Annotated in this window: 200 protein-coding genes, 3 tRNA genes and 1 riboswitch; of the genes, 123 read left to right on the top strand and 80 right to left on the bottom strand. The window is 65.5% G+C overall.

Features of this window, described 5'->3' with window-relative positions:
- Nucleotides 1-831: 831 nt before the first annotated feature.
- From rplN to map, 12 genes are all read left to right on the top strand, one after another.
- Complete coding sequence (gene rplN / locus ACR65J_RS04050) at nt 832-1,200, top strand: 50S ribosomal protein L14 (RefSeq protein WP_003803789.1); 369 nt, start codon at nt 832-834, stop codon at nt 1,198-1,200.
- 3 nt (nt 1,201-1,203) lie between these two features.
- Nucleotides 1,204-1,566, top strand: coding sequence for a 50S ribosomal protein L24 (rplX, locus tag ACR65J_RS04045; RefSeq protein WP_440166294.1), 363 nt, complete (start codon nt 1,204-1,206; stop codon nt 1,564-1,566).
- A complete protein-coding gene (gene rplE, locus ACR65J_RS04040; RefSeq protein WP_018769138.1) occupies nt 1,566-2,147 on the top strand; it encodes a 50S ribosomal protein L5 in 582 nt (193 codons plus the stop codon). Before rplX ends, rplE begins: the two co-directional genes overlap by 1 nt.
- Before the next feature lie 82 nt (nt 2,148-2,229).
- Nucleotides 2,230-2,628 (top strand): 30S ribosomal protein S8, encoded by a 399-nt coding sequence (rpsH, locus tag ACR65J_RS04035; RefSeq protein WP_440166290.1) that lies wholly within the window; start codon nt 2,230-2,232, stop codon nt 2,626-2,628.
- An 18-nt stretch (nt 2,629-2,646) separates the two neighbouring features.
- Nucleotides 2,647-3,183 carry a 50S ribosomal protein L6 gene (gene rplF / locus ACR65J_RS04030; protein ID WP_440166287.1) on the top strand — a complete coding sequence of 179 codons (537 nt, stop codon included), beginning with the start codon at nt 2,647-2,649 and terminating at the stop codon, nt 3,181-3,183.
- A 2-nt stretch (nt 3,184-3,185) separates the two neighbouring features.
- Nucleotides 3,186-3,569 carry a 50S ribosomal protein L18 gene (gene rplR, locus ACR65J_RS04025; protein ID WP_236799106.1) on the top strand — a complete coding sequence of 128 codons (384 nt, stop codon included), beginning with the start codon at nt 3,186-3,188 and terminating at the stop codon, nt 3,567-3,569.
- Nucleotides 3,566-4,282 carry a 30S ribosomal protein S5 gene (rpsE, locus tag ACR65J_RS04020; RefSeq protein ID WP_141159772.1) on the top strand — a complete coding sequence of 239 codons (717 nt, stop codon included), beginning with the start codon at nt 3,566-3,568 and terminating at the stop codon, nt 4,280-4,282. Before rplR ends, rpsE begins: the two co-directional genes overlap by 4 nt.
- A gap of 2 nt (nt 4,283-4,284) precedes the next feature.
- Nucleotides 4,285-4,491, top strand: a complete 207-nt coding sequence (gene rpmD, locus ACR65J_RS04015) for a 50S ribosomal protein L30 (protein ID WP_009358731.1) — start codon at nt 4,285-4,287, stop codon at nt 4,489-4,491.
- On the top strand, nt 4,492-4,977 hold the full coding sequence (rplO, locus tag ACR65J_RS04010) for a 50S ribosomal protein L15 (RefSeq protein WP_013601817.1): 486 nt from the start codon (nt 4,492-4,494) through the stop codon (nt 4,975-4,977).
- 211 nt (nt 4,978-5,188) lie between these two features.
- Nucleotides 5,189-6,499 (top strand): preprotein translocase subunit SecY, encoded by a 1,311-nt coding sequence (gene secY / locus ACR65J_RS04005; protein ID WP_440166282.1) that lies wholly within the window; start codon nt 5,189-5,191, stop codon nt 6,497-6,499.
- A 5-nt stretch (nt 6,500-6,504) separates the two neighbouring features.
- Entirely contained in the window at nt 6,505-7,074 is a 570-nt protein-coding gene (locus ACR65J_RS04000) for an adenylate kinase (RefSeq protein WP_201302397.1), read from the top strand.
- Between the two features lie 73 nt (nt 7,075-7,147).
- Nucleotides 7,148-7,975 (top strand): type I methionyl aminopeptidase, encoded by an 828-nt coding sequence (map, locus tag ACR65J_RS03995; protein WP_440166281.1) that lies wholly within the window; start codon nt 7,148-7,150, stop codon nt 7,973-7,975.
- Nucleotides 7,976-8,061: 86 nt separating this feature from the next.
- On the opposite strand, the gene ACR65J_RS03990 is transcribed toward map, so the two are convergent.
- The 3 genes from ACR65J_RS03990 to ACR65J_RS03980 all read right to left on the bottom strand — a co-directional run bounded on the left by ACR65J_RS03990 (nt 8,062) and on the right by ACR65J_RS03980 (nt 11,361).
- Entirely contained in the window at nt 8,062-9,411 is a 1,350-nt protein-coding gene (locus ACR65J_RS03990; RefSeq protein WP_440166279.1) for an ABC transporter substrate-binding protein, read from the bottom strand.
- 73 nt (nt 9,412-9,484) lie between these two features.
- Nucleotides 9,485-10,405, bottom strand: coding sequence for a carbohydrate ABC transporter permease (locus ACR65J_RS03985; RefSeq protein WP_440166278.1), 921 nt, complete (start codon nt 10,403-10,405; stop codon nt 9,485-9,487).
- Nucleotides 10,402-11,361, bottom strand: coding sequence for a carbohydrate ABC transporter permease (locus ACR65J_RS03980; protein ID WP_440166277.1), 960 nt, complete (start codon nt 11,359-11,361; stop codon nt 10,402-10,404). The genes ACR65J_RS03985 and ACR65J_RS03980 overlap by 4 nt, the downstream gene beginning before the upstream one ends.
- A gap of 215 nt (nt 11,362-11,576) precedes the next feature.
- Here ACR65J_RS03980 and ACR65J_RS03975 point away from each other — a divergent pair, with 215 nt between their 5' ends.
- The 8 genes from ACR65J_RS03975 (at nt 11,577) to ACR65J_RS03940 (ending at nt 16,858) form a co-directional block, all read left to right on the top strand.
- Nucleotides 11,577-12,569 carry a P1 family peptidase gene (locus tag ACR65J_RS03975; RefSeq protein WP_440166276.1) on the top strand — a complete coding sequence of 331 codons (993 nt, stop codon included), beginning with the start codon at nt 11,577-11,579 and terminating at the stop codon, nt 12,567-12,569.
- Between the two features lie 171 nt (nt 12,570-12,740).
- Entirely contained in the window at nt 12,741-12,962 is a 222-nt protein-coding gene (gene infA, locus ACR65J_RS03970; RefSeq protein ID WP_009358723.1) for a translation initiation factor IF-1, read from the top strand.
- 71 nt (nt 12,963-13,033) lie between these two features.
- Complete coding sequence (rpmJ, locus tag ACR65J_RS03965) at nt 13,034-13,147, top strand: 50S ribosomal protein L36 (protein WP_009358722.1); 114 nt, start codon at nt 13,034-13,036, stop codon at nt 13,145-13,147.
- A gap of 184 nt (nt 13,148-13,331) precedes the next feature.
- On the top strand, nt 13,332-13,706 hold the full coding sequence (rpsM, locus tag ACR65J_RS03960; RefSeq protein ID WP_028275004.1) for a 30S ribosomal protein S13: 375 nt from the start codon (nt 13,332-13,334) through the stop codon (nt 13,704-13,706).
- Between the two features lie 54 nt (nt 13,707-13,760).
- Nucleotides 13,761-14,162: a 30S ribosomal protein S11 gene (gene rpsK / locus ACR65J_RS03955; RefSeq protein WP_018760435.1), complete on the top strand. Its 402-nt coding sequence runs from the start codon at nt 13,761-13,763 to the stop codon at nt 14,160-14,162.
- Between the two features lie 130 nt (nt 14,163-14,292).
- On the top strand, nt 14,293-15,303 hold the full coding sequence (locus ACR65J_RS03950) for a DNA-directed RNA polymerase subunit alpha (RefSeq protein ID WP_013601812.1): 1,011 nt from the start codon (nt 14,293-14,295) through the stop codon (nt 15,301-15,303).
- A 68-nt stretch (nt 15,304-15,371) separates the two neighbouring features.
- Nucleotides 15,372-15,932, top strand: a complete 561-nt coding sequence (gene rplQ, locus ACR65J_RS03945) for a 50S ribosomal protein L17 (protein WP_440166274.1) — start codon at nt 15,372-15,374, stop codon at nt 15,930-15,932.
- A 32-nt stretch (nt 15,933-15,964) separates the two neighbouring features.
- Nucleotides 15,965-16,858, top strand: a complete 894-nt coding sequence (locus ACR65J_RS03940) for a tRNA pseudouridine synthase A (protein WP_440166273.1) — start codon at nt 15,965-15,967, stop codon at nt 16,856-16,858.
- 122 nt (nt 16,859-16,980) lie between these two features.
- Here the strand turns inward: ACR65J_RS03940 and ACR65J_RS03935 are convergent, their stop codons facing one another.
- On the bottom strand, nt 16,981-18,648 hold the full coding sequence (locus ACR65J_RS03935) for a sensor histidine kinase (protein WP_440166271.1): 1,668 nt from the start codon (nt 18,646-18,648) through the stop codon (nt 16,981-16,983).
- 251 nt (nt 18,649-18,899) lie between these two features.
- On the opposite strand from ACR65J_RS03935, the gene ACR65J_RS03930 reads away from it, so the two are divergent.
- Nucleotides 18,900-19,685: a response regulator transcription factor gene (locus ACR65J_RS03930; protein WP_440166269.1), complete on the top strand. Its 786-nt coding sequence runs from the start codon at nt 18,900-18,902 to the stop codon at nt 19,683-19,685.
- An 8-nt stretch (nt 19,686-19,693) separates the two neighbouring features.
- Here ACR65J_RS03930 and ACR65J_RS03925 read toward each other — a convergent pair whose 3' ends face one another.
- The 20 genes from ACR65J_RS03925 to ACR65J_RS03830 form a co-directional block, all read right to left on the bottom strand.
- A complete protein-coding gene (locus ACR65J_RS03925; protein WP_440166268.1) occupies nt 19,694-20,176 on the bottom strand; it encodes an Hpt domain-containing protein in 483 nt (160 codons plus the stop codon).
- 94 nt (nt 20,177-20,270) lie between these two features.
- Complete coding sequence (locus ACR65J_RS03920; RefSeq protein WP_440166266.1) at nt 20,271-21,155, bottom strand: type II secretion system F family protein; 885 nt, start codon at nt 21,153-21,155, stop codon at nt 20,271-20,273.
- A 7-nt stretch (nt 21,156-21,162) separates the two neighbouring features.
- Nucleotides 21,163-22,095 carry a type II secretion system F family protein gene (locus ACR65J_RS03915; RefSeq protein WP_440166264.1) on the bottom strand — a complete coding sequence of 311 codons (933 nt, stop codon included), beginning with the start codon at nt 22,093-22,095 and terminating at the stop codon, nt 21,163-21,165.
- Nucleotides 22,096-22,105: 10 nt separating this feature from the next.
- Nucleotides 22,106-23,587 carry a TadA family conjugal transfer-associated ATPase gene (locus ACR65J_RS03910; protein ID WP_440166262.1) on the bottom strand — a complete coding sequence of 494 codons (1,482 nt, stop codon included), beginning with the start codon at nt 23,585-23,587 and terminating at the stop codon, nt 22,106-22,108.
- Nucleotides 23,587-24,780: a CpaE/TadZ family protein gene (locus tag ACR65J_RS03905; protein WP_440166260.1), complete on the bottom strand. Its 1,194-nt coding sequence runs from the start codon at nt 24,778-24,780 to the stop codon at nt 23,587-23,589. Before ACR65J_RS03905 ends, ACR65J_RS03910 begins: the two co-directional genes overlap by 1 nt.
- Nucleotides 24,777-25,526 (bottom strand): Flp pilus assembly protein CpaB, encoded by a 750-nt coding sequence (cpaB, locus tag ACR65J_RS03900; protein WP_440166258.1) that lies wholly within the window; start codon nt 25,524-25,526, stop codon nt 24,777-24,779. Before cpaB (ACR65J_RS03900) ends, ACR65J_RS03905 begins: the two co-directional genes overlap by 4 nt.
- A gap of 28 nt (nt 25,527-25,554) precedes the next feature.
- Nucleotides 25,555-26,508 (bottom strand): pilus assembly protein TadG-related protein, encoded by a 954-nt coding sequence (locus ACR65J_RS03895; protein WP_440166256.1) that lies wholly within the window; start codon nt 26,506-26,508, stop codon nt 25,555-25,557.
- Nucleotides 26,505-26,894 carry a TadE/TadG family type IV pilus assembly protein gene (locus ACR65J_RS03890; RefSeq protein ID WP_440166254.1) on the bottom strand — a complete coding sequence of 130 codons (390 nt, stop codon included), beginning with the start codon at nt 26,892-26,894 and terminating at the stop codon, nt 26,505-26,507. The genes ACR65J_RS03895 and ACR65J_RS03890 overlap by 4 nt, the downstream gene beginning before the upstream one ends.
- 135 nt (nt 26,895-27,029) lie before the next feature.
- Nucleotides 27,030-27,221 (bottom strand): Flp family type IVb pilin, encoded by a 192-nt coding sequence (locus ACR65J_RS03885; protein ID WP_440166252.1) that lies wholly within the window; start codon nt 27,219-27,221, stop codon nt 27,030-27,032.
- Between the two features lie 258 nt (nt 27,222-27,479).
- Entirely contained in the window at nt 27,480-27,671 is a 192-nt protein-coding gene (locus ACR65J_RS03880) for a Flp family type IVb pilin (RefSeq protein WP_440166250.1), read from the bottom strand.
- A gap of 262 nt (nt 27,672-27,933) precedes the next feature.
- Complete coding sequence (locus tag ACR65J_RS03875) at nt 27,934-28,812, bottom strand: type II secretion system F family protein (RefSeq protein WP_440166248.1); 879 nt, start codon at nt 28,810-28,812, stop codon at nt 27,934-27,936.
- Nucleotides 28,813-28,820: 8 nt separating this feature from the next.
- Complete coding sequence (locus ACR65J_RS03870) at nt 28,821-29,750, bottom strand: type II secretion system F family protein (protein ID WP_440166246.1); 930 nt, start codon at nt 29,748-29,750, stop codon at nt 28,821-28,823.
- 14 nt (nt 29,751-29,764) lie between these two features.
- Nucleotides 29,765-31,225 (bottom strand): TadA family conjugal transfer-associated ATPase, encoded by a 1,461-nt coding sequence (locus ACR65J_RS03865; protein WP_440166244.1) that lies wholly within the window; start codon nt 31,223-31,225, stop codon nt 29,765-29,767.
- Nucleotides 31,222-32,421, bottom strand: coding sequence for a CpaE/TadZ family protein (locus ACR65J_RS03860; protein WP_440166242.1), 1,200 nt, complete (start codon nt 32,419-32,421; stop codon nt 31,222-31,224). The genes ACR65J_RS03865 and ACR65J_RS03860 overlap by 4 nt, the downstream gene beginning before the upstream one ends.
- Nucleotides 32,418-33,146, bottom strand: coding sequence for a Flp pilus assembly protein CpaB (gene cpaB, locus ACR65J_RS03855; protein ID WP_440166240.1), 729 nt, complete (start codon nt 33,144-33,146; stop codon nt 32,418-32,420). The genes ACR65J_RS03860 and cpaB (ACR65J_RS03855) overlap by 4 nt, the downstream gene beginning before the upstream one ends.
- A 46-nt stretch (nt 33,147-33,192) precedes the next feature.
- A complete protein-coding gene (locus ACR65J_RS03850; RefSeq protein WP_440166238.1) occupies nt 33,193-34,248 on the bottom strand; it encodes a pilus assembly protein TadG-related protein in 1,056 nt (351 codons plus the stop codon).
- Nucleotides 34,236-34,643, bottom strand: a complete 408-nt coding sequence (locus ACR65J_RS03845) for a TadE/TadG family type IV pilus assembly protein (RefSeq protein ID WP_440166236.1) — start codon at nt 34,641-34,643, stop codon at nt 34,236-34,238. Before ACR65J_RS03845 ends, ACR65J_RS03850 begins: the two co-directional genes overlap by 13 nt.
- Before the next feature lie 83 nt (nt 34,644-34,726).
- Nucleotides 34,727-34,921: a Flp family type IVb pilin gene (locus ACR65J_RS03840; protein ID WP_440166234.1), complete on the bottom strand. Its 195-nt coding sequence runs from the start codon at nt 34,919-34,921 to the stop codon at nt 34,727-34,729.
- 107 nt (nt 34,922-35,028) lie between these two features.
- A complete protein-coding gene (locus tag ACR65J_RS03835; RefSeq protein ID WP_440166662.1) occupies nt 35,029-35,211 on the bottom strand; it encodes a Flp family type IVb pilin in 183 nt (60 codons plus the stop codon).
- A 290-nt stretch (nt 35,212-35,501) separates the two neighbouring features.
- Nucleotides 35,502-36,167 carry a prepilin peptidase gene (locus tag ACR65J_RS03830; RefSeq protein WP_440166232.1) on the bottom strand — a complete coding sequence of 222 codons (666 nt, stop codon included), beginning with the start codon at nt 36,165-36,167 and terminating at the stop codon, nt 35,502-35,504.
- A gap of 294 nt (nt 36,168-36,461) precedes the next feature.
- On the opposite strand from ACR65J_RS03830, the gene rplM reads away from it, so the two are divergent.
- Both rplM and rpsI read left to right on the top strand, forming a co-directional pair.
- A complete protein-coding gene (rplM, locus tag ACR65J_RS03825; RefSeq protein ID WP_440166230.1) occupies nt 36,462-36,905 on the top strand; it encodes a 50S ribosomal protein L13 in 444 nt (147 codons plus the stop codon).
- 38 nt (nt 36,906-36,943) lie between these two features.
- Complete coding sequence (gene rpsI / locus ACR65J_RS03820; protein ID WP_141159801.1) at nt 36,944-37,447, top strand: 30S ribosomal protein S9; 504 nt, start codon at nt 36,944-36,946, stop codon at nt 37,445-37,447.
- A 349-nt stretch (nt 37,448-37,796) separates the two neighbouring features.
- Here rpsI and ACR65J_RS03815 read toward each other — a convergent pair whose 3' ends face one another.
- Entirely contained in the window at nt 37,797-39,518 is a 1,722-nt protein-coding gene (locus ACR65J_RS03815; RefSeq protein WP_440166228.1) for an ArnT family glycosyltransferase, read from the bottom strand.
- Between the two features lie 209 nt (nt 39,519-39,727).
- Entirely contained in the window at nt 39,728-40,966 is a 1,239-nt protein-coding gene (locus ACR65J_RS03810) for a bifunctional glycosyltransferase family 2/GtrA family protein (RefSeq protein ID WP_440166226.1), read from the bottom strand.
- Between the two features lie 89 nt (nt 40,967-41,055).
- Between ACR65J_RS03810 and ACR65J_RS03805 the strand changes: the two genes are divergently transcribed.
- Both ACR65J_RS03805 and glmM read left to right on the top strand, forming a co-directional pair.
- Nucleotides 41,056-42,996 (top strand): DUF6541 family protein, encoded by a 1,941-nt coding sequence (locus ACR65J_RS03805; RefSeq protein WP_440166224.1) that lies wholly within the window; start codon nt 41,056-41,058, stop codon nt 42,994-42,996.
- 39 nt (nt 42,997-43,035) lie between these two features.
- Nucleotides 43,036-44,397, top strand: a complete 1,362-nt coding sequence (gene glmM, locus ACR65J_RS03800; protein ID WP_440166222.1) for a phosphoglucosamine mutase — start codon at nt 43,036-43,038, stop codon at nt 44,395-44,397.
- Between the two features lie 62 nt (nt 44,398-44,459).
- Here glmM and mscL read toward each other — a convergent pair whose 3' ends face one another.
- The 3 genes from mscL to coaA are packed head-to-tail and all read right to left on the bottom strand — an operon-like array spanning nt 44,460 to nt 46,765.
- Nucleotides 44,460-44,864 (bottom strand): large conductance mechanosensitive channel protein MscL, encoded by a 405-nt coding sequence (gene mscL, locus ACR65J_RS03795; protein WP_440166220.1) that lies wholly within the window; start codon nt 44,862-44,864, stop codon nt 44,460-44,462.
- Nucleotides 44,865-44,888: 24 nt separating this feature from the next.
- Nucleotides 44,889-45,764 carry a M15 family metallopeptidase gene (locus tag ACR65J_RS03790; protein ID WP_440166218.1) on the bottom strand — a complete coding sequence of 292 codons (876 nt, stop codon included), beginning with the start codon at nt 45,762-45,764 and terminating at the stop codon, nt 44,889-44,891.
- A gap of 5 nt (nt 45,765-45,769) precedes the next feature.
- A complete protein-coding gene (gene coaA / locus ACR65J_RS03785) occupies nt 45,770-46,765 on the bottom strand; it encodes a type I pantothenate kinase (protein ID WP_440166660.1) in 996 nt (331 codons plus the stop codon).
- Between the two features lie 105 nt (nt 46,766-46,870).
- On the opposite strand from coaA, the gene glmS reads away from it, so the two are divergent.
- A complete protein-coding gene (gene glmS / locus ACR65J_RS03780; protein ID WP_440166216.1) occupies nt 46,871-48,763 on the top strand; it encodes a glutamine--fructose-6-phosphate transaminase (isomerizing) in 1,893 nt (630 codons plus the stop codon).
- A 72-nt stretch (nt 48,764-48,835) separates the two neighbouring features.
- On the opposite strand, the gene ACR65J_RS03775 is transcribed toward glmS, so the two are convergent.
- Nucleotides 48,836-49,261, bottom strand: a complete 426-nt coding sequence (locus ACR65J_RS03775) for a hypothetical protein (RefSeq protein WP_440166214.1) — start codon at nt 49,259-49,261, stop codon at nt 48,836-48,838.
- A 298-nt stretch (nt 49,262-49,559) separates the two neighbouring features.
- On the opposite strand from ACR65J_RS03775, the gene ACR65J_RS03770 reads away from it, so the two are divergent.
- From ACR65J_RS03770 to ACR65J_RS03740, 7 genes are all read left to right on the top strand, one after another.
- Entirely contained in the window at nt 49,560-49,907 is a 348-nt protein-coding gene (locus ACR65J_RS03770; protein WP_159631405.1) for a holo-ACP synthase, read from the top strand.
- A gap of 16 nt (nt 49,908-49,923) precedes the next feature.
- Nucleotides 49,924-51,507: an NAD(P)H-hydrate epimerase gene (locus tag ACR65J_RS03765; RefSeq protein WP_440166212.1), complete on the top strand. Its 1,584-nt coding sequence runs from the start codon at nt 49,924-49,926 to the stop codon at nt 51,505-51,507.
- A 69-nt stretch (nt 51,508-51,576) separates the two neighbouring features.
- Nucleotides 51,577-53,835, top strand: coding sequence for a glycogen debranching protein GlgX (gene glgX / locus ACR65J_RS03760; RefSeq protein WP_440166211.1), 2,259 nt, complete (start codon nt 51,577-51,579; stop codon nt 53,833-53,835).
- Nucleotides 53,832-56,159, top strand: a complete 2,328-nt coding sequence (gene treY, locus ACR65J_RS03755) for a malto-oligosyltrehalose synthase (protein WP_440166209.1) — start codon at nt 53,832-53,834, stop codon at nt 56,157-56,159. Before glgX ends, treY begins: the two co-directional genes overlap by 4 nt.
- On the top strand, nt 56,156-57,946 hold the full coding sequence (gene treZ, locus ACR65J_RS03750) for a malto-oligosyltrehalose trehalohydrolase (RefSeq protein ID WP_440166207.1): 1,791 nt from the start codon (nt 56,156-56,158) through the stop codon (nt 57,944-57,946). The genes treY and treZ overlap by 4 nt, the downstream gene beginning before the upstream one ends.
- Nucleotides 57,943-58,983, top strand: a complete 1,041-nt coding sequence (gene mgrA, locus ACR65J_RS03745) for an L-glyceraldehyde 3-phosphate reductase (protein ID WP_440166205.1) — start codon at nt 57,943-57,945, stop codon at nt 58,981-58,983. Before treZ ends, mgrA begins: the two co-directional genes overlap by 4 nt.
- A 159-nt stretch (nt 58,984-59,142) precedes the next feature.
- Nucleotides 59,143-60,228, top strand: a complete 1,086-nt coding sequence (locus tag ACR65J_RS03740) for an inositol-3-phosphate synthase (RefSeq protein ID WP_440166203.1) — start codon at nt 59,143-59,145, stop codon at nt 60,226-60,228.
- A 223-nt stretch (nt 60,229-60,451) separates the two neighbouring features.
- On the opposite strand, the gene ACR65J_RS03735 is transcribed toward ACR65J_RS03740, so the two are convergent.
- The 4 genes from ACR65J_RS03735 to ACR65J_RS03720 all read right to left on the bottom strand — a co-directional run bounded on the left by ACR65J_RS03735 (nt 60,452) and on the right by ACR65J_RS03720 (nt 66,097).
- Nucleotides 60,452-61,069: an endonuclease domain-containing protein gene (locus ACR65J_RS03735; protein ID WP_440166201.1), complete on the bottom strand. Its 618-nt coding sequence runs from the start codon at nt 61,067-61,069 to the stop codon at nt 60,452-60,454.
- 489 nt (nt 61,070-61,558) lie between these two features.
- On the bottom strand, nt 61,559-63,235 hold the full coding sequence (locus ACR65J_RS03730) for a formate--tetrahydrofolate ligase (RefSeq protein WP_440166200.1): 1,677 nt from the start codon (nt 63,233-63,235) through the stop codon (nt 61,559-61,561).
- Between the two features lie 107 nt (nt 63,236-63,342).
- The gene (gene mshA, locus ACR65J_RS03725; protein WP_440166199.1) at nt 63,343-64,608 is read right to left on the bottom strand and encodes a D-inositol-3-phosphate glycosyltransferase; all 1,266 of its coding nucleotides are present in this window, start codon (nt 64,606-64,608) and stop codon (nt 63,343-63,345) included.
- 76 nt (nt 64,609-64,684) lie between these two features.
- Nucleotides 64,685-66,097, bottom strand: coding sequence for a family 4 glycosyl hydrolase (locus tag ACR65J_RS03720; protein WP_440166197.1), 1,413 nt, complete (start codon nt 66,095-66,097; stop codon nt 64,685-64,687).
- A 90-nt stretch (nt 66,098-66,187) separates the two neighbouring features.
- On the opposite strand from ACR65J_RS03720, the gene ACR65J_RS03715 reads away from it, so the two are divergent.
- Genes ACR65J_RS03715 through tsaD form a run of 6 tightly spaced genes read left to right on the top strand, consistent with a single transcriptional unit; the run spans nt 66,188 to nt 71,426 of the window.
- On the top strand, nt 66,188-67,279 hold the full coding sequence (locus tag ACR65J_RS03715; RefSeq protein ID WP_440166195.1) for a carbohydrate kinase family protein: 1,092 nt from the start codon (nt 66,188-66,190) through the stop codon (nt 67,277-67,279).
- Nucleotides 67,280-67,335: 56 nt separating this feature from the next.
- Nucleotides 67,336-68,574, top strand: a complete 1,239-nt coding sequence (gene alr / locus ACR65J_RS03710; RefSeq protein WP_440166193.1) for an alanine racemase — start codon at nt 67,336-67,338, stop codon at nt 68,572-68,574.
- On the top strand, nt 68,571-69,158 hold the full coding sequence (gene tsaE / locus ACR65J_RS03705; protein ID WP_440166191.1) for a tRNA (adenosine(37)-N6)-threonylcarbamoyltransferase complex ATPase subunit type 1 TsaE: 588 nt from the start codon (nt 68,571-68,573) through the stop codon (nt 69,156-69,158). The genes alr and tsaE overlap by 4 nt, the downstream gene beginning before the upstream one ends.
- Nucleotides 69,152-69,823 (top strand): tRNA (adenosine(37)-N6)-threonylcarbamoyltransferase complex dimerization subunit type 1 TsaB, encoded by a 672-nt coding sequence (gene tsaB / locus ACR65J_RS03700; protein ID WP_440166189.1) that lies wholly within the window; start codon nt 69,152-69,154, stop codon nt 69,821-69,823. The genes tsaE and tsaB overlap by 7 nt, the downstream gene beginning before the upstream one ends.
- Before the next feature lie 44 nt (nt 69,824-69,867).
- The gene (gene rimI / locus ACR65J_RS03695) at nt 69,868-70,338 is read left to right on the top strand and encodes a ribosomal protein S18-alanine N-acetyltransferase (RefSeq protein WP_440166658.1); all 471 of its coding nucleotides are present in this window, start codon (nt 69,868-69,870) and stop codon (nt 70,336-70,338) included.
- The gene (gene tsaD / locus ACR65J_RS03690) at nt 70,335-71,426 is read left to right on the top strand and encodes a tRNA (adenosine(37)-N6)-threonylcarbamoyltransferase complex transferase subunit TsaD (RefSeq protein ID WP_440166187.1); all 1,092 of its coding nucleotides are present in this window, start codon (nt 70,335-70,337) and stop codon (nt 71,424-71,426) included. The genes rimI and tsaD overlap by 4 nt, the downstream gene beginning before the upstream one ends.
- 106 nt (nt 71,427-71,532) lie before the next feature.
- On the opposite strand, the gene ACR65J_RS03685 is transcribed toward tsaD, so the two are convergent.
- Nucleotides 71,533-72,684 (bottom strand): glutamate--cysteine ligase, encoded by a 1,152-nt coding sequence (locus ACR65J_RS03685; RefSeq protein WP_440166185.1) that lies wholly within the window; start codon nt 72,682-72,684, stop codon nt 71,533-71,535.
- A gap of 374 nt (nt 72,685-73,058) precedes the next feature.
- Between ACR65J_RS03685 and ACR65J_RS03680 the strand changes: the two genes are divergently transcribed.
- Nucleotides 73,059-74,507 carry a glycoside hydrolase family 3 N-terminal domain-containing protein gene (locus tag ACR65J_RS03680; protein ID WP_440166656.1) on the top strand — a complete coding sequence of 483 codons (1,449 nt, stop codon included), beginning with the start codon at nt 73,059-73,061 and terminating at the stop codon, nt 74,505-74,507.
- A 45-nt stretch (nt 74,508-74,552) separates the two neighbouring features.
- On the top strand, nt 74,553-75,371 hold the full coding sequence (locus ACR65J_RS03675; RefSeq protein ID WP_440166183.1) for a shikimate 5-dehydrogenase: 819 nt from the start codon (nt 74,553-74,555) through the stop codon (nt 75,369-75,371).
- Nucleotides 75,372-75,377: 6 nt separating this feature from the next.
- Here ACR65J_RS03675 and ACR65J_RS03670 read toward each other — a convergent pair whose 3' ends face one another.
- Nucleotides 75,378-76,616 (bottom strand): THUMP-like domain-containing protein, encoded by a 1,239-nt coding sequence (locus ACR65J_RS03670; protein ID WP_440166181.1) that lies wholly within the window; start codon nt 76,614-76,616, stop codon nt 75,378-75,380.
- 54 nt (nt 76,617-76,670) lie between these two features.
- On the opposite strand from ACR65J_RS03670, the gene ACR65J_RS03665 reads away from it, so the two are divergent.
- The 3 genes from ACR65J_RS03665 to groL all read left to right on the top strand — a co-directional run bounded on the left by ACR65J_RS03665 (nt 76,671) and on the right by groL (nt 79,326).
- Nucleotides 76,671-77,051 (top strand): hypothetical protein, encoded by a 381-nt coding sequence (locus tag ACR65J_RS03665; protein ID WP_440166180.1) that lies wholly within the window; start codon nt 76,671-76,673, stop codon nt 77,049-77,051.
- Nucleotides 77,052-77,343: 292 nt separating this feature from the next.
- Nucleotides 77,344-77,637 (top strand): co-chaperone GroES, encoded by a 294-nt coding sequence (gene groES, locus ACR65J_RS03660; protein WP_003805290.1) that lies wholly within the window; start codon nt 77,344-77,346, stop codon nt 77,635-77,637.
- A gap of 78 nt (nt 77,638-77,715) precedes the next feature.
- Nucleotides 77,716-79,326, top strand: a complete 1,611-nt coding sequence (gene groL, locus ACR65J_RS03655) for a chaperonin GroEL (RefSeq protein ID WP_255172786.1) — start codon at nt 77,716-77,718, stop codon at nt 79,324-79,326.
- An 88-nt stretch (nt 79,327-79,414) separates the two neighbouring features.
- Here groL and ACR65J_RS03650 read toward each other — a convergent pair whose 3' ends face one another.
- Nucleotides 79,415-80,017: a dihydrofolate reductase family protein gene (locus tag ACR65J_RS03650; protein ID WP_440166654.1), complete on the bottom strand. Its 603-nt coding sequence runs from the start codon at nt 80,015-80,017 to the stop codon at nt 79,415-79,417.
- Nucleotides 80,018-80,087: 70 nt separating this feature from the next.
- On the opposite strand from ACR65J_RS03650, the gene ACR65J_RS03645 reads away from it, so the two are divergent.
- Nucleotides 80,088-81,611 (top strand): ATP-dependent DNA ligase, encoded by a 1,524-nt coding sequence (locus ACR65J_RS03645; RefSeq protein ID WP_440166177.1) that lies wholly within the window; start codon nt 80,088-80,090, stop codon nt 81,609-81,611.
- A 14-nt stretch (nt 81,612-81,625) separates the two neighbouring features.
- Here ACR65J_RS03645 and ACR65J_RS03640 read toward each other — a convergent pair whose 3' ends face one another.
- The gene (locus ACR65J_RS03640) at nt 81,626-82,600 is read right to left on the bottom strand and encodes a DUF389 domain-containing protein (RefSeq protein ID WP_440166175.1); all 975 of its coding nucleotides are present in this window, start codon (nt 82,598-82,600) and stop codon (nt 81,626-81,628) included.
- Nucleotides 82,601-82,717: 117 nt separating this feature from the next.
- Here ACR65J_RS03640 and ACR65J_RS03635 point away from each other — a divergent pair, with 117 nt between their 5' ends.
- The 4 genes from ACR65J_RS03635 to ACR65J_RS03620 all read left to right on the top strand — a co-directional run bounded on the left by ACR65J_RS03635 (nt 82,718) and on the right by ACR65J_RS03620 (nt 90,094).
- On the top strand, nt 82,718-84,796 hold the full coding sequence (locus ACR65J_RS03635) for an acyltransferase family protein (protein ID WP_440166174.1): 2,079 nt from the start codon (nt 82,718-82,720) through the stop codon (nt 84,794-84,796).
- A gap of 222 nt (nt 84,797-85,018) precedes the next feature.
- A complete protein-coding gene (gene guaB, locus ACR65J_RS03630) occupies nt 85,019-86,530 on the top strand; it encodes an IMP dehydrogenase (protein ID WP_440166172.1) in 1,512 nt (503 codons plus the stop codon).
- Nucleotides 86,531-86,656: 126 nt separating this feature from the next.
- The gene (locus ACR65J_RS03625; protein ID WP_440166170.1) at nt 86,657-88,156 is read left to right on the top strand and encodes an HNH endonuclease signature motif containing protein; all 1,500 of its coding nucleotides are present in this window, start codon (nt 86,657-86,659) and stop codon (nt 88,154-88,156) included.
- A gap of 27 nt (nt 88,157-88,183) precedes the next feature.
- Nucleotides 88,184-90,094, top strand: a complete 1,911-nt coding sequence (locus ACR65J_RS03620; RefSeq protein WP_440166168.1) for an ABC transporter ATP-binding protein — start codon at nt 88,184-88,186, stop codon at nt 90,092-90,094.
- Here ACR65J_RS03620 and ACR65J_RS03615 read toward each other — a convergent pair.
- Nucleotides 90,091-90,696, bottom strand: a complete 606-nt coding sequence (locus tag ACR65J_RS03615) for a hypothetical protein (protein WP_440166166.1) — start codon at nt 90,694-90,696, stop codon at nt 90,091-90,093. The two genes, ACR65J_RS03620 and ACR65J_RS03615, sit on opposite strands and share 4 nt — an antisense overlap.
- A 49-nt stretch (nt 90,697-90,745) precedes the next feature.
- Here ACR65J_RS03615 and ACR65J_RS03610 point away from each other — a divergent pair, with 49 nt between their 5' ends.
- The 7 genes from ACR65J_RS03610 to ACR65J_RS03580 all read left to right on the top strand — a co-directional run bounded on the left by ACR65J_RS03610 (nt 90,746) and on the right by ACR65J_RS03580 (nt 101,768).
- Nucleotides 90,746-91,882, top strand: coding sequence for a GuaB3 family IMP dehydrogenase-related protein (locus tag ACR65J_RS03610; protein ID WP_440166164.1), 1,137 nt, complete (start codon nt 90,746-90,748; stop codon nt 91,880-91,882).
- Between the two features lie 108 nt (nt 91,883-91,990).
- On the top strand, nt 91,991-93,730 hold the full coding sequence (locus ACR65J_RS03605; RefSeq protein ID WP_440166161.1) for a glycerol-3-phosphate dehydrogenase/oxidase: 1,740 nt from the start codon (nt 91,991-91,993) through the stop codon (nt 93,728-93,730).
- Between the two features lie 38 nt (nt 93,731-93,768).
- The gene (locus ACR65J_RS03600; protein WP_440166159.1) at nt 93,769-94,257 is read left to right on the top strand and encodes a PTS sugar transporter subunit IIA; all 489 of its coding nucleotides are present in this window, start codon (nt 93,769-93,771) and stop codon (nt 94,255-94,257) included.
- An 80-nt stretch (nt 94,258-94,337) separates the two neighbouring features.
- Complete coding sequence (locus tag ACR65J_RS03595; RefSeq protein ID WP_440166157.1) at nt 94,338-95,228, top strand: SURF1 family protein; 891 nt, start codon at nt 94,338-94,340, stop codon at nt 95,226-95,228.
- Complete coding sequence (locus tag ACR65J_RS03590) at nt 95,225-95,731, top strand: DUF3817 domain-containing protein (RefSeq protein ID WP_440166154.1); 507 nt, start codon at nt 95,225-95,227, stop codon at nt 95,729-95,731. The genes ACR65J_RS03595 and ACR65J_RS03590 overlap by 4 nt, the downstream gene beginning before the upstream one ends.
- Before the next feature lie 112 nt (nt 95,732-95,843).
- Nucleotides 95,844-97,439: a glutamine-hydrolyzing GMP synthase gene (guaA, locus tag ACR65J_RS03585; RefSeq protein WP_440166152.1), complete on the top strand. Its 1,596-nt coding sequence runs from the start codon at nt 95,844-95,846 to the stop codon at nt 97,437-97,439.
- Between the two features lie 129 nt (nt 97,440-97,568).
- On the top strand, nt 97,569-101,768 hold the full coding sequence (locus ACR65J_RS03580) for an AAA family ATPase (protein ID WP_440166151.1): 4,200 nt from the start codon (nt 97,569-97,571) through the stop codon (nt 101,766-101,768).
- Nucleotides 101,769-101,779: 11 nt separating this feature from the next.
- Here ACR65J_RS03580 and ACR65J_RS03575 read toward each other — a convergent pair whose 3' ends face one another.
- From ACR65J_RS03575 to ACR65J_RS03565, 3 genes are all read right to left on the bottom strand, one after another.
- Complete coding sequence (locus ACR65J_RS03575; protein WP_440166149.1) at nt 101,780-102,508, bottom strand: RcpC/CpaB family pilus assembly protein; 729 nt, start codon at nt 102,506-102,508, stop codon at nt 101,780-101,782.
- Between the two features lie 128 nt (nt 102,509-102,636).
- Nucleotides 102,637-102,909 (bottom strand): FmdB family zinc ribbon protein, encoded by a 273-nt coding sequence (locus ACR65J_RS03570; protein ID WP_387557323.1) that lies wholly within the window; start codon nt 102,907-102,909, stop codon nt 102,637-102,639.
- Between the two features lie 111 nt (nt 102,910-103,020).
- Complete coding sequence (locus ACR65J_RS03565; protein WP_440166147.1) at nt 103,021-103,641, bottom strand: 5-formyltetrahydrofolate cyclo-ligase; 621 nt, start codon at nt 103,639-103,641, stop codon at nt 103,021-103,023.
- Nucleotides 103,642-103,745: 104 nt separating this feature from the next.
- On the opposite strand from ACR65J_RS03565, the gene galU reads away from it, so the two are divergent.
- From galU to ACR65J_RS03545, 4 genes are all read left to right on the top strand, one after another.
- Entirely contained in the window at nt 103,746-104,651 is a 906-nt protein-coding gene (gene galU, locus ACR65J_RS03560; RefSeq protein ID WP_440166145.1) for a UTP--glucose-1-phosphate uridylyltransferase GalU, read from the top strand.
- A 4-nt stretch (nt 104,652-104,655) separates the two neighbouring features.
- Nucleotides 104,656-105,276 (top strand): GNAT family N-acetyltransferase, encoded by a 621-nt coding sequence (locus ACR65J_RS03555; RefSeq protein ID WP_440166143.1) that lies wholly within the window; start codon nt 104,656-104,658, stop codon nt 105,274-105,276.
- A 105-nt stretch (nt 105,277-105,381) separates the two neighbouring features.
- Nucleotides 105,382-106,299 carry a hypothetical protein gene (locus ACR65J_RS03550; protein ID WP_440166652.1) on the top strand — a complete coding sequence of 306 codons (918 nt, stop codon included), beginning with the start codon at nt 105,382-105,384 and terminating at the stop codon, nt 106,297-106,299.
- 133 nt (nt 106,300-106,432) lie between these two features.
- A tRNA-Ala gene (locus tag ACR65J_RS03545) sits at nt 106,433-106,505 on the top strand.
- A gap of 47 nt (nt 106,506-106,552) precedes the next feature.
- Here the strand turns inward: ACR65J_RS03545 and ACR65J_RS03540 are convergent.
- Nucleotides 106,553-107,629: a T6SS phospholipase effector Tle1-like catalytic domain-containing protein gene (locus ACR65J_RS03540; protein ID WP_440166142.1), complete on the bottom strand. Its 1,077-nt coding sequence runs from the start codon at nt 107,627-107,629 to the stop codon at nt 106,553-106,555.
- Nucleotides 107,630-107,820: 191 nt separating this feature from the next.
- Between ACR65J_RS03540 and ACR65J_RS03535 the strand changes: the two genes are divergently transcribed.
- From ACR65J_RS03535 to ACR65J_RS03525, 3 genes are all read left to right on the top strand, one after another.
- Nucleotides 107,821-110,295 carry a PEP/pyruvate-binding domain-containing protein gene (locus ACR65J_RS03535; protein ID WP_440166140.1) on the top strand — a complete coding sequence of 825 codons (2,475 nt, stop codon included), beginning with the start codon at nt 107,821-107,823 and terminating at the stop codon, nt 110,293-110,295.
- A gap of 122 nt (nt 110,296-110,417) precedes the next feature.
- Nucleotides 110,418-110,570 carry an LPXTG cell wall anchor domain-containing protein gene (locus ACR65J_RS03530; protein WP_440166138.1) on the top strand — a complete coding sequence of 51 codons (153 nt, stop codon included), beginning with the start codon at nt 110,418-110,420 and terminating at the stop codon, nt 110,568-110,570.
- Between the two features lie 108 nt (nt 110,571-110,678).
- Complete coding sequence (locus ACR65J_RS03525; protein WP_440166136.1) at nt 110,679-111,440, top strand: Pr6Pr family membrane protein; 762 nt, start codon at nt 110,679-110,681, stop codon at nt 111,438-111,440.
- Between the two features lie 48 nt (nt 111,441-111,488).
- On the opposite strand, the gene corA is transcribed toward ACR65J_RS03525, so the two are convergent.
- Both corA and ACR65J_RS03515 read right to left on the bottom strand, forming a co-directional pair.
- A complete protein-coding gene (gene corA / locus ACR65J_RS03520; RefSeq protein ID WP_440166134.1) occupies nt 111,489-112,484 on the bottom strand; it encodes a magnesium/cobalt transporter CorA in 996 nt (331 codons plus the stop codon).
- Complete coding sequence (locus ACR65J_RS03515; RefSeq protein WP_440166132.1) at nt 112,485-112,976, bottom strand: Lrp/AsnC family transcriptional regulator; 492 nt, start codon at nt 112,974-112,976, stop codon at nt 112,485-112,487.
- Nucleotides 112,977-113,146: 170 nt separating this feature from the next.
- Between ACR65J_RS03515 and ACR65J_RS03510 the strand changes: the two genes are divergently transcribed.
- On the top strand, nt 113,147-114,394 hold the full coding sequence (locus ACR65J_RS03510) for an MFS transporter (protein WP_440166130.1): 1,248 nt from the start codon (nt 113,147-113,149) through the stop codon (nt 114,392-114,394).
- A gap of 20 nt (nt 114,395-114,414) precedes the next feature.
- Here ACR65J_RS03510 and ACR65J_RS03505 read toward each other — a convergent pair whose 3' ends face one another.
- Nucleotides 114,415-114,918, bottom strand: a complete 504-nt coding sequence (locus ACR65J_RS03505; RefSeq protein ID WP_440166128.1) for an Lrp/AsnC family transcriptional regulator — start codon at nt 114,916-114,918, stop codon at nt 114,415-114,417.
- A gap of 131 nt (nt 114,919-115,049) precedes the next feature.
- A complete protein-coding gene (locus ACR65J_RS03500; protein ID WP_440166126.1) occupies nt 115,050-116,285 on the bottom strand; it encodes an MFS transporter in 1,236 nt (411 codons plus the stop codon).
- A 98-nt stretch (nt 116,286-116,383) separates the two neighbouring features.
- Here ACR65J_RS03500 and ACR65J_RS03495 point away from each other — a divergent pair, with 98 nt between their 5' ends.
- Nucleotides 116,384-117,358, top strand: a complete 975-nt coding sequence (locus ACR65J_RS03495) for a LysR family transcriptional regulator (protein WP_440166124.1) — start codon at nt 116,384-116,386, stop codon at nt 117,356-117,358.
- An 87-nt stretch (nt 117,359-117,445) separates the two neighbouring features.
- Complete coding sequence (locus tag ACR65J_RS03490) at nt 117,446-118,396, top strand: N-acetylglucosamine kinase (protein WP_440166122.1); 951 nt, start codon at nt 117,446-117,448, stop codon at nt 118,394-118,396.
- Here ACR65J_RS03490 and ACR65J_RS03485 read toward each other — a convergent pair.
- On the bottom strand, nt 118,393-119,412 hold the full coding sequence (locus tag ACR65J_RS03485; RefSeq protein WP_440166120.1) for a pirin family protein: 1,020 nt from the start codon (nt 119,410-119,412) through the stop codon (nt 118,393-118,395). The two genes, ACR65J_RS03490 and ACR65J_RS03485, sit on opposite strands and share 4 nt — an antisense overlap.
- Nucleotides 119,413-119,651: 239 nt before the next feature.
- On the opposite strand from ACR65J_RS03485, the gene ACR65J_RS03480 reads away from it, so the two are divergent.
- The 6 genes from ACR65J_RS03480 (at nt 119,652) to ACR65J_RS03455 (ending at nt 125,452) form a co-directional block, all read left to right on the top strand.
- Nucleotides 119,652-120,752: an ABC transporter ATP-binding protein gene (locus tag ACR65J_RS03480; protein WP_440166118.1), complete on the top strand. Its 1,101-nt coding sequence runs from the start codon at nt 119,652-119,654 to the stop codon at nt 120,750-120,752.
- Nucleotides 120,752-121,480 (top strand): ABC transporter permease, encoded by a 729-nt coding sequence (locus ACR65J_RS03475; RefSeq protein ID WP_440166116.1) that lies wholly within the window; start codon nt 120,752-120,754, stop codon nt 121,478-121,480. Before ACR65J_RS03480 ends, ACR65J_RS03475 begins: the two co-directional genes overlap by 1 nt.
- Nucleotides 121,477-122,223 (top strand): ABC transporter permease, encoded by a 747-nt coding sequence (locus tag ACR65J_RS03470; protein ID WP_440166114.1) that lies wholly within the window; start codon nt 121,477-121,479, stop codon nt 122,221-122,223. Before ACR65J_RS03475 ends, ACR65J_RS03470 begins: the two co-directional genes overlap by 4 nt.
- Nucleotides 122,220-123,182: an ABC transporter substrate-binding protein gene (locus ACR65J_RS03465; protein ID WP_440166112.1), complete on the top strand. Its 963-nt coding sequence runs from the start codon at nt 122,220-122,222 to the stop codon at nt 123,180-123,182. Before ACR65J_RS03470 ends, ACR65J_RS03465 begins: the two co-directional genes overlap by 4 nt.
- 143 nt (nt 123,183-123,325) lie before the next feature.
- Complete coding sequence (locus ACR65J_RS03460; RefSeq protein WP_440166110.1) at nt 123,326-124,546, top strand: pyridoxal phosphate-dependent aminotransferase; 1,221 nt, start codon at nt 123,326-123,328, stop codon at nt 124,544-124,546.
- A gap of 51 nt (nt 124,547-124,597) precedes the next feature.
- Nucleotides 124,598-125,452 (top strand): polyphosphate kinase 2 family protein, encoded by an 855-nt coding sequence (locus ACR65J_RS03455; RefSeq protein ID WP_440166108.1) that lies wholly within the window; start codon nt 124,598-124,600, stop codon nt 125,450-125,452.
- 60 nt (nt 125,453-125,512) lie between these two features.
- Here ACR65J_RS03455 and ACR65J_RS03450 read toward each other — a convergent pair whose 3' ends face one another.
- Both ACR65J_RS03450 and xseA read right to left on the bottom strand, forming a co-directional pair.
- The gene (locus ACR65J_RS03450) at nt 125,513-125,731 is read right to left on the bottom strand and encodes an exodeoxyribonuclease VII small subunit (protein ID WP_056334565.1); all 219 of its coding nucleotides are present in this window, start codon (nt 125,729-125,731) and stop codon (nt 125,513-125,515) included.
- The gene (gene xseA / locus ACR65J_RS03445) at nt 125,728-127,080 is read right to left on the bottom strand and encodes an exodeoxyribonuclease VII large subunit (protein WP_440166106.1); all 1,353 of its coding nucleotides are present in this window, start codon (nt 127,078-127,080) and stop codon (nt 125,728-125,730) included. The genes ACR65J_RS03450 and xseA overlap by 4 nt, the downstream gene beginning before the upstream one ends.
- Before the next feature lie 161 nt (nt 127,081-127,241).
- Between xseA and ACR65J_RS03440 the strand changes: the two genes are divergently transcribed.
- The 3 genes from ACR65J_RS03440 (at nt 127,242) to ACR65J_RS03430 (ending at nt 130,361) form a co-directional block, all read left to right on the top strand.
- Nucleotides 127,242-128,093 carry a hypothetical protein gene (locus ACR65J_RS03440; protein ID WP_440166104.1) on the top strand — a complete coding sequence of 284 codons (852 nt, stop codon included), beginning with the start codon at nt 127,242-127,244 and terminating at the stop codon, nt 128,091-128,093.
- A gap of 9 nt (nt 128,094-128,102) precedes the next feature.
- On the top strand, nt 128,103-129,182 hold the full coding sequence (locus tag ACR65J_RS03435) for a 4-hydroxy-3-methylbut-2-enyl diphosphate reductase (protein WP_440166103.1): 1,080 nt from the start codon (nt 128,103-128,105) through the stop codon (nt 129,180-129,182).
- A gap of 144 nt (nt 129,183-129,326) precedes the next feature.
- Nucleotides 129,327-130,361: an AAA family ATPase gene (locus tag ACR65J_RS03430; protein WP_440166101.1), complete on the top strand. Its 1,035-nt coding sequence runs from the start codon at nt 129,327-129,329 to the stop codon at nt 130,359-130,361.
- Between the two features lie 72 nt (nt 130,362-130,433).
- Here ACR65J_RS03430 and ACR65J_RS03425 read toward each other — a convergent pair whose 3' ends face one another.
- The gene (locus ACR65J_RS03425; RefSeq protein ID WP_440166099.1) at nt 130,434-131,663 is read right to left on the bottom strand and encodes a DNA recombination protein RmuC; all 1,230 of its coding nucleotides are present in this window, start codon (nt 131,661-131,663) and stop codon (nt 130,434-130,436) included.
- A gap of 90 nt (nt 131,664-131,753) precedes the next feature.
- Between ACR65J_RS03425 and ychF the strand changes: the two genes are divergently transcribed.
- Nucleotides 131,754-132,839: a redox-regulated ATPase YchF gene (gene ychF / locus ACR65J_RS03420; protein WP_440166097.1), complete on the top strand. Its 1,086-nt coding sequence runs from the start codon at nt 131,754-131,756 to the stop codon at nt 132,837-132,839.
- A gap of 65 nt (nt 132,840-132,904) precedes the next feature.
- Here the strand turns inward: ychF and ACR65J_RS03415 are convergent, their stop codons facing one another.
- On the bottom strand, nt 132,905-133,429 hold the full coding sequence (locus ACR65J_RS03415; protein WP_440166096.1) for a DUF805 domain-containing protein: 525 nt from the start codon (nt 133,427-133,429) through the stop codon (nt 132,905-132,907).
- A gap of 220 nt (nt 133,430-133,649) precedes the next feature.
- Between ACR65J_RS03415 and ACR65J_RS03410 the strand changes: the two genes are divergently transcribed.
- The 5 genes from ACR65J_RS03410 (at nt 133,650) to ACR65J_RS03390 (ending at nt 141,081) form a co-directional block, all read left to right on the top strand.
- Complete coding sequence (locus tag ACR65J_RS03410) at nt 133,650-135,410, top strand: ABC transporter family substrate-binding protein (protein ID WP_440166094.1); 1,761 nt, start codon at nt 133,650-133,652, stop codon at nt 135,408-135,410.
- A gap of 278 nt (nt 135,411-135,688) precedes the next feature.
- Nucleotides 135,689-137,374, top strand: coding sequence for a peptide ABC transporter substrate-binding protein (locus ACR65J_RS03405; protein ID WP_440166092.1), 1,686 nt, complete (start codon nt 135,689-135,691; stop codon nt 137,372-137,374).
- A 125-nt stretch (nt 137,375-137,499) separates the two neighbouring features.
- The gene (locus tag ACR65J_RS03400; RefSeq protein WP_440166090.1) at nt 137,500-138,429 is read left to right on the top strand and encodes an ABC transporter permease; all 930 of its coding nucleotides are present in this window, start codon (nt 137,500-137,502) and stop codon (nt 138,427-138,429) included.
- Nucleotides 138,419-139,363, top strand: coding sequence for an ABC transporter permease (locus ACR65J_RS03395; protein WP_440166088.1), 945 nt, complete (start codon nt 138,419-138,421; stop codon nt 139,361-139,363). Before ACR65J_RS03400 ends, ACR65J_RS03395 begins: the two co-directional genes overlap by 11 nt.
- 11 nt (nt 139,364-139,374) lie before the next feature.
- A complete protein-coding gene (locus ACR65J_RS03390; protein ID WP_440166087.1) occupies nt 139,375-141,081 on the top strand; it encodes a dipeptide ABC transporter ATP-binding protein in 1,707 nt (568 codons plus the stop codon).
- Between the two features lie 112 nt (nt 141,082-141,193).
- Here the strand turns inward: ACR65J_RS03390 and ACR65J_RS03385 are convergent, their stop codons facing one another.
- A complete protein-coding gene (locus ACR65J_RS03385) occupies nt 141,194-142,096 on the bottom strand; it encodes an SGNH/GDSL hydrolase family protein (protein WP_440166085.1) in 903 nt (300 codons plus the stop codon).
- Nucleotides 142,097-142,358: 262 nt separating this feature from the next.
- Here ACR65J_RS03385 and typA point away from each other — a divergent pair, with 262 nt between their 5' ends.
- Nucleotides 142,359-144,287 carry a translational GTPase TypA gene (gene typA, locus ACR65J_RS03380; protein WP_440166082.1) on the top strand — a complete coding sequence of 643 codons (1,929 nt, stop codon included), beginning with the start codon at nt 142,359-142,361 and terminating at the stop codon, nt 144,285-144,287.
- A gap of 201 nt (nt 144,288-144,488) precedes the next feature.
- Complete coding sequence (locus tag ACR65J_RS03375) at nt 144,489-145,298, top strand: endonuclease domain-containing protein (RefSeq protein ID WP_440166079.1); 810 nt, start codon at nt 144,489-144,491, stop codon at nt 145,296-145,298.
- A 49-nt stretch (nt 145,299-145,347) separates the two neighbouring features.
- On the opposite strand, the gene ACR65J_RS03370 is transcribed toward ACR65J_RS03375, so the two are convergent.
- Nucleotides 145,348-145,587 (bottom strand): putative acetyltransferase, encoded by a 240-nt coding sequence (locus tag ACR65J_RS03370; protein WP_440166077.1) that lies wholly within the window; start codon nt 145,585-145,587, stop codon nt 145,348-145,350.
- A 138-nt stretch (nt 145,588-145,725) separates the two neighbouring features.
- On the opposite strand from ACR65J_RS03370, the gene fdxA reads away from it, so the two are divergent.
- The 3 genes from fdxA to ACR65J_RS03355 all read left to right on the top strand — a co-directional run bounded on the left by fdxA (nt 145,726) and on the right by ACR65J_RS03355 (nt 148,743).
- Complete coding sequence (gene fdxA / locus ACR65J_RS03365) at nt 145,726-146,052, top strand: ferredoxin (RefSeq protein ID WP_013601705.1); 327 nt, start codon at nt 145,726-145,728, stop codon at nt 146,050-146,052.
- Nucleotides 146,053-146,065: 13 nt separating this feature from the next.
- The gene (gene dapC / locus ACR65J_RS03360) at nt 146,066-147,217 is read left to right on the top strand and encodes a succinyldiaminopimelate transaminase (protein WP_440166075.1); all 1,152 of its coding nucleotides are present in this window, start codon (nt 146,066-146,068) and stop codon (nt 147,215-147,217) included.
- A gap of 239 nt (nt 147,218-147,456) precedes the next feature.
- A complete protein-coding gene (locus ACR65J_RS03355) occupies nt 147,457-148,743 on the top strand; it encodes a citrate synthase (protein ID WP_056334606.1) in 1,287 nt (428 codons plus the stop codon).
- Between the two features lie 140 nt (nt 148,744-148,883).
- On the opposite strand, the gene galE is transcribed toward ACR65J_RS03355, so the two are convergent.
- The gene (gene galE, locus ACR65J_RS03350; RefSeq protein ID WP_440166073.1) at nt 148,884-149,897 is read right to left on the bottom strand and encodes a UDP-glucose 4-epimerase GalE; all 1,014 of its coding nucleotides are present in this window, start codon (nt 149,895-149,897) and stop codon (nt 148,884-148,886) included.
- 197 nt (nt 149,898-150,094) lie between these two features.
- Between galE and ACR65J_RS03345 the strand changes: the two genes are divergently transcribed.
- The 3 genes from ACR65J_RS03345 (at nt 150,095) to ACR65J_RS03335 (ending at nt 153,122) form a co-directional block, all read left to right on the top strand.
- The gene (locus ACR65J_RS03345; protein ID WP_440166071.1) at nt 150,095-151,705 is read left to right on the top strand and encodes a hypothetical protein; all 1,611 of its coding nucleotides are present in this window, start codon (nt 150,095-150,097) and stop codon (nt 151,703-151,705) included.
- 81 nt (nt 151,706-151,786) lie between these two features.
- The gene (locus ACR65J_RS03340; RefSeq protein ID WP_440166069.1) at nt 151,787-152,395 is read left to right on the top strand and encodes a TetR/AcrR family transcriptional regulator; all 609 of its coding nucleotides are present in this window, start codon (nt 151,787-151,789) and stop codon (nt 152,393-152,395) included.
- A 115-nt stretch (nt 152,396-152,510) separates the two neighbouring features.
- The gene (locus tag ACR65J_RS03335) at nt 152,511-153,122 is read left to right on the top strand and encodes a hypothetical protein (protein WP_440166067.1); all 612 of its coding nucleotides are present in this window, start codon (nt 152,511-152,513) and stop codon (nt 153,120-153,122) included.
- A 27-nt stretch (nt 153,123-153,149) separates the two neighbouring features.
- Here ACR65J_RS03335 and ACR65J_RS03330 read toward each other — a convergent pair whose 3' ends face one another.
- Both ACR65J_RS03330 and dapD read right to left on the bottom strand, forming a co-directional pair.
- A complete protein-coding gene (locus tag ACR65J_RS03330; RefSeq protein ID WP_440166649.1) occupies nt 153,150-154,007 on the bottom strand; it encodes a transglycosylase SLT domain-containing protein in 858 nt (285 codons plus the stop codon).
- Between the two features lie 22 nt (nt 154,008-154,029).
- Nucleotides 154,030-155,052, bottom strand: coding sequence for a 2,3,4,5-tetrahydropyridine-2,6-dicarboxylate N-succinyltransferase (gene dapD / locus ACR65J_RS03325; protein ID WP_440166065.1), 1,023 nt, complete (start codon nt 155,050-155,052; stop codon nt 154,030-154,032).
- A 51-nt stretch (nt 155,053-155,103) separates the two neighbouring features.
- On the opposite strand from dapD, the gene dapE reads away from it, so the two are divergent.
- The gene (gene dapE, locus ACR65J_RS03320; RefSeq protein ID WP_440166063.1) at nt 155,104-156,240 is read left to right on the top strand and encodes a succinyl-diaminopimelate desuccinylase; all 1,137 of its coding nucleotides are present in this window, start codon (nt 155,104-155,106) and stop codon (nt 156,238-156,240) included.
- 83 nt (nt 156,241-156,323) lie between these two features.
- Here dapE and ACR65J_RS03315 read toward each other — a convergent pair whose 3' ends face one another.
- The 4 genes from ACR65J_RS03315 to ACR65J_RS03300 all read right to left on the bottom strand — a co-directional run bounded on the left by ACR65J_RS03315 (nt 156,324) and on the right by ACR65J_RS03300 (nt 159,608).
- On the bottom strand, nt 156,324-157,163 hold the full coding sequence (locus ACR65J_RS03315; RefSeq protein ID WP_440166061.1) for an amino acid ABC transporter permease: 840 nt from the start codon (nt 157,161-157,163) through the stop codon (nt 156,324-156,326).
- Nucleotides 157,160-157,810: an amino acid ABC transporter permease gene (locus ACR65J_RS03310; RefSeq protein WP_440166059.1), complete on the bottom strand. Its 651-nt coding sequence runs from the start codon at nt 157,808-157,810 to the stop codon at nt 157,160-157,162. The genes ACR65J_RS03315 and ACR65J_RS03310 overlap by 4 nt, the downstream gene beginning before the upstream one ends.
- A gap of 85 nt (nt 157,811-157,895) precedes the next feature.
- A complete protein-coding gene (locus ACR65J_RS03305; RefSeq protein WP_440166057.1) occupies nt 157,896-158,783 on the bottom strand; it encodes a glutamate ABC transporter substrate-binding protein in 888 nt (295 codons plus the stop codon).
- A 69-nt stretch (nt 158,784-158,852) separates the two neighbouring features.
- The gene (locus ACR65J_RS03300; protein WP_026265670.1) at nt 158,853-159,608 is read right to left on the bottom strand and encodes an amino acid ABC transporter ATP-binding protein; all 756 of its coding nucleotides are present in this window, start codon (nt 159,606-159,608) and stop codon (nt 158,853-158,855) included.
- A 104-nt stretch (nt 159,609-159,712) separates the two neighbouring features.
- On the opposite strand from ACR65J_RS03300, the gene ACR65J_RS03295 reads away from it, so the two are divergent.
- The 4 genes from ACR65J_RS03295 (at nt 159,713) to ACR65J_RS03280 (ending at nt 162,653) form a co-directional block, all read left to right on the top strand.
- Complete coding sequence (locus ACR65J_RS03295) at nt 159,713-160,495, top strand: LOG family protein (protein ID WP_440166054.1); 783 nt, start codon at nt 159,713-159,715, stop codon at nt 160,493-160,495.
- A gap of 43 nt (nt 160,496-160,538) precedes the next feature.
- Nucleotides 160,539-161,000: a DivIVA domain-containing protein gene (locus tag ACR65J_RS03290; protein ID WP_440166053.1), complete on the top strand. Its 462-nt coding sequence runs from the start codon at nt 160,539-160,541 to the stop codon at nt 160,998-161,000.
- Nucleotides 160,997-162,253 carry a putative hexosyltransferase gene (locus ACR65J_RS03285; protein ID WP_440166051.1) on the top strand — a complete coding sequence of 419 codons (1,257 nt, stop codon included), beginning with the start codon at nt 160,997-160,999 and terminating at the stop codon, nt 162,251-162,253. Before ACR65J_RS03290 ends, ACR65J_RS03285 begins: the two co-directional genes overlap by 4 nt.
- 232 nt (nt 162,254-162,485) lie before the next feature.
- On the top strand, nt 162,486-162,653 hold the full coding sequence (locus tag ACR65J_RS03280; protein WP_009357720.1) for a DUF3117 domain-containing protein: 168 nt from the start codon (nt 162,486-162,488) through the stop codon (nt 162,651-162,653).
- Nucleotides 162,654-162,723: 70 nt separating this feature from the next.
- Here the strand turns inward: ACR65J_RS03280 and ACR65J_RS03275 are convergent, their stop codons facing one another.
- The gene (locus ACR65J_RS03275) at nt 162,724-163,356 is read right to left on the bottom strand and encodes an O-methyltransferase (protein WP_440166049.1); all 633 of its coding nucleotides are present in this window, start codon (nt 163,354-163,356) and stop codon (nt 162,724-162,726) included.
- A 227-nt stretch (nt 163,357-163,583) separates the two neighbouring features.
- Here ACR65J_RS03275 and sigE point away from each other — a divergent pair, with 227 nt between their 5' ends.
- The 3 genes from sigE to ACR65J_RS03260 all read left to right on the top strand — a co-directional run bounded on the left by sigE (nt 163,584) and on the right by ACR65J_RS03260 (nt 165,549).
- A complete protein-coding gene (gene sigE / locus ACR65J_RS03270) occupies nt 163,584-164,198 on the top strand; it encodes an RNA polymerase sigma factor SigE (protein ID WP_159631489.1) in 615 nt (204 codons plus the stop codon).
- A gap of 7 nt (nt 164,199-164,205) precedes the next feature.
- Nucleotides 164,206-165,075 carry an anti-sigma factor gene (locus tag ACR65J_RS03265; protein ID WP_440166047.1) on the top strand — a complete coding sequence of 290 codons (870 nt, stop codon included), beginning with the start codon at nt 164,206-164,208 and terminating at the stop codon, nt 165,073-165,075.
- A gap of 69 nt (nt 165,076-165,144) precedes the next feature.
- Nucleotides 165,145-165,549 (top strand): twin-arginine translocase TatA/TatE family subunit, encoded by a 405-nt coding sequence (locus ACR65J_RS03260; protein ID WP_440166045.1) that lies wholly within the window; start codon nt 165,145-165,147, stop codon nt 165,547-165,549.
- A 5-nt stretch (nt 165,550-165,554) separates the two neighbouring features.
- On the opposite strand, the gene ACR65J_RS03255 is transcribed toward ACR65J_RS03260, so the two are convergent.
- From ACR65J_RS03255 to ACR65J_RS03245, 3 genes are all read right to left on the bottom strand, one after another.
- Entirely contained in the window at nt 165,555-166,712 is a 1,158-nt protein-coding gene (locus ACR65J_RS03255; RefSeq protein WP_440166043.1) for an Mrp/NBP35 family ATP-binding protein, read from the bottom strand.
- A gap of 64 nt (nt 166,713-166,776) precedes the next feature.
- Nucleotides 166,777-167,469: a DUF1003 domain-containing protein gene (locus ACR65J_RS03250; RefSeq protein ID WP_440166041.1), complete on the bottom strand. Its 693-nt coding sequence runs from the start codon at nt 167,467-167,469 to the stop codon at nt 166,777-166,779.
- Entirely contained in the window at nt 167,453-168,736 is a 1,284-nt protein-coding gene (locus ACR65J_RS03245) for a magnesium transporter MgtE N-terminal domain-containing protein (RefSeq protein ID WP_026265667.1), read from the bottom strand. The genes ACR65J_RS03250 and ACR65J_RS03245 overlap by 17 nt, the downstream gene beginning before the upstream one ends.
- Before the next feature lie 77 nt (nt 168,737-168,813).
- Between ACR65J_RS03245 and ACR65J_RS03240 the strand changes: the two genes are divergently transcribed.
- The gene (locus tag ACR65J_RS03240) at nt 168,814-169,827 is read left to right on the top strand and encodes a YflT domain-containing protein (RefSeq protein ID WP_440166038.1); all 1,014 of its coding nucleotides are present in this window, start codon (nt 168,814-168,816) and stop codon (nt 169,825-169,827) included.
- Nucleotides 169,828-169,943: 116 nt separating this feature from the next.
- Here ACR65J_RS03240 and ACR65J_RS03235 read toward each other — a convergent pair whose 3' ends face one another.
- Nucleotides 169,944-171,518 (bottom strand): aminopeptidase P family protein, encoded by a 1,575-nt coding sequence (locus ACR65J_RS03235; protein WP_440166036.1) that lies wholly within the window; start codon nt 171,516-171,518, stop codon nt 169,944-169,946.
- Between the two features lie 80 nt (nt 171,519-171,598).
- Here ACR65J_RS03235 and ACR65J_RS03230 point away from each other — a divergent pair, with 80 nt between their 5' ends.
- A complete protein-coding gene (locus tag ACR65J_RS03230; RefSeq protein WP_440166034.1) occupies nt 171,599-172,447 on the top strand; it encodes a PHP domain-containing protein in 849 nt (282 codons plus the stop codon).
- Nucleotides 172,448-172,469: 22 nt separating this feature from the next.
- Here ACR65J_RS03230 and ACR65J_RS03225 read toward each other — a convergent pair whose 3' ends face one another.
- The 4 genes from ACR65J_RS03225 to thiE all read right to left on the bottom strand — a co-directional run bounded on the left by ACR65J_RS03225 (nt 172,470) and on the right by thiE (nt 177,611).
- The gene (locus tag ACR65J_RS03225; protein ID WP_440151251.1) at nt 172,470-173,342 is read right to left on the bottom strand and encodes a DNA-methyltransferase; all 873 of its coding nucleotides are present in this window, start codon (nt 173,340-173,342) and stop codon (nt 172,470-172,472) included.
- An 8-nt stretch (nt 173,343-173,350) separates the two neighbouring features.
- The gene (locus ACR65J_RS03220) at nt 173,351-175,027 is read right to left on the bottom strand and encodes a DEAD/DEAH box helicase (RefSeq protein WP_440166032.1); all 1,677 of its coding nucleotides are present in this window, start codon (nt 175,025-175,027) and stop codon (nt 173,351-173,353) included.
- Between the two features lie 292 nt (nt 175,028-175,319).
- Nucleotides 175,320-176,825, bottom strand: a complete 1,506-nt coding sequence (locus ACR65J_RS03215; RefSeq protein ID WP_440166030.1) for an RNB domain-containing ribonuclease — start codon at nt 176,823-176,825, stop codon at nt 175,320-175,322.
- A gap of 39 nt (nt 176,826-176,864) precedes the next feature.
- Nucleotides 176,865-177,611: a thiamine phosphate synthase gene (gene thiE, locus ACR65J_RS03210; RefSeq protein WP_440166029.1), complete on the bottom strand. Its 747-nt coding sequence runs from the start codon at nt 177,609-177,611 to the stop codon at nt 176,865-176,867.
- Between the two features lie 27 nt (nt 177,612-177,638).
- Nucleotides 177,639-177,757, top strand: a riboswitch (TPP riboswitch).
- On the opposite strand from thiE, the gene thiO reads away from it, so the two are divergent.
- The 3 genes from thiO to ACR65J_RS03195 all read left to right on the top strand — a co-directional run bounded on the left by thiO (nt 177,750) and on the right by ACR65J_RS03195 (nt 180,116).
- Nucleotides 177,750-179,063, top strand: coding sequence for a glycine oxidase ThiO (thiO, locus tag ACR65J_RS03205; protein ID WP_440166027.1), 1,314 nt, complete (start codon nt 177,750-177,752; stop codon nt 179,061-179,063). Its footprint overlaps the riboswitch before it by 8 nt.
- Nucleotides 179,060-179,296 (top strand): sulfur carrier protein ThiS, encoded by a 237-nt coding sequence (gene thiS / locus ACR65J_RS03200; protein WP_440166025.1) that lies wholly within the window; start codon nt 179,060-179,062, stop codon nt 179,294-179,296. Before thiO ends, thiS begins: the two co-directional genes overlap by 4 nt.
- Nucleotides 179,297-179,300: 4 nt before the next feature.
- A complete protein-coding gene (locus ACR65J_RS03195) occupies nt 179,301-180,116 on the top strand; it encodes a thiazole synthase (protein ID WP_440166023.1) in 816 nt (271 codons plus the stop codon).
- Nucleotides 180,117-180,190: 74 nt separating this feature from the next.
- Here the strand turns inward: ACR65J_RS03195 and ACR65J_RS03190 are convergent, their stop codons facing one another.
- From ACR65J_RS03190 to ACR65J_RS03180, 3 genes are all read right to left on the bottom strand, one after another.
- On the bottom strand, nt 180,191-180,493 hold the full coding sequence (locus tag ACR65J_RS03190) for a hypothetical protein (protein ID WP_440166021.1): 303 nt from the start codon (nt 180,491-180,493) through the stop codon (nt 180,191-180,193).
- A 76-nt stretch (nt 180,494-180,569) separates the two neighbouring features.
- Complete coding sequence (locus tag ACR65J_RS03185) at nt 180,570-180,794, bottom strand: DUF3107 domain-containing protein (RefSeq protein ID WP_440166019.1); 225 nt, start codon at nt 180,792-180,794, stop codon at nt 180,570-180,572.
- A 62-nt stretch (nt 180,795-180,856) separates the two neighbouring features.
- Complete coding sequence (locus ACR65J_RS03180) at nt 180,857-181,522, bottom strand: TetR/AcrR family transcriptional regulator (RefSeq protein WP_440166017.1); 666 nt, start codon at nt 181,520-181,522, stop codon at nt 180,857-180,859.
- Nucleotides 181,523-181,607: 85 nt separating this feature from the next.
- On the opposite strand from ACR65J_RS03180, the gene moeB reads away from it, so the two are divergent.
- The gene (moeB, locus tag ACR65J_RS03175) at nt 181,608-182,807 is read left to right on the top strand and encodes a molybdopterin-synthase adenylyltransferase MoeB (protein ID WP_440166016.1); all 1,200 of its coding nucleotides are present in this window, start codon (nt 181,608-181,610) and stop codon (nt 182,805-182,807) included.
- Nucleotides 182,808-182,927: 120 nt separating this feature from the next.
- Here moeB and ACR65J_RS03170 read toward each other — a convergent pair whose 3' ends face one another.
- Nucleotides 182,928-184,253 carry a glutamyl-tRNA reductase gene (locus ACR65J_RS03170; protein ID WP_440166015.1) on the bottom strand — a complete coding sequence of 442 codons (1,326 nt, stop codon included), beginning with the start codon at nt 184,251-184,253 and terminating at the stop codon, nt 182,928-182,930.
- A 158-nt stretch (nt 184,254-184,411) separates the two neighbouring features.
- Between ACR65J_RS03170 and hemE the strand changes: the two genes are divergently transcribed.
- The 10 genes from hemE (at nt 184,412) to hemL (ending at nt 195,488) form a co-directional block, all read left to right on the top strand.
- Nucleotides 184,412-185,506, top strand: a complete 1,095-nt coding sequence (gene hemE / locus ACR65J_RS03165) for a uroporphyrinogen decarboxylase (protein WP_440166013.1) — start codon at nt 184,412-184,414, stop codon at nt 185,504-185,506.
- 3 nt (nt 185,507-185,509) lie between these two features.
- Complete coding sequence (gene hemG, locus ACR65J_RS03160) at nt 185,510-186,958, top strand: protoporphyrinogen oxidase (protein WP_440166011.1); 1,449 nt, start codon at nt 185,510-185,512, stop codon at nt 186,956-186,958.
- A gap of 287 nt (nt 186,959-187,245) precedes the next feature.
- Nucleotides 187,246-188,082, top strand: coding sequence for a hypothetical protein (locus ACR65J_RS03155; RefSeq protein WP_440166009.1), 837 nt, complete (start codon nt 187,246-187,248; stop codon nt 188,080-188,082).
- A 108-nt stretch (nt 188,083-188,190) separates the two neighbouring features.
- Complete coding sequence (gene hemQ, locus ACR65J_RS03150; protein ID WP_440166007.1) at nt 188,191-188,892, top strand: hydrogen peroxide-dependent heme synthase; 702 nt, start codon at nt 188,191-188,193, stop codon at nt 188,890-188,892.
- Nucleotides 188,889-190,133, top strand: a complete 1,245-nt coding sequence (locus ACR65J_RS03145; RefSeq protein ID WP_440166005.1) for a ferrochelatase — start codon at nt 188,889-188,891, stop codon at nt 190,131-190,133. Before hemQ ends, ACR65J_RS03145 begins: the two co-directional genes overlap by 4 nt.
- Complete coding sequence (hemC, locus tag ACR65J_RS03140) at nt 190,130-191,128, top strand: hydroxymethylbilane synthase (RefSeq protein ID WP_440166003.1); 999 nt, start codon at nt 190,130-190,132, stop codon at nt 191,126-191,128. The genes ACR65J_RS03145 and hemC overlap by 4 nt, the downstream gene beginning before the upstream one ends.
- 8 nt (nt 191,129-191,136) lie before the next feature.
- On the top strand, nt 191,137-192,015 hold the full coding sequence (locus ACR65J_RS03135; RefSeq protein ID WP_440166001.1) for a uroporphyrinogen-III synthase: 879 nt from the start codon (nt 191,137-191,139) through the stop codon (nt 192,013-192,015).
- 53 nt (nt 192,016-192,068) lie between these two features.
- A complete protein-coding gene (gene hemB / locus ACR65J_RS03130) occupies nt 192,069-193,052 on the top strand; it encodes a porphobilinogen synthase (RefSeq protein WP_440165999.1) in 984 nt (327 codons plus the stop codon).
- Nucleotides 193,049-194,122, top strand: a complete 1,074-nt coding sequence (locus tag ACR65J_RS03125; RefSeq protein ID WP_440165997.1) for an LLM class flavin-dependent oxidoreductase — start codon at nt 193,049-193,051, stop codon at nt 194,120-194,122. Before hemB ends, ACR65J_RS03125 begins: the two co-directional genes overlap by 4 nt.
- A 34-nt stretch (nt 194,123-194,156) precedes the next feature.
- On the top strand, nt 194,157-195,488 hold the full coding sequence (gene hemL, locus ACR65J_RS03120) for a glutamate-1-semialdehyde 2,1-aminomutase (protein WP_440165995.1): 1,332 nt from the start codon (nt 194,157-194,159) through the stop codon (nt 195,486-195,488).
- Between the two features lie 143 nt (nt 195,489-195,631).
- Here the strand turns inward: hemL and ACR65J_RS03115 are convergent, their stop codons facing one another.
- From ACR65J_RS03115 to ACR65J_RS03100, 4 genes are all read right to left on the bottom strand, one after another.
- On the bottom strand, nt 195,632-196,369 hold the full coding sequence (locus tag ACR65J_RS03115) for an amino acid ABC transporter ATP-binding protein (protein ID WP_440165993.1): 738 nt from the start codon (nt 196,367-196,369) through the stop codon (nt 195,632-195,634).
- Complete coding sequence (locus tag ACR65J_RS03110) at nt 196,366-197,130, bottom strand: amino acid ABC transporter permease (protein ID WP_440165991.1); 765 nt, start codon at nt 197,128-197,130, stop codon at nt 196,366-196,368. Before ACR65J_RS03110 ends, ACR65J_RS03115 begins: the two co-directional genes overlap by 4 nt.
- A gap of 33 nt (nt 197,131-197,163) precedes the next feature.
- Nucleotides 197,164-198,114, bottom strand: a complete 951-nt coding sequence (locus tag ACR65J_RS03105; RefSeq protein WP_440165989.1) for a substrate-binding periplasmic protein — start codon at nt 198,112-198,114, stop codon at nt 197,164-197,166.
- Nucleotides 198,115-198,441: 327 nt separating this feature from the next.
- A complete protein-coding gene (locus ACR65J_RS03100; RefSeq protein ID WP_440165988.1) occupies nt 198,442-199,152 on the bottom strand; it encodes a 3'-5' exonuclease in 711 nt (236 codons plus the stop codon).
- 63 nt (nt 199,153-199,215) lie between these two features.
- Between ACR65J_RS03100 and ACR65J_RS03095 the strand changes: the two genes are divergently transcribed.
- From ACR65J_RS03095 to ACR65J_RS03085, 3 genes are all read left to right on the top strand, one after another.
- Complete coding sequence (locus ACR65J_RS03095) at nt 199,216-199,632, top strand: MGMT family protein (protein ID WP_440165986.1); 417 nt, start codon at nt 199,216-199,218, stop codon at nt 199,630-199,632.
- Nucleotides 199,633-199,739: 107 nt separating this feature from the next.
- Complete coding sequence (locus ACR65J_RS03090; protein ID WP_440166647.1) at nt 199,740-202,961, top strand: ATP-dependent helicase; 3,222 nt, start codon at nt 199,740-199,742, stop codon at nt 202,959-202,961.
- Complete coding sequence (locus ACR65J_RS03085; RefSeq protein WP_440165984.1) at nt 202,958-206,491, top strand: ATP-dependent helicase; 3,534 nt, start codon at nt 202,958-202,960, stop codon at nt 206,489-206,491. The genes ACR65J_RS03090 and ACR65J_RS03085 overlap by 4 nt, the downstream gene beginning before the upstream one ends.
- A 59-nt stretch (nt 206,492-206,550) precedes the next feature.
- Here the strand turns inward: ACR65J_RS03085 and ACR65J_RS03080 are convergent, their stop codons facing one another.
- Nucleotides 206,551-207,834 carry a macrolide 2'-phosphotransferase gene (locus ACR65J_RS03080; RefSeq protein ID WP_440165982.1) on the bottom strand — a complete coding sequence of 428 codons (1,284 nt, stop codon included), beginning with the start codon at nt 207,832-207,834 and terminating at the stop codon, nt 206,551-206,553.
- A 143-nt stretch (nt 207,835-207,977) separates the two neighbouring features.
- Here ACR65J_RS03080 and nudC point away from each other — a divergent pair, with 143 nt between their 5' ends.
- The 3 genes from nudC to ACR65J_RS03065 are packed head-to-tail and all read left to right on the top strand — an operon-like array spanning nt 207,978 to nt 211,802.
- Entirely contained in the window at nt 207,978-209,000 is a 1,023-nt protein-coding gene (nudC, locus tag ACR65J_RS03075) for an NAD(+) diphosphatase (protein WP_440165980.1), read from the top strand.
- 55 nt (nt 209,001-209,055) lie between these two features.
- Nucleotides 209,056-211,191, top strand: coding sequence for an ATP-dependent DNA helicase UvrD2 (locus ACR65J_RS03070; RefSeq protein ID WP_440165978.1), 2,136 nt, complete (start codon nt 209,056-209,058; stop codon nt 211,189-211,191).
- On the top strand, nt 211,188-211,802 hold the full coding sequence (locus ACR65J_RS03065; RefSeq protein WP_440165976.1) for a M48 metallopeptidase family protein: 615 nt from the start codon (nt 211,188-211,190) through the stop codon (nt 211,800-211,802). Before ACR65J_RS03070 ends, ACR65J_RS03065 begins: the two co-directional genes overlap by 4 nt.
- An 87-nt stretch (nt 211,803-211,889) precedes the next feature.
- Here the strand turns inward: ACR65J_RS03065 and ACR65J_RS03060 are convergent, their stop codons facing one another.
- The gene (locus ACR65J_RS03060; RefSeq protein ID WP_440165974.1) at nt 211,890-213,335 is read right to left on the bottom strand and encodes a zinc-dependent metalloprotease; all 1,446 of its coding nucleotides are present in this window, start codon (nt 213,333-213,335) and stop codon (nt 211,890-211,892) included.
- Between the two features lie 136 nt (nt 213,336-213,471).
- Between ACR65J_RS03060 and ACR65J_RS03055 the strand changes: the two genes are divergently transcribed.
- The 4 genes from ACR65J_RS03055 (at nt 213,472) to ACR65J_RS03040 (ending at nt 218,252) form a co-directional block, all read left to right on the top strand.
- Nucleotides 213,472-214,683, top strand: coding sequence for a YlbL family protein (locus ACR65J_RS03055; protein ID WP_440165972.1), 1,212 nt, complete (start codon nt 213,472-213,474; stop codon nt 214,681-214,683).
- A 140-nt stretch (nt 214,684-214,823) separates the two neighbouring features.
- Complete coding sequence (locus ACR65J_RS03050) at nt 214,824-217,835, top strand: UPF0182 family membrane protein (RefSeq protein WP_440165970.1); 3,012 nt, start codon at nt 214,824-214,826, stop codon at nt 217,833-217,835.
- A gap of 118 nt (nt 217,836-217,953) precedes the next feature.
- A tRNA-Met gene (locus ACR65J_RS03045) sits at nt 217,954-218,027 on the top strand.
- A 152-nt stretch (nt 218,028-218,179) separates the two neighbouring features.
- Nucleotides 218,180-218,252, top strand: a tRNA-Met gene (locus ACR65J_RS03040).

Here is a 218,252-nt window from a genome sequence, read left to right as displayed (position 1 = left end):
GTCATAGGTGAGCGGGCGTCGGGGTCGAGGGGCGACGGCGATGCGTGGCCTGGCGGGGGAGCGGCACCCTGGGCGGGCCGAAAGGCTGCCCTGCGTGACGCCGTCGTCCGTCCCGCCTAAGCGCCCCATCACTTATCACCGCTTTTCGGCGACGCCCCATCACTGTTTTCAAGAGAGTGAGCGGGCGTTGGCGGAACAGGGGCCATATGTGAGCGGGGGTGGGGAATATTGCTGTCATAGGTGAGCGGGCGTCGGGGTCGAGGGGCGACGGCGATGCGTGGCCTGGCGGGGGAGCGGCACCCTGGGCGGGTCGAAAGGCTGCCCTGCGTGACGCCGTCGTCCGTCCCGCCCAAACCCGTTATCACTTATCATCGCTTTTTTAGCGACGCCCCATCACTTCCTGTCGCCGGTACGCCTGGAGGTGATGGGGCGTTGGCTGTTTTGCTGCAGGAGGTGATGGCGCGTGGCCTGCGGGGGAGTGGCGCCCTGGGTGGGTCGAAAGGCTGCCCTGCGTGACGCCGTCGTCTGCCTTGCAGGGCAGGGGGAGGTGGTGATATGGGGGCCGGCGGAAAACGTGCTAGGATATTGAGTTTGTATGGCGCCTTTCGCGCGCCGTCATCAACCTCGTAAACAAGCGTGCCACAGCATAGTGCCCCTGTGCGCCCGGGATTCGTCCCGGACCGGGTGGGAGCAACTGCTTGCGGCACGGGCGTTTAGGCCTGGTCTGGCAAAATCCAGGCAGGTCAAGAGACACCCCGATCAACCGTTCCGCAAGGCTCATTCCGTAGCAAGACCACGGCCTGAGAACCGGCGCGACGCAAGGAGTAAATAGTGATTCAGCAGGAGTCGCGACTGAAGGTCGCCGACAACACGGGTGCTAAGGAAATCCTTACCATTCGCGTTCTCGGTGGATCCGGCCGTCGCTACGCAGGCATCGGTGACGTCATTGTCGCCACCGTCAAGGATGCAATCCCGGGCGGCAACGTAAAGAAGGGCGATGTGGTTAAGGCCGTCATCGTCCGTACCAAGAAGGAACGCCGCCGTGCGGATGGTTCCTACATCAAGTTTGACGAGAACGCAGCTGTGATCCTGAAGAACGACGGTGACCCCCGCGGTACCCGTATCTTCGGACCGGTTGGTCGTGAACTGCGTGACAAGAAGTTCATGAAGATCGTTTCTCTGGCTCCGGAGGTGCTCTAGTCCATGGCTGCAAAGATCAAGAAGGGTGACCTGGTTCAGGTCATCACTGGCGCCAAGGCTGAGCGCGGCGGCGACCGCGGCAAGCAGGGCAAGGTTCTGCGCGTATTCACCGACACCAACCGCGTGCTGGTTGAGGGTATCAACCGCGTCACCAAGCACACCCGTGTTGGACAGTCGCAGCGCGGCACCAAGACCGGCGGCATCGAGGTTGTAGAGGCCCCGATCCACATTTCCAACGTGGCCGTGGTTGACCCGTCGACCAAGAAGCCGACCCGCGTGGGCTTCCGCCTCGACACTGTGGAGAAGAACGGTGTCCAGAAGACCGTCCGCATCCGCGTGTCCAAGAGCTCCGGGAAGGACATCTAATGACTGAGACTCTCGAGACTCCGGCAACGAAGATCGTTCCTCGTCTGAAGACCAAGTACGCAGAATCCATCAAGGCAACGCTCCAGGATGAATTCAAGTACGAGAACGTGAACCAGGTACCCCGTCTGGTGAAGGTTGTTGTGAACATGGGTGTTGGAGATGCCGCCAAGGACTCCAAGCTGATCGACGGCGCTGTCCGCGACCTCACCCAGATCACCGGCCAGAAGCCGCAGGTTACCAAGGCCCGCAAGTCGATCGCACAGTTCAAGCTGCGCGAAGGCATGCCCATCGGTGCACACGCAACCCTGCGTGGCGACCGCATGTGGGAATTCGTGGACCGCCTGGTCACCCTCGCACTGCCCCGTATCCGCGACTTCCGCGGCCTCAGCGGCAAGCAGTTCGATGGCAACGGCAACTACACCTTCGGTCTGACCGAGCAGGTTATGTTCCACGAAATCGACCAGGACAAGATCGACCGCGTCCGCGGTATGGACATCACGGTTGTCACCACTGCCAAGACCGATGACGAAGGCCGTGCGCTGCTCAAGGCGCTGGGTTTCCCGTTCAAAACCGAAGCTTAATTAACTACATAAAAGGTCCGGCCGCTCCGCTCCCTGGAGGACGGAACGGCGGAAACCGTTATGAGGAAGGGCATGAGCCCACATGACAATGACAGATCCTGTCGCAGATATGCTTACGCGCCTGCGTAACGCAAACTCGGCATACCACGACTCCGTGTCTATGCCTTACAGCAAGCTCAAGGCACGCGTTGCCGACATCCTCAAGGCCGAAGGTTTCATCGCCGGCTGGAAGGAAGAGGAAGCTGAGGTTGGCAAGAAGCTGACCCTGGACCTCAAGTTCGGTCCGAACCGCGAGCGTTCCATCGCCGGTGTACGCCGCATCTCCAAGCCGGGTCTCCGCGTTTACGCGAAGTCCACCAACCTGCCTCACGTGCTCGGTGGCCTGGGTATCGCAATCCTGTCCACCTCTTCCGGCCTCCTGACTGACAAGCAGGCCGGCAAGAAGGGCGTGGGCGGCGAAGTCCTCGCGTACGTCTGGTAACGGGAAAGGAAGAGAATAATGTCACGTATTGGACGTCTCCCCATCACCGTTCCTGCCGGCGTTGAGGTCAAGGTTGACGGCTCTGTCGTCAGCGTCAAGGGTTCCAAGGGGGAGCTGACCCACACTGTGGCCAGCCCCATCGAGGTTGCCCTGGAAGACAGCACCCTGACCGTAACCCGCCCGAACGACGAGCGCGCCTCCCGTTCGCTCCACGGCCTGACCCGCACCCTGATCGCCAACATGATCCAGGGCGTCACCGCAGGCTACGAGAAGAAGCTTGAAATCGTTGGTACCGGTTACCGCGTTCAGGCCAAGGGATCTGACCTTGAGTTCGCTCTTGGCTACAGCCACCCGGTCAACGTTTCGGCTCCGGCCGGCATTACCTTTGCAGTAGAGGGACCGACCAAGCTCTCTGTCTCAGGTATCAACAAGCAGCAGGTCGGCGAAGTTGCTGCCAACATTCGCAAGCTGCGGAAGCCCGACCCGTATAAGGGCAAGGGCATCCGTTACGCCGGCGAAGTCATCCGCCGCAAGGTCGGAAAGGCTGGTAAGTAACCATGGCCATCTCCATTAACAAGAAGCGTACGAACAAGAGCAAGGCTGCTGGCCGCAGCCGTCGCCAGCTTCGTATCCGCAAGCGCATTTCCGGTACGGCTGTCCGCCCCCGCATGGTGGTCAACCGCTCCGCACGCCACGTATTTGTCCAGGTTGTCGATGACACCATTGGCCAGACCGTAGCAAGCGCGTCCACCCTGGAAGCTGACCTTCGTGCATTCGACGGTGACAAGACTGCCAAGGCCAAGCGCGTCGGCGAGCTCGTTGCCGAACGTGCCAAGGCTGCCGGCGTCGAGGCTGTTGTCTTCGACCGTGGTGGTAACAAGTACCACGGCCGGATTGCCGCCGTCGCTGACGGTGCACGCGAAGGTGGGCTGTCACTGTGACCGAAGCAAACAAGGAAAAGGACACTGTGTCTGCAGATCAGAAGGCGCCCGAAGCCGCAGCTGCTGAGACCACTGCCCCCGCTGCCGAGGACCGCCGTGGTGGCGCCCGTCGCGGCGAGCGTGGCGACCGTGGCCAGGGCCGCGGCGACCGCGGTGGCCGTGGCGGCCGCGACGGTGGCCGTGAAGCCGAAAAGAACCAGTTCGTAGAGCGCGTTGTCACCATCAACCGCGTTTCCAAGGTCGTCAAGGGTGGTCGTCGCTTCAGCTTCACCGCACTGGTCGTCGTTGGTGACGGTAACGGCATGGTCGGCGTGGGCTACGGCAAGGCCAAGGAAGTACCCGCTGCTATCGCCAAGGGCGTTGAAGAGGCCAAGAAGTCTTTCTTCCGCGTTCCCCGCGTTGGCAACACCATCCCGCACCGCGTTCAGGGTGAGGCCGCTGCCGGCGTCGTCATGCTGCGTCCGGCTTCCGCCGGTACCGGTGTTATCGCCGGTGGTCCGGTCCGTGCAGTACTGGAGTGCGTGGGCATCCACGACATCCTCTCCAAGTCGCTCGGTTCCTCCAACGCCATCAACATCGTGCACGCGACCGTTGATGCCCTGAAGCGCCTCGAAGAGCCGGCAGCAGTGGCAGCACGCCGCGGCCTGCCGCTGGACGAGATCGCTCCGGCAGCGCTGGTGAAGGCCCTCCTGGCTCCGAAGGCAGGTGTTTAGTCTTGGCTAAGAACCTGGTCCCCTCCGACGCTCAGTTGGAGATCACTCAGATCAAGTCCGCCATTGGCGGCAAGCAGAACCAGCGCGACACCCTGCGGTCCCTCGGCCTGAAGCGGATCGGACACACCGTTGTCCGCACCGCCGACGCCGTGACCGTTGGAATGCTGAACACGGTTCCGCACCTGGTAAAGGTAGAGGAGGCGAAGTAAATGGCAGAGAACACTGCTGATAAGGCGCAGGCTGCTGAGAAGCAGAACGCCCTGAAGGTTCACCACCTGCGTCCCGCGCCGGGTGCCAAGACCGCCAAGACCCGTGTTGGTCGTGGTGAGGCATCCAAGGGTAAGACCGCCGGCCGTGGTACCAAGGGTACGGCTGCCCGCTACCAGGTGAAGGCTGGCTTTGCCGGTGGCCAGTTGCCGCTGCACATGCGCCTGCCGAAGCTGCGTGGCTTCAAGAACCCGTTCCGGGTTGAGTTCCAGGTTGTAAACCTGGACAAGCTCAACGAGCTGTTCCCGGAAGGTGGCGCAGTCACCGTGGAGAACCTGGTCGAAAAGGGTGCCGTTCGCAAGAACCAGCCCGTCAAGGTGCTGGGCACCGGCGACATCACCGTCAAGGTTGACGTCACGGCCCACGCATTCTCGGCCAGCGCTGCTGAAAAGATTGCTGCAGCAGGCGGAAGCACCACCGCCCTGTAAGGGACGGCGCCAGCTGTTGAACTCCCGGTATCCGTGGGCTTATGCCCCGGATACCGGGAGTTTTTCTTATCCGCCGGGCGAACAATTCCCGCCATCCGGCGCATGCACGGCGGCCCGGATTGTTCGCCCGGCGCATAGACCCGTTAGACTCGGATGTCGGGATTTATCAAATTCCGTCACCCCACCCCTTATTGACACCACAGGAGGACGCTTGCTTAGCGCATTTGGCCGGGCCTTTCGCACGCCTGATCTGCGACGCAAGTTGTTGTTCACGCTGGGAATCATCACCATCTTCCGCTTGGGTGCTTTCATTCCCTCGCCAGGTGTGAACTACCAGAATGTCCAGCAATGCTTGCATAACGGTCAGACCGCCGGCGGGCTGTACCAGCTCGTCAACCTCTTCAGCGGCGGCGCGTTGCTCCAGGTGTCCATCTTCGCCCTGGGCATCATGCCCTACATCACGGCCAGCATCATCGTCCAGCTGCTCCGGGTGGTTATTCCCCGGTTCCAGCAGCTCTACGACGAGGGCGCGTCGGGCCAGTCCAAGCTGACCCAGTACACCCGCTACCTCACCATTGCGCTTGGCCTGCTCAACGCCACCACCCTGGTCTCCCTGGCCCGCTCCGGCCAGCTGCTTCCCGGGTGCCAGCTGCCAGTCATTCCCGACACCAGCATCATCACCACCGTGCTGATCATCATCACGCTGACGGCCGGCACCGGCCTGATCATGTGGATGGGCGAGCTCGTCACGGAGAAGGGCGTGGGCAACGGCATGTCGCTGCTCATCTTCACCTCCATCGCCGCACAGTTCCCCACCTCGCTTGGTGCCATCTGGACCTCGCAGGGCCCGGGAACCTTCTTCCTCGTCCTGGTGGTGGGCCTCCTGACGGTCGCCCTGGTGGTCTTCGTCGAGCAGTCACAGCGCCGCGTCCCGGTCCAGTACGCCAAGCGCATGATCGGCCGGCGCACCGTGGGCGGCACCAGCACCTACATTCCCATCAAGGTGAACATGGCCGGTGTCATTCCGGTGATCTTCGCTTCCTCCATGCTCTACATTCCCGGGCTGATCGCACAGTTCAACCAGCCCCGGAACGGCGAGCCAATGCAACCGTGGGTTGAGTGGATCAACAACAACCTCACCCGCGGGGACCACCCGATCTACATGGCGGTTTATTTCGTCCTGATCGTGTTCTTTACCTACTTCTATGTCGCGATTACCTTCAACCCTGAAGAAGTCTCAGACAACATGAAGAAGTACGGCGGCTTCATTCCAGGTATCCGCGCCGGCCGGCCGACCGCTGACTACCTGCAGTACGTGCTTTCACGGATCACCCTGCCCGGCGCCCTCTACCTGGGCTTCGTGGCATTGATCCCGCTGGTGGCACTCGTGCTGATCAACGCAAACCAGAACTTCCCGTTCGGTGGCACCTCGATCCTGATCATGGTGGGCGTTGGCTTGGAGACCGTAAAGCAGATTGATGCGCAGCTACAACAACGTCACTACGAAGGGCTTTTGCGATGACGAGAATGCTGATTATTGGACCTCCCGGTTCCGGAAAAGGAACGCAGGCGGAGCGGATTTCAGAACGCCTCGGCGTTGTGGCCATCTCCACCGGCGACATCTTCCGTGCCAACGTGAAGGGCGAAACCCCCCTCGGCGTCGAGGCCAAGAAGTACATGGACAACGGTGACTTCGTTCCGGACAGCGTGACCAACAAGATGGTCCGTGACCGCCTGAACGAATCCGATGTCGAGAACGGCTTCCTGCTGGACGGCTACCCGCGCACCACCGCGCAGGTTGATTACCTGGACGAGATCCTCGCCGACGGCGACGAGAAGCTCGACGTGGTCCTGCAGCTGACTGCCGACGACGAGGAGCTGGTACACCGCCTCCTGGGCCGGGCCAAGGAAACGGGCCGGAGCGACGACAACGAAGCCGTCATCCGCCACCGCCTGGACCTCTACCACGAGCAGACCGAAGCCGTGGTGGCCAAGTACGCCGACCGCGGTATCCTCACCAAGGTTGACGGGATCGGTCCCATCGACGAAGTCACCAACCGCGTGATGCAGGCCATCAAGGCCGCACAGGCAGCCTGACCCAAGGCGCCCGGTTTTATCGAGGCTCCTCCCGGCATCCGGGAGGAGCCTCAGCCATTTGAAAGGACACATCATGGCCTTCGGCCAGCCCCGCATCGAATTCAAGAACAACGCCCAGATGCGCACCATGCACGAGGCCGGCCTGGTCCTCAGCCGTGCACTGGATGCCGCCGTTGCCGCCGCGGTGCCGGGGGTCACCACCAAGCACCTGGACGACGTGTTCGCCGCCGTCCTCAACGAGGCAGGCGCGAAGTCCAACTTCCTGGGCTACCACGGTTTCCCGGCCACCATCTGCACGTCCGTCAACGAGGAAGTGGTGCACGGCATCCCGGGCAGCCGCGTCCTGCAGGAGGGCGATATCATCTCCATCGACGGCGGCGCGATCGTGGACGGCTGGCACTCGGATTCCGCGCGCACGGTGATCGTGGGAACAGCGGATCCCGAGGACCAGCGGCTCTCCGACGTGACGCAGGCTGCCATGTGGCGCGGGATCGCTGCACTGGCCAACGGCACGCACGTGGGCGACATCGGCGCCGCCATTGACGATTACGTCTCCTCAGTCCCCGGCAAGCCGCTGGGCATCCTGGAGGACTACGTGGGACACGGCATCGGCTCCGAAATGCACATGGCCCCGGACGTCCTGAACTACCGCACCAACCACCGCGGCCCCAAGATCAAGCCCGGCCTGTGCCTTGCGATTGAACCCATGCTGGTCAGGGGCAGCATTGACACCGCAGTCCTGGAGGACGACTGGACCGTGGTGACCACCGATGGCAAGCGATCCTGCCAGTGGGAGCACTCGGTGGCAGTGCACGAGAAGGGCATCTGGGTGCTTTCAGCGCCCGACGGCGGTGCGGAGCACCTGGTGCCCCTTGGCGTCACTCCCGTGCCGATCCCGTAAGGACGCCGGAAGGCAAAAGTAGGTCGCAGTAACTGTCGTTGTGGCGGTTCAAAACGACAGTTACTGCGACCCAGTTGGGGGAGTGCCTAGGACTTCAGCTTCGGCTTTACGTCCTTGTCGTAGATGCCCTGAAGGGTGGTCTTCAGGTCCGTCATGGTGGACTTGACGTCGCCCTGCTGGGTGAGGATCTTCGCGGCGGACTTCGCCATTTCCTGGTCGGCGCCCGGCAGGAACACCCGGGCGTTGTCCTGGACCTTGGTGACCGCGAGCTGGTCCATGGCGGTCTTGATCTGGGGTGTCTTGGCCAGCACTGCCGTCATGTCAGCCGATTTGCGGGTGGGCATGTAGCCGGTGGCGGCGGAGAACTCCGCAGTGCTCTCCGGCTGGGTGACGAAGTCCAGGAACATGCCGGCAGCGAGCTGTTCCTCCTTGGTGATGCCGCTGGGGATGCCCAGGCCTGCGCCGCCGGTGGGGCACACGTTGGTGGTCGCCTTCGGGCCGCCGGGCAGGAAGCCAACGCCCACGTTGAACTTTGCCGACTTCAGGATCCCCAGCAGCGAACCGGTGGACGAAATGGTGGTCGAGGTCAGGCCCGCGGAGAAATCGTCCGCGGCTTCCTTGGAGGAAACTCCGGCCCACTTGTCCTTGTAGATCGAGTCCTGGGCCCACTGCAGGGCCGCAACTGATTCAGGGGAGTCGCAGGTGATGTCCCATTCCTTGGACCAGCCACCGCCCCAGCCCCACAGCATGTTTTGCAGCGTCCAGCCTGCATACCCTGCCAGCGCGGGGTAGATGTAGGCGTACTGGGCGCCGGAGCTTGCCTTCAGCTTGGGAGCCCACTCAGCGAACTCCTGCCACGTCTTGGGCGCACGGTCCGGAAGGCCGGCCGCCGCGAAGTGGTCCTTGTTGTAGTAGAACAGCGGGGTTGACCGGCCGTAGGGAAGGGCCCACTGCTTGCCGTCGTACTTGTAGTCATTGACCAGTGACTGCTGGAAGTCGTCCATCTTCATGTTCAGCTGCTTGGTCAGGCTGTCCACCGGAATGATGCTGCCGTTGGTGTAGTAGCGGAACCACCAGACATCCGAGAGGACAACCACACCGGGGAGGCCGGACTTGGCTGCCTGCGCAGTCTGGAACTTCTGGGCGATTTCCTCGTAGTTGGCCCCGGCGGTGACCAGGTTGACGGCAATGCCCGGGTTCTTGGCCTGGAATTTCTCGATCAGGCTCTTCTCCACGTCCTGTGACTGTCCGGGGTGGCTGGACCAGAAGTCGATCTTTGCCGCCGGCTTCACGCCGCTGAAGTCGATATCGGCGGCCTGGGACGTGGCCTGGCCACCGCCGCTTGTAGAAGGTCCGCCGCATGCGGCCAGGGCAGCGGCAGAGGCGGTGGCCCCTGCCAGGCCCAGGAAGTGCCTCCGGTCCAGGTGAAGTGTCATGACAGTTCCTTTCGGTTGTTGCCTGCGGAATGGTGGAAGTACTTAGGGTGGAAGTACGACGGCGGCCGGCGGGTCAGCCGGTCACGCTGCCTTGGGTGAGGCCCGCCACTATGTAGCGCTGCAGCGCGGCGAAGATGATGAGGATGGGGACGATGACCAGGACAGCCCCGGCCATGAGGACGCCCCACCCGGCGGCGTTGCTCTCGTTGTTCTGCAGCAGCGTGAGGCCCACGGGCAGGGTCATGGTTTCCGGCCTGTCCGTGATGATGAGTGGCCAGATGTAGTCGTTCCATTCAGTCACGATGGTCACCAGGGCAACGGTGGCGATGGAGGGCACCGATACCGGGACCACGATCTGCCAGAGCCGGCGCCAGTGGCCGGCGCCGTCCATCTCGGCCGATTCAAGGATCGAGGCGGGCAGGGTGCGGAAGTGTTGGCGCAGCAGGAACGTGCCGAATGCGGTGCCAAGGCCGGGCAGGATGATGCCCCAGAGGGTGTTCTTTCCGCCGATCCCCGCTATCAGGATGAAGTTGGGCAGGATGGACACCTGCGGCGGCACCATGAGGGCCACCAGGATCAGCAGGAAGATGAAGTTCCGGAACGGGAAGCGGACAAAGACCAGGGCGTACGCCGTCAGGATGGCCAGCAGCACCTTGATGGTGGCCCCGGCCAGGGTGACGATGGTGCTGTTCAGGAAGAACCGGCCGAACGGAACCGTGGTCATGGCCGTCCGGTAGTTCTCCAGGTTCAGGCTTTCCGGAAGGATCTTCAGGTCCGTGGTGACGATTTCCCCCGACTGCTTGAAGGAGCTGAGCACCATCCACAGCAGGGGAAGGAACACCACCAGCGTGGCCACGATCAGTGGCAGGTAACCGCCCACCACGGTCTGGATAAGGTTCCGGCGGGAGAACGGCCGGTCGCGGCGAAGGCCTGGATCCGGTGGGGAGAGGGCCGGTGCGGCGGGGTCCGGGCTTACCGGTGATAGGGAGGTCACGAGTAATGCACCTTTCGTTCCACGAACCTCAGCTGGAGCACGGTGATCACCAGGAGGATGGCGAACAGGACCACCGAAATGGCCGCCGAGTAGCCGGCCCTGTTGTAGGCGCCGAAGGCCTGGAGGTATGCCTCGTAGATCAGGGTGCTGGTGCCGGCGCCCAGCGGCGTCATGATCCGGATGAGGTCGAAGGCCTGCAGGGAGCTCAGCATCGTGGTGATGAGGAGGAAGAAGGTGGTGGGGGACAGCAGCGGCAGCGAAATGCTGACGAAGCGCCTGAACCCGTTGGCACCGTCAAGGGACGCCGCCTCCATGACATCCTGGGGCAGGGACTGGAGCCCGGCGAGGTACACCACCGCGCAGTAGCCCAGGTTCTTCCAGACGTAGACCAGGATCACCATGACCAGCGACAGCTGGGGATCGTTGATCCACTGCGGGCTCTGCTGGCCGATGCCCCGGAGCAGCCAGGCCAGGACGCCATAGCCGGGATCGAAAATGAACAGCCACACCAGGCCAACGCCGACGCCGGAGAGGACATACGGGGCGAAGACGGCGGAGCGGGCGAACGTGGTGCCGCGGACCTTCGCGTTCAAGGCCAGCGCCACCAGAAGACCGAGGATCATTGAGCCGCCCACCGTGACCAGGGTGAACACTGCCGTCGTGCCCAGGACCTTCGGGGCATCGTTGCTGGTGAAGAAGGTGGCGTAGTTGGCGAGGCCCACCACCGTGGCGGTCGGGGAACCCAACGTCCAGTCCAGCGTGGAGTAGTACATGTTGCTGAACAGTGGGCGGTAGGTGAACACCGCGATGAGCACCAGGTTGGGCAGTGCCATGGCAAGGAAAACGAAGAAGTCGCGCCGGGTCCGGGCAGTCCACCGCCGTCGTGGAACCTTTGCTGAACGCCCCGGAGGCCTTTTCGGTTTGGTGGACGGGTGCGGGGCGAGTTGACGGGTCATGCGTTTCTCTCCCGGGTCGGGAGCCTGCTCGTGGCGGGCCCTGGCTTGATCTAGGGACTACTACACCAGACCGTCAGGGGCCTGAAACCCGCATATGCCCTTGTCAGGGGGCTGTTATCCAAGGCTTCGTCGCCCGTTAACGCTGTGTTGCATGCAGTCTCGCATAAAGTTCGCCCCTGCGGCAGGGGCGCGCCACCAGAGGGGAGAATAGGGGCATGGGAACCATTACCGATGTCCCGGGCATCCGCGTGGGCCAGGTCCAGAAGGACACCGCCGGCTGGCTGACGGGCGTCACCGTCGTCCTGCCGCCGCCAGGCACCGTGGGTTCGGTGGATGTCCAGGGCGGCGGCCCGGCCACGCATGAAACCGACGCCCTCGACCCGACCACCCTGGTCAGCACCGTGGACGCGGTGGTCCTCACGGGCGGAAGTGCGTACGGGCTCGCGTCCGCTGCCGGCGTCCAGCGCTGGTGCGAGGAAAACGGCCGCGGCTTCGCCGTTCCCGGGGGAGTGGTGCCCATCGTGCCCGCCGCCGCCATCTTCGACCTGGGCAGGGGAGGGAACTTCTCCGCACGGCCGACGCCGGACATGGGCTACGCGGCAACGGCCGCGGCGGCAGCGCAAAAGGAAGGGCACGACGTCGGCCGCGGCAACGTGGGTGCCGGCACCGGTGCCCTCATCGGCCGGGCGTACAAAGGCGGGGTAGGCACTGCTTCGGCCACGCTCGAGAACGGGGTGGTAGTCGGAGCAATCGCAATCGTGAATGCCCTTGGTCTGCCATTTTCCCTGTCGGGGAATCACGAACCCTCCGCGCGCTCGGTCGTTCCTCCCTTAGACGCGCGCTTCCGGGTTCCTGATTCCCCGTCACCGGGTGCCGCCAGGCCGCCCTTCAACACCACTCTTGTAGTCGTCGCTACCAACGCCGTTCTGGATGTTGCCGAATGTAAACGGACTGCCTCGGCTGCGCATGCCGGGATTGCCCGGGCTTTGAGTCCGAGCCATACCCTCGCCGATGGGGATACTGTTTTTTGTTTGTCTACGCAGGCCGTGGCACTTGACCGGTCGGACGACGCTGCGCGGCAGGTCAGTCTCATCACGCTCCAAAGTGCGGCAGCCGACGTCGTCCGTTTGGCGATCCTTGATGGCGTGGCCAGCGCGGAAGGCATCAGCACTCCCGCCGGCGAATATGGTGCGTACCCCGCACCGTAGGCTACTATGGCCGATTTAACTTTTACCGGCCAACAGGGTAGTGTTGCTTGTTGGTTGTCTGGACTGCCACGCCCTTTTGGGCCTGGAGACGGCAATCGATCCAACAAAAACGTTCGTGGTCATGCCCGGTGCTATCCGGCAGGACTGCGGCAACAACAGTTAGCGGAGGGTATGGCCAAGAAGGACGGGGTCATTGAGATCGAAGGCGTTGTGACCGAGGCGCTGCCTAACGCGATGTTTCGCGTTGAGCTCACCAACAAGCACATCGTTCTGGCACACATCTCTGGAAAGATGCGCCAGCACTACATCCGGATTCTCCCTGAGGACCGCGTAGTGGTGGAGCTGAGCCCGTACGACCTCACCCGTGGTCGTATCGTCTACCGCTACAAGTAAATTGCTGGGCAGCGGCAGTGCAAGCTGACTGCTGCTCCAGTTGACCAACTGCTACACGCAAAGGGAATGCCATGAAGGTCAAGCCGAGCGTCAAGCAGATCTGCGAAAAGTGCAAAGTGATCCGCCGTAATGGCCGGGTCATGGTGATCTGCGAGAACCCGCGCCACAAGCAGCGCCAGGGCTAATTTCCTTCCCTGAAGGAAATCCTGGGTTGCTAACCCACGCAAGTAAATAAAGGCAGCACAAGCTGATCTGGAACATTGAGCTCGAAAGAGTCCGGACAGCTAACCCCCGGTCGGAGGCTGGGGCCGCACGGAACGTGCGGGTGTACTGCCTACGACCTCCGGTTTATCAAGGAGTACTGCCACTATGGCTCGTCTCGCTGGCGTAGACATTCCCCGCGAAAAGCGGCTGGAAATTGCGCTTACTTACATCTACGGCGTGGGCAAGACCCGTGCACACGAAACCCTGGCTGCCACTGGCATCAGCGCTGACGTCCGCGTCAAGGACCTGACTGACGCCCAGTTGGTTGAGCTGCGTGACTACATCGAAGGCAACTACAAGGTTGAGGGTGACCTTCGCCGCGAAGTAGCAGCTGATATCCGCCGCAAGGTTGAAATCGGCAGCTACGAAGGTATTCGCCACCGTAAGGGCCTCCCGGTCCGCGGGCAGCGTACCAAGACCAACGCCCGTACCCGCAAGGGCCCGAAGCGCACGGTCGCAGGCAAGAAGAAGGCCCGTTAAAATCCCGGCCGGGATTTACGGAACTTTCCCCAATAACTTTCTGTAGGAGAAAAAATGCCCCCGAAGACTCGTGGCGCGGTTCGCAAGCCGCGTAAGAAGGACAAGAAGAATATCGCGCTTGGCCAGGCGCACATCAAGAGCACCTTTAACAACACCATCGTTTCCATCACGGATCCGAGCGGCGCTGTTATTTCCTGGGCTTCCTCCGGTGAGGTTGGCTTCAAGGGCTCGCGCAAGTCCACCCCGTTCGCTGCCCAGATGGCTGCCGAAGCCGCTGCCAAGCGTGCGCAGGAGCACGGCATGCGCAAGGTAGACGTTTTCGTCAAGGGACCGGGTTCCGGACGCGAGACCGCCATCCGTTCGCTGCAGGCCGCAGGCCTCGAGGTTGGCTCCATCCAGGACGTCACCCCCGCAGCGCACAACGGCTGCCGCCCGCCGAAGCGCCGCCGCGTCTAATTCTTTTCCGCAGCAGGAGCTTGCCCGCACCAGCGATGGTGCGGGCAAGCCCAGCGCGTTAAGTCTTCAGACCGAATTTCCACCACCTGTGTTGCGTCATATAGCGGATGCTCGCCGAAAGGAAACCTAAGTGCTCATTGCACAGCGCCCCACCCTCTCCGAAGAGGTCGTCTCCGAAAACCGTTCGCGTTTCATCATTGAACCGCTGGAACCGGGCTTCGGCTACACCCTCGGAAACTCCCTCCGCCGTACCCTGCTCTCCTCCATCCCCGGTGCTGCCGTAACCAGCATCCGGATCGATGGTGTGCTGCACGAGTTCACCACGGTTCCGGGTGTCAAGGAAGATGTCACCGAGATCATCCTTAACATCAAGAGCCTGTCGGTTTCCTCCGAGCACGACGAGCCTGTCGTGGCTTACCTGCGCAAGCAGGGCCCCGGAGTCGTCACCGCCGCGGACATCGCTCCGCCGGCCGGCGTCGAATTCCACAACCCGGATCTGCACATTGCCACGCTGAACTCGAAGGGCAAGTTCGAGCTCGAACTGACCATCGAGCGCGGCCGCGGCTACGTTTCGGCAGCTCAGAACAAGTCCGGCGACGCAGAGATCGGCCGTATCCCGGTTGACTCCATCTACTCGCCGGTGCTGAAGGTTACTTTCCGCGTGGAAGCAACCCGTGTTGAGCAGCGCACCGACTTCGACAAGCTGATTGTCGACGTCGAGACCAAGCAGGCAATCGCCCCGCGCGATGCCGTTGCTTCCGCAGGCACCACCCTGGTGGAACTGTTCGGTCTGGCCCGTGAGCTGAACACCGCAGCTGAAGGTATCGAGATCGGCCCGTCGCCCACCGACGCTGCCCTGGCAGCCGACATGGCACTGCCGATCGAGGATCTGGACCTCACCGTCCGTTCCTACAACTGCCTCAAGCGTGAGGGCATCCACACCGTGGGTGAACTCGTTGCCCGCTCCGAGGCTGACCTGATGGACATCCGGAACTTCGGTGCCAAGTCCATTGACGAGGTCAAGGCAAAGCTGGTTGAACTGGGCCTGTCCCTCAAGGACTCGCCTCCCGGTTTTGACCTCGCAGCACGCGCCGCAGCAATCGAAGAGGACGACGCCGCCTTCGGCGACGACGAACTCTAAACCAGACCTTGGCCGGCGGGCAGCACCATGGTGTGCCGCCCACGGCTTCCACATGAGGAGAAACAATTATGCCTACCCCCACTAAGGGTCCGCGCCTCGGCGGCGGCCCGGCTCACGAGCGTCTCATGCTCGCGAACCTGGCCTCATCCCTGTTCGAGCACAAGCGGATCACCACCACGGTGACCAAGGCCAAGCGCCTGAAGCCGTACGCAGAGCGCCTGGTGACCTTCGCCAAGCGTGGCGACCTGGCTTCCCGCCGCCGCGTCCTGGGCCTGATCAGCAACAAGGGCGTCGTCCACGAGCTGTTCACGGACATCGCGCAGGCTGTGGAGAACCGCGACGGCGGCTACACCCGCATCACCAAGATCGGCAACCGCAAGGGCGACAACGCTCCCATGGCTGTCATCGAACTGGTCCTCGAGCCGGTTTCCGCCAAGCAGGCCGTCGTAGCCGAGGCTACCCAGGCTGCCGCCAAGGCTGCTCCGGCCGCCGAGGAAGCTCCCGAGGCTGAGGTCGCCGAGACCGAAGCTGCTGAGGCTCCTGCTGCTGAAGAAGCTGCAACCGAAGAGGCTCCGGCCGCTGAGGAAGCTCCTGAGGCTCCCGCTGCCGAGGAGAAGGACGCGAAGTAATTCGCTGATTCTCTTCGCATAGACTTAGGTCTGTGAACCACCAAAAACCCGCGGCCCCCGTTCCAGGGGGCGGCGGGTTTTTGCGTATCCGGCTTGATCTTTCGTACGACGGCGGCCCGTTCAGCGGGTGGGCCCTGCAGCCTGGGCGCCGCACCGTCCAGGGCGTCCTGGAGGAAGCGATCCAGCTTCTGGTCCGGCGCCAGGTGCGCGTCACCGTTGCTGGGCGGACTGACGCCGGCGTGCACGCCCGCGGCCAGGTGCTCCACCTGGACCTGACCGAAGCCGAGTGGCTGGGACTGCCGCGCGGGCACGAACTGGATCCCGCCGTCGCTATGTTGCGCCGCCTCCGCGGTGCCCTGAACCGTGCCCTCGGCGACCTGCACGGGGCGGTGGAGGTGCACGACGTCGCGCTGGCACCCCAGGGCTTTGACGCGCGCTTCTCGGCCTTGTGGCGGAGGTACAGCTACCGGATCGGCGACGGGCCTGCCCTCTGGGATCCGCTGGAACGCTACTTCACGCTCTGGCACAAGAACCCGCTGGACGTGGACCTGCTCAACGCGGGCGCATCACAGTTGCTGGGCTTGCAGAACTTCCTGTCGTTCTGCAAGCCGCGTGAAGGGGCCACCACCATCCGGGAGTTGCAGCGGTTTGAGTTCCGGCGCGGCGAGGATGGCGTCATCGTGGCCACCGTCCAGGCCGACGCGTTCTGCCACAACATGGTACGCGCACTGATCGGGTCCGCCCTGTACGTGGGGGAGGGCACTGTGGAACCGGGCTGGCTGTACGAGCGGCTGCTGCTGCAGAAACGGGATGCAAAGTCTGTCCTTGCGGCCCCGCACCCCTTGGTGCTGGAGGAAGTGGCGTATCCGTCCGACAGCGAGCTCCTGGCCCGCGCCGAGCAGACCAGGGCCGTCCGGGAGTACTAACCCCAATCGACTGCTCCGTACCTGTCGTTTTCGGGCGTCAAAACGGCAGTGGGGCCCACGCCGGCGAGGGCCCCGGCCCGAGCTTGCGAGGGCTGGGAGCCGGTGGGGAGCAATCGATGGTTCTAAAACGAGGGCGGGGGACCCTCGGCGGGGAGCGTCACGATGAAGGTGCTGCCCTGGCCCTCGCCGCTCTCGCACACGATGCTGCCGCCGTGGCGCTCCACGATCATCCGCGTGATGGAGAGGCCCAGTCCGGCGCCGGGGATGGCCGCTTTTTGCGCCGACTCGGCCCGGAAGAAGCGGTTGAAGACCTTGGCCGCGTCGTCGTGGGATATGCCCATCCCGGTGTCGGTGACGCTCAGCCGCACCCACTGCCTGTCTGCTGTGGCGCTGATGCTGATCTTCCCGCCGTCGGGGGAGTATTTGATGGCGTTGGACACCAGGTTGTCCAGCACCTGCCCGATCCGGAGCGGGTCAGCATAAGCCCACAGGGGCGAGGGAACGTCTGCGGACATCTCCACATGGGACCGCTGCGCCGAGGCCTGCGCCGAGCTGAGGCTGGTTTCCACCAGGCTGGCCAGGTCGGTTCGTTTGGGGTGGACATTCAGGGTCGTGGAGGCCGAGGCGCTCAGGTCAGCGACCAGGTCCAGGAGTCGCTCCGCGTTGCGCTGGACCACCAGCAGGCGCTGGGCCAGGTGCGGCGGGAGGCTGTCCGCCTCGTCCAGCACCAGATCGACGTTGCCAACGATCGAGTTCAGCGGGTTCTTGAACTCGTGCGAGACATTGGAGATCAGTTCCTGGTTTGCGGCCAGGGACTCCACCCAGCCGGTGACATCGGTGTACACCACCACCGCCCCGGTGAGCCGGCCGTCCTCGCTTACCAGCGGACGTGCCGCGGTGGACACGGCGCGCTGCTCCGGGCCCTCGCCCGCCCAGACCAGGTAGTCGGCGAACGACTCGCCGGCCATGGCGCGGCTGATGGGCCGGCGGTCAGGGGGAAGCAGGGTGCGCCGGTCCTGGCCAAAGACCAGCTGGTGCCCTTGGCCGGGAATTGCTTCGTCGGCGCCGGTGGACCGGCGGAAGTTGCGCTGGCGGCTGTTGGACACCAGGAAGTGGCCGGAACGGTCGACGGCGGCAATACCGACGTCGGTGGCGTCCAGGACGGTTTCGAGCAGCTTCTCCCGTTCCCGGGTTGCGCGCAGCAGGTCCCGGAGCTCGCGGTCCTTGGCCGCGAGTTCGGCCTGCTGCTGCCGGAGGCTGACGCTCGCGAAGCGGATGGCCAGCGACACTGAAAGCATCATCACGGGGAAGAGGCCGGCGCTGGTGATGTCCGCCGCTGTAAGTGCCGGTAAATGTGCCCCCGCCGTGGGGAGCATGATCAGGAGCGGCCCAGCGAAGCTCAGTACCAGGCTGCTGCGTGCCAGCATGCCGGAGGCGGAGAGCCAGATCACGGGATATACCGCCAGCACCGCCAGGCCGGGCAGGAGCGGTGCCGCACCGTTCCGGAGGAGGCCAATGGCAGCGAAATCCAGGACGGGGATCAGGAGGTAGGGGCGGTGCGCCAGGCGTTCCCAGGGGACCAGGAGGCAGCCAAGGAACAGGATGGCGTGGAGGAGGATCCCGGCGACGTACAGCGGGCTGTGCATGAGCGAGGGCCAGGCGAAGGGCGTGGCCACCGCAATGACAACCACGATGAGGGTAAGGGGGAGCTGGCACAGTGCTACTTGCGTGCGGGTACCCAACCGGCGGAAGATGCGGCCCGGTGCACGGTGGAGCAGTGGCGCAACCATGTTTCTGACTCGTACCCCTTTACGTCCGGAAAGCAGGTGCCGTCGCGGTCCTTCAATTGCCCAGTTATCCGGCTCTTACCCAGTCCCACCAATATTGCACATGTCTTGTCATAATAATTGACTTTTCAATTTCCGGTGCGGATTCGGATGTTATCAGCACGGCTTACTAGTAGCGTATAAATGGTTGGAGCGGGATTGGCATTGGCGCTGGGCCGATGGGGGGCCATTCTTCGCCTGGCACAGGGATAGCAATGGACGATCTTGGTATAGCTGTAGTAATCGAAGATGACGCAGACGTGCGTAACCTCCTTGAAGGTGTATTGACCCAGGCGGGCTTCGAAGTGCATACGGCAGTTGATGGGCGGGCCGGGGTTGAGGTGGTCCGCAGCAAGCAGGCCAACGTTGTGACGCTTGATATTGGCCTGCCGGATATTGACGGTTTCGAGGTTTTGCGGCGGATACGGAATTTCAGCAATGCCTATGTGGTGATGCTGACGGGCCGGACCGACGAACCCGACCTTCTTTCCGCACTGAATGCAGGGGCGGATGACTATATCGCCAAACCTTTCCGGCCCAGGGAACTCCGGGCCCGGGTGGCAGCCATGCTGCGCAGGCCACGCCACGAGGTGACGGGGCACGGGTTGTCTCCCTCGCATGGAGGACAAGTACAGGCTGCTGCCTCCGCGCAACGGGAGCCGGGGGTCCTGCAGCACAACGGGCTCCTGCTGAACCACCGGACGCGCACTGTGGAAATCAAAGGTGAGCCGCTGGGACTGACCCGCAGTGAATTCGACCTGCTCCACGTGCTGCTGAAGGGCGGCGGTGCCGTGTGTACCAGGGCTGATCTGGTGCGGGCGGTGCGGGGTGAGTTCTACGACCGGGAAACGTACATCAGCGAGGCTGATGAGCGCGCCGTGGAGGTCCATGTGGGAAACCTGCGGCGCAAGCTCAAGGAGGACCAGTTGTCGCCGCGCTGGCTGCAGACAGTCCGCGGGGTGGGGTACCGGCTGGCGCCGCGGCGGCCGGACGACGCCTAACGGTTGCCTTAGCCCTTTTCCAGGATGTAAGTGGACTGGAGTTCGGACACGGTGCGTGCCCCGTCCCGGGCCACGCCGACCATCACGGCCTGGCCCTGGACAAAGTCGCCCCGCCGGATCAGGCCTTCGAGGAGTTCGGCGAGCTTGGCAAGCCGGATCCCTCCCACCATGGCGGAGCTGATCTTCAGGCTGATCACTGCGTCCAGGGCGGAGTCCTCATCCTGGCTGTCCACGGCTGTCCCCAGGCGGGCCAGGCGCAGGTCCCACATGGCGGCATAGTCACGGGCGAAGCGCTGGGCCAGCCCGGATCCTGCCAGTTCGTCTTCCAGTTCGTCCAGAACTGCTGCATCAATCAGTGGCAAGAGACCGGCCGCTTCCAGTGAGGGGCCCATGCCGGCCGACGGAATGGGAGCGGCAGGCAACGCGACCCCGGACAGCGGGGAGTCCGCAGCGGGGCTCTTTCCGCTGGAACCGGGATCTTGAGTCTGCATTGTTCAAGGCTACTTCCTGGAAAACCTTCGGCGTCCAATTTCTTATCATTCTGTGTAAACCTTGAGGCAACCTTGCCGCCGCCCTGAGTATCGTTTATTGTCCGCTGAAGGTCATTACGGTATTGATGACGGCCGGTCCCAAAATGGCGATGAAGAGGACCGGAAAGATGAAGAACAGCAGCGGGAAAAGGATCATCACGGGCAGTTTCATGGCCTTTTCCTCGGCCCGCTGGCGCCGCTTGACCCGCATGACCTTGGCCTGCACGCGGAGCACCCGGCTGATGGCGATGCCGTAGGTGTCGGCCTGCACCACGGCCTGCACAAAGCTCCGCAGTTCCGGGATGTTGGTCCGTTCCGCCAGCGCGACGTAGGACTCGCGGCGGCTGCGCCCAACCTGCATGTCCTGCAGGGTGCGGACCAGTTCCTCGGCCAGCGGGCCCTTGCCGTTGTCGCCGGCCCGGGCCATGGCGCCTTCGAAGCCGAGCCCTGCCTCCACGGAGATCAGCATCTGGTCCAGCGTGTTGGCCAGCTCGAGCTGCATCGCCTTCTGCCGCTCCTGGCCTTTGCTGTACAGCAGGAGGTCCGGGATGAAGTAGCCGAGGACCAGGACGAAGATCCCGGCGAGTTTCATGATCGGCGAGCTGCCGATGGAGGTCAGGTAGAGGCCAACGGCCGCACCTGCCAGGCCAAGACCGAGCTTGGACCCCAGCACCTTTCCCAGGGGCATCGAGGCGGGCCTGCCGGCCAGGGACAACAGCCGGTCCAGGAACGCAACGTACGCAGGGGGAGTGAGACGCCGTCCCAGGGCCTCGAGCCGCGGCGGCGCTCCGATGGGAGCAACCGTTACCGCGGGTGCGCCGCGCGAGAGCAGTTCGGAGACAGCCACGCGCCCCTGTTTTTCCACGGTCAGGACGGACCATGCCAGTGCCGCCACCGGGACACAGACCAGCAGGACGGAGAGGAGAACGATCAGGTTCATGGGGTCCTCAGAACTTCAGGTCGATGATCTTGCGCATCCAGAGGGCGCCGATGGTCATCAGGACAAAGGAGGCGCCGATCATCACCCAGCCCAGGGGATGGGTGAACATCGAGTTCATGTAGTTCGGGCTTACGGACAGGAGCATGGCCACGATGCCGAACGGCATGGCAATCAGGATGTAGGCGGAGAACTTGCCTTCGGCCGCAAGGGCCTTGATGTGCCCCTTAATCTCCGCCCGCTCGCGGATGGTCTCGTTGACCTGGTCCAGCACTTCCGCCAGGTTGCCGCCCACCTCGCGGTTGATCTGGATGGCTTGCGAAATCCAGATGAAGTCTTCGTTCTTCATCCGGTCGGCAGTGTCATTAAGGGCCGCGAGCAGGTCACGGCCCAGGCTGGTTTCGGTGATTACCCGCCGCATTTCCTCCGACGTCGGCTTCTGCGACTCAGCGGCTGCGGCGTCGATGGCGCGTAGAATGCTGTGACCGGCGCGCAGGCTGCCCGAGAGCAACTGCAGGGTGTCGCCAAGCTGACCATCGAAAGCGGTGCGGCGCTTGCCGGCCAGGAATCCGAGGACCAGCTTGCCCACGAAGGGTGCCAGCAGGGCGAGCAGCAGTCCCACCAGGGGCCCCACGGTTACGGTACCCACCAGCATTCCGACGCAGGCGCCGATGCCGACCAGCAGGAAGAATTCGGCCTGGCTGAGGCGCAGGCCGGCGTTCTCCAGTTCCGCGCGGGAGAACAGTTTGACGTTCCGGCCGGCGAGCAGCCGTTCGAAGGACCTGACGCTGGACAGTGCCAGGCGTGAGAGCGAGGACGGCGGCTCCGGTTCAAACGGACGACGGCGGTCCAGCGGCACTGAAGGTGCGCTCGGCAGGAGTACGGCTACTCCGAGCAGGCAGATGGCTGCCAGCAGGATGACGCTTCCGATGGCGATGATCATGGCCGCACTCCTACTTCGCGCCCGAAGACAACGGCCCGGCGAACACAGCCGGCGACACGTGGATGCCCAGGTCCTCGAAGCGGTCGATGAACCGCGGCCGGATGCCGGTGGCCACCGGCCTGCCCAGGAACCGCCCCTGCGCGTCCACGCCTGCGGAGTAGTCGAAGACAAAGGCGTCCTGGAGGGTGACGATGTCCCCTTCCATCCCCTGCACCTCGGTGACGTGGGTGATGCGGCGCGAGCCGTCGCGGAGCCTTGAGATCTGGACGATGAGGTTCACGGCGGAGGCGATCTGCTCGCGGATGGCGCGCAGAGGCAAGTCCATGCCGGCCATCAGCACCAGCGTTTCGAGGCGGGCCACCGCGTCCCGGGGGGAGTTGGAGTGCACGGTGGAGAGGGAGCCGTCGTGGCCGGTGTTCATGGCCTGCAGCATGTCCAGGGACTCGCCGCCACGGACCTCACCCACCACGATCCGGTCAGGGCGCATACGGAGGGAGTTGCGGAGGAGCTCGCGAATGGTTACTTCGCCCTTGCCTTCGGTGTTGGGCGGGCGGCTTTCGAGCCGGACCACGTGTTCCTGCTGGATCTGCAGTTCCACGGCATCCTCGATGGTGACGATGCGTTCGTCGTGCGGAAGGAATGAGGACAGTACATTCAGCAGCGTGGTCTTGCCCGTGCCAGTACCGCCGGAGACGATGATATTCAGCTTTGCCTTGACGCACGCGTTCAGCAGCTCCGCCATCTCCGGCGTGAGCGTGCCAAAGTCGATGAGGTTGCGTACCGTCAGCGGGGTCTTGCTGAATTTACGGATGGTCAGCGAGGATCCACCCACGGCCAGCGGGGGGATGACCGCGTTGACGCGGGAGCCGTCCTCCAGTCGCGCGTCCACCAGCGGGGAGGATTCGTCGATGCGGCGGCCCACCTTGGACACGATGCGTTCGATGACCTTGCGCAGGTGTTCCTCGGAGCTGAAACGGGACTCGGTGAGCGTCAGCTTGCCCTTCCGTTCCACATAAATCTGGTCCATGCGGTTGACCATGATTTCGGTGACGGCGGGATCGTCCAACAGGCGCTGGAGGGGCCCGTAGCCCAGCACGTCGTCGGCAACGTCCTGGACCAGGCGGGTGCGCTCTTCCGGCGTCAGTGGCACCTGTTCGGCGTCGACAATCCGGGTGAGCTCCTTCTTGGCGGTGCTCCGCAGTTCCTGCTCGGTGACGGCGGCGTCGTTGAAGCGCGTGCCCATGCGTTCGAACAGCGCGGTGGCCGCCCTGTCCTTCATGGCTGCGAAGACGTCCACCTTGGGTGCGGTGGGCACCTGCGGTGTGCCGGCGCCGTGCGTTGAAGGCACGACGGGGGCATGCGCCGGAAGGTGCCGCTCCGTGCTTTCCGCGGGGGACGGCGAAGGTTCCGGCGCCGGGCGCGGGGGCTCGAGCAGCGCGGTGCCGGATGACTGGCGGCTTTGGGCCGCGTTGATGCGTTCGGAGAGTTTCATCAGATGACCACCCTTCGGTGAAGCTTCCGCTGTGCCTGGGCGCGCCAAGCGGGGTTGAAGCGCTCCACGAGTTGGCGGAGGCTTTTGACGGCGGGGTCTTTTTTTGATTCCTGGAGGACGGGGATGCCGCGGTTGGTGGACAGTGCCACGGCGCGGGAGCGGGGGACGCTGACGTCCACGGGCGCGCCGATGGTGGATTCGACGTCCTGGACGTTCAGGCCGGCCTTGGCGTCGGCCATGTTCAGGACCACGTGGCGGGATTCGGGCATGATGTCCAGCTGGCGGAGGACTTCCAGGCCGGAGCGGAGGCCGCGCAGGCTGGGAATGTCCATGGCGCTGACCCAGACCACGTCGGTGCACTGTTCCATGGCGGCAAGGCCGATTTCCGGCATGCCCGGTGCGGTGTCGATGACCACGTACTGGAACTCCTGGGCCAGCTGCTCCAGCAGGTGGCTGATTTGTTCCGGGGTGATGTGGTCCGCGTCCACCGGGTTGGGCGGGGCGCACAGGGCGTAGATGCCAGCCGGGTGGACCGTCAGGAAGGCCTTGAGGACCAGCGAGTCCTGGGCGGCGGCGGGGGTGACGGCGTCAGTGACGGTGTGCTGCGGGTTGAGGTAGAGACCGGAGGCGACGTCCCCGAACTGCAGGTCAAGGTCAACGATGACCACGCTCATGGGCGCGATCTGGCCCAGGCCGATGGCGATGTTGGTGGCCAGGGTGGTTTTGCCCACGCCGCCCTTGGGGGAGAAGACGCCGATGACCAGGCCCCTGCCGTTTTCTGCCTGCTGCTGTTCGGGACCGCGGTGGCGGGTGGCGAAGGACTGGCATGCGCGTTCCAGCAGCACCCTGATTTCCGCTGCGTCGGCCTGTGGGCTGAGGATGTCCCGGATGCCGGCGCGCATGGCGTGCAGCAGGAAGTCCGGGTCCACGTCGCTGACCAGGACCAGGCTGAGGCCGGGGAGCTGGACGTCGAAGACCTTGGCGAACCGCAACGCCTCTTCGTAAGGAACGTCCGGGCCGATGATGAGGACTTCGGGCTGCTCCTGGTTGAGGAGGGCGAACAGCTCCCCGGGGCCTGCGGGGAGGATGTCACTGGCGATGGTCTGCACGGATCCGCGCAGGCCGTGGGCGACGGCGCTGCGCAGCTTCTGGTCGAACTCGGCGTTGGGGGAGAGGAGGACGAAACGGCTCACTTGTACACGTTGTCCTTCCTGGCGATGAAGCCGCCGTTGTCCTGCGCGTCGAGGGGTTCCTTGGTGAGCCAGAGGCTGCCATTGATTGTGGTGAAGATGATTTTGTTGGCGTCCACGTCATTTACCGCCACAGTCACCATGAAGGAGCCTTGGGGGAGCGTGGTGTCCTGGGGGTTGGTGCCGTCAGTCGGTTTTGCAGTTGGCTGAGCGGCACGCTGGACGGCCGTGACCAGGACTTTGCGGAGGGCGAGCTGGCTGCTGGGCTCACCAGGCTTGCTCTTGTCCGCACCGGCAGGGAAGCTGAATCCAATGGCAACGTGATCGCCTGCCTCGAGGCGGCCGCCGACAACCATCTTCGGTTCCAGCTCGAAGGTCACTTCCTGCAGTCCTGCCGGCACCTTTGCGGCGCCGCTGCTTTTGGCATCCTTGGGAGCTACGAGACGTTCGGCGAGGAGCTGTTCGCCGGGAACGAGGTCCACGGCGGCCACTGTTCCGGCCTCGTTGTCCAGCGTATTCAACGCTGTCTTTGCAATGGCTGTGCCCGGCAACTGCTGAAGTGTCACCGAAGCCTTCACCACGTCAATCGAGGACCCGGCCGGTACGGCTTTGGTGACCACGAGCACGCCCGTGGGATTCATGTCGGCGACTGCTCGCTGCTCGGCGCCGTTTGCGTAGGTGACGATAATTATCGCTCCGATGATGGCCAGCACTACGGCTGCTGCACCGGCCAACATGCGTGACTTCACTGACGGCTCCTGTGGATGTTGCTGATTCTTACGGGGTGAGACGGACGATTGAGGCCCCGTAATTGGGGACGTTGCCAAGTTCGAAAGCCTGGGCGAGCGAAACGAATTTCACGAAGTAGCCAGAAATCGTCTTGTTCTGGACACTGCCGCCGGTGCTCCATGAAATGTCGGCGAAGTGGTAGCCCGTCACGTGAAAGGCCGCAAAGCCTTTGACGTAGTATTGGCCAGAAGAACCTGTTCCCGTGGCTACATCGTAGAGTGGTAGGAGGACAGTCTGGTCGTTCATTTGGCTGAAGTCGGAAGCGGTACAGATGGTTGGTGCACTGGCACCCGGGTCGCTCGCAAACCAGATTCCTGAATTGTCGGATTGCCCCGCGGCCATGGTGACCGAGCACTGAGTTCCCGCGGTTGTGATCCACCCAAATCCGCCTGGAAGACCACTACACCCATTCACCGATTGCTCTAGCACCTGAACTGCTCCTGCTGTTCCGCCGGCGGGAATGTCCAGCTTGCAGAAGGCAATGGCCAGGGGCAGAATCGCCGGGCCTTTTGAAGGCGTCCCCCATACAGCTGTGGAGTTGGCGTTGACTTCAGCAGAGGAGAAACCAAGTGCCCGGGCGAAGAACAGGGACACTTGATTAGCAGCGCTGCCTGCTTCCTGTGAACCGGCGGTAACAGCCACGGTTCTTCCTGTCGTATCAATTGCAGCCGACTTCAAATTGCTGAGCCCGTCGTTCGCGTTCCTGTTTGCGAGGCCTGCAGCAAGTGATGATGTGCTTGTGCAATCAGGGTCAGTTGCACTTTTGGCGCACTTTTGGGCGATTGCAAGGGCGGCGGCATCGGCCCCGTTCCGAAGTTGGGCGCGCTCCGCATACATCATGCTGACATCGACTGCCATGGCCGCGAAGCCAAGCAGAACCACCAGCATAATGGCGACGATTACGCTCACTGCGCCGTGTTCGCCGCTGCTAATCAACTTCACCCGCCGCACAGCATGGCTCCCTGGCCAGTCATCGACAAAGGTCCCGCTATCCCGGTGAGTGTGGACAACGTGTATGTGATGGTTACTGACATACGGTTCCCTGTCGCGCAGGACGTCGCGCCCGTGTCGAGGTTTTTAAAGGTGATGTTTGAATCAGCGAGAACGGGATTTAGGGCGGCAGCCGTGTTTTTGGCTGCCGCCCGAGACGCCGCAGGATCATTGGTGATGGCCATTACCCGGACCCCCTCACGGGCCGCAGCCGACAGCGATGCTTGGGCGTTGTAGGCCCGGCTGAATTCCATGATGCCAAGGAGCAGCGTGATGAGGACAGGCACGACCATGGCGAACTCAACGGCCGCCGCCCCGCGTTCTGATGGCCTCAGCATGTGCTGGGTTCCTCTCGAGCTTCTGCTGCGATGCGCAGATTTGTACACGTGAAACAGTTTGTGCGGTGCAGTTGAGCTGCACCGCACAAACAGGCGGCGTGGTGAGCCTCGGGCTCTTGCTTTTGGGGCCGGGCCTTAGAGATTGGCGGTCACACCTGTAAACATCGAGTTGAGCTGGCCGCCCAAGGTGGTTACAGCGACGATGATGACGACTGCGATGAGTCCGACCATGATGCCGTATTCGACAGCTGTTGCGCCCTTTTCGTTGCTAAGGCGGCCCTTGAGGCTGAAGCCGAGGGTTTTAAGGGTGGCGATGAGAGACAGCATTATGAACTCCTGAGCGAGTGGGTTTGGCCGGCCCTGCACCAGCACTAAGACGAGGTTGGCAAGGCCTGATGCGATGTCGACCGGGTCTAGCAGGATGAGCAGCCGTCGGACCGTGCTCGTCGCCGGAACTGAGCTTGTTTCCTTGGTGAAAGTCCTGCGAAAGTACAGGTACTCAACACAAGAGATTCACCGCTTGGTTCACTTCGACGGCGTGGCTTCGGACATGTCGAGCAGACAGTCCCAGCCCGTTCGTCCCCGCTAGAGCTTGGCCGTGACGCTGGTGAACATGGTGTTCAACTGGCCGCCGAGAGTGGTCACGGCGACGATGATGACGACTGCGATGAGGCCGACCATGATGCCGTATTCGACGGCGGTCGCGCCCTTTTCGTTGCTGAGGCGGTTCTTGAGGTTGAAACCAAGGGTCTGAAGCGTGGCGATGAGCGAAAGCATTTTGTACTCCTGAGCGAGACGGATGGCTGGCCCTTCACCAGCTCTGCAATGAAGTTAGCAAGCAGACTTGGACTAAACTCCGGATCTTGGCACATCCTGCGCAAACGCTTTTACTCCCGTACTCTTCCTGCGCTTTTGCTTGGGTTTTGTTGCGGAGACGCTGCGCTTCAATGCCCCGGGCACAGCAGAGGACCCTCTCGGTTCTGGGTGCCGAGAGGGTCCGGTCTGTTGGGCGCTGCCTAGTGGGCGCGATGGGGGACGTCTAGGTGAAAGCCTCGACAATCTTGATGGCTGCTGGCCCAAGGAGAACGATGAACAGCACAGGGAATATGCAAAGCAAGAGCGGGAAGAGTACCTTGACAGGAAGTTTCATTGCCTTTTCTTCAGCCCTTTGCCGGCGTTTCACCCTGGCCTGCTTGGCTTGGGTCCGAAGAACCTTTGCGATGCCGATGCCATACTTGTCTGCCTGAATGACGGCACGGACGAAGCTTCGCAGGTCTTGAACAGACGATCTATCAGCTAACGCCTGATACGCCTCCTGCCGCGGGCGCCCCACCTGGATATCCTGTAGGGTTCGCATCAGCTCTTGGGCTATAGGCCCGCCTCCGTATCCGCCAGCTCGTGCCATTGCAGCTTCAAAGCCAAGTCCGGCTTCCACTGAAATGAGCAGCTGGTCCAATGTGTTTGGCAGCTCAAGTTCAATTTCCTGCTGTCGCTTAGTTCCCTTGTTGTAAATCAAGAGGTCGGGGAGGAAGTAGAGCAGCGCGGACAGGAATAGCCCCAGGGCGACTATTTGAGGCGAAGGAGACCGGCCAAACATCAAAAGTCCAAGAACTGCTCCCGCCAAGGCCAGCAAAGGCTTGGCGATGATCAACCTTTCCAGGGGCAGTGAAGCTGGGCGGCCTGCGAGAGAGAGCCAGCGGTCGAGCTTTGCTTCATAACCAGTCGGAGTCAGGCGCCTTGAAAGATCTAAAAGGGCGGGCGGCCGCTGAATGGCTTGGCCACCCTCCTGGGTGAATCCCTGCGTCAAGTTCGCTTGAACGGCAATCGCCGCTTTGCGGTCAGAGGTTGCCAAGGCCCATACGAAATAGGCCAAGGGGAGCACAATCAGTGAAATGTAAAGCCACGCGATCGGTGTCATGGTTCCCCCTAAAACTTGATCTTTACGACACGGCTCATCCAGAAACCGCCAACTGTGAACATGACCGCGGCACTGACGAGCATCAGCAGCCCAAGCGGTTTCTCCACGAACACGTTGAGATACCCGGGGTTGATGAAAGCGAGGACAAAGGCCACTCCCACTGGCATTGCCATCAGCACATAGGCGGACATTCTTCCTTCTGCGCTGAGGGACCTGATTTGGCCTTTGATCTCGCTCCGCTCGCGAATTGTCCCAGCGACCTGTTCGAGGACTTCTGCCAAATCGCCGCCGACTTCACGATTGATTTGGATCGCCTGTGAGATCCACCGGAAGTCCTCGCTGTCCATACGGTCGGCTACATCCTCGAAGGCAATGCGTGAGTCCTTGCCAATCCTCGTTTCATTTACGATGCGAAGCAGCTCTTCGGACGTTGGGGCATCGGCTTCCTGGGCGGCGGCTTCAACCGAGCGTAGGACGCTGTGGCCAACCCTCAGTCCACCAATAAACATTTGAATCGTGTCAGTCAGCTGTTCCTCAAACTTTGCACGGCGCCTGTCCCGAAGGAAGACCAGAACGACCTTGGCAAGAAACGGTGTAGCAACTCCCGCGATCAGGCCAAGCAAAGGGTGTGTCAGTAGGGCCACAAAAGCCCCCGCCAGGATGGAAACCACCGCTACAGCGACCGTGAAATCTGCGGGCGCCATTTTGACTCCCGCGTTGTAGAGGACTTCGCGGTTATAAGGTCCACCAGAATCACCAATGAGGCTTTCAACTGCGTTCACCGCTGGCTGCGACACTCGTGCAACTGCTGACTTGTTGTCTTGGGTGCCTAGTCGGCGGCGTTCCATAGGGATCGACCCGAAACGAGGCTTGAAGACAACAAAGATCACCAGAACCATGGCGGACAAGCAGAGGGCTACGGCAAGAACGAAGACCATGGGGGAATCCATGACTACCGCCTTCCCACTGGTGCCAGTCCGGCGCCGAAGACTCCAGGGGATACGGAAATGCCAAGTTCGGCGAACCGATCCAGGAAGCGTGGCCGTATGCCTGTGGCTACTGGCTTGCCGAGGAAACGTCCCTGGGCATCCACTCCGGCTGCGTAGTCGAAGAGGAAGGCATCCTGCAGCGTAACGATGTCCCCTTCCATGCCTTGAACCTCTGTTACATGGGTTACACGGCGGCTGCCGTCGCGCAGGCGCGTCACCTGAATGATGAGGTCGACCGCGGACGAGACTTGTTCGCGGATCGCCCGAAGTGGCAGGTCCATGCCTGCCATGAGGACCAGGGTTTCGAGGCGAGCGATGGCGTCCCGCGGGGAATTTGCGTGCACGGTGGACAAAGAACCATCGTGGCCAGTGTTCATTGCTTGCAACATGTCGAGGGATTCTCCGCTTCGAACTTCGCCCACAATGATGCGATCTGGCCTCATGCGCAGGGAGTTACGGACGAGTTCGCGGATAGTCACTGCCCCCTTGCCCTCGATGTTCGCAGGACGGCTTTCCAACCGGACCACATGTTCCTGCTGGAGTTGGAGCTCGACAGCATCCTCGATGGTGACAATGCGGTCATCCCGCGGAATGAATGAGGACAGCACGTTGAGCAGCGTGGTTTTGCCTGTGCCGGTGCCGCCAGAAACGATGATGTTCAAGCGGGCTCGAACGCAGGCGCTCAATAATTCAGCCATCTCCGGAGTCAGTGAACCCCAGTCGATGAGGTTCTGCACCGTAAGGGGCACATGGCTGAATTTGCGGATCGTCAGGGATGGCCCGTTCACCGCCAACGGCGGAATAATGGCGTTCACTCTGGACCCGTCCTCCAGTCGAGCATCCACAAGGGGGGAAGATTCATCGATGCGCCGCCCGACCTTGGAGACAATCCGTTCAATAACTGTTCGCAAATGATCGTCCGAGCTGAATCTTGTGCCCGTTAGTGACAAGTGCCCATGGCGTTCAATGTAGATCTGGTCAAAGCGGTTAACCATGATCTCTGTCACGGACGGGTCCTCGAGCAAGCGCTGTAAGGGGCCATAGCCCATGACCTCGTCAGCGATTTCACGAATCAGCCGGCGGCGCTCTTCCGGGGACAGAGGAACCTGCTCCTGGTCGATGACCGTGGACAGTTCATCCACTGCAGAGGTCCGAAGGGCTTCTTCGGAAGACGTGGTTTCGCCGAAGCGGGTACCCATCCGCTCAAAGAGTGCCTGGGCCGCCCTTTGTTTGAGGCCTGCCAGTGCGTCTATGGTAGGGCTCGCGGTTGGCGCCGGGGCGGACGTAGAGGCGGAAAGAAGTGCGGCTGGGGGAGGCACCTGAGCCGGGGAATTCAGGTCAGGTGCAACGCCAGTGTCTCCGGCAACTTGTTCTGGGACAGCTGGATTTCCGTTCGACCTTGAAAGCCGATCTGACAATTTCATGAGACAACCACCCGTCGGTGAAGCTTGGTCTGTGAGGAAGCTTTCCACTCAGGATCAAAGCGGTCTACGAGCTTCTTCAGCCCCTTGGACGCTGAGTCCCTGGCATTGCTTTGTAGGATCGGAATACCGCGATTGGTCGAGTAGGGCAGGGTTTTGGAGCGGGGAACGACGGTATCAACGGGGACTCCGATGGTCGCTTCCACATCCTGTACTGAGATTCCGCTTTTACGGTCGGCAAAGTTGAGTACCGTGTGCCGGCCCTGGGGAAGTAACTGGAGGTCCCGAAGCACGGCGAAGCACTTGTGAAGCCCTCGAATGCTCGGCACGTCCATACCACATACCCAGACCCCATCAGTTGCCTGTTCCAGCGTGGCCAACACATGCTCGCCGAGCCCCGGAGCGGTATCCACGACGACGTATTTGAATTCGCTCGCAAGCTGGTCGATCAGCCTGCTGACATGCTCGGCCGTGATGAAATCTGATTCTGCCGGGGTTCTCGGTCCGCAAAGGGCATAAATGCCGGCTGGATGCACCGTTAGAAATGCCTTTAGTACCATAGAATCCTGCGAAGCGACTCCGTGGACAGCATCACTAATCGAATGTTCCGGCTCAAGCAGGAGACCGGACGCAACATCGCCAAACTGCAGGTCAAGGTCAACAAGCACCACACTCATCGGTGCAACCTTGGCCAGTCCAATGGCCAGGTTCGTTGCCACAGTAGTCTTGCCCACGCCTCCCTTCGGCGACATGACGGCAATAACTCTGCCACGATCACGAGCTCCTTCCGCCGCTGGAGCCATGCCCCGCCTGCGGCTTGCGGCAGCCAGACATGCGCGCTCGAGCAGGACCCTGAGCTCGCTTAGACCGATTTCGGATGTGACGACGTCCCGAACGCCCGAGTGCATTGCCCTAAGCACCAGGTCCGGATTTGGCTCCGCAACCAGGATCAGGCTGACCTCGGGGTACTGGAGGTCGAAGACCGTGGCGAGCTTGAGCGCATCGTCCGGTGCGACTCCTGGACCGAGGATAAGAACCTCCGGTGGAGCACCGTTCAGCTGTCTGAAGACGTCATCTGGGCCGCCGTCGAGCACTTGAGGCGACAACGTCTGAAGTTCTCCGTGAAGTGCACCAGCGATGGCCTGACGAATGCGGCCCTCGAAATCACGCACTGCGGTGATGGCTACAAAGCGGCTCATTGGTACAGCCCACCAAGTTTGGTGACGGGAGGTGTGCTCTTTACTGTTGAGTCCGTTTGCTTGGCCAGCCACAGCTTTCCGAACTCCGCGCTGTACACAAGTTTTGCAGCATCTGCGTCACTTCTGGCGAAGGTGATGAAAGCCGAACCGCTTGGCATTGCAACGGCCGAGTCCGACGAACCAGAACCTGCGCTGTTCTTTGGATCGGACGGTGCTTTCTGTACTGCGGTGATGAGGACGTCGTGGAAAAGCAAACCCGTTTGCCCATCATCCTTGCCAAACGAGGAATAGACCGTCACGGTGTCACCGGCCTCAAGCCGGCCACCCAGGATGCGTTCGGGCGTCAGCAGGAGAGTGACTTCCTCGAGACCATTTGGCACCGGGACCGTACCAGGAACCAAGTCGCGCGGGCCCACCATACGGGCCGCAAGCAGTTGCTCGCCGGGCTGGAGGGCGACTGCTGTAACCTTCCCGTCCTGCTGGTCCAGCGAGGTCAACGCTCCTTCCGGAACCGCGGATTTAGGAATGGACTCCGCACGAACCTTGCCGGCGAGGTCAGAAGACTTGGTGCCGGCCGGAACCTGTTCTGTAACGACCAAGACATTTACAGGTTCCAGGCCCGCTTGTGCGCGTGCCGATGCACCCTGTACGTAAACAAAAAGGAGAATGGCGCCAACTACTGCCAGCAGTAGTGCAGCTAAGCCTCCCAGTAGGCGTGATTTCACTTCAGTTGCTCCTTAGATGTGATCTGGCAAAGTACTGGCAGCGCAGCTAGTTAGTAAGTTCGGCTACCGTTCCTCCGTAGTTAGATTCCGTGTGGGATATAGTGAGCCCCTCTTGCAGCGAGACAAAGCGGGTAAAGTACCCCTGGATTCCACGGCAGTTACCGCCATCGCAAGCGGGAGCCAGCGGGTCGAGATCTGTGAGACCGGGGCCGCCACCAAACTTAAAGCCTGTTACTTGAAAAGCGAGGAAGCCTGCGAGCGTGTATTGCGTCTTCTGACCGTTCTGCACTGCGTTGGTGAAGATCGGAATCAGAACGGGCGAGTCCTTGATGGTGGCCGGCATACTCTGGCAGACGCTCGGCAAGTCATTCCCTGGGTTGCTGCCAACTTCTGCGGTCCCAACGTTGATGTTCGTAGAGCAGCCGCTGTCAGTGTCCAACCAGCCAAAACCTCCAGGCGCGTATCCGTTATCAGCCGCGCAACCAGGAAAGGTCGGGACGTTCTGGTCGTAGCGAAGAAGGATGCGAGTAGGATCCGGATTACCCGTGAACGTCCCTGTCGAGTTCAACTCCGCAAGCTGGCTAGGGGTCAGAAAACTTTCGAAAACGCACATGCTGATGGTCCACGGAAGCGTTTTGCCCCCGGACGGAGGGCCCCAGGAAGCCTCGGCTGTGGCTGTGATCTGGCTCGTGTCGATGCCCAGGACTCGCGCGAAAAACAGTGAAAAAAAGTTGTTGCCGGAAGTGTCGCGTGAGTTGGTAACTACCCGAACCGTGTTGGGGTTGGGTTGGGTTACTGACTGCACACCTGTGGAGCCGTCGTTCGCGTTGTTGTCGGCCAACCTATTCGACGAGGCCGCCATTGCGGTGGTGCAGTTGACTCCCTTGGCACAGTCGGCTGCTATCGCTAAGGCGGTTGCGTCGGCACCATTTTGTACTTGCGCTTTTTCTGCGTACATTGCCCCGACGTCGACCGCGATAGCTGCGAACCCAAGTACTGCCACCATGAGCACTGCAACAATGATGGCTGCGGCGCCGCGTTCCGAGTCATGCTGTCCAGCTGCCCTTGACTTGATAGGAGCCAACAGTGCTACCCGCCGCATCTCATTACCCCTACTCCTGTCATAGACAATGGAAAAATGCGCGGCGCTCCGAAGAAGCCGGCATCGAGAAAGCCTGTCAGTGACGGCAATGAAACCTTAGTCGTCACTTGTACGTTGGACCCTGATGAGCAACTGCTGGCATTGTCGGTGACGTTTACTGTCAGTCCCGATAGTGATGGTGCAGCTGCGAGGGCAGCTGCTTGAACGTTTAGTCCAGGGTCGGCGTGATGAATGGCTGCATAACGCGCACCCTCACGGGCTGCTTGTGTAAGGGACACCTGGACGTTATAGGCCCTGCCGAACTCGATAATTCCTAGAAGAATGAGCAACAGCAGCGGGAGGACGATTGCCATCTCGACTGCTACGGCGCCTTTTTCCTTCCTAACTGACTTCATGACCTCTCCTGGTGTCCCAGAAATCTTTATAGGTTTGTAAGTTGCAGCGACTGGCGCAAGTGCCGCCGCTGCAACTATTGGAGTTAGAGAGCGTTCGAAACAGAGGTGAAGAGGGCCGCGATCTGTGGACCCAGGATGACGACTGCTGCGAGGACAAGGACTGCGATAAAGGCGACCATGATGCCGTACTCGACCATGGTGGCGCCCTTTTCTTCGTTGACGAAGCGCGCCTTTGCGGTGTAAAGAAGGGAGCCGATCGTCGCGATAAATGCGTTCATTTCTGTTATATTCCTTCCGGGTATTTGGGCGAAAATGTACGTATACAAGCCCTTAGCCGACGACAGGCGAGGACCTCGTTGAGTTCCTCGCCTGTCATCAGCTAGACCTACAGGGCGTTGGAGACCCGGGTGAACAGGCCGGCGATCTGCGGCCCGAGGATGATGACGGCTGCCATAACAAGAACAGCGATAAAGGCGACCATGATGCCGTACTCAACCATCGTGGCGCCCTTTTCTTCGCGAGTGAAGCGATCCTTGACGCCAGCGATGAAAGCAGTCATTGAGACCATCAGAGAAGTCATTGTAATTTCCTTTAATTCGGTGAAATGGATTATTGGATTTCAACGAATTTCCAGCTGCCCCCATAAATCTTTAGCGGCTGGACTTCGCTAAGAAGAGATTGTCACTGGGGGGTATGAGTCAACAATGCGTAGTGGTACTCGACTTTTTCGGGCAACGCCAAAAGTACGTACTCGAAGATCTGGGCTGGTACTCAGTCGCCGTTTGCAGGTACCCGGCGGACTACTTGCTGCCGCTGATGCGCTGGCGCCGCCTTGGGACAGGGATGAGGCAGGTTTTGCTAGGCGATGAAGAATGTGACGGCTGCGACGGCGCCGAGCATCGAGGGGCCATGGGGTACTTCTGTGGCTCTATTCCGGCCTTTTCGGCTGAGCACAAGCGCGGTGACGATGCCGTTCAAGATGAACCCGAGGAGCCCCCCATAAAGGAGCTGGCTCCAGCCTAGGTACCCCAGGTAAAGGCCAACGGGCGCGGCGAGCTTCACGTCGCCCATCCCGATGCCGCCGGGCGAAATAAGTCCCAAAATCAGGTAGCCAGCAAACAAAATGAGGGCTCCGAGGGCGGCCCGGAGCAAATCGCCAGACTGCTTACTGATTATTCCAGGCACTAAAAGCAGTAAAAGACCGCCGGCAAGCAGCATTAACACGAGAGGGTTGGGCAGCAAGTGGAGTGCAACATCGATCCGCGCCAGCTGCACGCCTATTACCGCAAGGAACAGGAAGGCGGGGAGGGTGGAAGTAATTCCAAAATGGAGGGCAAAGGCGACGCACGCAAGGCCGGTGAGTGCCGCCGTCGTAATTCGTGCCTGCAGGCGAGGCGCTTCGCCGAGCCTGGGAAGCAGTTTTGCGATCAGCGCCTCGGCGACGGGGGAGAGGACGCATCCCAGGAGTCCGGCCCCAAGGACGATCAGCCAAATGGTGGGGTCGCCGTTCGCCGCTGACAACACTGCCTCCCCCTTGTGTAAATGGGCCGGCATGGCCCCAGCGGCCTCCGGCTACCTCATTTTGACCCCGAACCACCTGACGCGCTAATCTTGGTAGTCGTTGTGCGTGTCCTATTCCGATGGTGCGTGCCCGCTTGAGGATCCGGTTGCAGGATAACTACTCAACGTGCACATTCGGAACTTCAGGATGACTGGTTACATGGAGCCCTCACCTCTGTTCCGGTAGCGCGCAGACAGTAGGTGCGCGAGCTAGCGACACCTAAACAAGAACGCCAGAACAAGAACGAGGCAAACACCGTGCGTACGTACACCCCGAAGCCCGGCGATATCAACCGCCAGTGGCACGTCATTGACGCCACCGACGTTGTCCTTGGTCGTCTTGCAAGCCAGACCGCAATCCTGCTGCGCGGCAAGCACAAGGCCACTTTCGCATCCCACATGGACATGGGCGACTTTGTCATCATCCTCAACGCTGAAAAGGTAGCCCTAACCGGCGCCAAGCTGGAGCAGAAGCGCGCATACCGCCACTCCGGCTACCCGGGCGGCCTGACCTCCGTCAACTACGCGGAACTGCTGGAATCCAACCCGGTCCGCGCCGTTGAGAAGGCCATCAAGGGCATGCTCCCCAAGAACTCCCTCGCTGCCCAGCAGCTCGGCAAGCTGAAGGTGTACCGCGGTGCTGAGCACCCCCACGCCGCCCAGCAGCCCAAGACGTTCGAAATCACCCAGGTCGCCCAGTAGTCCTGGCCACCAAACAACTTATCTATACAAGGAGAATCGTGGCTCAGAACGAAGAGACCACCGAGGCCGTCGAGGCCGAGGAAAACCTGACCAGCTACACCTCTGAAAGCTCAGCTGCCGAAGCTGCGCCCAAGAAGGAGCGCCCGGCCCTGACCGTTGCCGGCGCAGCTGTTGGCCGCCGCAAGGAAGCCGTTGCACGCGTCCGCGTTGTGCCCGGCTCCGGCAAGTGGACCATCAACGGCCGCGCGCTGGACAACTACTTCCCCAACAAGCTGCACCAGCAGGACGTCAACGAGCCCTTCAAGATCCTCGATCTCGAAGGCGCCTACGACGTCATCGCCCGCATCCACGGCGGCGGCATCTCCGGCCAGGCCGGCGCCCTGCGCCTCGGCATCGCCCGTTCGCTGAACGAGATCGACGTCGAGAACAACCGTCCCACCCTGAAGAAGGCCGGTTACCTGTCCCGCGACGCTCGTGTCATCGAGCGTAAGAAGGCCGGCCTCAAGAAGGCCCGTAAGGCCCAGCAGTACTCCAAGCGCTAAAACCGCTTGCACAGAAGCCCGTCCCACCGCTTGGTGGGGCGGGCTTTTGCATTTCCGCCGCTAAGCGGGTCTCCCAAATCGAGATTTCGGCGTTCGGGATGCTCGAGGTGTCGCCTACTCTTTTGACTGACCGGCCGTGTTCCCGCGTCTATAGCGGCGATGGAAGGCGGGACAGCACCCTGGTGGCAATGCGGTGGACCGGTCGGTGTCGGACCACGGTCAACGGTACCTACCAACACTGCATCAACCTTTCCTACGCCACACGGGGTCTGCTCGAATTGGCTGACTCATTCCCCTTGGCCATGGGCACGGGCGGATGGGCACCAAGATCTACGCCCTGGTTGGAGATTTATGGTTGATGCGGCAAAAAGTTGTAGTAGGTGGCGCCTTCGATTTGTTCGGCGGTGAAATTGTCGCTAACCCACTCAACTATTCTTGCTGATTCACCCCGCCCCTCCAACGTCAAAGGGGGCAAATTTTGGATCACGAGCGAACCCAGCTTTCCGTCACTAACCATCGCCCGGAATTCCTCCAGAGTTGGAAAAGGATCAGTTCCATCGAAGCCGCCGATCGGAAGCACCGGTCGCCCGCTTTCAAGCTGGTAGTTGGCTGCTGTCTCCGATCCCACCATTGCGGAGGGCCATAGCACCGATGCTGGAGCCGCGCGGAGCCGGGAGACTACTTCTTCCTCGGGGACGTCCCCGAACATCACTGCGATAAAGCTTGGCGGGACGTTAGACCCCACCTGCTTCCGATCAGGATGGTCTGTGCGCAGGCCGAGAATGCTGGGTCCGGCTACAACACCAGCCCCTATGTGGGGACTCAACACCGTGTTTACCGACCACACGACAGGGCCGAGAATAAGCGCCACCGCGAGCGACCCTGTAGAGATTGACCGCATGATTTCCGTCGGCGGAGGAAGAAGCTGAAGGGCTATTGCGATGGACCACAAGCCAAGGGCAACGACAGGACCTTCGGGGAAGTCCGCAGTTGATCGCGCGGTCGTGATGAATCCAAGGATCATAGTTACGAGGAAAACGCCGGCAAGTGCCAGGCGAATGGGCCGGCGATTACGAAGCCGATACATGTGAACCAGGCATATAGATGCTAGGGAGCACAGTGGAGGAACAAGTGTCAGCGAATAGTAGGGGTGCACAATTCCTGACATGAAGGCCAGTACTGCGGCCGCGCAGGAGAACCAGACGCTGGACAAGAGTAAAAGAGCTCGGTATTGCACAGTGCCGCTACGTCGTTTCAGGTGCCAGATGGCAAGAATGAGCCCTCCAATGGCAAGGGGCAGGAACCATCCGAACTGCCCCGAGAATTGCGGCTGGAGAAAACGCTGAAATCCAGGGTCAAGTTTGTCGGCTAAGTCTGCGGCTGCCGGGGACAGCGTGCGGCTGGCATCCTCGCCGGTGAGTCTATCCACCCCGTTGTAGCCGAGAGTCAACTCCACTGCGCTGTTGTGACGCGACCCACCGACAAAGGGACGATTGGACGCGGGGGTCAGTTGCACGACAACGAACCACCATCCCCCCACAACCGCTGCTGTAAGTAGGGCGGCTGCAAGATGCAGCAGGCGCTTTGCCAACGGTCCGGTGGCGAAGGCAAGGTAGGTCCCAGCAATGGCAGGCAGTATGAGCGCGATTTGGAGCTGTTTCGTTAGGAGGGCTGCCCCAGTTAATACGCCCGCCACCAGGAGCCACCGAAGGGAACCGTGACGAATAGACTCCAGCGTTGCATAGGCAGCACCGATCATCAGCAAGGTGAGCAGTGCATCGGGATTGTTGTAACGAAACATCACCGTCGCGACAGGAGTTATTGCTAGAGCTGCAGCAGCAAGAATGCCGGCGGCTGAGCTGGCATGAGTCCTGACCATGCGGTACAGCAAATAGACACTTGCTACACCCATCAGCGCCTGTGGAACCAGGATGCTCCAAGGATTTAGGCCGAACGCCCGAACAGAGGCTGCCATGACCCAAAGACTAAGTGGAGGCTTGTCGACGCTTATGGCGTTGCCCGGGTCCGACGACGAGAAAAAGAAAGCCGTCCAATCGCGTGAACCTGCCATCGCGGCTGCCGAATAATACGAGTTCGCCCAGCCGTTCCGGTCTAAGCCCCAACTGTATAGAAGGCTTGTTAGTGCTAGCAGCGCCCAGACGGCCCAGCTTTCGGTCCTACGTCCAATGATTCGGCCGGACCGCGTCGCCACACGCCTTAAAGGCAAAGCTATCTGACTTGTAGATTCAGGGGACTCCAGGGGGCCGTCGGTCGCTGCCTTCAAACGGCGCGCGCCAATCTCATACGGGAAAGTTCGGCTTGTGCCGCGCTCTCTGACTTACGGACTCGGAATACCCAGATCCGCAGCAGGACAAACCGCATGAGCGTGGCAAGGATGTTCGCAGCAGTCAGGGTCATGAGCTCCATCGTAGAGGAAGAGTCCGGAGCTAAGGCATGCAGGACCAGTAGTGACGATGATGTGATCGACCAAGCCAATCCAAACACAACGAGCCCTTGAAATTGCTGGGTGAACAGCCTTTCAGGGCCGTTGATACCAAAGGTGAAGCGCCGGTTTGCAGCGGTATTAGCTACAGCTGTTACGAGCAGGGCCAAGAAGTTTGCTTGCTGAGCTCCGAACGGCCCCTGCAAGAGTAGATAAAGCAGGGCGAAGGCCACAGTGGAAATTCCTCCCACCATGCCGAACCGGATAACCTGGCCGAAGAAGCTTGGCCGCGATTGCGGGACAATGGGACGACGTCCAAGTTCTGCGTATATCGCTTGGAGGGGTATCGAGCCCCTAACTAAGGATCTTGCGACGCGCATCAATCCGCGGATATCGTCGATAGCTGTCTGTCGGATGTCCACTGTGCTGTCCGGGTCATCGACCCAGTCAACTGGTATCTCATGAATCCGCAGACCCGAGCGTTCCGCGATAATCAGCAATTCGGTATCAAAAAACCAGCCATTGTCCTCGACGTGCGGGAGGAGCCTTTTGGCCACCTCTGCGCGGATGGCTTTAAACCCGCATTGCGCGTCGGAGAAGCGAACCTGCATTGTGCGCTTCAACAAGAAATTATAGGAACGCGAAATGAACTCCCGCTTCGGGCCTCGGCTGACACGGGAACTTTGTCCAAGTCTTGTGCCGATGGAGATGTCCGAGTGACCGGACAGAAGGGGTGCCACCAACGGCGGCAAGGCGGCAAGATCCGTCGAGAGGTCGACGTCAACGTACGCCAAGACTTCTGCTTTCGAGGAGTTCCACGCATCACGAAGGGCACGACCTCGACCCTTAACCTCCAGGCGTCTATATGCAACGTGAGTCATTGTCTCGGCCAAGCGCGTGGCGATAGCCCGTGTGTTGTCTGTACTGGCGTTGTCAGCAATGGTTATTTGCCAAGATGCCGGCATTTCCGCTTTTAGGTAATTCGCAAGCTCTGTGATGCTCTTTTCGAGTACTGATTCCTCATTGAAAACCGGTACAACAATTTCAAGCGCCAGGCCCCCATGGCTAAGTTCCATGCTGTGTATGCTATAGACGCGTGTGGCAGACTCGCTAGCGCGGGGCCGGATCTTAGGCAATTACTGAGGGAAAACTTGGGGAATCCTTGATGGAGTGGTTTATTGCACTGCCAGGCCTTGCGTGGGCGGTCGCTGTCTTAGTAGCTCCGGGGCTCCTCTTGGCATGGGTGCTGGGCTTTCGGCATATCTGGCTGGTTTCACTCGCGCCCGTTCTGACGACGACTCTTGTTGCAGGATCGACATTGGTCCTCAAGTGGTTGGGAATCCCTTGGAACTTGGGAACCTTCACAGCCTCGGCCGCGGTGACGGCTGGAATCCTTTTCGTTGTGGTCCGGATGGCGCGCAAGCGGTGGCCAGACAGGTTCGGTTGGCGGCCAGAGGGACAAACTCTCGGCGGCCCTTACGTTGCGGCGCTCCTGGCGGGCGCGCTGCTGCTGACAGCTCGTTATATCCAAATTGTGGAACACCCTGGCAACATAAATCAGGGCATTGATACCCCGTTCCATGTCAATTTTGTTCAACAGATCCTCGATTCAGGCGACGGCTCGCCCTTCTCAGTTCAGGCGCTGATGGGTGAGTCGTCCGGGTTCTATCCCCAGATTTGGCATGCATTGGCGGCTCTGACCGCACAAGCGGCCTCGTTGCCGGTGGTTCAAGCAGCCAATGCCCTTAATCTCGCGATTGTCGCCGTTGCTTGGCCGCTCGGGGTTCTCCTCTTTGTCTACATGGTCATCGGGCCGAAGCCCGTAGCACTCCTGGCTGCTGCCATATCCAGCGCGGGCTTCTTCGCGTTTCCGTTCACCGTGATGCAGAGCCAGAAAAGCGATTTCGGTCCCCTGTTTCCCTACATGCTTGCTCTGACTCTTCTTCCGCCCGTTGTTGCGGTGTTGGCAACAACATGGAGATTCGGAAAAAATACGCCAATGCCGTGGCCCCTGGCTTCGGTCACGCTGGCCCTGGCGCTTCCCGGACTCGTTTGCACACATATGTCAGGGTTGGTGGCACTCGTCGGACTGTCAGCCTTCTTCGCCGCTATGGCTGCCGGGCGCTCTTTTGTTCAGCTCCGAAGGAGACACTCCGACGCCTTTGGCTACCTCCGGTGGACTGCGCTTTGGCTTACTGCGTTTGCGGCCGGTCTTATCATTTGGGCTGCAGTCCGTCCCTGGACTACAACCTGGGATCCAATCGATACGCTGCCGGCTGGCGTAGGGAGTGTTCTTCTGACCGCGCCCACCCACGGGCAGGTGGCGTGGGCCCTAGCTGCTCTAACCCTGGTAGGAACGGTTCTGTTCGTATTCAGGCGGAGTGACCGCTGGTTCTTGGCATCGTATTTAGGTGCCGTTGTCCTTTACCTCGTCGCAGCGGTGGTTCCAATTCCTCTAGTGCGTGAAATCATCATCGGAGCGTGGTATGGCGATCCACCACGTCTTGCTGCCCTCTTGCCAATGTTTTGGGCCGTGTTTGTTGGGGCAACCTGTGCGTCGATCTTCGAAGGTCTGGTTAAGTTCAGGATCAGGTGGATCGTTCCCGTCGGTGTAGCAGCCTTAGGGGTATCCCTCGTCATATGGCCAACAAACTCTGAGACCGCGCCTGGCCGGGAACGCACCTACTCCTTTGGTGTCACCTCGCCGCTGCTGAGTCCCGATGAGCTTGAGTTAATGAACCGACTAAGGCTGAACGTCCCCCAAGATGCAGTCATCGCCAACAACCCATGGGATGGAAGTTCAACTGCCTACGCTATTGCCGACCGACGCGTGCTCTTCGCACACGCTTACACGGGTTCTAATCCTGATCGCTTACTGGCGGCGCGGGAGCTGAATCAGGCAAAGCCAGGGTCCGAAGTGTGCCAGGCAGCCGAAAGGGAACACATTCAATTCCTCTTGGATCTGGGCGGACAGTACATTGACCCGAAACGCAAGGAAGTCGATGATTTTCCGGGACTAAAAGTCCCCGATGGCTCGAAGGAATTTGTTAAAGTCGACCAGCAAGGGCCCGCGGTGCTGTACAGGTTCGTCGGATGCGACTCATAGTCGCGGACCGGAGTCGGAGCTATCCTCTACACTTGACCGGTGTCTAGATTATTTGGAACTGATGGTGTCCGGGGGCTGGCCAACGGCCTGCTGACAGCAGAACTGGCCCTGCAGCTGGCCCAGGCGGCCGCCGTCGTGCTTGGCCACGACCGCAACTCCAACGGCTCCCGGCCACGCGCTGTGCTGGCCCGTGACCCGCGCGCCAGCGGTGAATTCATTGCCGCCGCCGTGGAGGCCGGGCTCTCCAGCTCCGGCATCGACGTCTATGACGCCGGCGTCCTCCCCACCCCCGCCGCCGCCTACCTGGTCGCGGACCTCGACGCCGACTTCGGCGTCATGATCTCCGCCTCCCACAACCCGGCGCCGGACAACGGCATCAAGTTCTTCGCCCGCGGCGGCCAGAAGCTGCCGGACGACGTCGAGGACGCCATTGAAGCCCAGATGGGCAAGGAAGCCGTCCGCCCCACCGGGCCCGACGTCGGACGCATCCAGCGCTTCTCCGACGCGGAGGACCGCTACATCGTCCACCTGCTCCGCACCCTCCCGCACCGCCTGGACGGCCTCCGGGTGGTACTGGACTGCGCCAACGGTGCCGCCAGCGGCTGCTCGCCCCAGCTTTTCAAGGACGCCGGCGCCGACGTCATCGTCATCGGCGCCGACCCTGACGGCCTGAACATCAACGACGGCGTGGGCTCCACTCATCTGGGCCCCCTCAAGGAAGCAGTGGTCAAGTACGGCGCCAACCTGGGCATCGCCCACGACGGGGACGCTGACCGCTGCCTGGCCGTGGACCATGAGGGCACCGAGGTGGACGGCGACCAGATCATGGCCATCCTTGCCGTAGCACTCAAGAAGTCCGGCAGACTCAAGGACGACGTCCTGGTGGCCACCGTCATGAGCAACCTGGGACTCAAGATCGCCCTCCGCGATGCCGGCATCACCATCGTGGAGACCGCCGTGGGGGACAGGTACGTCCTTGAAGGCATGCGCGACGGCGGCTACAACCTGGGCGGCGAGCAGTCAGGCCACGTGATCTTTTCCGACCACGCCACCACCGGCGACGGCCTCCTCACCGGACTCCAGCTTGCCGCTCAGGTGGCCCTGACCGGCAAGCCGCTCAAGGAGCTCGCCACCGTCATGACCAAGCTCCCGCAGGTGCTAATCAACGTCAAAGGCGTGGACCGCAGCCGCGTGAGCAGCAGCGATGTCCTGGCCCAGGCCGTGGCCGCGGCGGAAGCCGCCCTCGGCGACACCGGCCGCGTCCTGCTCCGTCCCTCCGGCACCGAGCCCGTGGTCCGAGTGATGGTAGAGGCCGCCGACGAAGAGACTGCCCAGTCCATCGCCGAACACCTGGCCCAAGTGGTCCGGACCGAGCTCGCACTGGAACTCGCCTCAAACTAGGCACAGCAAGAAAAGTGGCCCGCCTCCCAACAGGGAGACGGGCCACTTGCATTTGGAAAAACTCAGATAGCGCGGTCCTTCAGCGCGTCCCGGATCTCGGTCAGCAGCGCAACCTGCGGGTCCTCGGCAGCGTCCTTCTTGACATCCTTGTTGATCCCCAGGCGTCGGTTGCGGCGCTCGATCATGATGTTCATCGGCATCACCACCACAAAGTAGATGGCTGCTGCGATCAGCAGGAAGTTCACCAGGGCGGTCAGCAGCACCCCGAATTCGATGGCGTTCCCGTTCAGTTCCACGCGGGCGAAGCTGTCAAAGTTAGGAGCCCCCACCAGGCCTGAGACGAAGGGCATCAGCACCTTGTTCACCAGCGCCGTGACCACTGCTCCGAACGCGGTACCCATGACGACAGCCACGGCAAGGTCAACAACATTGCCCTTCATAATGAAGTTCTTGAATCCACTAAGCATGGGAACCAACCTAGCGCACCCGGATTACAGGTACGCCGGTGCCGCTTCCAGGCCGAAGTATTCCTCCAGCGTGCCGATGCCGCGGTTCAGCATGTCCGTGGCCGCCTCCACCCCCACGTACCGCAGGTGCCACGGCTCGTAGTAGTACCCCGTGATGGGGTGCAGCATCCACGGATACCGCACCACGAACCCGAACCGGTGCCCGTTCTCCTTTGCCCAGGTGGCAGCTGGCTGCTCCGCGAAGCACGGCTGGAAGCTGCACGCACCCCCGCCGTCGCCGATGTCGAACGCCCACCCGGTCTGGTGCTCTGAGTGGCCGGGCCGCGCGCTGGCCGTGTCGGCGTCGGCCTGTCCGCGCGCCGCGACGTAGCCGTTGTAGGTGGTTACCTGCGTGTTGTACGAGCGGTAGCCGCTGGCCAGCACCATCGCCACACCGTCCCGCGCGGCCGCCGCGAACATCGCCTCAGCAGCCGCCGCCGTCGTGCTGTTCAGCAGCGCCGCCTCACCTGCGGCGGAGATGGCGACGGCGGGACGCGCCAGATCGGCCGGCACATAGTCCGCCGGCTTCAGCGGCCGGTGCTTGTTCACGATGACCCAGGGGCTTGCCGGATCATCGAGCGAAAACTGCCGCGCCAACGTTGCCGATGCCGACGGCGTGGGGGACGGCGCCGCCGGCGACCCGGCCGCCGTGGCCGTTTCCGCCGTCGGGACCGTTTCCGCCGTCGGGACCGCTGACGCCGTGACGGCTGCCGGTGAGGGGGAAGGGGAAGGAACAGCGGACGACGGCGCCGCCGCCTTGGGTGCCTCAGGTGTGCAGGCAGCCAGGACGGTCAGTCCGGCCCCCGCCGCGAGGAAGCGCGTGAAGCTGCGCCGGCTGGTGGAACCGCAATCGTAGCACACCTGTGCTACACCTTCCGGAGCAGCATGCGGCGGATGGAGTGGTCCGCCTCTTTGGTCAGCACCAGCTGGGCACGGCCGCGCGTGGGCAGCACGTTCTCCTCCAAGTTGGGCTCGTTGATCCGCTTCCAGATGTCCCTGGCGGTACTCTCGGCCTCCTCGTCGGACAGGGTGGCGTAGCGGTGGAAGTAGGACTCCGGCTGCGCGAACGCCGTGCTCCGCAGCTTCCGGAACCGGTCCACGTACCACTCCTCGATGTAGGAGGTCTTGGCGTCCACGTAGATGGAGAAGTCAAAGAAGTCGCTCAGTGCCAGGCCCTGGCGGCCGTCGTGCCGGGGGCGGGCGGGGGCCAGCACGTTCAGGCCCTCCACGATGAGCACATCCGGGCGGCGGACCACCACTTCCTTGCCGGGCACGATGTCGTAGGTGACGTGGGAGTACCACGGCGCGCGCACTTCCTCGGCGCCGCCCTTGATCTCGCTCACGAAGCGCAGCAGCGCCCGCCGGTCGTAGGACTCCGGGAAACCCTTCCGGTCCAGCAGTTGCCGGCGCTTGAGCTCAGCCAGGGGGTAGAGGAACCCGTCCGTGGTGATCAGCTCAACGTTGGGGGTGCCCGGCCAGCGGCGCAGCATCTCACGGAGCACGCGGGCGATGGTGGACTTTCCCACGGCAACCGAGCCCGCCACGCCGATCACGAAGGGGGTGCGCTGGGTCTGCTCGCCCAGGAACGTGGTGGTGGCCGCGTGCAGCTGCCCGGCAGCTTCCACATACAGGTGCAGGAGCCGTGACAACGGCAGGTAGACATCCCGGACTTCAATAATGTCCAGGGGGTCGCCGAGCCCGCGAAGGCGCAGCACATCCTCTTCATTAAGGGGCTGTTCCATCTGGGCTGCGAGCCGGGACCAGGTTTGCCTGTCCAGCTCCACGAACGGCGAGGCACCCTCCCCGTTCGCTTCATTGCGTTGCGAAGTCACGGTAAAGATTCTGCCCCGCGCCCGGCCCATCGCGAAATGACGCCCCTGCTCAGTGCGGCGGCGCCCGTCACGGAGGCACTGCCCGGCAGCCCTCCGGTTTAATGCAAGTGGCACGCTGCCGATAGTCTTGTGCCTATGTGTGGAATCGTGGGTTACGTAGGCCGTTCGGTTGACGGTGCAATTAATGGTCACAGTGCGTTGGATGTTGTCCTTGAGGGGCTGCGGCGTCTGGAGTACCGCGGTTATGACTCTGCCGGTGTGGCTGTGGTGTCCCAGGGGGCTATTGAGTCGCGGAAGAAGTCCGGGAAGCTGAGCAACCTGATCGGTGAGTTGGAAGCCCACCCGCTGCCGGAGACCCTGACCGGTATTGGCCACACGCGGTGGGCCACGCACGGCGGCCCGACGGACCGCAACGCGCACCCGCACCTGGCCGACGGCGGCAAGCTCGCCGTGATCCACAACGGCATCATTGAAAACTTCGCCGAGCTCAAGCTCGAGCTGCTGGAAAAGGGCGTGACGTTCCTGTCCGAAACGGACACGGAGGTCGCCGCGGCGCTGCTGGCTGACATCCTGCGCAACCAGCTGGGCGGGGACCCGGCCAACGGGGGCCTGACCCGGGCCATGGAGCTGGCGTGCCAGCGCCTTGAGGGTGCCTTCACGCTGCTGGCCGTGCACGCGGACCAGCCCGACGTCGTCGTCGCTGCCCGGCGTAACTCACCGCTGGTGGTGGGCCTGGGCGAGGGGGAGAACTTCCTGGGCTCGGACGTGTCCGGGTTCATTGATTACACCCGCCGCGCGGTGGAGCTGGGCCAGGACCAGATCGTCACGATCACCGCTGACAGCGTGACCATCACCGATTTTTACGGCAACCCGGCCCAGGGCAAGGAATACCACGTGGACTGGGACCCGGCGTCGGCGGAAAAGGGCGGGTTCTCCTCGTTCATGGAGAAGGAAATCAATGACCAGCCCGATGCCGTGGCGCAGACCCTGCTGGGCCGGTCGGACCTGGACGGCAAGCTGACCCTGGATGAGCTGCGGATCGACCCGGAGTTGCTGAAGCAGGTCAACAAGATCATCGTGCTGGCCTGCGGCACGGCCGCGTATGCGGGCATGGTGGCGAAGTACGCGATCGAGAACTGGTGCCGGATCCCCACCGAGGTGGAGCTCGCGCATGAGTTCCGTTACCGGGATCCGATCCTGGACGAGAAGACCCTGGTGGTGTCCATCTCCCAGTCCGGTGAGACCATGGACACCCTGATGGCTGTCCGGTACGCCCGGGAACAGGGTGCGAAGACCATCTCGATCTGCAACACCAACGGCTCCACCATCCCGCGCGAATCCGACGCCGTGCTGTACACGCACGCCGGCCCGGAGATCGCGGTGGCCTCCACCAAGGCGTTCCTGGCCCAGATCACCGCCGCGTACCTGCTGGGCCTGTACCTGGCGCAGCTGCGCGGGAACATCTTCTCGGGCCAGATCAAGGACGTCCTGGCGGACCTGAACAAGATCCCCGCGAAGATCCAGACCATCCTGGACAACGCCGGTCCGCTGCGCGAGCTGGCCCGGTCCATGGCCAACGAGAAGTCGGTGCTGTTCCTGGGCCGGCACGTGGGTTATCCCGTGGCGCTCGAGGGCGCGTTGAAGCTCAAGGAAATCGCGTACATCCACGCCGAAGGGTTCGCCGCCGGTGAGCTCAAGCACGGCCCCATCGCCCTGATCGATGAAGGCCAGCCCGTGTTCGTCGTCGTCCCGTCCCCGAGGGGGCGTGACTCGCTGCACGCCAAGGTGGTCTCCAACATCCAGGAAGTCCGTGCCCGCGGCGCCCGGACCCTGGTCATCGCCGAGGAAGGCGACGAAGCAGTGAAGGCCTACGCCGAGTACGTCTTCTACGTCCCCGAGACGCCCACCCTGCTGATGCCCCTGCTGACCACCGTCCCGCTGCAGATCTTCGCCGCGGAACTCGCCGCAGCCAAGGGCTACGACGTGGACCAGCCCCGCAACCTCGCCAAGAGCGTCACCGTCGAATAGCCGGCACACATAACCGGCGCACCGCAGGACAGCTGAAGCCCCGGGCCCCACGGCCTGGGGCTTCTGTTTTGCCTAGCGGTTTTTGATGCTGCTGAGTCGGAACTGGATGATCCGTTCCGGGTCGTTCTCTGCCAACTTCAGCACCCGGACCTCAACGTCGTAGCCGTCCAGCACTCCGGTTGCGCTGCAGGCCACATACATTCCGGTGACATTCGACGGAAGAGGGGACGTTTCACAGTCCCCGGCCACCTTCCCGCCCAACCCTGCTTCAACGCTTATTCTGCGAATATCGGCGGGCCCAGGCGGCTGCTGCGTCCTGTACTGGCGCCACATGCTGTCACAGGGAACAGCGACGGGGGTGCAGAAGATGCCGCCGCTGACGTTTTCACCATCCGGTTCCCACCCGGCCAACGGGTGGAGCTTGTCGGCGAGGGACACCATCCGGGCCGTTCCCAGCACGTAGGAGGCTTGGAACAGAAGAAGCGGAGTGGCGATCACAGCCAGTGCGATCAGTATTCCTTTAAGAGCCGTTCGCCAAGGTCTTCTCCTCCGTGGCGGCTGGGAGCCCGTAGAGTTGTCCATAGGGCATTATCTCCAGCGAATGGAAAAACGTTAACGCCTCGGGGTGAGCGGGTTTGCGTAACTTTTGGCCCTCCCCGGCCACTGAGGCCCTGGGCTTTCAAGGCTCGCTCTGTGCGATCAGCCTGTAAGTGACGCTTTTCCGCTCATGGCGGACAGGGCGAATGACCGGCGTGCGTCGCCTTCCCGCCGGGAGTGCCGCCGTAGAATGGCACCCATGATCGTTGGCATTGGGGTAGACGTAGTAGACATCGAGCGGTTCGGCCGCCAGCTGGAACGGACGCCGGGCCTGAGGGACCGCCTGTTCGTGCCCGCGGAGCGGGAGCTGAACACCCGCTCCCTGGCCGCCCGGTTCGCCGCGAAGGAAGCGGTGGCCAAGGTCCTCGGTGCGCCCGCCGGCATGAACTGGCAGGACTGCTGGATCGGCCTCGACCGGAACGGGCCCACCGTGCAGGTGAAGGGGACCGTCCTTGCAGTTGCCGAGGCCAAGGGCGTCAAGCGCTGGCACCTTTCCATCAGCCACGACGGCGGCATCGCCACGGCCACGGTCCTGGCCGAGGGCTGACCCAGGCTTCCGCCGCATGATCAGCGCCTACACCGGAACGCAGGTCCGGGCCGCAGAGGAACCCCTCCTGGCCGCCGGACAGGGGGACGCGCTCATGCAGCGCGCCGCGCACGGACTGGCCAACGCCGTCGTCAATGAACTCAAGTCCCGCGGCACGCGGCTGAACGGTTCGCGGGTGCTGGTGCTGGCCGGCAAGGGCAACAACGGCGGCGACGGCCTGTTCGCCGGTGCCTTCCTGGCGGCCCGCGGAATGCGTACGACGGCGGTCCTCACCGGGGATGCGGCCCATCCGGCCGGCCTGGCCGCGTTTGAGCGCGCGGGCGGCCGGGTGCAGCGGCTCACTGAAGCGGCACTTCAGGAACTGGGTGCAGAAGCCGCCCGGGCCGACGTCGTCATTGATGCGGTACTGGGGACCGGCGCCAAGGGCGGGCTGCGGGGGATTGCCGCGGACCTGGTCAAGGCTGTCGCGGACGCAGACCGTCACGGCCTTGTGGTGGCCTGCGATCTTCCCAGCGGCGTCGATGCGGACACCGGTGAGGCCGCCGCCCCCGTCCTGCCGGCTGACCTGACCGTGACGTTCGGGGGAGCGAAGAACGGGCTGCTGGCCGACCCCGGCGCAGACTTTGCCGGCCGGGTGCTGGTGGTGCCTATCGGGATTGAGGAGCACCTGCCGCAGCCGTCCCTGCGCCGCCTCGAGGATGCAGACATGGCGCGGCTCCTGCCGCACCCGGCCCGGCGGGCGCAGAAGTACTCCCGCGGCGTGCTGGGCGTGGTGGCCGGCTCCGAGGACTACCCCGGCGCTGCCGTCCTCGCATGCCGCGGCGCACTGGCCGCCGGAGTGGGCATGGTCAGGTACCTCGGGCCGCCGTCGGTGGCCCGCCTGGTCCGCCAGTCCTGCCCCGAGGTTGTCTGCAGCACGGGAACCGTTTCGGAAAACCGCGTGCAGGCCTGGCTGGTGGGCTCGGGCATGGGGCCACGGGATCATGAGCAGCTGACCCGGGCACGGGACGCGATTGCGTCGGACCTTCCGGTCGTGGCCGACGCCGGCGCGCTGCCCGCGCTGCCGGCCATCCTCGCCCCGCACGTGGTGCTGACGCCGCACGCCGGGGAGCTCGCCTCCCTGTTCCAGCGGCTCGGCCGCGGTGAGGACCGGGAAGCTGTGGAAGCGGGCACGCTCGCTGCCGTCCGCCACGCGGCTGACCGCACCGGCGCCACCGTCCTGCTCAAGGGTGCCACCACCCTCGTCGCCGTACCCTGGGGCGCCACCTTCAGCCAGGCCGACGGCACGCCCTGGCTCGCCACTGCCGGCAGCGGGGACGTGCTGGCCGGCGTCATTGGTGCGCTGCTTGCCCAGGCGGGGTCCGACGTCGGCCGCTTCAGTAATCTGGGCGTCGATGCAGACGGGCGGTGGGGCGCCATCGCCGCGCTGGGTGCTGCACTGCACGGCCAGGCGGGGCGGGCGGCCTCGGAGGCTGTGTCCGGCGGCCCGATCGCCGCTGGCGGAATCGCGGACGCCCTACCCGAAATCTGGGGTAAAGTCAGCATGCTTAGTAACTATGGAGCCTGGAAACGTAATAGTCACAGCCAACCACTACGGTAGGCATTAGTTCGCACCAGCAGTAGGGGCGTTCCAATGCCGTCTGCTGCTGACAAAATAATGAGGAGCACGATGGAAGTCTGGCCTGGAAACGCCTACCCGCTGGGAGCTACCTTTGACGGCACCGGCACCAACTTCGCCCTGTTCAGCGAACGGGCGGAACGGGTCGAACTCTGCCTCCTGGCCGACGACTTGACCGAGACCCGGATCGAGCTCACTGAAGTGGACGGCTACGTGTGGCACTGCTACCTGCCCCACATCCAGCCAGGCCAGAAGTACGGTTACCGGGTGCACGGGCCCTACGACCCCGCAAGCGGCAACCGCTTCAACCCGAACAAGCTGCTGATGGACCCCTACGCCAAGGCCATCCAGGGCCAGATCGACTGGGACCCTGCCCTGTTCTCCTACGAGTTCGGCGACCCCGATTCCCGCAACGATGCCGACTCCGCGCCGCACACTATGCACGGCGTGGTCATCAACCCGTTCTTCGAATGGGACGGCGACCGCCAGCTGAAGATCCCGTACCACCAGTCGGTCATCTACGAAGCCCACGTCAAGGGCCTCACCGAGCTGCACCCGGAGATCCCCGAAGAGCAGCGCGGCACCTATGCCGGCGTGGCGCACCCGGCGGTCATCGAGCATATGAAGAAGCTTGGCGTCACCGCCATCGAGCTCATGCCCGTCCACCAGTTCGTCAACGACGGCACCCTGGAGGAGAAGGGGCTCAACAACTACTGGGGCTACAACACCATCGGTTTCTTCGCGCCGCAGAACAGCTACAGCGCAACAGGCGATGTGGGGCACCAGGTGCAGGAATTCAAGGCCATGGTCCGCGACCTGCACCGCGCCGGCATTGAAGTGATCCTCGACGTCGTCTACAACCACACCGCGGAGGGCAACCACCTGGGCCCCACGCTGTCCTTCAAGGGCATCGACAACCAGGCCTACTACCGCCTGGTGGACAACGACCTCAAGCACTACATGGACTACACGGGTACCGGCAACTCGCTGAACGTCCGCCACCCGCACTCCCTGCAGTTGCTCATGGATTCCCTGCGCTACTGGGTTACCGAGATGCACGTGGACGGCTTCCGCTTCGACCTTGCCTCCACCCTGGCCCGTGAGTTCTACGATGTGGACAAGCTCTCCACCTTCTTCGAACTCATCCAGCAGGACCCGGTAGTGTCCCAGGTCAAGCTGATCGCCGAGCCGTGGGATGTTGGTCCCGGCGGCTACCAGGTGGGCAACTTCCCGCCGCAGTGGACGGAATGGAACGGCAAGTACCGCGACACCGTCCGCGATTTCTGGCGTGGCGAGCCCTCCACCCTGGGCGAGTTCGCGTCACGCCTCACCGGCTCCGCCGACCTGTACGAAAGCTCGGCCCGCCGCCCGGTCGCGTCCATCAACTTCGTCACCGCCCACGACGGCTTCACCATGCGGGACCTGGTCTCCTACAACGAGAAGCACAATGAGGCCAACGGCGAAGGCAACAACGACGGCGAATCGCACAACCGGTCCTGGAACTGCGGCGTGGAGGGTGACACCGATGACGACACCGTCCTGACCCTGCGGGCCCGCCAGCAGCGGAACTTCATCGCCACGCTGCTGCTCTCCCAGGGCGTCCCCATGCTGCTGCACGGCGACGAGCTGGGCCGCACCCAGCAGGGCAACAACAACACCTACTGCCAGGACTCCGAGCTCAGCTGGATCCACTGGGAAGCCATGGACCAGCCGCTGGTGGAGTTCACTGCCTTCGTCAACAAGCTCCGGCACGACCACCCCACGTTCCGCCGCAGCCGCTTCTTCGACGGCCGCCCAGTGCGCCGTGGCGAAGGCGAAAAGCTGCCGGACATTGTCTGGCTGAAGACTGACGGCACCGAAATGCTGCCGGAAGACTGGGGGAGCGGCTTCGGCCGGACCATCGGCGTGTTCTACAACGGTGACGGCATCCAGGAACAGGATTCACGCGGCCGCCGGATCACCGATGACAGCTTCATCATGGCGTTCAACGCGCACGACGACGTGGTTGACTTCTGCCTTCCCTCCGACGAGTACTCGCAGTACTGGGAGGTGCTCATCGATACGGCCAAGCAGGCCGACGCCTACGAGCCCCTCAAGGCGAAAGCGACACTGACCCTGGAGGCGAAGTCAATGGTGGTGCTGCGCGCCTACTCCGGCCCCGAGGAAGAAGTGGACCTGTCCGCCGCGGCCTCGCTGGCCTCCATGGCCGAGCATGAGGAAGCCCAGGAGGAAATGGTGGACGCCCAGACCAAGGCGGCCGAAGCCAGCGAGGCAAGGGCAACGGGCGCCGAAGCGGACACGAAAGCATGAGGGCCCCGGTCTCCACTTACCGGCTGCAGATCCGCAGCAGCTTCACCCTGTTTGACGCCGCCGCCACGGTTCCGTACCTGAAGGACCTTGGCGTGGACTGGGTGTACCTGTCGCCCATCCTCACTGCGGAGAAGGGCTCGGACCACGGCTACGACGTGACCGACCCCTCCGCCGTGGATCCGGACCGCGGCGGTCCGGGAGGCCTGTTGGCCCTCTCCAAGGCAGCCCGCGAGCACGGCATGGGCGTCCTGGTGGACATCGTGCCCAACCACGTGGGCGTGGCCACCCCGATCCAGAACCCCTGGTGGTGCTCCCTGCTTAAGGAAGGCCGCGAATCGCCCTACGCCGAAGCGTTCGACGTCGACTGGGACCTGGGCGGCGGAAAGGTCCGGCTGCCCATGCTGGGCTCGGATGCCGACCTGGACAAGCTGGAGATCAAGGACGGCGAACTCCGGTACTACGACCACCGCTTCCCGCTGGCCGAGGGTACGTACAGCGAGGGCGACTCCCCGCAGGACGTGCACAGCCGCCAGCACTACCAGCTGATGGACTGGCGCCGCGCGGATGCCGAACTGAACTACCGGCGCTTCTTCGCGGTCACCACGCTCGCCGGCATCCGCGTGGAGGAGCCCTCCGTCTTCGAGAAGGCCCATGCCGAGGTGGGCCGCTGGTTCACCGAGGGCCTGGTGGACGGGCTCCGCGTGGACCACCCGGACGGGCTGGCTGATCCCGCCGGCTACCTCCGCTGGCTCAAGGACCTCAGCGGCGGGGCCTACGTCCTGGTGGAGAAGATCCTTGAACCCGGCGAGGTGCTGCCGCAGGACTTTGCCTGCGAAGGAACCACCGGCTATGACGCACTGGCGGACGTGGACCGGCTCTTCGTTGACCCGGCAGGACAGCAGGGCCTGGACGCCCTGGACGCCTCGCTGCGGGGAACGCCTGAGCCGGCCGACTACGCAGAGATGATCCGCGGCACCAAGCGCATGATCGCCGACGGCATCCTGCGCTCCGAGGTGCTGCGCCTGGCCCGGCTGGTTCCCGAGTCCTACGGCATCACCGTGGACCAAGCCGCCGACGCCATCGCGGAGATCATCGCGTCCTTCCCCGTCTACCGGTCCTATCTGCCCATCGGCGCGGATGTCCTCAAGGAGGCCTGTGAGTCGGCCGCCGCGCACCGGCCGGACCTGGAAGTACCCGTGGGAACCCTCCTGCCGCTGCTGCTGGACCCTGCCAATCCCATCGCCATCCGGTTCCAGCAGACCTCCGGCATGGTGATGGCCAAGGGCGTGGAGGACACCGCGTTCTACCGCTACACCCGGCTGGGCACCCTGACCGAGGTGGGCGCCGAGCCCACCGAGTTCGCCGTGGCGCCGGAGGAATTCCACCGGCGGATGCAGCGGCGCCAGCAGGAGCTGCCGCTGTCCATGACCACCCTGTCCACCCACGACACCAAACGCAGCGAGGATGCCCGGGCGCGGATCTCGGTCATGGCCGAGCTGCCGGAAGAGTGGGCGGAAACGTTGGCGACGCTCCGCGGGCTGGCGCCGATTCCGGACGGACCCTACGAGAACCTGCTGTGGCAGGCGATCGTCGGAGCCTGGCCGGCAAGCCGGGAACGGCTCCAGGGCTACGCGGAAAAAGCGGCCCGGGAGGCCGGCAATTCCACCAAGTGGACCGATCCCAACGAGGACTTCGAGTCCAAGGTCAAAGCTGCCGTGGATGCGGTCTTCGACGACGCCAGGGTCGCCAAGGTGGTTGAGGGTTTCGTCGCCCGCATCGACGATTTTGCCGCCGCCAACTCCGTCTCCGCCAAGCTGGTCCAGCTGACCATGCCCGGCGTGCCGGACGTTTACCAGGGCAGCGAGTTCTGGGAACGCTCACTCACCGACCCGGACAACCGCCGGCCCGTGGACTTCGGTGCACGGCAAGCGGAGCTGGCAAAGCTCGACGCCGGCACGTTGCCGGACGCGGGCACAGAGGCCAGCAAGCTGCTGGTCACCTCTCGGGCCCTGCGCCTGCGCCGCGACCGTCCGGACCTGTTCCAGGGCTACACCCCGGTGGCAGCAACCGGCGCAGCCGCCGGACACCTGCTCGCGTTCAGCCGCGGAACCGACGCTTCCTCCGGCGCCCTCACGCTGGCCACCCGGCTGCCCGCCGGACTGCAGGCCGACGGCGGATGGCGGGACACCGCCGTCGACCTTTCCACTGCCATGCGTGACGAACTCACGGGAGCCGGCTACGGACCCGGCCAGGTTTTGGTGGCGGACGTCCTGGGTACCTACCCGGTGGCCCTGCTGGTACCCGTGGATGGAGAAAAGGCATGACCCTGGTCAACGTAGGACCCGAGCGCTTCGATGTGTGGGCGCCGGACGTTTCATCGGTGGTTTTGCTGGCTGGCGGCCGGCAATACCCCATGCAGAAGAAGGACACGGCGCCCGGCTCCGAAGGGTGGTGGACAGCACCTGACGCCCCGGCGGACGGGGACGTGGACTACGGCTACCTGCTGGACGGGGACACCACCCCTGTCCCGGACCCCCGGTCCCGCCGCCTGCCCGCCGGCGTCCACGAAAAGTCCCGCACCTACGATCCCGCCGCCTATGCCTGGCAGGATTCCGGCTGGCGCGGCAAGGACCTGCAGGGGGCCGTCATCTACGAGCTCCACGTGGGCACCTGCACCCCTGAAGGAACCCTGGACGCTGCGGTGGACAAGCTGGGCTACCTGGTGGACCTGGGCATCGATTTCGTGGAACTGCTGCCGGTCAACGGCTTCAACGGAACGCACAACTGGGGCTACGACGGCGTCCAGTGGTACACCGTGCACGAAGGGTACGGCGGGCCGGCCGCGTACCAGCGGTTCGTCGACGCTGCCCATGCCGCAGGCCTTGGCGTCATCCAGGACGTGGTCTACAACCACCTGGGACCAAGCGGCAATTACCTCCCCAAGTTCGGCCCGTACCTGAAGCAGGGCGACGCCAACACCTGGGGCGACTCGGTGAACCTGGACGGGCCCGGCTCCGATGTGGTGCGTGAATACATCCTGGACAACGCCGCCCTGTGGCTGCGCGATTACCACGTGGACGGGCTCCGGCTCGACGCCGTGCACGCGCTGCGGGACGAGCGGGCCGTGCACATCCTGGAGGACCTTGGCGCCCTGGGCGATGCCGTTGCGGCGGAAACCGGGCTGCCCAAGACCCTCATCGCGGAGTCGGACCTGAACAACCCCCGCCTGATCTATCCCCGGGACGTCAACGGGTACGGCTTGGCAGGGCAGTGGAGCGACGACTTCCATCACGCCGTGCACGTCAGCGTCAGCGGCGAAACCACGGGCTACTACTCGGACTTCGAGTCCCTGGCCGTGCTGGCCAAGGTCCTGAAGGACGGGTTCCTGCACGACGGCAGCTACTCCAGCTTCCGCGGCCGGCACCATGGCAGGCCCATCAACGCCTCGCTGGCCCAGCCGGCGGCGCTGGTGGTGTGCAACCAGAACCACGACCAGATCGGCAACCGAGCCACGGGGGACAGGCTCTCGCAGTCGCTGTCCTACGGGCAGTTGGCCGTGGCCGCGGTCCTCACGCTGACCTCCCCGTTCACGCCCATGCTGTTCATGGGCGAGGAATACGGGGCCTCCACGCCCTGGCAGTTCTTCACCTCCCACCCGGAACCCGAGCTCGGGAAGGCCACCGCGGAAGGCCGCATCAAGGAATTTGAGCGCATGGGGTGGGATCCCGCCGTCGTACCCGACCCGCAGGACCCGGAAACCTTCCGCCGGTCCAAGCTGGACTGGGCCGAGGCCGCCACGGGCGACCACGCGCGGCTCCTGGAGCTGTACCGGTCGCTGACAGCGCTCCGCCGCTCGCATCCTGACCTGGCGGGGCTTGGGTTCGGCGAGACAGAGGTGTCGTTCGACGACGACGCCGGCTGGCTGCGCTTCCGGCGCGGTTCCGTCGAGGTGCTGGTGAACTTCTCCGACTCGAAGGTCCGGCTGGACGATGCCTCCGGCAGCGTCCTGCTCGCTACGGACGACGGGACCGGGCTGGACGGCGGGGCCCTGGCCATGGCGCCCTGGAGTGCCGCGATCATTGAAAGCGATCAAGAGGGACAGAACGCATGACCTATACAGCAGCGGACAACCGCTACGAAACCATGCCCTACCGCCGTGTAGGCCGCAGCGGGCTCAAACTCCCGGCCATCTCCCTGGGCCTGTGGCACAACTTCGGCGACGACAAGCGCTTCGATGAACAGCGGGACATCCTCCGCCGGGCCTTCGACCTTGGCGTCAACCACTTTGACCTCGCCAACAACTACGGCCCGCCGGACGGATCCGCGGAAACGAACTTCGGCCGGCACCTGCGGGACGACTTCAAGCCCTACCGCGACGAACTGGTCATCTCCACAAAGGCCGGCTACTACATGTGGCCCGGCCCGTACGGCGAATGGGGTTCCCGCAAGTACCTGATCTCCAGCCTGGACCAGTCGCTGCAGCGGATGGGCCTGGATTACGTGGACATCTTCTACAGCCACCGCCCGGACCCCGAGACGCCCATGGAGGAAACCATGGGCGCCCTGGACTACGCCGTGCGATCCGGGAAGGCCCTGTACGCGGGGATCTCCTCCTACACCCCGGAGCAGACCCTCGAGGCCGCCCGGATCCTCAAGGAACTCGGGACGCCGCTGCTGATCCACCAGCCCAGCTATTCCATGCTCAACCGCTGGACCGAGGACGGCCCGCCGAACCTGTACGAGGTGCTTGACCAGGTGGGCGCCGGGTCCATTGCCTTCTCGCCCCTGGCGCAGGGGATGCTCACGGACCGCTACCTCCATGGCATCCCTGAGGACTCCCGTGCAGCCAAGGCGCGGTTCCTCTCCGAGGACTCCATTACGGAGGAGAAGCTGGACCGGGTGCGCGGACTGCGGAAGATCGCCGAGGGCCGCGGACAGTCCCTGGCCCAGATGGCCATCGCCTGGATCCTGCGGGACCAGCCCAAGGGTTCACCTGTCACCTCGGCGCTGGTGGGAGCCTCCAGCGTCCGGCAGTTGGAGGACACACTGTCCGCCATCAACAACCTCAACTTCACGGATGAGGAGCTCACGGCAATCGACGAATTCGCCGTGGAATCAGACATCAACCTGTGGAAGCAGAACGTCTGAGCTGGCTTTCTTTACGGGGCGGGACCGGGCGTGACAGCGCCCGGTCCCGCTCCTTCGGTAGTATGAAAAAGCGCCGTGTGGCGCAATGCCAGCCGGCCGCCGTCGTCCGTTCTTCGGAGGCCAACCAGGCCGGCTGACGTTTGTCCCCAAAGGAGTTCTGTGTCTTCACATCCCATCCGTGTTGCAATCGTGGGCGTCGGCAACTGCGCCGCCTCGCTGGTGCAGGGCGTCCAGTACTACAAGGATGCCGACCCCAACGAGACCATCCCCGGCCTGATGCATGTTGAGTTCGGCCAGTACCACGTCGGTGACGTTGAGTTCGTTGCTGCGTTCGATGTTGATGGCAAGAAGGTCGGCGTTGACCTTTCCGATGCCATCCTTGCCAGCGAGAACAACACCATCAAGATCGCCGACGTTCCGCCCACCGGCGTCACCGTCCAGCGCGGCCACACCCTGGACGGCCTGGGCAAGTACTACCTCGAGACCATCGAGCAGTCCACCGAAGAGCCCGTGGACGTTGTCCAGGCGCTCAAGGACGCCCGCGTGGACGTCATGGTCTGCTACCTGCCGGTCGGCTCACAGGAGGCTGCCGAGTTCTACGCCCAGGCTGCGATCGATGCCGGCGTCGCGTTCGTCAACGCCCTGCCCGTGTTCATTGCCGGCACCAAGGAATGGGCCGACAAGTTCACCGCCGCTGGTGTTCCGATCGTTGGGGACGACATCAAGAGCCAGATCGGCGCCACCATCACCCACCGCGTCATGGCCAAGCTGTTCGAAGACCGGGGTGTGACCCTGGACCGGACCTACCAGTTGAACGTCGGCGGCAACATGGACTTCAAGAACATGCTGGAGCGTGACCGGCTGGAGTCCAAGAAGATCTCCAAGACCCAGGCCGTGACCTCCAACGTGGAGGCCGAACTGGCTGCCAAGGACGTGCACATCGGCCCGTCCGATTACGTCCAGTGGCTCGATGACCGCAAGTGGGCGTTTGTCCGCCTGGAGGGCCGCAACTTCGGTGACGCCCCGGTGTCGCTGGAGTACAAGCTGGAAGTTTGGGATTCCCCGAACTCCGCAGGTGTGATCATCGACGCGATCCGCGCCGCCAAGATCGGCCTGGACCGCGGCATCGGCGGCCCGCTGCTCTCCGCCTCCAGCTACTTCATGAAGTCCCCGCCGGAGCAGTTCAACGACGACCTCGCCCGCGAAAAGGTCGAAGCCTTCATCCGCGGCGACGTAGAGCGCTAAATCCGGCACGCTCCCTCACCCGCCCGGGTGGGGGAGCGTCCCGCGTTAACACGCCCGCTCACTTTTGACCTGCCTTTCGCAATCCCCCGCTCACCTTTGGCATGTTTTTCCGGATCGCCCGCTCACCTTTGGCATGTTTTTCCGGATCGCCCGCTCACCTTTGGCATGTTTTTCCGGATCGCCCGCTCACCTTGGGCGGGCACGCAGGGCCTTCCCTACTGGGTCAGTGCTCCTCTGCGAACCCAGAAGCCACCGTGGAGGCGGCCACCGACGTCCTGAAAGCTCTTTTGATTTTCTTGATCGCGGCAGCGAAACCATCTTCCTGATCCGAGTTGTCGACAATGATGACTGTCCAACCGGCCGCCTCAAAGGCCTTGTCCCTGCGCCGATCACTCAGCCGCTGCGGTTCCAACAGGTGATGGCCGCCGTCGTACTGGACAGCAACTTTTCGCTGTCTGAAGCCGAGGTCAGCGGACGGCGCACGTGGATCCCCGGGGCGAAGCCCGACCTGCAACTCGGGTTCGGGAAGGCCGGCGTCCAGCATGGCTAATCGAAGGAACGTCTCTGGCGCAGAGTCCGATCCGACCCGCATCAGGTCCAGTGCTTGCCTGGCACGAACAACGCCTTGAAGATTTGGATGTCGGGCGACCAAACCCCGCAGGTCCTCAACTGTTGAGTATGCGCCCTCCCTGCCCTCAAGTTCCGGGCGGGGTATGCGGATGAGTTCGTCTCCCATAGCGACCAAGTCGTTCAAAGGCAGTTGCCGTGCCATGTCCAACCACGTTCGTGCCTTGGTGCTGATCCATATCCCCTCGACGAACTCGACCTCACCAGGCTTCACTATGACTCGATGGCCGTAGATTCCTCTTCTCCGGGCTCCGGGAAAGGCAGTGGGTTTGCTGATATGCAGCTCGTTGGAGTCGGAGAGCCAAGGGGGCAGGCGAGAGCCTCGGAGCCTCGCTGCTGTCACGTGTGAAATCCAGGCTCCGGGCGTAGCTTCCGACAAGGCCGGGCGGCCTCCGCCAGACAGAAATCCCAGCCTGCCGGACGGTAGAGTCCGCGGCTGACGTGCTGAACATCTGTGCGTCGCAAGCGGCTGCGCTGGACTCCTGCGCTCCTCGAATTCTCAAGCGTAAAAGGACTGCTGGCGAGGCGGTCAGGTAGAGGCGGGCGGGATCGCATACTGCATTCTCATACAAGCAGTGGGCGTCCGTCGGAAGTTATCCACAGGCGCTCATTAAGCGGTCCAGAGGTGAGCGGGGGTTGCTGGAAGGGCTGCCAGAGGTGAGCGGGGGTTGCTGGAAGGGCTGCCAGAGGTGAGCGGGGGTTGCTAAGTGAGGCCGATGGGGTTGCCGTCCGCGTCCACGTCCATTCGCAGCGCAGCCGGGACCGGGGGCAGGCCCGGCATGGTCATCACCGCCCCCGTCAGGGCCACGATGAAGCCCGCGCCGGTTTTGGGCAGCAGGTCGCGGACATGGATGGTGAAGCCCTTGGGGGCGCCCAGCCGGGAGGCGTCGTCCGTGAAGGAGTACTGCGTCTTGGCCATGCACACTGGCAGCGAACTCCATCCGTTCCGCTCAATATCGGCGAGCCGCTTCAGGGCCGGGACGGAGAAGTCCACACCGTCCGCGCCGTAAATTTCCTGCACAATCGTCCGGATCTTGTCCTCTATTGAGAGGCCCAGCGAGTAGAGGTGCCGGAAGCTGTTCGGCCCGGCCACCGCCTCGGCAACCAAAGCCGCGAGTTCGTCACCGCCGTCCCCGCCGCCGCCCCGGCCCCACACATCCGCCACGGCCGCCGGCACACCCTCAGCCGCACACCAGGCAAGCAGCCAGTCCAGTTCCTCGGGCGAATCGGAGGAGAACTTGTTGATGGCCACCACGGGGATCACGCCGAACTTCTCCACGTTGCGGATGTGCCGGCGCAGGTTCTCCACCCCTGCTTCCAGCGCGGCCAGGTCCGGCCGGGTCAGCTCGGCCTTGGCCAGCCCGCCCTGCATCTTCAGCGCGCGCACCGTGGCCACCACCACCACAGCGGAGGGTGCCAGGCCGCCGACCCGGGCCTTGATGTCCATGAACTTCTCCGCCCCCAGGTCGGCGCCGAAGCCCGCCTCGGTCACCACAATGTCTGCCAGCCGCCGGGCGGTCTGGGTGGCGATCAAGGAGTTGCAGCCGTGGGCTATGTTGGCAAACGGGCCGCCGTGGACCAGGGCGGGGGTGCCCGCGATGGTCTGCACGAGGTTCGGTTTGATGGCTTCCTTCAGCAGCAGGGTCAGGGCACCCTGCACTCCCAGGTCCGCCACCGTGACGGGTGTGCGGTCGTAGGTGTAGCCGAAGGTGATCCGGCCCAGGCGCTCCCTAAGGTCGGCAATATCCGTCGCAAGGCAGAAAACGGCCATGATTTCGGATGCCACGGTGATGTCGAACCCGTCCTGGCGCGGGACACCCTGGGAAGGGCCGCCCAGGCCGATCACCACTTCCCGCAGGGCACGGTCATTCATGTCCAGCACCCGCTTGAAGGTCATCCGCCGCGGGTCGATATTCAGGGCGTTCCCCTGGTAGATGTGGTTGTCCACCAGGGCCATCAGGGCATTGTTGGCCGACGTAATCGCATGGAAGTCACCGGTGAAGTGCAGGTTGATCTCATCCATGGGGAGCACCTGGGAATAGCCGCCGCCGGTGGCACCACCCTTCATGCCCAGCACCGGGCCAAGCGACGGCTCCCGCAGGGCGATCATGACCTTGTGGCCGGCGCGGGCCAGTGAGTCTGCCAGCCCTACCGTGGTGGTGGATTTGCCTTCGCCGGCCGGTGTTGGGGACATGGCCGATACCAGCACCACCTTCCCGGCCGGAGGCGGGGCGTCCAGGCGTGCGGGGTCGATCTTGGCCTTGTAACGCCCGTACAGCTCCAAGGCGTCGGGGTTGATTCCCGCGGCTGCCGCGATATCCGCGATCGGTTGGATCCGTGCAGCACGGGCTATCTGAAGATCAGATGGGAGAGCAGACATCCTTGTCCTTTCCTGCACGGGCCAGCGCCGGCATCTGTCCCTAAGCTAACAGCACGCGGGCTGGGCACGAAGGGTTGGGGACGAAGGAAAAGGCAGGCGGAGGAGTGTCAGGAAGCTGGAACTGCCGGTGCCAGGCGTCGGCCTACGAAGTTGTCGACGGCGGCGTGGTAGCTTTCCAGCGTGATGGCGGCAGTGCGCTGCCAGCCGGAGTTCTGGGCCCGGATGGCGGCGGCGCGGCCAAGGTCTTCGCGGGTGGCGGGGTCGTCGTACAGGGCCTCCAGGGCATCGGCCCAGTCGGCAGCATGGTGGCCGTCCACCAGGAGCCCGGTCCGGCCGTGGAAGATGGCGCGGGAAAGTCCTCCCACGCGGGTGGCCACCACGGGCGTGCCGCAGGCCTGGGCCTCTAGTGCCACGAGCCCGAAGGATTCGCTGAAGGAGGGCATCACCACGACGTCGGCCGCGCGGAACCAGGAGGCAAGCTCCGGCGCCTTCACGGGCGGAAGCTGCGTGACGACGTCGTCCATTCCCGCCTCTGCCACCAGGCAGCGGAGGTTGAATTCCTTGTTGCCGCTCAACGCACCAAGGATGGTGACGCGCAGGTCGATGTCCGGGCGGCGTTTCCGCAGCAGCGCCGCGGCTTTGACCAGGACCTGGGGGCCTTTCAGCCGCTGGATGCGGCCGGCGAACACCAGGTGGAACGTGTCCGGGCTGACGTCGTGCCCGGCCCTGGACCGTGCCCGGAAAGCCGGGGTGAACGTGGCCAGGTCCACGCCCGGCGGTGCGATGTCGATCCGGTCGTAGGTGGCGCCGTAGTGGGACACGAGTTCGGCGGCCTCGGAGCTGGTGTTGGCGATCAGGCGGGCAGCGCCGTCGACGATTCGGTGCTCGCCCAGTTCGCGGCGCCGGGGCTCGGGCTGCTCACCGGACTCCAGCAGCAGGTTCTTGACCTTGGCCATGGTGTGCATGGTGTGCACCAGCGGCACGCCCCACAGCTCGGACAGCTCCAGCCCCGCGATCCCGGACACCCAATAGTGCGAATGGATGACGTCGTACCGGCCGTGCGGCTGGCGGCGGCGGATCTGCTCGATTTCGGCGACCATGGCGTGCAGCAGCCCGGGAAGTTCCTCTTTGGGGATCTTCCTGGGCGGACCCGCCAGGACGTTGTGCACGCACACGCCGGGATCGGGATGCTCGACGACGGGCTGGTCGGCGGAGGTGGCGCGCGTGAAGATCTCTACCTCAACGCCTGCCTCCGCCAGCGCCGAGGCCAGCTCGCGGATGTAAACGTTCATTCCGCCCGCGTCACCGGAACCTGGCTGTTCCATGGGGGAGGTGTGGAGGGAGAGCAAAGCGACCCTGCGGATCAGTGCCACGGGACCTCCTTCCGGCCGCCGGCGCGTGTCAGGGGAGCCGGCTCAGTGCGCATTCGATAAAACACTACTCCTTCCGCTAACGCTCACCGCCCTCCCACATCTTCCCTAAAGCCGGGAACGCCTGCTCATAACCGGCCATCAGCTTCGCGGCCAGGTCCGCCGAATCCACGAGCGGGTGCCGGGCGAAGGCTTGGACGGCGGCGTCACGGTTGCCGGTGGCCGCGGCCAGGACAACGAACCGCTCCACCTCCTTGACCCGCCGGAGCAGCCCCAACTGCGGTTCCGACGGCGCCTGCTGGGGCAGTGCCACGGCGCCGGTTTGGGTGACGGTGCAGGGGACCTCGACGACGGCGTCCGCCGGCAGGCCGGGAATGGCGGGTTGGAGAGGGGCAGGGGCAACGTCGGTTGGCCCGGGTGCCGGCGGCACCGGCAGCGCGTTCCGGGTGTTGAGGATCAGTTGGGTACCGCCGCTGCCGGCCAGGGCCTGCATGGCGGCCAGCGCCACCCGTTCGTAGCCACCCCCGGCCAGGTCCTCCTCGTTCCGGCGCTCGCCCTCGCCCCGGGCCTCGGCCAGGTACCCCTCCTCCCTCGACAACCGGGCCTCCTCCCACAGCCGGTATGCTTCGCGGCCGGCGGCGGCCAGCCGTGGATACAGCTCCTGCTGCTGGCTGTGGATGGTTTCCCCCCGCGTCTGTGCCATGGCCCGCATCGCCCGGCGGGCGGCGTCGCGCTGGTAGTAGTAATAGAGGTACTCATTGGGCAGCAGGCCCAGCGTGGCCAGGAATGGCTGCGGGAAGAGCCTGCCCTCCTCGAATGACTGCAGGGCGCCGGCGTCCGCCAAAAGGCCGGGCAGCGCGTCCCGTCCGCCGGACTCCAGCCGGTACACCCAGCCCAGGTGGTTCAGCCCGTAGTAGCCCACGCCGTCGAGCCTTCCCTCCGGCAAGGGCACGCCCGCAGCACGCGCTGCCCGCTGCACCAGCCCGCCCGCGGAATCGCAGATCCCGATGACCCGGTCTCCCAGGACGGGAAGCAATGCCTCGGTGACCATCCCGGCCGGATTGGTGAAGTTGATCAGCCACGCGTCCGGGCAGCATTCGCGCATCAGCCGGGCAAGGTGCAGCATGTGCGGAATGGTCCGCAAAGCGTATGAAATTCCGCCGGCCCCGGTGGTTTCCTGTCCCAGCAGCCCGAGGTCCTGCGCCACCTTCTCATCCGCAACCCGGCCCGCGGTGCCTCCGGGCCGGATGGCGGCGAAGACCATGGAGGCGCCGGACAGGGCTGCGGAGAGATCTGAGGTGGCGTGCACCGGAAGGTGCGCTCCCGCGCCGGCAGGCATACTGCGCAGCACGGCGGTGACGGCATCAAGGCGGGCGGGATCGACGTCGTGCAGAACCAGTTCGCTGACCAGCCCGGAGAAGCGGCCGGACACCAATGCCCGGTATATGAGCGGCACCCGGAAACCCCCGCCGCCGGCAATCAGAAGCCGCATGCATGCAGTCTAGGACCAGCCGCCGACAGCTTGTCTATACAATTCCAACGCCCCTACCGGAGTCCTGTCCCGCGGCGTATCGTGCGCACTATGGACGCGATGCCAGCCCGCCCCTTCGATCCGCTGTCCGCCGTCCGATCTCCGGTGGAACCTGGATTCGATCTCCTGCTGGCCGGCACCGTTTTCCAGGACATCATCTTCACCGGCCTGCCGCACGGGCCCGAACCCGGCACTGAAATCTGGAGCGACGGCATGGGCAGCTGCCCCGGCGGGGTAGCCAACCAGGCCATTGCCGCCGCCAGGCTGGGGCTGCGCACCGGGCTGGCCGCAGCTTTCGGGGACGACGGCTACGGTGACTTCAACTGGAAGATCCTCTCCGGCCAGGAACATGTGGACCTCAGCCTCTCCCGCCGCGTCCCGGGCTGGCACTCTCCGGTGACCGTGTCCCTCTGCGTGGACCAGGACCGCTCAATGGTCACCCATGGGCATGCAGCGCCGGTGACCAACTCCGAGCTGATCGGAAATCCGCCCAGGACGCTCGCCGGCATCACAGAGGTGGGCCTGGAGATGGAACCATGGGCCCGGGCTGCGCACGCTGCCGGCGTCAAACTGTTCGGGGACGTGGGGTGGGATCCCAGCGGGGAGTGGGCGCCGGTGCGGCTCGAAAACCTGCAGTACTTCTACGCCTTCCTGCCCAACCAGCGAGAGGCCATGGCGTTTACCGGCAAGGACAATCCGTGGAGTGCCCTTTACGCATTGGCGGACCGCGTGCCGGTGGCCGTGGTGACCCTCGGGGCGCAGGGGGCCATGGCAGTGGACTCGGAAACAGGGGAGGAAGAGTGGGTGCCGTCGCTTCCGGTGAAGGCACATGACCCCACGGGAGCCGGTGACTGCTTCGACGCGGCGTTCATCGTGGGTACCCTGGCCGGCTGGCCGCTGGGGGACAGGCTGCGGTTCGCCAACCTGTGCGCGTCCCTGGCCGTGCAGGAGGTTGGCGGCTCTTTGGCGGCCCCTGGCTGGGGGGACATCGCCGACTGGTGGAAGCGCGCCAACGCCCGCCCGGAACGGCAGATGAGCCAGTGGCTGCGGCGCTTCGGGTTCCTCGCTGACATCATCGAGGACGTGCCGCTGGCCGCCCAGCGCCGGGCGGCAGCCACCATCGCGCACCTGTCCGACGCGTGAGGAACACCCGGTGCCCCGATTATTCGGCGCGAAGTGCCCGCACTAGAATCAATTAGGTGACCTACCCCGCAACAACCGGTGAATTCAGCGCTGCCCCCGGGCCGGACCCCCGCCATGAGCGGTCCGCCGTGATCGACCTGGAGGCGATCCGGCACAACGTCCGCCGGCTTGCCGCCGCTGCTTCCCCCGCGAAAGTCATGGCCGTGGTCAAGGCCGACGCGTACGGACACGGCGCCGTTCCCGTGGCCCGTGCCGCCCTGCAGGCCGGCGCGTCCTGGCTCGGCGTGGCGCACATTTCCGAAGCCCTCTCGCTCCGCGCCGCCGGCATCGATGCACCCCTCCTCGCCTGGCTCCACACCACCGACAGCAACTTCGGCGCCGCCGTGGCTGCCGGCGTCGATATCGGCTGCTCGGGCTGGGAACTGGAACGCATCGTGGCTGCGGCCCGCGAACAGGAACGCCCCGCACGGATACACCTCAAGGTGGACACCGGGCTGGGCCGCAACGGCGCCACTCCCGAAGCCTGGGACCGCCTGGTGGGGGAGGCCGTGGAGTACCAGGACCAGGGACTGCTGCGCGTGGTGGGCATCTTCTCGCACCTGGCCGTGGCGGACGAGCCGGAGCGGCCCGAAACGGACCAGCAGGTGGCCGCTTTCCGGGAGGCCCTGGCTATCGCCGAGGACGCGGGCGTGGATCCTGAGGTCCGGCACCTTGCCAACACCCCTGCCACCCTTTCCCGCCCGGACACCCACTTTGACATGGTCCGCGTGGGCCTGGGTATCTACGGGCTTTCCCCGTTCGAGGGGCAGACATCCGCAGAGCTGGGCCTCCGCCCCGCGATGACGCTGCGCACGCTGGTGTCGCAGTGCAAGGAGGTCCCCGAGGGCCAGGGCGTCTCCTACGGGCTGCACTACCGGACCAGGGAAGCGAGCACGCTGGCGCTCATTCCGCTCGGCTATGCCGACGGCGTCCCCCGCGTTGCCACCGGCGGTCCCGTCCGCGTTGCCGGGAAGACCTATCCCGTGGTGGGGCGGATCGCCATGGACCAGATGGTCATCGACCTGGGTCCGGAGGCATCCGGCGCGGCGCTGCAGGGGGCAGAGGCGGAGCTGTTCGGTAACGGGGCCGATGGCGGACCCACAGCTGACGACTGGGCACACGCCGCCGGGACCATCAACTACGAGGTCGTGACCAGGATCAGCCCCCGCGTTCCCCGCTGCTTCATCAACGAAGACGAGCCGGCGGACACCAGCCAGGGCCTGGTGGGCGTGCCCCGGAAGGCGGGAGCCGCATGAGCGCGCCCGAAGAACTGCCCGCCAACTGGGAAAAAACCTTCAGCGCGACGACGGCGGAGCAGACCCACGCTATCGGCGCACGCGTGGCGGAGGTGCTGCAGGCCGGGGACCTGCTGGTGCTGTCCGGCGAGCTGGGTGCCGGGAAAACCACCTTCACCCAGGGGCTGGGCGAGGGCCTGGGCGTCCGCCCGGGCATCATCTCGCCCACGTTCGTCCTGGTCCGGATCCATCCCAACCTGCCGGACGGTCCGCGTCCGGGCGGCCCGGACCTGGTGCACGTGGACGCCTACCGGCTGGGCTCGGCGGCGGAGATTGACGACATCGACCTCGAAAACACCATGGATTCGTCGGTGACGGTGGTGGAGTGGGGCCACGAGCGCGTGGAGCACCTGAGCGACAGCCGGCTGGAAATCGACCTGCACCGTGCAATCGGCCTGTCCGGCACCCCGACGGGCACCTCCGGGAGCCTGGACTTCGATGGCGAAGACACCGACGAGCCCCGCTCCATCGTGATGCGCGGCTACGGGCCCCGGTGGACAACCGTTCCCGAACTCGCGGGCCCGGACGGGGGAGCGGCGTGCTGATCCTCGCTATCGACACCTCTGCCGTCGCCAGCGCAGCGCTGGTCACCGATGATGCCCCGGAAAGCGTGCTGGCCAGCTTCGCCACCGAGGACACCCGCAGCCACGCGGAGGTGCTCGCCCCGGGGATCCACTCCATGCTGTCGTCGGCGGGGGTGACAGGGCAGGACATCGATGCCCTGGTGGTGGGCGTTGGTCCCGGCCCGTTCACCGGGCTGCGCTCCGGCATCGCCACCGCCCGCACCCTGGCATTCGTGTGGGGCAAGCCGCTGCACGGGGTAGTCAGCCTGGACGCGATGGCCCTGGAAGTTGCCGAGTCCACCGCCGCCGTCTCCGAATTCCTGGTGGTGACGGACGCCCGCCGCAAGGAGGTCTACTGGGCCCGCTACAGCTTGGCGGATGGTCAGCTGCCCGTGCTGGAGGACGGCCCCCACGTCACGTTCGCCTCAGACCTCCCCGGCCTGCCTGCGTTCGGCGCCGGTGCGGGACTCTACGCCGGCGTGCTCCAGACCCACCCGGATTTCGCCGGGGAGCAGCCGGACGCCCTGTACCTTGGCCAGTTCGCCCTGGCACGGCTGGCATCCGGAAACACCCTGCTGGACTCCACCCCCCTGTACCTGCGCGAATCCGACGCCCAGGTCCCCGGACCACGGAAGCGGGCATTGTGAGCAGCACCCCGGGCCCACACGCGGCGGACGTCACCGTTCGCGACATGACACTGGACGATGTGCCGGCCGTCGGCGCACTGGAACACCAGCTCTTCCCCATTGATGCTTGGCCCGTGCAGATGTTCCTGGACGAGCTCTCCCAGCCGGAGACCCGCCGCTACCTGGTGGCGGAGACCCGCGATGGCATCGTGGGCTACGCCGGCCTGATGTGCATCGAGCCCATCGCTGACGTCCAGACCATCGCCGTCGTCCCCCACTACGAGGGCCGCGGCATCGGCAGCAGGCTCCTCACCCAGCTGATCGACGAGGCCCGGCGCCGCGGCGCCGCCGACGTCCTGCTCGAGGTCCGCGCCGACAACCCGCGGGCGCAACAGCTCTACGTCCGGTTTGGCTTCGAACAGATTCACATCCGTCCCCGCTACTACCGGGACGGCGTGGACGCCCTGATCATGCGGCTCCAGCTGCCCGCGCCACACCCCGAAGGACACGAAGCAACGGAAGCAGGCCAGGCATGAACCGTACGCAGCCCCTGGTGCTGGGGATTGAATCATCCTGCGACGAAACCGGCGTCGGTCTCGTCCGCGGCACCACCCTCCTGACCAACACCGTCTCGTCCTCCATGGACGCGCACGTCCGCTTCGGCGGGGTCATTCCCGAGATCGCTTCCCGCGCCCACCTCGATGCGTTCGTCCCCACCCTTGAACAGGCACTGGCGGACGCCGGCGTGACCCTGGACGAGGTGGATGCCATCGCCGTCACCTCCGGGCCCGGACTGGCCGGCGCGCTGATGGTGGGGGTGTGTGCTGCCAAGGCGCTCGCCGTCGCCACCGGAAAACCGCTGTACGCCATCAACCACCTGGTGGCCCATGTGGGTGTGGGGCTCCTGGACGACCGCGCCACCAGCCGCAGGCGGGAACTGCCGGAGAACCTGGGCGCCCTGCTGGTCTCCGGCGGCCACACAGAGATTCTCCGGATCAACAGCATCACCAGCGACGTGGAACTGCTGGGCTCCACCATCGATGACGCCGCGGGCGAGGCCTACGACAAGGTGGCCCGTATCCTGGGGCTCGGCTACCCGGGCGGACCGGCCATCGACAGGATGGCCCGCACCGGCAACCCCAAGGCGATCCGCTTCCCTCGCGGCCTCAGCCAGCCCAAATACATGGGCACGGCCGACGAACCCGGCCCGCACCGGTACGACTGGTCCTTCAGCGGGCTGAAGACGGCGGTGGCCCGGTGCGTGGAGCAGTTCGAGGCCCGTGGGGAAGAGATCCCGGTGGCCGATATCGCCGCAGCCTTCCAGGAAGCTGTGGTGGACGTGATCTCGTCCAAGGCGGTCCTGGCCTGCCGCGAGCACGGCATCAAGGATGTCCTGCTGGGCGGCGGCGTGGCGGCAAACTCCCGCCTGCGTGAACTGACGGGTCAGCGCTGCGCCTCGGCCGGCATCCGGCTGCACGTTCCGCCGCTGGACCTGTGCACCGACAATGGTGCCATGGTGGCCGCCCTCGGCGCCCAGCTGGTGATGGCCGGTGCGGAGCCAAGCGGGATTGGCTTCGCCCCGGACTCCTCACTGCCCGTCACCTCGGTGTCGCTCCCGGCCTGACGGCCGGCAGCCCGGCGAGCCGTCTCACTTGCGGGCATCGCCGTCGTAAATTACGACGGCGGGCGGCGTGTCCGCGTGGATGTGCCCCCTTTCGGCACGGGGCACCTCAGGCGGTGGGGCCGTTGCGCATCTGCTTGACCAGGTCCAGCACCACGGCCTGCAGGTTTCCGCCGTTTTCCTCAGCGACGCGGCGCTGGCGCTGGTACCCGGCACCGCGGCGGATGATCTTCTCGACGTCTGCCAGCTCGTCGGAGCAGCGAAGATTGGCCGCCACGGGCTCAATCCGGTTCAGGGTCTCCAGCAGGTGGTCCGTGACCAGCTGCTCCTTGCCCGCGGCGTCCAGGATGATGATGGCGTCCAGGCCGTACCGGGCAGCACGCCACTTGTTCTCCTGCACATGCCACGGGGGCATGGTGGGGATGGTGCCGCCGTTGTCCAAGGTGGTGGAGAACTCATCCACCAGGCATTGGGTGAGGGCCGCGATGGCACCCACTTCCTCCAGGGTGGCCAGCCCGTCGCAGATGCGCATCTCGATGGTGCCCAGGGCGGGCACGGGCCGGATGTCCCACCGGATTTCCGAGATCGTGTCGATGACGCCCGTGGTGAACATGTCCTGCACGTAGGACTCGTACTCTTCCCAGGACGTGAACTGGAAGGGCAGCCCCGCCGTGGGAAGCTGCTGGAACATCAGGGCCCGCTGCGAGGCGTACCCGGTATCCTCGCCGCCCCAGAACGGGCTGGACGCGGAGAGCGCCTGGAAGTGCGGGAAGTAGTTGACCAGGCCGTCCAGGACCGGCAGGGCTTTCTCCCGGCGGTCCAGGCCCACATGGACATGGACGCCGTAAATGACCATTTGCCGGCCCCACCACTGGGTCCGGTCGATGAGCTTTGCGTAACGGGCCTTGTCCGTCACCGGCTGCAGCTGCGGCGGGCTGAACGGGTGGCTGCCGGCGCAGAACAGTTCCACGCCCATGGGGTCGGTGATCTCCCGGACGGCAGCGACGGACCTGCTGAGGTCCTCCTTGGCCTCGGCTGCCGTTTCGCAGATCCCGGTGACCAGCTCAACCGTGTTCAGCAGCAGTTCCTGCTTGATGTGCGGATGTTCGTCGTCTTCGTTGAGTTCCGGGTGGCGGGATGCCACGCCGCGGAGCACCTGGTTGGCCACGGAAGCGAGCTCGCCCGTCTTCCCGTCCACCAGTGCAAGCTCCCACTCAACACCGAGGGTGGATTGCCTCGATGACGCGAAGTCGATCTTCACACGTTTCCTTACTGTCCGGTTTGCCGCTGGCTGATGCCGCTCACAGGCTGGTGCCGGCAGGCGAACGGGTGGTTCAAGTCTAGTGCAGGGGTAGCATCGTATTGATGGCACCGTTCCCCCTGCGTCACAGTCCTGCCAAATCCTTCCCCCTCCTCCTGGCCCTGTCTGTCCTGGCCCTGGCCTCCTGTTCTGCGTCGCCAAGTGCCGCCCCGCCATCGTCCTCCACGACGCCCACCGGGGCGTCCCCGTCCGCATCAGCACGTACGACGCCGGCACCTCCTCCGGCTACCCCGTCACCTGACCCGGGGTCCCGGCCTTTGGGGTGGGGACCGGAGCAGCGCGACCAGGACGCCGCCGCAGCGGCCGTGGCGGCGATGTCGCCGGAGCAGAAGGCCGGGCAGGTCCTGCTCCCGTTCTTCAAGGGCAACCAGGTGGAAGCCCACGCCGCGCTCATCCAGCGCCTGCACCTGGCCGGGTCCATCATCATGGGCGACAACGTCCCACGCGACCCGCAGGGGAAGGTGGACGTGGCCGCCATGGGCGCCGTGAACCAGCGGCTGCAGCAGGCCGTGGCCGCCGACGGCAGGCACTGGCCAGGAATCATGAGCGTGGACCAGGAGGGCGGCGCCGTGGCGCGCCTGGGGCCGCCGCTTACAGAGTGGCCCACCCCCATGAGCTACGGTGCCGCCGGCAACCCCGACCTGACGCGCAAGGCAGGCAAGAGCTTGGCGGGTGAGCTGGTGCCACTGGGCTTCGACCTCGACTTCGCGCCGGACACGGACGTGACCATCGGCCCAGCGGACCCCACCATCGGCGCGCGCTCCATGTCTGCAGACCCCGCCGCCGCGGCCGTCCAGGGGACCGCCTTCTCCCAGGGCATGCTGGACGCCGGCATTCTCCCCACTGTCAAGCACTTTCCCGGGCACGGCTCGGTGACGGCGGATTCCCACCTCAGCCTCCCCGTCCAGCCGGCAGGCATCGACGTGCTCCGGGGCCGGGACTGGAAACCCTTCGAGGCTGCCGTCGCTGCGGGCCTCCCGGTCGTCATGACCGGGCACATTGCCGTGCCCGCGCTGGAACCCGGTGTCCCGGCGTCGCTCTCCGCCCCGAGCTACGCAGCGCTCAGGGGCCTGGGCTTCAAAGGCGTTGCCGTGACGGACGCCCTCAACATGGGCGCCGTGGACAAGCAGTACCCGGCCGGCGCCGCCGCGGTGAAGGCGCTGGCCGCAGGCGCCGACCTGCTGCTGATGCCTGCCGATGTGGAGCAGGCACACGCCGCCATCGTCCAGGCCCTGGCCGCCGGCACCCTTCCCGCAGCACGCCTGGATGAGGCAGCGCAGCGCGTGGCCACCATGATGGTCTGGCATGCCCGGACCACCCCGCCAGCCGGAACAGCCGGCGCAGGTGCGCCGGCAGGAAGCGGCACGGCCCTGTCGGCCCAGGTCTCGGCGTCGGCCGTTACGGTTGTGGCCGGCCCCTGCAGCGGGCCGCTGGTGCCCGGGTCGGTGCGCGTGGCCGGCGGGGGACCGGGGGACCGGGAGCGGTTCGAAGCCGCCGCAGCCCGTGCCGGGCTCGTGGTGGGATCAGGGCCGCTGGTCAACCTCATTGGGTTCGGCGGAAAGCCCGGGGGCGGGGACATTGCTGTTGCCCTCGACGCTCCCTGGCTGCTCCAGGGCTCCGGCGCGCCGGTGAAAGTGGCACTGTACGGCCGTACAGACGCCGCCTTCGACGCACTGGCCGCCGTGCTGGCAGGAAAGGCGCCTGCCCCGGGGAAGCTGCCCGCCGCCGTCGGCCCTTTTCCGGCGGGAACCGGCTGCCCCTGATTCCCCGGGCGCCCACGCCGGCTGGAACGCGGGTTTAATAGTCTGGTGCCCATTCTGAATAAAGACATGACCCTCTGCATCTCGCTCTCGGCCCGTCCCAGCAACAACGGGACCCGGTTCCACAACCACCTTTACGGGCAGCTGGACCTGAACTGGATCTACAAGGCGTTCGCGCCCACCAACCTGGAACAGGCCATCGCAGGCGTGCGCGGGCTGGGCATCCGTGGCTGTGCCATCTCCATGCCGTACAAAGAAGACGTTATCGCGCTGGTGGACGAGATGGACCCGTCCGCCAAGGCCATCGACTCCGTAAACACCATCGTGAACACCGACGGCCACCTCAAGGCCTACAACACCGACTACACGGCCATCGAACAGCTCCTGGCGTCCAACAACGTGCCCACCGGCTATTCGGTGCTGGTCCAGGGCGCCGGCGGCATGGCCAAGGCCACGGTGGCCGCCCTCCGGGATGCCGGCTTCAAGAACGTTACGGTCATCGCCCGGAACGAGGCCGCAGGGCGCGCGCTCGCGGACCAGTATGGGTTCCAGTGGCGTGCGGCGCTCGACGGCGGGCCGGCTGACCTGATCATCAACGTCACCCCCATCGGCATGGCGGGAGGTGCGGAAGCTGACAGCCTGTCTTTTCCTGCCGGGGCCATCGACGCGGCCCGCCTGGTGTTCGATGTGGTGGCGCTGCCCGCCGAGACGCCGCTGATCCGCGCTGCCCGTGCTGGGGGCAAACCGGTGATCACCGGGGCCGAGGTGGCCACCATCCAGGCCCTCGAGCAGTTTGTTTTGTACACGGGGGTCCGGCCCACCGCGGACCAGGTGCGGGCGGCCGAGGAGTTCATGCGCGCCCAGTAGGTACTGCTAGACGGGTTCCACCACGATGGCCACCCGGTCCTCGCCGATGCGGGTCAGGACCAGGGTGGCCGTTTTGCCGCCCTTCCTGGCATTCTTTCCGCCGGGCAGCAGCTGCTTCCGCAGCTCTTCCGGAGTGACTGCAGTGCCGCGCTTCTTGATGTCCAGCACGGTGATGCCCTCCTGCTTCACCCATGCCTTGAGCGCCTTGACGTTGTAGGGCATGACCTGCAGGACCTTGTAGGCCCTGGCGAACGGGGTGTCCAGGAGGTCCGGAGCGCAGATGTAGGCAATGTGTTCATCCACCAGATGGCCGCCGAGCTGCAGCGCCACGTCCGCCACCAGCCCGGCACGGATCACGGCGCCGTCGGGTTCGTACAGGTACCCCTCCACGGGTCCCACCGGCGCGGATGGGCCGGCGCCGAAGTCCTCGGTGCTGGTCAGCTCCGCGGGGGCCTGTGGTCCCAGGACCAAGGCAGCGCGGCGAACCCCCGGCCGCCGCACGGCGTTGAACCACAGGGTCACCTCTGTGACGTCCCCGGCCACCGACACCCACTGGGCCTCGCAATCCGCGGGCACGGACTCATGCGGCATGCCCGGGCCCATTTTCACGCCCACTGCCTTGCCCGCCGCCGCGAGCGATTCCACGAAGGACAACGGCGGCGAAAACGCCTCGGGATCCCAGATCCGCTTGGTGCCGGAGGTGGAGGTGACCCGCCGGGCAGGATCCAGCCAGACCCCGTCCACCCCGTCCAGCGGAACGGAAGCTGCGTCAGCGTGGACCACGGTGGCGTTGGGGAACGGGATCAGGTTCACCGTGGCGCAGGCGGCGGTGGTTTCGTCCATTTCGACGGCGGTGACATTGATGTCGAGGGAGGCCATGGCAAGGGAATCCGCGCCGAGGCCGCAGCCCAGGTCTGCCACGTGGCTGATCCCGGCAGCGGCGAACCGCTGGGCGTGGTGCGCGGCGACGTTCAGGCGCGTGGCCTGTTCCAGGCCGGCCTGGGTAAACAGCATCTGGCGGGCGAACTCGCCGAATTTGGCCTGCGCTTTGGTGCGCAGCCGCGATTGGGTCAGGACGGCGGACACCAGCGTTGCGGGATGTCCGGCCTTCCGGAGCGCGGAGTTGAGCTCGAAGGAGTCTTCGTCCCGGTAGGGGCCCAGGGATGCCAGCAGATCCCAGCCTTCCGGGGTCAACAGCGGTGCGATCTGGTCCTGTGCTATTTGGTCCTGGGGAGCGTGAGCCATGGGTTCCAGCCTAGTGGAGCAGCGCGTCGCCGGGATGCGGATAGTGTTGAATCCATGGATGAGAGCGCAGCCCCCCGCGAGCCCGATGACCACGAATCGAGGGACCGCGGTCCGGCCAGGTTCGCCCGTCCCGTCCTGATCGGCGCCGCGGTGGTGGCCGTGGTCTGCATCGCACTGCTGGTCATCATCTTCCTGCTGGACACGTTCAACGCCACCGTTTATTCGGTGGGCGGCAACGACATCCAGGACAACACCCAGGAGTCCAGGGACATCCGCGGGCTGTACGACGGCGCGCGGGCGGGAAGCATTGTCTTCCTCGTTGCTGCGCTGCTCGCCGCAGCCGTGTCCGGCTGGGTTCTCTACCGGGGCCGGAGGCAGGGCGGCAGCGACGCCGACGGCGGCGAGGACGTGGACTTCGACGACCTGGGCCGTTAGCGACTGGGCTGCCAGGGGCGGTGCTTCTTCCGCCCGGCTGCCAGGGGCCCTGCTTGCCCGGCCGCGCGCCGTCGTCCAGCCCGAAACGGCGTACGCCCATGACGAAACGTTGGCACTCACCTTGACCGAGTGCTAACCCGCACATAGAGTCTTCATTAGCACTCTCCCTAGGAGGGTGCTAATACATGAAGAGCTGCCAGCCAGGCTGCTGCCGGCACCGCGACGACGGTTTGCCAGCTATGGCGGAAAGCTTTCCAGTCCACGAATTTGCTGACGAAAAGGAGAGGTCCGAGTGTCGGTCTCTATTAAGCCTCTTGAGGATCGTATTGTTGTCCGCCCGCTCGAAGCCGAGCAGACCACGGCTTCCGGCCTGGTCATCCCGGACTCCGCACAGGAGAAGCCGCAGGAAGGCGAAGTTGTCGCCGTAGGCCCCGGCCGCTTCGAAGATGGCAACCGCGTTCCCGTTGACGTAGCCGTTGGCGACGTCGTCATCTACTCCAAGTACGGCGGAACCGAAGTCAAGACCGGCGGCACCGAGTACCTCGTGCTGTCCGCCCGCGACGTCCTGGCAATCGTCGTCAAGTAACTCTTCCGGATCCCCGTGCTGCCGGCCATGCTCACGCTGGCCGGCGGTGCGGGGTTCTGTCTTTGAAAGGACAAAACCATGGCAAAGCAGCTTGCGTTTAACGACGCTGCCCGCCGGTCCCTTGAGGCCGGCATCGATAAGCTCGCGAACACCGTCAAGGTGACGCTCGGCCCCCGCGGCCGCAACGTCGTCCTGGACAAGAAGTGGGGTGCCCCCACCATCACGAACGACGGCGTCACCATCGCCCGCGAGGTCGAGCTGGACGATCCCTACGAGAACCTTGGCGCCCAGCTGGCCAAGGAAGTAGCCACCAAGACCAACGACGTTGCCGGCGACGGCACCACCACCGCCACGGTCCTGGCACAGGCCCTGGTCAAGGAAGGCCTGCGCAACGTTGCAGCCGGCGCTGCCCCCGGCCAGATCAAGCGTGGCATCGAGGTTGCGGTTGAGGCCGTGGCTGCCCGCCTGCTGGAAAACGCCCGCCCGGTCGAGGGTACCCAGGTGGCCAACGTTGCCGCGATTTCGGCGCAGAGCGACGAAATCGGCGAGCTGCTCGCCGAGGCCTTCGGCAAGGTTGGCAAGGATGGCGTCATCACCATCGAAGAGTCCTCCACCACCCAGACCGAACTGGTCCTCACCGAGGGCATGCAGTTCGACAAGGGCTACCTGTCCCCGTACTTCGTCACCGACGCGGAGCGCCAGGAAGCAGTCCTCGAGGACGCGCTCATCCTGATCAACCAGGGCAAGATCTCCTCGATCCAGGAATTCCTGCCGCTGCTCGAGAAGGCACTGCAGAGCTCCAAGCCGCTGTTCATCATCGCCGAGGACGTTGAGGGCGAGGCCCTGTCCACGCTGATCGTCAACCGCATCCGCGGCACCCTGAACGTTGTAGCCGTCAAGGCTCCCGGCTTCGGCGACCGCCGCAAGGCCATGCTGCAGGACATCGCCACCCTCACCGGTGCGCAGGTTGTCTCCCCGGAACTGGGCCTCAGCCTGGACTCCGTGGGCCTGGAGGTGCTGGGTACCGCCCGCCGCATCACCGTCACCAAGGACAACACCACCATTGTTGACGGCGCCGGTTCGGCCGAGGACGTAGCTGCACGCGTTGCCCAGCTGCGCGCCGAGCTGACCCGCACCGATTCCGACTGGGACCGTGAAAAGCTCCAGGAGCGCCTGGCCAAGTTGGCCGGCGGCATCGGCGTGATCAAGGTTGGCGCTGCCACCGAGGTTGAGCTGAAGGAAAAGAAGCACCGCATCGAGGACGCCGTATCCTCCACCCGCGCTGCCCTCGAAGAAGGCATCGTTGCCGGCGGCGGCTCCGCCCTGATCCACGCCCTCAAGGCACTCGATGAGGACGCATCCGTCAAGGCACTCGAAGGCGACGCCGCCGCAGCTGTGGGCATCGTCCGCCGCGCACTGGTGCAGCCGCTGCGCTGGATCGCCCAGAACGCTGGTTTCGACGGCTACGTCGTCACCTCCAAGGTTGCAGACCTCGAGACCAACAACGGGTTTAACGCCAAGTCCGGCGAGTACGAGGACCTGATCGGCGCGGGCGTCATCGACCCCGTCAAGGTCACCCGTGCAGCCCTCCGCAACGCGGCTTCCATCGCCGCCCTGGTTCTCACCACCGAGACCCTGGTCGTGGAGAAGCCGGCCGAAGAGGACGAGCACGCAGGCCACAGCCACTAACGCTGCGCCCTGGCGGCTTGCCGCTGAAAAGGCTGGTCCGGCATCTGCCGGGCCAGCCTTTTGCGTTGCTGCCTGTGTCAGGGGGCAATCAGCCGGCGGGCATCTCCTGCGTCTCCACGCCTCCCGCGCGCTCGTACACCAGCGACACCGCGCCCTTGGGAAAACTGCGGGCCGGTTCGGCCAGCGTGAAGGTGGAGGGCACCGTTCCGGCGTCGAACAGGCGCTTTCCCTGGCCCAGGACCACCGGGTACAGCCAGAGGTGAAGCCGGTCCAGCACTCCTGCCGCCATGAGGGACCGGATCAGGACCCCGCTGCCAAACATGTGCATCTGCCCGTACTCTTCCCGGAGGCCGCCCGCCGCCGCGGCGTCCGGCAGCACAGTGGTGCCTGCCCAAACGGGGTTAGCGAGCGTGCCGGAGACAACGAATTTGGGGACCCGGTTGAGGGCGTCGGCGATCTCACCGGACTGGTGGGGCCAGTACGCCGCAAAGATCTCATAGGTCTTCCGGCCGAGCAGCAGGGCATCCATCCGGCTGATCTCGGCCGCTATCGAGGCGCCGGCTTCGTCGTCGGATACCGGTGCCTGCCAGCCGCCGAAAGCGAATTCGCCTTCCGGGTCTTCTTCACGGCCGCCGGGCGCCTGGTAGACGCCGTCGAGGGTGATGAACAGGTTCGCAACGATGATCCCCACGCGCCCATTGTGGAGCAGCACCGGGGCGCTGTCCAGTGTCCCGTCCAGTGCCCGTGGCAGGATGGGTGCCATGCTGCTCCTTGAGCTCGTGGAAACCACCAAAGAGGTCGCATCAACCCGGTCCCGGCTGGCAAAAGTTGATGCCCTGGCCCACCTTCTGCGCCGCCTCGAGCCAGCGGAGATCCCGACGGCGGTGGGCTTGCTCAGTGCCAAACCCCGGCAGGGACGTGTTGGCGTGGGGTGGAGCGCTGTGGCGGCGGCCAAGGAAGAACCAGCCGCGGAGCCCAGCCTCACTGTGGCAGATTTTGATGAAGCGCTGGACCGGCTGCTGGCAACAGCGGGCAGCGGGTCGGGCGCGGAACGGGCCGCCATCCTCGGGACGCTCATGGCCGCCGCCACCGAACCGGAGCAGTCCTTCATCGCCGGCGTCCTGCTTGGGGAATTGCGCACCGGTGCCCTGGAAGGAGTGCTGACGGACGCCGTCGCCCGCGCCTCCGACCGGCCCGTCGCCGCCGTGCGGCGGGCAGCGATGCTTTCCGGCGACCTCGGCGGGACCGCCCTCTTGGCGCTCACCGGCACTCCGGCCGAGCTTGACGCCGTCGGCCTCGTGGTGGGCCGTCCGGTGCAGCCGATGCTCGCTGCTACCGTCGGCAGCACCGCGGCAGCTTTGGAAGCCACAGGGGAGGCCTCGGTGGAGTACAAGCTCGACGGCGCCCGCATCCAGGTGCACCGCTCCGGCAATGACGTGCGCATCTACACCCGCAACCTTGCGGAGGTGACCCATCGGCTTCCCGAGGTGGTTGACCTGGTCCGGGGGCTGCCCGTGCAGGACGTGATCCTCGACGGCGAAACCCTCGCACTGGATGAGGACGGAGCGCCCCGCCCCTTCCAGGAGACCATGTCCCGCTTCGGCGCCGACGCGGTACGGGAAACGCTGCTGCATCCCTGGTTTTTCGACGTGCTGCACATCGACGGACGTGACCTGCTGGACGAACCGCTGGCCACCCGCATCGATGTCCTGGAGCGCGTGGCACCCGCACGCCGGATCCCGGGGGAGGTCACTGCCGATCCCGCAGTTGCCGAGCGCGTGTCGCAGGATGCACTCGCCGCGGGCCACGAGGGCGTAGTGGTGAAGGCCATCGGATCCGCCTATGCCGCGGGCAGGCGCGGATCCAACTGGGTCAAGGTGAAACCGGTCCACACGTATGACCTGGTGGTGCTCGCCTGCGAATGGGGCTCCGGACGCCGCACGGGAATGCTCTCCAACCTGCACCTGGGTGCCCTTGACCCCACCGGGGAGTTCGGCGAACCCGGCGGCTACGTCATGGTGGGCAAGACCTTCAAGGGCCTCACCGACGAACTGCTGCGCTGGCAGACGGCGAGGTTCCAGGAGCTTGAGGTGCGGCGCACGGCCGGCACCGTCTGGGTTGAGCCGGTCACCGTCGTCGAAATAGCCATCGACGGCGTGCAGCAGTCCCCGCGGTACCCCGGCGGGATCGCCCTGAGGTTCGCCCGCGTCAAGCGCTACCGGGACGATAAGGCCCCAGCGGAAGCGGACACCATCCAGGCCCTGCGCGCCCTGCTGCGACCGTAGCCCCGAGGCGTGGATCAGGCGCGGCCCCGGGTTCCGCTCCGCTGGCGTTTCAGGCTCCGTGCCACCCGGTCCGGCAGGCGCCTGGTCACCATCCGGTAAAAAAGCAGAACCGCGACGGCGGCCACCACGATGCCCACGAGGTTGAGCAGCAGTTGAAGCGCTGATCCGGCCGCCTTCTGGTATTCCCCCAGCACCAAAGCCACGGCCACATATCCTGCGGCCGGCACCGTGGTTACGGAGATGAAGACGCCGATCAGTGCTGCGGAACGCCTGCCGATGATGGACAGCATGCCGGCGATCCCCGCCAGCACGGCAACAATCAATGAATACGGCCCGGGGTGGTAGATGAACTCCACGGCCGAGCCTTTGTCCAGGGCATCGCGCGGAAAAAGTCCGAGCGGAACCGAAAGCCATGCCGTCAGTGCCGCCAGCAGCATGGCGAGGGGGAAGCCGATGCCCAGGGCAACTGCGGCGCGGCGTCCAAGCTTCCACTTCCGTGTAACAAGCGAGACGGCGAGGGCGGCCAGCGGACCGAACTCAGGCCCCACCGCCATGGCACCGACAATCGCAATGGGGGAATCTGTCACGATGCCGATGCCGGCGAGCTGGGTTGCGAGCACCAGGAAAGCAAGGAAGTTCCAGGTCAGCCGGGAGTCTTCGCCGGTCTGCCGCGTCACGTCGTCCCAGATCACCGCGTCCGCGCCGTCCCCGGGGGCGGCCCGTTCCGCGCGATCGGCATTCCTGGAAAGGACGAATTCCGGTGCGCTCATGGCTATGGAGCCCACGTCGGAGACCTTCAGGACTTCCAGCTTTTCAAGCAGTTCCTCCACTGCCTCCCGTGCGATCAGCACCTCAATGACATCGCCCGGCGGAACAACGGCCGCGCCCGGAACCAGCACAACTTCCGCCGTTCCCCGCTGGTCGCGGCAGGTCTGCACGGTGACGGCGGACAGCTCCCCGGGCACGCAAATCCGCAGCTGGACAACCACGTCCGCTCCCTTCCACGACTGGGGCCAGCATAGTCTGAACAGGAGCGTTGATTAGCCGATGCAGACGGCGTTGGTTAGGCTTGATGCTTTGGTTGGCGGGCGTTGTGAGAGGTTCTAGTGTCGGTAACGGAAACCCCGAAGGCACCCGAACCGGGCACAGGCACCGCACCCCGCCCACGTAAGCCCACCTTCCGGCCCGAAGTCCAGGGGCTCCGGGCCCTCGCTGTCCTGATGGTGGTGGCATACCACGTCTGGCTGGGCCGAGTCTCCGGCGGAGTGGACATCTTCCTGCTCGTTTCGGCTTTCCTGCTCACTTTGTCCTTTGTCCGCAAAGCTGAGTCAGGCAACCCCTTCCGGCTCCTGGCGCACTGGCTGCACCTGTTCAAGCGCCTGCTGCCCGCCGCCGTCGTAGTGATCCTCGGAGTGCTGGCCGGCACCTGGCTAATCCTGCCGCAGGGGCGGTGGCCGCAGGTGCTCGACCAGGCCTGGGCATCACTGCTGTACCGCCAGAACTGGCTCCTTGCCGACTTGTCCGTGGACTACTACGCGCAGGACCACGCCGGTGCCAGCCCCCTGCAGCACTTCTGGTCCTTGTCCATCCAGGGGCAGGTCTTCATCCTGTGGCCCCTGGTATTTGCCGCCGCCGCTGCGGTGCTGGCCGTGCTGCACCGCGTCCCCCGCCTGCAGGGGCTGACGTACCGCGGCCTGCTGGCAGTGGTTTTCGGGCTGGTTTTCGCGGCGTCCCTGGCCTACTCCGTTGACCAGACCGCCTCCGACCAGGCCTATGCCTACTTCGACACCCGCGCCCGGCTCTGGGAGTTTGCATTGGGGTCCCTGCTGGCTTTGGCGCTGCCGTACCTGCGGCCCGGTCGCGTGCTGCGCATCGCCCTGGGCTGGGCCGGACTGGCAGCAATGATCTCCTGCGGGCTGGTCCTGACCGTTGACCGTTCCTTCCCGGGGTACGTGGCCCTGTGGCCCACGCTGGCGGCAGCCGCGATCATCGTGGCGGGGCAGACCGGAAGCCGCTTCGGGGTGGACCGCCTCCTCAGCAGCCGGCCCGCCGTCGCGCTGGGTGACAACTCCTACGCCCTTTACCTGTGGCACTGGCCGGTCCTGGTGCTGGCGCTCGCGGCCACCGGCGTGGAAACCCCGAACCTCAAGCAGGGCCTTGGCATTGTTGCAGCCGCGATCGTCCTCGCCGTCCTGACCACGCGCTTCGTGGAAAAGCCCCTGCGCGACTGGCACTGGCCCAAACTGCGCGCCTGGCGGACCGCCGTCGTCATTGTTGCCTGCGGCGCCGTCCTGGCCGGGCCCGTCGCGGTCTGGCAGACGTCGCTCACCGCAGAGGAAAGCGCGACGGCGGCACAACCGCGGGAGCTTACGCCCGGTGCGTTGGCGCTCACCCCGGAGAACGAAAACTCGCCGGCACCGCGGGCCCGGACCATCCCCGGACCCACTGCACTGGACAACGACTGGGCCGGCATCGACTCGCCCTGTACGGGTGCCAATGCCACCGACGATCCCATCCTGGAGGGCTGCCGACAGGAGCTCCCCGACGAGCCGGCCAGCAAGCGCATCGTAGTCCTGGGGGACTCCCACGCCCAGCAGTACCTTGCCGCCCTGGCGCCGGTGGCGGCCGCACGCGGCTGGGAACTGGTGACGCTGCTCATGCCCGCCTGCCGTTTCGGGGCCGAATCGGAAACCCGGAACGCCGAATGCAACGCCTACAACAGGGCAAGTTCCGCCTATGTCCTGGAGCACCGGCCGGACGCTGTGTTTACGGTGGCGTCACTGACCCACGAGGATGCCCCGTTCGAAACCGAAGTGCCGGGATACCTCGAAGGTGTGAAGCCGTTTGCGGACGCGGGGATCGAGACGGTGGGAATCCGTGACAATCCCCGTTTCACCTTCAACATGCCCCAGTGCGCCCAACGGAACGGCGCCAACGCGCCGGCCTGCAACCCGTCGCTGGCCGAGTCCCTGGCGGAGCCATCGCCGCTGGAAAATTACCGCGGCAAGCTGCCGGGGCTGCACCTGATGGACATGAGCGACTTCATCTGCGCGCGCGGCGTCTGCCCGGCCGTTGTGGGGAACGTGTACGTCTACAAGGACGACAACCACCTCACCAGGACCTATGTGGAAACCATGATCCCCATGTTCGAGCAGCGGCTGCTGGCGGCCACCGGCTGGAGCTGAACCAGTCTGCCTGCCCGGCCGTGGGGTTCCTCACATTGGCGGCGTGGAATAGGGGGATCGGCGCCGAGGTTCTAATATTTACTCAACACTTTCTGCCCCCGGAACGCCGTGCTGCACGGTGCTCCTGCAGGATCGTCTGCACAGGCCAGTTCCGTAATCACGGGCTGGTCATCGGCTGCAACCCCTACCCGTGACCCAGCAACCAAGGTAAGAGGCGCACTCATGACCGAGCCCGAACACAACCCCTTTGGCTTCATCGGCCTGACCTACGACGACGTCCTTCTCCTTCCGGGCCACACCGACGTCATCCCGTCCGAGGCAGACACGTCCTCACGAATTTCCAAGCGCATCACCGTTCAGACCCCGCTGCTCTCCGCGGCGATGGACACGGTCACCGAGTCCCGCATGGCCATCGCCATGGCCCGCCAGGGCGGCCTGGGCGTCGTGCACCGCAACCTGTCCATCGCCGACCAGGCGGACCAGGTGGACCGGGTCAAGCGGAGCGAGTCCGGGATGATCACCAACCCGCTGACCATCCGCCCCGAGGCAACGCTGCGCGAACTCGATGATCTCTGCGCCCACTACCGCGTCTCCGGCCTCCCCGTGGTGGATGAGGACAACCGCCTTCTGGGCATCGTCACCAACCGCGACACCCGTTTTGTGCCGGAGTCCGATTTCCCGCTGCGGCTGGTCAGCGACGTCATGACCAAGATGCCCCTGGTCACCGGACACGTGGGGATCAGCCGCGAGGAAGCCTCCCACAAGCTGGCCACCAACAAGATCGAAAAGCTCCCGCTCGTGGACGAGCAGGGCCGGCTGAAGGGCCTGATCACCACCAAGGACTTCACCAAGGCCGAGCAGTACCCCCTGGCCACCAAGGACGATGAAGGCCGCCTCCGGGTGGGTGCCGCCATCGGCTTCTTCGGCGACGGCTGGGAGCGCGCCATGACCCTGGTGGACGCCGGCGTGGACGCACTGTTCGTGGACACCGCCAACGGCCACTCCCAAGGGGTCCTGGACATGATCCGCCGGCTGAAGTCCGATCCCGTCGCCGCGCACGTGGACATCATCGGCGGCCAGGCTGCCACCCGGGAAGGCGCCCAGGCTCTGATTGACGCCGGCGCCGACGGCATCAAGGTGGGCGTTGGTCCCGGATCCATCTGCACCACCCGTGTGGTTGCCGGCGTTGGGGTCCCGCAGATCACGGCCATCTACGAATCCGCCAAGGCCGCCATTCCGGCCGGCGTGCCGCTGATCGCCGACGGCGGCCTCCAGTACTCGGGCGACATCGGCAAGGCCCTGGTGGCCGGCGCCGACACGGTCATGCTGGGCTCCCTCCTGGCAGGCTGCGACGAGTCCCCGGGCGACCTGATCTTCGTCAACGGCAAGCAGTTCAAGTCCTACCGTGGCATGGGCTCTTTGGGCGCCATGCAGTCCCGCGGCAAGAACACGTCCTACTCCAAGGACCGCTACTTCCAGGCCGACGTTTCCGGCGACGACAAGCTGATCCCAGAAGGCATCGAAGGCCGCGTGGCCTACCGCGGGCCGTTGTCCTCCGTGGCGTACCAGCTGGTCGGCGGCCTGCGCCAGACCATGTTCTACACCGGCGCGCCCACCATTCCCGAGCTGAAGATCCGTGGCAAGTTTGTCCGGATCACCTCCGCCGGCCTGAAGGAATCGCACCCGCACGATATCCAGATGACGGTCGAGGCGCCGAACTACGGTTCCCGGTAATCGGCGAACGGTTTTATTCACGCCCACATGCGTGAAAGAGGAGGCGGGTTATCCCGCCTCCTCTTGTTTTGGGCCCCGGATGGCGCTCCCGGTCTGAATGTCGGACCCCCGCTGCATGATGTTCTTATGGGAATCGGCGGTGGTGCTGGGGTGGCTTTGGAGGGTGTCCTTGCCTCTGCTGCTGCCCTGGACGCCCTGGGAAAAGAGGACGTTTTCCTGGCTTCCGGGGCTCATGTTGGTGCCGGCGTGGATGTGATGCAGCGGCGGTACGAGATCCGGCTGGAACGGCTGGAAGCCGCGTCCCGCCTGGAAGCGCAGCTTGCCGCGGTGAAGGCACGGGACGCCGCTGAGGCCATCGATTTCCAGCAGGCCATGACCCCGCCGAATGCCCCGGTCCAGGAGCGCACGTACGCGGGGATATCCGTGGTCGAGGAGATCGCGGGGGTCCTGACCATCAGTTCCGCGGCCGCGGGCGCCCTGGTGGACCAGTCCCGCCGGGTCTGCTCCCTGCCACACTTGTTTCAGGCGCTGTCCGCGGGCGCGATGTCGTGGCAGCACGCGAGGATCTTCGTCGACGAAACCGAAGGCCTCGATGCCGTCGGTGCCGCCGGGTTGGTGACGCATTTCTTCGACCCCGACGCACCCAATGCTTCACGGGGTGCCGCGCCGGGGGACCTCATTCCGTCCCGGTTCCGGGCCAAGGTCCGTGGCTGGCGGGAACGCCATCATCCGGAATCGATCGAGAAGCGACACGCCAAAGGGGTCGCTGATCGACGGATGGAATACGCCCCGGACCGGGATGGCATGGCCTGGGTTTCGCTTTACCTTCCCGGGGACACCGCGTGCGCGATCTGGAACGGCACCACCGCTACCGCCCGCGGACTCCAAGGCCCCGACGAAACCCGCACCCTCACCCAACTCCGCCCCGACATCGCAGCCTCACTGCTGCTGGGGGCTGGAACCGCGACTGAACTCAGTAAAGTCCCCACCCCGCGGGCTGATGTCCTGGTGATGGTGCCGGTGTTCTCCCTGTTCGGCCAAACCGACGAACCCGCAATACTGGATGGTTTCGGACCCATCCCGGCATCCATGGCCAGGAAGTTGGTCGCCGACGGGGCGGACTCCTTCTATCGGGTCCTGGTCGACCCAAGGGACGGGGCACCATTGGAGATCGGGCGCAAAAACTACCGGCTCACCGAGGCCATCAAACGCTGGATCAGGATGCGCGATGGCAAGTGCACGTTCCCCGGCTGCAGCAACAGGACCAGCGACAACGAAGCCGACCACCTCATCGCCAGGGAACACGGCGGCACCACCAACGCCAGCAACCTGGCACAGCTCTGCCCCAAACACCATCGACTCAAGCACCGCAGCAGGTGGACACCCGACCCGGCCAACAGGAATGAACCACCCGGCTGGACCTCACCCGCTGGACGCCGCTACAAACCCGAGCACCCCGACCCCGAACCAACCCACTGGCCGCAATGGCTTTGCCCGGAGTGGATGAGAGCGGCGTACCCCAGCGGGCGGGCAGATCGATTGGCAGGCGGGCGCCCGGACTTCCACTACATGGCACGCTCTCCAGGCGAGGATGCCCTGGTGCGTTATCTCCACTCCACATCATGACGGCCTGCCCAGCACTAGGCTGATTCCATGTCCCAACCGCGCCATCCGGCGGAACTGACCCCTAAACGCGACCCGCAAAAGCGGCTTGCCCTGCGCCCGTATGCCAAGGCCGTGGCCCAGGTACTCCGGGTGAGCTTCCGTGCCTCCCCGGGCGCCGTGGTCATGAAGGTCCTCGGATCCCTGATCTCCGCTGTGTTGCCGCTGGTCACCACCTTCTACGCGTCCCTCACCACCACAGCATTGGCGGCAGCGTACGCGGGCGACGGCGGAGCGGGGCGCCTTGCCATCGTCTACGTCATCGTCACTGCCGCGCTGGGTCTGTTCTGGGGCGCCTTCAACAGCGTGGACCGCTACATCCAGCAGCTGATGAGTTTCAAAGTGGGCGCCATCGTGGGGGACCAGATGTATGAGCGCTTCCTGTCACTGGAGTTCTGGCGCTACGACGACAAAGAGACGGTGGACCTTTACGACCGCGCCAAACGGTTCTCCGACTCCTACGCCCGCGTCCTGGACCGGATAGCCGCCATCTTCACCCAGCTCGTCTCGGTCATCCTGGCTGTGGGCGCCCTGCTGCTGGTCAGCTGGTGGATCGCAGTCATCGTCCTGGTAGCCATCGTGCCCAGCGTGTACCTGCAGTTCAAGCTGTCCAGGGAACAGATTGCGCACTGGAACACGCAGGTGGACTCGCGGCGCCAGCGCCGCATGATTGAAACCAACCTCCTCCGCCCCCAGCACATCGCGGAAATGAGGCTCTACGGCATTGTCGGTTTCCTCATGGACCTTCGGTCCCGGCTTCGGGACGCCGATGAACGGCGACGCCTCGATTACCAGCGGCGCTACATTCCCAGGCAACTCGCCGCAGACGCTCTCCAGTACGGCGCGGAAGTGGTGTCGCTGATCTGGGTGGTGGGCCAGATCATTGCCCGCGCAGCCCCGGTCGGGCAGTTCCTCTACGTCCAGCAGATCGTCAGCCGTGCTCTGTCCACCGCAAACAACCTGGTGTCCTCGCTCAGCTCCATTGATGAAGACCTGGCAAACCTGAAGGATTACGAGCTGTTCATGGCCATGCCCGTGCACTCGGAACATTCCCCACCCCTCCTGGAGGCGCCCAGGGAAGTGGAGCTGAAGGATATCCGGTTCACGTACACAGGAAGCGACATCGAGGTGATCAAGGGCATCAGCCTCACCGTCCGCCGGGGCCAGCACATCGCCATCGTGGGGGAGAACGGTGCAGGGAAGTCCACACTGATCCGGATCCTCGCCGGGCTCTACCGTCCCGACGCAGGTCAGGTACTGCTCGACGGCGTGGACCTCGCCGCAGTCGATGTCACCTCCTGGCACCGCCACCTCGCCGTGCTCAGCCAGGAGTTCCTGAAGTACGAGTTCGCCACCGCGGCGGACAATATCTACTTCGGCGACGTCCGGAATCCGCGCGACGATGACCGCGTCCGCAAAGCTGGCGCCGATGCCGAGGCGCTCGACTTCATCAACAAGCTGCCTAACGGCCTGGACAACCACGTCAGCAACTGGATGGAGGATCCGCGCGGCCGGAAGGGGAGCGGCCTGTCCGGAGGCCAGTGGCAGCGCCTTGCCATGGCCCGGAACTTCTACCGGGACGCATCCTTCATGGTGATGGATGAGCCCACGTCGGCCATCGATGCCCTCGCTGAGCACCGCATCTTCACCCGGCTCTTCGCGGATCGGAGCAGCACCATCATCGCCATCAGCCACCGCCTCGCCACCATCGAGAAGGCGGACATTGTGTACATGCTGGAGGATGGCCGCATCGTGGAGCAGGGAACCCATGCGGAACTGGTGGCGCTGCGCGGCCGCTACTTCCGCATGTTCGAATCCCAGATCCCCGCCAGCCCCCTAACCTCGCAGGCCCTGCCGGGGAATCCTGCTGGCGCGGGCCCTGGGGAACCGACAGGAACCTAGGCCTCCACCACGGTGGTGCGCACCCGGGCCAGGCTGGGTTGCGGTGGAACACTGCTGAAGCCGAATGTCACTGGCGGCGTGATGGGCGCCAGCGCTCCGGCGTCGCCGTCTTCCCACGTGACGGTGGCGGAAGTTAAGTGGTGCAGGTCGCTGACCCCGTAGTACTCCGCCCGGCCGCTGCCGGCACTTCCAAAGGTGCGGGCGCCCGGGGCCGCGAAGGCGGCGATCGGATTGACCGCAGCCAGCCAGCGGGGATGGGCTGCAAGGCGCCGGGGTACTGTGCGAAGCGCCGAACCCAGGAGGGTCCTGGCTCCTATGGCGGCCCTGACCGCCAGCGGGCCTGCATCAACCTTGATCGTCCCGCCGGCCAAGGCAGCGCGGACCTCCACCACCTGCACTTCATCGAAGCTGTAGGTTTCGGAAATAAAGCAGGCGACTTCGGGTGTGGGTGCCAGCAGCAGCCGGTGCCCTGAAGGCTGCTGCACCATGACGTCAGAGAAGGACCCAAAGGGGGAGTCATGCCAAACGCCCACCACCGTACGCAGCCCGGAGACGGTACCTATGCCGGCGATGTGCCCGTCGAAAATCCAGCGTCTGCCCATCACGCCACTGTAGCGAAGGACAGTGCAGTCACTGGGATAACCTAGAGCAGTGACTTATGAGATCGAGATCGGCCGTGGCAAGCGTGGGCGTCGTGCCTACTCCCTGGATGACATAGCAATCGTCCCCAACCGTCGTACCCGTGACCCAAAGGATGTCTCCGTCTCCTGGCAGATCGACGCTTACCAGTTCGACATGCCGGTGATCGCAGCCCCGATGGACTCAGCCATGTCCCCGCAGACGGCCATCGCGCTGGGTAAGCTGGGCGGCCTGGGTGTGCTGGACCTCGAAGGTCTCTGGACCCGGTATGAGGATCCGCAGGCTGTCCTTGATGAGATTGCGGCGCTGCAGGACGAGACCAACAGCCCCGCAGTAACCGGGCGCATGCAGGAGCTGTACCAGGCACCCATCCAGCCCGAGCTCATCACGTCCCGCTTGGCCGAAATCCGCGAGGCCGGCGTCACCGTTGCCGGGTCCCTGACCCCGCAGCGCACCCAGGAGCACTACAAGACGGTCCTCGCGGCCGGCGTCGACATCTTTGTCATCCGCGGAACCACCGTGTCCGCCGAGCACGTCTCCAAAGACCATGAGCCGCTGAACCTCAAGCAGTTCATCTACGAACTCGACGTCCCCGTCATCGTCGGCGGCGCGGCGGGCTACACCCCGGCACTGCACCTCATGCGCACCGGCGCGGCAGGCGTGCTGGTCGGCTTCGGCGGCGGCGCAACCACCACCACGCGCCGCGCGCTGGGCATCCACTCGCCCATGGCCTCGGCCATCTCCGACGTCACCGCCGCCCGCCGCGACTACATGGACGAGTCCGGCGGCCGCTACGTGCACGTTATTGCCGACGGCGGCATGGGCACCTCCGGTGACATCGTCAAGGCGATCGCCATGGGCGCCGACGCCGTCATGCTGGGCAGTGCCCTGGCCAGGGCAGAGGAAGCGCCGGGCAAGGGCTGGCACTGGGGCCAGGAGGCACACCACCTGGAGCTGCCGCGCGGCGATCGCGCCAACGTGGGCACTGTGGGCCCACTGGAGGAGGTCCTTTTCGGACCTGGCCACCACACCAACGGCACGTCCAACCTCATTGGCGCCCTGCGGCGCTCCATGGCGACCACCGGCTATTCGGACCTGAAGGAATTCCAGCGGGTTGACGTCGTCGTGTCGCCGTATGCAGGGAACTGACACGCTGGGGCAGGGCGGCAGGGCAGGCGCCCTCCCGCCCTGCCCAAAGCATGCCACCAGCAAGTAGTGTGGGTTTACTACCGGCACTAGAGGCACTGGAGGCGTTCAATGAAGAGTGTTCCTGCAAACGGCGGGGTTCTTGGCCCGGAAGCCAGGGAAGCATCCATCCAGCGGCTGCGCGCCACCACGGAGCCCGGCAAGGAACTGGACATCCTGATCGTCGGGGGCGGCATCGTTGGCACGGGCGCGGCGCTTGACGCTGTGACCCGCGGGTTGAGCGTTGGCATCGTCGAGGCAAGTGATTGGGCGGCAGGCACGTCCTCGCGGTCTTCCAAACTTATCCACGGTGGTTTGCGCTACCTGGAAATGCTGGACTTCGCCCTGGTTAAGGAGGCCCTGCAGGAACGCGGGCTGCTGCTCTCCGAGATTGCACCCCACCTGGCCCGGCCGGTGCCGTTCCTGTATCCGTTGACCAAACCCTTTATTGAGCGTCCCTACGTTGGGGCCGGCATCGCCCTCTATGACGCGATGTCGGTTTCGGCCGGCCACAGCCGGGGTGTGCCGTTCCACAAGCACCTGAGCCGCCGGGGAACCCTCCGGGCCGCCCCCAGCCTGAAAGACGATGCCTTCATAGGGTCCATCCGGTATTACGACGGCCAGGTGGATGACGCCAAATACTGCGCCAACCTGGTCCGCACGGCTGCCTACTACGGCGCCCATGCCGTGAACCAGATGAAGGTGGTGGACTTCCTCCGCGAAGGCGAACGCGTTGTCGGGGCGAAGGTGGAAAACCGTGAGGACGGGACACAGTTCAGCATCCGCGCCAAGCAGGTCATCAACGCCACGGGTGTCTGGACCGACGAAACCCAGGCGATGGTGACCGACCGCGGCCAGTTGAAGGTCCGCGCCTCCAAGGGCATCCACCTGGTGGTTCCCCGCGACCGCTTCCAGTCCACAGTGGGACTGATCCTGCGCACCGAGAAATCGGTACTGTTCGTTATTCCGTGGGGACGGCACTGGATCATCGGCACCACTGACACTGACTGGCACCTGGACAAGGCCCACCCGGCCGCGTCCAGCAAGGACATCGACTACGTCCTGGAGCACGTCAACAAGGTGCTCAAACGGCCTCTCACCAGGGAGGACGTCGAAGGGGTCTATGCCGGCCTGCGGCCGCTGCTGGCCGGCGAAAACGACTCCACCGCCAAGCTGTCCCGCGAGCACGTGGTGGCGCACCCTGTTCCCGGCCTGGTGGTGGTGGCCGGTGGAAAGTGGACCACCTACCGGGTCATGGCCAAGGATGCCGTCGACGAGGCCACCCGCACCATGGACGAACGGGTCCCGCCCAGCTGCACCGAGACCATCCCGCTCCTGGGTGCCAGCGGCTTCCGGGCCGCCTGGAACCGCCGGAACCGCACCGCAGAGGAATCCGGTGTCCACGTGGCACGGATCGAGCACCTGCTCAACCGGTACGGATCCATGACGCCCGAGGTGCTGGCCATTATTGAGCAGAACCCGGAGCTGGCGGAGCCACTGCCTGGTGCTGATGACTACCTCCAGGCCGAGGCGGTCTACGCCGCAAGCCATGAAGGCGCCCGCCATGTGCAGGACGTCCTGACCCGTCGCACGAGGATCTCCATCGAGGCGTGGGACCGTGGAGTGTCTGCCGCCCCCGTTGTCGCTAAACTGATGGGTGACGTCCTTGGCTGGAGTGACACGCAGCGTGAAAATGAAGTCCGCCACTACCTAGCGCGCGTGGAGGCCGAACGCCTTAGCCAGCAACAGCCGGACGACGAATCCGCAGACGCTGCCCGCCTGGGCGCGGAAGATATCGTGCCCTTGCGTTGAGGGGCCGTTTGCCCCACTGCTGACCGAAGGGATACGCCTTGGCGGAACCACTGGACCCGTATGACGCCCACCTGACCACCGCCGACATGGTGATCCTGGAAATGGAGGCGAAGGACAAGACTGACGCCACCAACCAACTGGCAGAGCGGCTCCATGCCGCCGGGCGGATCTCGGATCTGGACGGGTTCCTCAAGAACGTCAATGCCCGGGAGCACCAGCTGGCCACCGGGCTTCCGGGCGGCATTGGGTTGCCGCACGCCCGCAGCGAATTCGTCTCCCAAACATCCATCGCCGTGGGGATCACCAAGTACGGCCACGCGCTGGACTTCGGAGCCACCGACGGCCCTGCCACGGTCATCCTGCTGATTGCCACCCCGGCCAGTTCTTTCTCCGACCACCTGGAGGTGCTGGCCACCCTGGCCCGGTCCCTCTCCAAGGAGTCATTCCGGGAATCGCTGCGGCGTGCCTATGACGCCGAAGTCATTGCCGAGCTGATTAACTCCAGCCTGGTGTTCTTCGACCACTAGGCACATTCCCGGTCCCGCGTCCGGGCCCGGACGCCCTTGGCGTTTAGTTGTTCTACAGAAGTACGAAGTACGGTTAAGACGTGTGGAAAACAGCCCTTAAGCCCCGATGGATCGCAGGCTTTATTTTCGCGATCGCTCTCTCCGGGGTCTTCGTGCTGCTGAGCCAGTGGCAGTTCGGCCGCTCCACCCAGCCCGAGGTGCCGGTCAATCCGGCCACGGAACAGGTCCGGCCGCTCACCGGCACGCTGCAGCCGGGCGAATTCTTCCACGGCAGCGTGGCTGACCAGATGATCACCGCCCAAGGCACCTACAGTCCCGACAAGCAGGTCCTGGTTCCGGGGCGGCTCCATGACGGAAAGAGCGGCTACTGGGTTGTTTCGGCCTTTGCCGTCAACGGTGCCCCCGCCCTCACTGGTGCAGGCGCCTCGCCACAAACGTGGATCCCGGTTGCACGCGGGTGGGTTGCGGAGCCCGGGGACGCGGCAGCACCGCCGTCGGGCGTTGTTGAACTGACCGGGCGGCTGCTGCCGTCCGAAGCGCCGGTGGCGGGGAAAGCTCCGAAACCGGGGGAGGCCTCGGCCGTTTCCGTGGCGGAGCTCATCAACTACTGGGAGGTCAGCAGCTACCCCGGTTTCGTGTCGGCCACCGCAGAGGTGGTGGGCGGCCAGGACGTCAGTGCTGCTGCAGTACCAGGGAAGCTCCTCCCGCTGGACATCGGCCCGCAGCCGCCGGCGCAGCACATCAACTGGCTCAACCTCTTCTACTCCATCGAGTGGGTTGTCTTCGCCGGGTTCGCCCTCTTCATCTGGTGGCGCCTGGTCAAGGACGACTACCACCGGGACCTTGAGGAGGCCCTCGACGATGCCCAGGATGCCGCCAATGACGGGCAGCACAAACCGCACCAGCTTCCACAGCAGCAGCCTGACCAGCACCAGCAGCCTGACCAGCACCAGCAGAAGGTACAGCCATGATTGATCCGAAACCGGCCACCCCCTCGTCGCAGGCATCCGGGAAGACATCCGGAAAGAAGCGCCGTTTCGGCGGTACCGAGGCCCAGATCCGGTCCGCCCTGAAGTTCTACAAGGTCATGGCCTACCTCACCGGCACCATGCTGCTCCTGCTGTGTGCGGAACTGGTGGCCCGGTACGGCTTTGGTCAGTATCTGTTCGCCGGCGGCACCAGCGCGCTCACCGGCCAGCCGTTCGGCTTCGGATTCGCCGACGCCGAACCGCCGGGCGTGCTCAACGGCATGAACGTCTCCGTCACCGTGCTGATCGTGCACGGCTGGATGTACGTGGTGTACCTGATCTCCAACTTCCGCTTGTGGTCCCTGATGCGCTGGCCGTTCCTGAAACTGGTCCTGCTGGCACTCGGCGGCGTGGTGCCGTTCCTGTCCTTCATCGTGGAGAAGAAGTTCCACGCAGAGGTGGAGGCCGAGCTGGCCGCCAACCCGCAGGCTCCGCAGCGCTACTGAACCGGGCCTGACACGGGAGCTTGGCCCTGGGGCCGGCCACCCGCCGTCGGACGTCTGCTCCGTCACAGCGCGGCTTCTCAAGGTGCGCCGGTGCAAGGGCGCAAAGTAGGCTATGACGGTGACTACTCCCACTGCATCCCAGACTTCCCAGAAGCCGGTGCTGGTTGTTGATTACGGTGCCCAGTACGCGCAGCTGATTGCCCGCCGCGTCAGGGAAGCGAATGTGTATTCGGAAGTGGTTCCGCATACCTACTCCACCGAGCAGCTTCTGGCCAAGAACCCCGCCGCCATCATCCTGTCCGGCGGACCCTCCAGCGTCTATGCCGACGGCGCCCCCAGCGTGGGTGCCGACCTCTTCGAAGCCGGCGTCCCCGTCTTTGGTATCTGCTACGGGTTCCAGGCCATGGCCAACGCCCTGGGCGGCACGGTGGACAAGACCGGGCTGCGGGAGTACGGATCCACGGAGACCACCATCCTGGGCGACGGCCGCTCTGTGCTTGAAGGCATGCCCCAGCACCAGAAGACCTGGATGAGCCACGGCGACTCCGTGCACGAAGCCCCTGCAGGCTTCGATGTCCTGGCCACCACGGCAGGCGCTGAGGTAGCAGCCTTCGCCAACGAGGAGAAGGGCCTCTTCGGCGTGCAGTGGCACCCTGAGGTCAAGCACTCCGCGTATGGGCAGCAGGTGCTGGAGAACTTCCTGTTCAAGGGCGCCAAGCTGGAGCCCAACTGGACCACCGGCAACATCCTCGAAGAACAGGTGGAGCGCATCCGCCAGCAGGTAGGGGACGCCCGCGTCATCTGCGGCCTCTCCGGCGGCGTCGATTCCGCCGTGGCGGCAGCCCTGGTCCAGCGCGCCGTGGGCGATCAGCTCACCTGCGTGTTCGTGGACCACGGACTGCTGCGTGAAGGCGAAGCGGAGCAGGTTGAACGCGACTTCGTGGCCGCCACCGGTGTGAAGCTGTACGTGGCCAACGAACAGGAACGTTTCCTCTCGGCCCTGGCCGGCGTCAGCGATCCCGAAACCAAGCGCAAGATCATCGGCCGGGAGTTCATCCGCGCCTTCGAAGAAGCCGAACTGGCCATCATCGCCGAGGCCGCAGCCCACGGCGAGAAGATCAAGTTCCTGGTCCAGGGCACCCTGTACCCGGACGTCGTCGAATCCGGCGGCGGCGAAGGTGCAGCCAACATCAAGAGCCACCACAACGTGGGCGGCCTCCCCGAGGACCTGCAGTTCGAGCTCGTTGAGCCGCTCCGCGCCCTGTTCAAGGACGAGGTCCGGGCCGTGGGCGCCCAGCTGGGCCTGCCGCAGGAAATCGTTGGCCGCCAGCCGTTCCCCGGCCCCGGCCTCGGCATCCGGATCGTTGGCGAGGTCACCAAGGAGCGGCTGGACCTGCTGCGCAAGGCGGACGCCATCGCGCGTGCCGAGCTGACCGCAGCCGGACTGGACAACGAAGTATGGCAGATGCCCGTGGTCCTGCTCGCGGACGTCCGCAGCGTCGGCGTAATGGGCGACGGCCGCACCTACGGCCACCCCATCGTGCTCCGTCCGGTGTCCTCCGAGGACGCCATGACCGCCGACTGGTCGCGCCTGCCGTACGCCCTGCTGGCACGCATCTCAAGCCGGATCACCAACGAGGTGGACGGCGTCAACCGCGTCGTGCTGGACGTCACCAGCAAGCCGCCGGGAACCATCGAGTGGGAATAGCATCCTAGTGGCCGGCCTCCGTCAGCGGGGGCCGGCCATTGCTTTTTCCCAGCGAATTCCGCCGCAATTTCCCGTGCCCCAGTGTTGCGGTCTCTCAAGTCCGGCACTGAAGCGGCTACTCTCGAATCTATGCCGGTATGGTCCAGGGCGTCACGTGCAAACGCAGAAAAGAAGGCAGAAGTGTCAGTTGGTCAAGGCCACCCGGAAGGCTCGGAAGAGCTTCGTAAATGGCTGTCAGGGCTCAAACCCGTCACCGGCGCGGACACGATGCTGCGCTTCACCAAGACGCCGGAAGGTTCCATCGACCTGACGTCGGCACACCCTTCGGGACTGGCCCAGCTCATGGCAGGGCGCCGCACACGCCTGTCCACCCTGATCCGTGACCGGCAGCAGTATGTGGTGGCCGCCAGGGCGTCGCGCAACATCCGGTCCAAGATCTTCGAACTCGCCAACGACCGCGGCATCGACGCGGGATACCTGTCCGCCGGCACCGTGGTGTGGACCTCCGCCGTTGGAGGCAAACCCCAGCGCGTATCCGCTCCGGTCATGCTGACCGCCATCTCCCTCACGGTGCGGCCGGGGGAGGATGACTTCGAACTGCAGCTCACCGAACAGGCGCAGATCAACCCCGCCCTGGTGCGGCACCTGAAGAACATCCACGGGATCGTGTTCGACGTCAACGCCGTGACACGTCTGGCCTACAGCACCGCGCGGTTCGACCCCCAGCCCGTACTGGACCGGCTGGCCACCCTGATCCGGCCCATCCACGGCGCTGAAACCCAGCACAACCTGCTGGTCTCCACGTTTGCAGACCTCTCCGGCAACCTCGACGACCCCTGGATCAACGATTCCCACCCCATCGTCTCCTCGCTGGCCACCGCCGCGGGAGGCGAAGTGGTGGATGTCCAGGAGCCGGACCCGTCCCGCTTCCCGCACCTGGATGACAGGCACCCCAAGGACGAGTTGCTGCTGCTGGATGCTGACACGGACCAGCAGTACGTGGTGGATGCTGCCCGGGCCGGGGACTCCCTGGTGGTCAGCGCCCCGCCGGGCACCGGCCAGACCCAGACCGCCATCAACACCATCGGCGCCCTGGTGGATGCCGGCAAGACAGTGCTGGTGGTGGGCGATCGCCGCGCCAGCCTTAACGAGGTTTCGGGACACCTGGAGACGTTGGGGCTGGAGTCCATCCTGTTCCAGCTGACCGGGAACGTCACAGCCCAACAGCTGAAGGGGCAGCTGGTCCGGGCAATCGTCCGCAATGAGAAGTCCTTGGAACCGCAGCTGGGGAACCTGCACACCACCCTGACGGAGCACCGGCACGCCCTGATGGACCACGTGGCATCGCTCCACAATGTCCGCGAGCGTTGGGGCTGCTCGCCGTACCAGGCCATGCAGTCACTCGCCGAGCTCACGTCCATCCACCCCGCCCCGGCCACCACCGTCCGGCTCAAGCGCAGCGTCCTGGACAGCATCCGGGACCGTGAGGAGCTGGCCGGCAGGCTCCGGCGCGCCGCCGAGCTGGGCAGCTTCAGCAAGGCTGCCACCACCAGCCCGTGGCACGGTGCCAGGCTGCTGACCCGCAAGGAAACCGAGGAAGCCCAGGACCTGGTCCGTTCCGTGGCCAAGAGCCTTCCCGTCCTGTGCAACCGCATGGACGCCGTCGCGGAGCATGCCGAAATCCGCCTGGGCGAATCCTTCGCGGAGTGGGGCGAGCAACTGGAGCTGCTGGTTGCCGTCCGCGGCAGCCTGGACAAGTTCACCCCCGACATCTTTGACCGGCCCGTCACTGACCTGATCTCCGCCACGGCACCCTCCGCCTGGCGGCGGGAACGCGGCATCGAGCTGACGGCCATGCAGCGCTCCAGGCTGCGCCGGGTGGCCAAGGAATACGTGCGGCCGGGTGTCCACATCGCTGACCTGCACTCGTCCCTGGTGCTGGTCCAGGAACAGCGTGCCCTCTGGGCGGATTACGCCACTACGCAGCGCCATCCCGCCGTTCCGTCCGGCCTGGCCGAAATGAACGAAATGTACCGGTCCCTGGACCAGGAGCTGGCACAGTTGGGCGAGGCGCTGCGGCACACGGAGGATGGCGGGGCCCTGTCCACCGTTCCCTACGCGCAGCTGATGGACCGGCTGGAACGCCTGGTGGCGGACACCGACACGCTCAAAACCCTGCCTGAACGCACCCTCCTGATCGAAAACATGCGCGAACACGGCCTGGGCGAGCTCCTGGCCGACCTCGCCGAACGGGAAGTGCCGGAAGGATCAGTTACCGCGGAGCTGGAGCTTGCCTGGTGGCAGTCCGCGCTCGAAGCCATGATCAGCGGCGATGACTACCTGGCAATGTCCGACGGCGACGCCCTGCGCCAACTGGAAGCGGAGTACCGGCTGGCGGACAATGCCCACGTCGCCAGCGGTGCCGCCCGGCTGCGGTGGGACCTCGCGGAGCGGTGGCGCACGGCCATCACTGCCCAGCCGCGCCAGGCAGACCTCCTGCGCAGCCTGCTCAAAGACGGCCGGGTCTCCCTGCCCTCCCTGACCGCGCAGGCACCCGAGCTGATCGGCACACTTGTCCCGGTCTGGTCGGTCAGCCCGTACCTGATGACGGGCCTGCTTCCGGCCGAACAGCACTTTGACGCCGTCGTCATCCTCGACGCGGAGGCCACCTCCCTGCAGGCCGTCCTGCCGTCGATTGCCCGGGCACGCCAGGTGATCGCCTTCGGTGACCCGCGCATCGCCACGCCGCGGACGTTCACCGTGGGTGTGGAGCGGCTTGCGCCGGGGGAGTCGGCCCACCACCGCGTCGAGAGTGCCTTCACCGCCCTCTCCGCGGTACTGCCGGTCTGGCGGCTTAACGTGGTGTACCGCGCGGTGGATGAGGACCTGGTCCTGCAGCTCAGCAAGAATTTCTACGACGGTGGCCTGCGCCGGCTTCCGGAAGGCCAGTCGGCCACGGGCCTGGACCGGTCCCTGCTGGTTGAATACCTGCCGGACGGCACCGGCCTTCCCAGCGCCGATCACGAGGGCGTTGAGTCCGTGGTCGCCGAGGTCAACCGGGTGGTGGAACTGGTCTTCGAACACGCCCGCCTGCGTCCGCGGACCTCCCTCGCGGTGGTCACCGCCAGCCTGCGGCACGCCGCCAGGATCGGCGAGTCGATCAGGCTCCAGCTGTCCAACCAGCCGGGCCTGGCCGGATTTTTCGGCGCCGGCCCGGAGTCCTTCCGCGTGGTGGACCTGGAACGCGCGCAGGGCCTGGTCCGCGACCATGTCATTTTCTCGCCTGGGTTCGGGCGGACTCCACACGGCCGTGCGCTCCACAACTTCGGGCCGCTCTCCGCGGAAGGCGGCCGGGAAAAGTTCGCCCTGGCCATGACCCGGGCACGCCGTTCCCTGCACGTGCTCACCTGCTTCCGGCCCGAGGACCTGGACCACACCCGGCTCACCCACGGGGCAGTGGACCTCTACGCTCTGCTTGACCGGGAAATTTCCGGGAACACGGACCTTGGCACCCCCGCGTCCCGTGCCGCCGCCAGCGAACAGGCACTCGGCGCGGACCCCTTGGTGGCGGACCTGGGCGACCGGCTGCGTGCCCGCGGCGCCAGGGTGTGGCACCAATACGACGGTGCCATCGACGTGGTTGCAGCTGCCGACCCCCTGAATACCATGGGGCAGGATGACTCCGACATCCCGCGGCCGGTGGCCATCGAGTCCGACGGCACTGCGCAGTACCGCACCATGAGCGTCCGTGAACGCAGCAGGCTGCGCCCGCAGCTGCTGGAACGCCTGGGCTGGCGGTACATGCCGCTGTGGACTATTGAGGTGTTCACGGACCCCTCCTCCTGCGCAGACCGCATTGCCGGCTACCTGGGCCTGGAAAAGATAGTGCTGCCGGGCAGGGCCAGCCACTCCGCCGGCTTCCTTGACGACGACGTTGACCAGGCGCTCAATGGAATTGGCGCCGCGCCGTCCGCCGGTGTTTCCTACCTGCACGCGCAATCGGGCGAAGGCCGGAACGGTGACGCTGGAAACCGGGAGACGGATTACATGACTGAGGAAGAGAAGCCTGCAGACGGCAGGCCTGAGGAAGACGGCCGCGAGGAAGACATGCGCCAGGACGAGAACGGAACCGGGCAGACGGAAACAGGAATGGACGGGGACGCGCCTGGCGGCCCGGCCACACCTGCCCCGGCGTCCCGGACGGCTAAGGGCGGCACCGGGGAGATCCTTCCGAGCAAGGCCGCCGAGGATGACGCCCGCAGCTGGGGTGACCGGGAAGACGACCACGACACGTGGCTGAAGGAACAGAAGCCACCGCACTGGGGCTGACCGCCACAAGGTCACTGCGGGCCAACCAGGACGAAGAACAGCCTGCCCTGGGTGGAGGCTCCGGCCAGGCGCGATGATTGTTCGGCGGTGGCTGCCACCACGATGAGTCCGTCTGTTTCCGTGGTGCCCAGCCATTGTCCGCTCTGGCCGCCCTTGTTGGAGGTCCACAGTACGGGGACGGCGGACGCCAGCACCTCGGACGGACCCTGTTGATCGAACCCGTTGGCTGATGTGAGCACGACGTTGACCAACTGGCCGGGGGAGACCAGCTGGATGGATGAGGCGTCCGCCATCCGCAGGGGGACCGCGGCTGAACCGGGCGGTGTACCTGCCAGGAGTCCTGGGCCCACGAGCTGGGCATCGGTGAGGAGCTGGCCCTTTCGCAGAGGCGCGGCGAGCTGCTTGCCGGTGGCGGCGGCATCATCCTTGAGGAAGCCTTCGGCCACCATGCCCGGCGGCACCTGGACGCGGACCACGTCCGCTTCCGCCACGGTGGTCCCGGCAGGAAGATCCCGGGCAGCGGCCAGTGCGGTGGCGGTGGAGAGCGGGGCAGGAGTGAGCTGCTGGACGGCGAGGGCGGCAGCTGCACAAAACAGCAGCGCAGCGCTGAGCCGGCGGTTGCGGCTCAACCAAGCGGCCACACGGGCGGGCAGGGGACGGTTCCTGGGGCTGCGGCCTATGCCGGCGGCGCTGGTTGGATATCGGAGGCCGGCGCGGCGACGGCGGGAAAGAATGGGCATGCGCCCACGCTAATTGCGGACCAGGGCGCAAGGGAGCCGGGAATGCGGCTATGTGGACAAAAGCGGCGTGGACAAAAGCGGCCGGACGCTGGAAGGCGCCGGCCGCCGTCGTAAAGGCTGTGCCGAAATTAGCTTGCGGCGGCCGCCGGTGCCGCAGCGGCGGGGGCGGCCGCGGGCGCGGCTGGAGCTGCGGCGGGCGCGGGCGAGACGGAGCTGCCCTTGGAGTCACGGGAGTCCGTGCGGTAGAAACCCGAGCCCTTGAAGACAACGCCGACGCTGTTGAACTTCTTGCGCAACGTTCCCTGGCATTCAGGGCAGGACGTCAGGCTGCTGTCCGAGAACGACTGGACGATGTCGAAGGCGTGGCCGCAATCCTTGCAGGCGTAAGCATATGTGGGCACTGGTGCTCCTCCTCATGGGCAAACGAGAGGTCCCGTGCTGCCAGCTGGTAAACCATTAGCAGTCGCAGGGCCTGAGTGCTAATTCTATCATTGCCCCCGGACGGCCCGGGGTCAGGCGCCGCCCGTGAGTGGCTGGTACCCGGACGGCGCAAGGACCGCAGGGACCGGCCGGTCGAACTCCTCCGCAGGAATCCGGCCCGCAGGCAGCAATTCATCGTCGTAGATAACAGCGGCCAACGGTATTTCCTTCCCGGCCGTTGCAAGGTGTCCCAGGAATTTGTCGTAGTACCCGCCGCCCTGGCCGATCCTGTTGCCGGCACGGTCCACCGCAGTGGCGGGAATGAAAAGCACGGCTGCATCACCGGCAGTTTCGGGCCCGTGCCGGGGCCCGGCGGGTTCCAGGATGGGCGCGTATTTGCTGCGTTCGTAGCCGGTATCCGGAGTCCAGAACACCCAGCTCAACTCCCGTGCCGGCTCGCACACCGGAAGCAGCACCTGGTGGCCGCTGTGATGCAGGGCGTTGATCAGCGGCAGGGTGGGCGGTTCCTGTCCCACGCCAAGGTATACGCAGGCTATGCCGGGGCGGCCCTGCGTCACCGATCCAGCCCAGGCTTCCCCGTGGGTGGCCAGGGCCAGGCCGGCAGCCTCCAGTTGCGCCGGCGTCAGGCCCGCCCGCCGGCGCCGGTGGGCCGTCCGGATACCGTCCTTGACGGCGTTCGTCTCTTGCAGCATGCTGTCCTCCCTGCATCGCCCAACGGACCGCAGCCTTGGGCCCGGTGCCGGCCTGCCGTACCGGTGGTTACTGAAATACTTGACGCTGACGTTAGATTAGTCCGGTGAACACCAGTAAACCCAGAGTCCGCAAAGCCGTCATTCCCGCCGCGGGCCTGGGCACCAGGTTCCTGCCTGCCACCAAGGCCATGCCCAAGGAAATGCTGCCCGTTGTGGACAAGCCTGCCATCCAGTATGTGGTGGAGGAGGCCGTCCACGTGGGCCTCAACGACGTCCTGATGATTACCGGCCGCAACAAACGTGCGCTCGAAGACCACTTTGATAGGGTGCCGTCCCTCGAATCCGCCCTTGAGGACAAGGGCGATACGGAAAAGCTTGCATCCATCCAGGCAGCAAGCCAGCTGGGTGACATCCACTACGTCCGGCAGGGCGATCCCCACGGCCTGGGGCACGCCGTGCTCCGGGCAAAGCAGCACGTGGGCGACGAAGCCTTCGCAGTCCTGCTGGGCGACGATCTCATCGATGCCCGCGACGAACTCCTCAGCATCATGATTGACGTTCAGGCGAAAACCGGCGGGTCCGTCGTCGCGCTCATCGAGGTCGAACCCTCCCAGATCAGCGCCTACGGCTGCGCCGACGTCCAGGAGATCGACGGCGAAGATTACGTCCGCGTCAACCGGCTCGTCGAGAAGCCCTCGCCGGAGGAAGCGCCATCCAACCTGGCGCTGATCGGGCGTTACGTCCTGCACCCCGCTGTGTTTGACGTCCTCGAGCACACCGAACCGGGCCGCGGCGGCGAAATCCAGCTGACGGATGCCCTGCAGGAACTTGCAACAGGCGACGGCGAGGGACACGGCGTGTACGGCGTGGTGTTCCGTGGCCGCCGGTACGACACCGGCGACAAGCTCAGCTACCTCAAGGCCTGCGTCCAGCTGGCCATCGACAGTGATGACCTGGGACCGGGGCTGCGGGAATGGCTGCCGGGCTTCACCGCCGGCCTCTCCGGGTAGCGCCGTGCCTACAGGTCCCATCTGGCCGGCCACCCTCGAGTGCGGCGACCTGGTCCTGCGGCCCATCCGGTACCGCGACAAAAAAGAGTGGACTGAAGTACGGTCGCGGAACAGTGAGTGGCTGGCGCCGTGGGAGGCCTCCAACCCGGACCCAACCGGCGGACTTCCCGACTACCGGCACATGGTCCGTTCCCTCAATGTGCAGGCGGCACAGGCTACCGCGCTGCCTTTCCTCATCACCGAGTGGCAGCCGGGCCTGCGGAACCCGGCCATCGTAGGCCAGCTGACCGTGTCGTCAATCGTCTGGGGTTCGGCCATGATGGCCACCTTGGGGTACTGGGTGGACCAATCCCGGGCGGGACGGGGAATAGCCCCGACATCGGTGGCACTGGTAACGGACCACTGCTTCCGGACGCTTGGCCTGCACCGGATGGAAATCAACATCCGGCCCGAGAACGGACCCAGCCTGCGGGTCGTGGAAAAGCTGGGTTTCCGGGACGAGGGATACCGCCCCCGTTTCCTGCACATCAACGGCAAATGGGCGGACCACCGGTCCTTCGCCCTGACCTCCGAAGAGGTCCCTGACGGCCTCCTGGGTCCGTGGCTGGCGTCGCGCCGGTCATAAATCCAACGGTTTGCCAGTGGGGGCACGACACACCGAAGCTAATGCGGCCTGAGCAGGCATGATGCTCATACGGTTTTGAGTGTGGACTTCCCCCTTAGCAGCTCAGTGATCCTTGTGGTTGCCGTCGCGCTCTGGATTGTATGGGTTGCCCCTTACGTCCTCCGGAACCGCCGGCACCAGTTCCAGCCCGCCGTCGACTTCCTGGCAGACGCCCCCGCCGATGACAGGCCGGATCCGCATGCCGGCCTGGTCCTGAACGTCGCCGCCCAGCAGGAGAAAGCCATGGAACCCAGGAAGAGTGCCGCATCCATTGCCGGCACTGCAAGCACCCCACCTGCGGCGCCGTTCCGCATTCGCTACGGCCGGACCGCCCTGGCACTCGCGGGACTGCTGTCCCTGGTCACCGCTTTTATCTCGGGTGTGCTGCTTCCCTTCGGCATCGGTTCGCCGGCCCTGCCGCTCGGCTGCACCCTGGTGACCGTCGCCTCGGTGGCACTGCTGCGCTGGCTCGCCGTCCGCGACCGCAAGGCCAAGGTGGACGCTGCCTTCCGTTCGGCCATGAGTGCGCCGGCACGCCGGCCGGAAGACGCCGTCGTACTGCCTTCGAAGCCCGCAGCGGCCCCCGCGCGGCCGGACAGCCCGCTTTTCGACGCCGAGGCAGGTGCGCCCAAAGTTAAGCCGCTGACCGCCGTGGAGCTTCGTGAAGCAGCCCTCGCCGTCGCTGTAGCTGCAGGGGACACCAGTGTGGCAGCGCCCGCTCCTTCTGCCCCTGCAAGCACCCCGTGGGAGCCGGTGGAGGTCCCCAAGCCTGTCTATGTGGAAGCCCCGAAGGCGGAGCGTCCGGAGCCGAAGCCGCTTGAGCTTCCGGAAGCGCCGAAGGCAGTGGGCAAGCCGTCACTGAAGCAGGGCGCCACTTCTACGCCGGCGGTGGAGGCGGCTGCCGCAGCGGAAGCACAGCAGCTGTCCAAGGCCCAAAGCGCCCTCAGCAACCTCGACGACGTCCTCCAGCGCCGGCGCGCATAGGACCCAGGAAGCGCCTTGCGTTCCTCCATGGCGTACCGCGCGGTTCGATTGGCATTGGGCCGGGAAAATTTGTAGCCTAGGGACACCGGTTCCGCACCGGCGGGCAGCAGCCCGTGAGGGCGCGGATACGTCCGGGGCTATAGCTCAGTTGGTAGAGCGCTTCGTTCGCATCGAAGAGGTCAGGAGTTCGAATCTCCTTAGCTCCACAATTTGCAGGCCCCCGGCCGGTCCCGGCGGGTGGCCGGGCCGCTCCTCAGGACAACAGTGGATTGCCAGGCCTTTCCCCTAAATAGCGGACCAAGTTGGGTGGCCGGTAGGTTGGATCGGCACCCTGCCGCCTCATCACCGAATCTGCCACCCGTTCGTGCGCGGGATCGGTTGAACCTATGGGCCTGACGTAGGCAGGAAGCATTCTCCATAAACCAACGCGGGATTCCTGGATCGGCGGCCACGGGTCGGAGGGCTCCACGGGCTCACCTGTCGCAGCCCCGAAGGCCTCGGGGCGGAAGGCAAGCCCTGCGCTCCGGGTGCGTTCAACGATCCATGCCAAGGCGACGTCGGAGAGCAGGGTGCTCCGGTTCCCGCCGCCCACGTCACCGTGGGTTCCGGTGAACCATACCTGTTCCAGTCTCTGGCCGTCCGCTTCTGCCTGCGGCTGCCAGAGTGCCGGTGCGAACGGTTTACGTTTTTCGTCTATTGCCAGGGCCTGGAATGCGTTGTCGACGCTTATGGACAGCGCAGTGTCGTGGAAGGCAAATCTGCGGTTGAACCTGTCGACGACAGGTACCCCGGTGAGCGGGATGCCGAGCGCGCCCACCGTGTCCCAGACCGCGATGCAATGGATCCGGGCCTCGTGGGAGAAGGACCGGCGGAAGAGCGTGGCTTCAACGGAACGCGGATTGGTGGTGGCAGTCCGGTCCCTGTAGAGGCTGTAGGCGTCGCCCAGCCTTCCCCGGAAACGCCGGCGCAGGATACCCGCGTTCCTGATCAATCCCGCGGTACTGCGGGCTGTGTAGGCTCCCCGGCTGAAGCCCAGCAGGAACAACTCGTCCCCCGGCTGGAAGTTCCCCATAATGAAGCGGTAGGCGGCGAGGATGTCGTAGGAGAGGCCTGCGCCGAAAGCGCCTCCACCGAGACGGTCGTGGCGTCCGGCGCCCACCCCGCGATGATAGAAGACCCTCTGCTCAATGTCAGTGCCGTTCCTGTCCTTGCCGGCAGAGGCGATCCCCAGGGCGAGTTTTGTGACATTGGTAGGGCACGGCTGCCCGTCTTCAGCCTGGTCGGGGGTTGCCCACGTTCCGTCGCAGCAAACTACTATGCGCTTGGCCATTTCGTCTTCCTGGGAATCCCGCCCCTCGACCCGGCCGCGGTCACGGCTGCCCGGGTCCCATCGGTATACACCCGGACGGGCTTCCCGTCCACAGACCACGCAACGCCGTCGGTGGGGGCGTTGTTGTGTGCCCGCTCCGGGTGGCTTAGCTTGGAGGCAGCAGCGGGCGGAACAGTGTCAGGAGCCGCGGGATGAATGGAACGACGGTCGGTAACCTGCGGGATTTCGGAGCCCACGACGTTGCCCTGGCCGGTGGAAAGGGAGCCAACCTTGGCGAACTGGTGCGGGCCGGCTTTCCGGTTCCGCCCGGGTTCGTGGTGACCACCACGGCATACCTCGCCATGCTCGAGGAATCCGGGGTGGGCGGCGAGCTTGGCCGGTTGCTTGAGGCTGGCGCGCCGCCGGCGGAGATCCGTACCCTTTTCACGGAGGCAAAGATGCCGGACCGTGTCCGCAAGGACATTGCCGCGGCTTATGCAAGCATGGGCCGGAGCCCGGTGGCGGTCCGTTCCAGCGCAACCGCCGAAGACCTGCCAGGTGCCACCTTCGCCGGGCAGCAGGACACCTACCTGAATGTCCATGGGGAAACGGCAGTGGTCCAGGCGGTGGCGGATTGCTGGGCGTCGCTGTGGACGGACCGGGCCATTTCCTACCGCCGCAGGCAGGGCGTCGATCCCGCCGGCGCAGCCATGGCCGTCGTCGTCCAGGAAATGGTGCGTGCCGACGCAGCAGGCGTTATGTTCACCGCCAACCCGGTAACGGGTGAGGGCAACGAAGTCCTCATCGATGCAAGCCCCGGCCTGGGTGAGGCGGTGGTTGCAGGCGAGGTCATCCCTGAACGGTATGTCCTTGACCGGGCGGGTGGAATACGCGCCTTTAGCCGGGGCTGGCATGAGGTGGTCATCCGGGCAGGGGCGGAAGGCGGTACCGAGAGATCCGTTGGGACGGGAGATTCCGTCCCCGGTATCGGGAGCGGCCAGGCCGCTGAGCTGGCACGGTTGGCGGTGAGCGTGCAGGACCACTTCGGCCGCCCCCAGGACATCGAATGGGCCATTGCGGGCAACCGCGTTTTCCTGGTGCAATCCAGGCCCATAACTGCCCTGCCCCCGCAGCCATTGCGGCTCAACCCGATCCAGCGCCTGCTGGCGCCCTTTTTGCTGGAGATGTTCCAGGTCCGCCCCTATCCCCTGGACGTCTCCGGGTGGATGCAGCGCGGGATCCTGGTCATGCTCCACGGCATAGCCGGCAGCGTGGGTGTTTCATTCCCGCCCTTGGAGAAGCTGTTGCCCGAAGAAGACGGCGTGGTTGTGCGGCTGATCCCGCCAGTACCCAGGCCCACCCTGCGGACGCTGCTCGCGCCTCTGTCCCTCGTCCGCCGGGCCAGGCGCTACGACCCTGCCCGGTGGACCCTCGACAGCAGGTTCCAAACCTTTCTGGACAACGTCAGCAGGCTTGCCGCCCACGACCCGCGCGCCCTCTCCTGGCAGGGAGTCATTGCGCTTGCCAACGAGGCCTTCACCACCATGCGGGGGATCACCGAGCTGAGGATCTCCTACTTTCCGGGGATACTCCTTCCCCAACTGGAACTGCGCCTGATGCTCCTGACGCTGGGCAAGCTGAAGCTTGCGCCGGCTCTCATCGCCGGTGCGGAAACCCGCACCAGCCAGGCCAACAAGGCGCTGGAGAATCTGGCTGGCCAGGTCAGGTCCAGTCCGGCCCTGAACCGGATCTTCAGCACCCTCCCACCGGATGAATTACTGGCAGCACTGGAGCAGGGAGGGGAATTCGCCGGGTTCCGGTCCTCCTTCGAAGGTTTCCTGGCCGAGTACGGCCACCGCGAAACGGTAAGTGTGGTGCTCAGCAGCGCACCTACATGGTCGGGCGCTCCCGAGGTGGTGCTCGGGCTCATTACGTCGATGATGGGTGGTCGCCCGCCCGTCCGGGACCAGACCGGCGAGGCGCTCGCGGACCTGATGCGGCATCCTGCCCTCCGCGTGCCCGTCCTCCGCCGCCACGCCTTGTCAGTGGTCCAAGCAGCCAAGGCCGGGATGGCGTTCCGGGAGGACAGCCACTTCCATGCCACGAAAGTGCTGCCGCCCCTGCGCAGGGCGCTGCTGGAGTTGGGGCGCCGCCTGGCCGTGGCCGGCGTTTTGGCGGACCCAGGGGACGTCAACCACCTGCGTTTCGAGGAACTGGCCGCAATGCCCGACGGCGGGGCGTTGCCGGCGGACGACCGGGAACGGTACCGCCGCCTGGTGCTGGCAAGGGCTGCCAAGCGCAGGGAGCTTGAGGGTATCCCGCTGCTGGACCCCGTTTCGTTGTTCGCCGGCTCCCGGCGGCCGCGCGGGGTCCTGGCCAGCGGCACGCCTGCCAGCCGGGGCCAGGCGACGGGGGCAGTGCGGATCATCCGCAGCCCGGATGAATTCGGGTTGCTGAGGAGCGGTGAAATCCTGGTCTGCCCCTACACCAACCCATCCTGGACCCCACTGTTCCAGCGGGCTGCTGCGGTGGTGGTGGATTTGGGCGGCGTCGGCTCCCATGCCGCGATCGTCGCCCGGGAGTACGGCATCCCGGCTGTCATGGGCACGGGGAACGGTACCAGCACCCTGGCTGACGGGCAGGCCGTGACGGTGGACGGAAGCACGGGTCGGGTCACCGCGGCCTGAACCAAAGCCAACGGCTGGATCGGAGGCAGACGCTGCGGGTGGTCAACGAGACGAAGCGCCGCTGGGCAAAACGCGGGCCCGATGGGCGCCCCGATCGAATTTCGGGGGCCTAGAGTGGGCCCATGGGAATCATCATCGGCCTTCTGGTCATCTGGCTCATCCTGTCCATCGTCGGCTTCGTCGTCAAAGGCCTCATCTGGCTCGCCATCATCGGCCTGGTCCTGTTTGTCGCCACCGGCGTCTGGGGCTGGCTGAAGCGCAAAACAAACGTCTGACCCACATCCGCCTGCCGGACCAATGGCTACAGGTCCGGCAGGGGCCGAAACCCCTGACGGCCAAAAGACCCTAGCCGCCCAGCGGCAGTCCGCACCATGCTTCTCTGCATGAGCCGCAGAGAGCCAGCCGTCGGTCCTGAGCCGGCGCTTCCGCCTATCCGGAAGAACACCCCCGCCAACCGCGCACTGCACCCTGACCGCCCCTGGATCCGCACTGTCCGGATCCTTGTCGGGTTGTTCGTGCTCGCCGCGCTCGTCCAAAAGACGTTTGACGCCACCCTCCCCGGTAACGATGTGGACATTCCGCAGCTTTACTCGGAGTTCACCATCCATGGGAACCTTGTCTTGGGGCTCGTTTTGATTGTTTCGGGTGTCCGGCAGCGCAGCCGGCTGCCGCTGTGGTGGGACCACCTTTTCGGTGCGCTGGTCCTGTATCTGGTGATGACGGGGATTATCTACGTGGTGCTGGTGGCTCCGCCGGGGGAGCCCTGGTGGAGCTGGGACCTGTATTGGCCCCAGATGGTCCACCACCGACTCGCTCCGCTGGTAACCGCGCTTGACTGGCTGCTGGTCACCAGGACGGTCCGCGGGACGTGGTGGCGGCCCCTTGCCTGGTTGGGCTACCCGGTGGCGTTCCTGGCGTTCTCCTGGATCCGCGGGGGTCTGGACGGGTGGTATGTCTACGATTTCCTGGATCCAACGCTCGACGGCGGGTGGGCAGGAGTGTTCGTTGCCACAGCGCAGGTCCTGGTTGCGTTCCTGGTTGTTTCGGCCATTGTCCATGCGGCGGGCAATGCGCGGGTGGCGCTGGCTGCGGGACGGCCGGCCCGGCCAGAGAGCATCCGGGGCACCACGGGAGTGGCCGCCTGAGCGCTGCCGCCTGAGGTCCGGGCCTGCGGTGCCCGAACCCTGGGATCCCTAAATCCAGCCCTTCTTTTTGAAGATCCCGTACATGGCGGCCCCGGCAGCCACCATGAGGACCAGGGCAAAGGGATAGCCGAGGGTCCAGTGGAGCTCGGGCATACTGTCGAAGTTCATGCCGTAGATGCCAGCCACAAACGACGGCGCGAAGAGGATTGCTGCCCAGGACGAGATCTTCTTGACCTGTTCGTTCTGCTCGGCGCTGGCCTCGTTCTGCCGGTTGGCAGTCAGTGTTCCGTCCAGGGTCAGGGCGTTCTGCAGCAAGTCCCGGAACGAGTCGGCCCGGGAAATCACCCGCTCGACGTGGTCTTCCACGTCGCGCAGGTTGTGCCGCAGTTCAGTTTCCACCTGGTACTTCTCGAAGCCCCGCTTCAGCTGGTCCAGCATTTCCGGCAGGGGGTGGATGGCGCGCTGGAACTGGATCACTTCGCGGGCCAGCTCATAAATCCGGCGTGAGACCGAGGAGTCGCCGCTGAACAGCTGGTCCTCAATCTCGTCAATGTCGTTCTCCAGCCCGGCCACCACCGGCGCGTAGTCATCCACCACCCGGTCCAGCAGGGCGTAGAGCACAGCCTCGGGGCCGTGCTGGAGGAGGTCCGGCCGGGCCTCCAGCCGCTGCCGCACGCGGGCCACGCCGGCCGTTTCCGCATGCCGCACCGTCACTACAAAGTTCTTCCCGGTGAAGACGTGGAGCTCACCGAACTCCACGCTCTCGTCCGCATCCAGGTACCGGGCAGGCCGCAGGACCGTGAAGAGGTTGTCGTCATACCGCTCAAGCTTGGGCCGTTGGTGGGCCGAAACGGCATCCTCCACTGCAAGCGCGTGGAGCCCGAACTCGTTGGCGACCGCGCTCATTTCTTCCGCAGTGGGCCGGTAGAGCCCGATCCATGCCATGCCGCCGTGCCGGGCCAGCGTCTCAAAGGTCTGCTCAAGGCTTTCGGGCTCGGCGTGGCGGACGCCGTTGACGTAGACGGCGTTATCGATGATGGTCATTCAGGAAATCCTAGCCGTGGCTGCGGCACTGCTGAGGCCGCTGATGAGGGGTTCGGTGCGGTAGGGGATATGGGTGTGCAGGGCCAGGACGGTCTCTGTCCGGATAACTCCCTTGATCCTCAGGACCTGCCGCAGGGATGACTGGAGGTTGTGGGTGTCGGTGGCAACCACCCGGCACCAGACGTCGCCCCGGCCGGAGATTTCATGGACTTCCAGGACCTGCGGGATGAGGCGCAGCGCCGCCACCACGCCGTCGAGCTCGCGGTGGGAGACTTCAATCGTTACGAACGCCACCACGTCATAGCCCACCGCCTCCAGGTCCACCTCGCGGCCGCCCGGGCGCAGCACGCCGGCGCGGAGCAGGCGGCGCACGCGCGACTGCGCCGTGTTGCGGGCGATGCCCAGCGAGTCGCTGAGCTCACCGATCTGGATCCGGGGATCCCTGATGAGGGCCAGGAGGATCTTCAGGTCTGTAGGGTCCAACTTGTTCACGATCGTCACTCTCCATCACGCCAGCACCCATATGTTGATGATTTTGCTCAATTATCCGCCAGATATCGGATGGATAGTGCAGCCGTGCCGCACTCTTGAACCAACACAGTTGTATCCGCGCCGGGCTCCCACAAGGACCACCCGCCGCGGCGGACCCCTAAGGCGGCACAATGACGGTCTTCAGCGAACTGCGCATGCGTCCGGTAACGGCCACGCCCAGCGGGTGGAATGCGTCCACCACGGCACGGCTGGTGATTTCCGGGGCGGCCATCTTCATGCTCCTGGTGGGCGCCAACCTCGCCACGCCGCTGTACCCCTTGCTGCAGGCCAACCTGGGACTGTCCAGCCTGGAGGTAACCGCAGCCTTCGCCAGCTATGTCCTGGCGCTGGTGGGAACGCTGCTCCTGGCCGGGCACTGGTCGGACCATATCGGCCGGCGGGCGGCCCTCCTGGTCGCCGTGCTGACCGGACTTGCGGGCGGCTGGATCTTTGCCGGGGCCCAGACGCTCGCGGCCCTGTGCGCCGGCCGGGCCCTGCAGGGGATGGCAGTTGCGCTCGCCACGGGAGCCAGCGCGGCGGCCCTGCGTGAACTGCTTCCGTCCCGGCCGGAGTGGGCATCGCGCTTTACCCTGCTGGCATCCTCAGGGGGAGTTGCGGCAGGCCCCGTCATCGGCGGCCTGCTGTCCCAGCTTCCGGGCGCCACCACGGCTCCCTACGCTGTCCATTCCGTGCTGCTCGCCGGGCTCCTGGTGCCGCTTTACCTGATCCGCGCCCGCCCGGCCATCGTGGTGCCTGCGGTGTCCCGGCCGCTGCATGCCCTTGCACCGCGCCGGCCTTCCGTGTCCAGCCAGGCGAGGGGCCCTTTCTGGCTGGCATCCGGCGTCGGCTTCCTCAGCTTTGCCGTGTTTGGCTTCTCCCTGTCGCTGGCCCCGGGCTACTTCGCCCAGGTCCTGGGCACGGACTCCCGGCCGCTGATCGGCGTGCTGGCGGGCCTGCCGCTTGGTGCGTCGGCCCTGAGCCAGCTGGTGACGGTCCGCGGGCGCCTGACCGTGCCAGTGGGCCTGGCCGTCCTCGGCATTTCCGTCATGCTGCTGGGGGCCGCCGGTGCCTGGCGCAGTCCCCTGATGCTGGTGGGGGCCGCCGTTGCCGCGGGGGTGGGGCAAGGGCTGGCGTTCCGGACAGTCTTCAACGACGTGGCGGCCCGGGTGGAACCGGCACGCCACGCGCAGATCATCAGCACCGTCTACGTCATCACCTACCTGGGAAGCGCCGTGCCGGTGCTGGGCCTGGGCTGGGCCAGTGCGGCGTTCGGGATGGCAGCTGCCGTGCAGGGCTTCGTCCTGCTGTGCGGCACAGCGGCCCTCGTTCTTGCCGCCGCAACGGTGCTCCAGCCGGCAAGGCGGCAGGCCGCCGCCTGAGCAGTCGCCGTGGTCCGGTGCTAGTCCGGAAGCGGGCCGTGGTTGCCCTGGATGTGTTCGAAGACGAGGGTGGTTTCGGTGTGGCCCACCACGGGGTCGGTGGCCAGGTTGTCCAGTACCCAGTCGCGCAGGTCTTCGGTGCTTCCGACGGCGATGTGCAGCAGGTAGTCGACCGAACCTGAGGTGTGGAAGGTGGAAAGCACGGCAGGCAGGTGCGGCACGCGTGCGGTGAAACGGTCGATCTGGTCCCTGTCGTGGGCGCGGAGCCGTACAGCCACCAGCGCCTGCACGGACCTGCCGATCGCGGACAGGCTCAGCTTCGCCTCGTAGCCCTGGACGATGCCACGCTCCGAAAGAGCCCGTGTCCGCATCAGGGCGGTGGAGGGTGCAATTCCCACCATCTCGGCGAGCTGTTTATTGGAGATCCTGGCATCCGCCACCAGGGCCGCGAGGAGACGCTCGTCGATGGCGTCCAGCGCCTCCAGGGGCGCCCCGGGCCTGCTGTTCCTGGCATTCGTACTCACTGCGGTTCCTTCCAAGCGGTCCTAGTTCATCCTAGACCGCAGAATCACCGCTACCCGCGCAGCAGCGGCGCGCCCTGCCGAACATCCAAACCATAATGCGGCCGCGTGGGCCCGGTTAATTCGCCCATACCTCAGGAGGCGGGTTCCGCCCCGGGATGGACGACGGCGACAGTTGCGGCAGTCAGGCACGCCAGGACCATGACGCCTCCCGCAAGGGCGCTCCAGCCCCACGCCTGGAAGACCAGGCCGCCGGCCCAGCCCAGCAGGCTGGAACCCAGGTAGTAGGCAAGGTTGTACAGCGACGCCGCCTGCGCCCGTCGGGTCCTGGCGATGGCGCCGGTCCAGCCCGAGCCGATGCTGTGGGCTGCAAAGAAGCCGCCGGTAAACACCACCAGCCCGGCCAGGATCAGGACCAGGGACTGGACGAGGGTCAAGGCCAGTCCTGCCAGGGACAGCGCAAGTCCTGCCAGCAGCACGTTCCGGCGGCCGTACCGCATGGTCATCCCGGCGGCCCAGCGCGAGGAAAACGTACCGGACAGGTAGGCCAGGAAGATCAGGCTGATCACCGTGGCCGGGAGCCCGAACGGGGCACCGGAGAGCCGGAAGCCCAGATAGTTGTAAACCGCCACGAACCCGCCCATCATCAGGAACGCCTGGGCGTACAGGGCCAACAACCTGATGTTCCCCAGGTGGCCGCCGAGGGTCCGGACGGCATTGCGGAGGCCGGAGGCCCGGGCAGGGATGAAACCCCTGGCCCGTGGCACCAGGACAAGGAATGCGACGGCGGCAACGGTCGCCAGCAGGGACACAGCCAGGGCTGCCGACCGCCATCCCCAGAGCTCCCCAACGGGCCCCGCCACCAGCCGGCCGGACAGTCCTCCCAGCGTGGTGCCGGCAACGTAGCTGCCAGCGGCCAGGGCGGCATGGGCCTTGCTGACTTCCTCGTTGAGGTAGGCAATCGCGATGGCGGGAATGCCGCCCAGCGCCATTCCCTCCAGCAGCCGCAGGACCAGCAGCATGGTGAAGCTGGTGGACATCGGCACCAGCAGCCCCAGGACGGTGGCAGCGGTGATGCCCCACATCATGGCCTTCACCCGGCCGATCCTGTCGGCCAGGAACGACCAGGGAATCACTGTGGCGGCCAGGCCCACGGTGGCAAGGGAGATGGTGAGGGCGGCCTCGGCAGCGGTGATGCGCAGGTCGGCTGCCAGGAGGGGAAGGACAGCCTGGGTGGAGTAGAGCTGGGCGAAGGTGGCCACACCCGCGCAGGACAGGCCGGCCAGGATCCGCCCGTAGGCCCTGGATCCTTTGGCATGGCCGGTCCAGAGGGGGGAAGCGTCAGTGCCGGCGCCTGCATTCTGTGGCATCCAACCAGCGTAGTCCGCCCACAATAAATGCTTCCAATGCATGTTTTGTGTAAAGCTGATAGCCAAAGCGGATCATTCAGGGTGCGAAAGGGGCTGTCATGGAACCGGACCGGAAGCAGTTGGCCCAGCTGTTGCCACTCCTGCCGGTGCTCGCCGAACTGGGCCGGACAGAGCACGTGACAGAGACGGCGGAACTCCTTGGAGTACCCCAGTCAACGGTGAGCCGGGCACTTGCGCGGGCCAGCGCCGCCGTCGGCACCGAACTCCTGGTCCGGGACGGCCGGGGAGTCCGCCTGACTCCTGCCGCCCGGACCCTGCTGCCCTTCATTGAGCAGGCGCTGGCGGAGTTCCAGGCCGGTCTGGACCTGGTGCGCAATGAGTCCGACGTGGCCAGGGGCACCGTCTCCGTGTCCTTCCAGCACACCTTCGGCGAAGCCACCCTTCCGCTGCTGATCAGTGCCTTCCGTGCCCGGCACCCCGGCACGGGCTTCCGGCTCAGCCAGGGCGCCCGCAGTACCTGCCTGGAAGAGTTGTCATCGGGGGAGGCTGACCTTGCCCTCACCGCACCCGTCGCTCCACCCGGCAAAAACCTTGATTCGGCGCCGCTGTACCGCGAGCCGCTGCGCCTGGTGGTGCATCATGCCCATCCGCTCGCGCGGCAGCGCATGGCCCGGATGGCCGACATCCGGACGGAACCGGTGGTGGTGATGAGGCCCGGCTACGGGCTGCGTTCCCTCACCGACGCGCTCTTCCGGGAGGCCGGATACCGCCCGCGGATCGCCTTCGAAAGCCAGGATTCCCATACCGTCCGTGGCCTGGTCTCTGCCGGCCTTGGCGTCAGCATCCTGCCGCCGGGCGGCGACGCTCCCGGCCGGACGCCGCGTCCTGAAACGGGAGACCTCGGGTGGGTGGAGGTTCCCCTGGACTCGGCGCTCGCCTTCCGGGAAGTCGGCCTGAGCTGGCGGCGCCGGAAGACCGAAAGCGAGCCGGTTCCGGCCAGGCTTTTCCGTGAGCTGGTGGTGGGGCAGGGGCCCTCCTTGCTGGCCGGGCTGGTCACCGGCCCAGGCGGTTGAGCCGGGGAAAATGTCCGACGGCGGCGGCTGGCTTCCGGTGCCGGGGCGGCGGGGTGCCAAACACCATGGGGCAAGTACCCTTGTGACGTGACAAACACCCAGAACCCCTCTGCCACTCCTTTTGATCAAGCGGCAGGCTCCGCGCCGAGTCCTTTGCACGGCATCACGATCGGGCTGGACATCGGCGGCACCAAGACGCATGGCATCCGTTTCGAGGACGGCCTCCCCGTGGCCGATGAGTCGGCCGGAAGCTCCAACGTCCAGAATGTGAGCCGTGAACAGGCGGCACGCAACCTTGCGGACCTGTTCGCCAGGATCGGCGGAGGACGGGTGGACCGGGTGTACGCGGGATCGGGCGGAATCGATACCGATGAAGACGCGTCCGCCCTGGCTGCGCTGATCCAGCCCCTGGCCCCCGAAGCACGCGTCACCGTTGTCCATGACTCCCGCCTCCTGCTGGCCGCGGGCCGCGCCGCCACCGGCGTAGCGGTCATTGCGGGCACCGGATCTGCCGCGTGGGGACGCAATGCCGGCGGCGGCGAGGCCAGGGCCGGCGGTTGGGGATACCTGCTGGGGGATGAAGGCAGCGGCTACTGGCTGGGCCGGGAAGCGGTGCGGCACAGCCTCCGCAGGATGAACCAGGGCCTGCCCGTCGACCAGCTCACGGCGGCGCTCCTGGCGTCCTGCGGGCTGGACCATCCCAACAAGCTCATCGCCTTGTTCCACTCCCCGGACACCGGGAGGCGCTTCTGGGCGCAGCAGGCAAGGCACGTCGTGGAAGCCGCGGCCTCCGGGCACCAGGACAGCGCAGCCCTGCTGGACCAGGCCGGGCAGGACCTCGCGGCCCTGGCCGGCCAGGTGCTGGGCCAGCTGAAAATTGCGGGTCCAGTGATCCTGGGCGGAGGGCTTGGCATGAACGTGGCGCCCCTGCAGGAGTCCTTCCGCCGGAACCTCGCCGAAACCGGCGTTACGGACGTCAGGGTGCTGGACCAGGAACCGGTGTTCGGCGTCCTGCAGTTGGTGGCGGAACCCGCTTAGCCCACGGAACGCTTCCGGGGTGTCAGCCGGACGCCGGGGAGCGGGGGAGCGGGAATGCGGCCGGCCTCCGCCCCGGCGTCCGGGCCGTGGCCGGGCACCAGGCCGTAGCGGGCTGCCGCCGTTTCAGCGTCCGCCAGCCCGGCCTGCGCTTCCCAGTCCTCCCTGGCCTGTTCCACTTCGTCATGGGTGCGGCCCACGAAGTTCCACCACATCAGCAGTTCCTCACCAAAGGGCTCGCCGCCGATCAGCAGGAACCTCGTGTCGGGCAGGGCCTCCACTCGAAGTTCGCTGCGGCCGGTGCCCAGGTAGCCCAGCGGCCCCGCCGGCAGGTCCTGTCCGTCCACCGCCAGGCCGCCGTCGAGCACCAGGATGCCGTGCTCAAAGCCGGGGTTCAACGGCAGCACCGCGTCCCCTTCGCAGGAAACGTCCGCGCCGACGATCGGCGAAAACATGGTTGCGGGGGAGACCACCCCTGCCAGTTCTCCCACCATGACCGTCGCCGTGAAGCCCCGGCCGGCGGCGCGCGGCAGTTCCCGGTGCTGTTCGAACGCCGGTTCCCTGTGCCGGTCGGCGTCCGGAAGGGCAACCCAAAGCTGCAGGCCCCGCTGCAGCGGCAACTCCCCGCCGTCGGCAGGAAGTACTGCAAATTCGGAGTGCGATACGCCGTGGCCTGCTGTCATGATGTTCAGCTCTCCGGGGCGCACCACCACGTCGCTGCCCACGCTGTCCCGGTGGTGGATGTGCCCCGCCAGCGGCCAGGTCACCGTCTGCAGCCCGATGTGGGGATGGGGAAGGACGGACATCGCGGTCCGGTCCGGACCGAAACTGTCCAGGAAGCACCAGGCCCCGATGGTGGGGAGGCCGCGCTGGGGCAACGTGCGTTTGACGTTCATGGCGCGGACCCCACCCAGCGGCACCTCACGTTCAGGCCACAGCTGCAGGCAGGGGCCGGACGTCCCTCCTGCGGGGGCGGGCGGGCAAACTTCCTGCTGGGGCGAAACTTCCAAGTTGGTCACGCCTCCACTTTAGGCCCGGCTGCGGCGGCCGGACAGGAAGCCACTGTCCGCCCGGATCCCGGGAAACCCATCCACCGCAACCGGGGTTCCGAATGGTTACAGTAGGGATTCCTTTGCGCGGATTAGGGCCTCAGCTGCTGAAGCCTGCCATCGTTTGGGCTACCGTAACTAACAGCGTGCTTATGGCAATTTCGCGGTGCTGGGAACAGCCCGTCCAAGAGAACAGGTAAGTCCGCACCATGGACCAGGCGATGATCGAGTTCCAGAGTGTTACCAAGCAGTATCCTGGCGGCCAGCCGGCTGTGGACGGACTGTCCATGTCCATCGCCAAAGGTTCCGTCACCGTCTTCGTGGGCCCTTCAGGCTGCGGAAAGACAACGTCCCTCAGGATGATCAACCGCATGGTGGAACCCACGTCCGGGACCATCACCGTGGACGGCCGCGACGTCACCACGGTACCGGCGGCGGAACTGCGCAGGTCCATGGGCTACGTCATGCAGTCGGCCGGGCTGCTGCCGCACCGCTCCGTCCTGGACAACATCGCCACCGTTCCGCGGCTGAACGGTGTGTCGAAGGCGAACGCCCGCAGGCGGGCGGAGGAGCTCCTGGACGTGGTGGGCCTGGCGCATTCCCTGGGCGCGCGCTATCCGTCGCAGCTGTCCGGCGGCCAGCAGCAGCGCGTCGGCGTGGCCCGCGCCCTCGCTGCAGATCCGCCCGTGCTCCTCATGGATGAGCCCTTCAGCGCAGTGGATCCCGTGGTCCGCGACGAGCTCCAGCATGAGCTGCTGCGGCTGCAAAAGGACCTGGCCAAGACCATCGTTTTCGTGACCCACGATATCGATGAAGCCACCATCCTGGGCGACAAGGTGGCTGTCTTCGCTACCGGCGGCAAGCTGGCCCAGTACGCCTCGCCTGAGGAGATCCTGCGGGCGCCCGCCAACAACTTCGTGGCTTCCTTCGTGGGGCGGGACCGCGGCTTCCGCCACCTCGGTTTTTCCCCCTCGGACGGCGTGGCGATCCATCCGGTGCCCACGATTATCCGGGCTTCCGGCGGGTACGAATCGGACTCCAGTGCTGCCGGCGGCTGGCAGCTCGTGGTGGATGCGGACAAGCGCCCGCTGGGCTGGTCGGCACCCGGCACGGAGACGGAACTCGTTCCCGGCGGTTCGCTGTTCCGCCCGGGAGAGAGCCTGCGCCGCGCCCTGGATGCTGCCCTGTCCTCGCCGTCGGGCCTTGGCGTCGCCGTCGATGCCGAAGGCGTGGTCCTGGGCGTGGTCCGCGGCGGTGAAGTGCTGGCATTGATCGAAGAAGCCCGGCAGATGCGGCAGGCTGCCCTCTGATGGAATGGTTCCTGGCCAACACCGGCATGATCCTGGAACGGGGCGGCCAGCACCTGGTGCTGGCCATCGTTCCCATGGTCCTGGGCCTGTTCATCTCCATCCCGCTGGCACAGTTGGCCCGGAAAAACAGTGCCCTCCGCTCCGTGGTCCTGACGGCCTCCTCACTCCTCTACACCATCCCGTCGCTGGCGCTGTTCATCATCCTCCCCACCATCCTGGGCACCCGGATCCTGGATCCGCTCAATGTGGTGGTGGCACTGACCATTTATGCCGTGGCACTCCTGGTCCGCGCGGCCCTGGATGCCTTCGACTCCGTGGACGCGGATGTCAGCCAGGCCGCGCAGGCCATGGGCTTCAAGCCGCTGGCCCGGTTCCTGCAGGTTGACCTGCCGCTCTCCCTCCCGGTCCTGTTCGCCGGCCTCCGGGTAGTGTCCGTCAGTAACATCTCGCTGGTCAGCGTCGCGGCGCTCTTGGGAGTTGGCAACCTGGGCATGCTCTTCACAGACGGGCTCCAGCGCGACTTCGTCACCGAGGTGGTGGTGGGCATCATCGCCATCCTGGTCCTGGCGCTGCTGATGGATGCCGTCCTGGTCCTGCTGGAACGCATCCTCACACCATGGGAGCGGACGGGCAGCCGGCGGGACCCCAGCGCCGGGCCTCTCTCATCGGAAGCACCTGCCGCAGCGGAGCGCTTTGCCCGGCCGAAGACCGGGGGTGGCAACGCATGAGCAACGTCTTCGCCGACACGTTCGCCTGGCTCGCCAACCCGCTGCACTGGTCCGGAAGCATGGGCATCCCCGTCCGGCTGGGGGAGCACCTGCAGTACACCGCACTGGTGATGGTGATCGCCACCGCCATCGCAGTACCCGTCGGGCTGTTCGTCGGCCACACGGGAAGGGGCCGGGTGGCCGTGGTGGCCCTGGCCGGCGCCCTCCGCGCCCTGCCCACCCTTGGCCTGCTGATCCTGTTCGTGCTGCTGGCGGGTATCGGGCTGATGCCCCCCGTCTGGGCCCTGGTGATCCTCACAGTGCCCCCGCTCCTTGCAGGGACCTACGCGGGCATCTCCAGCGTCGACCGGAACGTGGTGGACGCTGCCCGGGCCATGGGCATGACGGAGCTGCAGGTCCTGTTCCGGGCCGAGCTGCCCAACGCCCTCACCGTCATGTTCGGTGGCTTCCGGACCGGCGTGCTGCAGGTGATCGCCACCGTCTCGGTGGTTGCGTACATCAACCTCGGCGGCCTGGGCCGGTATCTCTTCGATGGACTTGTCCTCAGCGACTTCCCCCAGATGCTGGGAGGTTCCCTCCTCATCGCAGTGCTGGCCATCGCCGTCGACCTGGTCCTGTCCCTGTTCCAGAGGCTGTTCCTGACACCAGGGGCATCGAAGCTGTCCTTCCGCAGCCAGGAGGCTGCGGTTGATCTCACAGACCCCGTTGTTGCGGAGACTGTTGTACAAGGAGGTAAGTCATGAAAGAAAGCCGTCCCCAGCGCCTCGGCAGGCGGGCGTTCAGCGGCCTGGCCGCCGGGCTTGGCCTGGCAGTGGCGCTGTCCGCCTGCGGCGGTTCGTCCGATCCGCTGAAGAACGCGCCCGCATCCAGTGCCGCCGCTTCCGGTGGTGCTACTTCTTTGGTGGTGGGCTCCGCGGACTTCCCGGAAAGCCAGATCATCGCCGAGCTGTACGCCGGCGCGCTGAACGCCAACGGCATCACCGCCACCACCAAACCGAACATCGGCTCCCGCGAGGTCTACTTCAAGGCCGTCCAGGACGGTTCGGTGGATGTGGTGCCGGACTACAGCGGCAACCTGCTGCTGTACGTGGACAAGGAAGCCACGGAAGTCTCCGCAGGGGACATCGCCAAGGCGCTGCCGGGCAAGCTGCCGGACGGGCTCGGCGTCCTGGACGTTTCCAAGGCCGAAGACAAGGACGCCATGGTGGTCACCAAGGCAACGGCGGAGAAGTACCAGCTGAAGTCCATTGAGGACCTGGCCAAGGTCTGCAGCGAGATCGTCGTGGGGGCTCCGGCCACCTTCGCCGAGCGTGCCTACGGCCTGCCCGGGCTGAAGAAGAACTACAACTGCGTGCCCAAGAAGCTGGAGCCCTTCAGCGATGGCGGTGGCCCGGTGACGCTTAAGGCGCTGCTTGAGGACCAGGTGCAGGTGGCCGATATCTACACCACCACGCCGTCCATCGCGGACAACGACCTTGTGGTGCTGGAGGATCCCAAGAACAACTTCATTGCCCAGCAGGTCCTGCCCCTGTACAACAAAGCCAAGATGACGGACAAGGCCAAGCAGGCGCTGAATTCGGTGTCCAGCACCCTCACCACGGATGACCTGATCAACCTCAACCGGGCGGTCAGCGGCAGCCAGAAGCAGGACGCCAAGACGGCAGCAAACAACTGGCTCAAGGAGAAGGGAATCGTTAAGTAGCGTCCCGTTCCCTGCCCCTGCGGGCAGCAACACCCTGGTGATTAACGACGGCGGCTGCCGGGCTTTCGAAGGTCCGGCAGCCGCCGTCGGCATGTGGCGGATGTCTCAACGGCCGTGCATCCTTCCTGTGGCATATTTGAGGGATGGCAGAATTCAGGCAGTCCACGAAGCTCAACAACGTTCTTTATGACATCCGTGGACCGATCCTTGAGGCCGCCCAGCAGATGGAGGCCGAGGGCCACCGCATCCTCAAGCTGAACATCGGCAACCCGGCGCCGTTCGGCTTCGAGGCGCCGGACGCCATCCTGGTGGACATGATCCGCCACCTGCCCCACGCCCAGGGCTACAGCGATTCCCGCGGCATCTTTTCGGCCCGCACCGCCGTTTCGCAGTACTACCAGACCCGCGGTATCCAGAACATCCACGTTGACGACATCTACCTGGGCAACGGCGTCAGCGAGCTCATCACCATGTCCCTGATGGCGCTGCTCGATTCAGGCGACGAGGTGCTCATCCCGACGCCGGACTACCCGCTCTGGACGGCGTCTGTGGCGCTCGCCGGCGGCAAGCCGGTGCACTACCTCTGCGATGAAGAGTCCGGCTGGCAGCCTGACCTGGAGGACATGGAAGCCAAGATCACGCCCCGCACCAAGGGCATCGTGGTCATCAACCCGAACAACCCCACCGGCGCTGTATACCCGGAAGAGACCCTGAAGCGCATCGTGGCCCTCGCCGAAAAGCACGGCCTGGTGGTTTTCGCCGACGAGATCTACGAAAAGATCCTGTACGAGGACGCCGTCCATGTGAATCTGGCCGGCCTCACCGGCGACCACGTCCTGTGCCTGACCTTCAGCGGATTGTCCAAGGCGTACCGTGTCTGCGGATACCGGGCCGGCTGGATGGCGATCTCAGGACCCAAGAAGGATGCCGCGGACTACCTCGAAGGCATCAACCTCCTGGCGAACATGCGCCTGTGCGCGAACGTCCCGGCCCAGCATGCCATCCAGACGGCGCTGGGCGGTTACCAGAGCATCAATGACCTCATCCTGCCGGGCGGCCGGCTGCTGGAACAGCGCAACAAGGCCTACGACATGTTGAACGCCATTCCCGGCGTCAGCACCCAGCAGGCCAAAGGCGCCCTGTACCTCTTCCCCCGGCTTGACCCTGAGGTCTACCACATCCGGGACGATGAGAAGTTCGTCCTCGACCTCCTGAGGGAACAGAAGATCCTGGTGTCCCATGGCCGGGCCTTCAACTGGGTGCGCCCGGACCACTTCCGCATGGTGACGCTGCCCAACGTGAAGGACATCGAAGAAGCCATCGGGCGCATGGGGGACTTCCTAAGCAGGTACCAGGGGAACTAGCCTGTGCTCACGGGCCGCCGGGCCCGTGCACCCTTTGCGGAAAGGAACCCCATGGCCCGCGTCGTTGGCTTCGACCAGCATCCGTCCCAGACCCTCAGGGCAGGGGAGGGGTTCTCCCTTGCGGCAGTAGACCCGGGCTCGACGCCCGGCTACAGCGGAAACAAGGACAACGGCAAGCTGCTGCTGGCCGAGATGGACGACGAACTCGCTGGGCTGCAGGAAAAGCTGTTCGCCGAGTCCCGCTTTGGGGGGACCCAACGCATCCTGCTGATCTTGCAGGCAATGGACACCGCCGGCAAGGGCGGGATCGTCAGCCATGTCATGGCAGCCATGAACCCCCAAGGTGTCCAGTTCAAGGCGTTCAAGGCCCCCACCGACGAGGAAAAGTCCTATGACTTCCTGTGGCGGATCGAGAAGGAAGTGCCGGCTGCCGGCATGGTGGGTGTCTTTGACCGCTCCCACTACGAGGACGTCCTCATCCATAAGGTCCACAATTGGGCCAGCCCGGACGAGATTAAGCGGCGGTACGTTGCCATCAACGAATTCGAGGCCAGGCTGACGGATTCCGGGACTAAGGTGGTCAAGGTGATGCTGCACATCAGCGGGGATGAGCAAAAGGAACGGCTGCTGGCCCGGCTGGACAACCCCGCAAAGCATTGGAAATACAGCCACGGCGACCTTGACGAGCGCGCGTTCTGGGACGACTACATGAGCGCCTACCAGGCGGCGATCGACGAAACAAGTACGCCGGACGCACCGTGGCACGTTGTTCCGGCCAACAAGAAGTGGTTCGCCCGCATCGCCGTCCAGCAGCTGCTGCTCGGCGCCCTGTCCGGCATGAACCTGAAGTGGCCCAAGGCGGATTTCGATGTCGCCGCCGAACGGGAGCTCGTGGCCCGCTCCTGACCCCGACGCCTGGTGCGGCGCGCTGGCCGCCCCAGGGGGTTTTGGCTGTTCCGGCCCTACTTACAGTGGCTGGTCGCGGGCAGCGGCCAACCGTTTCCGTGCGCCTTCCAGCCACTCTTCGCAGCGCGCGGCCAAGGCCTCACCGCGCTCCCATAGGGCCAGGGATTCCTCCAGGCTTGCCCCTCCTGCCTCCAGCCTGCCCACCACTGCGATGAGCTGTTCCCTGGCTTCCTCGTAGCTCAGGGCTGCGACATCGGACTCTGGTTTCTGCTCGGTCATGCCTTCCCTTCCACTTCCTGGTGCTGGTCTTGGTTTCCTCGGTGCGGTGCCCCGGTGGACTCTGCGGAACCGGTGGAGGTGGCTCCGAAGCGGCCCTCCGCCACCCGGATGGACAGGGCGGCGCCCGCGGGCGCCTCGGCCGGCCTGCGGACGACGGCGTGGCCGGCTTCAGCGATCCGTGCGGCCTGGTCTCCCGCCAGTTCGACGACGGCGTACCCCCGGTCCAGGGTCTTCTGCGGTGAGAGCGCGCGCACCTGGGCTTTCAGGTGCTGGAGCTGGTCTGCTGCCCGTACCACCGTTGAGCTCACTGCAGCGGAGGAGCGCCGCAGGAGCCGCTCGATTTCCTCGCCGCGGACCGAGACCATGCCTTCGGGCGCCGCCATGACAGGACGGGAATGCAGTGCCGCCAGCCGGTCCGACTCCCGGTCCACCAACCGCTCCATGCAGCGCCGCACCTGTTCCCGCGCCTGGCGGACGCCGGCAAGCTCCTCGGATACCTCCGGCACGATCCGCTTGGCGGCGTCGGTGGGGGTGGAGGCCCGCAGATCGGCGACATCATCAAGCAGCGGGCGGTCCGCCTCATGGCCAATGGCACTCACTATTGGCGTGTTGGCGGCGGCCACGGCACGGATCAGCTCCTCGCTGTTAAAGGGCAAAAGATCCTCAAGTGCCCCGCCGCCCCGGGCGATGACGATGACATCCACCTCCGGCCGCCCATCAAGTTCACGCAGGGCACGGATCACCTGGGCCACGGCCGTGTTCCCCTGGACGGCAACCTCGCGGATCTCGAACTCCACCGCAGGCCACCGCAGGGCCGCGTTGCGAAGGATGTCCTTCTTGGCGTCCGAGTCCCGTCCCGTGATCAGGCCGATGCGGTGCGGGAGCAGGGGCAACCGCTTCTTCCGGGAGTCGGCAAAGAGTCCCTCGGTCGCGAGGGCCTGCCGCAGCCGTTCAATCCGGGCCAGCAGGTCACCCAGTCCGACCGGACGGATGTCCCGGACCAGCATGTTCAGCCTGCCTGTCTTCAGCCAGAATTCCGGTTTCAGCAGGGCTACCACCCGTGAACCGCGTTCCAGCGGAAGGTTCTGCCGCTCCAGGACCTTGGTCCACACCGAAGCGGGAAGTGACACCTCAGCATCCACATCGCGAAGGGTGATGTAGGCGTTGGTGCCGCGGCGGTTCAGCTCAATGACCTGCCCTTCCACCCACGCCGACGGGGTGCGGTCGATGTGGGCCTTCAGCTTCTGCGACAGCAGCTGCAGCGGCCACGGGTTGTCCGGGCTGGTTTCCGCTGCCGTGGCAGGCAGGGTAGTGGGTGCAGTGCCTGGAAGGGAGGCCTGGTCAGACATGCGGACGCCGGTGGGAGGCTGGTGCTGCGGGCATGCGGTCCTTTATCTGTTGTGGGCGGTCAATCAACCTTATCCATAAGGTGTAGCACCGGGGACTGACAGGGGCAGCCTCCCGACCCTGCCTAGGATGGGTAAAGGCCCCCAACCCCGAAGGACCTGTTGTGCGCACTTTTGTCTCTGCCCTCGCCACCGTGCTGGGCATCCTCCTTGCCGCCGTTGCCATTCCCGCCATATGGGTGGACCGGAACATTGTCCAGGAAGACGGGTTTGTCCGTCTGGCGGCCCCGCTTGGCAAGGACCCGGAATTCCAAAGGAAGCTGGCTGCGGCGGCGGTGGGAACGATTGACACCGGATCGGTTCCCGGGTTTCTGTCGGACCTGGTGGAGCCGATGCTCGAGAAGGCCGCAGAGTCGCTGACCGGGCTGCCCGGCTATCCGGCAGCCTGGGAGGAGACCCTTCGCAGAAGCCACCGCCTCAGCTTCGCCGACCCGGCCGTGGCGCCCCAGGGTGGAGCGCCTGCATCGTCGCTGACCCTCGACGTCGCCCCACTGGTCGCCCTGGGCTCGGAGGAGATCTCCCGCACCACCAGGCTCCCCCTCGACCCGCCCGAGCAGACGCTGATCAATGTAGGCCAGCCTGCGCAAAGGGAATGGACTGAACGGCTCGCCACCTACGCCCCCATGGGCTACCTGCTGGCCATCGGCTCGGCCGTGGCGTTCCTGCTTGCGCTCGTGGCGGCACGCCGCCGCGGTACCGTGCTGCTGGCCGCCGGCCTGGGCGGACTGGCATTGGCCGGGCTGTGGGGACTGGGCCTGCAGCTGGGCTCATCCCGTGCCCAGGCCACGGACACCGGCAACGCGGTGGCCAACATGTTCCGCGACGAATTCCTCGCCGCCGCGGGCGCGGACTTCCACACGTGGATCGCCACCGCCGCGGTTGCCGGCGGCGTCCTGGTGGCAGCGGGCATTGTGACGTTGTTCGCATCCCGGAAACGGGCGGGGACCAGCCGGTAGCATGGTGGGATGACCACCTCGGCTGTATCCCTTTCGATGCCAACCATTCCGCGCAGGCGCCGCTCGCCTGAGGAGGTAGCAGCTGCAGCCCCCGTGAACGGCACCAAGAAGGTGCTGCTGGCTGCTCCGCGCGGTTACTGCGCGGGCGTTGACCGGGCCGTGATCGCCGTCGAAAAGGCGCTGGAACACTACGGGCCGCCCGTGTATGTCCGCAAACAGATTGTCCACAACGTCCACGTGGTCAGCTCGCTGGAGGAAAAGGGTGCCATCTTCGTGGATGAAACAGACGAAGTTCCTGAAGGCGCCCTGGTGATTTTCTCCGCCCACGGCGTTTCGCCGGCAGTTGTCGAATCCGCCGAAAACCGGGGCCTGCGCACCATCGATGCCACGTGTCCCCTGGTTACAAAGGTGCATAAGGAAGCCGTCCGCTTCGCCAAGGACGATTTCGATATCCTCCTGATCGGCCACGACGGCCATGAGGAAGTGGAAGGCACTTCAGGTGAGGCGCCGGAGCACATCCAGATCATCAACGGCCCGCATGAAGTGGACAAGGTGACCGTCCGCGACCCCGAAAAGGTCATCTGGCTTTCCCAGACCACGTTGAGTGTGGACGAGACCATGGAGACCGTCCGGCTGCTCAAGGAACGGTTCCCCACCCTGCAGGATCCGCCCAGCGACGACATCTGCTACGCCACCACCAACCGCCAAGTGGCCATCAAGAAAATTGCGCCCAAGGCAGACCTGGTGATCGTGGTGGGTTCGGCCAACTCGTCCAACTCCGTCCGGCTGGTGGAGGTCGCGCTCGAATACGGTGCCAAGGCCTCGTACCGGGTGGACTTCGCCAACGAGGTTGACGAGGCGTGGTTCGAAGGCGTCGCCACCGTGGGCGTTACGTCCGGGGCCTCCGTGCCCGAGGTTCTGGTGCAGGACGTGCTGCGGCTGCTGGCTGATTACGGCTACGGCGCCGTGGAGGAAGTCGTCACGGCTGAGGAAGACCTCCTCTTCTCGCTGCCCAAGGAGCTCCGGGCCACCCTGAAGCAGGCCGGCGATGTCAGCCGGGCCCTGGGGGGACGACGGCCCCGCAACTGAACCACAACCCGCGAACGGTGTAAGCAGGGACACCGCCGATGTACCAGGCAGCTCACGCAGTCTTTCGTCCCGCCGCAACCAGTAATTTCGTGGGTGACCGGTTGCCAACCCCACTGGGTCGGCATCGGGTATTACAGTGGATGCATGGCTCCCAGCCGCCATCCGCTCGACGACCTGCGCGAAACCATCGGCCATCTGGCCGATCAGCTCAAGCTGCCCGGTTCCGAGCGCGTGGACGACCTGGTCGGCGATCTCATCGGTCCCAGGCCCGGGCCGGCCCGGCCGCTGTCTGAGGTGCAGGCCGAGCTCGACGCCCTGGTCGGACTGGAGACCGTGAAGGAACAGGTTCGGGCCCTCGTCGCACTCCTTCAGGTCCAGGCGCGCCGTAAGGCGCACGGCCTCCCGGAAGTGGCCACATCACAGCATCTGGTGTTCCTCGGAAACCCGGGCACAGGCAAGACCACCGTGGCGCGGCTCCTGGCCGAGATGTACCGCGCGGTCGGTCTGCTGCAGAAGGGCCACCTGGTCGAGGTGGACCGTTCGGGCCTGGTGGGGCAGTACGTCGGGCAGACCGCCATCAAGACGGACCGGGTGATCCGGCGTGCGCTGGACGGCGTCCTGTTCATCGACGAGGCCTATGCGCTGGCCCCGGAGGACGGTCGGATGGACTTCGGCCCCGAGGCAATCGAGGTCCTGCTCAAGCGGATGGAGGACCACCGCCACCGCCTGGTCGTGATCGTGGCCGGGTACCCGCGGCTCATGGAGTCCTTCCTGCTCTCCAATCCGGGCCTGCGCTCCAGGTTTGCCCGCGAAATCACCTTCCCGGACTACTCTGTTGACGCACTCCAGACGATCTTCAACCAGATGCTGGCCCAGCACGAGTACACCCTCGAGCCGGGGGCGGACCAGACGCTGCGCCGCATCCTCACCGGCCTCCATGCGGGCGAGGACTCCGGTAACGCGCGGTTTGCCCGGACGCTGTTCGAGCAGGCACTCAACCGCCAGGCGCTGCGGCTGTCGCTCGACGGGGAACAAAGCCTCGACGCACTTGACCGTGAGGCCGTCATGACGCTTACTGCCGACGACATCGTCCAGGCCGCGCTGGCCTTGGGCGAGGAGCCGGAACCGGACCCGGCGCCGGAACCGGAGCAGCCACGCTGGTGGCGCTGGCTGGTCTGACGGATCTGCGGCGGCTGGTCAGGCGTGTGCCCGGCCTATGACGGTCCGGCCCCTTCCTGCATCCCGCCCTTCTCAGGCTGCTTCGTCGTCGCCCTGAAGTTCGGGTGCCATCAGCACCCGAGGCGTCGCCTCCACAACCGGAGGTGCGGTAAGACCGGACTCCTCGAGGCTGTTGAGTTTCCGTGCCGTGGGCAGGACCCGGGCTTCCAGGGTGCCCACCATGGCGTTGTAACGGTCTACCGAGGTTTTCAGTGACGAGCCAAGCTTGGTCACGTTCTCGCCAAGGGTGCCCATCCGGTCGTAGAGCTGCCGCGCGAGCTCGAAGAGTTCGCGGGCACTGTCCGTCAGGACGTCCTGGCGCCAGGTGAATGCCACGGACTTCAGCACCGCCAAGAGGGTGCTCGGTGACGCAAGGACAACGTTGCGGGACAACGCGTGGTCAAGGAGTCCGGCGTCAGCCGTCAGTGCCGCCGCCAGGATGGATTCGGCCGGGATGAAGCAGACCACCAGTTCGGGGGAGTTCCCCGGGATGTCCCAGTATTTTTTGGTACCCAGGGCGTCGACGTGGGCACGCAGCGCCTTGGCGTGTGCCGCCAGCAGGGCTTGCCGGTTCCGGCCGTCATTCGCCGACTGCGGTCCGGCCGGCCGTGCCAGGCGCGGATCCACCGCGTCCAGTTCCTGTGCCTCGAGGTAGGAAGACAATGGGACTTTGGCGTCCACCACCAGCTGCTTTTCACCAGGCAACTGCACCACCAGGTCCGGCCGCACAGCAGAGTCGTGACCCGCGCTGTGGACCTGCTCGACGAAGTCGACGTGGCGGAGCATGCCCGCGGCCTCCACCACGCGCCGGAGCTGCACCTCGCCCCACTGGCCCCTGGCGCTGTTGGAGCGGAGCGCCGATTCAAGGGCATGCGTGGAGCGGATGAGCTGTTCGTCGGAGAGCCGGGCCTCCTGCAGTTGCTGGGCCAGTTGGCCGTACTGCTCCACCCTGTCCCGCTCGAGCAGTGCCACCTGCTGCTGGACCGCGGAAAGCTTCTCGGCGACGGGAGCCAGGGCACGCAGTACGCTGCCGTCCTGTGTCCTGGCCTCGCCCAGCTCACGGTTCTGTGCAGCCAAAAGCCGCCGCTCGGCGTCGGCCGCTGCCAGCTGTGCCGTGACCTCGGAAAGGCGGGACGACACCTGGTCAAAGTCCGACTCCAGGGCATGCGAATTCCTGCGCAAGGAAAAATAGGTGGCCGCAGCGCCGGCAAGCGCACCAAGCAGCAGCATGAAGAGGGCCAGAATCAAGGCAAAAGCATCCATGGCTTCACTGTTGCACGGGGCTCTGACAATCATGGGCAGTGACATTCCCGGGTACTGGCTGACGGGGTCCGGCGGGTAGAATCAATGCTCGTGGCTCTTACTATTGGCATCGTCGGACTGCCTAACGTCGGCAAATCAACCCTCTTCAACGCGCTCACCCGCAACCAGGTCCTGGCCGCGAACTACCCGTTCGCCACCATCGAACCGAATGTCGGCGTCGTGAACCTGCCCGACCCCAGGCTGGAAAAGCTCGCCGGCATCTTCGGTTCGGCCCGGCTGCTGCCCGCTCCCGTGTCCTTCGTGGACATCGCCGGCATCGTGAAAGGCGCGTCCGAGGGTGAGGGCCTGGGAAACAAGTTCCTCGCCAACATCCGTGAAGCCCAGGCGATCGCCCAGGTTGTCCGCGTGTTCGATGATCCCGACGTGATCCACGTCGACGGCAAGGTCGATCCCCGCTCGGACATGGAGACCATCAACACCGAGCTGATCCTGGCCGACCTCCAGACGATCGAAAACGCCATTCCGCGGATCGAAAAAGAGGTCAAAATCAAGAAGCGCGACGCCGCCGAGCTCGCCGCCATCAAGGCGGCGCAGGCGGTGCTGGAGCGCGGCGATACCATCTTCTCCTCGATCAAGAGCGACAAGCTGGAGATGGAGCACCTCAAGGAGCTTGGCCTCCTGACGGCCAAGCCCTTCATTTATGTCTTCAACGCTGACGAGTCGATCCTCGGCAGCCCGGAAAAGCAGGAGGAACTGCGGGCCCTGGTGGCTCCCGCGGACGCCGTCTTCCTCGATGCCAAGCTCGAATCCGACCTTGTTGAACTGGACGAGGAGGAAGCCCGCGAGATGCTCGAAATGAACGGGCAGGACGAATCCGGCCTCGACCAGCTGGCGCGCGTCGGGTTCCACACTCTGGGACTCCAGACCTACCTCACGGCAGGACCGAAGGAAACCCGCGCGTGGACCATCCACCAGGGGGACACCGCCCCGCAGGCTGCCGGCGTCATCCACTCCGATTTCCAGCGCGGTTTCATCAAGGCTGAAGTGGTCTCCTTCGATGACCTGATCGAAGCAGGCTCCATGGCCGAGGCCAAAGCCCGCGGCAAGGTCAGGATCGAAGGCAAGGAATACGTCATGGCCGACGGCGACGTGGTGGAGTTCCGCTTCAACGTCTGATTTGCATGAACGGGCCAGGGCCCTTACAGGATCATGCCGGCAGACCGTGCGAGACCTGCCGTGGCCTATGACCCGGAGGGGCCGGCGGGACCCGGCGGGTAGGGAGGCTGCTGCTGGGTCCAGTATGGGGGCGTGGCTGTTGCCTGCCCGTACCGGGGTGCCGGGTACTTGTCGAAGCGCTGGCCATACGGGTTCTCCCGCTGCGCGAGCAGCACGATGAGCGCGATCCACCCGAGCACTGGGATGAGAGCGAGCAGCAGCATCCAGGCGCTGAGGTTCACGTCATGAAGGCGCCTGGCCGCCACCGCGAGTGACGGAACCACGGTGGCGAGAAACCACAGGCCGCCCAGGGCGCTGGATCCCGTGACCTGGCCGTTGACGACGGTGGGGCTGATCGAATTCAGCACCGCGGAGGCGAGGCCGGAAGCGAGGAACCACCACCAGTATTCGCTTCGGCTGGCACGCCCCGAGAAGACAGCGTACTTCTGGAAGATGCGCTTAACCGCGTCCACCGGCGGGGCGCCGTAGTACGGCAGTTCCAGGGGCGGGACGGCGCTGCCGGGCACATTCGATGCTTGGGGGATGCTCATCGAGCTTTTCCTTCCGAAGGTTTCCTTGCCAGCATGCTACGGAACGGACCGAGCCCGGGCTTGGGCCGTAGGTCCCGTCCGGCGGCCCGGACTACCTCGCCAATTCGCAGGGGGATCCGATTCGGTTACCGGCCAGCAGCACCAAGTATCCTGAGTTTGTAGGGCGTGATCGCAGCGGCCACCAGTCCCCTCCGGAGAGGGAAAACCACAAGGAGACGGCATGCCGGTCCGGCGTCTGATGCAGTTGCTCATCGCCGCGTTGGCGGCTGCCCTGGTTCTTTCGGGGTGTTCGGGTGGCAGCGCCCCGTCCGTGGTGGTGGGGGAGGCAAAGCGCGGCGGCAGCGTCACCGTGGCCGAGGTCAACGCGTTCTCCTCATTCAACCCCTACAGCGCCAACGGGAACACCGACATCAACTCGAAGATCGGCGCCATCACCCACTCCGGCTTTTTCTACCTGGACGACAATTCAACCGTGGTCCGCAACGACAAGTTCGGGCATTTCGAGAAGGTCTCGGACCAGCCTCTCAAGGTCAAGTACACGGTCAATGAGGGCGTGAAGTGGTCAGACGGCGCGCCGATCGGAGCTGCCGACCTCCTGCTGAGCTGGGCGGCCGGGTCGGGTTACTTCGACGACGTGGACCCCGCCGCCGGGAAGGGCACCAAGTACTTCGCGGTTGCCTCAGACACCACAGGCCTGGCAGGTACTTTGTTTCCCGAGATCGGGGCGGACGGACGTTCCATCACTATCGAGTACGCCGCGCCGTACGCTGACTGGGAAGTGGCGTTCGACGTCGGACTCCCGGCCCAGGTCGTCGCTGCCAAGAGCGGGCTCAACGACGAGGAAGACCTGGTCAAGCTCCTCAAGGACACGCCACGCGGCAACCCGGACAAGCCGGCGCCGCACCCTGCCCTCAAGAAGGTCAGTGACTTCTGGAACACCGGGTTCGATACAAAATCCGTTCCGGACGACCCGGCGCTCTACCTGTCCAGCGGTCCCTACATTGTCCGCGACATCGTGCCGGAAGTTTCCATGAAACTGGTCCGCAACCGCGACTATGTGTGGGGTGCGGAACCTTGGCTTGATGAGATCAACGTCAGGTTCACGGGGGCCGTGCCCGCGGCAGTCGATGCCCTGCGCAGCGGCCAGGCGGATATCATCTCGCCCCAGCCCTCTGCTGCCACAGACAGTCTCCTCACCGGCCTGTCGGCGCAGGGCATCACGGTTGAACGGTACAAACAGTCCGGCTACGACCACCTGGATCTCAATTTTTCGGGGCCGTTCGCCGACAAGGATGTCAGGGAAGCCTTCCTCAAAACGGTGCCGCGGCAGGCGATCGTGGACGCCGTCGTGGGAACCCAGGTGCCGGACAACAAGCCGCTGGATTCGCACGTATTCCTGCCCGGCCAGCCAAAATACGACGACACCGTGAAGAACAACGGTTCGTCCGATTACGCCAAGGTGGACATTGACGGGGCTAAGAAGCTCCTGAAGGACGCCACCCCCAGCATCCGCATCCTCTACAACCGTGATAATCCAAACCGCGCCAAAGCGTTCGCTTTGATCCGCGATTCAGCAGGCCTCGCGGGATTCCGGGTTGTCGACGGAGGACAGGGAAGCGCGGACTGGGCTGCTGCGCTCAGCAGGGGTGGCTATGACGCTGCCGTGTCAGGTTGGATCGGGACAGAGGCAGGCGTCAGCCGGGTGCCGCAGATTTTCCGTACCGGGGCGGGCAGCAACTTCACCGGATATTCCGACGGCGACGCGGACAAGATCATGGAGCAACTGGCCGTGACAACTGATCTGGGCAAGCAGGACGAGCTCCTGGCCGGGATCGACAAGCACATCTGGGAAGACGCGTACGGCCTCCCGCTCTACCAAACCCTGGGAACGACCGCCTTCAGTTCCAGAGTGGCGGGCGTCAAGACCAGCCCCGGCCCCCTCGGCGTGTGGTGGAACGTTTCTGACTGGCGGCTGTCCTAGCCGCAGGCTGGCCCCGTTTAGGGTCTTTTGGCTCTGGCGGCTCCGATTCGCCGTACAGCTTACCGGCGAGTAGCATGTGACGTGCCTAACTAATCACCTCCGAATCGGGCATTGCACTGCCCCGGTCACGGTTTGGCAACGGAGTACCAGTATCTGGACTTCGTGCGGTTAGGCTAACTCGTATTGTGTAGGTTTCGTCACAGCGGCAAGCTGCGTCTGGCCTGCGGGGAAGCACAAGATTCCCCTATATCTCTCTCCCACAACTCATAGGAGGCGGAATGCGTTTTACGCGCACTTCCAAAGCACTGGGCGTCGTGGCAATCGCCGCGCTCGCCCTGACCGGGTGCGGCGCCGGCGGCGGCAGCACCGAGGGGTCCAGCAATGCAGCTGGGGACCCGAATAAGGTCATCACCGCCTACAGCAACGAGCCACAAAACCCGTTGCTGCCGGCTAATACAGGAGAGGTCTACGGCGGCCGTGTTGTTAACCTGCTCTTCGAGGGTCTGCGCACGTACGATGCCAACGGCAAAGCGGTTAACTCTCTGGCCGAATCCATCGAGTCGCCCGACGCCCAGAACTGGACCATCAAGGTCAAGCAGGGCCAGAAATTCACCAACGGTGAAGCCATCACGGCCAAGACCTTCGTTGACTCCTGGAACTTCGCCGCTAATTCAAAGAACCTCCAGCAGAACGGCTTCTTCTTCGAGTCCATCGAGGGCTATCCGGAAGTTTCCGCAGTGACTTCCTCAACAGGCGCCGATGGCAAGAAGACCACCACTCCTGCCCCGACCGCAGAAACGATGTCCGGGCTCAAGGCGACCGATGACTCGACCATCACGGTGAAGCTCGCTCAGCCGGAGGCCGACTGGTCACTGCGCCTTGGCTACTCCGCCTTCTATCCGATGCCTTCCGCCGCACTGGCAGATCCCAAAGCCTACGGTGAGAACCCGGTGGGCAACGGACCCTATAAGTTCCCGAAGCAGGGCTCTTGGGTCCACGACCAGTCAATTTCGCTGGTGAAGAACGCCGATTACAAAGGCAACCGCGAGGCCAAGAACGGTGGCGTGACCTTCAAGTTCTACACGGATCCGGGTCCCGCGTACACCGACCTGCAGTCCGACAACCTGGACATCACCGACGTCCTGCCGTCCAACGCGTTGAAGACCTACGTCTCCGACTTCCCGGACCGGAATGCAACGAAGGCCGTTGCCACGGATTCCACGCTCAACATCCCGGGCTACAACCCGAACTTCCAGGGTGAAGCCGGCAAGCTGCGCCGCCAGGCACTGTCCTACGCCATCAACCGCGAAGAAATCGCCAAAGTGGTCTTCAACGGCACCCGCACCCCGGCCAAGGCATTCGCTCCTCCTGTCATTGACGGGTTCAAGGAAGGCCTTAAGGGCAGCGAGGTCCTGAAGTTCGACGCCGCCAAGGCCAAGGACCTGTGGACCCAGGCCGACAAGATCCAGCCGTACGACAACTCCAAGCCCCTCCAGATTGCCTCCAACACCGACGGCGGCAACAAGGAATGGATCGACGCCGTAGCCAACGGCTTCAAGAACAACCTCGGCATCCAGGCTGAAATCCAGCCCTTCGCCAAGTTCGCGGAAGTCCTCAACCTGCGTAAATCCGGCGAGCTGCCCGGCCTGACCCGCTCCGGCTGGCAGGGTGACTACCCGTCGCTCTACAACTTCCTCGGACCGGTGTGGGCTACGGGTGCTCCGTCCAACTACGAGAAGTACTCGAACCCTGAGTTCGACAAGCTGCTCAAGGAAGGGCTTGCAAGCAAGACCACGGACGAGGCAAACGCCAAGTTCAACCAGGCGCAGGAGATCCTGTTCCAGGACCTGCCCGGACTGCCGCTCTGGGATCAGGCACGCCCGATCGTATGGAGCAACAACGTCACGAAGGCCGAGACCGGCTGGAACGGCGAAATTCTCTACTACGGCATCACGGCCAAGTAGTCCCAGATCTAACTTGCCGTCAGGCTGATGGGGGTTCCGGTCATGTCCGGGCCCCCATTGGCCTGCAAGCGGCAGGAAGGCATTCATGAACGCGTTCTCCCCCGTCCCGGAAGGCAGGTGATCCTGTGATCCGGTTCATCCTGCGCCGACTCCTTCAGGTGATCCCTGTTTTCATCGGCACCACCCTTCTGGTGTATTACATGGTGTTCGCCCTGCCCGGCGATCCTATCGCCGCGCTGTTCGGCGACCGCCAGCCCCCGCAGGCAGTCATTGACACCCTGCGCACCCAGTACAACCTGGACCAGCCGTTCTGGGTCCAGTACGGCCTGTTCCTCAAAAACCTCTTTACCTTCAACCTGGGCAACGACTTCACCGGCCAGCCCATCGCGGCGAGCCTGACCCGCGTCTTCCCGGTAACCGCGATGCTCGCCATCGAGGCGCTGGCCATCCAGGCCATTTTTGGCGTTGCGTTCGGTGTTTTCGCCGGCCTGCGCCGCGGCGGCTGGTTCGACTCCACGGTCCTGGTGGCCTCGCTGGTGGTGATCGCAGTCCCCACCTTCGTCCTGGGCTTCGTTTTCCAGCTCGTCTTCGGCGTTCAGCTGGGCTGGGCCAAACCCACGGTTGGCGCCAACGCCAACTGGGGGACCCTGTTGCTGCCGGCAGTGGTTTTGGGACTTGTTTCCTTCGCCTATGTCCTCCGACTGACCCGTGCGTCTGTCAGTGAAAACATGAACGCCGACTACGTGCGGACCGCTACCGCGAAGGGCTTGTCCCGCCCCCGCGTGGTCATGGCACACATCCTGCGCAACTCGCTGATCCCGGTGGTGACCTACCTGGGCGCCAACCTCGGCGGCCTGATGGGCGGTGCCATCGTTACAGAGGGCATCTTCAACGTCCCCGGAGTCGGCAACAAGCTCTACCAGGCTGTCCTCCGCAGTGAAGGCCCCACGATCGTCTCCATCGTCAGCGTGCTGGTGCTGGTGTTCGTGGTGGCCAACCTGCTTGTCGATCTCCTGTACGCCTGGCTTGACCCGAGGATCCGCTATGACCAGTAATAACAGCCACTTCGTGGCACCCATCGACGAGACACCGCTGCAGGCAACGGACGCCGTCAAGACGGACCAAGCCCCGCTTAGCCTGTGGGCAGACGCCTGGCGCAAGCTCCGCCGTCGTCCGCTGTTCATCATCTCGGCACTGCTGATCCTTGCCCTGATCGTGATTGCGCTGTTCCCGGGACTCTTCACCTCCACGCCGCCCAATGCCGGCTGCGAGCTCTCCAATTCCGAGGGCGGCCCTACCGCCGGGCACCCATTCGGCTTCACCTTCCAGGGCTGCGACGTCTACTCCAGGGTCATCCATGGCACCCAGGCCTCACTGTCCGTAGGCCTGCTTTCGGTACTGTGCGTGCTGGTCATCGGCGTAACGCTTGGCGCCCTCGCCGGGTACTACGGCGGCTGGATCGATGCCGTGCTGGCCCGCCTGGGTGACATCTTCTTCGCCCTGCCGCTGGTCCTCGGCGCGCTGGTAATCACGCAGCTGCCCCTGTTCCGGGAGAACAAGAGCGTGTGGACGGTGGTGTTCGTGATCTCGCTCCTGGCCTGGCCGCAAATGGCGCGCATTACCCGTGGCGCGGTCATCGAGGTGCGCAACGCTGACTTCGTCACTGCCGCCCGTGCCCTTGGCGTGTCCAAGTTCGGTGCGTTGGTGCGCCACGTCCTGCCGAACGCGCTGGCTCCGATCATTGTCCTGGCGACGCTGGAACTTGGCGTGTTCATCGTGGCCGAAGCCACACTGTCCTTCCTGGGCATCGGCTTGCCCCAGAGCATCATGTCCTGGGGCAACGACATCGCAGGCGCACAGGCATCGATCAGGACCCGGCCGGAAATCATGCTCTACCCGGCCGCGGCGCTGTCCATCACAGTGTTGAGCTTCATCATGCTGGGTGACGCCGTGCGTGACGCCCTGGACCCGAAGAGCCGTCAGCGATGAGAGATAAAGAGATGACAAGTCCAGACGTCCGCATTGATGAAGCCGGTGCCACCGGCGTCAGGCCACTGCTCGAGATCCGCGACCTCGCCATTACCTTCAAGACCGGCGGCGGTGAGGTCCACGCGGTGCGGAATGCGCACCTGACCATCATGCCCGGTGAAACGGTGGCCATCGTGGGGGAGTCCGGTTCGGGCAAGTCCACCACTGCCCTGGCAGCCATCGGCCTTCTGCCCAACAACGGCAGGGTGTCTGGCGGCCAGATCCTGCTCGACGGCGAGGACATCGCCCACGCCAGCGAGCAGCGCATGATCGAACTGCGCGGCAACACCATCGGCATGGTTCCGCAGGACCCCATGTCCAACCTGAACCCGGTGTGGAAGATCGGCTACCAGGTCCGCGAGACGTTGCGGGCCAACGGCAGGCCCAGCGGGCCGGATGATATTGCCAAGGTGCTGTCCCAGGCGGGACTGCCCGACGCCAAGCGCCGGGCCAACCAGTACCCGCACGAGTTCTCGGGCGGTATGCGCCAGCGCGCTCTGATCGCCATTGGCCTCTCCTGCCAGCCGCGCCTGCTGATTGCGGACGAACCGACCTCGGCCCTCGACGTCACGGTCCAGCGACAGATCCTGGACCACCTGGAGACCATGACCAAGGACCTGGGCACCTCTGTCCTGCTGATCACCCACGACCTTGGCCTTGCAGCCGAGCGTGCAGACAAAGTGGTGGTCATGTACCAGGGCCGCGTCGTTGAAGCAGGGCCGTCGCTCGAACTGCTCCGCAGCCCGCAGCACCCGTACACCAAGCGGCTCGTGGAGTCCGCTCCGTCCTTGGCCAGCCGCCGCATCCAGGTGGCCAAGGAGCAGGGCGTGGAGACCACGGACCTGCTGGCTCCCGCGGCTGAGGCTGTGAAGCCGGACACCTTCCTGCAGATCCAGGACCTGCGGAAGGTGTACAAGCTCCGCCAGGGCCTGGGCAAGGCGACGGACTTCGCAGCCGTCGACGGCGTCAGCTTCGACGTCCGGCGGGGAACTACGACGGCGATCGTGGGGGAGTCGGGTTCCGGCAAGTCCACGGTGGCCAAGATGGTGCTCCAGCTGGAGAAGCCGACCGAGGGCAAGATCCTGTTCGACGGCGTGGACACTTCGGGCCTGAAGCCTGCCGAACTGTTCAAGTTCCGCCGGCGCGTCCAGCCGATCTTCCAGGACCCTTACGGCTCCCTCGACCCGATGTACAACATCTACCGCACGATCGAAGAACCGCTGCGGGTCCACAAGATCGGGGACCAGGCCAGCCGCGAAAAGAAGGTCCGGACCCTGCTGGACCAGGTGGCACTGCCCCAGTCCGCCATGCAGCGGTATCCCAATGAGCTGTCCGGCGGGCAGCGGCAGCGTGTAGCTATTGCCCGCGCACTGGCGCTGGACCCGGAAGTCATCATCTGTGATGAGGCAGTTTCCGCCCTGGATGTCCTGGTGCAGGCGCAGGTGCTGAACCTGCTCGCCGACCTGCAGGCCAACCTTGGGCTGACGTACCTGTTCATCACGCATGACCTGGCCGTGGTGCGGCAGATCGCGGACCACGTATGCGTCATGGAGAAGGGCCGCCTGGTGGAGACCGGATCCACGGACGAGGTCTTCGAATCGCCCCAGCAGGAGTACACCAAGGCACTGCTCAATGCCATCCCCGGCGCCAAGCTGATGCTTCCCCCCGAGGTGGCATAGCGGGGAGTTTGTTGTAAACGGTTGGAGCCGGGACCTTCTAGGTCCCGGCTCCAGTCGTTTGACGACCGGGGCAACCGTTTGGTTCACCGGTGGAACCGGCAGGCTTTGGCTGTCAGTCCTGGAACGTGCTGTCGCTGCCAGGCACTGCGGCGAGGGCGTCCTGCCCCGCTGCAGGGTTCCGGTCCAGGCCAAGTTCACGCAGCCTGCGCCCAAGAATCCCGCCCAGGGCCACCCGGCCTTCGGGGTTCATGTGGACTGCATCAGCGAGGTCCTTTGCCAGTCCATACCTGGTGAGCCAGTCTCCCGTGGAGATAAAGGGCATTCCATTCGCTGCCGCCACGGCACCCAGCAAAGCGTCCACCTCGCTCCGGCGGCCGCCGCCGTCGTTCGCTCCCCGTGCCAGGGTGCCAATGATCGCCAGGCGGGTGCCGGGATAACGGCCCCGCAGTTCAGTGATAAGCCGTTCGGCGTTCCGTGCGATCTGCGCGTTGCTTGCGCCGCCGGCGGCGTCGTTGCCGCCGCCCTCGATCACAATCAGCGCGGGAGTGCCGGAGGGAAGCAGCCAGTCCCCGCGCTGCAGGGCGTCAACATAATTACCCGTGGCGCCGTTCGCCGCGACGTAGCCGGTGCCGCCCCGGCCGCAGAAGTAGACGTTGTACCCGGCCGCGGCGAGGCCCAAGCGGGGCCAGCCGTCGACGGGTTCCGACTGTGAATCCCCGATCAGCAGGACGGTCTTCCCGATGTCCGGCAGTACCGCTTCAAGCCTGCCGTTGCCCGCATTCCGGACGTGGGCACTGGCTGCCACTGCTGGATTCGCGCTGCCCGGTTTCAAAGCTGCCGCCTTGCCGCTGGCTGCTTGCCCTGAGGCTGCCCGCGACAGGCTGCTGTCCGGAGAGCCAGTGGAAAATGCGTTGCCGGCGGGTCCCATGACACCCGAGACCGCGACGATCCCGGTGACCACTGCGGCGGCAGCCCACGCTGCACCACGCATGGTGGTGGCTTTGGCAGGGGGCATCGTTGTCTCCGGCGTGCTCAAAGGATGGGCGCTGTGTCACAGACATCATGCCATGCACGCAGTGAACTTGGTCACACCGTGTACGGCTACGGCCTGAACAGGCAACTCCCGCAGCCGCAAAGCCTGCCGGAATTTAGGCCAACAAATGGCTCAGCGGCTAGAATAGAGGAAGGCGCCCTGTGCCAAGGGCCTTGTCCGTCGTGCGTTCCAGTTGGAAATGTCGCGATACAACAGCTGACTCCACTGAATCGAGCCTTTACGCATGTCTGAAACCACCACCAACACCGCGGTAGCCACTGCATCGCGCAGTGACCTGCGCAACGTCGCGATCGTGGCCCACGTTGACCACGGCAAGACCACCTTGGTCGACGCCATGCTCAAGCAGACCAACTCTTTTGCCGAGCACAACCACCTCGAAGACCGCGTGATGGACTCCGGTGACCTGGAGCGCGAAAAGGGCATCACCATCCTGGCCAAGAACACCACGGTTGCCTATAACGGTCCGTCCTCCAACGGTGAGACCATCACTATCAACGTGATCGACACCCCCGGCCACGCCGACTTCGGTGGCGAGGTGGAGCGCGGCCTGTCCATGGTGGACGGCGTCGTTCTCCTGGTGGACGCTTCTGAAGGTCCGCTTCCGCAGACCCGCTTCGTGCTGCGCAAGGCCCTCGCCGCGCACCTGCCCGTCATCCTGCTGGTCAACAAGACCGACCGCCCCGACGCCCGCATCGAGGAAGTTGTCCACGAGTCCATGGACCTGCTCCTGGGCCTGGCCTCCGACCTCGCCGATGAAGTTCCGGACCTGGACCTGGACAAGATCCTCGAAGTCCCCGTTGTCTACGCCGCCGCCAAGGTTGGCCGTGCGTCCCTGGAGCAGCCGGCCGACGGCACCGCGCCGGAAAACGAGGACCTGGAGCCGCTGTTCAAGACCATCATCGAGCACATCCCCGCTCCCACCTACAACCCGGAAGGTGTCCTGCAGGCGCACGTCACCAACCTGGATGCCTCCCCGTTCCTGGGCCGCCTGGCACTGCTGCGCATCTACAACGGCACCCTGCGCAAGGGTCAGACCGTTGCCTGGGCACGCGCCAACGGTGAGCTGAAGAACGTCAAGATCACCGAACTGCTGGCCACCAAGGCCCTGGACCGCGTGCCGGCCGAGTCCGCAGGCCCCGGCGAGATCGTCGCCGTCGCCGGTATCGAGGACATCACCATCGGCGAGACCCTGACCGACGCTGAAAACCCGCAGCCCCTACCGCTGATCACCGTGGACGATCCTGCGATCTCCATGACCATCGGTATCAACACCTCGCCGCTGGCCGGCAAGGTCAAGGGCGCGAAGGTCACCGCGCGCCAGGTCAAGGACCGCCTGGACAAGGAACTGATCGGTAACGTCTCCATCAAGGTTCTGCCCACCGAGCGTCCCGACGCCTGGGAGGTCCAGGGCCGTGGCGAGCTGGCGCTGGCCATCCTGGTGGAGCAGATGCGCCGTGAAGGCTTCGAACTGACCGTGGGCAAGCCGCAGGTTGTCACCAGGATCGTCGACGGCAAGGTACACGAGCCGATGGAGCACATGACCATCGACGTGCCGGAGGAATACCTTGGCGCGGTGACTCAGCTGATGGCCGCGCGCAAGGGCCGGATGACCAACATGGCCAACCACGGCACTGGCTGGTGCCGCATGGAGTTCATCGTTCCGGCCCGTGGCCTGATCGGTTTCCGCACGCGGTTCCTCACGGATACCCGCGGTGCCGGCATTGCTGCTTCCATCTCCGAGGGCTACGAGCCGTGGGCCGGCCCCATCGAGTACCGCACCAACGGTTCGATGATTGCTGACCGCGCCGGTGTTGTTACCCCGTTCGCCATGATCAACCTGCAGGAACGCGGCTCCTTCTTCGTCAAGCCCACCTCTGAGGTCTACGAGGGCATGATCGTAGGCGAGAACTCCCGCGCTGACGACATGGACGTCAACATCACCAAGGAAAAGAAGCTCACCAACATGCGTGCGGCTTCCTCGGACACCTTCGAGAACCTGACCCCGCCGCGCGAGCTGACCCTCGAGGAATCGCTGGAATTCGCCCGCGAGGACGAGTGCGTCGAGGTAACCCCGGAATCCATCCGCATCCGGAAGGTCATCCTGGACACCAACGAGCGTGCCAAGGCCAACCGCGCCCGCGCGAAGGTCTAACTACATCGCAGTAAAACGAATGCCACCGGCACATGCCGGTGGCATTCTGCGTTTAGGCTCCTGGCAGCGCAACGAATCGGAGGCTCATTGTGCAGGGACAGCCCCTGCGCAACGAGCCGCGCTGTCACAGCGCACGGAAGCTTTTCCACATAGCGGTTCCCAGGCCCTGCGTCCCGCTCCGCAAAGGGCGAGCATGCAGTTATGCCAACTGTTTCGGAAGCCCTGGCTGCCCTGGGTGGCGTTGCCAGCATCCACTCACTGTCAACGGCCGGAGTTTCGCGCCGAAGCCTGGAGTCGGGAGTGGCCGGGGGCTCGGTCCAGAGGATTGCCCGCGGCGTCTATGCCCACGCGCAGGCGGATCCTGTACTCATTCACGCGGGGCGCCACCACGCGGTCCTGGGGTGCGTGTCGGCTGCCAGTGCCGCTGGCCTGTGGGTAGTGAGGCACCCGGACAGGCCGCATCTGGCCGCGCCGCACGGGCGGCCGGTCCCTGGTTGTATCGTCCACCGCAGCAAGATTCCGCTGACATCTTTGGACGTCGTGTGCCAGTCGCTGCGCTGCCTGGCGCCCCTGGAGGGACTGACGATTGCTGAATCCGCGGTCAAGAACGGGCTCATCCAACTTCCGGCACTGCGGGACCGGTTTCCGGCCGTCCGCGAAAAGGGCCTAAGGGAGCTGGTGGGACGGATCCGCCCCCAATCCGGGTCCATCATCGAAACGATGGCGCGGTACCTGTTGGAGGAAGCCGGGCACACGGTTGAGCTGCAGGTCAGGATCCCCGGGATGGGACACCTGGACCTATTCGTTGACGGCCTGCTCGGTATTGAAACCGACGGCCATGCCCACCACAGCAGCCGGGAGGCCTACCGCGAGGACCGGCGCCGGTGGAACGTCACCGTTGTCCAGGGTGTTCCAACCCTGCGGGTGACGTTTGAGATGCTGCTTAACGAGCCGGACGGGTTCGTGCAGATGGTGCAGCAGGCTCTGGCAATGTACCGCACCGCGCAATGACGGCGGGAGTGGGTGTGCATGGACAGCCCCTGCGCAGTGAGAGCTGCGCTCAGCGTGCGTTCGAGCGCCGCGGGGGAGCGGGCGGAACTTGCTTCGCTGCCACCACCAGCTCAAGGGGGACGACGACGTCGGCCTGCCGGGTGCGGATGGTGCAGGAACCAGCGTCGCACGCCAGCAGGTGGCCCAGGGCGTCTGTGAGGCCACCTTCGATCCGGTAGCGCACCACCACCCGGGTGCCGGGCTCGGCCGCGGCAAGGAAGCGGGCGGGTGCAGGTACTGGCTGACTCACCAGTTCATACTAGGGCGCCCGGCTAGGTTCGCGGGAACGGGCTGGGGGATAATAGGCTCAGATGTCAATGGTCCGGCCCTGCTGCCGGACGCAAGAGCCGGCGGGGAAGCCGGAACCCAACGTGGAGAGGCCAGGGACGTGACGTACGTAATCGCGCAGCCGTGTGTGGACGTTAAGGACAAGGCATGCATTGAGGAATGCCCGGTCGACTGCATCTATGAGGGCGAGCGTTCGCTGTACATCCATCCGGACGAGTGCGTCGACTGTGGCGCCTGCGAGCCGGTGTGCCCGGTGGAGGCCATCTACTACGAAGATGACACCCCGGAAGAATGGGCTGACTACTACAAGGCCAACGTTGAATTCTTCGACGACCTCGGCTCCCCGGGCGGAGCGGCCAAGATCGGCAACACGGGCAAGGACCACCCGATGATCGCCGCCCTGCCGCCGCAGAACCAAGACCACTGACTCGGACGGAAACGTGACCGCAGCAGTGAATTCCTTTGGCCTGGACCTGCCCGACTATCCCTGGGAGGCCATGGCCCCCTACGTGGCCAAGGCCGCGGAGCACCCGGGCGGCGCAGTCAACCTGTCCATCGGCACCCCTGTGGATCCCACCCCGCAGCTGGTGCAGGACGCCCTGAAGGCGGCCGCCAATGCTCCCGGCTATCCCACAGTCCACGGCACGCCGGCACTTCGGGAGGCCATTGCCGGCTGGTTCGAACGCCGCCGGGGCGTATCGGGCATCGACCCCCGGAACATCATGCCCACAGTGGGCTCCAAGGAACTCGTTGCGTGGCTGCCGCTGCTGCTGGGCCTCAAGCCCGGAGACGTCGTCGTACGGCCCAAGGTGGCCTACCCCACGTACGATATCGGCGCGACCCTTGCCGGGGTCACGTCCGTTGCAACGGACAACCTGGACGAGCTCGATGACGCCACCCGTGCACGCGTGCGCCTCATTTGGGTCAATTCGCCGGGCAACCCCACGGGTAGCGTCCGCGACGCGGAGTCACTGAAGGCGCTGGTGGACCAGGCCCGTGAACTGGGCGCTGTGGTGGCCTCTGACGAATGCTACGCAGAGCTCGGCTGGGGCGACTGGGACGTCCAGCGCGGTGGCCGGCGCGTCCCCAGCATCCTTGATCCCCGCGTGGCCGGCGGCTCGCACCAGGGCCTGCTCGCTGTGTACTCGCTCAGCAAGCAGTCCAACCTGGCGGGCTACCGGGCGGCCTTCGTTGCCGGTGATCCTGACCTGATGCCCAACCTCGTCAACAGCCGCAAGCATGCGGGCATGATCGTGCCGTACCCGGTCCAGGAGGCCATGCGGGTGGCGCTGGGCGACGACGCGCACGTCGAGGCCCAGAAAGACCTGTACCGCGGCCGGCGTGAACGGCTGGTGCCCGCGCTGCTGGACTTCGGCCTGGAGATCAAGGAGTCCGACGCCGGGCTGTACCTGTGGTCGACGGCAGGGGAGGGCACATGGGACACCGTGGCCCGCCTCGCCGACCGCGGCATCGTGGTAGGGCCGGGCGTCTTCTACGGAGAGGCAGGCAACGGCTATGTCCGCGTGGCCTTGACCGGATCCGACGAGCGGATCGACGCCGCCGTGGAACGGCTGGCCGGATCCGGCTCCTAAGGCTGCGTAATATTCGTGTGACTCGCCCCACATCCCGGGCATTTCAGGCCGTCGGGGAAGCCTGCGGATTAGTGACACCCGCCAAGGAGCGGTACTTTTTAAGTTGACGATCAATGGTGGCTTTCTACAAGAAGGCAGCCCGGGTGTTGGAACCTGTCTTCTCAGGCTCAGTGCACGGCTCACCTGATATTGGATCAAGCTTTCGACAGAGGCCAAAGACGCCTCATGAAGGGGACTCCATGACTGAGACCAACAATGCTGCGACCCTGCTCCACGCAGGTGGCGAGCTGAAGCTCCCGCGCATCCAGGTTGTTGAAGGGAACGAAGGTTACGACGTCTCCAAACTGCTGAAGCAGACCGGCGCCGTGACGTTCGACCCCGGCTTCATGAACACCGCAGCAACCACTTCCGCCATCACCTACATCGACGGCGATGCGGGCATCCTGCGCTACCGCGGATACCCCATCGAGCAGCTGGCGCAGCATTCCAGCTTCCTCGAGGTGTCCTACCTGCTGATCTACGGCAACCTGCCCACTCCCACTGAGCTGGACGAGTTCGACCAGAAGATCCGGCGCCACACCCTGCTGCACGAGGAGCTCAAGGGCTTCTTCGGCGGCTTCCCCCGCGACGCGCACCCCATGCCGGTGCTGTCCTCGGCCGTGTCCGCGCTGTCCACCTTCTACCAGGACTCGCTGGACCCGTTCAATGCCGAGCAGGTGGAGGTTTCCACCATCCGCCTGATGGCCAAGCTGCCGGTCATCGCCGCCTACGCGCACAAGAAGTCCATTGGCCAGCCCATGCTGTACCCGGACAACTCCATGAACCTGGTGGAGAACTTCCTGCGCCTCAGCTTCGGCCTCCCCGCCGAGCAGTACGAGCTGGACCCGGTTATCGTCAAGGCCCTGGACCTGCTCCTCATCCTGCACGCGGACCACGAGCAGAACTGCTCCACCTCCACGGTGCGCTTGGTGGGCTCCTCCAACGCCAACCTCTTCGCCTCCGTTTCGGCCGGCATAAACGCCCTCTTCGGCCCTGCCCACGGCGGAGCCAACGAGGCCGTGCTGAAGATGCTCCGCCAGATCCAGGCCGAGGGCCTCAAGCCCGAGGACTACATGGAGAAGGTCAAGAACAAGGAAGACGGCGTCCGCCTGATGGGCTTCGGACACCGCGTCTACAAGAACTACGATCCGCGCGCCAAGATCGTCAAGGCCACGGCCCACGAGATCCTGAGCAAGCTCGGCGGCAACGACGAACTGCTGGACATCGCCATGCGCCTGGAAGAGAAGGCGCTCAGCGATGACTACTTCATCCAGCGGAAGCTCTACCCGAACGTGGACTTCTACACCGGCCTGATCTACAAGGCCATGGGCTTCCCCGAGAAGATGTTCACCGTCCTGTTCGCCATCGGCCGCCTGCCGGGCTGGATTGCCCAGTGGCGCGAAATGATCAGCGACCCGAACACCAAGATCGGCCGCCCGCGCCAGCTGTACATCGGCGAGCCGGAGCGGGACTACCCCGCCCGGTAATCCCAACAGGCAGTACGACGACGGCCGCCCACCTTCCAAGGTGGGCGGCCGTTTCGCTTTCATCACCATCCATTGCTGCGTACTTGTCGTTCTGGGGCTCCATAACGACAAGTACGGAGCAATCGATGGGGAGGGCGGGGTCAGGAAGCGTAGCCCTGGGGATTGTTCTTCTGCCAGCGCCAGTGGTCCTCGCACATCTGGTCCACGGTTTTGGTGGTGGACCAGCTCAGGTCTGCCAGGGCCGAGGTGGCGTCGGCCCAGAAGGCTGGAAGGTCTCCCGCCCGGCGGCCAGTGATCTCGTAGGGGATGGGCTGGCCCACTGCCTTCTCGAAGGAGCGCAGGACCTCCAGGACAGAGGAGCCCTTGCCGGAGCCGAGGTTCCAGCGGAACACGCCGGTGCGGTCCGCGATGTGGTTCAGCGCTGCGACGTGTCCTTCGGCCAGGTCCACCACGTGGATGTAGTCGCGCAGGCAGGTGCCGTCCGGAGTGTCGTAGTCGCCGCCGAAGACCATGAGCTTCTCGCGGCGGCCCACTGCCACCTGGGCGATGAACGGGACAAGGTTGTTGGGGATGCCCTGCGGGTCTTCGCCGATGCGTCCCGACGGGTGGGCGCCTACCGGGTTGAAGTAGCGCAGCAGTGCTATGTGCCAGCGGGAGTCGGCGGCGCCGACGTCGGAGAGGATGTCCTCGATCTGTTCCTTCGTGCGCCCGTAAGGGTTATTCGCGCCGATTTCCATCTTTTCCACGTACGGGATGGGGTTGTGTTCGCCGTAGACGGTGGCCGAGGAGCTGAAGACAATGGACCGGACGTCATGCCTGTCCATGACGCGGACCAGGTTCAGCGTGCCCACGAGGTTGTTGTAGTAGTACTTCAGTGGCTCCTGCACCGATTCACCCACGGCTTTGAGCCCTGCGAAGTGGATGACCGCCTCAATGCCACTTCCGGCGAAAACCGACTCGACGGCGGCCTCGTCCACCAGATCAACGTTGTGGAACTCCGCGGTCTTGCCGCTGAGTTCGGCCACGCGGCGCAGCGACTCCTCGCTGGAGTTGACCAGGTTGTCGATGACGACCACATCGTGACCGGCTTCCTGCAGGGAAAGAACAGTGTGGGAACCGATGTAGCCGGTGCCCCCTGTGACCAAGATTTTCATGCCTCAACGCTATCCCACGAAAACTGCCTGCCGCCGCTGTTGTCATGTAAGGCGTCATCTTCCAGGAATGTCAGAAGCCGTCTGCACGCCTTGAACCAGGGCGGTGAATTGAGGGTAGAGCCTGCCATCCCCGTAGCTGGCGATGAAGGTGGGCGGGTGGGATAATTTTGGTCATCCTTCGACAAGGAGGGGCCACCATGGCCGGTCTTCGTGCTCTTCGACCTGGCCGCTGCTGCGGGGCATCCGCGCCCCGCATCCTGGCGGTTTTGCTGGTGCTCGCACTCGGTGTGCTGTTCGCTCCACCCGCCGGAGCTGTCGACTACGGACATGACGTTTCGTGGCCCCAGTGTCCGGGCGGTCTTCCGATGCCGCCGGAAGACACGGAGTTCGTGGTCGTTGGGCTGACACACGGACTTGCCTTCACCGAGAACCCCTGCCTGGAGCAGCAGTTCCAGTGGGTGGTCGACCGGGGTGTCCGGGCCCAGGCCTACACCATGAGTACCTTCCCTACCGCCGCGCAATACGACACGTATGGCGACGACGGCCCGTGGCCCGCAAGCACCGGACCGGACCGGCTGCGCAACGTCGGGTACGCCGAGGGCCGCGCGGCTCTCGCGTCTCTCGCTGAGGTTGGATGGCGGCCGGAGAGAATCTGGGTCGACGTGGAACCCCGCCCGCAACAGCCCTGGCCCAGTTCGACGGCAACCCAGCGGCAGGAGAACCGGTTCGTTATCTACGGCCTCTTGGCCGCCCTGGCGGACGCCGGCTACCCGTCCGGGATCTATTCCTATTCGAGCGCTTGGGAGGCTATCACCGGATCATGGCAGCTTCCCGACGTGCCCGTCTGGTCACCGGCAGGGCGCCTCGACTTCGCCAGTGAAGCGTCCGACCTCTGTGTGAATCCCAGCTTCTCCGGTGGCACCGTCCACCTCGCGCAATGGACTGACGGCACTTACGACTACGACATGACGTGCATCGGGGTCTACCAGGCCCACGTGGCGACGATCGGCTGGCAGCCGAGCGTCTCGGACGGCGCCACCGCAGGAACGACCGGCCGGTCGCTGCCGGTGGAGGCGTTGCGCCTGTCGATGGCTGGAGACCGGCTGTCGGGGGACATTCTGTGGAGAGGGCATGTGCAGAACATTGGCTGGCAGCCATGGACGACGGCGGCGTCCCCGATTGGAACGACAGGGCTTGGCCTGCGACTGGAAGCGTTCGAGCTGCGGCTGACGGGGGATCTGGCCTCGCAGTACAGCATCAGGTATCGAGCGCATGTGCAGAACGTTGGCTGGCAGCCTTACCGGATCGACGGAGCCACGGCCGGCACCGTCGGGCAGGGTCTTCGGATGGAGGCTGTGACGATCGAGTTGGTTCCGAAGGTTGCGCCGGCTTTCACTGCCGTGTATGCCGCCCACGTTCAGGACCGTGGCTGGATGGCGAACGTTTCGGATGGGACCGTCGCCGGGACAACCGGACTGGCACTCCGGCTCGAGGCGTTGCGCCTCAATGTGTCAAGCACGGCATATACCGGGGACATCGAGTGGCGGGGGCATGTGCAAAACATCGGCTGGCAGCCGTGGACATCTTCGGCCAATCCCATCGGCACGGTCGGGCAAGGGCTACGTTTGGAAGCGTTCGAAATCAGGCTGACCGGCGAGATGGCCAGCCATTACAGGATCTACTACCGCGCGCATGTACAGGATATCGGCTGGCAATCATGGGTTGCCGATGGCGCGACGGCAGGCACGTCCGGGGTGGGCAAACGGATTGAGGCCGTGCAAATCCTCCTCGCACCCAAGACCGTCTAGGCCGGCACCGGCGCGAGCAGATTACTTGCGAGCCGTAACCCCGGATCCGCCAGTTAAAGCACAAGTGTGCTAGTAAGAATGGTGCCCAAAATAGTAGATGCCGGCGTCCGGCGGCAGGACGTGGTCCAGGCGGTTCTCCGCATCATTGCCGTGGACGGGCTTGAGCGTGCCTCGCTTCGGGAAGTGGCGGACGAAGCCGGACTGGCAGTCGGTTCTGTCCGGCACTACTTTCAGGGCAGCGAGGAGCTCCTGGTGTTTAGCTTCGGCACAGTGGTGGACGGGGTGGTCAGCCGGCTGCAGTCCCTGCTGCCCGCCGTGCTTGATGCTGGTGCAGCAAGCCCGGAACAGCGGGAGGCTGTTTTAACCCTTCTGGGCGGCATGCTTCCGCTGGATGAGGAAACAGCTGTGGAGGCTTGCGCATGGCTGGCTTTCAAGAACGCTGCACGCATCAGGCCGTTCCTTGCGGCGGAAGCGGACCGCAGCCACCGTGAAGTCGCGGCCATTGTGGGCACACTTGTCTCAACCCTGCTCCCGGACGATGAACCCCAGGAGAACCTGGTGGTGGAAGCGGAACGGCTCTTGGCAATGCTGGACGGGCTGTGCATGCACGCCTTGCTCCAGCCGGGATGGATGACGGCGCAGATGTGCCGCGACGTGCTCGAACGGCACCTGGACGGGATCGCCCGGTGAGCCATCAAAAGCCTGTCCTGCACTTCCGCGGAGTGGCTGCGGGAATAGACTGATAGCCGGGTAGGCCGGGCCGGATCATGACGCTCGGCACCGGGAGGCCAGGAAAGGACTTTGGATGCAGCACGCAAACGGTTCAGGGTGGCAGATCACCACCGACACATCCGGGCCGATGATGATTGCTCTTTACGTCCGGGACTCGGCCGGCCTGAACGGAGTGGGGCGTCCCATGCTGTCCCACGCATCACCCAAAGTCCGCTCAGCGGACCACACCCACCTGACCTCGGACGTGGGGGGCTTCAGCGCGCTGAAAACTGAGTGGGAGGCCTGGTGGGAGCAGCTGCTCAAGGCGCACCCGCACACGTCGCCGGAACTCTCCCCGCCGGATTTTGAAGCATTTGGTAACTCCCCGGCCCTCCAACGGGTCCTGCAGGCCCACTTCGGCGCCGCACTCACCTGGGCCAGGGAGCGCAGAAGCGAATATGCGGAGCTTGAAGCCCAACGCGTGGCCAGCGGAACGGACCAGCTGCTGGGGGAAATGGTGGATGACAGGCTGATGGAGGTGGGACGGGACTCCCGGGATTTCAAGCTGACCATTATTGAGTTGCCGCTGGACGAGCAGCGGGCGTGGTACCTGGAACCAGACAAGATCATCATGAGCCAGGAGCTGATGGGCCAGGCTGAGCTGTTCCGCAGCTACGTCCAGCCGGTGCTGGAAATCCTGGTCTAGTCCTCGCCGGCTGGACGACGGCGGACGTCAGGCGCCGCCGTCGTCCTGCCGTACGGTGATGCGCACCTGCCCGTCGGCGGCCCCGGACGCCTGCCAGCCGTCCCCGTCGGGCCGGTCCCAGCTGCGGCCGGCCACTTCCACCTTTGTTACGGCCAGGTCCTTGGCGTTGGCCACCGCCCACTGGGCAACCGACCACGCAAGCGCTCCGTCCGCGTCCACCACCAGCGTGGAGCCGTCCACCTGCGCATCCACGCCCCCGTACGCCTGCTCCAGTTCCGTAACCACCGCAGCCGACTTTCCACCGGCGGTGGGGGAGCGCAGGGTGCATTGGACTGCCGCAGGTGCCTGTCCGGTAAGCCCGGAAGCGAAAGCGCGTCCCATCTCCTCGTGCTGGGCGTATGCCTTGGGGTAGGCGGACCGCTGGACCTGCTGGGCCGCGTCCGTAATGTCCAGCGTCTCGTATCCGGGGATCTTCACCAGGGCGTCGTAGAAGGCGTTGACGGCATAGTAGGGATCCATGATCTGGGCCTCGGTGCCCCAGCCCTGGGACGGCCGCTGCTGGAAAAGACCCCGCGAGTCCGGTCCTGCCTGGTCACCGTGTCCGATGTTGCGCAGCTTGGACTCCTGCATGGCGGTGGCCAGCGCAATGGTGGCGGCCCGGGGCGGGAGGCCGCGCCGGACAGCTGCCGCGGTGATCAGCGCTGCGTTTGCCGCCTGGTCCGGCGCCAGTTCCCCGGTCCGGTTGCCGGCCGTGGCCGTGCAGCGTTCCGAAACGAGGGTCTCGGAACGCTGCACAAAGTACAATGCCGTGTAAATGCCTCCCACTGCCAGTGCCAGGGTGAGGAGCAGCACCGCCAGGCGGCGCAGGCCGCGTCGACGCGCCACAGACAGAGGTGCCACGAAGGGATTAGTTGGCGTGCAGGGCGTCGTTCAGTTCCACCGTCTGGCCCTTGCGGGGGAGGGCCTCCACCGCGCCCGTGGTGGAGTTGCGGCGGAACAGCAGGTTGGGCACGCCGGAGAGCTCGGCCGCCTTGACGATCCTGGTGGTGTCCTCGCCCACCTCGTCCTTGGGGCCCGGCACGCGGACGCGGGTTCCCGCCGTCACGTAAAGGCCTGCCTCGACTACCGAGTCGTCACCGATGCTGATGCCCACGCCGGAGTTCGCCCCGAGCAGGACCCGCTCGCCGATGGTGATCTTTTCCTTGCCGCCGCCGGACAGGGTGCCCATGATGGAGGCGCCGCCGCCAACGTCGCTGCCGTCACCGGTCACGACGCCCGCGGAGATGCGGCCCTCCACCATCGACGTGCCCAGGGTCCCGGCGTTGAAGTTCACGAAGCCCTCGTGCATGACGGTGGTCCCGGCGGCGAGGTGCGCGCCCAGGCGGACTCGGTCGGCGTCGGCGATCCTGACACCGCTGGGAACCACGTAGTCCACCATGCGCGGGAACTTGTCGATGCCGTAGACGGTGACGGCGCCCCGGCGGCGCAGCTTGGCGCGCGTCAGCTCGAAACCCTCGACGGCGGCGGGGCCGAAGTTGGTCCACACGACGTTGGGGAGCTTGCCGAAGATGCCGTCCAAATTGATGGTGTTGGGCTGGACCAGGCGGTGCGACAGCAGGTGCAGCCGGAGGTAGGCGTCCGCGGTGTCGGCGGGGGCCTCGTCAAGGTTGATCTGGACAAAGACCACCTTCTGCTCCGTGCCGCGGTCCTGGTCTGCGCCGTTCTCAGCGATGGCGGTCAGGGCTTCGTCGGCGTTTTCCACGGAGCGGAGGTCCTCGGCTGCAACACCGAGTGCCGGTGCGGGGAACCAGACGTCCAGGACCGTGGCATCGCCGGCGGCGATGGTTGCTACACCAAAGCCATAGGCGGAACGGTCATCAGTGGTGGAGGTCAGGGTTTCGGGCACGGCGGAAGAAGCGGTCTCAGTCATGTGCTCCAGTCTATCGAGGGCCGGGCGGGCGGTTCGAACTAGACTGGCTTCGTGACTGCTGAAACCGCCCCCGAATCTTCCGTGTCCACCCTTGACGTGCACCAGGACGTCGCGCTGTTGACGGCGGCACTCATGGACATCAACAGCGTGTCGGGCAATGAGAAGCAGCTCGCGGACGCCGTCGAAGCCGCCCTGCGGGAGATTCCCCAACTCACCGTGGTGCGCGACGGTGACGCCATCATCGCCCGCACCGAACTTGGCCGCAGCGAACGCGTCATCCTCGCCGGCCATCTGGACACGGTCCCGCTTCCGCTGACTGAAGGTTCCAGGGGCACCGTCCCCTCCAGTTGGGACTCCGGAGTTCCGGGCGAGGGTATCCTCTACGGCCGGGGCGCCACAGACATGAAGGGCGGGGTGGCCGTCCAGCTCGCGCTGGCTGCAGGAATGTCCGACGGCGGCGCGCAGCCCAAGCGGGACGTCACCTTTGTGTTTTACGACCACGAGGAAGTGGAAGCGGTCAAGAGCGGCCTGGGACGCCTGGTCCGCAACCATGGAAACCTGCTGCAGGGAGACTTCGCCATCCTGCTGGAGCCAACGGACGGCACAGTGGAGGGCGGCTGCAACGGAACCAGCCGGTTCGAGGCCAGCACGTCAGGGGAGGCCGCACACTCGGCCCGCGCGTGGATGGGCAGCAACGCCATCCACGCCGCAGCCCCCATCCTGGCCCGCCTGGCAGCCTATGAACCACGCACCATCAACGTTGACGGGCTTGACTACCGGGAAAGCCTCAACGCTGTGAAAATCAACGGCGGCACCGCCGGCAATGTCATCCCGGACCGCTGCGTGGTGGAAATCAACTACCGTTTCGCCCCGGACAAGACACCGGACCAGGCCGAAGCCCACGTCCGGGAACTGCTGGAGGGCTTTGACGTGGTCCGCACCGATGCCGCCGCCGGTGCGCGGCCCGGTCTGCAGCACCCGGCAGCCGCTTCCTTCGTGGCCGCCGTGGGAGCCGAACCCAAGCCCAAATACGGCTGGACCGACGTCGCGCGTTTCAGCGAGCTGGGCATCCCGGCGGTGAACTTCGGTCCGGGCGACGCGCTGCTGGCGCACAAGGACAACGAGCACGTCCACGCCGATGCCATCCGCAAATGCCTCGCCGCGCTGCAAAGCTGGCTCGCTGCCTGACCGTTCTCAACCGAAAAGGTCCGGAACTCCCAAAGGGAATTCCGGACCTTTTTTCTTGGAGCGTCGGGTTGCAGCTTCGAAGCCTAGGGGGCCGCGGCTTCCAGGACATCGGGTTCCGCCTTCGCCGTACCGCCCGCAGCCTTCTTGGAGCCGCGGCGCTCGATCCATACGGCAAGCCGTGACACCGAGATGTTGATGGCGATGTAGATGGCCGCTGCCACGAAGAAGATGGGGAACAGGTACTGCGTGCCCAGGAAGTCCGCCATGACCTGGACGGCCCGCAGCAGTTCGCCGTAGGCCACGATGTAGCCCAGCGAGGTGTCCTTGAGCAGCACCACCATCTGTGCGACGAGCGAGGGCATCATGCGCCGGATTGCCTGCGGCAATTCGATGAGCATGCGCGATTTGTAGCTGGTCAGGCCGATGGCCAGGCCTGCTTCGCGTTGCCCCTTGGGCAGTGACTGGATGCCTGCACGGATGATTTCGGCGAAGACGGCCGCGTTGTACAGCACCAGGCCGGCCACGACGGCTACGAACGCGGAGGTGCCGAAGCCCAGGAGGATGAAGAGCATCATCAGGACCACCGGCATGCCGCGCAGGAATTCCAGGATGACCCGCATGGGTACCCGGATCGCTGCGGCGTCCGAAATGCGCAGGAGGCACAGCAGCAGGCCAAGGGGGAAGGCGATGACTGCCGCGAGTGCCGCAGCGGACAGGGTGGATCCGAGTCCGTTGCCGAGGAGGCGCCACACGTCGGCTCGGGTGAAGATCTGCCAGCGGCGGGCCTCGAAGATGCCCTGCTGGGCGAGGATCATGACAACCCAGGCCAGCAGGCCAAGAATCAGCAGGCCGCCGATGATGGAGGCAATGAGGGAAACCCGGCGCGCTTTGGGGCCGGGGACGTCGTAGAGAACGGAGCTCATCGGGCAATCGCCACCTTTCGTTCCACCGTGTTGGCGAGGATTCCCAGCGGAACGGTGAGGAGCAGATAGAAGAACGCCGTGCCCAGCAGGACAGTGATCACGGCGTCACCGTTGGCGTTGGCCAGCTGTCGGCCGTAGCCGAACAGCTCCAGGACGAAGAAGGCGCCGGCCACCGAGGAGTTCTTGACCAGGGCGATCAGGATGTTGATCAGTGGCGGGATCACCGTCCGAAGTGCCTGGGGGAGGATGATGAGCGAAAGAACCTGGCCGAACTTCATGCCGATGCTGCGTGCTGCCTCGGCCTGGCCCACAGGCACGCTGTTGACACCTGAGCGGACAGCTTCGGCGATGAACGCGGCGGTGTAGGTGCTGAGGGCGATGATGGCGGCGATCTCGAACTGCTCAAATTTGACCCCGATCCGGGGGAGCACTACCGCTGCGAAGAAGAAAGCGATGGTCAGCGGGGTATTGCGGAGGACTTCCACGTACACGGTGCTGAAACCGCGCAGCGCCGCTACCGGGGAGACGCGTGCCGCGGCCAGCAAGGTGCCAAGGATCAACGCGAAGATGCCGGAGACGGCGGAGAGAAAGAGAGTGCGGAGAAAACCTTCCCAGTACAGGGGCAGGTTTTCAAAGATGACGTCCATAAGATCCTTCGGCTGTAAGCGTGGACGGATTAAAGGCTGTGCCGCCGGGGCTGCTGAGCAGCCCCGGCGGCGCGGCGGACGCTACTTAGTAACGGTTGATGGCCGGGAGGCTGGGAGCGGTCTTGATGACCGAACCTGCAGTGGCTTCCCAGGCCTTCTTGTAGGAGCCGTCCTTTTCGAAGGATTCGAGCTGGTCATTGATCCAGTTGCGGAACTCGGTGTCGCCCTTCTTCAGGCCGATGCCGTAAGGCTCCTTGGTGAAGGTTTCTTCGGAGGCGAGCTTGAAGGCGTCCGGTTCCTTGTCAACGAAGCCGGCGAGGATCACGTTGTCGGTGGTCACGGCTTCAACCTGCTTGTTGCGCAGCGGCTCCAGGCATGCGGAGTAGGTGGCGGCCGGGACGAGCTCGGCGCCGTACTTGTCCACGATCGTGGCGGCCGGGGTGGAGCCCGTGACGGAGCAGACCTTCTTGCCCTTGACGTCCTCAGGCTTCTTGATGGTGTCGTTGTCCTTGTTCACCATGAGGGCCTGGCCGGCTTCGTAGTACGGGCCGGCAAAGTCGACAACCTGCTTGCGCTTGTCGCTGATGGTGTAGGTGGCGATGACCAGGTCAACCTTGCCCTGCTCGATGAAGGGCTCGCGGTTGGCGGACACGGTTTCGGACCATTCGATCTTGTCCGCAGGGATGCCCAGCTTGGCGGCGATCAGCTTGCCGATTTCGACGTCGAAACCTACGGGCTTGCCGTCCAGGCCCACCTGGCCGAACAGCGGCTGGTCGAACTTGGTGCCGATCTTGATGGTGCCGGCGGAGGACAGCTTCGCCATGGTGGTTCCGGCAGCGAAAGACGGCTTTTCAACCGGGCTCGGGTTGCTGGAGCCGCCGGAGTCTCCACCGCCGCAGGCGCTGAGCGAGAGTGCGAGGGCAGCGGTAGCCGCCACGACGAAGGACTTCCGCCGGGACATAAATGCCTTCATGACATTCCTTTCATTGATGGCCGCGGGTTTCCGGCCTGGATGCGAACTGACGTGTGGTTGTTCGGTAGCTCAGTGGGTGAGGAGCTTGGACAGGAAGTCCTTGGCCCGGTCACTCTTCGGGTTGGTGAAGAACTCCTCCGGGGTGGCGTCCTCCACGATCTGGCCGTCCGCCATGAAGACCACCCGGTCGGCGGCCTTGCGGGCGAAGCCCATCTCGTGCGTGACCACGATCATGGTCATGCCTTCCTTGGCGAGCTGGACCATGACGTCCAGGACCTCGTTGATCATTTCGGGGTCCAGCGCAGACGTGGGCTCGTCGAACAGCATGACCTTCGGCTTCATCGCCAAGGCCCGGGCAATCGCAACGCGCTGCTGCTGGCCGCCCGAGAGCTGGGCCGGGAGCTTGGGAGCCTGATGGCCCACGCCCACCCGTTCCAGGAGTGCCATGGCATCCTTTTCGGCTGCCGCCTTGGAAACGCCCTTGACCTTAATCGGCCCCAGGGTCACGTTTTCAAGGATGGTTTTGTGGGCGAACAGATTGAACGATTGGAAAACCATTCCGACGTCGGCGCGGAGCTGGGCGAGTTCCTTGCCTTCCTCGGGGAGGACCTTCCCGTCGATGCTGATAGTTCCGCCCTCGATGGTCTCCAGGCGGTTGATGGCCCGGCAGAGGGTGGACTTACCGGAGCCCGAGGGCCCGATGACCACAACAACCTCGCCCTTGCGGACCTGCAGGTTGATGTCCTTCAAAACGTGCAGCTGGCCGTAATGCTTGTTAACGGCGTTCAGGGAGACGAGAGCATCGCCGGGCACATGAGTAGTCATAGGAAAGAATCTAGCGAACAACGGTGCGTTATGACGCCAATCACCCCAAGTTCATGCCGATCGTGATTCAAGAGATACCTGGAGTTGGAGGTTAGCCTAGGGGAATGAGCATCAATGCAGATCCGGCCAAGAATTCCCAGCCGCGCCGTAAAGGCCCCCTCGAGCTGCGCCGCAAGCAGGCGGCCGTGGAAATGTCGGACCAGCACCTGCTTGATACCAAGGGCCCCGGCCAGTTTGTCCACACCGACCCGTGGCGGGTCCTGCGGATCCAGAGCGAATTCGTCGAGGGTTTCGGTGCGCTGGCGGACATCGGAAAAGCGGTAAGCGTCTTTGGTTCGGCCCGCACGAAGCCGGGAAGCCTGTACTACGAGATGGGCGTGGAGGTGGGGCGCAAGCTCGCCGAAGCCGGAGTCGCCGTGATCACCGGCGGAGGCCCGGGCTCCATGGAGGCGGCCAACCGGGGAACGGTGGAGGGCAACGGCGTGTCGGTGGGCCTTGGCATCGAACTGCCGTTCGAGCAGGGGCTCAACCAATGGGTGGACCTGGGGATCAACTTCCGCTATTTTTTCGCCCGCAAGACCATGTTCGTCAAATACGCGCAGGGCTTCATTGTGCTGCCCGGCGGACTGGGCACGCTGGATGAGCTCTTCGAAGCCATGGTGCTGGTGCAGACGCGCAAGGTGACGTCTTTTCCCATCGTGCTTCTCGGCGTCGAATTCTGGGGGCCGATGATCGACTGGATCAGGGGCACCCTGGTGGCTGAAGGCATGGTCTCAGAAAAGGATCTGGACCTCATCCAGCTCGTGGACGATCCCGCCGAAGCCGTTGACCGGGTCCTGCAGGCAGGAGTGACACCATCCCTTAACGGGGAGCAGCGGCCGGAGTAGCTGCGCGCCGCTGTTCGGGCTGCCGGTCTGGCACGATGGGACCGTGAGCTTCTTTCTGGTTTTCCTCGCCGTCGTTCTCGTGGCGGCGGTCCTTTGGGCCGGCCTGGGCCGGCGCTCCCGCAACCAGGGCGGGCCCGCCCTGCCCGCCCTGCTGGACGGATTCGAAGAGCCGCCGGCCAACCTTCCGCCGGTGCTGCTGCCGGAGCGGGCTGTCCCGGAGGATGTGACCCGCCTGCGCTTCTCGCTGGGCCTGCGCGGCTACCGGATGGACCAGGTGGACCAGGTCCTGGATGAACTGCGGGACCAGTTGGCGGCCCGGGATGCGGAACTGGCGGAGCTGCGGGGCCGGCTGGCGGCCACTGAAGGGCACGCCAGCGCCGGCACGGAGCAGCCTTCCGACGGCGGCGCGCCGGTCCGCGGCATGGTTCCGGAAGATACGGGCGCGGGCAAGGGCGGGAACCGGGCGGTCCATGAGGACGCTGCCCCGGGGAAGGGCGGGTTGTGAGCACGGTGGCCCGCCGCAGCCCGCTGGCCTCAGCCGGCACCCTGGCCCACCGGGCTGCTTCGGCTGTCCGGGGCTGGCCGTGGTGGCTCCAGGTCAGCGCACTGTACGGGGGTTCACGGCTGGTCTCAGCCTGCATCTTCATGGCCGCGGCGCTCCACCAGGACGCCAACCCCTGGTTCCCGCCGAAGCCGGATTACTGGAACTTTATCAATATCTGGGATGCCCGCTGGTATGGCCAGGTCATCGCGAATGGCTACCCGTCCGTCCTTCCCACGGACGCGGCCGGCAACGTGCAGGAGAACACCTGGGCCTTCTACCCGCTCTTCCCCGCACTGGCAGGCGGGCTCAGCCGCCTCACCGGCCTGAGCCCCGCCGCCTCGCTCACCCTTGTGGCAATGCTGGCCGGCTGGGGCGCTGCCCTGGCGGTCTACGCACTCTTCCGGCATAAGGCCCCACATTCCCCTGCCATGTGGGGTGTTGCATTCTTCTCGGCCTTTCCCGTCTCGGCTGTGCTGCAGGTGCCCTACGCCGAACCGCTGTCCCTCCTGCTGCTGGCAGGGGCCCTGCTGCTGGTGGTGCGCCGGCGGTACCTGTGGGCCGCCCCCGTGGTGGTCCTCCTGTGCCTGTCCCGGCCCGTCGGCGTTCCCTTCGCCGCCATGCTCGGGCTGCTGCTGGTCTTCCGCGCCACCGCACACGTGCGCCGTGCACGGCAACGCGGTCCGGAGGAAGACGCCCCTTCGGTCAAGGACCTGGCGGCCCTCACCGGGCTTACCGCCGTGGCCGGCCTGTCTGCCCTCGCGTGGCCGGCTGCCGCGTGGGTGGCCACCGGGGACCCGCAGGCGTACACCAAAACCGAAACCGTCTGGCGGGGCCAGGATCTGGTGCCTTTCAAGCCGTGGTTCGACACCGGCGTCGACCTCTTTGGTCCTGTGCTGGGCATCCTTGCACCCCTGGTGTTCGTGGCGCTGTTCGCCGTGATGCTGTTCCTGCCGCCGGTGGTGCGGCTCGGCGTGGAACTGCGGCTCTGGTGCGCGTGCTACATGGGTTACCTGCTGGCATTCCTCCACCCCCAGACCAGCACGTTCAGGATGCTGCTGCCGCTGTTTCCGCTGGCGCTGGGCGCGGTGTTCGTGTCCCGGTCTAGGGCGTACCGGGGGACAGTGGTGGCCATGTTCCTGCTGCTGCAGGTCGTCTGGATCGTGTGGCTGTGGGCGTGGGCGCAGCTGCCCGGCGGTGGCGATTATCCGCCGTAGCAAAACCGGCTTTCGCGCAGGTCAGGGCGGGAATGACACGTGCAGGGAAATGTCCATCGATTAGCTACGTGCGGGTAATTCCGCGATAATGATAGGTAAGCAAGGACAAAAGCATTCAGAAAACGCGCAGCCTTGGCGGTGGGGGAACCACCCCGCCATAGCGGCCTGATCGACATGCGGACACAGCCCGCCGGGCTGATTAGTCCTGGGACAAAATGGAGGGGAATTCCTCATGGCGGCTATGAAACCACGCACCGGCGACGGCCCAATGGAAGTCACCAAGGAGGGCCGCAGCCTGATCATGCGTGTCCCGCTCGAAGGCGGCGGGCGCCTGGTGGTCGAACTGAACGCTGCCGAAGCAGCCAACCTCAAGGAATGCCTGGTGGGCGTTACCGAATAGTCGTAAAGGTCAGGGTGCGCAGCCCGCGGGCTGCGCACCCTGACCTTTTGTGCTGCACTGTGTGCCGTGCCTATTTCTTGACGGCCACCAGCAGGCCGTCCCCGCTGGGAAGCATCGCCGAAGCCAGCCTGTCGTCGTCGCGAATGGCCTTGCCCACCTGCCGCAGGGTCACCGTGTTGGGCTCCCGGCCGGCAGGGTTGGCCACCTTGTCCTTGTCCAGCGCGTCGTTGATGACCAGCAGTCCCGAACGCTTAAGCAGCCGGATGGCCTGTTCCACGTAGCCAGGGAGTCCGGGTTTGTCCGCATCGATGAACACAAGGTCGTACGCGCCGTCGGTGAGCCGCGGCAGGACGTCGCCCGCACGGCCGGAAATGGTGCGTGTCCGGTTGGCGGGACTGCCGGCCTCGGCGAACGCTTCGCGGGCAGCCCGCAAGTGCTCCACGTCCACGTCGATGGTGGTCAGGACAGCGTGCGCCGCGAGGCCACGCAGGAGGCAGACGCCGGAGACGCCGGCGCCGGTGCCGATCTCCACCGCGGTCTGCGCCTTGGAGGCTGCAGCCAGTACGGTCAGGGCTGCGCCCACACCGGGACTGATGGCGCTTACCCCTAATTCAAAGGAACGCTCCCGGGCCCGAAGCATGACCTCATCCTCAGCGGGCAGATCTTCTGCATAGGACCAGCTGCTGGACTTGTCGGCGCTCATGAATAATCGCTTTCTGGGCGTAAAGGGGGAATGTCTCCTCAAGCCTACTGCGTCCCGCCGGGCCGGAAGGGAAAGCAGGCGTTGCGCCGAGGGCGGAAGTTTTCGGCTAATCAGGAAATTCCCAGCCAAATTTGAAATGATTGGTATCCGCTCATCCAAAAGGTGACCGGCGCCGAATCAGAGATGTCAACAGTATCCGGGCGTTAGCATTCCGAGGGGAGTGGACGATGTCATCTTCAGTTGTGGCACCTGTCCCTGCAGTAAACAATCCCGATGATGAGTGGGTCCGTCCCACCTGGGAAGAAGTGGTCACCAACCACTCCGCGAAGGTTTACCGGCTGGCCTACCGCCTGACCGGTAACAAGTTCGACGCCGAGGACCTCACCCAGGAGGTCTTTGTCCGCGTGTTCCGGTCGCTGGAAAACTTTAAGCCCGGAACCCTCGATGGCTGGCTGCACCGCATCACCACCAACCTGTTCCTTGACCAGGCCCGGCGCAAGACCCGCATCCGTTTCGACGCACTGGCAGAAGATGCCGAGTCCCGGCTGCCGGGCCGGGAGCCGGGACCGGAGCAAAGCTTCGAGCTGAACAACCTTGACCTGGACGTGCAGGCCGCGCTGGAGGAACTGCCGCCGGACTTCCGTGCCGCCGTGGTCCTGTGCGATCTTGAGGGGCTCTCCTACGACGAAGTCGCCGAGGCGTTGGGCGTCAAACTGGGTACCGTCCGTTCGCGCATCCACCGCGGCCGGACCATGCTCCGCGAAAAGCTGGCCCACCGCGACCCGCGCCCGCAGCAGTCCCGCCGCAAGCTTTCGATGCCGCGCATCGCCGGCATCCTCTGAACGGCACATGAGGTCCCAGATTCCTTTCGGCGGCAGGCATCAGCGCTCCGGCAGCCACCTTGAGGCCTGCCAGGAGTGTGCTGCCGCCGTACGCCGGGAACGGCAGTACCTTGAGCGCCTCCGGGATGCCCCCATTCCGCCCGCCAGCCAGGACCTGACGGCCCGGCTGCTGACCCGCACCTCCGAACTGGCGGCCCAGGTGCCCGCCCCGGTCCAGGCGCAGCAGGGCGCCACCTCCCGCATGGCCGCACGGGCCCTTGCGCTCACCGCCGGAGGAACCGTCGCAGCGGCCGGAGTGCTGGCTGTGGGGGCCTTCACGGCAGCGGGAGACCCAGGGGGCGGCGAAGCGGCGGGAACCCAGGCTGCTTTTTCCCACGTCTCGTCGCAGACCCCCGCTGACGGCAGGAGCCTGAGCACCGCGCAACTGGCCACCCTGCGGTCCGAGGGATGGGCGTGCCCCGACCTTCAGGCCATGGGATTCCACGTCGAGGCGGCCCGGGCGCTTGTGGTTGATGGGGAGCCCGCAGTGGAGCTGCGGCTTACGGACGGCGTGCACCACGCCACTGTCACGGAACAGCACCTCGTCACGCAAGAGCCAGCAGGCCAGGCGCCTGTGGTTCCGGGGAGTGCAGCCGTGTCGGGTACCAGTCCGTGGTCCGCAACCTACCGGGCTGCGGGGCTCACCATCACATACCGCTCCGACCTGCCTGCCGAACAGGCCGACGATGCGATGCCCATCCTCAAGCGGCTTGCCGATTCCGCCGCAGAGGGGGTCGCAGCCGCCGTCCCGGAACGGCCGGAAGGGCAGGCCGCGGAACCCCTGGATGCCCGGCTGGAGCGCGGAATCAACAAGATCGCGGCCCTGTTCACCCAATGACACGGACTGTCGACCCGTCCGGCGGATGGGAATCGTCACCTGCAGCCCGGAGAGGGTAATCTTCCTAAAGTGTTTGGAATCAACGGCCCGGAGTTCATTCTTCTGCTGATCATTGGCGTGCTGGTGATCGGCCCCCAGCGGCTGCCGGAATATACCCAGAAGCTGGCGAACCTGGTCAAGGAAGTCCGCCGGATGGCCAACGGTGCCCGCGAACAAATCAAGGAAGAAGTGGGCATCGACATCGATGATGTCGACTGGAAGAAGTACGATCCCCGCCAGTACGATCCGCGGCGCATCATCAAGGAAGCGCTGCTCGACGACGACACCAAGCCCGTCAGCGGAGGCGCCCCCGCCGCCGTGGCTGCAGTTTCCGGCGCCGCAGCGGCAGCGGAAGCGGCACCCAAGCGGCCCGAAAGGGTAGTCCAGCGACTGGCCCCCGGCGAGACCGCCCCGTTCGACACCGAGGCCACCTAGGCTGGTCAGCGGGGCTGCAGCCCCAGCTTCATCCCGGCAAGGCCGCGCGGTTTCGCCGCCAGGTGCCCGGCGATGCCGGCCAGAGCGGCAGCCGCTGCGGCCCCGGGCCTGCCCAGGACAATCGGAACCCCTGCGTCCCCGCCTTCGCGCAGCTGGATGTCCAAGGGAATCTGGCCCAGCAGGGGAACGTCCGCCCCCACTGTGGCGCTAAGCCGTTCCGTGAGCACGGTCCCGCCGCCGCTTCCGAAGAGCTCCATCCGGCCGCCGTCGGGCATCTCCAGATAGGACATGTTCTCGATGACGCCCGCGATCGTCTGTCCCGTCTGGGTGGCGATGGCACCGGCGCGTTCGGCGACGTCGGCTGCGGCCGCCTGCGGCGTGGTGACCACCAGGATTTCGGCCTTGGGCAGCAGCTGCGCAACGGAGATGGCGATGTCACCGGTACCCGGCGGAAGGTCCAGGAACAGGGCATCCAGGTCGCCGAAGTAGACGTCCGTGAGGAACTGTTCCAGCGCCCGGTGCAGCATTGGTCCCCGCCACGCAACCGGCTTGTTGCCGGTCACGAACATGCCGATGGAGATTACTTTCACCCCATACGCAACCGGGGGAAGGATCATGTCGTCCACCTGGGTGGGCTTTTGCGTGATGCCCATCAGCGCAGGTACGGAGAAGCCGTACACGTCAGCGTCCACGATTCCTACCCGGAGGCCCTGGGCGGCCAGGGCGGTGGCAAGGTTGACCGTCACCGAGGACTTGCCCACACCGCCCTTGCCGCTGGCGACAGCGTAGACCTTGGTCAGGGAATCCGGCTCGTTGAAGGGGATCCTGCGCTGGCCGCCCGGACCGCGCAGCTTCTCCTTGAGGGCGTCGCGCTGCGCCTGGTCCATCACCTTCAGCTCCACGTCGACGGCGGTGATCCCGGGTACCGCGGAAAGCGCCTTCTGCGAATCGGCGGTGATGGTGTCCCGCAACGGGCAGCCCGCAATCGTGAGCAGGACCGCTACGGTGACCTTGCCGTCGTCGGACACGTGGACGGCGTCCACCATGCCCAGCTCCGTAATGGGACGGCGGAGTTCCGGATCGATGACCGTGGCCAGGGCATCGTTGACGGCCTGGAGCAGTGGTCCCTGTCCGGGGCTGGCGGGATCGCTGGTGGCGCTCATGGAAGGGGCCTCGGCTTTCGTGCGGTGGCGGCGACGGGCCCGCTGATGACGGCGGCCCGGGTGGTCATTGGGCAGAGTGGCCCGGTTTGACCCGGGGGATCTGCTGGGTCCTCGGGTTGCGCTGCCGGTCCCGCTGTTCGCGCAGCTTGTCCTTGACCTTGTCGCGCGGGGATTCGTGCGAGCCGGGCCCGGAGTCCTCATGGGTCCGCATTTCCTCCTGCGCTTCCAGGAGGTCTTCGAGGAGCGAGCGCAGTTCGGCCCGGACATAGTCACGGGTGGCGACCTCCCGGAGCGCGATCCGCAGGGAGGCCAGCTCCCGAGTCAGGTATTCGGTGTCGGACAGGTTGCGCTCTGCCCGCTGCCGGTCCTGCTGCAGCGAGACCCGGTCCCGGTCATCCTGCCGGTTCTGCGCCAGCAGCAGCAGAGGCGCTGCGTAGGAGGCCTGCAGCGACAGCATCAGGGTCAGCAGGGTGAACCCAAGGTCCCTCGAGTCGAACTGCCACTCGACGGGGGCCCACGTGTTCCAGCCCAGCCAGAAAATGCAGAATACGGTCATGTAGACCAGGAACTGGGGCGTGCCCATGAACCGGGCAAAGCCCTCGGTGGCATGGCCGAACGCGTCCGGATCCGGGGAGAACTTGGGCAGGATCCGCTGGCGCGCGCTCAACGGTGTGTCGAGGCTGCCCTTTGACTCCGCATTGACCACGTTCCGCTGGTTGGGGTTCTTCGGAGCGCTGTTATCAGCCAATGCGGCCACCGAGCTTTCTTATCGGGGCTTCGCCATCGTGGGCGCGCCAGTCGTCCGGCAACAAGTGATCCAATACGTCATCAACAGTCACCGCCCCCACAAGCCGGCCGGCGTCATTGACCACCGGGAGGGAATTCAGGTTGTAGGTGGCCAGGGTCCGTGCCACTTCGCTGATGTGGGCCTGGTCGGACAGCGGCTCAAGGTTCTTGTCCACCAGGTTTCCCAGTGCCTCGAACGGCGGGAAACGCAGCAGTTGCTGGATATGCACCACGCCCAGGAAGCGGCCCGTGGGCGTTTCCAGCGGCGGCCGGGCAATGAAGATCGACGACGCCAGGGCGGGGGAGAGCTCCTCGCGCCGGACGTGGGCAAGGGCTTCGGCGACGGTGGCCTCCGGGGGCAGGATGACAGGCACCGGGGTCATCAGGCCGCCGGCGGTGTCCTCGTCGTACTCAAGCAGGCGCCGGACGTCCTCGGCGCCCTCAGGCTCCATGAGTTGGAGCAGTTCCTCTGCCTGGGCGGAGGGGAGTTCGCCGAGGAGGTCGGCGGCGTCGTCGGGATCCATTTCCTCCAGGACGTCCGCGGCGCGCTGGACATCGAGGGCGGAGAGGATCTCCACCTGGTCGTCCTCCGGCAGTTCCTGGAGGACGTCCGCCAGCCGTTCGTCCTGCAGTTCGCTGGCCACTTCGAAGCGGCGCTTGTCGCTCATCTCCTGCAGGGCCTCGGCGAAGTCGGCGGGCTTGAGGTCCTCGTGGTTGGCCACGAACTGGGTGGCAGCCTGCGGTTCGGTACGCGGCCCTTGCTGCGCGTCCGCCCAGTCGATGATCAGTGTTTCGTTGCGGCGCAGGCGGCTCAAGGGGGACAAGGAATGGCCACGCCGGACAAAGAGCTTGCTGACGAACCAGTCGCGGGACCGGTGCTGGTCGATGGCGATGTCTTCGATGGTGGCGTCTCCGCTGCCGTCGCGGAGGGTGACGCGGCGGTCGAACATCTCGGCCACCACCAAGGTTTCCGCGCCGCGCTGTTCGAACCGGCGAAGGTTGACCAGGCCGGTGCAGATGATTTGCGTCTGGTCGATGGACGTAATGCGGGTCATGGGTACAAAGACACGCTTCTTGCCCGGAACTTCCACCACGATGCCCACTACGTGGGGGGCTCCCTGGGTTCCGCGGGACAGCACAACAACGTCGCGCAACCGGCCCAGCCGGTCGCCCAGCGGGTCGAAGACGTCGAGGCCCAGGAGGCGTGCCACGAAGACGCGTGTAGGTGTTGTGCTCACCACTACAGGCTACCGAGTCTGCTCTCTTTTAGCTGAATTTACAGGCGGCACCCACCTTGATGGGCAAGAATGGGTTTATGTCGAACATTTTTGGTGCTCCCAAGGCCGGCGCCCCGAACGGACCGGACGATGCCCGGGCTGTTCCCACCGGCGACACCGTTGGCTCCTACACTTCATACCTCGATGCCCAGAAAGCGGTCGACTACCTGGCGGACCAGCAGTTCCCGGTCCACATGGTGTCCATCGTGGGCAACGAACTGAAGATGGTGGAGCGGGTTACGGGGCGCCTGAGCTACCCGCGGGTGGCGTTGTCGGGGGCGCTGAGCGGCATGTGGTTCGGCCTGTTCGTGGGCGTCATGCTGTCCTTCTTCGCTCCGTCGCCCGGGTACTTCTCCATCATGACGTCGGTGCTGATGGGCGCAGCGTTCTTCATGCTCTTCGGCATCGTCACTTACGCCATGCAGCGGGGCAAGCGGGACTTCACGTCCACCAGCCAGGTGGTGGCCACAAGCTACGACGTGATTGTGGCACCGGAGGCAGCCCACGAGGCCCGGCGCCTCCTGCAGCAGCTGCCCATGTCCCGTTCAGACGCCGCCGCATCCGGCCACGGCCCGTATACGCAGCACGACAACTACAACCAGCCGTACCAGCAGCACCACCAGCAGGGCGGGCAGCAGCAAGGGCAGGGCCCGGCCCGCCCCGCCGGCTGGAATGATCCCTACGGCCAGCGGTCCTGCGGCCCGGCCGCCAACAATGGACCTGTCCAGGACGGCCACGCCTACCCCGACGACGCCGGCCAGCAGCACAGCGGTCAGCAGTACGACGGCGGCCAGCAGCACGGTGCCCCGCAGCACACCCCCCAGCAGCCGGCCCAGCCGGTCCGCTCTGTCCGTTACCCGGACCTGCCCGATGGCCGGCCGCAGTACGGCGTCCGCGTCCCCCAGGGGCCGGCCGCGGATGCGGGTCAGCCCGGCATGGAACCGCATGCAGAACACCGGGCAGAAGAGCACGCACAGGATGGCGCCGAACACCCGGTTGACAACCAGTACGGTCCGGAGGGGGACCAGCACCGGGGCGAACACCGCCAGTAACAGCGCAGGTGCGTCCAGGTCCGGCAGCCTGGAGCCACCAGGGACAGTGCCACAAACAAAGAGCGGGGCCGCTGGAATGAATCCAGCGGCCCCGCTCTTTGTCGCTACGGCCGGTGTCAGGCTTCTTCGGTCCGGTAGATGCCGGCCATCCAGTCCTCCACGTCTTCCGCATTGCGCGGCAGGGCGGCGCTGAGGTTGACGGGGCCGTCAGCGGTCATGAGGATGTCGTCCTCGATCCTGACTCCGATGCCGCGGTATTCCTCGGGGATGGCCAGGTCTTCCTTCTTGAAGTACAGGCCCGGCTCGATGGTGAACACCATGCCTTCGGTGAGGACGCCGTCCAGGTAGAGTTCCCGCTTGGCTTGGGCGCAGTCATGGACGTCCAGGCCCAGGTGGTGGCTGGTGCCGTGCGGCATCCAGCGGCGGTGCTGCTGGCCCTCGGGGCTGATTGCTTCCTCCACGCTGACCGGCAGGATTCCCCACTCGGCCAGGCGCTCGGCCAATACGGTGGTGGCTGCGGTATGGATGTCGCGGAACTTGGTTCCCGGCTGGGCGGCTGCGAATCCGGCGTCGGCAGCATCCAGGACCGCCTGGTAGACCTTGCGCTGGATGCCGCTGAAGGTGCCGCTGGCCGGCAGGGTCCGGGTGATGTCCGCCGTGTAGAGCGAGTCCGCCTCGACACCGGCGTCCACGAGCAGGAGCTCACCGGCGTGGATTCGGCCGGTGTTGCGGGTCCAGTGCAGCACGGTGGCGTTGTTGCCTGAGGCCGCGATGGTGTCGTAGCCCAGTTCGTTGCCCACCTCGCGGGCGCGGGCGAAGAACGCCCCCTCCACCACGCGTTCGCCGCGGGCGTGCGTGAGGGCCCGCGGCAGGGCCTTGACCACCTCTTCGAATCCTTCCACGGTGGCCGATACCGCGATTTTCATCTGTTCGATTTCCCACTCATCCTTGAGCAGGCGCAGTTCGGAGAGTGCCTCGCTGAGCTTTTCGTCCAGCGCGTCCAACACGCCGAGGTCCAGGTTCTCGGGGTCCTTGGCTGTGTTGTACCGGGCCGTGTCCACCAGGGCGTCAATGTTGTCGTCAACCTTGCGGACCAGCCGGATGGAGATGCCGCCGATTTCCGGGGCACCCACGTCCTTGGTGATGGCCGTTTCCAGCTGGTCGATGTGCGCGGTGGCCAATCCAAGCCGGGCCTCGAATTCTTCCAGCGTGGGACGGGCGCCGATCCAGAACTCGCCGGAGCGGGAGTCGGCGTAGAACTGCTCGGTGTCCCTGCCGGCCAGCGGGCGGAAGTACAGCGTGGCCCGGTGGTCCCCGCCGTCGTCGCCCGTTCCCTCATTCACCGGTTCCAGGATCAGGACCGCATCCGGCTCGTGGTCCAGGCCAAGCCCCGTCAGGTGCGCGAAGCCCGAGTGCGGGCGGAAGCGGTAGTCGCAGTCGTTGGAGCGGACCTTCAGCGGTCCCGCCGGGATGACCAGGCGTTCGCCCTTGAACTGGACGGAGATCGCCTTGCGCCGGGTTGCGGCGTAGCCGGCTACCTCGTCCCGCGGGGGCAGTTCCTGGCTGGACGGCGCCCAGTTGCTGGCCATGAAGGCCTTGAAGGCGTTGGAACTGGGCCGCTGGGAGCGGTTGTTGACGCGCTCCTCCAGCGGCTGGGAAGCAGAGTTTTGGGTGTTTTCGGCATCGTTCACGGCACCATCGTCTCACTGGCGTCCCGGCTAAGCGAACAGGCCTCCCCGGTCTCTTGTTCCCGGTCCACTACGCTGGATAAGTGAGGATTGACCTGCATGCCCACTCCAACGTCTCGGACGGCACCGAGACCCCTGCCGACGTCATGGCGTCTGCTGCCCGCGCGGGACTGGACGTGGTGGCCCTGACCGACCACGATTCAACGGCGGGTTGGGCGGAGGCCGCCGCGGCCGCCGCCACGTACGGGGTGGCCCTGGTGCCGGGCATGGAGGTCTCCTGCCGGACGGAGGAGGGCATCAGCGTCCATCTCCTGAGCTACCTGCATGACCCCACCCATCCCGGGCTCCTGGAGGAAATCACCAAGGCCAAGGATTCCCGCCTGACCCGCGCCGAGCGAATGGTGACCATCCTTGCCGAGGACTACCCGCTCACCTGGGACGACGTGATCCACCATGTGGCGCCCGGCGCCACCCTTGGCCGGCCGCACATCGCCGACGCCCTCGTCGCCGCGGGTGTCGTGGAGGACCGTTCCGAGGCCTTCGCCTCCATCCTCACTTCCCGCTCGCGGTACTTCATCCCGCACTACGCCCCCGACCCCGCCACCGCCGTCGAACTCGTCCGGGCCGCCGGCGGGGTGCCCGTGTTTGCCCACCCCGTGGCGTCTGGCCGGGGGCGGATCGTGGGGGAACGGACCTACCGGGAGATGATCGACGCCGGCCTGGCCGGCGTGGAGATCGACCACCGCGACAACCCGGAAGAGGGCCGGGACTTCCTGCGCAAGCTCGCGGCGAAGCATGGCCTGCTGGTCACCGGCTCCTCTGACTACCACGGCACCGGCAAGCCCAACCTGCTCGGCGAAAACGTGACGACCCCCGAGATGCTGGCACGGATCGAGGCACTGGGCACGGGAGCCGCCGTCGTCCGTCCCTAAGGGGTAGTCCGTCCGCGGACCGCTAGTTGGGCTGGAACGATGCCAGGGTGGCGTGAGCACCCAGGCGCTTGGCCATGATGTCGATGGCAGGCTGGTTCTGGTCCACGCACACGAACTTCCGGCCAAGCTTGGCGGCAACGGCACCCAAAGTGCCGGAGCCGGCGAAGAAGTCCAGGCACCAGTCACCGGGGCGGGATGACGCGGCGACCACGCGGCGGACCAGGCCCTCCGGCTTCTGCGTGGGGTAGCCGGTCTTTTCCTTGCCGGTGGGCGAGACGATGGTGTGCCACCAAACGTCCGTGGGCAGCTTGCCCAGTTCCCGTTTGGCGGGGGTCACCAGCCCGGGGGCCATGTACGGCTCGCGGTCCACCTCCGCGCTGTCGAAGTGGTACTTCGCCGGGTTCTTGACGTACACCAGGATGTTGTCGTGCTTGGTGGGCCACCGGTTTTTCGCCCGGGCGCCGTAGTCGTACGCCCAGATGATCTCGTTCAGGAAGCATTCCCGGCCAAAGATGGCGTCCAGCATCACCTTGGCGTAGTGCACTTCCCGGTAGTCCAGGTGCAGGTACAGGGTGCCGTCGTCGGCCAGCAGGCGCCAGGCCTCCACGAGCCGGGGTTCCAGGAAGGACCAGTAGTCGCTGAACGCGTCGTCGTAACGGTGCAGGGCACCCTTGATGGTGTCGTAGGAGCGGCCCTTGAAGCCCACCCGGTCCCCGCTGCCGCCGGCGTTCACCACCATCCTGGTTTCCTGGCGCTGCTGCGGCCGGCCCGTGTTGAAAGGCGGGTCCACATAAATCAGTGTGAAGGCGCCGTCCGGCAGCGTGGGGAGGTACTCCGCGTTGTCCGCGTGCACCACCAGGCTGCCGCCGTCCGGCGCCCAAACAGTGTCAGTCATCAGGGGAGTTAGGCCTCGGAGTTGCCCGGCTGGGTGCCGTTGTCGCCGCCTGCGACCACTTCGCCGTTGCGGCGGCGGGTGCGGGTACGGCTGCGGCGGGCGCGCGAGGGCTGGTCGCCGTCGGCTGTGGGGGCTGCAGCTTCAGCGGCAGGTGCGGCGGAGTCAGAAGGACGACGACGGCGCTCACCTGAGCGGCCCGCGGAGTCGCTGCTGCGGCCAGCGTCACGGCCACTGCCGGCCCCACGGCCCCGTCCGTCCCGCTCCCGCGTGCGGCCTGAGTCCCGGGGACCGCGGCTGTTCTTCTTGCCGGTTTCCCCGAGGTCCTCGAGGACCTCGGCGTCAACGCCGGCCAGGGTCCGCTTGTCGCGCGGAAGGCGGCCCTTGGTGCCCTCGGGGATGTCCAGGTCAGTGTAGAGGTGCGGCGAGGAGGAGTAGGTTTCCACCGGTTCCGGGACGCTCAGGCCCAGGGCTTTGTTGATCAGCGCCCAGCGCGGCATGTCGTCCCAGTCGACAAAGGTGACGGCGGTGCCCTTGTTGCCGGCGCGGCCGGTACGGCCCACCCGGTGCAGGTAGATCTTCTCGTCTTCCACGCACTGGTAGTTGATGACGTGGGTGACGTCCTCGACGTCGATGCCGCGGGCCGCGACGTCGGTGGCCACCAGGACATCCACCTTGTTGTTGCGGAAGGCCCGCAGCGCCTGCTCGCGGGCGCCCTGGCCCAGGTCGCCGTGGATGGCCGCGGCCGCGAACCCACGGTCCACCAGTTCTTCGGCCACCTTGGCGGCGGTGCGCTTGGTCTTGGTGAAGATGATGGTCCGCCCACGGCCGCGGGCCTGCAGGATGCGGGCCACCACTTCGGTCTTGTCCATGCTGTGTGCACGGTAGATCAGCTGGCGGATGTCCCGCTTGGTCAGGCCCTCATCCTCCGGATCCGCTGCGCGGATGTGCGTGGGCTGGGTCATGTACCGGCGTGCCATGGCGATGACGGGGCCGGGCATCGTGGCCGAGAACAGCAGCGTCTGGCGGACGGCGGGGGTTGCCGCGATGAGGGTCTCCACGTCCGGCAGGAAGCCCAGGTCCAGCATCTCGTCGGCTTCGTCCAGCACCACGATCTTGACGTTCTTCAGGCTCAGGTGCTTCTGCTTGAAGAGGTCGATCAGCCGTCCGGGGGTACCGACCACTACCTCGACGCCCTGTTTGAGGGCCTCCACCTGGGGTTCGTATGCGCGGCCGCCGTAGATGGTGGCGATCCTGGCGTTGCGCTTGCGGGACGCCGTCTGAAGATCGTTGGCAACCTGCACGGCCAGTTCACGGGTGGGAACGATGACCAGGGCCTGCGGGGCTCCCGGCACGGCCAGCTTGGCGTAGCCGGGGTCGTCCTGGCCGATCACGCGCTGCAGTGCCGGGATGCCGAAGCCCAGCGTCTTGCCGGTGCCGGTCTTGGCCTGGCCGATGATGTCGTGGCCGCCCAGGGCCACCGGAAGGGTCATGGCCTGGATGGGGAACGGGTGGGTGATCCCGGCGTCGGCCAGGGATTCGACGATGTCCGCGCGGACGTTGTAGTCGGCAAAGGACTTCTCCGCGATCTCGTGCGGCGTCTCGTCGGAGATGATCGTTTCTTCCGGCTCAATGGTTTCCGTGCCGGACTCATCGCTCAGAAGCTGGTGGGTATGCAATTCACTCACAGGGGAGTTTCCTTATTCATTTGGGCAATGGCGCTGCCTGCTCAACGGGCCGGCCAAGGCTGGCCGCTCCGGAGCACGCTCAGGCGCGCAAGCGATTCCAGTGGAAGCCGATCGCGGGCTATCTAATGCTGGCACTGGTGACCAGCGGGTACATCTCAAGATCGCGTAGGGGCGGGCTTGTTGGTTTCAAATCGAGGAAATCAACGACCGGGCATCCAGTTCTACCCCTCCAGTCTAGCCGCACGGGTGTAGAAACACTGTTTCGGCCCGCCTGCGGCGTACGCCGCGGCCCTCAGGAAACCAGTTCGAAGTGGATCTGCCGCGTGGTGATATTCGAAGAAATCAGCCGGACACGGACCTTGGTGCCGGACTCCAGCTCACCCGCGCAGCGGGCGGTCACCGCGGGTTCGGCGATCTGGATGATCCCAGAACTTCCGTTCCCGTTCCCGTTGCCGTTCTTCGCATTGCCGTTCTTGCCGTTCCCGTTGCCATTGCCGTTCCCGTTCTGCGGCTTGGATCCGGAAATCACGATCGCATCGAACTCCTGCCCGACGTGGTTGAGCAGCAGTGCCGCCTCCACCGTATCCAGGGCCAGGCGTTCCATCCGTGAGGCCAGCTGGTCCGATCCGGCCATGATGCCGGGAAGCAGCGGCAGGGCCTCCCGCGCCCAGCCCGGAACATCGCCGCCGTTACTCAGGGCCTCGCAGATGACCAGCACGAAGCGGTCCACCAGGCGGCGCAGCGGCGCGGTGGTGTGGGCGTAGGCGGCGCCGATGGCGGACTGGATGCCGTCTTCCGGGACCGTCCCGTCGAAGGCGGTATAGGACGCGCCGCGGAACAGCATGCCGGCCGAGTGCATGATGGCCAGCTGCCGAGGGTCGGTGGGATCGAGTGACCGAAGGTACTCGCCGTAGCTGACCTCCCCGTCCCACGGCCTGCCCAGCGCCTCAGTCTGCAGCCGGAAATGCCGCAGCGACCGTTCGTCCGGAGCGGGCATGGTGCGCAGGATGCCCACTTTGCCTTCCAGCATCAGCTGTGCGGCCGCCATTCCGGTCATCAACGAAATCTGCGCGTTCCAGTCCTCCACGGGAAGCTGCGGAACGGCGTCAATCCGGTAGCCGCCGTCGGGCAGCTGGACGATCTCCTGCTCAGGCATGTTCAGGCTTGCCCCCTCGCGCGCCCGTTCCAGCGCCACCCGCTTCAGTCCCACCTCCCGGAGCAGCCGCAGCACGGGAGAGGCGGTCCCGGCGTCGAGGTCGGCCTGGGCGCCTTTGTAGCTGAGCTTGTCGCGGCTGCGGACCCGCGCCCTCCGGACGCCCACGGACAGCACTGACGCGTCGCCGTCGAGCGTAAAGTCCCAGACGAAAGCCGAACACTCCTGGCCGGGCAGCAGGCTCCCCGCCCCCTCGCTGATCACCTCGGGGTGCAGCGGGATCCGGCCGTCCGGTGCGTAGAACGTCTGTCCGCGGCGGCGGGTTTCGGCGTCCAGGGGGCCGCTCGGTGCAACGAACGCCGGAACGTCGGCGATGGCGTACATGACCCGGTAGCCGAGCCCGTCCGGTTCAATGAATACTGCCTGGTCAAGGTCCGTGGAGGACGCCGGATCGATGGTCACGAATTCGACGGCGGTCAGGTCATAGGGGGGCAGCTGCAGCGCGGCTACCGCGGCCAGGGCGTCTTCCACCGCCTCAGCAGGGTACGGCCCCGGCAGTTCAAGTTCCGTCCGCAGCAGCCCCAACGCCTCTTCCAGGGCGTTCTTGTGGTCATGGACGTTGGGGGCCAACCGATGATGTGACACAAAAATCAGCGTAGCCCCAAGTCCCGCGATTAAGCAGGCTCAGGAGCCGGCGCCGTCCAGCGCGTCGAGGAGGGAGGCAGCCGCGGCAGCCGGGTCGGGTGCCTCGGTGATGGCACGGACCACCACGATCCTGCGGGCACCCGCCTCCGCCACCTTGTGGACGTTTCCGTGGTCGATGCCGCCGATCGCAAACCAGGGCACAGGGTCCGCTGCCTGCCGCGAGGCTTCGGCAGCGTATTTCACCAGCTCAGGGCCGACGGCGGTCCTGCCTGGCTTGGTGGGTGTGGCCCAGACAGGGCCGACGCAGAAGTAGTCCAGCCCGGAGGGGCCTGCCGTTGCCGCCAAGGCAGCGTCCACCTGGCCGGTGGTGTGGCTGGAGAGCCCAATGGCCGCGTTTCCGTTGACCAGTGTCCTCGCTGCAGCCAGCGGAAGGTCCTTCTGGCCGACATGGAACACCGGCGCCCCGGACAGCACGGCGATGTCCGCACGGTCATTGACGGCCCACAGTTTCCCATGCCGCACCGCGGCCTCCTTCAGCACCGCCAGCAGCTCCAGTTCCTCTGCAGCCTCGATGGCCTTGTCGCGGAGCTGGATGATGTCCACGCCGCCGGCAAATGCGGCGTCCACGAACCCGGCAAAGTCGCCGCGGGCACGCCGCGCGTCGGTGCAGAGGTACAGGCGGGCCGCCTTGAGGGCGTCGCTGTGACCGGCATTGGCAACTTCGGCACTAACAGCCGTGGCTGGAGCGGGGGAGCCGGCGGACAAGGATGAGGTGGACACATTCATGCCTGCAAGCCTAGTTCCTCTAAACTGGGCTGGTACTGCGGGAGCCCGCGGCAGCTGTCACAAAGCGCCGGGCTGAGAGGGCGTCAGAGCCGACCGCTTGACCTGATCCGGTTAATGCCGGCGTAGGGAAGGAACCACATGCGCACCCCTATCGACCATCGCCCCGGGTCCGCCGGGGCCGCCCGTGCCACGGTGCGTGCCGACGTCGCCGTCATCGGCGGTGGAGTGATCGGACACGGAATCGCCTATGAGGCGCAGCGCTCCGGCCGCTCCGTTGCCCTGATCGATGACGCTCCCGGGAACGGCGCCAGCTGGGCCGCCGCCGGCATGCTTGCCCCCGTCAGCGAGTTGCACTACCAGGAGGAGGACCTCCTGGAACTGATGCTTGAGGCATCGTCGCGGTGGCCGGGTTTCGCCGCCGGCATCGCCGGCGCAACGGAAACGGATTGCGGATACCTGACGACGCCGACCCTCGCCGTGGGTGCCGACGCCGCGGACCGGCGCACATTGATGGACCTTCGCACGGTACAGCAGGCCAACGGCCTGGCGGTGGAGCCCCTGACAGTCCGGGAAGCCCGCAAGCGTGAGCCGCTCCTTAGCCCCGCCATCGCCTGTGCCTTGGATACGCCGGCCGACCACCAGGTGGATCCCCGGCGCCTGGTGGCAGCCCTGCGGCTGGCCCTCGCCCGCGCGGCGCTTAATACCCCCGACCTGGCCGTCGCCGGGGCGGTGGAGGGGTATGCAGTACCGGACCGGGCCACGGGCCTGCTGTGGGAGGGCGGAACAGTTGCCGGCGCAAGCCTCGCCGGCGGCGGCACCGTCCTGGCAACGGAAACCATCGTGGCCAACGGCCTGCAGGCAGGGACCCTTGGCGGCCTGCCGGCCGGCCTCGACCTGCCCCTTCGCCCAGTGCACGGGGACATCCTCCGCCTCGCCGTTCCACGGCACCTCCAGCCCCTGGTGACCTCCACGGTGCGCGGCCTGGTGCACGGCGTCCCCGTGTACATCGTCCCCCGGCAGGACGGGACGGTGGTGATCGGAGCCACCCAGCGGGAGGACGCCCTCTCCGATGCCGTCAGCGCCGGGGGTGTGTACCAGCTCCTCCGCGACGCGCAGGCGCTGGTGCCCGCCGTCGCTGAACTGGAACTCCTGGAATGCACCGCCCGTGCCCGCCCGGGAACGCCTGACAACGCCCCGCTGCTGGGCCGCGTGCCGGTGAACCAGACTTCACCAGGCGAAGGGTCCGCTGCAACCGGGCCCGGGCACGTGCCGGGGCTCATCATCGCCACCGGATTCTTCCGGCACGGGGTGCTGCTCACCCCCGCTGCCGCAGCCATCTGCACCGCCCTGCTGGACGGGAAAGCCGATCCCCGGTGGGCGCCCTTCCGCCCGGAGCGGTTCTCCAGCCCGGCGGCGGCCAACCAACGCACCCACATCAAGGAGACAGCGTGAACATCACCCTGAACGGAAACACCCAAACGGTGGCCGACGGCGCCTCCATCACCACGCTCGTCACCCAGGTCACCGGACGCCCGCTGGGGCCCAATGGCCACGCGACGGACGGCGGGAAACTGGGCGTCGCCGTCGCGCATAATGCCCAGGTGGTGCCGCGCAGCCAATGGTTCGCCACGGCGCTCGCCGAGGGCGACGACATCGAACTCGTCACGGCAGTACAGGGAGGCTGACACCATGACCGAAACCAGCACCATCAACCCCGCCGGGAATTCCGGCGCCGCCGACGCCCTGGTGATTGACGGCGTCGCCCTCGGATCCCGGCTCATCATGGGCACGGGCGGGGCGCCGAGCCTGGGCGGCCTGGGCACTGCGCTCCTCGCGTCCGGCACCGCCCTGACCACCGTTGCCATGCGCCGCTACTCCACCGCGGAAACCGGTTCGCTGTTCCAGCTGCTGGTGGACCACGGAATCCGTGTGCTGCCCAACACCGCCGGCTGCTTCACTGCCAGGGACGCGGTCCTCACGGCGGAACTTGCCCGGGAGGCGCTGGAGACCGACTGGGTGAAACTGGAGGTCATCGCGGACGAACAGACCCTTTTGCCGGACGCCGTGGAGCTGGTGGAGGCCACGGAGCAGCTGGTCAACCGCGGATTCAAGGTCTTCGCCTACACCAATGACGATCCCGTGCTTGCGCTGCGGCTGGAGAACCTCGGCGCCACAGCGGTCATGCCGCTCGGCGCCCCGATTGGTACCGGACTGGGAATCCTGAATCCGCACAACATCGAGCTCATCGTGTCCCGCGCTTCTGTGCCGGTGGTTTTGGACGCGGGCATCGGTACGGCCTCGGACGCTGCCCTGGCCATGGAGCTGGGCTGCGACGCCGTCCTGCTGGCCACGGCGGTGACGCGGGCCCAGAACCCGGCGCTCATGGGCGAAGCGTTCAAACACGCAGTAATCGCCGGCAGGATGGCCAGGGCTGCAGGGCGCATCCCGCGCCGGGAGCATGCACTTGCGTCGTCGGCGATGGAGGGCCGGGCGGAGTTCCTCTGACCCAGGTGATACACGTGTGGCCACCGCCCTGATGGGTGGTGGCCACACGTGTATGGCAGCTGGCAGTCGGTTCGTCAGCGGCGCAGAATGACGGTCAGCCGCTCCGTGTCGCGGCGCGCCCGGGTGCGGCCCAGGTAGACGACGGCGGCGATGGCTGCGGCGACGCCGAGCACCGTGGGCAGGACCCACGGAAGCCAGGTGGTCCCCGGCAGGTAGCCGAAGCCTGCCGCCATCAGGATGATCCACGCCAGCGCCGCAACAACCACGCCGACGCCGGCGGGCAATGCCGCGCCATACTTGGCATGCCGCTTGTCATTGGCCCAGACGACGAAGCCGGCGGCGATGGTTGCCAGCACCACGATGGTCAGCGAAAGCATGGATCTCCTTGGAAGACAGCGGCAGGCCCGGACCGTGTGGAAATAGAACGGGCCGGAACTGGACCTGGGCCGGAAACTAGAACTGGCCGAAACCTACGCGCCGAACCTCTTCGGCACCTATTTCCACGTACGCCAAGGCGTTGCCCGGAATAATGATCAGGCGTCCTTTGTCATCCTTCAGGCGCAATTCGCCGCCTGCGGTAATGGCTTCGCCAACAACCTTGGCCACCGTCTCCGCGTCCTGGGTCGATTCCAGCACGATTTCGCGGCCAACGTTCTGAACGCCGATCTTAATCTCCAAGGGGGCCTCCCAGCCTGTGAAAAGTACTCGTGTTTTCTACGAGGTGTTGTCTTATTTGTAGTCTAGGACTCTTTGGGGAAGCGAGAGATTCCGCGCCAAGCTAAACGGTAGATGAGGTCGCTGGCCACATCGAGGTCCAGGTTGCCGTCCGTTTCCAGCCAATACCGGGCGCTGACATGCGCCATTCCGGCCAGGCCGCGCCCCAGCAGTTCCGCTTCCAGGTGGGGGAGCTTGGTGTCCTCAGCGATGACCCGGGCAATGGCGTCGGCGAAGGTCCGGTTGAAGGTCTCAAGCCTCGAGCTGACGTCGGGGTCGTTGATGAGGTCGGACTCGAACACCAGGCGGTGGGCCTGATCGTCATTGGCGATGAAATGGAAGTAGGCGCGCATGACGGCCTGGACGCGTTCATCGTTGTCCGTGGTGGAGTTCAGGGCGCCCAGCATCAGTTCGGTCAGCGAGGCCAGGTGGCTTTCCAGCAAGGCGAGGTACAGGTCGCGCTTGGACGGAAAGTGCTGGTAGAGCACAGGTTTGCTCACATGCGCGGTTTCTGCGATCTCGTCCATCGCCGCGCCGTGGTAGCCGTTGGCCACAAACACCTCCTGGGCCGCGGCAAGGAGTTGTGCGCGGCGCTCATCCCGGGGCATCCGGGCGGACCGCTGGCCTGCGGGGCGGGAGGCAGTTTGCGGTTCGGCTGCGGTCGGGCGGTCAGCCCGTGCTTCAGGGACCACAGTTGTCCTTCTTTCCATTGCAGTTACCCTTCACTTTACTGCGGGGTAATATGACCGGGCGGTATCCCGGGGCATACATTGAAGTATGGCTTCGTCTTTCACCGCAAATGTTTCGACCCCTTCCCTGGATCCGCTGGTGGAACCGGCCGCTGACCTCACTCCTGCCGAGGTTGAACGGTACTCCCGGCACCTGATCATTCCCGAGATCGGCGCGCTGGGGCAGCGGCGGCTCAAGAACGCCAAGGTACTGGTGATCGGCGCGGGCGGCCTGGGTGCCCCGGCCTTGCTGTATCTCGCAGCGGCTGGCGTGGGGACGATCGGAATCATCGACGACGACGTCGTGGACCTCAGCAACCTGCAGCGCCAGGTAATCCACGGCGTCAGTGATGTGGGACGGCCCAAGATCGAATCGGCACGCGATGCCATCGCGGAGCTGAACCCGCTGGTGGAGGTGCGGTTGCACAACGTGCGCCTGGACGCATCCAATGCCCTGGAGCTGTTCAGCGGATACGACCTCATCCTTGACGGTGCCGATAACTTCGCCACCCGGTATCTGGTGAACGATGCCGCCGCCATCCTGGGCAAGCCCTACGTGTGGGGGTCCATCTTCCGTTTCGACGGACAGGTGAGCGTGTTCTGGGAGCAGCACGGACCCACCTACCGGGACCTGTATCCCGAGGCTCCGCCTGCCGGTTCCGTCCCCTCCTGTGGTGAGGGCGGCGTGTTTGGAATGCTGTGCGCCGCCGTGGGATCGCTTATGGTGACCGAAGCGGTCAAGCTGATTACCGGCGTCGGACGTTCCCTGCTGGGCCGCGTGGCCCTGTTCGACGCTTTGGGCGGCAGCTGGCGCGAGATCAGGGTATCGAAGGACCCAGCGGCGCAGCCCATCACTGAACTTACCGACTACGAGGCCTTCTGCGGCATCGCTCCGGTTTCCGAATCGGACACGGAACACACCGTTACCGCCACGCAGCTGGCCACCATGCTGGCCTCGAGGAAAGCCGGGCTTAAGGACTTTGAACTTGTGGATGTCCGGGAATCGGGGGAGTACGACATCGTGCGGATCGATGGGGCCAGGCTCATCCCGCAGGGACGGATCCTGGCCGGCGAGGCGTGGGATGAACTTCCGCAGGACCGGGACATCGTGTTCCACTGCAAGGCCGGCACACGCTCCGCCAACGTGCTGGCGGCGGCCCGCGAGGCCGGTTACCAGCGGGTCAGCCATCTCGACGGCGGGATCCTGGCCTGGGTGCGCGACGTGGAACCCCAGAAACCCGTCTACTGACCCGGACGCCCCATCACCTTTAGCTGCTTTTTGAGAAACGCCCCATCACTTCCCCCAGGATAGTGATGGGGCGTTGCCGAATATGGGGCTAAAGCTGATGGGGCGTTGGGAAGGGAAACCTCAGGCGGTTTCGCGGCCCGTGTGGTCCACCGGGCACTCGGCCTCCACCACTGCAGGCGCAGCGGTGCCGGGCTGTTCGACAGTGATGCCGTACAGGGCTTCCAGCGCCGCAACGTAGTCATCCTGCTGGCCGTTTGCCGCGAGTTCGCGGGCGCGGACCGTGGGGACATGCAGCAACTGCTTGACCATGCGGCGGAGTGCGAACTCGACCTCTTCGGCGGCAGCGGTGCAACCGTGGCGGGCACGGACCTTTTCCATCTCCGCGTCCAGCACGTTCATGGTGTGGCGCCGCAGGGCAACGATGGCGGAGTCCACTGAGCGCGCTTCGCGCTCCTGCTCGAACGCCTTGGCGGCACCCTTGACGATTCCGCTGGCCTGCGCCAGTGATTCCGCCTGCTCCTGCGGGGCGGCCAGGCGCACCGATTCCAGGGTCAGCAGTTCCACGCCGTCCAGCTCGCCGACGGCGGGATCGAAGTCGTGGGTGAGGGCCAGGTCGATGGCGATCAAGGGCTGCGGCGAATCCGCGCGGACCTGGGCCAGCTCGTCAGCTTCAACCCGGGTGTCCGAGCCGCTGCAGCCGATCATGACGTCGGCGGCGGCAACGGCGGCCCGCAGCGATTCCGCATCGAGGGCGGCACCGCCGCGCGAGGCCACGAACCCCTCGGCCCTGCCGGAGGAAGAGTAGACGGAGATGTCCGTGCAGCCGCGTTCCCGCAGCAGTGCCATGGTGGCGCCGGCGTACGCGCCGGTCCCGAAGAGGACAACCTTCTTGGCTGACCAGTCGGGGTTTTCGGAAAGATCAGAGGCAAGGTCCAGCGCCACGGAGACGATGGAAAGCCCCCGGGAACCGAGGGCCGTCTGCGCACCTACATCCTTGGCAGTCTTCGAGGCCGCCTGGAACAGCCGGACAAGTCCCGCGCTGGCAGTGCCGTCATGCTGGGCGGTGATCAGGGCCCGCCGCACCTGGCCGGCGATCTCGCGCTCGCCCACGACGGCGGAGTCGAGTCCGGCGCTGACGGCGAACAGGTGCTGGGTCACCTCGGGTCCGGTACGGGTGCTGAAGGAGCGTGACACGAGGGGCTCGGAGAGTCCGCTGGCCTCGCTGATCCGGGAGACGAGTGCCGCGCGGGCTGCCTCGACGTCGTTGGGGTTGGGGGCCTCGCCGTAGATTTCGTAGCGGTTGCAGGTGGCGAGGACCACCGCTCCGGCCACGGCAGGGGATTCGGTGAGCGCGGATGCGGCAATCCCGGAGGAACCGTTGCTCAACTGAGCAACGGTTTCAAGATCGATGTCGGCGTGTGTAGCCACCAATGAGAAAAGAACCACAGCAGACCAATCATAGCTTTTTCGTTGCCCGGTAGAACAACCATCGGAAAGGATAGTCCCCACACTGGGGCGTGATCCGCGCCACGTATGGAATTCCCGTGCCGTCGGCGACAGGTTGTCGTTATCTTTTGCAGCTCTTTTTGGGCACAATCAAAAGCATGACTCCTAGCCCTGCCGTCTCCGCTGCCGGCACCCTCGCCGCAGACCATCCACTGATGGACGGCCGCACAGCGGACTCCCCGCTGATCACGGCCTACCGGGGCGGCAAGCCCTCCCGCCGTCCCGTCTGGTTCATGCGGCAAGCGGGCCGGTCGCTGCCCGAGTACCTCAAGGTGCGCGAGGGAATCGCCATGCTGGACTCCTGCCTCCGGCCGGAGCTTGCCTCTGAAATCACGCTCCAGCCCGTCCGCCGCCATGACGTGGACGCCGGCATCTTCTTCTCCGACATCGTCATCCCGCTGAAGCTTGCCGGGGTGGGCGTGGACATCGTTCCCGGGGTGGGGCCGGTCCTTGACAAGCCTGTGCGCACCGCGGCCGATGTTGCCGCCCTGCCGCAGCTCACATGGGAGGCCCTGGAACCCATCCGCGAAGCCGTCCGGCTCACGGTGGCCGAACTGGGCAAAACGCCCCTGATCGGTTTTGCCGGTGCGCCGTTCACCCTGGCCGCCTACATGGTGGAAGGAAAGCCGTCCCGCGACCACCTGGGCCCCCGGACCATGATGCACGCGGACCCGGAAACATGGAACGCACTGGCTAACTGGGCTGCCGACGCCTCCGGCATGTTCCTCCAGGCCCAGCTGGAGGCCGGCGCCTCCGCCGCGCAGCTCTTCGACTCCTGGGCCGGCTCGCTGGGACTGGCGGACTACACCAAATATGTTGCCCCGGCGTCGGCCCGTGCCCTGGACCATGTCCGCCACCTGGGTGCCCCGCTGATCCACTTCGGAACAGGCACGTCCGAACTCCTCGTTGCCATGCGCGACGTGGGCGTGGACGTGGTGGGCGTTGACTACCGGCTGCCGCTGGACGAGGCAAACCGCCGGCTGGGGGGCACCGTTCCGTTGCAGGGAAACATTGATCCCGCGCTGCTGGCAGCACCCTGGGACATCCTGGAGGCACACGTGCGCGAGGTCATCGCCGCCGGTTCCACCGCCCCGGGCCACGTCCTGAACCTGGGGCATGGAGTACCGCCCGAAACGGACCCTGGCGTCCTGACCCGGGTAGTGGAGCTCATCCACTCCATCTCGCCGGAGTAACCCGTGGGCAGCTCCCCGGCACAGCACGGCACGGCGCTGGTGGTGGGCGGCGGAATCTCCGGGCTGCTCTCCGCCCGGGAACTCTCCGCCGCCGGTTATGAGGTGACCGTCCTGGAGGCCGGGACGGCTTGGGGTGGCTGTGTTGGCAGCCATACAGTGGCCGGACTCACCCTGGACAGCGGGGCCGAGTCCTTCGCCACCAGGTCCGACGCCGTAGCCCGGCTCTGCACGGAACTCGGGCTCGGGGGGAAGATCGTTCCTCCGCGGTCCGGGGGTGCATGGGTGCAGCTACCGGACGGGCCCCGCGAGCTGCCCAGAACCGGAGTCCTGGGCATCCCCGCCAACCCCTGGGACCCTGAGGTCCGGCGCACCCTGGGCACATTCGGCTCGCTGCGTGCCTCCCTGGACCGGCTGCTGCCCGCCTCCATAGGTGCCGGCGCCGGCGTCACCAGCGTCTCCGCGCTGGTGAGGGCGCGCATGGGTTCGCGCGTGCTGGAACGGCTGGTCTCCCCGGTGGTGGGCGGCGTCCATTCCGCCGACCCCGGCCTGCTCGACGTCGACATGGTGGCTCCCGGCCTCCGTGCCGGCCTGCGCAGGCACGGTTCCCTCGCTGCCGCGGTTTCGGCACAGCGGCGCGGCGCCGGCATGGCTGCCAAAGCCAAGGCGCCCCAACCTGCAAAGGCCGGGTCCGCCGTCGCGGGTCTCGAAGGCGGCATGCACATCCTCGTGGATGCCCTGGTGGCGGACCTCCAGCGCCGGGGCGTCACCCTTGTGTTGGACGCTGCCGCCACCTCGGTTTCCCGCACCCCGGACGGATGGCGCGTCGAGGCGTCCAGGGCCGCCTTTCACGCGGCTCTGCTGGTCATGGCCGTGGAGGGCCCGGCCGCCGTCGAACTCCTGGAAGGTGCTGTCCCTGCCATCGCAGGGAAAAAGCCGGCGTCCGGGCCCGACGTCAAGCTGGTCACGCTGGTCCTGGACAAACCTGACCTGGACCGGCGGCCGCGTGGAACGGGAGTCCTGGTGGCCCCGCAAACGCCGGGGATCCAGGCCAAGGCGCTGACGCATGCCACGGGTAAATGGGATTGGCTGACTGAGGCTGCCGGTCCGGGGCGCCATGTGGTGCGTCTTTCCTACGGCCGGGTGGACGGTGCTTCGGCCCAGGGTACCGGCCCCGAAACGGATGATGAGCTGTTCGCCGCCGCGCTGCGCGATGCGTCTTCGCTGTTGGGCGTGCAGATCACGGCGGAGGACGTGCGGGGCTGGGACGTGGTTCGCTGGCGCGGAGCCCTGCCGTTCGCCGCCGTGGGTCACCGGGCACGGGCAGCGGAGATCCGGCAGGCCTGCAGTGCTGCGGGCGGCCTGGCCGTGGTGGGCGGATGGGTCGCCGGGAACGGGTTGGCCGCTGTGGTGGCCGACACACGTGAGCAAATCGGCCAACTGACTCCTGCCTGAGCATTGCTGCTGGTCAGCGCGGTTTTAACTGGTGCGCAGCCGTGTATGGAACACGCCCGCGCCGTGCTTTCCGGTTTTCAATCGGACAACCGTTCTGGTTAGGGTCGATGACTATGGTTCAACACAGGTCCGAGCTTTCACTTTCCCGGACCGGTATCCATGGGGGACTCCGGCGCGGCACCGCAGCAGCGGCCGTCGGAGCGATACTGGTTCTTTCCACCGGCGTCCAGGCGTCCTTGGCTGACGACACGGTCCCCCCTCCGCAGGATCCACCAGCACAAGGATCCGTGGCCGCAAGCGCCGCGGCATTTGGACTGTCCACGGCCGCCCGCCAGAGCGCTCCCGAACCGCACGGTGCCAAGGGGAACGGTGGATCCGGACGTGAGGGGGATGGCGGCCAGGGGGCCGACGAACCTCCTGCCGGCCCTGCGGCCACCCGTGCCCCGCGCACGCCGTGGTCAGTTCTTCCGGTGCCTGGTTCCTTGCTTCCGGCCATCGATGCTTCCGCGTCGGCGGGGACCACGTCCACTCCCGCGCCCTCTCCGACGTCCTCCGGGACGCCACTGGCACCTGGCCCGCGAACCACAGCCGCCGCTACTCCGGTCGGCTCCCCGTCCACGGACCGGCCAGAGCCTCCCACTGCGTCCGGGCCCTCCACGGCCTCAGCCACTGCCCCCGCCGGCACTTCGACGGCGGCAGGCACGCCGGCGGCGGCCAGCGTCCCCTCCGCCGGTGGGATGGCAGTAGCAGCCCCGGAAGGTTCTGCTCCAACCTCCGCCCCAACGCAGGTGGCCATGCCAGGGTCCGGCCCCGCGGGCGGAGCCATCGATCCGGGCAGCACGGAATCCGGCGGCAATGCGGGCGGCGCGGCGGCCCCGTGGCCGGCGAGCGGTGCGGACGCCGCGCCGGCCCCCGTCCTGCCAACGTCACTGTCCATCAATGCGCGGCAGTCCCTGCCCACCCGCGCACCGCAGGCCGCCGGCGCCCCGGCAGGCCCCGGACGGGCTGTGTCCTCCACCGAACCACTGCCGGACGTGCCCGATGCCATGATCTGGCTGGGCGCAGGCCTGGTTGGCGTGGGTGCCGCTGCCGGGCTGGTGTTCCTGCGCCTGCGCCGCCCGTAGGGGGCGCACGGTGGCCTGCTGCACGAAAAACGTGACTTTGCTCACTTCTACGGCTTGTAGAACTCTTCGGTTTCGCCTTGGGGGCAGGGAAGGGGCAAACTTGTAACCATGAGCCACACTTCTGCCGAATCTGTCACTAAAACCGAAGAATCAGCCGAGCAGTTCTTTACCCTCTGGACGGTTTTCAAGCGGTCAGAGTCAGTGGTCCGCAGTGCGGATGCCGCCGCCGACTTCGAAGCGCTGCTGGAGCGGCTCGCCGCCGCCGGCGTCACCCACCGGGGCAGCTACGACGTCTCAGCCATGCGCGCCGACGCCGACGTCATGGTGTGGCTCCACGGACCCAAGCCGGAAGCGCTGCAGCAGGCCATCCGCGACATCCGCCGCAGCACCCTTTTTGCCGGCACCGAGATCGTCTGGTCCGCCATGGGTGTCCACCGCGAGGCCGAGTTCGCCAAGAACCACACCCCCGCCTACTCCCGTGGTGTCGCTCCGGCGGAGTGGCTCTGCGTGTACCCGTTCGTGCGCTCCTACGAGTGGTACCTCCTGCCGGACGCCGAGCGCGGCAAGATGCTCCGCGACCACGGCCTGCTGGGACGTGACTTCCCGCAGGTCATTTCCAACACCGTTTCCTCCTTCGCCCTTGGCGACTGGGAGTGGATCCTGGGCCTGGAAGCGCCGGAACTGGTGGACCTCGTGGACCTGATGCGGCACCTCCGCTCAACCGAGGCGCGCAACCACGTGCGCGAGGAAATCCCGTTCTACACCGGACGCCGTATCTCCGCAGACGAGGTTGCCGAGGTCCTCGCGTGAGCCCGGAGCAGCAGGCCGCCACGGCCGTCAACCCGGTAACCGAAGCCGGACGCCTGGCGCCCAAGAATTACGACGCCGTCCTGCTGGCCTCCTTCGGCGGCCCGGAAGGCCAGGAGGACGTCATCCCGTTCCTCCGCAACGTGACCCGGGGCCGGGGGATCCCGGACGAGCGGCTTGAGGAAGTCTCCCACCACTACCGCGCCAATGGCGGCGTCAGCCCCATCAACCAGCAGAACCGCGAGCTGAAGGCTGCGCTGGAAGCCGAATTGGCTGCCCGCGGCATTGAGCTGCCCGTGCTGTGGGGCAACCGCAACTGGGCGCCGTACATCCCGCAGACCCTGCAGGAAGCGTACGACGCCGGCCACCGGCGGGTGCTGATGCTCACCACGAGTGCCTACTCCTGTTACTCCAGCTGCCGCCAGTACCGCGAGGACATCGGCATGGCGCTGACGGAGACGGGCCTGGACGGCAAACTCGAAGTGGACAAGGTCCGGCAGTACTTCGACCACCCCGGTTTCGTGGAGCCGTTCGTGGAGGGAACCGCTGCCGGCCTGTCCAACGTTCGCGCCAAGCTCGCTGAAGCGGGCAGCCCGGACGCCCCCATCCACATCCTGTTCGCCACCCACTCCATCCCCACACGCGACGCCGAGGCTGCGGGCCGGTCCGAGGGTGAACCGCGCGAGTTCGAGGAAGGCTCCGCCTACGTTGCCCAGCACCTCGCCAACGCAGCAGCCGTAATTGAGCGGGTCCAGAACGAATCCGGGCTGACCGCACCGTGGTCCCTGGTGTACCAGTCCCGTTCCGGTGCCCCGCACGTGCCGTGGCTGGAACCGGACATCAACGACGCCATCGAGGAACTGGCCGGCCAGGGCGTCAAGGGCATCGTGATCGTTCCGCTCGGCTTCGTCAGCGACCACATGGAAGTTGTCTGGGACCTGGACACCGAAGCGATGGAAACCTGCGCCAACCTGGGCCTTGCCGCCACCCGTGTCCCCACCCCCGGTACGCACCGGAAGTTCGTTGGCGGCCTGGTGGACCTCATCTGCGAGCGGACGGTGGCCAACAACATCACCGACCGCCCTGCCTTGACGGATCTTGGCCCCTGGTATGACGTCTGCCGGCCGGGATGCTGCGCCAACTTCCGCGGCGAAAAGCCCACCATCGCAGGGGCCGACACCACTGTGGGCACCGGCCATGACCCGTACCCGTCCGGCAGTGCCGGCGAAACGGCCCGGCCGTGACAGTCCGGATCGGAACGCGCGCCAGCAAGCTGGCGCTCACCCAGACCCGGCAGACCGCGGACCAGCTGGCCGCCGTCGGAGGTTTCGCGGTGGAACTGGTGCACGTCCGCACTGACGGTGACGTCCTCACGGGGTCGCTGTCGCAGATGGGCGGCACCGGCGTCTTTGTTGCCGCCCTGCGCGACGCGCTGCTGCGCAATGAGTGCGACGTTGCCGTCCACTCGCTCAAGGACCTGCCCACAGGGGCTGCAGTAGGGCTGAGCCTCGCCGCCACTCCGCGCCGCGTGGACGTCCGCGACGTCCTGTGCGCCCGCGACGGACTGAAGCTGGCCGACCTGCCGGCCGGAGCCCGCGTTGGCACCGGTTCGCCACGGCGTGCAGCCCAGTTGCGTGCCGCCCGCGCGGACCTGGACATCGTGGACATCCGCGGCAACGTGGACACCCGCCTGGGCCGCGTTCCCGGGCTGCCGGGAAACTCCACCGACCAGGTGGTGCCGGGTAAGTCCTGCGACCTGGACGCAGTGGTGCTCGCGGCCGCCGGCCTGGAGCGGATCGGCCGCCTCGACGCGGTCTCCGAATACCTGGAAACCGACGTGATGCTGCCCGCAGCAGGACAAGGGTCACTGGCCATCGAGTGCCGGACGGCAGATGCCCCGGCCAAGGCCGGCTCCGCTGACGGCTCACGTGAGGTCCTGGCGCAGGCCCTCGCCGCGCTGGACGACCCCGACACCCGCCTTGCCGTCACGGCCGAACGCGCCCTGCTGGCCCGGCTCGAGGCAGGCTGCGCAGCTCCGGTGGGTGCCTACGCCTACCGGAAGGGCAGCATGCTGCATCTTGAAGCCGTGGTGTGTGCTGTGGATGGCACCGCCACCGTGCGGGACAAGCGCGCCACGGACGGATTGACCGAGGTCGGCGCCACCCTGCTGGGCATCGAACTGGCGGAGGTCCTCCTTGCCGCCGGAGCCGCCGACATCGCGGACCTGCAGGCGTCCTGAACCTGGCAATGATGCAGCCCTCCAGCAGATCCGGATCCCAAGAACCGGCCGGTGGCATGCCGCTTGGCGGGGTCCGGGTCCTGATTACGCGCAGCCCGGAACGATCGGGAGCCCTGGTGGAGGCATTGAAGGCAGCCGGTGCCCAGCCTGTGCTGCTCCCGCTCATCGACTTCGAGAGGGCGCCGGACCAGCACGCGCTGGACGTCGCCTGCGACGCGCTGGCCGCGGGCGCCTTCGACTGGCTGGTGGTCAGCAGCGCCACAACAGTGCACGTCCTGATGGAAAAGGCTGCCGAACGCGGCCTCCGCCTGGACCAACTGGTTCCTTCGGGGACGCGGATCGCCGCCGTCGGTCCCGCGACGCGCCGGCTGCTGGAGGCGGGCGGCCTTACGGTGGAGCTGACGCCGCCCGGAGAGCAGTCGGCTGCCGGCCTGCTTGCCGTCTGGTCCTGCGGCGGCAGGATCCTGCTGCCGCAGGCGGACATCGCAGCCGGAACACTGGCGGCGGGACTGGAAGCGGCAGGCACCGTCACCGCCGTGACTGCCTACCGCACCGTCGACTACCCGGCGGCAGCGGAACGGAGGCTTGCCGTGCAGGCGGAGGACGGCGACGCCGGTCCCCAGCCGCCGTCGTACTCCCTCCTGACGCCGGAAACCGCAGCCGCGGACATCGCCGCAGGACGTATAGCCGCGGTGATCGCCGCCTCGCCCAGCGCCGCGCGGCGCATCGCTGCCCTCGGGCCGATCGCGGGCTGCCGGCTCATCGCCATTGGCCGTTCGACGGCGGACGAGGCCGCTGGCCTGGGCCTTGAGGTCGCTGAGGTGGCGGCAGAGCCCACACCGGACGGGCTGGTGGCCGCCGTCGCGAAGGCCCTCAACCCGCCCTGACGGTGACCAGCAGCGCTTCCCCAGCTTCATAATCAACGCGAAGGACAGGATCCATGACTTTCCCCAACCAACGCCCCCGCCGCCTGCGCACCACCCCCGCCATGCGCCGGCTGACCGCCGAAACCCGGTTGTCCCCGGCCGAACTCATCCTTCCGGCCTTCATCAGGGAGGGCCTCACCGAGCCCAACCCCATCACCTCCATGCCCGGCGTGGTCCAGCACACCACCGACACCCTGAAGCGGGCCGCCGCCGAGGCCGTTGAGCTCGGCCTGGGCGGCATCATGCTCTTCGGCATCCCGGAAACCCGCGACGCCGAAGGCACCGCGTCGCTGGACCCCAAGGGCGTGCTGAACAAGGCCATCCGGGACGTCCGCGCGGAAGTGGGCGATGACCTGGTGATCATGAGCGATGTCTGCCTGGACGAATTCACCGACCACGGCCACTGCGGCGTGCTCGACGCCGACGGTTACGTGGACAACGACCGCACCGTGGAGATCTACGCCAGGATGGCCGTTGCCCAGGCAGAGGCAGGTGCCCACATGCTGGGCCCTTCCGGCATGATGGACGGCCAGATCGCCGCCATCCGCTCAGCCCTGGATGAGGCCGGCCACGTCAACACCTCCGTTATCGCCTACTCCGCGAAGTACGCCTCCGCGTTCTACGGGCCGTTCCGTGAAGCGGTGGACTCCCAGCTCAGGGGCGACCGGCGGACCTACCAGATGGATGCGGGCAACCGCACCGAAGCCCTGCGCGAGGTGGAACTGGACCTTGCCGAGGGTGCAGACATCATCATGGTCAAGCCGGCCATGAGCTACCTGGACATCGTGGCGGACGTCGCCGCGATGAGCCCGGTGCCCGTATCCGCGTACCAGATCTCCGGCGAATACGCCATGATCGAAGCCGCCGCCGCCAACGGATGGATCGACCGCCGGGCCGCCATCACCGAATCCGTACTGGGCATCCGGCGGGCAGGAGCCCACACGGTGCTCACCTACTGGGCCGCCGAACTGGCCGGCTGGCTGACGGAAACACGGTGACCGACCCTTCCGCGTCACCAACCGCACCGGTGGGGGAGGACCGAATCCTCCTCGGCCTTAACACCTTCGGCGATGTTGGGGAGAACCCGGACGGCAGCCCGCAGCCGCACGCCCTGGTCCTGCGCCAGCTGCTGGAGCAGGCGGAACTGGCGGACGCCGTCGGACTCCATGCCTTTGGCGTGGGGGAGCACCACCGCAAGGACTACGCAGTGTCCGCGCCGGAGGTCTTCCTGGCTGCCGCCGCGGCGCGCACATCCCGCATCCGGCTGGGCTCCGCGGTGACGGTCCTCAGCTCCGACGATCCCATCAGGGTGTTCCAGCGCTTCTCCACCGTGGACGCCATCTCCAATGGCCGGGCCGAAGTGATGCTCGGGCGCGGATCCTTCGTGGAATCCTTCCCGCTGTTCGGGCTGGACCTTGCCGACTACGAGGTCCTGTTCGAGGAAAAACTCGAGCTGTTCAGCAAGGTCCGGGCGCAAAAGCCCGTGCACTGGGAGGGGCGCACGCGTCCCGCCCTGCACGGGTTGAGCGTCTATCCGCCCCTGGAGCACCACCTGCTGCCCACGTGGATCGGCGTGGGCGGCACGCCGGAATCCGTGCTGCGCTGCGCCGAGTACGGGTACCCGATTATTTTCGCGATCATCGGCGGCCAGCCACGGGGGTTCCGGCCCCTGGCCGACCTCTACCGGGAGGCGATGGGCAAGTACGGCCACCCCATGCAGCAGGTGGCCACACATTCGCCCGGCCATGTTGCCGACACGGATGAGCAGGCACGGGAAGAGCTGTTCCCGCACTGGCTTGCCCTGCGGAACAAGCTTGGTGCCGAGCGCGGGTGGGGTCCGGCCGGCCGGGGCGAATTCGACGCACTGTGTTCCGCCGAAGGCGCACTGTACGTGGGATCACCCGAGACCGTGGCCCGGAAAATCGTCCGGCTGAAGCGGAACCTCGGCGTGGACCGGTTCGACCTGAAATACAGCAACGGTCCGCTGCCACACTCCGCCATGATGCGCTCCATCGAACTGATGGGCACCGCGGTGGCCCCGCGCGTTGCCGAACTGCTCGCCGGCTGACTGAGCTTGCCGGCCAACTGAGAGAATAGGAACCATGACTTCCAGCAATCCTCGCAACGAGGCACTCTTCGACCGCGCCCGCCAGCTGATGCCGGGCGGCGTTAACTCGCCGGTGCGGGCCTTTGGCTCTGTGGGCGGGACGCCGCGCTTCATGGTCTCCGCCAAGGGACCGTACCTGACGGATGCCGATGGCAAAGAATACGTTGACCTGGTCTGCTCCTGGGGCCCGGCCTTGTTGGGACACGCCCACCCTGCCGTGCTGGATGCGGTCCACGCGGCCGTTGACCGTGGGCTCTCCTTTGGCGCGTCCACCCCGGACGAGGCCAACCTGGCGGAGATCGTGCAGGAGCGCGTCCCCGCCGTCGAACGCCTTCGGATGGTGTCCACGGGCACCGAGGCCACCATGACCGCCGTCCGGCTGGCCCGCGGATTCACCGGGCGCAACCTCATCATCAAGTTCGCCGGCTGCTACCACGGCCACCTGGACGGACTGCTGGCTGCGGCAGGCTCCGGCCTGGCAACCCTTGCCCTGCCCGGCTCCGCCGGTGTCACGGAAGCAACCGCCGCGGAGACCCTGGTGCTGCCCTACAACGACCTCGCTGCCGTCAAGGAAGCCTTCGCTGTGCACGGCCCCAATATCGCTGCCGTCATCACCGAGGCCGCGCCGGCGAACATGGGCGTGGTCACCCCTGCCGAGGGATTCAACCTCGGCCTCTCAAAGATCACCCGCGAGCATGGCGCGCTCCTCATCGTCGATGAGGTCCTGACCGGCTTCCGGACTGGTTACTCGGGCTACTGGGGCCTCACCGGGGGCGCGCCGGATGCCCAGGACCCGTGGACGCCTGACCTGCTGACGTTCGGCAAGGTCATCGGCGGTGGAATGCCGACGGCGGCCCTCGGCGGCCGCGCCGACGTCATGGACTACCTGGCGCCCACCGGCCCCGTCTACCAGGCGGGCACCTTGTCAGGAAACCCGGTGGCCATGGCCGCCGGCGTTGCCACCCTGACCCACGCCACCCGCGACGTCTACTCGTTCATCGACGTCCGTTCCCTGGAACTTTCCTCCGCCGTCTCCAACGCGCTGGATTCCGCAGGAGTGGACCACTCGATCCAGTTCGCCGGAAACCTCTTCTCGGTGGCCTTCGGAACCTCAGCCCACGGCGTCCACAACTACGCCGACGCCCAGGCTCAGGAGGCGTTCCGTTACGCGCCGTTCTTCCACTCGATGCTCGACTCCGGGGTCTACCTGCCGCCGTCGGTCTTCGAGGCCTGGTTCCTCTCCGCCGCGCACGACGACGACGCGATGAACCGGGTCTACGATGCACTGCCGGCCGCGGCGAAGGCGGCCGCAGCCGCCCAGGGCTAGCTCCGCCGTCGTGCTTCCCCGCGAGATGGCACTTAAGGCCAATTCCCTTCCGTGGGACTGTCCTTAAATGCCATCTCGCGGGGCTGGACGCAGAAATCCCCGGCTGCAGCTGCAGCCGGGGATTTCTTTTACTGCCTCAGGCGTCAGAGGACGTCCGAGAGGAAGTCCTTGAGCCGGTCAGTCTTTGGCGCGGTGAAGAGCTGCTCCGGCGGCCCGGACTCCACCACTACGCCGGCATCCATGAACGTCACGGCGTCGGAGACGTTGCGGGAGAAGCCCATTTCGTGGGTCACCACCACCATGGTCATGCCGCCCTTGGCGAGGTCCGTCATCAGGGCCAGGACCCCCTTGACCAATTCGGGGTCCAGGGCAGAGGTTGCCTCGTCGAAGAACATGACCTCAGGCTTCATGGCCAGCGCACGGGCGATGGCCACGCGCTGCTGCTGGCCGCCGGAAAGGTTGGCCGGGCGGGAATCGGCCTTGTGCTTCAGGCCCACCAGGTCCAGCTGTTCCAGTGCCTCGCTGCGCGCTTCCTCCTTGGAGAGCTTGCGCAGCTTACGCAGGGCCAGCGAGACGTTTTCCTCAACCGTCTTGTGGGGGAACAGGTTGAACTGCTGGAACACCATGCCGATCCGGCGGCGGAGTTCGTCGGGATTGTCCTTCAGGACGGAGCGGCCATCCAGCAGGATGTCCCCCTGCTCGGGTTCGATCAGCCGGTTCATGACCCGCAGCAGGGTGGACTTTCCCGAACCCGACGGGCCTATGACCGACGCCGTGGTGCCCTGGGGAACGTGCAGGTCGATTCCCCGCAGCACATGGTTGCTGCCGAAGGAAAGGTGGATGTTCTTGGCGCTCAGCGTTCCTGACGCGAAACCGGTCATGCCTGGGCTCCCTTTCCAACGACGGCCGCGGCGTCGTCCGGTTCTTTCTTTTCGGGCCGGCCGCTGCGCAGCCGGGCGTCGATGTAGTTGACCAGGTGAGTGAGCGGGATGGTCATGGCCAGGTAGAATATGGCAGCTGCCACGTATGGCGACAGGTTACCGCTGCGGGCGGCGGCGTCTTGGCCGATTTGGAACAGTTCCCGTTCCGTGGCCAGCAAGCCCAAGGTGAAGACCAATGAGGAATCCTTGATCAGCGCAATAAACTGGTTCATGAGGGCAGGAAGCACGCGGCGGATGCCTTGGGGAACCACCACCAAGCGCATGGACGCACCGTAGCCGAATCCCAGGGCGCGTGACGCCTCGAGCTGCCCCTTGTCTACGCTCTGAATGCCGGAACGGAAGATTTCACCCGTGTACGCGGCGGCCATGAGCGACAGAGCCGCAACGCCCATGGGGTAGGGGCTGTTGCTGCCCGTCATCTCGCGGAATATTGGTCCGAATCCAAGGCCGATGACCAGGATGGTGAGGACGGCCGGGAGTCCACGAAATACGTCTGTGTACACCCGGGCGGCCCACCGTGCCACAGGATTCCGCGAAATTCCCATGAGAGCCAGGACCAGGCCGGCGAAGGCCCCGATGAGTCCCGAAGTGATCGCAAGGACCAACGTATTGGGCAGGCCCACAGCGAACATGCTTGGCAGAACCTCAGCGATCTTCTCCCAGTCAAGGAAGGTCTCTCCGAGTCGTGTCAGGAAATCCATATGGCGTCGCTATCTTTTCTGGGTAGCCGGTGTCTACTTCGCTGGGATCTTGACGGCCTTGCTGCCCGGCTTCCAACCCTCGGGGGTCTGCTCGGCAGCCGTCGGGCGGTCCGTGTACCACTCGGCAGTCAGCTTGGACCAGGTGCCATCGGCAACGATGGCATCAAGGGCCGAATTCAGCGCTTCGAGCAGGGCAGGGTTGTCCTTGGCAACGGCGTAAGCGGTGAAATTCTGGGTGTTGAGCTTCTTCTCGGCGATTTTCGTGCCGTCACCCGGCTTGACCTGGCCGGTTGCCTGCTGGGACGGAGACACCCAGGCGTCGACTTGGCCGCTCTTCAGGCTGGCGAAAACGGTGTTGTAGTCGGGGAAGGAAACAGGCTCAATGTTCAGGGTGTTCTTGACGTAGTCTTCCTGAACACTGCCGCTAACGACGCCAATGCGGAGGCCGCTCTTCAGTTCCGCGAATGTCTGGACCTTGGCGTCTTCTTTGGTCACGAGGGCCATGTAACCGAAGTCATAACCATTGGTGAAGGCAACCGTTTCACGGCGGGCGTCCGTGGTGGAAATCGAGGAGGATCCCACATCGAACTGCTTGTTCTTTACCTGGCTGAGAAGCGCCTGGAACTTGGTGGAGGCGAACTCGACCTTGAGCCCCAGCTTGTCAGCCATCGCCCGCAGAAGCTCATTATCGTAGCCAGTGAACTTGCCCGAGGAATCAACGAAGATATTGGGCGGGGCGTCTGACAACGTTCCCACGCGCAGGGTGCCCTCGGTGATGAGGCCGAGCTTGCTCTTATCAATCTTGTCGAGGGGGGTGACGTCGGCGGTGGTGTACTTGTCCAGCGTCTGCTGGTCACTGCCCTTCAGGGCGTCCGTGGGGGAGCCGCTGGGCTGTGAAGACCCGCCACCGCAGGCTGCGAGGGAAACCGCGAGGGCCAGTGCAACGGGAGCGGTAGTGAGCCACTTCATCGCTTTGATTTTCATCAGGTTGTCACTTTCATATGAGGCATAAGTCGACCGGGCCGCAAGGCAGCGCTGTGGCGCCTGGCACCTGCCCGGCGCTGGTCCAGCTGTCCGGGGCAGGGGTGACCGCAAAACTTTATTGTCTCACTTGGGTGAATACCGGGGCTCAGGTGAAGAATCGGGACGTCATTCAGTCGCAAGGCGAAGGAAATTGCGTCAGACCGTCGTTAGGGCGGGCAGTTGGAGGTCCCACCCGCGGCTCAGGCGAATGATGCCCTTGTCGCGGCCCGGAACTTTGTTAAGCGACGTGACTGTGACATGTCTCCCAAAAGGGCGTATGCAGAAGCCCTAGAAACCAGCTGCCGTCGCGTCCTGCGGGGGCAGCACCGGCCAGTCTCCCTCGATCACGGCGGCCGGCTTCGTCTTGCGGAGGTATTCCTGGAAGTCCGATGCCTGGCTGACCGCCCAGTCCACCTGAAGCTGGTGCAGCTGGCTGGCCGGCATCATCAGCTTGGGGAACTTGCCTGCCATTGCATCCAACACCCTGAGGGTAGCCAGGGCGTCCGCTGCGGAGGTGTGCGCATTGTCCAGAACCACGCCGTACTCTTCGCACAGTGCGGTGAGCGTCCGCTTCCCCTTGCGGTAGCGGTCAACCTGCTTGTTCATGATGTAGGGATCCAGGACCGGGAAACGGGACAGCTGCGGAATCCCGTACCTTGCGGATTCGGCCGCGAGAACCGTGAAGTCGTAGCTCGCGTTAAATGCGATCACCGGGGTGCCGGAATCGAACAGTTCCTGCAGTACTGCGGCGACCTCACGCGTGACCTCATGGGCAGGGCGGCCGTCCCGCCTGGCCTGTTCTGTGGTGATGCCGTGGACGTCGCTTGCCTCCACGGGTATCTCCACGCCCGGATCGGCCAGCCACTCGTGCTCCTTGATGACCTCACCCTGGTGATCCACCACAGTAATCGAGGCCGTGACGATTCTCGCCGCGCGCGAATTGCGGCCGGTGGTTTCCAGGTCGAAGGCTGCTCGGGGGAGGGTGTTCCAGGAACTCATGCTTCAACGCTAAGGGGACCCACCGACAATTCCGTGGAGCGCCACTGACGATAGATTGGATCAATGCGGAATGAGTACGTCCAAGCCGTCCTGGCCGTCGTGAGGCTGGTGCCGGCAGGGACGGCCGTATCCTACGGTGACGTTGCCGAGCTCCTGGGTTCCGGCGGTCCACGCCAGGTAGGTTCCGTAATGAGCCATCATGGCGGCGGCGCCCCTTGGTGGCGCGTCCTGAAAGCCAATGGCCAGGCGCCCCACGGGCACGAAGCCGAGGCCCTGCTCCTTTACCTTGAGGAAGGTACTCCGCTGGTTGGCGACTACAGGTCTTACCTCCGTACCGGGGAGGGGCGGTGGCGGGTGGACTTGACCACCGCACGGTGGGCGCCGACGGAGAGTGATTTTGACGGCATCGACGCAGTCGCCGAGGAACTGGAGCGTCGGCTTCACAGGTTGTCGGTGCCTGATGATGGAATGGTTTTGTGACCGTAACAATTCCTTTGACCGGCCCCTGGGACCCGCACCGGCAAGAACCGGAAGCAGGGCGGAGGCCGGCTTCCCCCGCCACACGAGACCGGGAGGGCAACAGCGCCCTGCCGGCCGCCCCCGCCCTTCGGTTGCTCCCGCCCCGGCGGGTGCACGCGGAATCACTGCGGCTCACACCGGACCAGCAGGCAGCCGTTGACGTCGCCCAAGGCTCCGGACCAGTCCTGGTTCCAGGTGCGCCGGGCACGGGAAAGACCACCGTCCTCGTCGAGGCCGCCGTCCAGCGGGTTCTCCGCGACGGAGTGGACCCCGAACGCACCCTGATCCTTGCACCCACGCGTCTTGCCGCCGATTTCCTGCGGGACCGCTTCACTGCCCGGCTGGACAGGAGCCTCAGCACCACTCCGGCCAGGACTTGGGCGTCGTATGCATTCGACCTGATCCGCCGTGCCAAGGCCGAAGGTGTCATACCGCTGCCCAGGCCGCCGCGCCTTCTGTCAGGTCCCGAACAGGACCTCATCATCAAGGAACTCCTCGAGGGCCACAGGCTGCCGGGACTGGAACTGCCGTGGCCGTCGGATCTTGATGGCGCCCTGGAAACCAGGGGCTTCCGCCAGGAGGTGCGGCAACTCTTCGACCGCATCATCGAATCGGGCCGCACGGCTGAAGACCTTGCCCAGTTGGCGGATGCCTGCGGCCGGCCGGACTGGAAAGCCGCAGCAGCGCTCTACGCTGAATACCGGGACGTTCTGGACCTGCGGATGCCCGAAGCCTTCGACCCCGCCGGGATCATCACAGCTGCCCGGCAAATCTTCCAGGACGCACCGGAGTTCCTCGCTGCCGAACGTGCCAGGCTGGAGGTTGTCCTGGTGGACGATATCCAGGAAGCAAACCCCGCCATCTTCGAGTTGCTGGCGGATATCGCTGCCGGGCAGGACTGCTACGTGACGTCGTCCCCGGACACGGTGGTCCAGGGATTCCGGGGGGCCCGGCCCGATTTGGTGGCTGAACTGCCCCGGCTGTTGGCCGGCCGGCCGTCAGTCCTCGAGCGTCCGCTGTGGCATGCGCATGGCCTGGCGCCGGCGGTTGCAGAGGCATGGTTGAACGTCGCGGGCCGCATATCCCAGCGGGCAGGCGGGCAACTGGCCCGCCGCCTGCAACAGCCTGAACATGACGGCGGGCCCGGCAGCGTGGAGGCCCACCTGGTACCTACCCCAGTGCACGAGCTGCGGTACGTTGCCCAGCGGATCCTGGACCAGCACATAAACCACAACCGGGACCTGGCGGATATGGCCGTCATCGTGCGCAACGGCGGCCAAGTCAGTGAGCTGCAGCGCTATCTGTCCGGCCAGGGTATTCCCGTACGCGTGCCAGTGGCGGAATCCGCGGTCCGGGACGAAGTAGCTGTACGGCCGCTCCTGGATGCGTTCGCCATCGCACTGGATCCTGAGCTTCTGACTCCCGAAGCTGCGGTGTCCCTGCTCACCTCACGGATCGGGGGCGCTACCTCCATTGAGCTGCGCAGGCTCCGGCAGTCATTGCGGCGCGAGGAACTCCTCGGCGGCGGAGGCCGTGCCAGTGATGCGCTGCTGGTCCAGGCCCTGCTTGAACCCGGAGCGCTGGGTGCGTTGGGGATCGAGGGCCGCGCCGCACGGCGCACGGCGCGGATGATCCGTGCGGGGCGGGAGGCGGCCGGGCTGCCGGGCGCCAATGCCGAGTCGGTGCTCTGGGCACTCTGGGATTCAACGGGGCTGTCGTCGGCCTGGACAGAGACGGCTTTGTCAGGAGGACCCCATGGGTCCCGGGCCGACCGCGACCTGGACGCAATGATGGCGCTCTTCCATACGGCGGAACGCTATGTGGACCAGGTGCCGGGTGCTGGTCCAGAACAGTTCCTGGAGTACCTCCTTAACCAGGAGCTTCCCATGGACACCCTCGCTGCCCGAGCCCAGCTCGATGACGCTGTGGAGCTGATGACGCCGGCCAGTGCGGCGGGCCGGCAGTGGCCCGTGGTGATCATTGCGGGGCTGCAGGAGGGGGTATGGCCAAATACCAGGCTCCGCGGTGAACTGCTCGGCAGTACCCTGTACGCGGATGCGGTGGAACATGGCCCCGAGTATGCCCTCCAGCGTGATCCGCTGAGCCGGCTCCGGGATATCCGCTATGACGAACTGCGCAGCTTCTCCACGGCGGTGTCCAGGGCACGGGAACTGCTGGTCTGCACCGCGGTCTCATCGGAGGATGACCAGCCGTCGTCGTTCCTGGATTTTGTTGCACCGCTGGGGCCGGAGGATGAGGGCCGGGCTTTCACCCAGGTGGAACGGCCCATGACGCTGCGCGCCCTGGTTGCCGAGCTCCGGCAGCATGCCCAGCTCGACGGCGGCACACCGCAGGCTGCAGAAGCCGCCAGGGTTCTGGCGCATCTTGCCGCGGCCGAACCTGCCGTGGCCGGAGCACACCCCGACAGCTGGTGGGGGCTGGCCCCGTTGACCACCGCCGAGGCTGTGGTCCCGCCGGGCGGAACTGTGTCCGTGTCCCCGTCAAAGGTGGAGACGGTGCAAAAGTCGCCGTTGGACTGGTTTGTCCAGGCAGCAGGAGGGGAGCCTGCCACCGACTTCGCCCGGAGCCTGGGCACGTTGGTGCATGCGATCGCCCAGGACATGCCGGACGCCTCCGGATCCGAGTACGTGGCTGAACTCGTGCGGCGCTGGCCTGCGCTCGGCATGAAGGACAACTGGGAGGGCCGGCTGGACTTCCAGCGTGCGGAGGCAATGGTGCGGAAGCTGGCACACTATGTGCTGTCCATGAGGGGCGAAGGCCGCAGCCTGCTGGGTGTGGAGAAGGACTTCGAGGTGGCCCTTGGCCACGTGGTGGTCGATGAAGCCCCGCCGAGGGACGCGGTACTCCGCGGCCAGGTGGACCGGCTGGAAATCGATGGCGAAGGCCGGCTGGTGGTGGTGGACCTCAAGACCGGAAAAAGGCAGCCGGGCAAGGACGAGCTGTCCCGCCATCCGCAGCTTGGCGCCTACCAGGCAGCAGTGCTCGCCGGCGGGTTCGACGCCGGCTCCGGCGGCGGGCAGGGCCTGTCCGGCGGGGCGGTTCTGGCGCAGCTCGGGACCAGTGCAAAAAGCCCAGCCATCCAACAGCAGGAACCACTCGACCCGCAGGAGAACTGGGCAATGGACATGGTCAAGGAGGCCGCCGCCGTGATGGGTGGAAGTGAATTCACAGCGCGGCACGATCCCGCCAAGGGCAGCCATGGCGGCCATGGCTGCCGCCTCCCCGAGGTATGCCCGCTGTGTGTACGCGGACGTCAGGTGACCGAATGAGCGCGGCACTGCCTCTTGCTGACGCCGTCCCGGCCGTACGCTTCAGCCCGGAAGAACTCTCTGTGCTGCTCGGCGAAAAGAACACTCCCACGCCGGAGCAATCCGCCATCATCTCGTCCCCCTTGGCGCCGCGGCTGGTCATCGCCGGCGCTGGATCGGGAAAAACCGCCACAATGGCGGACCGGGTGGTATGGCTCGTGGCCAACGGATGGGTTACCCCTGAGGAAGTCCTGGGCGTGACCTTCACGCGGAAGGCTGCGGGCGAACTCGCCAGCAGGATCCGGTCAAAACTCCTGGCGCTGCAGCGTCTCGCCGCCAAGGACACCGGGCACGGCGTCTTTCCTGAGGGCCTGCCCAGCAGCGACGCCCTGGAGCCCAAGGTGTCCACCTACCACTCATTCGCCAGCGGCGTCGTTTCCGACTACGGGCTGCGGTTGGGCGTGGAGCGGGACGTGGTTCTGCTCGGCGGTGCGCAGGCCTGGCAGCTGGCCAGCGAGGTGGTTGAAGCCTACGACGGCGAATACCAGCACTTCCGCGCGGCCAAGTCCACCCTGGTGAAGGCCGTCATCCAGCTGGCCGGAGAATGCGCCGAGCACCTCCAGGAACCCGAAGATGTGGAAGCGTGGCTCATGGCGCGCCTGTCGGAATTTGAATCCCTGCCGTACCTGGTGGACAAGAAGAGGAACCCGCCGAAGGCGGCCTCGGATCTCGGCGGCATGCTGCGAACCAGGGCAAGCGTTGCCGACATGGTGGGCCGCTATGCCGCCGCCAAACGAGCCCGCGGGGCACTCGACTTCGGCGACCTTGTGGCCCTTGCTGCCAAAGTGGCGCAGGATGTTCCCCTGGCAGCCCAGATGGAGCGGCAACGGTACAAGGTGGTTCTGCTCGACGAATTCCAGGACACGTCGTATGCCCAGCTGGTGCTCTTTTCCCGCCTCTTTGGCGGCGGTCATGCCGTGACGGCGGTCGGCGACCCCAACCAGTCGATCTATGGTTTTCGGGGCGCTTCGGCAGGGCAGTTGTTCCACTTCGTTCGGGAGTTTCCCGTGCGCACCGGCGGATCGGAGGAAGGAGCCGGCTGGGCGCCCGCCCCAACCTCCTACCTGACCACTGCATGGCGGAACGGCCGGTCCATCCTCGCGGCGGCCAACGTCATGTCCCAATCCCTGGGCCGGACAGCTGCACACCATGGACCTGCCGGGAGCAGGCCAGCCGCTGCTGAAGTACCGCCGCTGCAGCCGAGCCCCTACGCAGTGGACGGAACTGTGGTGCTGGGGCGTTTCGCCAGCGACGTGGAGGAGGCTGCTGCGCTGGCTGATGATGTCCTGAAGTACCGGGTGACGGACTTTGAGCTGAAGCCGGACGGTACGGCTGAGCCCCCGGCGCTCGCCGTGCTGTGCCGCCGGCGGGCGCAGATGGAGCCGGTGCGGCGGCAGTTCGAAGCCCGGGGGATCCCCTACGAAATCGTGGGCCTTGGCGGGCTCCTGGACACCCCGGAGATCGTGGACCTGGTAGCCACATTGCGCGTCCTTGCCGATCCCGGCCGGTCTGATGCCCTCATGCGGCTTATCGCAGGAGCCCGGTGGCGGATAGGGCCGGCCGACCTCATGGCACTGCGTGACTGGTCCAGCCAGCTGGCACGAAGCCGGGGAAAGGCTGCGCAGGGGTTCGATAACGACATCGAGGACACCGACAGCGACGAAGCAGATGCCCCCATCCTCGAAGGTGACCTGACGGACGGGGCCAGCCTGGTGGAGGCCCTGGAATTCCTGCCGCGGGAAGGGTGGACCTCGTCGAATGGCCGCACGCTGGGCCCGGATGCGCGCAGCAGGCTGGCCAGGTTGTCAGCCGAGCTGCGGCAACTGCGCGGTTACCTCGGTGATGACCTCACCACGCTCCTGGGGGAGGTGGAACGGGCCATGCTGCTGGACATCGAAGTGGCAGCGCGGCCCGGAATCAGCATCCACCAGGCCCGCCGCAACCTCGATGCCTTCCAGGACGCGGCCGCAGGCTTCCTCCGTACCTCCCAGCGGGTGGACATCCTCGCTTTCCTGTCCTGGCTGGAGGCTGCGTCGGCGGAAGAAAACGGCCTGGAAGCGCCGGCCAGCGACGTAAACCGGGAAGCCGTGCAGCTGCTCACGGTGCATGCTTCGAAGGGCCTGGAGTGGGACGTTGTGTTTGTCCCGGGGATGAACGCGGGCGCTTTCCCCAGCGACCGGGACTCCCGCTGGAGCAGCGGCTCTGCTGCCCTGCCATGGCCCCTTCGCGGTGACCGGGCAGATCTGCCCCAGTGGGACCTCGACCAGCCGGACCAGAAAGGCTGGCTGGACGCGGAAAAAGATTACAAGGCCGGCGTCCAGGCCCACGGCGAGTCGGAGGAACGGAGGCTCGCTTATGTGGCCTACACCAGGGCCAAGCATGTCCTGTGGGTGTCCAGCGCAGCGTGGGTGGGATCACGCGCCGGACGCGCGGAGATGTCTCCGTTCCTTGCGGAGCTGGAAGCCCTGACGCATCCGGCCGACGGCGGAGCACCCGCGAATGCGGTGGTCCATCCGCTGTCGCTCGAGGAGGCAGCACTGCCTGACCGGAGCCCACTGACGCTGGAAATGGAGGAAGCCCGCTGGCCCTACGATCCCCTTGAAGGACCCGTGGACCCACGAACGGGTGAGCGCCTGCGGCTGGCCCCGGGGCGCAGGGGAGCCATGGAAGCGGCGGCGCAGCGGGTCCTCGGAATCCTGGGCACCGGCACTGGCACCGGCATCGGCACCGGCACTGGCCAGCTGGTCCGGGGGGAGCAGTCAGGGCCGGCAAGCAGTCCCCGGCAGGAAAGCAGTCCGTTGCCCGGCCTCACGGGGGCAGCGGCAGGCTGGGCACGCGAAGCTGCGCTGCTGCTGGAGCGAAGGGCAAGGAGGTCAAGTGGCCAGGACGTGCACCTGCCCACCCATATTTCAGCTTCCACCCTTGTTGACCTCGGAGACGACCCCCAGGCGGTGCTCGGCCGGCTGCGCCGCCCCGTGCCGCGGGAACCCGGCATGTCCGCGCGGAAGGGCACGGCTTTCCACGCCTGGGTGGAGGAGTATTTCGGCAGGGCCGGCATGCTGGACCTCGGCGAAGCCCCGGGTTCGGACGACCATATCGATGCTGCCTACGACCTGGATGAAATGGTGGCAACCTTCAAGGCTTCCCCTTGGGCTGACAGGTCACCGGCCTTCGTTGAGGTTCCAGTGGAAACCCGGGTTGGGGAAGTGGTGGTTCGCGGCCGGGTGGACGCCGTGTTCCAGGACGCCGATGGGCGATGGGACCTGGTGGACTGGAAGACCGGCCGCCGGCCATCCGCCGGGCAGCTGAAGACCCGCGCGACACAGTTGGCGGTCTACCGGCTGGCATGGGCGCGACTCAAGGATGTTCCCCTGGAGGACGTGCGGGCCGCATTCTTCTACGTTGCTGACAATGCAGTGGTCCGGCCGCACGACCTTGGGACCGCCGCCGAACTGGAAGGAATCGTTTCCGCTGCGCTTACCAGGCCTTGAGGCCGGCCCCAGATGGGGAACGGCGAACGTAGGGCCCCAAGGGGCAGGGCCTGTCCCGCTTAGCCCCGGTTCGCGTTGATGACCGAAATGGCCGCGGTGGACGTATCGTCCGGACCTTTGGCTTCAGTGGACGGCGCCTCTATGGGCTCAGCGCCCGCAGCGGGCGGCTCTGCCGGGGTAGGTGCCACGTGGACGGCGGGTTGTGACGGCCCTTCCGGTGGCACCTGCACATCCGGTATGGCAGTTGCCGCTGGTTCGGCCGGGACGGGGATGACGGTAACTGCAGGACTGACCGCAGAACTGCCGCCCGCGGACGCCGGGAGAGTCGAGGTACCGGCGGGCGCGGGTGCCGTGGCGGGTGCCGGAACCTCGACGCCCGCAGCAGGGGTGCTCTTGGCCGGCAGGGGTTCGACGCTGATTGGCTGGCCGCCGAATTCGGCGATGTCGCTGGCAAGGCTCTCCAGCATTCCCTCGGCCTCGCTGACCATTTCCTGGTCGCCGGCCGCCAGGCCCTTGACCAGGTACTGCGCCAGGGCAAATTCGGCTGACAGGGCGGCCCTGCGCAGCAGGTGCTGGTCCGGGACGTCGCGGCGGCTGGAAGTGTAAGACGCCAGGACGGCATCAATGAAGTCCTGTTCATTGGAGGCCACCAGCCAGGCAAAATCGTCTGCGGGGTCACCGATGCGCAGGTCCGTCCAACCGGTGACAGCGGTCACCCGTCCCGATTCCACCAGCAGGTTGTCCTCGTGCAGGTCGCCATGGACAACGCAGGGGTTGAACCGCCAGAGGGACACGTCTTCCATGGCATGTTCCCAGCGCCGAAGCAGTGCGGCTGGGATCTTGCCCGTTGTCGCTGCCTGGTCCAGTTCGTTCAGCCTCCGTTGGCGGAACTCGTTGGGGGTGTAGCTGGGCAGGTCGGCGTTGCTGACCAGGGACCGGGGAAGGTCGTGGACCGCGGCCAGCGCGGAACCGATTTCGCGGGCAAGGCCGGCGGGTCCGGATGTCAGCTCCTCTACGCTGCGCGTGCTCCCGGACAGGTGTGAGTAAACGAAGGTAGTGAGGCTTCCCAGGCGGACGCTGCCGGCGACCGTAGGCATCAGGAACGGCAATTCCGCGCGGACGGCGGGAGCGAAGGCGCGCAGCACCAGGAACTCCGTTTCCAGCCGCGTGCTGGCTTCGGCATGCCGCGGCGACCGGACCCGCCAGCGCTTGCCTTCGGAATCAAGGAGCAGGGCCGAGTCGAAGTCCGCGGGGTCATCCGGCGCAGAGCTAACAGCTGTCGGGGTCAGTCCGGGGACTGCCGCGGTTGCAATCGCCGCCAGTTCAATCGGTTTTCTTCTCACCGTTCCACGGTAGATTGCGCGCCGTCCCAGACGGCGGTCTGGCCGCGGCGAGTCTCCAGATAGCTGGAAATCGGGGGGTACCCCCGCACCGGACGGGCCCGGCCGAAATGTGAAATGTCGGCAGCAGTCAGTACGGTGGAAGCATGAGCCATGCGGAGTCTGTTACACCCGTCCACCAGGCCGTGCAAGCGCCCCTGCCCGCGAACCACCTGGTGGACACCCTGCTCCCGGTGAGGCCGGCGCTGGTGGACCGCGGATCCGCTGTCCGCGGCAGGCCCGGCATGGTGGATGAGCTGCTCTCCGGCCCGGACGCGGTGGCCGCAGTCCTGTCCCGGCGCCAGGGGCTGGTGCGGGGCAGCAATCTGGTCTTGGCAGGGGCCAAGGACCTTTTGGCAGAACTCACGGCAGCAGGGGTGGCGCCGGAGCTCGTCGTGTACCTGGGATCCGCATTGCCCGCCGCGGATCTTCCGGCCGGCACCGAGTTGCTGCTGTTCGTGCTGCCCGAACCACCCGAGCCCGGCACCGCCGGGATTCCCGCAGACGCAACCTGGGCCGGTTTCCGGGAGGTCGCGGCAGGATTGACCGCCACTTCCACCGCCCTTTTCGTGGAGTCCAGCGCTATCGCCAACTGGCATGCAGCCCATACCCACTGCCCGCGTTGCGGGACGCCTACGGACGTTGAGTCAGGCGGCTGGGTTCGACGGTGTCCCGCGGACAAGTCCGAGCACTTTCCGCGTACGGACCCGGCCATCATTGTCACAGTGGTCGGCCCGGACGGCCGGCTGCTCCTTGGCGGCGGTGGTCCGGTGGATGCCCGGAACTACTCCACCCTGGCCGGGTTCGTGGAGCCTGGAGAGTCGCTGGAGGAAGCCGTGGTCCGCGAGATCCAGGAAGAGGTTGGAGTGAGGGTCACAGCCTGCCAGTACCTCGGCTCCCAGTCGTGGCCGTTCCCGGCCTCGCTTATGCTTGGTTTTACCGCCGTCACCGAGGACACCCAGGCAACGCCCGACGGCGTGGAGGTCACCAGGGCCCGCTGGTTCAGCCGCGAGGAACTCCAGGAAGCGGTGCTCAGTGGTGAGATCACCATTTCCACCCGGCTCTCCATTGCGCGTTCCCTGATTGAGCACTGGTACGGCGGCCGGATCCAGGACCTGGCCGGCGCCTAAGTTATTCCATCCACCAGACTCCAGCACGCGGTAGTCGAGAAACAAAGCAGCAGAAGTGACTACAGAAAATTTTGACGGAGCAGCCTCCCTTGAGGACCGGATCCTCGGAGGGCTGGACGCAGAACAGCGTGAGGTGGCCAGTACGCTGAGCGGCCCGTTGTGCGTGCTGGCCGGCGCCGGAACCGGAAAGACCCGCGCCATCACCCACCGCATTGCCTATGGGGTTCACTCAGGCGTTTACAGCCCGCAGCGCCTGCTCGCGGTGACGTTCACGGCCCGGGCGGCGGCGGAGATGCGCAGCCGGCTGCGCGACCTCGGTGCCGGAAACGTGCAGGCCCGGACTTTCCACGCCGCAGCCCTGCGGCAGCTGCAGTTCTTTTGGCCGCAGGCCGTAGGCGGCACACTGCCCAACCTGCTGGACCACAAGGCGCAGATGCTGGCAGAAGCCGCCCGGCGGCTGCGGCTCAGCACCGACCGCGCCTCCATCCGCGATCTTGCCTCCGAGATTGAATGGGCCAAAGTGTCCATGCTGACCCCTGCGAACTACCTGGAAAACGCCCAGGGGAGGGGCGCACCCGGCGGGTTCGACCTTACTGCGGTCGCCCGGGTCTTCCAGTCCTACGAGGACGTCAAGACGGACCGCAATGTCATCGACTTTGAGGACGTCCTGCTGATCACCGTGGGCATCCTGCAGGAGGACGAGAAGGTGGCTGCCACCGTCCGGGAACAATACCGGCACTTCGTGGTGGACGAGTACCAGGACGTTTCCCCGCTGCAGCAGCGGCTCCTGGAGCTCTGGCTCGGCGGCCGTGACGAACTGTGCGTGGTGGGTGACGCCAGCCAGACCATCTACTCCTTTACCGGTGCATCGCCCAAGCACCTGCTGGATTTCAAGGCCCGTTACCCGCAGGCCAACGTGGTCAAGCTGGTCCGGGACTACCGGTCCACCCCGCAGGTGGTGAAACTGGCCAATGACCTGCTGGGCGGTCGCCGCAGCGGCGGGCCCACCGCCGACGCCGCCTGGGCTGCACCCCTCCAGCTCGTGGCGCAGCGCCCTGCCGGGCCGGCGCCCCAGTTCACCGAGTGCACGGACGACGAAGCCGAAGCTGCCACCGTGGCGCAGAAGATCAAGGCACTGCTCGACGCCGGGACTCCGGCCAGCGAAATGGCCGTCCTTTTCCGCACCAACGGCCAGTCCGAGGCCTACGAACAGGCGCTCGCAGCGGCAGGAATCGGCTACCAGTTGCGGGGCGGTGAACGCTTTTTCGCCCGCAAGGAGGTCCGGGACGCCATCCTCCAGTTGCGCGCAGCCACCAGGGCCGTATCAGAAACGGACACACCGGAACCGCTGGGCCAGCTGGTACGGGACATCGTCTCCTCCCTCGGCTACACGGATGCCGCTCCGCACAACGGCGGAGCCCTGCGCGAGCGGTGGGAGTCGCTCGCGGCGCTGGTGGCGCTTGCCGATGAACTCGTCCAAAACCGCGGTCCCCAGTTCGGCCTGTCGGATTTCGTCAACGAACTCCAGGAACGCTCCCTGGCCCAGCACGCGCCGACGGTCCAGGGCGTGACGCTGGCTTCCCTCCACGCAGCCAAGGGCCTGGAATGGGACGCAGTCTTCCTGGTGGGGCTCAGCGAAGGCCTGATGCCCATTTCCTTCGCCGATTCACCTGAGTCGGTGGATGAGGAACGCCGCCTGCTGTACGTCGGCATCACCCGGGCCCGCGAACACCTCTTCCTCTCGTGGAGCACCGCAAGGACTCCCGGGGGCCGCGCCAACCGGAAACCATCCCGGTTCCTGGACGGCCTGCGGCCTGATTCGGTGGCAAGCTCCAGTGCCCGGGGAAAAGGAACCGCTCCACGCCGCAAGGCTGCCGCGCCCGCCGTGTGCCGTGTCTGCGGCACCATGCTGGCCACCGGGGCCGAACGCAAGGTGGGCCGCTGCAACGCCTGTCCCCCCACGTACGAGGAACAGACCTTTGACGCACTCCGCAACTGGCGCCGTGAGGTGGCGCAGTCCGCGGATGTCCCCGCGTTCGTCGTGTTCACCGATGCCACCCTTACTGCCATTGCCGAGGCCAGGCCGGCGTCGCTGGAGGAGCTCGCCGGCCTCGCCGGTGTCGGCCCGTCCAAGCTGGAAAAGTACGGGGAAGACGTCCTCCGGGTCCTGGTTGAAAGCTCCGTCCTGTGAATCGCGGCACCGGTTCCGGAGCCCGCCAGGGCGCCCCGCTGACCACATCAGGCGGCGCCCCTGTGGAGGTGCGGCGCTCTGCCAGGCGTACGCGGACGGTTGCGGCGTTCTGGGAGGACGGAACAGCGGTGGTTGCCATTCCGGCCCGCTTCACTGCCGCCCAGGAACGGGAGTGGGTGCACCGCATGCTGGCGAAGCTGCACAAGCAGGGGGACCGGCGGGCTGCAGACGGCCGCCGCCGCCCCGCCACCGACGATGCCCTGGCAGCCCACGCCGCACACCTGTCGGCACAGTACCTCGGCGGCCGGTCAGCTCCCGTGTCCGTCCGCTGGGTCAGCAACCAAAACTCCCGGTGGGGCTCCGCCACGCCGGCCGACGGAACGATCCGCCTGTCGGACAAACTGCGGCCCATGCCGCAGTGGGTCATCGACTACGTCCTGCTGCACGAACTGGCCCACCTCCTGGTGGCGTCACACAACGCCGCGTTCTGGAAGCTGCTGGACGCCTACCCTGAAACCCAGCGGGCCAAGGCATTCCTCGAAGGTGTTTCGTTTGCCACGTCCCGGGGACTGGACAAGGACGGCACGGCCGGCAGCGGCGACGCCGACTAGCTCATGCCCGGAACACCGATCAGGCCTTAAAAACCTCCGGCGGGCCAGGAATCCTGGCCCGCCGAGGGTAGTCGGGGGTGCTAAGTGTCAGCCTTTGGGCTGGCCTGTTCCGCCGTCGTCGTCCTTGTCCCCGGCATCGCCGGCAGCATCGTCGGTGCCCGCCGCTCCGCCTTCATCAGTGGAGGTGCCGTCAAACCCGCCACTGAGCAGTTTCTGAAGGGCGTCATCAACTTCGCTGTCGCTGGCCTCGGCGAGCTTGCGGCGGGAGCTGAAGCCCTTGGGATCGTCCAGGTCCTCCGCCGTGGGAAGCAGGTCGGGGTGGTGCCAGATGGCGTCCCGGCCCTCGATGCCGCGCTCCTCCTTCAGCGTGGCCCACAGGGTGGCGGCGTCGCGGAGCCTGCGCGGCCGCAGCTCCAGCCCAACCAGGGACGCGAAGGCGTGCTCGGCCGGACCGCCCGTTGCCCGGCGGCGCCGCACGGTTTCCCGCAGGGCGCCGGCCGACGGCAGCACCTTCTCGGTAGCTGCCGCGGTTAGTTCGTCCACCCAGCCTTCCACCAGGGCCAGCGCCGTCTCGAGCTTCTCCAGGGCCTGTTCCTGCGCCGGTGTCCGCTGCGGCATGAACACACCCTGCGACAGGGCCTCCTGGATGCCTTCCGGATTGCTCGGGTCAAGGTCGCGGGCCAGTTCCTCGATGCGCGAGGTGTCGATGTGGATGCCGCGGGCGTAAGCCTCGATGGCGCCCAGCAGGTGTCCGCGCAGCCAGGGGACCTGCACGAAGAGCCGCGCGTGCGCGGCTTCCCGCACGGCAAGGAACAGCCGGATGTCATTCTCGGGCAGGGACAGGCCCTCGCCGAAGGCGGCAACGTTTGCCGGCAGCAGTGCCATTTCAAGGTCGGCCAGCGGAACGCCGATGTCGGTGGAGCTCACCACGTCCTTGGACAGGGCACCGATGGCCTGGCCCAGCTGCATGCCGAAGATCGCGCCGCCCATGTTCTGCAGCATGGAGGAAGCGCCACCCATCATGGACTTCATCTCCTCCGGCATCTGCTCCGTCATCGCGGAGGAGAGCGCGTTGGCGATGCTGTTGGCCACGGGTTCGGTCAGCCGCTTCCAGGTGCCGAGGGTGGCCTCCACCCATTCCGCCCGCGACCATGCCTTGCCGATCAGGCCGGTGGCGGGCAGGTCGGTGACAGGGTCCAGCCACAGCTCGGCAAGGCGGAGGGCCTCGTCCACCTCCCGGGACTGGTGCGCCGAGACCGAAGGATCGGAGCTGCCGGCGGCCACCCGCCTCGCGTTGTCGTGGGCCAGCGTCCAGTTAACGGGGCCCTCGGACGGGGCGCTCATCATCGCCTGCACCTGCGAGAACATCTGGGCCAGCAGGTTGGGGTCATCCGGCAGCCCGGCAGCCTTGGCGAGTTCGGCGGGGTCGAAGTTCTCCATCCCCTTGCCGCCCATCAGGTTCTGCAGCATTTCGGTCAACGGATCCTTTGGATTGTCGTCGCCGTTGGACGGATTGAGTGGGTTGGAGGTCATGGTCCCGCCGATCGATGGTGTGACTGTTGATCAACCTTCACGGTACCCCGGCGCCGGTCGGCTGTCTGCCGCCCGACGTCGTCGTTCGCTCTAGGCAAAGCGCCCCGGCGCGCCGCCACCGCGTAGTGTTGGTGGGGTGACTACAACCCGTGGCGGCCATCCCTCCGAGGACCACGTTCCAGAACTTTCCCCCTTCTCCACCACCGGGCCTGTGGGTGCCGGCGGCCCGCCGGAAAGGGCAGGCGGAAGCGGCACAGCGGGTGTAGTCACCAGTGCCGGCGCGGACGACGGCGGGCGCCCCGGGAGGTGCCTTTCCACCATGATGGTTGCCGGGCTGGCGGCGTTGGGGCTGGGAATTGCCGTGGGCACGCTTCCGGTGCCTTACGTCATCGAGTCGCCCGGGCCCACCTACAACACCCTGGGGGAGAGCCAGGGGCACCCGGTGATCAATGTCAGCGGCCACGAAACGTATCCCGCCGCCGGGAGCCTGGACCTGACGACGGTGTACGTCGACGGCGGCCCCACCGGTTCCGTCAGCATCCTCAACGCCTTCTCCGCCTGGCTGGACAACTCCAAAGCCGTCTACCCGGTGGAACTGATCTATCCCACGGGAACCACCAGGGAGGAGGCCCAGGAACAAAGCGCGGTGGCCATGGCCACGTCCCAGGAAAACGCGGTGGCCTCCGCCCTGAACGAACTCAAGATTCCGTTCGGCGAGCAGCTCCAGGCCGCGGGCCTGTCCAAGGATTCAGCGTCCGCGGGCAAGATCCAGCAAGGGGACATCCTCAAGTCCATCAACGGCAAGGACATCACCTCACTGAGCGTCATCCAGGATGAACTGGCGGCGGGCAAGGGGGCTCCGGCTGCCCTGACGGTGGAGCGGGCGGGCCAGCCCGTCGCCCTGGAAGTGACGCCCAAGGACAACGGCCAGGGCCGGTTCATTCTCGGCGTCATGCTGAAGTACTTGTTCAGTTTCCCCTTCCAGGTACAGATCTCCCTGGACAAGGTGGGCGGCCCCAGCGCCGGACTCATGTTCTCGCTGGGCATCATCGATACGGTGACGCCGGGCGACCTTACCGGGGGCAAGCACATTGCGGGAACCGGCACCATTTCACCTGACGGTGCGGTGGGACCCATTGGCGGCATCGGCCAAAAGATGCAAGGTGCCCGCTCGTCCGGAGCCTCACTGTTCCTGGCGCCCGCCGGTAATTGCGACGAGGTTGCCGGCCACATCCCCGACGGCCTTCAGGTGGTACGCGTGGAAAACCTTACCGAGGCGCGGCATGCTGTGGAACTGGCCGGAAGCGGGCAGGACACATCCGCACTTCCTGGGTGCACCGGCAAATAGGCCGGTCCCAACTAGACTCGACAGGAACTAAGCTTTACCGCCACTCGTGGCACTGATGACGGACGAAACCAGCCGTTTGACCGGTACCGTACGTCGCTCGCACGCTTCGAATCTCGACGACCAGCTATGAGGTACCCAGTTTGTCCCGTCCCGCCAGCACCACGTCCACAGGAAGGCCCCCATCGCGACGGGGCGCCCTGACGCCCACCCTCATCGTCGTCGCCCTGGTGGTAGTGGGCTTCATATTCTTCGCCAACGTCTGGACCGACGTCCTTTGGTACCGGCAACTGGGCTTCATCGAGGTCTTCGTCACCGAAAACCTCGCCAAGATCGCCACATTCGTGGCTGGTTTCGCCATCATGTTCGCGGCGGTTTTCTTCTCCATCCGCATCGCCTACAACGCAAGGCCGGTCTACGCCCCGGACTCCGAGATCCGGGACAACCTCAACCGGTACCAGGCGCAGCTGGAGCCTGTCCGCAGGATCGTCATGGTGGGCCTGCCGGTCCTCTTCGGCCTGTTCGCGGGCAGCGCGGCCGCCAGCCAGTGGCAGAAGGTGCTGCTCTTCTTCAACCAGGTCGGTTTCGGGCAGACGGACCCGCAGTTCAACATGGACATCAGCTTCTACCTGATGACCCTGCCGTTCCTGGGGTTCGTCACCGGGTTCCTGATCAGCGTCGTGGTGATCGCGGGCATCGCCGGCATCCTCACCCACTACCTGTACGGCAGTATCCGCCTGATGGAGCGTGGGGTGTTCACCAGCCGCGCGGCGCAGATCCATATCGCCGTCACCGGTGCAGCCTTCCTGATCCTCCTGGGCATCAACTTCTGGCTTGACCGCTACTCCTCGGTGCAAAGCAACGGCGGGCGCTGGGCCGGTGCCCTCTACACGGACGTCAACGCCGTCATCCCCACCAAGGCGATCCTCGCCGTGGCTGCCGTCCTGGTGGCCATCCTCTTCATCGTTGCCGCCGTCATCGGACGCTGGCGGCTGCCGGTCATCGGTACTGCCATGTTGATCATTACCTCCATCCTGGCGGGCGGAGTTTATCCATGGGTCATCCAGCAGTTCCAGGTCCGTCCGTCGGAGCAAACGCTGGAGCGGGAATACATCCAGCGCAACATCGACAACACCCGCAGGGCGTATGGCCTGGACGGCGTCCAGGAAACCCGGTACGACGCAACCAACACGGCAAGCACCGGCGCGCTCGCCCCGGATGCCCAGACCACCGCCAACATCCGGCTCCTGGACCCCAACCTGATCTCGGACGCTTTCGCGCAGCTGGAACAGTACCGGCCGTACTACCAGTTCCCCAAGGCCCTTAACGTGGACCGCTACGAGGTGGACGGCAAGATCCAGGACACGGTGATCGCCGTGCGGGAACTGAACCCCACGAACGTTGCCACCAACCAGCAGGGCTGGCTGAACCAGCACGTGGTCTACACGCACGGCTACGGGGTTGTGGCGGCCAAGGGCAACAAGTTCACCGTGGACGGCAAGCCCGAGTTCCTGCAGTCCGGCATCCCGTCCACTGGCGTGTTGGGCAACGACACCACCTACGAACCGCGGATCTACTTCGGTGAAACCTCGCCGGAATACTCCATCGTGGGTGCCCCGGACGGCGCCACGCCGCGCGAGCAGGACCGCCCCTCCGGCAAGGAAGGGGAGGGCGAAACCCAGTACACGTTCAAGGGGAATGGGGGCCCGAACGTTGGCTCCTTCTTCAACAAGATCCTCTACGCCATCAAGTTCCAGTCCTCGGACCTGCTGCTCTCGGACGGTGTGAACCCGGCCTCGCAGATCCTCTACGACCGCAGCCCCCGCGAACGCGTCCAGAAGGTGGCCCCCTACCTGACGGTGGACGGCGGCGCCTACCCGGCGGTGGTGGACGGCCGGGTCAAGTGGATCGTGGACGGCTACACTACCAGCCAGTACTACCCGTACTCGCAGCAGAAGTCGCTGTCGGATGCCACCGCGGATTCGCAAACGACTTCCGGCCGTGCCGTGGCCCTGCCCAACAGCACGGTGAACTACATCCGCAACTCCGTAAAAGCCACCGTGGACGCCTATGACGGCTCAGTGACCCTCTATGCATGGGACGACACCGATCCCGTCCTCAAGGCCTGGCAGAAGGTCTTCCCGTCCTCCCTGAAGCCGTACTCGGAGATGTCAGGGGCGGTGATGAGCCACGTCCGCTACCCGGAGGACCTGTTCAAGGTCCAGCGCGAGCTGCTGGGGCAGTACCACGTGACCGATCCCATCAGCTTCTACAAGAACAACGACGCATGGAGCGTGCCCGCCGATCCCACGGTGGACACCGACGTGAAGCAACCGCCGTTCTACATGTCGCTGCAGATGCCGGACCAGGAGAAGCCCGCATTCCAGCTGACGTCCTCCTTCATCCCGCAGATCGTCAACGGCAACGCGCGCAACGTCCTGTACGGCTTCCTTGCCGCGGACTCGGATGCAGGCAACGAGTCGGGAGTGAAGGCTGAGGGCTACGGAAAGTTGCGTTTGCTGCAGATCCCGCCGGAAACACAGGTGCCGGGTCCGGGGCAGGCGCAAAACAAATTCAACTCAGACCCCACCGTTTCACAGGCGCTCAACCTGCTGCGCCAGGGCGCGTCGGACGTCCTGAACGGCAACCTGCTCACCCTGCCGGTGGGCGGCGGCATCCTGTATGTGCAGCCGGTCTACCTCAAGTCAACGGGTGAGACGTCATACCCCACCCTCCAGCGCGTGCTGGTGGCTTTCGGCGACAAGGTCGGTTTCGCGCCCACACTCGATGCAGCCCTGAAGCAGCTGTTTGGAGGGGACTCCGGTGCAGCCGCGGGGGATTCCGCCAACAACGGCCAGACCCCTGCAGGACCGGCAGCGCCTGCCACCCCTGCCGAGGCGGACGCGAAGGCCCAGCTCAAGGCGGCCCTGGACGAGGCGAACGCCGCTATCCAGGCCGGCCAAACGGCGCTCGCAGCCGGCGACTTTGCTGCCTATGGCGACGCGCAGAAGAAGGTTGCGGCCGCGCTGAAGAAGGCGATGGACGCTGAGGCCAAGATTCCGGTCACTGCTCCGGAGGCCAGCCCGGCCCCCGCTGCGTCCGCGTCGCCTTCGGCCTCCCCGTCCCCTTCCTCGTCCCCGTCAGCGGGTCAGTAGTACGACGGCGGCACCCGGCACCCGATCCCCGCGGGGCCGGGTGCCGGGGCGGCGTAACGGACGTCACGCCGCTGCGATTTGGCCTGGGGTTCACCTCCCGGTAAAGTAGTTCTTGCGACGCGGGGTGGAGCAGTTCGGTAGCTCGCTGGGCTCATAACCCAGAGGTCACAGGTTCAAATCCTGTCCCCGCAACTGAGGAAAGGCCCGGACATTGGCAACAATGTCCGGGCCTTTTGCTTTCCCGGCTGATGTGGGTTCCACGGGGTAGTTGTGGGCCCACTGTGCCCGCGGTGTGCGGGCGTGGTCGGGGGCGCCGCAAAAGTAGGGTAGTGTTGATCAAGCGACGCGGGGTGGAGCAGTTCGGTAGCTCGCTGGGCTCATAACCCAGAGGTCACAGGTTCAAATCCTGTCCCCGCA

The sequence above is a fragment of the Arthrobacter sp. SAFR-044 genome (genome assembly GCF_059414985.1).
This window is presented reverse-complemented; position numbering and strand designations above follow the sequence as displayed.

Coding starts and splice junctions, on each gene's coding strand:
- ACR65J_RS03665 (WP_440166180.1), top strand. CDS start 76,671: ATGGATGAGAGCGCAGCCCCCCGCGAGCCCGATGACCACGAATCGAGG.
- ACR65J_RS03280 (WP_009357720.1), top strand. CDS start 162,486: ATGGCGGCTATGAAACCACGCACCGGCGACGGCCCAATGGAAGTCACC.
- ACR65J_RS03580 (WP_440166151.1), top strand. CDS start 97,569: ATGCCGGTATGGTCCAGGGCGTCACGTGCAAACGCAGAAAAGAAGGCA.
- ACR65J_RS03730 (WP_440166200.1), bottom strand. CDS start 63,235: ATGTCTGCTCTCCCATCTGATCTTCAGATAGCCCGTGCTGCACGGATC.
- ACR65J_RS03480 (WP_440166118.1), top strand. CDS start 119,652: ATGGACCAGGCGATGATCGAGTTCCAGAGTGTTACCAAGCAGTATCCT.
- ACR65J_RS03105 (WP_440165989.1), bottom strand. CDS start 198,114: ATGAAAATCAAAGCGATGAAGTGGCTCACTACCGCTCCCGTTGCACTG.
- ACR65J_RS03880 (WP_440166250.1), bottom strand. CDS start 27,671: ATGCTTTCGCTCATCGCCACGCTTCAGACCCTTGGTTTCAACCTCAAG.
- ACR65J_RS03375 (WP_440166079.1), top strand. CDS start 144,489: ATGCCAACTGTTTCGGAAGCCCTGGCTGCCCTGGGTGGCGTTGCCAGC.
- moeB (WP_440166016.1), top strand. CDS start 181,608: ATGGCTTCGTCTTTCACCGCAAATGTTTCGACCCCTTCCCTGGATCCG.
- ACR65J_RS03840 (WP_440166234.1), bottom strand. CDS start 34,921: ATGAACGCATTTATCGCGACGATCGGCTCCCTTCTTTACACCGCAAAG.
- ACR65J_RS03265 (WP_440166047.1), top strand. CDS start 164,206: ATGAGGTCCCAGATTCCTTTCGGCGGCAGGCATCAGCGCTCCGGCAGC.
- ACR65J_RS03860 (WP_440166242.1), bottom strand. CDS start 32,421: ATGAGCCGCTTTGTAGCCATCACCGCAGTGCGTGATTTCGAGGGCCGC.
- ACR65J_RS03615 (WP_440166166.1), bottom strand. CDS start 90,696: ATGGGCAGACGCTGGATTTTCGACGGGCACATCGCCGGCATAGGTACC.
- ACR65J_RS03605 (WP_440166161.1), top strand. CDS start 91,991: ATGAAGAGTGTTCCTGCAAACGGCGGGGTTCTTGGCCCGGAAGCCAGG.
- ACR65J_RS03345 (WP_440166071.1), top strand. CDS start 150,095: ATGGCCGGTCTTCGTGCTCTTCGACCTGGCCGCTGCTGCGGGGCATCC.
- ACR65J_RS03620 (WP_440166168.1), top strand. CDS start 88,184: ATGTCCCAACCGCGCCATCCGGCGGAACTGACCCCTAAACGCGACCCG.
- mgrA (WP_440166205.1), top strand. CDS start 57,943: ATGACCTATACAGCAGCGGACAACCGCTACGAAACCATGCCCTACCGC.
- ACR65J_RS03305 (WP_440166057.1), bottom strand. CDS start 158,783: ATGAAGGCATTTATGTCCCGGCGGAAGTCCTTCGTCGTGGCGGCTACC.
- ACR65J_RS03645 (WP_440166177.1), top strand. CDS start 80,088: ATGCTGCTCCTTGAGCTCGTGGAAACCACCAAAGAGGTCGCATCAACC.
- ACR65J_RS03805 (WP_440166224.1), top strand. CDS start 41,056: ATGGAGTGGTTTATTGCACTGCCAGGCCTTGCGTGGGCGGTCGCTGTC.
- ACR65J_RS03095 (WP_440165986.1), top strand. CDS start 199,216: ATGCGGAATGAGTACGTCCAAGCCGTCCTGGCCGTCGTGAGGCTGGTG.
- ACR65J_RS03405 (WP_440166092.1), top strand. CDS start 135,689: ATGCGTTTTACGCGCACTTCCAAAGCACTGGGCGTCGTGGCAATCGCC.
- typA (WP_440166082.1), top strand. CDS start 142,359: ATGTCTGAAACCACCACCAACACCGCGGTAGCCACTGCATCGCGCAGT.
- rimI (WP_440166658.1), top strand. CDS start 69,868: ATGACACTGGACGATGTGCCGGCCGTCGGCGCACTGGAACACCAGCTC.
- ACR65J_RS03450 (WP_056334565.1), bottom strand. CDS start 125,731: ATGACCGAGCAGAAACCAGAGTCCGATGTCGCAGCCCTGAGCTACGAG.
- ACR65J_RS03100 (WP_440165988.1), bottom strand. CDS start 199,152: ATGAGTTCCTGGAACACCCTCCCCCGAGCAGCCTTCGACCTGGAAACC.
- ACR65J_RS03980 (WP_440166277.1), bottom strand. CDS start 11,361: ATGACCCGTCAACTCGCCCCGCACCCGTCCACCAAACCGAAAAGGCCT.
- ACR65J_RS03885 (WP_440166252.1), bottom strand. CDS start 27,221: ATGCTGTCTCTCATCGCCACCCTTAAAACCCTCGGCTTCAGCCTCAAG.
- ACR65J_RS03975 (WP_440166276.1), top strand. CDS start 11,577: ATGGGAACCATTACCGATGTCCCGGGCATCCGCGTGGGCCAGGTCCAG.
- hemL (WP_440165995.1), top strand. CDS start 194,157: ATGACTTCCAGCAATCCTCGCAACGAGGCACTCTTCGACCGCGCCCGC.
- ACR65J_RS03670 (WP_440166181.1), bottom strand. CDS start 76,616: ATGGCTCACGCTCCCCAGGACCAAATAGCACAGGACCAGATCGCACCG.
- rplQ (WP_440166274.1), top strand. CDS start 15,372: ATGCCTACCCCCACTAAGGGTCCGCGCCTCGGCGGCGGCCCGGCTCAC.
- rplX (WP_440166294.1), top strand. CDS start 1,204: ATGGCTGCAAAGATCAAGAAGGGTGACCTGGTTCAGGTCATCACTGGC.
- sigE (WP_159631489.1), top strand. CDS start 163,584: ATGTCATCTTCAGTTGTGGCACCTGTCCCTGCAGTAAACAATCCCGAT.
- ACR65J_RS03925 (WP_440166268.1), bottom strand. CDS start 20,176: ATGCAGACTCAAGATCCCGGTTCCAGCGGAAAGAGCCCCGCTGCGGAC.
- ACR65J_RS03465 (WP_440166112.1), top strand. CDS start 122,220: ATGAAAGAAAGCCGTCCCCAGCGCCTCGGCAGGCGGGCGTTCAGCGGC.
- thiO (WP_440166027.1), top strand. CDS start 177,750: ATGCGCACCCCTATCGACCATCGCCCCGGGTCCGCCGGGGCCGCCCGT.
- rpsM (WP_028275004.1), top strand. CDS start 13,332: ATGGCTCGTCTCGCTGGCGTAGACATTCCCCGCGAAAAGCGGCTGGAA.
- treY (WP_440166209.1), top strand. CDS start 53,832: ATGAGGGCCCCGGTCTCCACTTACCGGCTGCAGATCCGCAGCAGCTTC.
- ACR65J_RS03540 (WP_440166142.1), bottom strand. CDS start 107,629: ATGGCCAAGCGCATAGTAGTTTGCTGCGACGGAACGTGGGCAACCCCC.
- ACR65J_RS03870 (WP_440166246.1), bottom strand. CDS start 29,750: ATGGTCTTCGTTCTTGCCGTAGCCCTCTGCTTGTCCGCCATGGTTCTG.
- coaA (WP_440166660.1), bottom strand. CDS start 46,765: ATGGGCCGGGCGCGGGGCAGAATCTTTACCGTGACTTCGCAACGCAAT.
- ACR65J_RS03510 (WP_440166130.1), top strand. CDS start 113,147: ATGACGGTCTTCAGCGAACTGCGCATGCGTCCGGTAACGGCCACGCCC.
- ACR65J_RS03335 (WP_440166067.1), top strand. CDS start 152,511: ATGCAGCACGCAAACGGTTCAGGGTGGCAGATCACCACCGACACATCC.
- nudC (WP_440165980.1), top strand. CDS start 207,978: ATGAGCCATGCGGAGTCTGTTACACCCGTCCACCAGGCCGTGCAAGCG.
- groL (WP_255172786.1), top strand. CDS start 77,716: ATGGCAAAGCAGCTTGCGTTTAACGACGCTGCCCGCCGGTCCCTTGAG.
- rpsH (WP_440166290.1), top strand. CDS start 2,230: ATGACAATGACAGATCCTGTCGCAGATATGCTTACGCGCCTGCGTAAC.
- rpmJ (WP_009358722.1), top strand. CDS start 13,034: ATGAAGGTCAAGCCGAGCGTCAAGCAGATCTGCGAAAAGTGCAAAGTG.
- corA (WP_440166134.1), bottom strand. CDS start 112,484: ATGACCATCATCGATAACGCCGTCTACGTCAACGGCGTCCGCCACGCC.
- ACR65J_RS03395 (WP_440166088.1), top strand. CDS start 138,419: ATGACCAGTAATAACAGCCACTTCGTGGCACCCATCGACGAGACACCG.
- galE (WP_440166073.1), bottom strand. CDS start 149,897: ATGAAAATCTTGGTCACAGGGGGCACCGGCTACATCGGTTCCCACACT.
- ACR65J_RS03935 (WP_440166271.1), bottom strand. CDS start 18,648: ATGGTTGCGCCACTGCTCCACCGTGCACCGGGCCGCATCTTCCGCCGG.
- ACR65J_RS03455 (WP_440166108.1), top strand. CDS start 124,598: ATGGCCCGCGTCGTTGGCTTCGACCAGCATCCGTCCCAGACCCTCAGG.
- ACR65J_RS03135 (WP_440166001.1), top strand. CDS start 191,137: ATGATGCAGCCCTCCAGCAGATCCGGATCCCAAGAACCGGCCGGTGGC.
- guaB (WP_440166172.1), top strand. CDS start 85,019: ATGACCGAGCCCGAACACAACCCCTTTGGCTTCATCGGCCTGACCTAC.
- infA (WP_009358723.1), top strand. CDS start 12,741: ATGGCCAAGAAGGACGGGGTCATTGAGATCGAAGGCGTTGTGACCGAG.
- ACR65J_RS03385 (WP_440166085.1), bottom strand. CDS start 142,096: ATGCCCCCTGCCAAAGCCACCACCATGCGTGGTGCAGCGTGGGCTGCC.
- ACR65J_RS03845 (WP_440166236.1), bottom strand. CDS start 34,643: ATGAAGTCAGTTAGGAAGGAAAAAGGCGCCGTAGCAGTCGAGATGGCA.
- ACR65J_RS03390 (WP_440166087.1), top strand. CDS start 139,375: ATGACAAGTCCAGACGTCCGCATTGATGAAGCCGGTGCCACCGGCGTC.
- ACR65J_RS03255 (WP_440166043.1), bottom strand. CDS start 166,712: ATGAGCGCCACCAGCGATCCCGCCAGCCCCGGACAGGGACCACTGCTC.
- ACR65J_RS03835 (WP_440166662.1), bottom strand. CDS start 35,211: ATGGTCTCAATGACTGCTTTCATCGCTGGCGTCAAGGATCGCTTCACT.
- ACR65J_RS03300 (WP_026265670.1), bottom strand. CDS start 159,608: ATGACTACTCATGTGCCCGGCGATGCTCTCGTCTCCCTGAACGCCGTT.
- ACR65J_RS03530 (WP_440166138.1), top strand. CDS start 110,418: ATGGGAATCATCATCGGCCTTCTGGTCATCTGGCTCATCCTGTCCATC.
- ACR65J_RS03765 (WP_440166212.1), top strand. CDS start 49,924: ATGATCAGCGCCTACACCGGAACGCAGGTCCGGGCCGCAGAGGAACCC.
- ACR65J_RS03910 (WP_440166262.1), bottom strand. CDS start 23,587: ATGAAACTCTCCGAACGCATCAACGCGGCCCAAAGCCGCCAGTCATCC.
- hemQ (WP_440166007.1), top strand. CDS start 188,191: ATGAGCCACACTTCTGCCGAATCTGTCACTAAAACCGAAGAATCAGCC.
- ACR65J_RS03295 (WP_440166054.1), top strand. CDS start 159,713: ATGAGCATCAATGCAGATCCGGCCAAGAATTCCCAGCCGCGCCGTAAA.
- ACR65J_RS03920 (WP_440166266.1), bottom strand. CDS start 21,155: ATGAACCTGATCGTTCTCCTCTCCGTCCTGCTGGTCTGTGTCCCGGTG.
- ACR65J_RS03720 (WP_440166197.1), bottom strand. CDS start 66,097: ATGCGGCTTCTGATTGCCGGCGGCGGGGGTTTCCGGGTGCCGCTCATA.
- ACR65J_RS03525 (WP_440166136.1), top strand. CDS start 110,679: ATGAGCCGCAGAGAGCCAGCCGTCGGTCCTGAGCCGGCGCTTCCGCCT.
- ACR65J_RS03865 (WP_440166244.1), bottom strand. CDS start 31,225: ATGAAATTGTCAGATCGGCTTTCAAGGTCGAACGGAAATCCAGCTGTC.
- ACR65J_RS03115 (WP_440165993.1), bottom strand. CDS start 196,369: ATGACCGGTTTCGCGTCAGGAACGCTGAGCGCCAAGAACATCCACCTT.
- ACR65J_RS03815 (WP_440166228.1), bottom strand. CDS start 39,518: ATGGCAGGTTCACGCGATTGGACGGCTTTCTTTTTCTCGTCGTCGGAC.
- ACR65J_RS03850 (WP_440166238.1), bottom strand. CDS start 34,248: ATGCGGCGGGTAGCACTGTTGGCTCCTATCAAGTCAAGGGCAGCTGGA.
- rplE (WP_018769138.1), top strand. CDS start 1,566: ATGACTGAGACTCTCGAGACTCCGGCAACGAAGATCGTTCCTCGTCTG.
- ACR65J_RS03770 (WP_159631405.1), top strand. CDS start 49,560: ATGATCGTTGGCATTGGGGTAGACGTAGTAGACATCGAGCGGTTCGGC.
- ACR65J_RS03315 (WP_440166061.1), bottom strand. CDS start 157,163: ATGAGCTCCGTTCTCTACGACGTCCCCGGCCCCAAAGCGCGCCGGGTT.
- mscL (WP_440166220.1), bottom strand. CDS start 44,864: ATGCTTAGTGGATTCAAGAACTTCATTATGAAGGGCAATGTTGTTGAC.
- tsaE (WP_440166191.1), top strand. CDS start 68,571: ATGAGCGCGCCCGAAGAACTGCCCGCCAACTGGGAAAAAACCTTCAGC.
- ACR65J_RS03930 (WP_440166269.1), top strand. CDS start 18,900: ATGGACGATCTTGGTATAGCTGTAGTAATCGAAGATGACGCAGACGTG.
- ACR65J_RS03990 (WP_440166279.1), bottom strand. CDS start 9,411: ATGACACTTCACCTGGACCGGAGGCACTTCCTGGGCCTGGCAGGGGCC.
- ACR65J_RS03875 (WP_440166248.1), bottom strand. CDS start 28,812: ATGACACCGATCGCGTGGCTTTACATTTCACTGATTGTGCTCCCCTTG.
- ACR65J_RS03680 (WP_440166656.1), top strand. CDS start 73,059: ATGTCGCCGGAGCAGAAGGCCGGGCAGGTCCTGCTCCCGTTCTTCAAG.
- treZ (WP_440166207.1), top strand. CDS start 56,156: ATGACCCTGGTCAACGTAGGACCCGAGCGCTTCGATGTGTGGGCGCCG.
- rpsK (WP_018760435.1), top strand. CDS start 13,761: ATGCCCCCGAAGACTCGTGGCGCGGTTCGCAAGCCGCGTAAGAAGGAC.
- ACR65J_RS03810 (WP_440166226.1), bottom strand. CDS start 40,966: ATGGAACTTAGCCATGGGGGCCTGGCGCTTGAAATTGTTGTACCGGTT.
- hemE (WP_440166013.1), top strand. CDS start 184,412: ATGACTCCTAGCCCTGCCGTCTCCGCTGCCGGCACCCTCGCCGCAGAC.
- rplO (WP_013601817.1), top strand. CDS start 4,492: ATGGCAGAGAACACTGCTGATAAGGCGCAGGCTGCTGAGAAGCAGAAC.
- ACR65J_RS03410 (WP_440166094.1), top strand. CDS start 133,650: ATGCCGGTCCGGCGTCTGATGCAGTTGCTCATCGCCGCGTTGGCGGCT.
- guaA (WP_440166152.1), top strand. CDS start 95,844: ATGACGGTGACTACTCCCACTGCATCCCAGACTTCCCAGAAGCCGGTG.
- ACR65J_RS03890 (WP_440166254.1), bottom strand. CDS start 26,894: ATGCTGAGGCCATCAGAACGCGGGGCGGCGGCCGTTGAGTTCGCCATG.
- ACR65J_RS03475 (WP_440166116.1), top strand. CDS start 120,752: ATGGAATGGTTCCTGGCCAACACCGGCATGATCCTGGAACGGGGCGGC.
- thiE (WP_440166029.1), bottom strand. CDS start 177,611: ATGAATGTGTCCACCTCATCCTTGTCCGCCGGCTCCCCCGCTCCAGCC.
- ACR65J_RS03240 (WP_440166038.1), top strand. CDS start 168,814: ATGTCGAACATTTTTGGTGCTCCCAAGGCCGGCGCCCCGAACGGACCG.
- map (WP_440166281.1), top strand. CDS start 7,148: ATGGCCTTCGGCCAGCCCCGCATCGAATTCAAGAACAACGCCCAGATG.
- ACR65J_RS03190 (WP_440166021.1), bottom strand. CDS start 180,493: ATGCTTTCGCTGACCATCGTGGTGCTGGCAACCATCGCCGCCGGCTTC.
- rplF (WP_440166287.1), top strand. CDS start 2,647: ATGTCACGTATTGGACGTCTCCCCATCACCGTTCCTGCCGGCGTTGAG.
- ACR65J_RS03535 (WP_440166140.1), top strand. CDS start 107,821: ATGAATGGAACGACGGTCGGTAACCTGCGGGATTTCGGAGCCCACGAC.
- ACR65J_RS03110 (WP_440165991.1), bottom strand. CDS start 197,130: ATGGATTTCCTGACACGACTCGGAGAGACCTTCCTTGACTGGGAGAAG.
- ACR65J_RS03565 (WP_440166147.1), bottom strand. CDS start 103,641: ATGCTGCAAGAGACGAACGCCGTCAAGGACGGTATCCGGACGGCCCAC.
- ACR65J_RS03625 (WP_440166170.1), top strand. CDS start 86,657: ATGGGAATCGGCGGTGGTGCTGGGGTGGCTTTGGAGGGTGTCCTTGCC.
- ACR65J_RS03085 (WP_440165984.1), top strand. CDS start 202,958: ATGAGCGCGGCACTGCCTCTTGCTGACGCCGTCCCGGCCGTACGCTTC.
- ACR65J_RS03430 (WP_440166101.1), top strand. CDS start 129,327: ATGGCTCCCAGCCGCCATCCGCTCGACGACCTGCGCGAAACCATCGGC.
- ACR65J_RS03355 (WP_056334606.1), top strand. CDS start 147,457: ATGACTGAGACCAACAATGCTGCGACCCTGCTCCACGCAGGTGGCGAG.
- ACR65J_RS03060 (WP_440165974.1), bottom strand. CDS start 213,335: ATGACCTCCAACCCACTCAATCCGTCCAACGGCGACGACAATCCAAAG.
- ACR65J_RS03435 (WP_440166103.1), top strand. CDS start 128,103: ATGACCACCTCGGCTGTATCCCTTTCGATGCCAACCATTCCGCGCAGG.
- ACR65J_RS03425 (WP_440166099.1), bottom strand. CDS start 131,663: ATGGATGCTTTTGCCTTGATTCTGGCCCTCTTCATGCTGCTGCTTGGT.
- ACR65J_RS03575 (WP_440166149.1), bottom strand. CDS start 102,508: ATGCCCATTCTTTCCCGCCGTCGCCGCGCCGGCCTCCGATATCCAACC.
- ACR65J_RS03715 (WP_440166195.1), top strand. CDS start 66,188: ATGGACGCGATGCCAGCCCGCCCCTTCGATCCGCTGTCCGCCGTCCGA.
- ACR65J_RS03590 (WP_440166154.1), top strand. CDS start 95,225: ATGATTGATCCGAAACCGGCCACCCCCTCGTCGCAGGCATCCGGGAAG.
- ACR65J_RS04000 (WP_201302397.1), top strand. CDS start 6,505: ATGCTGATTATTGGACCTCCCGGTTCCGGAAAAGGAACGCAGGCGGAG.
- ACR65J_RS03470 (WP_440166114.1), top strand. CDS start 121,477: ATGAGCAACGTCTTCGCCGACACGTTCGCCTGGCTCGCCAACCCGCTG.
- ACR65J_RS03415 (WP_440166096.1), bottom strand. CDS start 133,429: ATGAGCATCCCCCAAGCATCGAATGTGCCCGGCAGCGCCGTCCCGCCC.
- dapD (WP_440166065.1), bottom strand. CDS start 155,052: ATGACTGAGACCGCTTCTTCCGCCGTGCCCGAAACCCTGACCTCCACC.
- glmS (WP_440166216.1), top strand. CDS start 46,871: ATGTGTGGAATCGTGGGTTACGTAGGCCGTTCGGTTGACGGTGCAATT.
- ACR65J_RS03275 (WP_440166049.1), bottom strand. CDS start 163,356: ATGAGCGCCGACAAGTCCAGCAGCTGGTCCTATGCAGAAGATCTGCCC.
- ACR65J_RS03195 (WP_440166023.1), top strand. CDS start 179,301: ATGACCGAAACCAGCACCATCAACCCCGCCGGGAATTCCGGCGCCGCC.
- xseA (WP_440166106.1), bottom strand. CDS start 127,080: ATGTCTGACCAGGCCTCCCTTCCAGGCACTGCACCCACTACCCTGCCT.
- ACR65J_RS03915 (WP_440166264.1), bottom strand. CDS start 22,095: ATGATCATCGCCATCGGAAGCGTCATCCTGCTGGCAGCCATCTGCCTG.
- ACR65J_RS03225 (WP_440151251.1), bottom strand. CDS start 173,342: ATGACTGACACTGTTTGGGCGCCGGACGGCGGCAGCCTGGTGGTGCAC.
- hemB (WP_440165999.1), top strand. CDS start 192,069: ATGACTTTCCCCAACCAACGCCCCCGCCGCCTGCGCACCACCCCCGCC.
- ACR65J_RS03460 (WP_440166110.1), top strand. CDS start 123,326: ATGGCAGAATTCAGGCAGTCCACGAAGCTCAACAACGTTCTTTATGAC.
- glgX (WP_440166211.1), top strand. CDS start 51,577: ATGGAAGTCTGGCCTGGAAACGCCTACCCGCTGGGAGCTACCTTTGAC.
- ACR65J_RS03500 (WP_440166126.1), bottom strand. CDS start 116,285: ATGCCACAGAATGCAGGCGCCGGCACTGACGCTTCCCCCCTCTGGACC.
- rplR (WP_236799106.1), top strand. CDS start 3,186: ATGGCCATCTCCATTAACAAGAAGCGTACGAACAAGAGCAAGGCTGCT.
- ACR65J_RS03495 (WP_440166124.1), top strand. CDS start 116,384: ATGGAACCGGACCGGAAGCAGTTGGCCCAGCTGTTGCCACTCCTGCCG.
- ACR65J_RS03310 (WP_440166059.1), bottom strand. CDS start 157,810: ATGGACGTCATCTTTGAAAACCTGCCCCTGTACTGGGAAGGTTTTCTC.
- tsaD (WP_440166187.1), top strand. CDS start 70,335: ATGAACCGTACGCAGCCCCTGGTGCTGGGGATTGAATCATCCTGCGAC.